Genomic DNA, 230,686 nt, shown 5'->3' with positions numbered 1-230,686 from the left:
AGCAAGCTCCGGGACGCCCGCCACGACGGCGGGCACTGCGGTCATCATTGTCACCGAAGGGAACGCCCCCTTGCCGCGCGGGACATAGAGCGCCACCGAGCGGATCGGCGTGAAGCGGTCCCCGGCATAGGCGCCGGGCCGCATTTCCTTAAGCCACATCGCTTCCGGCTTCTGCTCTTCGTGGAAATGCCGGATGTTGTCGATGCCGAAGCGAATGGCGGCGACCACGTCCTCGTCCACCATGCCGAAGGCGGCATCGAACTCGGCGGGGCTGACCTTCAGCCGCGCCGCATCGAGATCTGCCTTGTCCAAGTCGCGGGCGAAGCGGACGAGCGCGGCGTCGCCTTCTGTTCGGACCGCCTCGATGATCGGTGCGGCCTTCTCCATAAAGCCAGAGAGATCGGTCTCTGAGCGCCGCATCAGTGCCGCTCGACCGGCGGCGTCGAGTTGGCTCAAGTCGTGGAACGATACGTTTGGCATAGGATTTCCTTTTCGGCCCGGCGGGCCGGCATTCCTCATTTCGATTTCAGGAAGATGTCGAGCCCGACCAGCCTGTCGAGCAGGAAGACGGCGACAGCCGAGCAGGCGATGAAGACCACGGAGATCGCGGCAAGATCCGGCGTGATGATCGAGCGGATGGAGTTGTAGATCAGCACCGGCAGCGTCACGATGCGGGCATCGACGAGCAGCAGGCTGACCAGGAACTCGTTGAGCGCAAGGATGAACATCAGCAGCGAGCCGGTGATCACCCCCGGCATAACCGCCGGCAGGGTGACGGAGAAGAACACCTGGAGCGGCGGCGCGCCGCAATTGGCGGCGGCCAGTTCCAGGTCCGGGTCAAGCCCGGTGGCACTCGCCGTCACCGCCCAGATCATGAAGGGAAGGTTGATGACGCAGCAGGCGATGCCGACCGGCCAGAGCTGGCCGAGAATGCCGGCGTTGCCGAAAATCAGCATGAGGCCGATGCCCGATCCGATCAGCGGGATGGTAAAGGGCAGCAGCAGATAGATCTGGATCGTCTTCTCAAAACGCACCGCATATTTCGCCAGCGCGATGCCGGCCAGCGTGCCCACGGGAATCGCAACGATCGTACAGACCGTCGCAACTTGGAGCGTGCGCAGGAAAGCGTTGCGCAGGTCGGAGGCCTGCGAAATGCGCGCATACCACCGCAGCGACAGCCCGTCCGGCGGAAACGTGATGATGTTGCCGCCGGTGAAGGAAGCGCCGAGCACGACGATCGTCGGCGCCGAAAGCGTCACTAGGGCGATCGTAACCAGGGTCCACAAGACAACGGATTTGCTGCGCGAGCCGCTCACGCCCGTGACCTCCCCATCGCAAGCGTTCCGGCTCCGAACAGCGCGAACACCAAGCCGACGAGGATTGACCCGAGCGCGACCAGCATAAGCGCCAGCGTCGCACCAAGGCCCTGGTCGGACGTTCGGAAGAACTGGTCGTAGATGGCGTTGGCGATAAAGTCCTGCGAGCCGCCGCCAAGGATTGCGGGGACTGCGAAATCGGTGAGCGAAAGCGTCAGCACCACCACGCCGGCGCCGATGGAGCCCGGACGAGCGAGTGGCAACACGACATGGATGAACGTGCGAACCCAGTTCGCGCCGAGCGATCCAGCGGCCGCCTCCAGCTCTTCGGGAATGGCGGTGAGTGCCGGCGCCAGCATCAGCACGGCAAACGGCAGCATGTACTGGACGAGGCCGAACAGCACGGCGGGATAGTTGTAGATGAGCCGCATCGGGGCGACCCCGACAAGGCCGAGTGCCTCGTTCACCATGCCCTGGTTGCCTAAGATGATCAGCCAGCCATAGGCACGCACAACCTGGCCGATGAAGAAGGGCAGAAACAGCGCAATCAGCAGGAATTTGCGCAATCCTGGCGAACGCGTGCGCACCATCAGATAGGCGTAGGGAAAGGCGAAGACGAGTGTCACAGTGGTGACGATCAGGGCGGCGATGAGGCTGCGCTGCGCGACAACGAGGAACAGTGGCTCTGTCAGCGCCCGCCGGAAATTGGTGATGGAATAGTCGTCCGAGAATTGGAACGTGGTGGTGTCGAGCGTGCGCAGGCTGGCGTCCGCGATCTGGATGAGTCCGAGCGCGAGCAGTCCGACCAGCAGCACCGCCGGAAGCAGCATCAGATAGGGCGTGGCGCGCCTTAACCGAGCCGGCCAGATGGCGGCGGCAATGCTTTCCAGCGCATCCATGATGCGCCATTTCAGGGGATAGGCTGTCCTGGCTGCCCGCATGAAAAAATCCGTATCCGACGTCGTGAAGGAGCCGGTGCCGCCAGCGCAGCACCGGCCGACCCGGCGTCAGCCCTGCATGATCGCCTTGAACTTGGAAAACCACTCGCTCTCGTTCTCGACCTGGACCTTCGAGGAGATGCGGATGAGGCGCTGGAAATCCGCTTCGGTGGTCGGATAGGACGGATCGCCCACCAGATCCTTCGGCGGTGTGAGGCCCGGCACCACGCCCGGCAAGCCGAGGCCGTCCAGCCAGACCTGCTGGGCTTCCTTGGTCAGCGCATGGTTGATGTACTGCTTGGCCCAGTAGAGTTCGTTTTCCGGCAGGCCCTTGGGAATCCACAAACCGTCCGTGTCGAATTTCGCACCCTCCTCCGGCACGACCCATTCGATTTTCACGCCGTTCTTGCGGGCCTCTCGGGCGTTGGTCGAGATGGTGCAGGCGGCGTCGATCTCGCCGTTCTGGAACCAGGTGGTGAAGTCGGGATCTTCGCCCAGCAGCGGTTGCTGCGCCTTCATCTTGGTAATGAAATCCCAAGCCGGCTGCATGTTGCCGGGTATGTCCTCCAGCTTGCCGCCACCGGCGACCTGGGCTGGGAAATGGAAGCCGATGCCGTCATTGTAGAAGGCAAGCCGCCCCTTGAACTTCGGGTCGAGCAGGTCTTTCCACGACTTCGGCGGTCCGTCCGGGAATGCCGCAGGCCGATAGGCAAGCACATAGACATAGCCGTAGGTGTTGACGATCGGGAAGCCTTCCAGGCCGGCCGGCTTGGCAAGGTCCGTCACATTGGCGAGGTTCGGCAGGTCGGAGAGGTCTTCCGTCACGCCGCGCAGTGCCGATTTCGTAGCATTGGTGGTGGTGTCCCAGTTGATGTGGATCGGCGGGACCCGGTTCTGCGCTACGGCCGCCCAGACCTTGGGCTGGATCTCATTGTCTTCGGTCAGGTCGTGACGGACAGCAATCCCCGTCATTTTGGTGAAGCTGTCGGACACGCCGGCCTTCAAACTATCCACCCAACTGCCGCCCCAGGCGCGCACGATGATCTCCGCCGGCTTTTCCGGCTCCTGCGCATAGGCGCCGCGCAGGCCGAGCGCCGAGGCGCCGCCGAGCGCGGCGGTGGCCTGAAGGAAGGTTCTGCGGGAAAGATGGGATAATGTCGGCTTAAAGCGCTTCATCTGCATTCTCCTCTGGGTTTGACCGGTTTCCGGTTCTATCGAAAAACGAGCATGTCCCTGGTATTCCACCCCAGGAACACGCTTTCGCCTATGTCGAACTGCGTGTGCGCGGCGGGATCATGGTCAAAAACGCGAATGACCTCGTCGCCAATCGCGGCGCAGGCTACCTCGTAGACCATGCGCTCGCCTTCGAAGATGGTGTCGGTGACAGTCCCGGCCAGCATACAATCGAGCTTCGACAGCTGCGAAGCATCGCCGGCGAGGCGGATCTGTTCGGCGCGGATCGCTCCCGATGCCTTGTCGCCCTCCGCAGGTGGATTGACCGGATCGCCGATCTTTCCGGCAAGCATCAGATCACCTCGAAGGATGGAGACGTCGCCTGCTTCCGAGACGGCCCGTACCGTGCCGGCAATGAAGTTGGTGACGCCGATGAAATTGGCGACGAAGGCGTTGCGGGGCTGGCGGTAGGTGTGGATCGGCCGCGCCTTCTGCTGGATCTCGCCCTGATCCATGACGACGATATCGTCGGAAACCACCAGCGCCTCGCGCTGGTCATGGGTAACGTTGATCGTGGTGACGCCGAGTTCGCGCTGGATGCGGCGGAATTCGAGCTGCATTTCCTCGCGCAGCTTTCGGTCGAGCGCAGCGAGCGGCTCGTCGAGAAGTAGCAGGTCGGGCTCGAACACCAGCGCGCGCGCAATCGCGACGCGCTGCTGCTGCCCGCCGGAAAGTTCGTGAATGCGCCTGCCGCCATACCCCTCGAGCCGGACCAGCGCGAGATATCGCTCGACGCGTTCGGGAATGGTGCGTGCATCGCGCCGACGCATCTTCAGCGGGAAGGCGACATTCTCGGCCGCCGTCATATGTGGAAACAACGCAAGCCTCTGAAAGACCATGCCGATCGACCGCTTGTGCGGGGGCACCGCGCTCACCGCTTCGCCGTTGATGAAGATCTCGCCGCTGCTCGGGGTCTGGAACCCGGCGATCATGCGCAGGAGGGTTGTCTTGCCGGACCCAGAAGGCCCGAGAATGGTGAGGAACCGGCCCTTCGGCAGATCGAAGGATGCATTCTTGACGGCATGAACCCCATCGAAGTCCATCCCGACGTTGCGGACCGTGACTGCGATTTCCCTGCCGCCTTCCGCTTCGGGTGAAGCTACGGCCCGGAAAGGCTCCTGCATTGCGGTTCCCCTTGTTTGTCGCCGGTCGCATGCAAGAACGTGCGGCGTTGCGAGGTGGTATATACAACCATATACAAGCTGTCGGGTCTACACGGTTCTTGTTGCACCACACCTCAGTCGCTCAGATTGATGCGAGATAACCGCCGTCGACTGGGAGGCAATGCCCGGTGACATAGGCGGATGCCCCGCTCGCCAGGAACACGACGGCTCCGGCCAGATCCTGCATCGTGCCGAAGCGCCGCTGCGGGATCTTGGCCAGCATCGCCGTCTGCCAGTCGGGATCCTGATAAAAAGCATCCGTCATCGCCGTATGGAAATACCCCGGAGCGATGGCGTTGACGCGGATGCCGAGCGATGCCCATTCCGCGGCGAGCGCGCGCGTCATGCCCAGGAGCCCAGACTTGGATGAACCGTAAGGCACCGCGGTCGGAATGCCGACATAGGAGGTCAGCGAGCAAAGATTGATGATCGCGCCACCGCTGTTGCCGGCAGCCATCCGCCGCGCCGCGGCCTGCGCACAGAAGAAGGCGCCCTTCAGATTGGTCGATACGATGCGGTCCCACACTGCTTCGTCGACGTCGAGCGAGGGCTGGACTTGCTCATAGCCGGCGTTGTTGACCAGGATGTCGAGCCCGCCAAAGGCATCCGCCACCTCATCGACCACCACGCGGATACGATCGGTGTCGAGCACGTCGAGAGACCGGCAAAGCGACCTTCGCCCGTTAGCGCTAATTCGCTCCGCCGTTTCACGAAGGGATGTTTCGTCGCGGGCGGTCACCGCGACGTCCGCACCAGCCGCGGAGAGCGCCTCCGCCATGGCCTGGCCGATGCCGCGGCTGGCGCCGGTCACCAGCGCTTTTTTTCCCGTCAGGTCGAACAAGGGAGCGGCGTCCATCCTGTCACGGCTCCTGTATTTTTCGAAAATTGCATGCGGGAAACGAACACCAGTTGCGGCCGGTTGTCTATACATCCTGCGCTATTGCCGGGGTCGCTTCATGCGCGATCTTCGCTGGCCGACGATCACGGAGCTGTTGGATGGCAAGCCATCATCTGCCATCTTGCTGGCAGTGCGGATGGCTTATATCCACGGCAAAAAGGAGTTTCCATTATAGCCGAACCTCAGCTTTCCGTACGCAGCGCCAAGGCGCGCGATCTTGCCCATCGGCTTGCTCGACGCGAGAACCGCTCGATCGCCGACGTGGTTGAGCGCGCACTGGAACCCTGTGAGGTGCGGCAAGCAGGTCGTGAGCCGGCATTGACGTTCTACACTCGTATTGCTAGCGCTTATGGTACCGAAATCGACCTTGAAGCAGTGATCCGGGGTAATCGGCAGGTTCATCCTGGACCTGAGCTTTGATCTTCCTTGATACCAACGTCATTTCCGAGACGCTGAAGAAGTCGCCCGATCCTGCCGTGATCGCATGGTTGGTCCGCCATGACTCTGAACTTGCGCTTCCAGCCGTGACCATCGCCGAGATCGCCTTCGGCATCCAGAAAATTCGACCCGATCAGCGTGCCGAGCGTTTGGAGCAGGGACTGTCGGGATTGGCGTCGCCGGTTCGCCGATCGGATCTTCGGGCTGACTGAGGAAGCCGCGATGACCTATGGGGAAATCATGGATACTGCCGTGCGGCAGGGCCGCGGGATGTCGGCGCCCGACGGCATGATTGCTGCAATCTCAAGGGTGAATAGCGGCCGCTTGGCGACGCGGAATTTGGGTGTCTTCGGCACGACTGGTCTCAAGTCGTTCTCTCCGTGGGAGCTTTGACCCGTCGGATATGGCTCATTCAGGACTGGAGCATGGCGGCAGGATTTTCTTGCGCCCCTGTCCAACCACCCTCGTTGCATTGCGGGTGATTGGACAGTTTTGCATGGGAAGGCAAGTTCTCCGTATATTAACGGCCCGCCCATGGTGCACGACCCCTAAGAACCTTGCCGGGCTGTGGCTGTCCTTCCTTCGGGGCTACCACGGGTGGAGGCAAGGAAGCCGTGTGACTGGTGTCTAAGGTCATTCCGCTGTTGTCGACGCCAGTAACGAATCCGCGGGTCGGGTCGCGATCCGGGTTTTGATTGGCAGCGAGCGAGACTCCCGTCGACATGGCAAGGAGGGCGATAGCCGTTACAAGCTTGTTCATCGTGTTTTCCTTTCTTCGAATGAGCAGACCGGCCAATCGGCGCCTTGCGCGCTATCGACTCCTGCTTGCGAAACCGCTGTCGGCCTTCTGTCTCGTCACCATGACGAGCCTTCCTGCTCACGATTGGAACTTACGCTACGCCTGTCGCAGAGGTTTGCCCGGGTGCCATCGAAATGTATCCGAATGTATGCGAAATCTACGCGAGAGCGCCGTAGCTCTTGGCCTTCGGTCGCTTCGACAAATTTGGCTACAACTTTTTCTCGGCCGTGTGCCCACGTTTGGGCAGCCAAACACGTGTCGGCGTCGTCATCTGGTCCCGTAAGCGGCGCTGCTGAAGAACCTCGGTGACGTACAGGCGCACAATCCCCCATGATTGGGCTCGTCGATAAGCGCAGGTGCGCCGATGCGGTCATGCGAGAACACGCGAGGGTCTTCCAGTGGCCATGGAAATTCCCTGGCGCTGACCGCGCGGCGTCCAGCATTCAGTCGTTGGTGATGGTTCGCGACCGTAGCTGTAAATTGTGTGTCGGATGCGTTGATGTGCCCGTGAAAAGATGGTAACGCGATATTAAATTTTGTTTCGGGTCGTTACCTTGGGCGGGGCGAATGGGATTGGTGATACCGCGGGCATGGCTGTGTGCCGGCCTACTGTTGGGCTTGATGATGTCCGCGACGCCGATGGAGAAAGCTTCGGCCGATGCGGTGTCTGGTGCCATGGCCACCGGGCAGCGGAGTTCCATCCCGGTCGGCCACGTTGAATTCTGCCGAAGGCATGCCTCAGAATGCAGGATACGAACGGGCAGGGTCCCTCCAGTCCTTTTGAGCAGAGGCATGGAAAACAAGCTCGCGTCCGTCACCAAACTCGTGAACAGATCGATCAAGCCCGTGAGCGATTTTGCCGTTCACGGCACGATGGAATTTTGGTCCTATCCTGACAGCGCGATCGGCGACTGCGAGGACTACGTCCTGCTTAAGCGCCGGATGCTCAATTTGGAGGGCATATCGCTCTCGAACCTTCTGATCACCGTCGTCAAAAAGGAGGACGGCGAGGGGCACGCAGTGCTGACGGTCAAGACCGACAAAGGCGACTATGTGCTCGACAACCTCAACGACGAGGTGAAGCTTTGGTCGAAAACTGGATATAGATTTCTAAAAAGGCAATCGTCAACAGATACCGGGCGCTGGGTCGCGATACTTGAATACCGCGACGTCCTGGTCGGTGCGGTCGACTGAACCTCTCGCCGCCGCAAGCGCGATGACGAGCCTCTGCTTTTCGACGCGCACCTGCCGCAGGGCGTTGATCCGGCTGCATGCAAACATGTGATAATGAGACGCCGGTGCCATCAACTGCGCGCGCGGCGCGAGCCTGGCAGTGAGTTAACTCCGACAGCCCGGCAGGGATCGACTATTTCCTGATTAGGCCCAGGCACGTGACCCGTGATCTTGAGTCGCACCCCATGCGAGTTCCAACCTCGACGTTGCCTTATTACGGGCACCGGAAAGTGCTTTCTTGCGGCGCTCGAGAAGCCCATGTCCTTCAGCCGGAACTCGACTTCATTCCGCGTCTGATGCCGGCAGAGCTTTCGATTCCGCCCGTTTTTATGAACATACCGAAAATGCTGGTACCGATGAAATTGAGAGACGCGGCGCTTGCTGTTATTTCGAAAAAACGCAGAGGCGTGGCTTGGTATAAGGTCTCTCAGAAGAAGGCCGACAAATACGGCTTCTATGTTTATTCCAGTCATATGGTCTGGAAGGACCAGTCGTTTTTCCGAAAGGCGCTGCAGCGGGTCAAAAACATCCGCGGGATTCCTGATCCCCGGGCTTTCGTCCTGCAAAGCTGCTTGCGATCGATCGAGCGTATCGATGGCGATGTGGCCGAATGCGGCGTAAGGCAAGGCCGGTCGACGATATTCATGCTGATGAGCGATCTTCGGCCACGGCACTACCACCTTTTCGACTCGTTCGCTGGCCTCTCCGAACCAACCGCAGAGGATCGCAAGCTAAACGGCCGAACGCCATGGAAGTCCGGCAATCTCAGCACCGACGAGAAGGTAGCCAGAGAGAATGTTTCCGACTTCAGCAACACCACTTTTCATGTGGGATGGATACCAGACACTTTTTCCATCGTATCCGACCGGCGTTTCGCCCTGGTCCATATTGACGTCGATCTATACGAGCCGACACGTGACGCGCTTGCCTTCTTCTACGATCGGGTGTGCGCGAATGGCATGATCATTTGTGACGACTACGGCTCTGCGCTCTGTCCTGGAGCCCGAAAGGCCTTTGATCAATTCTTCGAAAGCCGCCCTGAAGGCATCATCGAACTCCCAACGGGGCAGGCGATTGTCGTAAAGGCAAGCTAGCGCTGAATGGCTGCGGCTACGGCGACGACGGAGCAAAGTATGCATTGAAGAACTGTTCAACGATCTCGTCGACGACCGATATCTTTACGTGCCGTAAGTCCTCTCTATAGCTACGAGCAAGGCCTCCATAGGTGACAAACTCGAACGAGGGAAGGTAATGGACATTGTCCCGTTCCCGGCAGACTTGACCAAGCACAGCCCGAAGAACGGATTTGCCTTCAGTGCTCGCGGTGACGATATCCGCGTCCTGAAACGTCCGAGCCAACGCAACCGGTGAGACTGTAAGAATTATCGGTGCATCGGGTTTGTGTTGACGGACCATGTCCACGGTGGCCATCACGTTGGCGTAGTTTTCCTGAAAGCTGCTGACGTGAAGCGTCGTTTCCTGCATCCCGCCTCCGCCACGATAGAGTGGTTTCTGTGCTGCTATTTTGCCACTGGCCTTGTTGATGAAGACCTCAGTCATTCCGAAAGTGAATATGAATGCCGTGGCTGCATCGAAGCCAACCCGCATCTCTCGGTTCATGCTCTCGATCACCTCTCTGAGAACTTGCGGAGATTTGGCGAAGATGCCGCGGCGGTACGGGTCCTGAAAGCAGATTGGGCCCCAAGGAGCACGTTTCTTGACCTGCCACCAGTCGTCATGGGCCTGATCCTACAACCCGAGCATTTTCTCGATCTGAAGCCGAACCGTGAAGGTGTTGTAGAAGTTCATATGCTCCTGCCGAGGCAGCTCATCTACAATGGCCTGTGCCGGGTCGAAGCTGATATTTTTATAAGACGGAACGCATGCGATCTGCCTGCTTGTCAATGCACGTCGAATTTCCTGCGCGAAGCAACTCCCCATCGTGAAGAATATGTCGTCAGAAGTGAATATTGAGGTTTTGCGGATTGTAATGGCGCCCGAACTGACAAAGTCGTCATACTTCGTGGTTGATTTGTTCGATGCCATCAAACGGATAGGTTTAATGTATCCAAGTTGGTGGCGGAGCCGAAGGTACTTTCGTCGAACTCGCTCTGGTAATGTCACAACAGCTCCATGATCTTCATAGCCGGCCGCCGACAGCAATGCCCGACATTTAGTCCGCTTCGTCGCCAGCCGCAATCAGGAGGATTCAAGATTGACTATAACTTCGAACGAAGTCAGACGTCAGGTACCAGTTTGGCGCATGTGTGACAGCGTCGAGAGAATTTCATGGATCGGCAGGAGCGAGGGTCGTCACAAAAACGATACATCGCATCGGGAAACGGAATGAGTGCAAAGAAACGAATTTCAGCGGCCCTGACGTATCCGCCGGTCAAGCGCCTGATCGTCGAAAACCTGCCACCGCATAAGACGCTGTATGTGACAGGTTTGCTGTGTTCGATCGCCGCTGCGGCGGCGACCGGCGCAACGGCTTGGATCATGAGTGTCATGGTCAATACCATTTATGTGGATCGGAACGCTGCCGCCGCATGGGGTATCAGCCTTGTGATTATCGGCATTTTCCTGATCAAAGGGATCGCTGACTACTGCCAGACTATTACGACGGGGAAGATTCGCCGGGCTATCGTTTCGGACCTTCAAAATCGGCAGTTTTCCCGAATGGTGCGTTTCGACATCGGCCGGTTCGCCAACCAGCATCCGGCGAAATTCGTCTCCAAGATCATGTTCAACGCGCGCGCCGGGGCCGCCGTTATTCTCACCCTCACAAGCAGCTCTGTCTCCGATGTGCTCAAGCTGATTGCCCTGGCAAGCGTCATGGTCAAGCAGGATCCGGTGATGTCGCTGATATCCGTGACGGTTCTACCGCTGCTGTTCCTATCGGTGGGCGCCATAACCAGGAAGCTCAAGGCGCTGGCAAGGGGTGAGACGGAGTTGGCTGCACTGGTCCAGTCGATCGGCACGGAAGCCGTCGAAGGCATCCGCACGATCAAGTCCTTCCAACTCGAAGACAAGGCAGCCGCCAGCTTCGCCAAGGCCGTCGGCAAGATGGAAAGGCGCGGCATCCAGATCAACCGGACATCGGCGTTGATGAGTCCATTGATGGAGACCGGCGGCGGTTTCATCATCGGCCTTTTCGTTATGTATGCCAGTTGGCAGACCCTCGGCAACGGCAAGACGCCGGGCGAATTCATGGGCTTCATAACCGCCTTTATGCTTGCCTATGAGCCCGTCAAGCGGCTCGCTCGGGTCAATGTCGACATCCAGAAGCAAATGGTGGCCGTCGAGCAGATGTATGATTTGATCGATACCCCCGAACAGCGACAACTCGCAACCGCGGGCGAGCATCTCACCGATGTCGAGGGCAGCATCCGTTTTGAAGATGTCGGCTTCACCTATGGCGGCAACAGCCCGGCGCTGCACGGTGTTTCCTTCGAGGTGCGACCTCGTGAGAAGCTGGCGATCGTCGGCCGCTCCGGCGCCGGCAAGACAACCATCGTCAATCTGATCCTGCGCCTGATGGAGCCGGACAGGGGCAGGATTCTTCTCGACGGAAAGGATATTTCGAAGATCAGCCTGGCCGACGTTCGCGACAATATCGCACTGGTGTCACAGGACGTCTTCCTGTTCGAAGGCTCGATCCGTGACAACATTCGTGACGGACGCCCGAACGCCTGCGATCGGGAGATCGAGTCCGCGGCGGACCTCGCCCGGGTCACCAGCTTTGCCTCTAACCTGGAAAACGGGCTCGACACGCTCGTCGGGCCGAGCGGTACCAATCTGTCGGGCGGGCAGAAACAACGCGTTGCCATCGCGCGCGCCCTGCTCAAAAATGCTCCGGTGATTGTCTACGATGAAGCAACATCCGCGCTCGACGGCGAAAACGAACGGGCGGTCATGGAGGCTGCGTTCGACGATGCATTTCAGCGCACGGTGATCTGCATTGCGCACAGGCTTTCAACCATCAAGGCGGCCGATCGTATTCTGGTATTTGACGCTGGCATGCTCGCGGAGTCCGGAACTCACGACGAGCTTGCCGAGCGCAGCGAAATCTATCGCTCGATCTTCCATCTGGAAGCGTCCGCTCCGATCGTCGAAGGCGGCAAAACGCTGCGGCAGAGCGTATCGCGCTGAAGGCCGATGACCAGTTTTTACCACGGTTCCTATATCCGGTACGTGATTGGGGGATTGGGCCTGCAGTTGCGCCGATACACAAAGGCCGTGCGCAGGCTGTTTACCGGCTCCAAACCTCGTTCCGTTCTCGAGCAGCAGGCCAAGGTCGACGCGCTGATCGCGCGCCGGGACTGGACAGGGCTTGAAGCAAGGACCAATGAAATGGCCATCATGGCCGATCGTGCCCGTGACCCGGAGCTGATGCAGAAGGCAGGCCAGGCGTTCGAACGGCTGGGCAAGTTCGCGCGGGCGGCCGAGCTTCGGCTTTCCGCTCACCGGCAACGAAAAGGGAAAGGTGCCAATGAGTGGACCGGAGAAGACCTCGGTGCGGATACACTGCTGATCGATCTTGTAGAGGATGATCCTCGCAGTCTTGGCCGGGTTATCCGCCATGCGCGACTGGCCGGCGCCGCCGCTGCATGTGCGCAAAGCGCGACAATTCGGGTCGAGCCGCGCCTCGTATCGCTTGTGCAGCGGACGTTCCCGAATGCGACCGTGGTTCCAGCGCAGCAGAATGTCGTTGGCGACAAATTTGCGACCTTCGAAAATCTCGCCTGGGTTTTCGGCCGCGATGCCGAAAGACTTGCCGCCGATTTCGTGCCGCTGCGGGCAGATCCTGAACTCGTCCAGACATTCCGCAAGCGCTATCGCTCGATGACGGATCTGCCATTGGTGGGTCTGTCCTGGGGCAGCAAATCACACACCAAGGACGTGCCTGATTTCCCCGAATGGGCACGGTTCATCGCCCGGACACACGCGACGTTCGTTTCCCTCCAGTACGGACAGATCAAGCCGGCGCTGCGGCGCCTGCGCAACGGCAATGACGCGCGCCTTATCTATGACGACAGTGTCGACCAGATGCTTGATATGGACCGTTTCGCCGCGCAGATCGCCGCGCTCGATGCCGTCGTAACGATCAGCAATACGGCGGCCCATCTGTCCGGAGCACTCGGCGTGCCGACCATTTTCCTGATCGACGACAATTTCCAGACAGCGTGGCCAGTGATTGGCGATCGAACGCCCTGGTATCCGAAGGGGCTCGTCATTCGCAAGGAAGGACGCCCGTGGCCGGTGGTGCTCGACGACGTCGGCCGGCGGCTCTCGTCAATCCTGACGGTGCGTTCGACGCCGTCTAGCGATAGTTGAGGGTCGCTGTGCCGAGCAGACGATCCATCCTTGAAAAGGCAAAAGCCGCCGACCTGCGCCCGCAAGGTGTTGACGGCAAGCGGCTGCAGAAGGTTCTCGATCGGGCGAAGAAGTTTTTCAGGCGTCCCTCGCGCCATACTGACGAAAGCGTCGAACGGCATATGAGCCAGATGGCGCAGAGTGTCGAGCGGCGTGACTGGCAGGCGGCCCGGGAACATGCGCTGGCACTCGGCCTGCTCGGTGAGCAGCTTGGCGATCCCGGGCTTGTCAAAAAAGCCGGGCGTGGACTGAGACGTCTTGGCGCTGGGAATCGTGCCTGGCAGTTGATCGCGTCGAGCAAGCAAGTGCCCGGCCGGCCCGAATGGGATGGCAGTGATCTTGCGGGTCGCAGGCTTGCCGTCGAGCGGCGCGAAGGCGATCTTGCAATCTTCTTCCAGTTCGCGTCGCTGCTTGGGCCGGTGGTCGCAGCTGCCGACCGATGCACCGTCTTCGTCGAGCCGCGACTCGCGCCACTTTATAGCAGAACATATCCTGGGCTCGATGTCAGGCTAGAAGGAGAAGGGGAGGTGGCGGCGACGGACGCCGACGTCTTCGCCTGCTTCGAGACACTGGCGAAGCACTTCTGGCCGGATGAGCCGACAGCACGCGCGCCCTTCCTCCCGTTGGAGCCGGACCGCCGACTGGTCGCCGAGCTACGCAGCACCTATCTCGCTCGTGGCCCGGGTCCTCTGATCGGCTTCGCCTGGGGAAGCCTGAACAAGGGCAAGGACCTGCCGGCTCTGGACGATTGGCGGGCGCTGCTCGGCGATCTGCCGGGACGCTTCATCAGTATGCAGTATGGCGATGTCGGGCCAGCGCTCGCCGAATTCGAACGTTGGGCGCCGGGACGCATCATCCATGACGCTTCCGTCGACCAGTTGTCGGATATGGACCGCTTTGCCGCGCAAATCGCGGCGCTCGATGCGGTGGTGACGATCAGCAACACCGGCGCCAATCTGGCGGGAGCGCTTGGCGTTCCGACTGTCATCATGCTCGACGATGGGTTTCGGCTGTCGTGGCCTGCCTTCGGCGAGACCGTAGCCACATATCCAAGCGTTCGACTGGTTCGAAAGGGCGGCCAGGCATGGGCGTCCGCAATGCAGGAAGCAGGTGGACGGGTTACGCAAATCATCGGTGGAGCTGGTGATGGCCGGTAGCCAACTCCTTCGCCGGTTCCGCCGCGGTGTCGCGCTTGCAGGCTATAGGTACAAGGTCTGGTTCCGTCGCCACCGGCGGCAGCTTTTCCTGCGCTGGCGTGATGGCGACATTGCCGATCAGATGGCGGATTATCGGCGAAGCATCGAGGCGCGCGATTGGTCGGCCGCACTGCCGAAAGCCCTGGCTCTGGGGTCGATTGCGAAGTCGCGGGGCGAGGTTCGCCTGCTCGACGAGCTTAGCAAGGCGCTGATGCGTATGGGCGCCTACGGCCCGGCGGCCGAGCTCAAGATCGCCCGGCGCCACATCGTTGAGGGCGGCGTCAACGGCGAGTGGCTCGGCCAGGATATCTCGAACCAGGTCCTGCTCGTCGATCTGATGGAGACCGAAAAGCAGGGTCTGGCCACCGCGATCCATCATGCGAGTTCCGTCGGCCGTGCGCTCGCCCGGGCCGCTCGTTTGATCGTCCTGGTCGAGCACCGGTTGGTACCGCTCTTTCAGCGGACATTTCCCGCCGCCGATGTGCGAGCTGTCGGTCCAGGGAACAAGGCCGCCTATGGCGAGGCCCAGGCCTTTGCGGGCGTTCAGCATCTGACGGCCATGTTCGAGACAGATGAGACCACGATCCGGGAGCATTTCGTTCCCCTGAAGCCGGATCCGGCGCGGGTCGCTGAACTTCGCGCCCGCTATCGGAAGGATGGCCGGCCGCTGGTCGGCGTCGCATGGGGCAGCTCCAATCCTGGCAAGGACCTGCCGCCACTTACGGCATGGCGCGGGCTTATCAGCCGTCCGGACCTCCGGTTCGTTTCGCTGCAATATGGCCAGGTCGCGTCCGACCTGAAGATCCTGACCGATGGCGAGCCCGCGCGTATTCTCCACGACGGATCAATCGACCAACTTGTCGATATGGATCTTTTCGCGGCGCAGGTTGCCGCGATGGACGCTGTGGTAACCATCAGCAATACCGGGGCGCATCTGGCCGGCGCGCTCGGCATCCCGTCGGTCTTCATTCTTGGCGATGGGTTCAAACGTTCCTGGCCGGTCGAGGGCGATCGCACACCCTACTATCCTTCCGCAGTGCTGGTCTCGAAACGGGAAAGGCCCTGGGCCGCGGTGATGGAAGACGCACAAAACCACATGGGCTCACTCATCAGCGCTGGTTGAATCCATCACGCAAGCCATCGCAAGTGTGCCAGGCAGGTCACAACCGGCGAAGTAGTCAAGCGTCTTTCTTGACGGCGAGAGCATTGTAAACTACCCGGCGGGCGGCCGTTCTGAATTTCACGGATAGAGGCGATGCATATCTTTGGGTAGGTCGAGAACCAAGGCGGCTTCTCCTGTCAGCGAAGGCTTTGTGCAGCGGCTCCTCGCGGCGTACCGGCTTGTGCATCCAGGAAATCTGTTCAAGCGCGGGCGTATCTACGCTCGCGGCAGGGCAGCGACGAGGACTGTCTACTTCGTCCCACACAACCGCAACAATGTTCGGCTGCTGGCTGACGCGGCAGAAATTCTGGGTGACCGCGGCATCCGCTGCGTGTTCGCGCATCTCGATGGATTGAAACGCGGCGGCGTAGCGCAACCTGAACTCAACGCCCGGGGAATATCGCATATCGGCTTTGCCGAGCTCGAGCGGATGATCAGACCCGGCGACATTCTGGTGACTGGAAATGACTATGCGCCGCAGTTCTTTAGGCGATTCATCGACTCCATCAACTTCGGCATGGTCCGTGTGGTCGGCCTGATCGGAGGTGCGCGACTGCTGCAGCCGCATCGATTTGTGAGAGCCGACTACATCCTGTCGATGGGACCAGCGGCGCTGCAGCAAAGACGACAGCCGACATACGTTGTCGGCTCCCCGGTCATTGAGCGTGCCGTCGGAAGCGCAGGCGCCAGGCACGATGAAGGGCTTTTTGTGCTGGTCAACTTCAAGGGGGATATCGAAGAGCCCGCAGATCGCCAAGCGATTGAAGCCGTGACAGCCGCATGCGCGAAACTCGGCCTTGCCTATGTCGTTAGCGTCCACCCCACGATGTTCGCAAAAGTCGATATGCCGAACAAATCGACCCTGGATTTCGCACAGTTGCTCCCGGACGCTCTGGCGCTCGTAACGCGCCCAAGCACCACTGTTTACGAAGCAATCGCCTGCGGCATTCCGGTGGTGCTGTTTCCGCTGGTTTCGCCCATGGTCGAGTTCGACAGGCCTATGGGCGCTTTCAAACCAACATTGTCGGAGCATGACCTTGTCGAGGATATCCGCGCTGCGGTCAGGTCAAGGCCGATTTATTTTGAGCAAAGCCGGGACTTCCTCAATGCCAATCTGTCGATTGATCCAAAGGTGCCGGCTTCGCAACGGATCGCCAATGCCTTAATCGATATTTACAATCGCTGATCTGCTCGATCAAAGTGCCCGCAATCGGAGTCCGCAAGTTGAGTTTGTTTTCCAACTTTTTTGCAAGAAAGCCGCCCCTGCTTGTCGTCTCGTTTCCCAAATCCGGGCGGACCTGGCTGCGAGTCATGCTTGACGATCTGGGCGTCGATGCGGCTTATACGCACGACGGTTCCGACCACAAGGATCTGCGTGACATTGCGCAGATCAGCCCCGACAAATCTCGCTACAAACGGCAGCGGCTTCTGTTCCTGACGCGAGACCCCCGCGACACTGCGGTGTCTGGATATTTTCAGGTCAACAAACGCCATGGGCTGGAAGCAGGCCCGATCGGCGATTGTATAAGAAGCCCCCAACACGGTGTCGAGAAGATTGCCCTTTTCAACCTGCAGTGGTTCGCAGCCGCAAGTCACATGCGAAAGATTGCGCTTCTGCGCTATGAAGATGTGCAGCGGGATACAAACGACGCATTGCGCAGCATCGGGAAATTTTTGGAGAAACCTTTTGAGGAGTCCCAGCTTGCCGATGTTGCCGTCAGCAGATCGTTCAAACGCATGCAGCAATCTGAAATCTCAGGAGAACTGGGTGCGCGCTATGGGGGGAGATTGCAACCGCGCAATCCTGACGACCCGGAAAGTTTCAAGGTTCGAAAAGGTAAGGTCGGCGGTTATTTGGACTACCTCAGCGCGGATGATGTAGCCTTTTGTGACAATGTGCTTGCGCGGCTCGATTACTGGAGGCGGCTCGATGAAGCCTTCCAGCGGCATGGCATATCTTATGTCGACGACAGGGCAGGTGTGAATTGATCCGATGCAAAGGCTTTGTCTGCGGATGCGGACATAGCGGCACCACGCTGATAGCGACGATTCTTGCTTCGCATGCCGATGTCTTTTTGCCATTCGAAGAAACCAACGTGTTTTTCAAATGGGCTCCACTTGCGCTGTATCGCTACTCGAAGCTGAAACGGGCGGCCATTGGGGCGGGCAAGTCGGTGCTGCTTGAAAAGACACCGCGTCATATCAGGCGTGTCGACCGGATACGACGCCTGGTGCCGGGCTCGAAGTTCGTGATGCCGGTACGCGATGGGCGCGATACCGTTGCTTCGCTGACCAGGCGGCTTGGCGATGCGACCGAGAGCCTGGATCGCTGGATTTCGGACAACACAATGGTGCTTGCCGAGCGCGGCAGCACGGACGTCCTGATTTACCGCTACGAAGATCTTGTCGATGACCCGGAAGCGACCATCGAAAAGATCTGCACCTTCCTGGGATTGTCGTTCGACCAGAGTTTGCTCGACTATCATCGGAGCCCGCAACGATGGTTCACACTTGACGCGCAACCCCAACATGCCGCGTTGCGCAACCAGCAGGTGAACCAGCCAATTTATGACGGCCGCGGCCGCTGGAAGACCGAACTGGGTCAGCAGGAATTGGTGGAGCTTACCGAGGGGCGTGGGAAACCCCTGATGCAGGCCTTCGGATACATTTAAGACCGCCGCGCGACCGCTTTACTCTGGAAGCGCGCGCGCATAGCCAAACTGATCGAAGTCGCGCTCATACGCACGATAGATGGTGTCCGCCAGTTCTGGCGTGAAATAGTCGGCAAGCCTGCGGCGCGAGGAGGTGTGCAGAGGTGGCATCGCCGCGCGTCGCACCTCGTCGCTCGCACCGACATGATCGAGAACCCGTTCGAAATCCTTTGCAAAAGTCTCGGTCTTGCCGATGAGGTCGAACGCAACGCCTGGAAGGTCGATGATGTCGCTTTGTCTCTGCCAATGCTTGTCGATGCGCCATGTGGAAGTCGTGCAGGCAAAGGCGACGAAATCTGCAAAGGACAGGCTCTTGTCAGCACCGACAGGCAGCGCCGGATCAGCCCTTTCGCGGTGGGCTAGATAGACCTCCACCCTGCCATAACCAGGCACTAGGGGACGGTCGCGATATTGGTCGGCCCAGCACGACAACAGCCTTGTATAGGGATTGCGAACGAAGGTAAATCGCAAGGCTTCGGGACTTGTGGCCATGCGATAGAACTGCACGACGCCATGGCGAGGCGCCTGCAGGTTCGACGCCTTTCGGTTGTGCACCTTCCAGTTCTGGTCGCTGCGCCACCCCGACACGGTGTCGTTGCCGATCATGGCTGCAAGGTTGCTGCGAATGCGGCTGCTCGCCGCCTTTGGCGTAGCCAGGTACAGGATCTTGAGTTGCGGGACTACGTCGATCAGGTCGTCAGGCAGATATGCGGTTTCCATGGCCCTGCGGTAAAAAGCCAGCGCCTCGGGATTGCACCAGCTCAACACCTGCTCGACAACCCGCCACCGGAGAGACCGCAGTTTGGGCCTCAACTGGCGTTCGATTCTCCTCAATCCATGAGCCTGCTTCGATTTCGGGACGGGAATCTCATATGACAGTTGGGGGGGGCTGGTGTTCATCCGCTGCTTCCTGTTGATTTCTAAATGCCTCACCTCTGGGAAAACCGCAAGCAACAGTGGACAATCGACCCAATCTGCCTTCGCCTCGCGTTGGTACGACTTCCTGATCTACCGCTACGAGGATCTGGTGACGACCCAAAGCCGTCGAGAGATCTGTACATTCCTGGGATTGTCGTTCGATCCAGTGTTGCGGGACCTCATCAGAATTCACAACAAAGATTTACAGTTGACGCGCACCCGCCGCCACGATTGGAAAGCGCTTAGGGACGAGGCGCGACAAAACATGTGGTTGCTCATTGGCTAAGTTTGATCGAGATCACCCGTCATGTCATAAGGCCCGGAAGCCGGGTCCTTAGCAGCCGGCAACTGATAGGGTGTTTGCGAGGTGATCATGAAATTACTGCGGTGGCTCAGGCCGAAGGCACAAGAAAACTCCAGTAATTTGGGCCTTTCCATTTCCTACCCAAAGTCAGGGCGGACGTGGTTAAGAGTCATGCTTGATCAGCTCGATGTCTGCCTAGATTATAGCCACGGCGGCAGCGCGTTCCACAGCAGATCCTTCCGCCCGGCCGAAGCTTTTTTGGGAAAACGGCCCTTGCTTTTTTTGCATCGCAATCCGATCGACACAACGATTTCCGGATATTTTCACGTCACCAAACGCGAAGCATGGCGCGACTTATTCCAAGGCGATTTGTCAAGCTTTGTACGAGACCCACGGTTTGGCATCGAAAGGACCCTCCGCTTCAATGCAATGTGGCTGGCGGCAATAAGCGAAAGGGATGATGTGTTGATCACACGCTACGAAACGCTCCACAGCGATGCCGTCTCCGAGCTTAGACGAATCGCAAAATGGTTGAAAGTAGAACCAGACGAGGAGAAAATTACGAAGGCAATTGACGCCGGTCGATTTGACTCCATGAAAAGCAAAGAGTCCTCGGGGCAATACGACGAGCGCTATGGGCATCGCTTAAGAACAGCAGACACAACCGATTCCGATAGCTTTAAAGTTAGACGAGGCCTGGTTGGCGGGTATAAGGATTACCTTACCGAAGAAGAAATTTTATACTGCCAAAAGATCATGGAAAGTTACGGTGTATCTTCCTAGAAATGAATAGTCTTCACTCCAGCAGCGCGCGCGGATAGCCAAACTGGTCAAAGTCGCGCTCATCTGCGCGACTCATCAAATTCGCCAGTTCCGGAATGCAAAAGGGCGTATCGAGATCGCATGGCTTTGTCACAGCATGATCAACGGGTTCAAGCTGAACCGAAGACGCCTATTGTGTTTGTACGCCAGCGCTACGCGCCCTTTGGCGGAGGCGAGATCATGCTGGAAAACATCATGGCGGCGTTCGCCGCGCGTCAACGACCGGTGGCCGTGCTGTCAGGCGACTGGCCGCGACACGAAGGCATAGAGTTCATCCAGTGCGCCGGCCGCCGCTTTCCCCGCTACCTGCGGGCGACGTCCTTTGCTCGATCCGCCTGCCGCAAGATCGCCGAAATGCCGCCGGCCCTGGTGCAGAGCAACGATCGCCTTCCGTGCTGCGACGTCTTCCGGGCCGGGGAAGGCGTTCATGCCGCCTATCTTGCCGAGCGGCGGCGTTTCGAGACGCGGCTTGGCAGGGCAGCGATGGCGCTGAGTCCCTTTCATCGCCAGACGCTGCGTCTTGAACGCACCACCTATGCCAGCCCACGGCTTAAAGCTGTGATTGCCATTTCGAAAATGGTGGCTGAGGACATTGTCCGTCACTACGACTATCCGGCGGAACGTGTGCACCATGTTCCCAACGGGGTTGACCTGGACCGCTTCAACCTGGAGTTGCGACAACAGCATCGGGCCGCGGTCCGCGCGCAGCTCGATGTTGACGATAAAAGGTCGGTCGTTCTCTTCGTCGGCTCGGGTTTTGCGCGAAAAGGACTTCTTCCATTGATGAAGGCTGTCGCCACGCTGGACGGTGAGCCGGAGGTGTGGGTCATTGGCCACGATTCGCGCGCCAATGCCTTCAAGCAGGCCGGCGACAGACTTGGTCTTGGCGCGAGGCTCAGGATGCTGGGGCCGCAGAAAGACACGTTGCCATGGTACGGCGCGGCCGACATTGCCGTGCTGCCTTCCATTTATGATCCATTCGGCACAGTGGTGATCGAAGCTATGGCCAGCGGCCTGCCCGCCGTGGTAAGCACCGGGTGTGGGGCGCGCGAGCTTGTCGATCGGTTCGAGCCGACGCTTGTTTGCGACGCAGCCAGCGTAAACGACCTCGCCGCCGGGCTTGCCCGCGCGCTGCGGCTGTCGTCACGGCCTGAGACTGCGGCCAGGGTCAGAGCGGCGGCCGAACACTACGATTTCAACGTCATGATCAGGAGAATGATAGCGCTCTACGAAAGTCTCGACCTGAAATAATTTTTCGACATTTTTTTTGAATCCATTAGTATCACTCGGAGTGCCAACAGGCCGGGGGGCAGTTTCATTTGAACAACAGTAGCAGTTTTGATGCCGGAACCGTCTGACCGTGCCGGCGCTCTCAGTCATCATAATCAGCCGCAACGAGGAAGCGTGCATTGCACGTTGCCTTCGCTCGGTACATTTTGCCGACGAAATCGTCGTTCTCGACAATAACAGCACCGATCAAACCAGGGACATCGCCAGTGGACTCGGGGCCAAGGTCCTGATCACCCTCGATTGGCCCGGTTTCGGCGCGCAAAAAAACCGTGCCCTCGCCGCGGCGACAGGGGATTGGGTCCTTTCGCTTGATGCCGACGAATGGGTCGAGCCACCGCTGGCTGCAGAAATCAGAGCCGCTATCGCCAACCCAAAAGGCTATGACGGCTTCGAAATACCAAGAAGATCCCGCTTTTGTGGGCACATTGTCCGCCATGGCGGCTGGTCGCCCGATCTGGTGCTCAGGCTTTTTCGTCGACAGTCCGGGCGCTTCAGCAACGACACGGTGCACGAGAAAGTTGTGGTGAATGGCAAGGTCACGCGATTGTCCCACTCTATGGAGCATGACTCCATCGCCGACCTGGCAGACGCGCATGACAAGATCGGCCGATACGCAGAAGCGTCCGCGGCGCGGTTGCTTGCCGAGGGCAGAAAAAGCTCGATAAGCAAGGCGGTCTTCCGCTCGGCCTGGGCCTATATGAACAGCTATGTTTTCAAGCTGGGGTTTCTGGATGGTTCGACCGGTGCGATGGTCGCTGCTTATTCGGCCAGCTACACCTATCAGAAGTGGGCGCTTGTCGCATTGGGCAACGAGACGAAATCCGCCGAAAAAAGCCGGACCGAGGTGAAAGGCAAAACCGTGAGATTCAGAAATCGCCCCGGCTAATTTCTGCACCATTGTTGCCGAGTTGTTGCCAGACAGCTAGGGTATGACCGTTTTGAAATCAGGAGCCAAGGTACTGAATATGACTGATGCGTTTAGGGTATTCGTTGGATGGGACAGCCGTGAGCCAATCGCCTACGACGTAGCGCGGCACTCTTTGCTTAAAAACGCTTCAGTGCCTGTCTCCGTCATTCCCATCAAACAGGACGAACTGCGTGCCCGTGAGCTGTATTGGAGGGAAAAAGATCCGCTCGCGTCAACAGAGTTCACCTATACGCGGTTTCTCACGCCTTTTCTCGCCGACTACACGGGTTGGGCTTTGTTCTGCGATTGCGACTTCCTGTGGCTCGGTGACGTCGCAGGTTTGCTGGAATACACGAAGTCGAACAAGGCGGTTTATTGCGTCCAGCATGACTATACGCCGAAAGCCACCACGAAGATGGATGGCGTGGTCCAGACATCCTACCCACGAAAAAACTGGTCCTCGCTGATGCTGTTCAATTGCGCGCACCCTTCGGTTAAATCGCTTACGCCAGAGGTCGTGAACCGCGAAAGTGGTGCCTACCTCCATCGAATGCAGTGGGTCGCCGATGAGGACCTGGGCTCGCTGCCAGTAGAGTGGAACTGGCTTGAAGGTTGGAACGAAAAGCCGGCGCTTGGCACACCCAAGGCGGTCCACTATACAAGCGGCGGTCCGTGGTTTGCCGAGTGGCAGAATGTCGACTATGCGGACCTGTGGATAGCCGAACGCGACGAATTCCTGGGTAATGCCGATCAGACAGAGGCGTCTCTTCGCGCTCGGCGAGCCGGCAGCTAAGCCAACCGATCGGGACCGACTATATCAGACGTTTCGTCGAGGTCGCCGGCAACGCGCGGTTCGTGCAGATCTGTGAACAGACCGCGCGTTGCCTGGTCGAAATCGAACCGAGCGGTTGTCGAAAAGCCATTTTTGGCGGCGTGCTTTGCAGGGCGCCAATGAATCGCATTGGGCCAATCGCACCCGGTTCAATCCGCAGGGCCAGGCTTCAAACGCCGATTCCACGGTGTGGGAGAGCCGACCTGCGTCGCCTTTCGCAAGGAGACTCTCTCGAGATGCTCTCTCTGCTCCGGCTGATCAGGGCCATTTAGCGCTTGGCGTTGGCACAGCGTCTGCTGCACCAAGCCAGCAACTGCTTCGTCGTTGTTGCGGCATTTGTTCGCGGATCGCTGGCCACTCCAGATCGAATGAGTTTGCACTCGCTACTGTGATTTTCTGAGGATCACGTCTGGGGCTATTGGCGCCCCGATGCCTGTTGGACCCAATCGGCCCGATGAGACGGGACGGGGCCGCAGCCCCAGAGGACGATATCGAGATCGTCTTTGAAAAGCGGGGTGCTAGATCGTTTCGTGTCGTATTGATGGGGTGTAGCCAGTCGCATCGACACAGGGCAGGGCAGTCTATCGACAAACGGAACATCCCGTTCAGCCTACCTGCGATGATAGGCTGGATTCAGGAGGCTTGAGGCGATGGCGAAAAGAAGTGCGGGCATTCTGCCTTACCGCAGATCGACAAACGAACTGCAGGTGTTGCTTGTCCATCCGGGCGGGCCGTTCTGGCAAAACCGCGATCTTGGCGCATGGTCGATTGCAAAGGGCGAGTATGGTGATGACGAACAGTCGGAAGCTGCGGCGCGTCGCGAATTCGTGGAGGAAACCGGCTGGCAGCTCAAGGGAGCACTGCTTCCGCTGGGAGAACTGCGCCAGCGCGGCGGCAAGCTCATTACGGCGTTCGGCGTCGAAGGCGATTTCGACGCCGGCAGCCTGCGCAGCAACATGTTCGAGATGGAATGGCCGCCGCGCAGCGGCCGCATGCAATTGTTTCCAGAGATCGATCGCGCAGGGTGGTTCGGCCTGGATATGGCCCGGGAAAAGCTGCTTGTCGGCCAGCGGCCTTTTCTCGACCGGCTTGTGGTGTCTGTCTAAGGATCGACCCAATGGCCGACCGACATCTTCCTAGGGCACGAAGATAAGGAACAGATAGGCGACAAACACGACGAGATGAACGAGCCCCGTCAGCATCGTTGTTCGGCCCGTCCCAAAGCTCACGATGCTGATGGCAAGCGCGAGGATGAGAAGCACGGTATCCCCCGGGCCCAGACCAAGAGTCAGGCTTCGTCCTGTGAGTAGGCTCGCCGCACCGATCGCCGGGATTGTCAGGCCGATTGTGGCGCAGGCCGAGCCGAGGGCGACATTCAGCCCTCGCTGAAGTTCGTTATTGAGTGCTGCCCGAACCGCCGATACCGCCTCCGGCATAAGCACAAGCGCAGCGACGAAGAAGCCCACGATTGCGTCCGCCTGGGTGACTTGAAGAAACGCGAGCCCATTCTCGATACTGCCGGCCACCTGCTCGGTCAGAAGAACGATCCCTGCCAGTCCGACAAATAAGAGGAGCACATTGGTGGTCACTCTCCCACCCTCAGATACATGCTCCTCATGTTCGGCGCTGGACGTCAGATCCTCGATAAAATCGCCCCGATGGCGCACCATCTGAGCAAAGACGAACGCTCCATAGAGGAGGATTGAAAGAACGCTCACGAAAGCGAGTTGCGATGCGGAGAACGCACCGGGGCTTGTTGCAAGAGTGTAGTTTGGAAGGATCAGCGTAAGAACCGTCAGCGCCATAATGACGGCAAGGGAAGCGCTGGTGCCCTGTCGTTTGATGTCCTGATATCGATGCTTCAGCCCACCCAGGGTGAGGCAGACCCCGACCACACCAGTGCACACGATCATGACCGTCGAAAATACGGACTCGCGTGCCAGCGTCGGGTTGTTCTCGCCATGCAGCATCATCGAAACGATGACCGATGCTTCGATGGCCGTCACCGAAAATGTCAACAGCAGCGTGCCATAAGGTTCACCGAGCCGCCGTGCGACGGCTTCGGCATGATGCAAAACCACAAACACGGTCGCGAAGATGAAGATAGCGACCACGATCAACGCAAGGATCTTGATCGAAAGCAGCGAAGGCTCCATCGACGCGGCGCCGAAATGAATTAGCGCGGCCAGGCCCAAGGAGCCGATTGGGAACAGATATTGGCCGATAGGTCGTCGATGAACAGCCAAGACGGATTTCCTCATCGCCATCGACGGCCGCAGATCGGGTATTACAGAAACGGACCGAGGCCCACCGTATCAGTGTACTTGCGGCTGCCGGTCCGTTCAATGGCCGCGTGCTCAATCGACTTGGCGTAACGAAACTGCCGAGCTCGATGCCGCATGTGCCGAATCACAATTAAGCCTTGAGTTTTTGCGCTTACCGCAATAGCTAGGTGCTACCAGGCCGGGCCCCTCTGGCAGTCCATCAGGACTGTGATGTCGGACTGGAATTCAATCCGGGTGGCCTGGCTTTGAGATTTCTTCAGCTGTAGCATTTCTCTTGTCATACGCGGTGTCCGCGTTGCTCTACGGTTATGCTCGCAAGCCGCGTCACCCCTAGCTGAACGCAAGGGTGCCGTATGACAGAATTTTTTAGTCCTGAAGCAATGACCGCTCTCTTGCAGGTCATCATGATCGACCTGGTGCTGGCCGGTGACAACGCCATCGTTATCGGCCTTGCCGCGGCCGGACTACCCAAAGAGCAGCGCAGAAACGCAATCGTCGTTGGTATCATCGCAGCGGCCGTTCTGCGCATCGGCTTTGCGGCCGCGACAACCCAGCTCCTGCAGATCGTCGGCCTGTTGTTGGCTGGCGGTATATTGCTGTTGTGGGTGTGCTGGAAGATGTGGCGCGAACTCCGGCAAAACCATGCGCAGGAAACACAGGCGATCGAAGCGCTTTCGGAAAGTGATGTCGACTACGATGGCATCGTAGCTGGCAAAGCTCCACGCAAGACCCTGGCGCAGGCAACCTGGCAGATCATCATCGCCGACGTCTCGATGTCGCTCGACAATGTTCTGGCGGTAGCGGGTGCTGCGCGCGAACATCCAAACGTATTGATCTTCGGCCTTGTCCTCTCCGTCGCGTTGATGGGCATTGCCGCAAACCTCATTGCCAATCTGCTTCAGAAGCACCGTTGGATTGCCTATGTCGGCCTGGTGATCATCCTCTACGTGGCTGCCGACATGATCTATCGCGGTGCGCTTGAACTTCTGCCTCATGTCGCGGGCGCTTGAGACACAGAAAATGGGCCGGAACGACCTCGTTCCGGCCGATTTCTGCTTATCGCTCCCCCTACGATTTTATGCATGTCGCGAAAAAGTGTGCAGCGGTTTTGCGATAACGACATGCATAAAACAACAACCTAAAGCGCGTCGCGTGAGGTCGGTCGAACGCGACGCGCTTTAGAGCGCACTCACCCGATCCGGCGGTAGAAGGAATCCTCCTGCTCAGATCCGTGTGAGTCGCGGTTTGCTCCCACGCAGACGACCAAATCGGAAGGCATCCGAAACCGCCGAGCGGACCATAAGCATCTCGCCTATGGTTTCGTGTGTCATGAGCCCGACCAGCCGGTCGGAATTGTCCACGACGGCGATAGCTGGCACATCTGCCTGCTGCATGAGCCGCAGGCTTTCCTCGAGACTTTTGCGGTAGTGTATTTTCGGGATATCGTTCCGCATTGCGCTCGCGACCGGTTCAGCTGGCCCCTTTTCCTTCAAGGTCCGGATCATGTCGTTGCGTGTCACCAATCCTTCAATGTGGCCGGCGGAGTCGATGACAGGGAAGTCGTGCTGCGTGGTCGCGAGGAGCATCTCGATTGCCTCGTCGAGCGTCGCCGACCGTTCCAGCCGGGCGAACTCGGTGATCATCACGTCACCGACCAGGACGCTTGTGGCAACCTCGCGGATCTGTGCGTTCTGCGCTTCTGCTGCCGCGGCGAGATAGACGAAGATGCCGATGAAGATCAGCAGCGGGTTGTAGAACAGCCCAACGAAACCGAAGACAAAGGCCAATCCTTGCCCGATCGTGGCGGCGATCTGGGTCGCGCGCGACCAGGAAAGGCGGGCGGCGAGGGCGGCGCGCAGGATACGGCCGCCATCCATCGGGAAGGCCGGGATCATGTTGAAAAGGACCAGGAAGACATTGACCCCGGCAAGCCTGGCGAGAAAATTCATACGCGGATCCTCGATCCCGGCCATCTGTTCGACACCCGCCGACCCGCCGAGCAAGACGAAGATCAGCGCGGCGATCGCGACATTGACCAGCGGCCCCGCGACCGCGATCACGAACTCCTGCCCCGGCTCTTCGGGCATGCGTTCCAGCCTGGCCACGCCGCCGATCGGGAAAAGCGTAATATCCGGCGTGCTGATGTCGAAATACCGTGCGGCGGCGATGTGGCCGAATTCATGCAGGACCACGCAGGCAAAGACGGCAATGATGAAGGCTACGCCTTCCCAGGCCGCTGGCGTGCCGCCGATCTGATAGTGCGTCAGCCAAATCCAGACGAGCAGAAGCAGGAAGGTAAAGTGAACGCGCACGGTGGTGCCGGCGATCGTCCCGAGGTTCAGCGACCAACCCAAATCTGTCCACTCCGAGAGGCCCCACCTTCGCAAGAGGCTTTGGCAGGACGCTTGCAATCGTTCGAGAACATCAGGCGCTCAAGCTCATCGTCTGCGACTGATACCCCGCCTCGGTGTCGCGCGGTCCGTCGCAGGAAGAGTTTATCACGACATGACATCCCGGTGAACGTCTTGCGCCGTCGTGATCCGATGCGTCCAAGTCTGCACGGTCATTTCGCGCTGTCGCGCTTTTTCGGCGCTGGCGGACACAGTGCTTCGGATTCGGATCGTCATCCATGGATTGTTCCTGAACCTTGGCCGAAGAACATCGCAATGCAGAAGGTGCACGGCGGCGCGTCGGCGTTGGCCGACGCGAAACAAGATAGGTTGACCTGGCGCTGACGTGTCGCCGCCTCACTCAGTGAGCAGTCTGCGAATGCTCGCCGCCCGGCTTCGAGATGTCGCTTAAAGCCTCTCCCGCTTCTGCCACTTCGCCACTCGTCGCGAGATCGCCAAGAGAGATGATGCCGACGAGCCGCTTGTCGCGGTTCAGAACCGGAAGCCGACGTACCTGCAGGTCGCCCATGTTTTCAAGCACATGTTCGACGTCTTCGTCATCGAAGCAATATTTGACCTCCGGGCTCATGACATCACGCACCTTCGTGTCAGGTCCCTTACCCAATGCTACGCCGCGGATCGCGATATCACGATCGGTGATCATCCCGACCAGCCGGTCGTGGTCGCCCACGGGCATCACTCCGGCGTCAAGCTTGCCCATGATCTGCGCTACTTCGCGGATGGACTGTTCAGGGTTCGCAACCTGGACATTCCTCGTCATGCAGTTGCCGACTTTCATGGCAATCTCCCTTTAACTTGCGAGGCCCCGCCGCCGGTTTTGGTGTTGACCTAGGAAACGAACTCTTCGGCGGTAACGTTCCCTCGAATCTGAATGCCGCAGGAGGTTTTTCACCTGCAGCCGGAAGGCTGAGAAGGCCCGCGTCGCGGGGACCTTGCGGTATGTCTTTGACGCGAAGTCGAACCACACAACGGCCGCGCTTCACTGCGCCCATCGCCGTAACCGCCGCTTCAGCGACAAACGCCAACGACCGGCCAAACTGGAACCCCGATGGGCGATACGACGTTCCAGGAGATAGGCAGCCACGGAGAAGTCGAATGCAGCCCTTAGCCGCAAATTCCACCAGCCGTCCCGGCGCGCTTACGATTACCCCGTTCAATGGAACCGTAACGGTCAGGTTCTCCGACGCGATTATTGCCTCAACCGAGCGGGCAAAAGTGGTCTATGAAGATGGGCACGATCCCGTCTTCTATATCCCCTTCGAGGATATATATTTCGACCTGCTGGAGAAGACGAACACCACAACGCACTCCCCGCCGAAGGGCACGGCGAGTTACTGGCGGGTCCACGCGGTCGGCGGAGCGGCTGACGACTTCATGTGGGCCTACGAGACGCCCGACACGCCGGCATTGGCCATCGCCCGCCATGGCGCCTTCGATCCCGACAAGGCGCGGATCGATGCCGATCCTGCCGAGGACAAGCGACACACGCCTCACATCCCCGAGTAGACGGCGCTTGAATTTCCACATCGGCCGATCACACCAATCTCTCCGTCATTCGGAGAATTCTTGGTCGATGATCCGCAGGCCGTCTTCATATTTCGATGTCGAGGTGCCAATCTGCCGTGCCTGCCACAGATTGTCGGCGAGATCTGCGCGCTTGACCGGCAGCGCCAATGGGTTGGCTGCTGCTCTGCGCACGAAAGCGAGGTCGTCCTCGTCCGGCCGGCGTGTCATGGCATCGACTGCCGACACGATGGATGTTCCAAAACCAGCCGCCTCGAGCCGATCGCGGTCCCAATTGTCGCTTTTCTCAAGAACGTCGTGAAGGTAGGCAACGGCCTTTTGGTCGAGGGTTTCGACGGCGTCAACGACCCGGCGGCAATGCTCGATATAGGGCCGCCCGGTCTTGTCCGTCTGCCCGGCATGAGCTTGTTCGGCGATTTTTGCCGCGCGGTAAAGCACGCTCATCGTGTGAATCCTTGCGTTGTCCCGATGAAATCCTTTGATTTAATCGTCAATTCGCTGCTGAGTTCCATTCGACGAGACCAGTACTGAGACTCACCATTGCTCCTGTCCCACGGTGCGGCAGGCCAATCCCGCAGCAAACCCCAGCCAAGCCGCTGCGTCGACCTATAGTTGTATTGTTGCACCAGGCTGCCAGGCTCATCAAAGCAGCCGACACGCAATGCGATTTCTTGCGGCTAAGCGTCGTAGGCAAGGCTGAGTGGAGACCCGCCGCCTTGCAGAAGCCTCTGCGGGCGCGCATGACCGTTCTTCACCTATACAGAAGGGGGGATGGTTCCAGTGGCCATTCATGGCCCGGATCGATAAGTCCAAGTGGATTGATCGGTCTAATGCGATCGACATAGGGACGCTATTTCCAGGGCGAGCGGTGAACTGGCGGCGTGAACGAGCCGCCTGCGCTTGTCAGGACGCCTATCATGGAAACCACCTACGACACCCGGATTTTAGATGACCGCACGGCGTGGGGCGCGGTGCTGTCGATGGCGCTGTGCGTCTCCGTCCTGATCGCGTCGGAGTTCATGCCGGTCAGCCTGCTCTCTCCGATCGCCGTGGATCTCAGCATCACAGAGGGCCGGACAGGCCAGGCCATCTCGATCTCTGGGGCTTTTGCCGTGGTTACCAGCTTGCTGGTCGCCGGCCTTACGCGCCGGATCGACCGCAAGCTTGTCGTGACCGGCTTCACGGTGCTCCTGATCGTTTCCGGTCTCGCGGTGACCTTTGCGCCTAACTTCGCGTTCCTGATGGTCGGCGGTGCGCTGCTTGGCGTGGCGATCGGTGGCTTCTGGTCGATGTCGACCTCGATCGTCATGCGCCTCGTATCGGAAGACCGCGTCCCGAAGGATCTCGCCATGCTGAACGCCGGGAACGCGATCGCAGCTACGATTGCCGCTCCGCTGGGAAGCTTCCTCGGGGCCCATGTCGGCTGGCGGGGCGCCTTCTTCCTCGTCGTGCCTCTCGGCTCGTTGGCGCTCGTCTGGCAGTGGATCAGCCTGCCGCCGCTGCCCCCGCGCGGAAGGAAGGCATCCGGCAACGCGCTGGCGCTGCTTGGCCGCCGCGCGGTCGCGCTTGGCATGGCCTCGATCCTGTTCCTCTTCATGGGCCAGTTCGCACTCTTCACCTACCTACGCCCCTTCCTTGAGGGCGTCACTGGACTCGGCATTTCCGCGCTCTCTGCCATGCTCCTCGTCATGGGCCTGGCGGGTGTTGCAGGCACGTGGTGCATCGGACGGCTGTTGCGAACCCGATTGTTCAGCGTCTTGGTCGTCATCCCGCTCGTGATGTCGATACTTGCCATCGCGCTGATTGCCCTCGGATCAATGCCCATCCCCGTTTCGCTGCTTCTCCTCGCCTGGGGCTTCTTCGGCACCGCCGCCCCCGTGGGATGGGGGACCTGGCTGAGCCGTACGCTGCCCGACGACGCGGAGGCGGGAGGCGGCCTCCAGGTCGCCACCATTCAGCTCGCCATCACGAGTGGCGCGGCGATCGGAGGAATGCTCTTCGACACGATCGGTTGGTGGGGCGCGTTCGCGTTCGGCGCGACGCTGCTATGCGGTTCCTCACTGCTCGGCCTCGCCGCATGGCGCACAACCCTGAGGTTTTTGCCATGATCAAGCCGTCCACCCTCAGTCGCCGGGCATTGCTCGGCGACGTGGCAATGACCCACATCGCAATCCAGGAAGTCCAGGACGGCAAAGTCGTGGACTGGATGGAGCACGTTACCGACGAACAATACCAAGGAGACCAGTGATGACCGATACGATCAAGAACAAGGTCGTGATTATCACCGGCGCATCATCCGGCATCGGCGAAGCGACGGCGAAGTTGCTCGCGAGCAAGGGTGCCAAGGTCGTGCTCGGCGCGCGGCGAGAGGAAAAACTGAAGCAGATCGCCGACGAGATCGGAAAGGTCGGTGGTCAGGCCGTCTACAAGGAGTTGGACGTAACCAAACCGTCCGACAACGACGCGGTCGTAAAGCTTGCCAAGGATACGTTCGGCCGCGTCGATGTCATCTTCCTGAATGCCGGGCTCATGCCGAACTCGCCGCTATCCGCGCTGAAGACCGACGACTGGCACCAGATGGTCGACGTGAACATCAAGGGTGTTCTGAACGGCATCGCGGCGGTACTGCCAGCCTTCATCGAACAGAAGTCCGGGCATGTCATCGCGACATCATCGGTTGCGGGGCTCAAGGCCTATCCGGGCGGTGCTGTGTATGGCGGGACAAAATGGTTCGTCCGCGACTTCATGGAGGTCCTGCGGATGGAGTCCGCCATGGAGGGGACGAACATCCGCACCGCGACGATCTATCCGGCCGCGATCAACACCGAGCTGCTGAACACTATTAGCCAGAGGCAAACGCTCGACCAGATGCAGAACACGTATGACAAATACGGGATCTCGCCGGACCGGATTGCCAATGTCGTGGCCTTCGCTATCGGCCAGCCCGAGGACACGACCATCAACGAGTTCACGGTGGGGCCGGCAAACCAGCCCTGGTAAGGCGGGGATGGATCGTGTGGTTACGGGCAAGATCAAGCAGCGTCTTCGATCCCGAACTGCCGCTAGCCCAGGTTGCGGATGCCTACCGCGCCATGGACGGGCGGCGGGCAGTCAAAATGCTGCTTCGGGTCTGACTAGCGGCCGACGGACGACGGTGAACGCGCCTGTATAGCAACCGGTCCGGCGGACGCAGAGACCGAAGGACTTGCCGTGCGCTGGCCCTTGAATGTCTCATGAACGGAGAAAAGACGATGACGAATGCCCTGTCTTTGATTGCCACGACGCTGGTGCTGCTCACTTCCGCTGCCGCCCAGGCTCAGGCAATGCAGGTCTCGCCCAACGGGTCACGCGTTTCCGTACTGGGTTCTGCGGAAACGTTCACCGGCACCGTCACGGTCACGCCGCTGTTCGCGCCCAACGAGCACAGCAATGCCGGCGGCGGCCTGGTCGAGTTCACACCGGGCGCTCGCTCGTACTGGCACACGCATCCGGCAGGCCAGACGCTGATCGTTACAGCGGGTGCGGGCTGGGTCCAGGAAGAAGGCGGAGAGAAGATCGCCATCCAGCCCGGCGACGTCATTTCGACCCCGCCCGGGGTGAAGCACTGGCACGGCGAAGCCGCCGAAAGCTCCATGAGCCACATCGCGATAAAGCCTGCGCGGGACGGCAATGTCGTCGAGTGGCTCGAGCCCGTCACCGACGACCAGTACCGCTGATCCCGAACCCGAGACGCAAGGAGAAGATCATGAAATCCATTGCAGCTCTTGCGCTGGCCATGACCGTTGCACCTGTCGCCGGCAATGCAGCTTCAGGCGCCAATGACGATGTCTCGTCCGTAGCGCCTGCTCTCGAGCGGTATGAACAGGAAACTCTCGAGAAGGGGCTCTGGGTGCGGCCGGGCTTGTCCGCGCGCGACCGAAGTGTCGTTACGGTCGCGGCCGCCATCACGCGCAACCAGACGGGTCTCATGCCCGAGCAAATCCGCCGCGCACTCGACAACGGGGTCAAACCCGCCGAACTCTCGGAGATCATCACGCATCTCGCCTTCTACGCAGGCTGGGGCAATGCCATGGCGGCAGTCGACGCGGCCAGGCCCGTCTATGCCGAGCGAGGCATCGGCGCCAACCAGCTTCCGGCAGCCGCCCCGACGCTGCTTCCGCTCGATGAGGCAAAGGAGGCCCGGCGTGCCGCGAGCGTCGAGCAGACCACCGGCCCGGCCTCTCCGGGCCTGGTGCGAGACACCCGCGAGGTGCTGTTCCGCGATCTGTGGCTGCGCCCGGACCTTGCGCCGCGTGACCGCAGCCTGGTCACGGTCAGCGCGCTGATTTCTGCCGGCCAGGTCGCTCAGGTGCCGTTCCACTTGAACCGCGCCATGGATAACGGACTGACCCGCGAGGAGGCCTCCGAGGTCATCAGCCATCTCGCATACTATGCCGGTTGGCCGAATGCATTTTCGGCAGCGCCGGTCGCGCGGGAGATTTTCGAGAAGCGTACGAACCCTTAAGGGCGGCAGGGCACGAGGTCAGCGGATGATCAGGCCGGCATATCAAATGACGCTTCCGCCATGTTGAGCGACCGCTGGAGGAGGCCGCAGCGCTTTCAGGCCCCGCCATAGCGCAGGGCATCGACGATGACTTTGAAGGCCGGCAGGTTCTGCCGTCGGCTCGGGTAATAGACGTAGTAGCCCGGGAATTTCGGGCACCAGTCATCGAGCACCTGCACGAGATCGCCAGATGCGATGTGACGGTCGACGAGGTCCTCCGGCACGAAGGCGATGCCGTAACCCTTCAAAGCCGCATCGACCATGGCGTAGGAGGCGTTGAAGGTGAGCTGCCCATCCACCCGGACGCGAAGCTCATGACCGTCCTTTTCGAATTCCCAGGCATAGAGCCCGCCGCCACGAGTCTGGCGCATGTTCATACAGTTGTGCCCAATCAACTCCTGCGGGTGGCGAGGCGGAGGATGCTCGGCGAAATAGTCAGGAGACGCGACCGCCACCATGCGCCAGTCCGGACCGATGCGGATCGCAATCATGTCCTTCTCGACGCTTTCACCCAACCGTACCCCCGCGTCGAACCCATCTTCGACGATGTTGCGCAGCCCGTTGTCGATGCTCAGTTCCAGCTTGATGTCGGGATAATCTGCGAGCGCCGGCCTGAGCTTCGGCCAGACGAGGCTGTCGAACGCGTGATCCGAAAGGGTCAGCCGGATTGTTCCGGCAGGCTTATCGCGGAACTCCATCAGCGAGGCGATCTCCGCTTCGATTTCCGCAACACGCGGTGCAAGCGACTGCCGTAGGCGCTCGCCGGCCTCGGTCGTCGCCACGCTGCGGGTCGTGCGCGTGAGCAGCCTAATGCCCATACGCGTTTCCAACCGCTTGATCGTGTGGCTGAGGGTGGACTGCGTTATGCCGAGCTTTGCGGCGGCGCGCGTGAAGCTCTTTTCCTCGGCAACGGCCAGGAACCACAAAAGGTCGTTGAAGTCTTCCTTGGCCATACCGTTTTCCCAAACCGATCGCTGAAGATTTATGTCTCCAATCGATCAATGCAAGCGAATTAACGCCCCTAATGCTCTTGATCGGGAGCGGCTACCCTGCAGGTCCGACAAGCCAACTGCCAGTCGTGTTGGCTTTCCCGCGAACCAAAAGGTGAAGGCCATGGAACTGACCATTAACGGCTCGACATTTCAGGTCGACGTCGAACCGGATACGCCGCTGCTCTGGGTAGTACGCGACACGCTGGGCATGACCGGCACGAAGTATGGCTGCGGCGTCGCCCAGTGCGGCGCATGCACGGTGCTGATCGACGGACAGGCCACGCGATCCTGCGTGACGACGGTGGACAGCGTCGTCGGGATGGCGATCACGACGATCGAGGCGATCGAGCAGGATACCGAGGGCAGGAAGGTGGTCGAGGCGTGGCTCGCCAATCAGGTGCCGCAATGCGGCTACTGCCAGTCCGGCCAGGTGATGGCTGCCACAGCGCTCCTCAAGCAGACTGCGCAGCCCACCGAGGACGACATCGCCGGCGCGATGGTGAACCTCTGCCGCTGCGGCACCTACAACGCGATTTCGGCTGCCGTCCGGCAGGCCGCCCAGGCGTGAGGAGGAAACCATGAACGACATGACTCCTAGTCGGAACCACTGGTCCACAGGCAGCGAGGAGGGTCCGCTCAACATCTCGCGCCGCAGCTTTCTCGGTGGCGCCGCAGCGCTCGTCTTATCCGTCACGGTGCCAGTCGGAAGCGCCCGGACGCAGGCCGCCGCATCCATCACGCCCGGAGCTCGCGTCAGTGCCTTTCTGGAAATCCGCCCTGATAGCACCGTGCTGTTCCGCAGTGCCTTCATCGAGGGCGGACAGGGCATCTTCACCGCCATGGCGCAGATTGTCGGTGAGGAGTTGGATGTCGATCCCGTGAACTTCACGGTCGAGGGAGCGCCTCCCGGTCCCGATTATCTCCTGACCGGCGGCGGCCGCTTCACCGGCGGCAGTATGTCGGTGCGCATGAGCTACGAGACCATGCGCAAGCTCGGCGCCTCGGCACGCCAGATGCTGCTGCAGGCAGCGGCCGCGCGGCTCGGGCTGTCCATCTCGGAGCTATCCACCCAACCGGGCCGCGTGGTCCATGCAGCGTCCGGGCGGGCGATCCCTTACGGCGAGATCGCCGATGCGGCCGCCGATCTGTCGGTACCGACGGATGTCGTGCTGCGATCTCGCGACGATTTCCGCTGGATTGGCAAGCCCGTTCGCCGGCTCGACGGGCGCGAGAAGTCGACGGGACGCGCGCAGTATGGGATCGACCTCAAGGTGGACGGTATGCTTCACGCCGCCGTCCAGCACAGCCCGCGTCTCGGCGGGGAGCCGGGCGCCTTGACGAACGAGGCCGAGGTTCAGGCCATGCCCGGCGTGCACTCGATTCACCGCTTGCCTGGGGCCGTGGCGGTCGTCGCCGACACCTGGTGGCGAGCGCGCCGCGCGGTGGAAGCTCTGCAGGTGACCTGGACGGAGCCTGCGGCTGCAACGCCTCGCGCCATGCCGGCTGATTTCGCCTCCGAGACCCACAAGGCAATGTTGAAGTCGACACCCGGAGACGGCGTCGCTTTCGAGCAGGAAGGCGACGCCGCAGGCACCCTTGCCGGCGCAGCGCGGATTGTGGAGGCGACCTATGACGCTCCCTACCTCGTGCACGGGCAGCTCGAGCCGCCCTCGGCGATCGCGCATTGGAATGCGGACGGGACTCTCGAGCTTTGGATCCCAAACCAGGCGCCCGAGATGTTCCAGGCCGAGGCTGCAAAGGTCGCCGGCATCGAGCCGGGCAAGGTGATCATCCACTCCCCTATGCTCGGCGGCTTCTTCGGGCGGCATTTCCTCTATCAGACGGCCAACCCGTTCCCGCAGGCGATCCTGCTAGCGAAGGCGGCAGGTCGTCCCGTCAAGCTCATCTGGAGCCGCGAGGAGGAATTCCTGCGCGACACGTTGAGACCAATGGGGGTCGCCCGTTTCCGCGCCGGTCTCGACGGCGACGGTTTGCCGGTCGCTCTGGATGCCGTTGCGGTGGGTGAAGGTCCGACAGGACGTTGGTTCGGCCGCCAGCCGGACAAGGTGGACAGCTCCGCCGTCGAAGGCATCGCGGGTAAAGTCTATGCGATTCCGAACCGGCGCGTCGGCCAGGTTCACGTCGACGACCCGGCGATCATCGGATTCTGGCGGTCGGTTGGTCATTCGATGAACGACTTCTTCTACGAGACGTTCTTCGATGAAATGGCCGACGCAGGTCAGCAGGACCCCTACGAACTGCGGCTGCGGCTTCTCGCGGACAGACCGCGCCACAGCAATCTTCTGCAGGCAGTCGTCGATCTGTCCGGGGGCTGGAAGCGCGGTCCCTTCGCGGCAGAGGACGGCAGCCGCCGCGCGCGCGGCGTCGCGATGGCCTCGCCCTTCGGCAGCGAGGTGGCGACGATCGCCGAAGTCTCGCTGCGCGACGGCGAGGTCGTCGTGCACCAGATCTGGGTGGCGATCGATCCCGGAAGCATCGTCAATCCGGCCATCATCGAGGCGCAGGTGAACTCGGCGGTCGCACTTGGCCTGTCCTCGGCGCTGCTGGAGGAAGTCGTCTATGTCGACGGCATGCCGCAGGCGCGCAATTTCGACGGCTATCCGATCCTGCCGCCAGACCGCATGCCGCGCGTGCATGTTCGCATCGTCGAAAGCGGTGCGCCGATGGGCGGCATCGGCGAGCCTGGCCTGCCCGGCGTGCCGCCGGCAGTGGTAAATGCCGCCTCGGTGCTCACGGGCCAGCGTATCCGCAGCCTGCCCCTCTCGAAGCTCGACCTGAAGGGCATGGAAGGATGAGGAATCTAGTACTACCTGCCTTGACGATGATTGCAGCAAGCTGGGCAACGGATCTGTCCGTTGCCCAGGAGGCGGATCCCGGTTCAGGAGAGCGCCTGTTCCGGCAGCGCTGCGGGGCCTGCCACCAGATCGCGACCACCCGGAACGGTGCCGGACCTCACCTGCAGGGCGTCGTCGGCCGCGCCGCCGCCAGCGTCGAAGGCTTCAACTACTCGCCCGCCCTGCGCGACTCCGACTCCGGCATCACCTGGACGTCCGAGACGCTGGAAACCTACCTCGCGAATCCGACTGCCATGGTGGGCGGCACACGAATGGTTCAGCGCTTCAACAATGCCGAGGAGCGGCGCGCCATCATTGAATTCCTGAACAGCATGTAGCGCGGCGCCAGAGCCTGTTCGGGCAGCGCTTGATTCCCCGGTGTCCCCCGACTTTTCGAGGCTGTAATTGATGGCCAGGCCGCCACCGACCGTAGGTAGCGCCTGTTTGTGCCGGCCTAGCATTTCATCTACTTTGAAGCCGGCCATATCTGGCGAGACGGCCAATGCATGTCGCGCAAAAGTGTGCAGCGGTTTTGCGATAACAACATGCATAAAACGACAACCTAAAGCGCGTCGCGTGAGGCCGGTCGAACGCGACGCGCTTTAGTCGCGAGACGGTCCATCAACAATCCCGGAATTGGGCAGAATTCCAAAATCCTGTGACTTTGCACCTTGTGCCGCGATCAAAAATCCGTCGGCGTGGAGACCGCGCCGCAGCAACTCTCTGACGGCCGCCGATCGGCTTGGCATGCGCCTTTCGAAGCGCCAGTTTTCCAGTGCAGCCAATTCATCAGCAGTCAGCATGATCTGCAGTCGTTCGGGTCTTTCCAGTTCGGCCATTTCTGCCTCCAGCCGCTCAAAGTTAGTATTTAACTAAGAGTTAGGGAAAGGCTGAGTGTGCGTCAAGGTCGGTCAATAAGCCGTTGGCGTGAAAGGCCCGGAGTTAATGTGAGGCGTCGATTGCGTATCCTGCGTGATATACTAACTGCTTGATTTTACAAGAAAATTTTATGGATTTCAGCTTGTTATTTGAGCCGATCTGGCGCATGCTGATCCCGAGGGACAAACCGCTCCTGAAAGGAGGGTTCTCCATGAGAGACGGTTATTCGGTTCGTTTGTGTCACGACGTCGACCGGCAAGTGTGGGCAGCCGCCCGGTGCAAGGGGATAGTCAATGTCACTGGGGTGGCTGAGACCGTTCGGCTGCGAAACCTCGCCGAAAACGTTGCGCTTGAAGACATCGAATGCCTGGTGTTGCAAGCCGCCCAGTTCTACGGGGCAGCCATGGAGTTCGACAGCCTGACCGTCTTCGAATTGGCTAACGTCCATCGGCTCTCAGTTCATCGCGATGCTTTGCCTGGGAGAGGCAACCTCGACGTTGTGGAGGACAGGGCAGTTTCGCTCTATCTTCGCCAGCCGGACCGAATGCAGTAAGTCCGGCTGAGCGTCAGCACAGTCGGTCGGCGGGAAGCGCTCAGCTTCCCGGGCGCTTTCAATCGGCCGCGTTATCCTGCATCGACGCCTGGACGAAATGCAGCGGCGCTTCGAGCGTCCAGGTGACGCCTTGCTCGTGGAACTCCAGCCGCCCGCTGCCGCTGAGCGCTTGTGGCGCCACGCGCTCGAGGACGACCGCTCCGAAACCGCGCCCCCTGACAGCGTCCAGGATCGGCCCGTCCAACTCACGCCAGACCAGTCGAAAGGTGTCGGCGCCGTCGCCGGCAGGGATCACATTCCAATCGATTTCGACGCGTCCGCCGTTGCAGGACAGCGCTCCATGTTTTGCCGAATTGGTGGCGAGTTCGTGAAAGGCTATGCCGAGATACTGCACGGCATTCGGCTGCAGAATCAGCATTGGCCCGGCCATCGATACGCGGGACTGCGCTGCAAAGGCCTTGAGCTGTGCCTTGATGAGTTCGCCGACCGTGGCGCCGCGCCACTCGGCATTGACCAGGAGATCATGGGATTCCGAAAGCGCCGTGATGCGCTCCCGGACCTGCCCGAGGAAAGCCTCAGGTGTGCTCGTCAGCTTGCTGGTCTCGCGGATCATCGAGATGATGACCGAGAACTGGTTCTTCACCCTATGGTTGACTTCGCGCATGAGCAGACGGATGCGCCGTTCGTTCTCCTTGTGGGAACTGATGTCGCGCGCGATCTTGGAGGCGCCGACGACCCTCCCGATGGCGTCGCGGATCGGCGAGACGGTGAGCGAGACGGAAACGAGCGTGCCGTCCTTGCGCAGGCGCATCGTCTCATAGGAGGGGACGCGTTCGCCGGCGCGGATGCGGCTGATGATCGAGACTTCCTCGTCGAGACGATCGGGCGGAATGAGCATCGTCACCGGCCGGCCGATCGCCTCGGCAGGCGTGTAGCCGAACAGGCGTTCTGCAGCGTCGTTCCAGCTGGTGATAATGCCATTCATGTCCTTCGAGACGATGGCGTCCATCGACGACTCGACAATGGCGGCAAGACGCATGCGGGCTTCATCGCCCAGCGTCTGCGTGCGCAGGTCGAGCAGCGTGTTGATCGCACCGACAACATTGCCCGCTTCGTCGCGAAGCAGGCGTGGGTGAGCCCTGAATGGGACGAGTTCGCCATCCGGCCGCTCCGCAATCGCCTGGTCCCATGAGACATCCCGTCCTTCGCGCAGCGCCACGGCCATCGGACACTCGCCATGCGCCATATCCCGACCGTCCAGGTGACGAAGCTTCCACGAGCCGCACCATAGGTCCCGACCGACAACAGGACGATGGCCCCAGAGCTCGGCTGCGGCTTCGTTGAAGAAGGTGATGCGTCCCTGTTCGTCGACGGTGTAAATGGCAACGGGCAGTGCCTGCATCAGATCGGCAGGCGGAATCCCTGGAACTCCGAGGCCGATATCCGCTTGTTCAACGAAGTTCACGTTGGGGCGCCATTCTCGTGGATTTCTGCAGCGGACATAATGCCCTTGAGCGATTTCGGTTCCGTCGGGACAATCACGTGCGCCCCTTTGCCCGCAGCCGCGGCGACATTCCCGGACGAGGCCTAAAGCGCGTCGCGTTCGACCGACCTCAACCGACCTCACGCGACGCGCTTTAGGTTGTTGTTTTCATGCATGTCGTTATCGCAAAACCGCTGCGCACTTTTGCGCGACATGCATTAGAGCGACACCGGATCAACGCTGAAGTTTGTCCGCCTAATCGTGCGGGCACTAAATGCGTCCGAGAAGGACCAGGATAATCAAGATCAGCAGAACGAGACCGAGGCCGCCACCGCCATAATAGCCAGTGCCGTAGAACGGCCCGCCACCCAGACCGCTGAACCCGCCAAGCAAGATAAGGATCAAAATGATGATGAGTATGGTTCCGAGGCTCATGGTGGTTCTCCCATTCTTGCGCTGCCGCACCATACAAGGGCACGCCCATGCGCCTGTTGATGACGGTATGAACTCCCAGAGGGGCTTCCTGTTCCACCGGAAGTAGCATCGTTGTCGCTCGTTTAGCGGGAAAAGCCGGTAGGCTCACGAGAAAGCCCACCGGCCGGGAGCCAGCGGGCCCGGACCACTGCGCCAGGCGGTGCTCACAGTCAGACGGCCTGATGATGTTCGGCGCCTCGGATTTTCATGCGAAAATGCGAGGCGCCACGCCGCAGGCTTCAACGAAGACGTGAATAATCATTCACCTTCCTTGGCGTGCCGGTCGGGTGCCGCCGCCCTTCTTTTCGGGGTCATGAGTATGGTGGCTGTCGCGTTCGCCTCCGCCGCCTGAGATCTTGCTGCGGCTGCGCAGATCGGAATCGGCTGGCGGCTTTTCTATCACCAGCGGCTCCTTGGCATTTTCGTGCGATGCGCCAGGACCGCCATGGCGGATGCTGGCGCGGGTCTTCTTCGACGTGGACATGAAATCACCTAACGGTCCTGCTGGTGGCCCTGATGGGTCGTATTGACTTTCGTGTTGCCCTGCTGGCCCTGTTTGTCGGGATTTGGGGCGGAATGGCTGTGCTGCGTCTGGTCGACAGGAACCGACTTCCTGTCGCCCGGACCCTTAGGACTCTGGTTCTCGGCCGGAACGGGTGGTGGTTTTGTGCTCATGACGTTCTCCTTTCACTAGCAAAAACAAGCAGGCCCCCGAGAAGGTTCCTGAAACGAACCGTGCGAGGGGCAAACTTCTAACATTGCCAATTCCGGCCTTGTCGGCGCGTCGCAGCGCAATAATCTTTTGTTAGGGCGTGGGCACTTCGACCTATCGAAAGGAGCCGACCATGAAACACCAAACACTCGACCAACTGCAGACAATTGCAAAAGTTGAGCCCTCGGCGACATACCCGACCATGTCTCGGACGCAGCGGATCGAGCGTTGGGCAAAGCTTCTCGAACAAAATCCACGGCGTTGCCTTGGAGCGCTTTCAGGCACCGAATATCTCAGTCCTGAAGCCCGTGCTGTAGCGCGTGGCGCTGGCTCGCCGATCACTGTTGCCTATGAAGATCCGGTGCTGCGCGCCATGGGTCTGAAAGATGATACCTACGGTGAGGCAAAGCGCTTCTTCGAACTCAGTGACTGGCAGTTGCACAACATCGTCTGTCACTGCCACGTCGGTGCTACGATGCAAGCGCGATGGGCTGCCGCCAGAGTTCGTCGGACAATTACCGGCAACAGACTTCTGGCTTGGCTGAGGGCAAGGTTTGTGCATTGAGGCCAGCGCAGAACGGTGACGACAAGTCTTGATCGTTCTCGTTCGCGACTGGCCGCCAGATGCTGGTGGCATTGCCGGCAACGCAGTGGATGGTGGAGCCGATGCCGTGCTTTCAGAGCGGCCGGGTGAAGACCTCATGCTCGCCCGGTCGGGGCTCATTGTCGGCGAGCACAAATTCGAGCGGACCCCATCTAAAGGGTGACCAGGATGAAGCTCGACTTCATGTGAACACGGCCCGCGCTCATACGATCCATACCACCACATATGCATCGCTCTCGGAGGAACAATAGCCGGTTGTGGTTGTTGGGATCGTCTGATGGAAGAAGGCAGCTACGAGAGCGCCCAGCGCCTCTATTTCGACGAGTCTAGCCGAGCAAGGAAGAAAGTGATGGCGTTCACTTTGACCAGTCCCGCCTTTCAGAACGGCCAGCCCATTCCGGATCGTCATGCCCGGCGCGGCGATAATCTCTCTCCGTTTCTGGAATGGAGCGATCCGCCGCCGGGCACTCGGAGCTACGTGCTCGTAATGGAAGATACGGATGCACCGTCACAGGCGTCCCGGCATTGGGTCGTCTACGACATCGGCGGAGACCGGCGTCATTTGGCCGAAGGGCGGAGTTCCAAAGCGCGAACCGAGGACCTGCCTCATGGCTTCAATGATTTCGGTAATCTTCACTACGATGGACCCGACCAGCATCCGGGCGGTAAGCCACACACCTACCGCTTCAGGCTCGCGGCCCTTGGCATTGCCAATCTTCCCATCGGCCCGGAACCCGATGCCCTGGTCGTGTGGCAGGCTGCCCGTGAAAACATGTTGGGTGAGGCGGAATTAATCGGCACTTACGGATGAATCAGCGCCAAGCAGCTTCGTTCTTCTGCTCGTAATGGCTGAATGCGGTCCGCAGTCAGTTGCCCGTCGGCACGGCTTGTCCGCAGAATTGGTTCACTTTGAACTTGAACATTCCGGGGAACTTCGAGCATCCGGGCTCAGGCGGCCACCTGAAGCACGATCTTGCCGCGCGTATGCTCGCTCTCCAGCCGTTCCTCGGCCTTAGCGACCTCCTCCAGAGGATAAGTCACCTGCACGAACGGAGTTACCTTGCCGGCGTCAATGAGGCGGCTGATCCTCGCGAGCTGCGCCGCATTTGGCTCAGCCAGATAAGAAACGCCACGCGCCTGATGCAGGCGTGCCTGTTCGGCCGAGGGCTCAGAAACGGTGGAAACAAGTATCCCGCCTGGCTTCAGTACACTCCAGGAGCGGTCCTGTGTGTCGCCCGCGACCAGATCGAAAACCATATCGATGTCTTCGACCTCATCCTCGAAGCGCTGGTTCTTGTAGTCGACGGCCTGGTCGGCGCCAAGCTCGCGGACGAAATCGAAATCTTCGGCAGCAACGGTCGTCACGACAAATGCGCCCGCAGCCTTGGCAAACTGAATCGCCAGATGTCCGACACCGCCGGCGCCGCCATGGATGAGAACCCGCTGCCCGGATTTGAGGTCGCCGTGGTCGAAAAGCCCCTGCCATGCTGTAATCCCCGCAAGCGGCACGGCGGCGGCTTCCACATGGCTTAGACGTTCCGGTTTTGCCGCCGCTTCCGTCGCCTTGACCACGACGTATTCGGCGTTGCCACCGCGGTCGTTGCCAAGCATGGCAAACATCGGATCGCCCTTCTTCAACGTATGCGCCCGCGTGCCGCACAGCTCCACCACGCCCGATACGTCGCGGCCGAGCGTAACGGGCAGATCCCCGCCCACCGAACCCTCGCGGGTCTTGTAGTCGACGGGATTGACGCTTGCTGCGCAGACCTTGAGCGTGACCTCGTCGTCACGGGGCTGAGGCATGGGAACGTCATCCAGCGACAGAACCTCTGGCCCGCCAAAACTATGAACACGGACTGCTTTCATGGTCGTCATGGGTCTCCTCCTCGTTTCGGGGTCCAGCGCAGGTCCGGAAACAGGACGAGCATCGGGTAAATGGGATACCCTGCGATCCTGGCAGTCGAGCGCGGATTTTCACCAAGCGCTGGGGACATCATCTTCCATTCAATCCGCTTCAAATCCTTGCCCACCTAACCGGATTGCGGGCTGGAAGTTCCAATGAACTTCCGAGGTCGGGTCGTGGCATTCAAAGAACCGTTCTCTCGGGCTCTACGAGAGACCTTTGCGCAGAGACATCCTGTGACATTCCCGCAAATCTCGTCCCTGTGACATGCCCGCAGATCTCGTCGGGGAACCTTTCTTGAGGGACATGGTTGGAGTGTGCGGCCGAAAGAATCCAGGCCCAAGGAGGTTTGCCATGAGGCTTCGCGAGTTGATGGACCAAGTGAAGAACCTGCCACCGGACACTCTGGTCTGTGCCGCCGAGATTGACGAGGCCTTTGCGGCCAACATTGCTGGCATAGAAACAGTAGACAGTGCCTGGATCGAAAGCCGCAAACCGGATGGCACCGAAGCTGTCGAGCTCGCCAACGGAAACGACAAGGTTGTCGTAATCCGCTGGTGAGCCGCTTGCTCATGCTGGAACGGTCATATGCTTGATCACTGAACGCTGAAGGAGTCGCAGACCACCATGTCTCCGGTGTTGAACAAAAGACTCTGCGCCGGCCTGATCACCGGAATTCTGATGCTCTCGGCCGGCGGCTTTGCTCCGGTCGTAGCCCAGGAAATCCCGAACGACTTCACGGCGATCGTGCGCCAGAAAATTCCGGCCGTGGTCGCGATAACCACCCGACAGATTATCCAGGACCAGACGACATTGAACGATTTTCTCGGCCCTTTCGGCGGCCCTGAACCGGTGCAACCGCAGGTGCGGGAGGCTCTTGGCTCCGGCTTCGTGATCAGCCCAGAGGGCTATATCGTCACCAACAACCATGTTGTTGCCGACGCGACTGAGATCCACGTTGTTTTTTCGGACAAGGAAACTTCGCCCGCCCAACTGGTTGGCCGCGATCCGGAGACCGACATCGCCGTGCTTAAGGTCGATCCACGGCCCAATATGATGACGACCGCCTGGGGTGACTCCGATGCAGTACAACCCGGCGCATGGACGATCGCGATCGGCAGTCCGTTCGGGCTCGGAGGGACCGTCACCGTCGGCGTGCTTTCGGCCCGTTCGCGCGACATTCAGGCCGGTCCTTACGACGACTTTCTCCAGACGGACGCCTCAATCAATCGGGGCAATTCCGGCGGTCCCCTGTTCAATGCGCGCGGCGAAGTCATCGGGGTCAATTCGGCCATCGTGTCCCCTTCAGGCGGCAGCATAGGAATTGGCTTTGCGATACCATCCCGCACCGCCCGGAGCATCGTCGACCAGTTGATCCGCACCGGCCGGATTGAGCGTGGCTTCATCGGGGTGCGCCTCCAGGAGGTCACCCCGTCGCTTGCCGAGGCGCTTGGAGTAGCTGGCAGCAATGGAGCGCTGGTCGCTTCGGTCGAACCCGGCAGTCCGGCGGAGAAGGCGGGCATACAGGCGGGAGACGTGATTACGCGTTTTAACGGCAAGGACATCCGGAGCGTCCACGATCTGACGCTCGCGGTTGCGAGCCAAAAGCCGGGGACAAAGACGACGCTCACAAGGAACCGCGGGGGCAGCCAACAGGAAATAGCTCTGACCGTCGGTCAGCGCGACGATGAGGAGGTACAAAGTGGCGCCGTACCAAAGCAGGAAACGGCAGATGCGCGTCTTGGATTGTCACTCAGCCCGATCCCCGACGAGGCGCGCCAGCAGCTCGGACTCCAGCCGGGCACCACCGGGGTTTTCGTGCAAGAAGTGGCGCCGAACGGCCTCGCCGGCCAAAACGGCCTCCGGCCTGGGGACGTGATCGTCTCGGCCAACAACCGGAATGTGACACAGCCATCGGACGTCCAGGAGGAGTGGGCGAAATCCCGCCAGCAGAACAAGCCCATATTGTTCCGCATCGACAGGCAGGGGGAGTCGCTTTTCGTTGCCGTGGCCATGCCCAAATCTTGACGGGAACGCATCGAGCGTAAGCTTGGCCGGATAGATCGCACGCTTTCGCAAGAGATCGCCTCTTAGGCTGACAAACGGGGCTGGCACCGGGAACAACAGCCGACCAAGGCCGTTTCGTCGAATGAGTCATTCGAACAGCTAGCAAAAAAAGGAGGCTTCGATGAGCGCCACCGGACTCGACGTATTCGACAAGACGCTGCAGACCACAAACATCTGGCTCGACGAGATCATGGCCGAGATGGGACCGGATCGGCAGATCGCATGGCATGTTCTTTGAGGAAATGGAAATGCCACTTACCCTTATCAGCCCGGCGTTCCCGGCTGGCGGGAAAATCCCTGAAAGGTACACCCGTGACGGCCAGAACGTCTCGCCGCCGCTGAAGTGGTCCGGTGTTCCGGATGGTGCGAAAAGCCTTGTTCTTGTCGTGCAGGATCCCGACGCGCCGAGCGGGATTTTCGGGCACTGGGCGGTGTTCAATATCCCGCCCGATGCCAGCGAACTCGCCGAGGCGCAGGATGGCAAGCCAGGTCCGTCGGCACTTCGCCAAGGCACCAACGATTTCGGCAATGCCTATTACGACGGCCCGCAGCCGCCAGTGGGACATGGCGTCCATCATTATTATTTCCGGCTGGCCGCGCTCGACGTGCCGAGTCTCAGTGTGCCGGGACAGGCGGGCGTGCAGTCTGTCTGGAAGGAAGCCAAGAAGCATGCGCTGGAGCAGACCGAGCTGGTCGGAACCTACGCACGGTAACGCCGGGCCGTGTCAGTCGCCCTTTTACAGCGCGGCCGGGGCAAGCGGTTTTCGAGCCGGGCCATGGATGACCGAACCGTCGGCGGCGAAAATCGAGCCATGGCAAGGACAATCCCAGGTGTTGTCCGCGTTGTTCCAGGTCACGGTGCAGCCCTTGTGGGTGCATGTCGCCGAAACGGGGTGGAGTACCCCTTCAGTGTCTCTCCACGCCGCGATCTTTTCGTCACCCCTGACGATCACACCGCCCATGCCGGGCACGATGTCGTCGAGGCTTGAGACAATCGATTGGCTACGGCCATTCTTATGAAAGTCCTCGGGATAACACCGCGCCGGGTCATAGAGCCTTTGCCATGGGCTCGACCGAGCGCAGATCAAATCCGCGATCATCGTGCCTGCGGCCGTTCCATTGGTGATGCCCCAGGCGTTGAATCCCGTGGCGATATGAAAACCGGAGGCTTTGTCCGGATCGGGTTCGCCGGCATACGGAACTCTATCGGCCGTATCATAGTCCTCATTACACCAGCGCCACGCAACGTCCCCAACTGGAAGGTTCATTCTTGCCCATTGTTCCAGCTCGACGAACCGTTTCGCCACGTCGCCGTCCTGGCCCGTGTCAAACTTGGGGCCGAGCGCGACCAGCAGCGGGCCTTCGGCATCGCGGCCGGTGCGGATGGAATGCGTCGGATCGTCGATGCCGATGAACATGCCGTCGACAGCAAGAGGGTCATCGATCCGAAACGCCATGGCAGTGTGGCAGCGCGGCTGGGTGCGGTTCGCCATTCCGACGGGGCTCTTCACCGTCATGTTGGTGGCGACGACCACATGCTCGGCGTGAACGGTGCCGCTGTCGGTGACGACGCGCCAGCGGCTTGCCTCGCCGATCGAGATCGCGCGGCTGTTTTCGAAAATCGGTCCGCCACGGGCCGTCACCGCTTGAGCCAGGCCAACCAGATACATCGCCGGATTGAACTGGGCCTGGTCGGAAAAACGCAGAGCGGCGGCCGTTTCGAAAGGCAGCGGCGCGCGCTCCAGAACATCGGCGTCCAGCCCAACTTGGCGCGCGGCCTCTGCCTCGGCCACGATCTCCGCGCGCCGGCTTGCATCGCAGGTGTAGGTATAGGCGTCCTTGGCCTCGAGATCGCAGGGAATGGCATGGTTGCGAACCGATTCCCGGATCTGGACGGCGCCGGCGGAGTTCGCATCGGCATAGGCTTGCGCCAGGTCCCGCCCGAAAGTGTCGATGAGATGGCGATAGATCAGCGCGTGCTGCGTCGTGATCTTGGCCGTCGAGCGGCCGGTCACCTGGCCGCCTGTCCGCAGGCCTTCGATGACGATCACCGACCGACCGGCCTCGCAAAGTCGAAGCGCCGTCGTCAGCCCGACAATCCCGGCGCCCACGACAACGGCATCGGCATGGATCGAGCCCTCGAGCGGGGGATAGTTCGTAGCGGTGGCTGCCGCCACCCAACAGCTTCCCGGTTTTCCCGAAAGAATGGCCATTTCACCGGCGTCCCATGCGTTTCGAGGCATCTCCATCGACAACCCGCGCCGGCGCGAAAACGTTCCGGATTTACCGTCTTCAGTCGTTGTTTGGCCGTCCGGAAGCTACAAACGCACCGGGAAGATGCGAGGTGCAAGCCATCACCCAGGTGATCGCCTCGCGATCGTATTCGTCGCCGGAGCGCCAATTCTCGAAGAAAGTGTTCAACCTCCCGATACGCTCGGGCCAGACGCCGGCGGCCTGCAGGCCCAGCGACACGCCGTAATTGGTGAAGGCGAACCTCGTATCGGGCAGCCACGGCGCGCGGCTGAAATAGCCCGGCGGGTCGACCCACATCGTTTCCAAATTCCGCAGCGAACGTTTCGTCTGCGCCTTGGCCCATGGCTCGGCGGGAAAGAAGTGGGCGAGCCACAGCATCATGCCGAGGCCGAGATCCTGTTCGATGTCGAGGGTGCGCCAGTCGCGCTCCATCAGGTCATGCATCTGCGCGATCTCGGGCGCCAGTGCGTCTTCATCGAGCATCCGGTAGGAGACGTAACCATCGTAGGCGTCCATGCTGCCGAGGCCGTAACCGGGAAAAGGACTGCTCAAATCCTCCTGCATTTTCCAGATCACGCCGCGGCCGGGGATCACGAAGGCCGGATGGATGTCCCGCGCCAGTGCAATGCCGCGGGCGCGGTATCGCGGTTTCAGATCGCCGAGACGCGCCAAGGCGAACAGCCACATCGCCAGGTAGTGGAAATACTGTCCGTCGCGATCTGCCGCTTGGCCGATCCTCAATCCGCGCAGCCGACCGAGCACACGCTCGACCTCCGCCACCAGCCGTTCAGCCTCACTCAGCCAACGTTCCTCGCCGAGCTCCTCGTAAAGCGAGACATAGAGCACGACCCCAAAAGCATCGGTCCAGAGATAGCGCAGGCCGTTGGGCCAGATGCCTTCGGCGCGCATCCAGTCGAGTTTTCGCAGGACATAGTCAACGTCGCGCAGCATAACGCTGGTCTAGAGCCCGAACGGATAGGTATCGGGTGCTCCGGCCCTGGCATGCTTCGGCCCGAGCGGAGTGCCGGCCGGCTATGTGCGCGTCGCAGTTGCGAGCATGCGGCATGTCGAGCATGTCTGCCTCCGTTCCGATTGGTCTGGGTCAGATCGCAAACGATCTGGTCGGCGGCGGGTTCCTTGGCCATCGCAATAAGCACCAGCCCGTTCCGCCGGCCCGACCCCGGAACCCTCCGTCTGTTCACGAGTTCCTTGGTCAGTCGCTCACTTCCGCACGAAATGGTTGAGGAGGTTTCATTGCCGCGCCCGATCGTGCTCTCGCTGGGCAGCATCAATGCCGATCTGCAGTTCGACGTTCAGGGCTCCCTTGGCGATGGCGGCACCGTTAGGGCCAGTGGCTTCGCCCAACGCGCCGGCGGCAAAGCCGCCAACGTTGCGTATTTCACCCATCGCCTCGGCGTTCCGACGAGGCTTATCGGGCGCGTCGGCGACGACCGGTTCGCGGAGATCGCAGTCGGTCCGCTGAAGGCGGCGGAGCTCGACCTCGGGTCCGTCGGCGTCGCCCGCGACGTCCCGACTGGCGTTGCCATCGTGGCGGTTCCGAAGGACGGCACGAAAGCCATTCTATCCGCGTCCAATGCCAACATGTCCTGGAATGACGCGGCCGTTGACAACGTCGTGGCAGCCATCAGGAATTCTCCTGATCGATCGATACTCGTTGCTGACTTTGAAATTCCCTTGCCAGTCCTGAATGCCGCCTTCGCGACGGCGCAAGAACGTGGGTTCAGAGTCCTGGTCGACCCGACATTCGCCGACCAAATCGATCGGTCGCAACTCTGTCGCTTCTGCGCGATTACGCCAAACCAGCAGGAGGCTTCGGATCTGCTTGGCCTGCCGATCGCCACCAATGACGATGCGGCCCGAGCGGCGCTCCAACTGAATGCGCTCGGGGTGGAGATAGCATGCGTTAAGCTCGAAGACGGTGGCTGCTTTCTCGCACTGGATCACGACGCAATGCAAATTCTCGCCCTGCCGGTCGATGTGGTCGACAAGACGGGTGCAGGCGACGCGTTTATCGCGGCAATGGCCGTCGCCTTGCTCGACGGCAAGTCCGCCTACGACGCCGCTTGCTGGGGCGTCGCGGCTTCGGCGATTGCTGTCAGGAAAAAGGCGCACAGGAATCCTATCCATCAATGATGGAACTCCAGCAGATGATCGGGTCAGTCGAACGCTGCAACGGGCGTGAATTGGTATAGGCTGATGCCATTACTGTTAGGCCGGCGCCCGAAGACTGCGCCGTTACGGCCTGTGGCGAAGGTCACCTGCGCGCGCCCGCCAAAGCCTAAAGAATGGTTCGAGCCATTAGGATGTACCCGCATCCAGTATTTCGGCGATAAACCAGTTCGTACCTTGTTTTTCCCTGTGCAATTGCCAACCATGGAAATGGATTGATTCGGAGCTTGTCTATGCGTGGACTGCAGGTGGCCCTGGGCTGCGGTGATCTTGAGCACTTCAGTCAGTTCTGGACTCGCCGATGACAATTCTCCCTTTATCTATTTTGCGACCCAAGATCCTTTCACAGAAGGTCTGCCGACGAAGAATGATGTCTATGTCTTTGGTGGCGTGTTTGCGAGCGGGGCCTTCGGGGATACGATCAATATTTTTGGTGCCGACTACACGGACAACTATATAATCGGGGCCGCATACGGTCGCGATCTCGTCGATATAGGCGCTGGTTTCGTTCTTGGTGGCGTCACCGGCGCGGCCATAAGATTTGGCGAAGACGATGATACATCGGGCGAACTTTGGGTCGGAGCGCGACTTCGCCACCAGGGCCTTGTCATTGGTGATTTGGCGATTGCGCCCGCACTGACCGCTGGATTCAGTGCCGTTACAGGCCCTACCGAGATCGAGCGCGATCGCGAAATCCGCTACGATGGCGATGCATCATTCCTCGGCTTCGTTGGTGCGGAGCTTTCGTTCAGAGTCAGGCAAGCTCCCAATGTCGAACTTGTCTACCAGCTCCACCATAGATCCGGCGCCGATGGTATAATTGGCGATATGAAAGAGGGTTCTAATGCGAACACTCTTGGAATCCGCTATCGCTTCTAATGCTCGCTGCTGTTGGTCTTTTCCCTGCGCCCACGTGCCCCGTATTGGGCTCACAGTGAAGACGGCGACACTTTCGTGATAGGGAAATGGCGGCCGTGGCTCCAATATGGGATCACTGCGAGCGAAGCAGCCGGGAGAAGGCGCCCGGCGGCACTTTCGGAGAAGAGGTTCTGCGGCGGTTCGGCATCGGTCTCAATGCCGATCGGCATGATAAACCATTGAAATCTCAGGGCGTGCAGGGTCACCCTGTCGCGCCATTTCGCATTCACGCTATATCCTTCAGAGTGTCGAGCGGCCCTTTCAGCGCAGACCTGGGCTGGATCAACTCTGGCGCAATCAGGAAGGTCTGTGGCGTCGTCGTCGGTTCATCGATCAGCGCGAACGCCTTCGTAATCATCGCCTCAACATTCTGCCGTACCATGATTACCGGGAAGGGCAGGAAGGAGCCGAACGGATCGTAGTCGTAGCAACCGACGACGAGCTCACTAAACATCTCCGCCGGCCGGCCCGCCATGAAACGCAGCAGACCTTCCATATTGATCGACGAATTGATGAACAGCGCGCGCGGCAGCTTGCCATGGCGTTGGTAAAACGCCTCAAAGGCACGCAAAGTTATATCAGGCGAATACCCGGAGGACTGCACACCGTCTTCAGGGTCGGCGCCCAGCAATGCCTTCTTGGTCGCATGGAAAGCGGCGATGCGTTCGCGGCTGGCGTGGTCGTTGCGGCCGCCAAACAGAAACAGCTCGTCCGGCCGCAGAGGATCATCATTGCCGAAGCGGCGGATGATTGCTTCCGTCAGCATCCGTGCGCCCCCATAATTGTCGCTGATCACCGAATGCGCCTTCGCTCCCGGCAGGTCGATGTTGATATGCCTCAGCCCCGCCGATTCGCAGACCTCGTGGACGCCGTCCGGATCGGTGGCGCCGACGATGAAGAGCTGGTCGATTGAATAGGAGATCAGCGTCTCCGCGGTCCGCCGCTCCTCTTCCGGGTCGCGGCTGGCGCTAACCACGACCGGGCACTGGCCGCGGCTGCGCACATGCCCCTCAAACGTCTGCGCCATGGAGGAGAAGTAGCGATTGTCGTGGACGGGCAGCATCAGGCCGACCAGGCCCGATCGCGAGCGTCGCAAGCCTCGCGCCTGCAGATTGGTGGTGTACTGGTGGAGTTCGGCGAGGCCGAGAATTGTTTGCGCCGTACTTTCCTTGATGCGGCGCTTGCGCCAAGTGCCGTTCAGGACGGCACTCACGGTCGACGGCGAACTGCCCGATAGCACGGATAGGTCATAGATCGTCGCCTTCTTCTTGACCCGCTGATCCATCTGGCGCCTCCGGCGCGTCTATTTAGAGCAATATCCCGCTTGACGAGAGCTTCTCGATGCACAATAGTTTCTGCACCATCGATTGTGCAAGCGAAAACCGGTGGATGGCCGATGGGGAAGTGCCCCGTCTCTTTAGGGGAGGTTTCTAACGGCCGCCGTCGTTCGACGGCTCGAGTGTGTTCCCACTAGGAACGTTATGGGAGGAGTACAGATGAAAAAGCTCATGATCGCGGCGCTTGCCGCGACCCTTATGATTGGCGGGTCATTCGCTGCGATGGCACAGCAGGCCGGCAAGGTCGGCGTCGTCGTCAAGATCGGCGGCATTCCGTGGTTCAACGCAATGGAGGCGGGTATCAAGGAGCGCGGCCAGAAGCTCGGGATCGACGCATTCATGGTCGGCCCGACCAGCGCTGATCCAGCACTGCAAGTTCGCGCCATCGAGGATCTGATCGCGCAGGGCGTCAAGGTCATCGGCGTCGTGCCGAATGATGCGAAAGTGCTTGAACCAGTCCTGCAGAAGGCCAAGGACGCCGGCATCATCGTCATCACGCATGAATCGCCTGGCCAGAAGGGCGCCGACTGGGACTTCGAACTCGCGTCCGCGACCGGCTTCGGCGAGGCTCATGCCAAGCTCCTGGCGGAGAAGATGGGCGGCAAGGGTGAGTACGCAGTGTTCGTCGGCTCGCTGACGGTGCCGCTGCACAATGCCTGGGCCGATGCGGCAATCGAATATCTGAAGAAGAACAACCCGGACATGAAGCTTGTCGGCGAACGTTATGGCGTCGCCGAGGATGTAGACAAGAGCCGCAGCACTGCGCTTGACCTGATTTCCGCAAATCCAGGCTTGAAGGGTTTCCTCGCCTTCGGCAGCCAAGGTCCGATCGGCGCTGGCCGCGCAATCGAAGAGCGCCGGAAGGTGGGCGAAATTTTCGTGCTCGGACCATTCTCGCCAGGCCAGGGCCGGAAGCTCATCAAAAGCGACGCGATCTCCGGCGGATTCATGTGGAATCCGAAGCAGGCGGGCGAGGTTTTCGTCACGCTGGCTGACCATCTCATGAAGGGCAACGAGATCAAGGACGGCGATACGATCGAAGGGCTAGGGACAGTCAAGCCGGACTTCGAAAACCGTAACATCATCGTCGATCAGCTGGTCCCCATCAACAAGGACACTGTCGACGATCTCGCGGCGATGGGCCTGTAAGGCCTCAAGCTAATGGCAGCCGGGCCGGCGTCGAGCCGGCCTGGCTGCAGGATTGCAAATGCGATTGGATCCAGGTTTCAACTCGATGGCTGATCAGGCACTCGATGGCGCCGCATCACGGCCGCTGCTGTCGCTCCGCAACGTCAATATGACGTTCGGCGGCGTGAAGGCGCTGAAGAATGTCAGCTTTGAGGTGCTGCCGGGCGAGGTGCATTGCCTGGCCGGCGAGAACGGCTCCGGCAAGAGCACGCTGATCAAGGTCATTACGGGCGTGTACAAGCCCGAGGCGGGCGCCGTGATCGTCTATGATGGCCAGAGCTACTCCCATATGTCGCCGGTTACGGCGCAGGCCGGCGGAATTCAGGTCATCTGGCAGGACCTCGCCCTGTTTCCCGAGATGACTGTCGCCGAGAATATCGCGTTCCAGACCGTCATCGGCCGCTGGCCGCGGCTGGTGAACTATGCCGAGATGCGCCGTGTGGCGATCAACGCCTTGCAACGTCTTGGTGTTACCCTCGATGTCGATCTAGCACTCCACCACTTTCCCATCGCACAGCGGCAGATCGTAGCAATCGCGCGCGCCCTCGTCGGCGAGGCGAAGCTCGTCTTCATGGACGAGCCGACGGCGTCGCTCACCCAATCCGAAACCGACTATCTGCTGGACATTGTGCGCAATCTGTCGGCGTCGGGCGTCGCCGTTGTGTTCGTCAGTCATCGCCTGGCCGAGGTTCTTGAAATCTCCAGCCGCGTGACGGTGTTGCGCGACGGCGCTTTGGTCGGCGTCTATCCGACCAAAGGCCTGACCCAATCGCGCATCACCGAGTTGATGACAGGCAAGACCTTCGACTATTCCGTCCTGCACCGCGATTTAACCACGAGCCCGGTCATGCTTGAGGTTAAGGGGCTGTCGCGGCCCGGCGAATTCGAGGACGTGTCCTTGACCGTCCGGCGCGGCGAGACGCTCGGCATCACCGGGTTGCTTGGGGCAGGGCGCACCGAACTGGCGCTGACATTGTTTGGCATGCGCAAGCCGAAATCGGGCTCTGTCGTCCTGGACGGCAAACCCGTTCATTTCGGTTCCAACCGTGACGCGATCGCCGCCGGCGTCGCCTATCTTTCGGAAGACCGGCTGTCGCTCGGTCTCATTCAGCCCCAGGCCATCGCCGACAACATGGTCATCGCCTCGCTGGACAAGATCCTTACGGGCGGTTTCATTTCGAGCGATCGCAAGCAATCTCTGGTCAATCGCTGGATAAGGGATCTTGGCGTCAGGATCGGAAAGCAGGACGACGCGATCTCGACCCTGTCAGGGGGAAATCAGCAACGTGTCGCCATTGCAAAATGGCTGGCGACCGACCCGAAGCTGCTTATCCTCGACGCACCGACGGTCGGCGTCGATGTCGGCGCGCGCGCCGGCATTTTCGACATCGTTTCCAAGCTGGCGGACAGCGGCCTGGCCATTATCCTGATCTCGGACGAGGTGCCTGAAGTCTATTTCAACGCGGACCGTGTGCTGCACATGGCTCAGGGGCGCATTGTCGGCGAATTTACGCCGGGCGCTACGACCCTCCAGGCGATCGAGGAGGCGGTCTATGCGTAGGTTTGTCCGCTCCCACGCAACGGAACTGGCTTTGCTCGCCGTTATCGCCGTCATCTGCGTCTTCCTTTCGTTCGCGACGGACCGGTTCTTCACCCTCGGCAACGCGTTTGACCTTCTGAACACCAGCTCGGTCAACATCATCTTCGCCGTCGGCCTGCTCGTCGTGCTGATTGCCGGCGGCATTGACATCTCCTTCGCGGTTGCCGCCTCCGTTGTGCAATATCTGGCGGCGACCGTCCTTGGCTGGATCGGCGGCGGGAACTGGATTATCGGCCTCATCATCGCTGGCGCCTTGGGCGTCGCGTTGGGCTGCATCAACGCCTTCCTGATCCACAGGTTCAGGATCATCTCGATCGTCGCCACGATTTCGACTTTCAACATTTTCTTCGGCTTGCTGATGTTCTTCACAGGCGGCGTGTCGATTTACAATCTGCCGGACTGGCTCACCACCCGCGTCGTGCTGTTCGAGCGAGAGATGGCTGACGGCAGCTGGGCGGAGATCACCCTGCCAGTGCTCATTATGGCCATATGCGTCTTCGCGACCTGGGTGTTGATCACGCGCACCACCACTGGTCGCCAGCTCTACGCATTTGGCGACAACCCGGAGGGCGCGCGCCGCTTCGGCATCAATATCGGCGCCATGCAATTTATCGCCTTCGGCTGGCTTGGCCTGATGGCGGGTATCGCCGGTCTCGTCCAAGCGCATTACGCGCAGGAGGTTGTGCCGAATGCCCTTTATGGGCGCGAACTCGACGTCCTGGCAGCCGTAGTTCTTGGCGGTGCGCGGCTCGGCGGCGGCAAGGGCAGCGTGCTCGGCTGCATTCTGGGCGTTCTGTTGGTCTCGATTACCCAGAACGGACTTAATTTGATGGGTGTGTCGCCTTTCGCATTCAAGATGATCGTTGGCGCCATCATTCTTGCCGCAATCACCCTGTCGAACACCAGCATCGAACGCCTGCTGCCGTTCCTGAAAAGCCGACGGGTGCCTTCATGACGGTTTTGATTGAACGCGTCCGCAACGCGCTCGGCCCCGAACTTGCAGGTCCGTTTGCCGCGTTCGTGGCGGTCATGGTCGTGTTCGGCTTTGCCGCGCCGAACTTCCTTTCCCGTGCTACCTTTGGATCGGTCGCCTTCCAGCTGCCGGAGCTCGGCCTCCTCACACTCGCCATGCTGCTGCCGATCCTGACCGGCGGCCTCAACTTGGCCATCACCTTCACGGCCAACATGGCCGGCCTGACGCTGGCTTGGGTACTGCAAAGCCAGGGAGGCGTCGACGCTGGCATCGGCGCCTTCGTCCTTGGCTCGGTCCTTGCCATCGCGGTCGGCGCACTGAGCGGGCTGATCATGGGGCTCGTCATCGCCTACACCAAGGCTCACCCGATCCTGGTCTCGCTGTCGATGATGATCTTCCTGCGCGGTCTCGGCGAATTCCTGACGCGCGGCGGCGACGTGTCCGGCATTCCCGGCTTCCTGGCGCCGATCGGCTACGGTTCGATTTTTGGCATCCCGGTGCCGTTGCTCATCTTCATCGCTTGCGTGCTGATCTGGCACGTCTTGCTGACGCGCATGAAGCTAGGCTTCAACACTTACATGATAGGCTCCAATATCGAGGCCACGCGCTATTCCGGTATCAATACGCGCAAGGTGCAGGTTCTCGTCTACACATTGTCCGGGGCGATGTGCGCGGTCGCCGGCATCATCATGCTGGCGCGCTTCAATTCGGTGCGTGTCGGCCACGGCGAGTCTTACCTGCTGATCACCGTGCTTGCCTGCTTCCTTGGCGGGGTCAATCCGTTCGGCGGCTTCGGTCGGGTGATCCCGGTCTTCGTTGCGCTGGTCGTGCTCCAGCTTCTGTCCTCGGGACTCAATCTGATGGGCGCAAACCAGCATCTTGCGACGGCAGTCTGGGGCGTCCTGATGATCACGGTGATGATCCTGCGCTGGCTTGCCGGGCGCCTCAAATTCCTAAACACAAACAGAGGGTGAGTTAGATGCATGGTTTTGGGGTCCACACCTCGATGTGGACGATGAACTGGGATCGGGCCGGCGCGGAGAAGGCGATCGCGGCTTCCGTCAAATACGGGATGGACTTTATCGAGATCGCGCTTCTGAACGCGCCGGCGGTCGATGCTGCGCACACACGCGCCTTGCTCGAAAAGCACAATCTTCCTGCCGTTTGCTCGCTTGGCCTGCCGGAGCGCGCCTGGGCCTCGGTGCGGCCGGATGCCGCCATCGAACATCTCGAAGTGGCGATCGACAAGACCGCCGAGATGGGCGCGCTGGCGCTTTCCGGCGTGATTTTCGGTGGCATCGGCGAACGCACCGGCCTGCCACCCACCGAAAAGGAATACGACAACATCGCCCATGTGCTGACCGTCGCCGCCAAGCACGCCAAGAAGCGCGGCATCGAGCTCGGAATCGAGGCGGTGAACCGCTACGAGAACCATTTGATCAATACCGGCGCGCAGGCCGTCTGGATGGTCGAGAAAGTCGGGGCCGACAACATCTTTGTTCATCTCGACACCTACCATATGAACATCGAGGAGAAGGGGGCCGCCAACGGCATTCTGGCCGCCCGCGATCACCTGAAGTACATCCACTTGTCTGAAAGCGATCGCGGCACACCAGGCACCGGAAACTGCCCCTGGGACGAGATTTACGCAACGCTGGCGGCGATCGGCTTCAAGGGCGGACTTGCCATGGAAAGCTTCATCAACATGCCGCCGGAAGTCTCCTACGGCCTCTCGGTCTGGCGGCCGGTTGCGAAGGACGAGGCCGAAGTGATGGGCAATGGCTTGCCGTTCCTGCGCAACAAGGCTCGCCAATACGGTCTGATCTGACACGATGGATGACGGGCAGAAGGCGGACGTCGCAAGGATCGCCGTCTTCGACGTCGGCAAGACCAACATAAAGCTCTCCGCGATGACGCTCGACGGCGTGCTCGTGGAGAGCCTCTCTGTCCACAACGAAGTGCGGCCCGGTCCGCCTTGGCGGCATCACGATCTCAACGGCATCAGCGACTGGTTGTTCGGCTCGCTTGCCACTTTGTGCCGACACCATCCGCTGGAAAAGGTGGCCGGCACCGGACATGGCTCCGCGGGAGTTCTGGTGAACGCAGATCCCGACGAGACGTCCGCCCTGCCGATGATTGACTACGAGCAGGACCTGCCGCCGGCAATTCGCGATGGCTACGCGCCGCTTTCGGGCGATTTCTTCGATCGCGGCAGCACGATCATGCTGAAGGCCGCCCACCAGGCGCGCCAGCTGTACTGGATGCAGCAGGTTGATCCGGAGGGCGTCGCTCAGGCTCGCTGGTATCTGGGATTGCCTCAATATTGGGCCTGGCGGCTGTCGGGCGTGCCATCGGCCGAAACGACCATCCTCTCGGCGCAATCACATCTGTGGAACAATGTGCGCAAGCGGTGGGCGCCCATTGTGGCGGGGCAGGGATGGCAGCGCCTCATGCCACCATTTCATCCGGCCTGGGAGAGGTTGGGGCCAATCCGGCAGGATCTGGCGCGCCGGCACGGCATACCGGAAAAGCTGTCAGTCCTGACCGGTGGCCACGACAGCAGCCTGAACCTCTACCGCTACCAGGCGGCAGGGATGCGCGACGCCTGCGTGATCTCTACCGGAACCTGGATTGTCGGAATGTGCGCGGCGACACCTCTCGACCAACTCGATGAAAATCGCGGAATGGTGCTGAACAGCGACGTGACAGGACGCCCGGTCGGCGGCGTTTTGACCATGGGCGGACGTGAGTTCAGTCATGTGGCAGGGCAGGGGCAAGAAGGAAATGCAGCCGACGCTGCGCTGGTCAGTTTGCTGATTGAGCGCGGCACCTTCGCATTGCCGTCGTTCGGCGACGATGACGGCCTGTTTCCAGGCAGCGCCGGGTGCGGCCGGTTTGAAGGGCCGCCTGCAGAATCCCCTGCAGAGCGCAAGGCGCTCGCGGTGCTCTACGCCGCGCTGCTGACGGTGGAATGTATCGATGCGCTGAACGAAAACGGGCTGGTTGCATTGGATGGCACCTTCCTGCGAGACCCGCTCTACGCCACACTGGTTGCCGCGCTGCGGCCAAACGCCGAAACGGTCTACAACCTCGACTCCTATGGCACCGCTTCGGGTGCGGCGCTACTTGGCGAACACGAAACTCGTGACACGCCGGCTCCGATCGCGCTCAGCCTGCCGGCCGCCTTTGCCGGCGATCATGAGACGCTCGCAGCCTATGCACAGCGGTGGCGCGAACTGATCAAGCGAAACAACTTGCAACAGGGCAAGACCAGCAAAAGGAACGATCGATGACTGATGACAGCGCTCTGCGCCGCGAAATGGTGGATGTTTGCCGCCGGATGAACTCCAGCGGTATCAACCAGGGCAATGCCGGCAACCTGTCGGTGCGCTCCAGCGACGGTTTCCTGATCACGCCCTCGTCGCTGCCCTACGAAACGATGACGCCCGAAGACATCGTCGAGATGGACTTTGACGGTACCTATGTCGGCCGACGGCCCTCTTCGGAGTGGCGCTTCCACCGTGACATTTTGAGGGAGCGGCAGGAGATCAACGTCGTGCTGCATTGTCACTCGCTCTACGCCACGACACTGGCCTGCCATCACAAGACGATCCCGAGCTTCCACTATATGACGGGAGTGGCGGGCGGTACGACCATCCGCTGCGCCGGCTACGCGACCTTTGGCACGCAGGCCTTGTCCGACAATGCCTTGGTGGCACTCAAGGGTCGCCTCGCCTGCCTGCTCGGCCAGCACGGCCAGATTTCGCTCGGCAAGACCATGGAAGCGGCGTTGTGGCTGGCGAACGAGGTCGAAACCCTATCGCGCATGTATGTCCAGGCGCTTACCCTTGGCGAGCCGCCGGTCCTTTCCGACGAGGAGATGGCGCGGGTGATCGAGCAGATGAAGAAGATGAGCTATGGCCAAGCGCCGGATCCGGAGGGAACGAACGATTTGGCGCGGCCGCGCGACGCTGCGGTCTAGCGCTGCTGCGGCAGATTTTAGAGGAGAGAGGTCTGTTTTTCCCTCGACTGTGGCAGGTTACGGCAAACGTTGAATCAAATCGTTCAGCAAAAGCAGCAACGCGCCGGCGACCACAGCTGCAGCCGCGTCGTCCAGCATGATGCCGACCCCACCCCTTACTTTCTCATGCACGACGCCGATGGGCCAAGGCTTGACGACGTCGAAAAACCGGAAAGCAAGGAAACCTGCTGCCCACCAGACCGGGTCGAGCGGCAGCATGGAAAGCGTTGCGGCGGTGCCGAAGGTCTCGTCAATGACGACGATCTGCGGATCCTCCGTCCCGGTACGGGAGATGACATGCGACGACGCCCATACTCCCACGGCGAATACGGCCATGTAGGCAAGCACGATCAGCCAAGGCGATGCAGGTATCAGGAGCGCGGCAAGAGCCACTCCGACGCTCGCGCCGACCGTGCCCGGCCATACCGGAGATAATCCTGCGCCGGCAGAGGTCGCGAGTAGGTAAGCAAACTTAGGCAGAAATTTACGCATGGAGTTTTCGGACGGCTTCCCCGCGAATTGCGAATATGGGTTATAACGAAATTTTCCGTTTCGCCGCCAGCTTGGCAGCCTCTGGCTACCTTAATCCATTGGCCGCATTCGCCAAAGAAACGCTGCTGGCTTGAACTGGGAAAGACGTCTGAGCCGGTCTCGGCCCGCGTTGACCAACTCGAACGGTGCCGATGGGCTGGAACGAACCCGCAATTTGCCGGTTAAGCTCCGCGCAACGACATCATCAGAGGAGCCGAGTAATCATGATCGCCGGTCTCATGAAACGTCGTATCGACCCGCTATGGGAGCATGCCGCTTCTCCGCTGGTCGGGATCGGCATGACCCCGAACCAGGTAACATCAGGCGGGCTAGTGCTCGTGGCCCTGTCGTGCGCCGCCTATCTGTACCACCAGTCAAGCCTTGCCTTTGGCCTTTGCCTCGCGTTTGCCTTCACCTTCGACGCGCTGGACGGCGCGGTTGCCCGTCGCAGACATATGAGCACCAAGGCCGGTGGTTATTTCGACGCCATGGCCGACCGTTATCAGGAACTTGCCGTTTTTGCGGCAATAGGCTGGGTCGCCGATCTGTGGGCGATCGCAATGATCGCATTCGCCGGCGGGATCCTCACCAGCTACGCCAAGGCGCGGACGGCGATCGAAATCCCTATAGAAAACCACGCGTGGCCGGATTTCTTCGAACGGATGGAACGCCTTGTGTTCATTTGCGTGCTGCTGGTCGCCGACGGATTGGCGACCGCCAAGGGCGCCGCTTCGCCCTGGATTCTGACGGGCGGGTTCGCGCTTTACGCACTGCTGGCAAACGCCACAGCTGTGCAACGGATCAATCGCGCATTTGCGATGCTCAAACGAGCGGACGCGAAGCAGCCGTGAGCCCGCGAGAACCCATACTGGTTTTGGGCGGCGGAAAACGCGAGGCGCTGTCGTGGGGACAGTCGGATAAAAACAATCCTCGCGCGGCCTGCGTCATCTCTGGCCATAGCGAAGTTGCTGACCCTGTGGGGCCAGATGTCCGCACCGTCGTTAGACCGTTTCGAGCCGGCTGAACCGAACCGGGATGAGTTTGCGAGTCTTCAGTTGCCCTGCCGAATTCTTGTCGATGACCGTCAGCAACTGCACTTCCTCAGGTCCGACAGGCAGAACCAGGCGTCCCCCCGGCTTGAGCTGATCAAGTAAAGCCGGCGGCGCCCGCCCAGCCGCAACGGTGACCAGGATCTTGTCGAATGGGGCGTGCTCGGGCCAGCCGCGAGACCCGTCCCCGACACGAATGCTGACATTGGATAGACCGAGGCCCTGCAGGAGAGTCTCGGCGTGGCTTGCGAATTCCTCGATGATTTCGACGCTCCAAACGTGCCCGGCGAGTTCCGCGAGGATTGCGGTTTGGTATCCCAGCCCGGTGCCGATCTCGAGCACCGCCTCGTGCGGTTGGGGAGCAAGGAGATCAGTCATGAGAGCGACGATGAACGGCTGCGAGACGGTTTTATCGAAGCCGATCGGCAGCGGCATGTCCTGGTAGGCATAAGGCGCAACCGAGGCTGGCACGAAGAGATGCCGCGGCACTCGCCGCATCGCAGCCATCACGCGCTCATCGAGCGCCGCCTTGCCGAGTTCTTCGCTTGCAAGGTCGGTATGGATTGCAATCATCTCGACCATGTGCCTGCGTAGCACTGCGAGATGCTCTTCGTTCATTGGCTTCATGACCGTCGGGCTTTCTTCAACCAGGCTTGCTGCCAGATAGGCTTATATCCTGTTCGTCACAGCAACGCCCGCCATCGTTTCCAGTTGCGGGTGGCACACGGCGACCGGAGGTAATTTTGGCGTTGCATCTTGATAGATATCGTCGGCGGCCCTGGAGATCCGGTGCCATGTCGCCATAACGGTATGTCCTGGATCGCGGTGATTGAACGATGAACGGCTGAATCGCGTGCATGCGTGGCAGCCGGCGATCTCGACCGGGGCGTTGTCGTTGTAGTAGTGGACGCCTGTTTCACCGATGCTGCGACTGCTGCATGGCTTCGGCAGCGGATGCCGCGACGGGCGGTTCGGGAGGTTCCCCACTCACCTACACAATCGGAGTTCCTAAACATCCAGCTAAAGTCCGGAGGCCGCTACTTTATCGCTTCCAGGAGTGCTGAGTGGAACTCGCCGGGGGCCTCTGCCTTGCCGCTCGGCCGTCGTGGTTGAATCCTCATCAGCTAAAGTAGTGAAATCTGATGGAACTACCGGCCCTGATGTGCCATTTTACCACGTCGTGAGAGAAGACGAAGGCAAATGAGCCAGCACAATGCCACTGTGATAGGCGTCGTGGTGCCCATGTTCAATGCCGAGAGAACCATTCTCCCGACGCTGACCAGCATCTGCCAGCAGAGCCACCAGGCGCTGGACATTATCGTAGTGGATGATGGGTCGACGGACCGGTCCGCGTCAATCGTGGCCGCCTATGCCGAGCAGGATCGGCGTATACGCCTTTTCAGGCAGCCGAATGCGGGTGTTGCGCACGCACGCAACAGCGGCGCCGCTGCCACCGATGCGGAGTTTCTAGCGTTCGTGGACGCGGATGATCTTTGGGCTCCATCCAAAATCGCACTGCAACTGCGCGTCCTGCAGGAAGGAGGCTCGTCAGCTGGCCTGGCATATTGCTGGTTTGCGGAGATCGACGAGGACGGTCGGATATTTTCATTCAAACAGCCCGATGCCGATGGTCGCGTGCTGCAACGCATGTGCAGAAACAACTTTGTCGGTAACGGAAGTTCGATGCTTGTACGTCGCTCCGCATTCGAGCGGGCGGGACAGTTTGATCCTTCCCTGAGGGCGAGGAACGCACAAGGCTGCGAAGATCTTCTAATGTGCCTCAGAATAGCGGAGAATTACGAGTATCGTGTCGTGCCCCAACATCTAGTGGGTTACCGGAGGACGATCGGCAACATGTCGAGCGATGTCATGCAGATGTTTCGTTCGTATGAAATTGTACTGGCCGAGTTTCGCGAGAAATATCCGCAATTTGGGAGCGATCTCAATGCCCATCTGCTTGACACGACCAATGGGCTTGCCGTGAGAGCTTTGATTCAAGGGCGGCCTTCCGCAGCCTGGTACCTGTCGAAGAAGCTCGTTGTCCTGGAGCCGCGCACGGCCATTTCACGTCTGCCTCACACGGTCGACGTCTGCTGCCGGGGGCTGGTTCCTCGCTGGATCAAGGTTCGAGTGAAACGGATGCGAAACGCCGAGTCTCGGCCTCTTTATGGAAAGATTTATCTGGAGAGGTGAGCGCGTCCCTGTTCGGGCGTACCGAGCCGGAGCTGTTGAAGCTAGATGCTTGATCCCAGGCTTTGGCGGCGCACGCGGCAGTCACGTCATTGCCTGGACCCTGAGCGGCCACCAAAACGATCTTGGCCCGGACCACATTTCCATAGGACACGTGCAACTACGCGCCGCCTCTATACAATATTTAATTGTTTAGTTCGCGACCGCCGCTCCTGGTGGGGCCTCCAGCGTAATTGTGATGGTGTCACCCGGAGCAAGCAGAGTATCTTCAGTCGCCTCGGTCGTCGCTGCTTGTCCGTCAGTGGAGCGGGTTACACCGATCGTAATTCGGTCCCCTTCGCCTACAAGGTCGCTGCGCATCTGCATCACGTAGGCGATTTGTTTGGTCAATGAATCCATCTCAGCGCGCATTTGCGTCATCGCCGCGCGTTCAGTCTGCAAGTCAGCCAACAGGTCAATTCGACCTTGGTCGATAAGCTTATCAAGACTGCGCTGCAAATCCCCTTGGTCGCGTTCAAGTCGAGCGATCTCAGCGTTGGTTTGCAAAGCGCGGGTCGCTGACAAGAGCACTGCGCGTTGAGCATCGTTGACCCTCGTGATCTGGATCAGACCTTTTTCGAAGAGCTTCTTGAGGCGATCAAGTTCCGCCGCATCTGCGGCTGCGCCCGCTTGATCCGCCTTCTGCTGCTCCTTCAGGTAGCCCATTCGTTCCGCCGCCTTGGTTGTGGCCAACTTAACCGAAGCGCGCTCCTTCTCCTGATCCGCATAGACAGCTTCAAGATGCTTCCCCTCCTGCTGCAAAGCTTCGTCGCGACGAGGTTCGAGGCTCGGGTCACGTTCTGCGTCCGGAACCTCAATCGCTCTGGCGCCGCTCAGCTGCGCCTCTATGCGAGCAGCTTTGATTTCGCTTTCCTGGTACTTGATGCGCAGAATGTGGAGGCGGCCGCCAAGGTCCGCTGCTGTCATTTCAGGGTTTTCAAGCTCACCGCGACCGAGCTTGTAGCCGCCGCCAGCCGCCACAGCTTGTCGGACAGTCATTCCTGGTCTGAAGGGCTGAATCCCAGGAGAGGCAATGTCCCCGTCAATATAGACGGGTCGATATTCCTCAATATCAACAATAATCTGATCTGGGTAAAAACCAGTCCAAGTCTCAGTGCCGTCGGCGGATCGTTGCGGAAGGGATTTTGGTTTTAAAACCTCAATTACCTCCTTGCGAACATCCACTATTGTCTTCCCGAGAACGTTTAGGGGGCCTAGGACCGGCAACACAATTACACCGCTTTGGTCGATCACAGCTCGCTTTTGCATCTCGGGATAGCCTATGACAGCGAAGCCGATCACGTCGCCAGTCTGCAGACGGTACTCGCCGACATTGTACTCCTCTGCTAGGGCAAGGCCATTCGATAGATTCGCGTTTGCGAACAACAGAAACATGCATGCGAGCGCAGCGCAGCTGCCTGCCCGCATCCAGCGCACCGATCTATTCAACATTCGCGATCACCCCGCAATGCTTGAGCATGACATCGACGCAGACCTTTCTCACAACGCCATTCCTTTGAGGCGAATTTACGCTCTGAACAATGGCAACAAGGCAGACGATGTTCCGAGATCGCCCCACTCTGATCATCATCCGGCTGGAAGAATACAACTATCCGGCGGCCACCGCGATCGGGGCGATCATGGTTGGCTATCGTTCGCGATGCTCCTGGTCGTCAATCTGGTGCAGTCGTGGAGCCGCAAACGCTATGGCTGACGTTACCATCGTGTCGTCGATCGGAAGCGACACCGCCGGCCAGCGAGCAGCCGGTCGCGCGCTACCTGATGGCAGTCGCGTTCGTCTTCCTGGTGGCCTGAGCGGCATTGGCCGCCTGAGGCGCGGCCGCCATGTCCGCCGCTCCGCTAAACACGGAAGCTGCGCGGCGGACACACCAACGTCGAAGCCATCCCATTTTGCTCAACTTGGCGCACACACCTCGACTCAGCCTCTGCCTAATCCAGATTGCATGGCATGGCCAATCCGCGTGGCAAACCTCTTCAGGCCGCCGAACGGGAGTAAGCGCTCGTTAGGCCCCCTCGATTTCCGACCTGCTGGCCTGACCCGACCATGCGAAGATGCCTCCGATATGGACGAGGTCTTGTGCATGGCAAGAGACGGCAAAATGGACGTCCAGTTGCACGTCCCAAGTGGAGGCTATGGCGGTCGGCTTGAAGTGATCGAAGGTCCGACAGGCCGGCGGCGGCGCACAGACGCGGAGAAGGCGCGGATTGTGGCGGAGAGCCTGATGCCCGGTATCGGGGTGGCGGAGGTGGCGCGCAAGTACGGGGTGACGCGCTGGCAGGTCTATGACTGGCGCAAGCGGCTGCGGCATGGGTCTGTGACGCTGCCCGAAAGCATGGCCGCGGCTCCCGCCTTTGCGGCGCTGCTGGTCGAAGAGCCGTCTCAGCCGAGGCAGGCCAGCGCTGGCATTGATATCATCCTGGCTGATATCGTGATGCGAGCCGGGCAAGATGCCGACGACAGGCATCTGTCGCGGGTGATCCGCGGGGTGCCGGCCGCGATACGATCACTTTTCCGTCATCGCCATTGACCGAGCGTCTTCTAGCTCTTTGGTCGGCGTTCCGACCGAGATACGCGCCATGTCGCGAGCCATCGCCTGGAGCTCTGCCACCCTTGCGGACACCTTAGGGTCGGCCAGGAGGCGAGAGGCTTCGGACCAGATGGTTTCTGGCTTGGTTTTCTCCCTTACATCGAAGGCGCTCCGGTAGGCTTTGCCCCGTTGCCGCACTCGACATAGGCCAGCGCGAACGCTTCCCGCTTTGCAGTTAATTCGCTCATGTGGGGAGATTTTCTTTGTTATGATTGTCGTGCTGCCAATTGGGGGACGCAGATGACAAACCTAAAATTTCATCCGCCGAGGCGAAATTGCGCCATTTGCGCGACGTTATGAACAACCTATCCGTATTTCGCGGTCGGAGGTCGAGCGGTGACCTTGCCCCTTTGATCTAATCCGGTTTGAAGTTCGTTCTGGCCCATCGAGAGGACCAGGACATGAAACGCAGCCGCTTCTCTGAAGAGCAGATCATCGGAATTTTGAAGGAACACGAGGCCGGGGTATCGGTTGCCGATCTGTGCCGCAAGCACGGGGTCAGCGACGCCTCGATCTACAACTGGAAGGCCCGCTTCGGCGGGATGGATGTGTCCGAGGCTCGGCGGCTGAAGGCGCTGGAGGACGAGAACACGCGGCTGAAGCGGCTTCTGGCCGACGCCATGCTCGACAATGCCGCTTTGAAAGATCTTCTCGGAAAAAAATGGTGACGCCCGCTGCCGAGCGAGAGGCTGTCGCGCATCTTCGAACGGCATTCGAGATGAGCGAGCGGCGGGCGTGCAAGACCATCGGCTGCTGCCGGATGACGGTTCGCCACAAGGCGAGCAGTGGCGACGATGGTGACCTGCGGGAGCGGATGAAGGCGATCGCGCATGAGCGCCGGCGCTTCGGCTATCGCCGCCTGCACGTGCTGCTGCGGCGGGAAGGTTATGTGGTCAATCACAAGCGTCTGTTCCGGCTCTATCGCGAGGAGAAGCTTGCCGTTCGGCGCCGTGGCGGCCGCAAGCGGGCGATCGGGACCAGGGCGCCGATGCTGGTGCCGCTGAGGCCCGACGAGCGCTGGTCGCTCGACTTCGTATCGGACCAGCTCACCGACGGGCGCCGCTTCCGCATCATGGCCGTCGTCGACGACTGCACGAGAGAGTGCCTGGCACTCATCGTTGATACGTCTCTCTCGGGCATGCGGGTTGCCCGAGAATTGGACCGGCTCATCACCGAGCGCGGCCGGCCGAGAATGATCGTCAGCGACAATGGCAGCGAGTTCACCTCGAACGCCATTCTCTCCTGGGCAGATCAGAACCGCGTCGAATGGCATTACATTACGCCCGGCAAGCCGATGCAGAATGGCTTCATCGAGAGCTTCAACGGCCGACTGCGCGATGAACTGCTCAACGAGACGCTGTTCTTCGGCCTCGACCATGCCCGAACAACCATCGCCGAATGGGCAGACGACTACAACCGATCGCGCCCACATTCGTCGCTCGGATACATCACGCCTGCGGCTTATGCCGCCAATCTCACCGCAACGGACGATCGGCTGCGCAACCCCGACCAGCTCCGCCGATCACCCGTTGCTCAAGCCGCGCCATACGGCGTAAAACCCGCCGAGGCTCTAACTGCAGCCGGATGAAAATTCAGTGGCAGGTCAGTGGAAGATAGGTGTCCGACCAACGGCTGGAAAATAGAAGCCGGATGACGCGAGAGTGTCATGTCCGGTTTCGTGAGCGCGGAGAGGTGAAATTCCTCTCCGCTACTCGACTACTATAATCCGTGCAATCCGTGCGTTTGGATGCTAGGAGGAGAAGATGGATATGAACCGGCGAGCTTCTTTGTGGAGAGCTAGGTGGGAGAGGCTCAGGGTTCTTACACGTAAGGTCGGAAGACAAAGTGATATCACCTTTCAGGAGTTGGTGAAGAGGAATTGCCACCTTCTGCCCGGCGCTGAATATTCACTAATTTTCGAGGAGGCGCGGCAAGCGACTTCGCTTGAGGATGACAATCGCAACCAGACTAGAAAGTTCCTTCGGCAAGCTGGCCTTTACCACTGTCTTCGATCGGTCCTCGGTTCTGGGCTCGAAGGCGATTTCGCGGAGTGCGGCTCCTTTCGCGGTCAAGCTGCCTATCTGATCGCGCGATTGATGGAACTGCACAATCGCAGTGGAGAGCTCCATATTTTCGATAGCTTCGCGGGCCTCTCACAGTTCGTCAAAGCCGACAATGTGGGGCTTCAACGAGATAAACAGCAGACTGATCGTATGCGTGCGCACTTCGCGTTTCCGGAGGAAGTTTTGTGCCGGAATTTGGCACGGTTCGATATTATACGTGTGCATGCGGGCTGGATACCAGAGCGGTTTCCTGAAGTTGCCGATAGGCGTTTTGCACTTACCCATATAGATGTGGACCTGTATGAGCCGACACTCCAAAGCCTCAGGTTCTTCTATCCGCGCACTGTGCCTGGCGGCTGGCTCATCGTGGATGACTACAATTCTGTCTCATTCCCAGGCGCCAAAGCAGCGGTTGATGAATTTCTGAAGGATGAAACTCCCTGTTGTGCGCTACCGCAGCAGGTCGGAGCCTTCCTCATTCGGAAGTAATGATCGGATCGAAGGCGACTCGACAGACAATGAAACAGTCACTGGTGGGTCGAATACAACTCTTGCCGCGGATATCAGGCGGGCGGGTCATGCTAATGATAGTTTCGTCAAGACCCTAATGCTACTCTCCTTCGGAAGGGTGATTTAGGCAGAGCGCGACCAACTTATTATTCTAATATCTTGCTTTGCACCTCATCTCCTTAGGAGGGCAATGTGGACCGCGACTTGGTTTATGACGTCGGTATGCATGATGGCGATGATACGGCGTTCTATATGAGCCAAGGCTATCGTGTGGTGGCGATTGAGGCAGACCCTGCGCAAGCGGAAGCAGGGCGAAAACGGTTTGCTGCTGAGATCGAGAAGGGCCAAGTTCACGTCGTTGAGGCTGCGATTGGGCCAAGTCACGGACAAGCCTCATTTTGGATCAGTAGCAATCCCGAGCTCAACTCGTTCGATAGGCAAAATGCGGAGGTGTGCAACAACACTTCTCATGAGATCCAGGTCACTTGCCGACCGATGAACGACATCTTGGCCGAGTTTGGAACACCCTATTACCTCAAGGTTGATATCGAGACTGCAGATCATTTCTGCTTGGAGGCACTTGAACCAAACGATCTCCCTCAATTCGTCTCGTTTGAAAAGAGCCGTTTGGAGGATCTGTTCTTTATGCACAATCTCGGCTATTCGCGTTTCAAACTGATTGCGCAGGAGGATTTTCGGCAGCTAAGTTATAGCCCCGATCAGGCCAAAAAATGGTCACGAAATCTAAGACCATTGCGAAGTCGTGTTCGACGTATGCTGGGTCGCCGTGCACCAGAGAATGTTGCAAAGAAACATTCTGCCTACGGCTCCTCGGGTCCATTCGGTGATGAGACTGATGGCCCGTGGCGGCAAATGAAGGAAGTTGCATTTACGTGGCTTGCCTTTGATCTTGGCCACACCGGTGATCCTGACCCTGTCTGGCATGACTGGTTTGATGTGCATTGCGCACGCTAACAAGGTATGGCCCCGGAGCGGAAAGCCATCCGTATGAAATAGCCCCCGAATGAACCGGACACGATCTCCATCTTGATAAGGGACAGGAGTAATGTCGTGTCTATGACTGGTAGCATTCCGAAGATTGAGATCCTGAACGGCCGCAAAGCGACGGGCGGCGGTGGTCGACGGCGGAGAAGCTGTCGATGGTCGAACGGGAGTTGGTCGCCTGGAAGCAAGCGACCCGGCACAGGTTGGGGCGTCTTTATTCGCACCTGCTAATATATTGGTCGCTCTGACGCGTTCCGATATGTTATGATGGTTAACGCGCTGAGGCCTGATAGCCAAGAAGCGCGTCACACCAGCGGCTGCGAGTGGGACGGCGATGTCCTTTTTGCTTTTTTTGCGAGGCCTTATCGTAGTATTGTTGGCATTCGCCATCAGTATATATTTGCTCACCTCCTCCCTCTGGGGCACGCTTGTCCAAACGTTAATTTGTGGGATCTTGATACAGATCGGGTACTTTGTTGCTGTCATGCTGCTAGTGTGGCGCTCGGTCTCCAAAAAGTCGGTGACTCCGAAATCACACATCGCGCGATGAGCCGAAAGGGAGCAACTGCCGAGCCACTTAGTAAGTGAGGCGGGCCCCCTCCGCCTTTATAGGCTCTGGCTGCTAGAGCAGGACGATCACCAAGATGACACCCCACACCACGAAACAAAATGTGACTGCAACCTGTCTCATTCGGGCAGCGGAGAGGCTTTCCGCGAGGCGCCAGATGCGCGCAGGACCCTTGAGGTGATCGTTATCGCGCGTCTGTGATCGACGAGCCATTCCTGTTTCCCGCAGGACAGGCTCAACCTGAGCCCGGAATCTCTTGCTCAGATGTTTTGCCATTTGGCAATACGACTCAATTTCTTCCTTCAGTTGGAGCTTACGACATGCAGCGGAATTGCGGCAGTCGGAGCATGGGCCGCGTGAGGTTTCGTTTATTGCATCGAGGTTAGGAGTTGCGCCTTTAGCGAAGAGCGGGCTGATGCCCGCCCGAGCGGTGTGCCTGGGTGTGCCTGGGCTCCGCGGGCGTCGATACTGGATTTGCAGACATTTAGTCAGATAATGTGGTATGGTGTTTGTCACTACCAATGCGCTGCCAGTCTCATTCCACGGGTTTGAAGGCTTATGCTCCGCGAAGTTGAAAAGCACCCGGATTCTGCCTTCACATTCGGCGATCCTCAGTGGGGAACGATAGATCTCGAAACACTCGTGGCGGCAGCGCGACGGCAGTTGAGGTTCGTCCTTACATGCGCGCTCGCAGGACTTGTGCTGGGGCTGGCGTATCTTTGGGCCGAGGTGCCCTTGTACGAGTCGACGGCCAGAATCCTGATCGACAAGAACCAGCCATCCATCGTAACGCAGTTAACAGAGAGCGGAAGCTCCGCACAGCTTGACCCGATGATGCTGAGTCAGGTCGAATTGTTGCTTTCCGACCGCATCGGGCTAAAGGTCGTTGACAGCCTCGGTCTTGCTACCGATCGCTCTTTCTTGTCAGCGCCATATTCATTGCTCAACAGTCTCACGGGATCGGTCGCTCGGTGGCCATTCATCGGCAGTTCCGAAGCAAGCGGAGCGCCGGTGAAATCGAGTGCCGCGCGAGGACCCGATCCTCGATGGCAGGCATTTGGCATTCTGGCTGAGAATATAACGGTAGCTCGTGTAGGGCTTTCTTACATTCTGCAAGTCCAAGTTCGGTCGCCTAGCGCCGAAATGGCGCAAAAAATAGCCAGTAAGTATGCAGAAATCTATATCTCTGACCAAGTCGGAGCCAAAGACGAATCGATTATCCGAGCTCGCAGCGCACTGGCGGAAGAGCTCGAGACGGTGCGGAAGCGATCGGTCGATGCCGAGCTCGCAATCCACAGATTCCGAACAAACAATACGTTGACCAAGGAAACGCTGGTTACCTTGCGCCAGCTCGAACTTGAGGCGTCCTCTCTCAAGTCGCAATATGAACAGGTCCTGCAGCAGTACCAAGCGAGCCTGCAGAACCTTTCGATGGCGTTGACGGAGGCGCGGACTATCTCGGAGGCACCATACCCCAGCGGACCGAGTTCTCCGAACAGCAGTCTTACGTTGGCGTTCTGTCTCGTGCTCGGCGGCCTGGTTGGCGCCGGTGTGGGCGGAATTCGGGAGTACCGGGAGCGCTTTTTCCGCACGACGGCTCAAGTGCGCGATGAACTCGGACTTGAGACGCTCGGAATGATCCCTTTGCTGGACGGGAAGCCAATTCGCCGAAACAAGCACGATCGTGCGGCCGGAGAGCCGTCATTCATCGAGGTGGGGAACAGCGCTTTCAACTGGGTAGAACAACATCCGCGCTCGGAATTCGCTGAAGCGATGCGAACTGTGAAAGTCGCTGTTGATGTCGAGTTACCAAGGAAGAGCACTAAGGCGCTCGGCATTGTTTCTTGCCTCCCGGGAGAAGGGAAGTCTCTGGTCGCTGCTAATTTAGCGATGGTTCTTGCTATGCAGCGTTGTAAGACGTTGTTGATCGATGCCGATATCCACAATCCGGGCTTGTCCCCTATGTTAGCCAACGGCTGGGAACGAGGCTTGGCAAACTTGTTGGCTGGAGAACTCAATCCGAGAGACTTGCTGGCCCATCAGTCATTGCCACTGAGGTTCCTGCCCGGCGTGAACCAGAGCCAACAAAAGCTCGCAAGCACCGTGCAGCCTATCGAGAAAATGGGCGACTTTCTGCTCAAGGTGGGCCCTATGTTCAATTACGTCGTCGTTGATTTGCCCCCGTTGGCTCCAGTCGCGGACGTGAGGTCCTTTGTCCAGCACCTCGACGGCCTTGTTCTGGTTGTTGAATGGGGTGTGACCGCTCGTACATTCGTGCGCGAAATCCTCAACAACAACCCGATCCTGGCGGATAAATGCATCGGCGTTCTGCTCAACAAGGTCGATATCAAAAGAATCAAGCGGTACCAAAAGTTCGGCAGCGCCGAATTTTACAGTGAACGCTATAGTCAGTATTACCAGGCCTAGTTGTGGAACAGGCATTGTTTTGTCTTGAGCAGATAGCCCAAGGAGGCTTTGACGAACAAACTCCGTCCGGGCTTATCCGCGCGAGACGCAGGATATGGTGTTCGTCGGCAAGGACCGGCGATACATCGTCGCTTCCTCCAGTCGGTGGGCTGCGCGCTGGCATCGGACTGGGAAAAGGGCCGGGTCGAGAACCATGTCGGACAGGTGGGATGCCGAGCAGTCAGAATTCACGATCGGCCCGGCTATCCTGGTCGCCAGTGCTTTGCCGGTCCTTACATTCCGCCACCCAACACCGCCGTAGCGCGGACACGCAAAGCATCCTGCGAATAGGCCTCCAGCATATCGTGCCGTGCCTGTATTCCGATCTCTTTGCGAAGCGTTTCATCGCCCGCGAGCACTAACACTTGGGTCACCGCCATCTCCGCTGAGGGCACAGTAAGCTTCAGCATATTCTCTCCATGCTTGCCGTAATCCCGAATACCGCCGACGTCGGTCGCGATAATCGGAAGGCCGGCAAGCATCGCCTCGGCGACGACGATGCAGAACCCTTCCGTATCGGACAGATTGATGAACATGTCACGATCACAGGCCAGCTCGAACCAGCGTGCGACATATCCATGGAAATGCACGCGATCTCGAATGCCAAGCTCATCCGCCTTGCGCGAAAGCGCCTGCCGTTCCGGCCCATCGCCGTAAAGATCGAGGCTTGCAGAAACGCCGCGGTCTTGGAGCATTCGGATGGCCTCGATCAGGCGGTCAAAGTTCTTTCGCGCCATAAGGCGTCCGGCTGCAGCAAGGCGCAAGGGTGTGTGAAGCGCGTAGTCGCGCTTGTGGGAGGAAGCCCCATCGGCACGAAACAGAGGCACCACATGCGACCGGCGCCTGCGGGGCAGGAAGTATGCTTGTGTCTCCCGGAGCGTATTTTCGCAATCAGCCCAGATTTCGTCGACACGCCAGGACAGCGCCTTGAGCACAGGGCCATAAACGCCTTCGGCACGCCGGGAGCGGTAACGGGCGATGTGCTCGAATGAAACGCAGCGAAGCCGAGGAGCGAACATCGCAACTAGCCGTCCCAGGAGATTGGCCTGCTTGAGCGACAACACAACCATATCCGGCCGCCACTCCCGGATGAGGCGCAACATTACAAAGAACGTGCTCACGAAGGTGCGCAAGGAAGGCTCTTCGCTCTGCGACGTCAGGATAAGATTGTGCTCTGCGATCTTTGCGGCGATTTCATCGGCAAGAGCCCCGCGACCACGGCAACAGGCTAGAATCTTCAGCTCATGCCCGCTGAAAAATCCTGCTTGCAGCAAGGTCAGCAGCCCGTGCTCGGCACCACCGGGATCGAAGCCGTTGATGAAGTAAAGAATTCGCATGTGATACGGAAGCGTTCCCGATTGCCTTGTGCCTCTAGCGCTGAGCGCCCCGATATTCGTCAATGCCGCTCCCTTTGCGAAGGGCGCGGTAGAACAACAGTTTGGCTGCGCGGCGCACCTGGGGCTCCACGCCCCTCGGCAGGACGCAAAGAAGGATGTAAACGTAGACGCGCCAGGACAATGGATTGTGCCACATCGCGCGAATGAGCAAGCGCGCTCCGCGTTTCTTTTCGCCTTGAGCCACGCAATCATTGCCCGCCTTGGCGTACAAACGCGCGTTGCGCCGACGCGCGAGGTGCGTAAGTTCCGGCCGTCGCATGACCCATTCTCGCGTGAGGCGTTCGGCTACCGGCAGAAGCGCGTCGAGTCTGCGGGTTATGTTCGAGCCATGGCGCCGTTTATAGACGAGTGCTTCGGCCACATGTTGAAATGTCCAACGCTCGGCTGCGCGCATACAAAACTCTGTATCCTCTCCAGCCTTGAATGCCTCGTTGAATAACCCGATATCTTCGACCATCTCCCGCCGCATAACCATACTGGAAGGAACAATCGGCCCATCAAGCAGAAAATATGTCGGCAACGTATCGCACTGGTCCGCGCGATAGCGGCGCACGGCGACGTGTAGAGCATCGGACAGATCCGGCGCGGAAAAATCGACAAGATCACCATAGACAAGACCTGCCTTGCAGCCATTGCCCAAGACGGCTAATTGACGCTCAAGCTTGTCCTCGGCCCAGAAGTCATCGCCGTCGAGAATTGCAATAAGATCGCCGGCAGCATGTCTGATGGCAAGATTCCTCGCCGATGAAAGCCCGATACCCGCCGTCGTCAGGACATGTATGCGCGGCTCCCTGCGACCCAGCGATGCAATCACTTCCGACGAGCCGTCCATCGAGCCATCATTGACAATGATGATCTCTTTGATGTGGCTCGACGCGGTCTGATTAATCACGCTTTCCACTGCCTGCACGATGAAGCGTTCTTCATTGTGGCATGTCATGATAACTGAAACACTCATCTCGTGTTTCCTGGCAAGGGGCTCCCGAGGAATCGGGGATGTCTCATGCTCCCGGGGTGGCTCCTCCGCGTCCTGCGCAATGATAGACAAAGCCCGTGCCGCGTCAATTCAGGCAGGAGCGAGACAAGACTCAGCGTGACGAAAGCTCGTGTGCCGGAGGCTTCTGTTCCAACGTAAAGGGCGCAGGGTACAAGAAGCACGAGGGGCAGAAGCCGTGCCTGGGCCGCTCCGATCAATCCGTGAGAAAGGGCCCAGCTTAGAGTACGGCTTAAGCGAAACCACGCAGCAATCCATATGAGAATATAGAGGCTGAGCCCAATGATGCCGTTCTCGGTGAGGATGCGTTGAAACTCGCCATGTATCCCCAGCCGCAACTCGCCAGGAAGTCCGCTGAAATCCGTATCGATAATATTCTTGAATTGGTTCGTACCCACGCCCATCAGTGGATGTTCGGAGATGAGTTGTCTGGACAGAGTGAAAGCAAACGCGCGCTGGACATTGCTCGGGGTGTCACCAGGGGCATATTTCCCCGTCGCGACCAGATATTCGTATTGCCCCATGCTCAGCGGATCGAGAATGGTCTGCATTTGCTTCTCGACATAGGCGTTATCCATCGCGGTCGATAACATGAAAAGACCCACGAAGCCGGCGGCGATCGCCGGTACCATTGCAGCGAGCCGTCCGCGCATCAGAAGCGCAGCGGTCAGAAAGAGACAGATCAAAAACGCCTTGCGTTCCCCGGATAGCAGGAGCAGGGGAAGTATCCCTGCCCATGCAAACCAAAGGCCGCGCCGCTTGGCCCGTTTGGCGAAGAGGAGGAGCCCCGCGAGCGCAATTGGAAGGAAGGTGAATACGAGCCTTGGGTCGGCCAAGTGCTTCCAGCCGACCGAGTAGCCATGAGCCACATGCCAGGAGATCGTATAGGCGAGAATCAGCACCATGCCGAAAAGCAAGATGTTGACGGCCTTCTGCGTCTCGAGCCATCTAGCCTCCTGTGCGATGGCGAACGCAAAGGCGCCCACAGTGGACATCTGCAACAGCTCGCGCAGGCCGTTCTTCGCGTCCACGCTGAAGGCCGAGACCAAGTGCCAGCCGAAGAAGGGCAGGAGCAGCAGAAAACCGACTGAAAAAGCCAAATTTCGCCAACGCCCCGTCGCCAGGCCAATGATGAGCGCCAGCAAGGCGATCAGCTCGAACGGACGCAGCAACACAAAACCCGTTTCGAGCCTGATTGGCAGGAAGAGACTCAATATCGCGAATGTGAGGAGATAACGCATCACAGCCTGCTCGCGGCGCAATATTCTTTAGCACGTTCCCGTTTCCGAAAACAGAACTTTGTCGGACGTATCAATGCCAGCGCGCGGAGAAACACTTCGCCATTATCGAGCCCATGACCATTGTTCTGCCCGGTGTCTCACACGCGCCGGCAGGCTTTACAGGAATCGCACGAGCGGCGTAGGCGACAGGCGGGCCGTGCTGGCGCCGGTTCGAGCGCGGCGGCGAGGCTCGGATCTTCCACGTCGATCGTGGCGACCAAGGCCGCTGTGACCAAGATCGTGACTGACAATGTCGAGCGCGAGACCTACCTCCATACCGACAAAGTCGGCTGTACGGCGACGCCGATCAGATCTTCGCCGAGTATCACACCCTCAAGCACTCGGCCAGCGCGCGTCGTCCATACCGACACCGTCGAAGGCGTCTTCAGCGTCTTCAAGCGCGGCTTGGTAGGCGTGTACTAGCACACTGCTCCGAGAAGCATCTGAACCACTATCTCGCCGAGTTCGATTCAGGTACAATGCCCGCCAGTCGTTGGGGGTGAACGACGCGACGCGAACAGAGCGGGCGCTGAAGGGCGATGTCGGCAAGCGTCTCACCTATCGAACGACTGATTGAGGGTCCGAGCTTATATGGCCGAAGGGCCGAAGCGAAAGCCGCCGCCGAAGCGGAGGATGATCAAGTCTGAGCGATCCAAGCGGTTCAAGGAGACCGCTCGGAAGCTTGGCGCTGACGAAAGGGCGAGGCATTCACGCGCACGCTAAGAAAGATCGTGCCGCCTAAGCCCCACAATGACGGAGCCTAGGAAATAGCGTATCGGGATCCCATGCGAACCTTGTTGAGCGCTATTCGGCATTTAGCAAATCCACGCGTTGCATCAGAGATGATGCGGAAGCTCGCTCGTCGCGTAACCGATCCCCGAATGCGAGATGCCGATCATGGTGATGTTAAGGCATGGTGTGCGGCTAGCGCCCAGCACTGGGAGCAATTCTGCGAAAAGATGGATCCAGCTCTTTGGCTGGAGACGACAACGTATGCATCCGAGTTCAGAGGGATCGCACACAACCGGCTAGCCTCGGCAGAGATCACCCTTGGTGGCGGTGGCCATTATCCTCTGCTCTACTTTTTGGTGCGGCATTATCAACCGAAGATTGTTGTGGAGACTGGCGTGGCTGCCGGTTTCTCATCCAGAACCATCCTCAAGGCATTGGAGACGAACGGCGATAACGGCACGCTTTTCTCAAGCGATTTACCCTATTTTCGCTTGGCGAATTCTGAAAAGTACATCGGCTGGCTGGTCGACGACGAGCTAAAGAGGAATTGGCGCTTGTATAAGGAAGGAGACCGGAAAAACCTTCCTGACATCGTGAGCCAGATTACGGAGATCGACCTTTTCCACTACGATTCCGATAAATCCTATGTGGGGCGTCAGTTAGCCATGCGCCTCGTATTGCCGCGCTTGAGAGTCGGATCCATCATTGTGATGGATGACATACAAGACAACTGGTTCTTTCGTGATTTTATCCAGACGATCCGCGCTCCATACGCAGTCCTTGAATTTAATCGGAAGTATGTTGGCTTCATGCGATTGGAGGTAAAGCCATACTGGCTTTGATCGGTATCATATGCCCCAAATCGGCTCCACCGAAGCGGATGTTCATCTAAGCACCTCCGGCCGGGTCCGGCAGGCGGTCGATGCGGCCTAGCCGACGGTCTCGCTCTCCGGTGTCCAGGCTTCTGGCTGGTTGAGCACAGAGACCGCGCGAACATGGCAGCGAATCTTATGCCCGGTATCCCGCGAACTGAGCTCATAGCTTGTGCCGGTTTCGTCCACGATCGGAACGCCGTCGCGATACCAGAGACACTCTATTGCGACGCAATCACGTTCGATACGACAGTCAGTTCTTGGACTGGTGAAGCCTCGCCCAAGAAGACCGGCAATGCGCTGAATTTCGGCGGGACATCAAGGGGGATGGGTCCGCGCAGGACTCAGTGCACTCCATTCAGTCCGCAGAAAGCCTTTGAGAAAAGCAAGGGACATATCCGTGGCGGTGGTTCCAATCTCACCTCAGATAGGATCGCTCGTGCTCATCGCCCGGAAGCACATAAAAGCCTGAGAGTTTAGGGGCGGGCCCAAGCCCGGAAATGGAGAATATCCGATCGAGATCGGGGCGAAGCGGCAGGCGAGTCTCTGTCGAAGCACCCTGTAGTCAAACCCCTTGTGATCGAGATAGGCGCCGGACTTGCTCCGTGGGACCTGTTGCCAGAGAATTGCCGCACGGAATAGCTCCCAGGCGCTGTATCGCCATCGCGACTTGTTTATGAAAACGGCGTTGGGGTACTTGAGCAAGAGAATAGGCCCAACCATGATGGGCACGGAGATGATCAGAACTCCACCAGCCCGAAGAGAGCGCTCACAGAACGAGATGAACTCCTCTAATACGTGGTCGTCGACATGCTCGAGGGTTTCAAAGGCCAGCACCGCGTCTAGTACCTCATCAGGTATCTCTCCCAGGCTCCCTACCGGCGTGAACGATGGGGCTTTTGGCGTCACATAGGGATCATAGCCGTAAAGCGGTCCTGTCCAGCCCCCGCCGGCCAGCGTGTTAAGAAAGTCGCCATTGTTGGATCCGTAGTCGAGGATAGCGCTGCTTGGAGAGAGATGTTGCTTCACAAGTCGGATACCCCTTTCATGCCGGCTTCTCTGCGCAAACCGTGCAGCCGGGTTGGGGCTATTCACCGTCAAGCGATCATAGGCGGACGGACTCATATGTTTCTCCCGGGGCTGTCCTTTTTGCTCGGGCAGATGATGCCATAGTCAAGCCGCGAAAGCTCATTTGCACGATTACCTCTCTACGACGTCCGCTTCGGCTGTCCAGGCTTCCGGCTGATCAAGCAAAGAGAGCGCACGCACTTGGCACCGGATCCTGTGCCCAGCATCCCTCGCATTGAGCTTGTATGTTGCAGCAGTTTCGCCGATGATGGGAACTCCGTCACGATACCAAAGGTACTCCAGATGCGACGCTGGCACATTCGGCTGTACGCTCAGCGTGCTTCCGATTGAGGCAGAGCCGGAAAGCTCTGGCAATCGCGTGAAGCCTGCAGGCACCTCCGCAAGATCCGACTCCTTCTGGCGGACCCGAATATAGTCTATGGCCATGTCGTAAGTTTCGGATGGATCCGGCAAGACTCCGCCCCTGCCGGATCGAAAGCCCAAATCGACCATGATGTATTTTTGCGCGGCAAGCTCCGGCGTCGTCGGGCAACGTGCCACTTCATAGCCATCAATTACGAAGTATGTGTAATTATCTTCGATCTGGGCGTACCACGTATGAAACTCGCCGTCATATATGTCTATCGCGTTGGGGAAGCCGTTTGATTGGTCGATCGGGTAGCCGGCGATCTTCCTGCGCACGTCAGCAGCGGCGATTTGGGGATCGAGATAGGCAAGCGCCGGCTTATGCACATGCTGGCTGATATTGATCCACGTTCCGTCCTCCGCCCCATATTCCCAAAAGTCAGTTTCCAGACGATTCCGCGTCCGCCAAAACAGGTGCTCCTTGCCATAGGCCCAGAAGGCAGGAAAGAAGCCCGGGCGCGGCGCGGAAAGCTTGGGGAACTTGGCGCGGATCTCGAATATTCCTTTTCCCCACCACCGACCTTGGCCGTTGTTGTTGACCGAAGAAAACGCTCCGGTCCTCCAAACCTTGTTGTGGACGAGACGGAGCGACAGCGTGTGGCTCTCGGCATCGTGAATGTATGAAGACGGCGTCCCGGAAATCCGCTGTGCCTTCGCATCCCCGCCGATATTGGTGAGGTGCGTCGGCGCGAACCAGCCGCTGCTCTGTGCGCCTGTCAGATCGTCGACAATGGTGTTGGTCTCGAAATCGTCGAAGAACACCGTCGTATAGCGGCTGATATCGGGCGCCGCCTGACCGCGATGGGCTTGGTTCGTCCTTGTATCAACCGCCGCCCAACTTGCCCAAGCCTGCGAATCGAAGGCATAGCGCGCGGGATTGTCGCTGGCATCCACCGCCGAAGGCGGGCTCTTTCTATTGGGATGATCGTCGGGCAGGTCGGCTTGCCTGCCGGCGCGCCACATGGCCCAACCCACGAGCTTGTCGATCTGCGCATCATTGAGTTCGCTTAGTCCGATGATGATGCAGTCGATCGCGACATCGGCCCTCATCGGCTTATTCACATCGCCCATGAAGCTCTGCGATTTCATCAGGTTGGGTTTCAATGCATGAATCGCCTGGCCGGCCGTCTTGACCCCATTCACCACAGCCTGCATCACGAATCCGCGGCGGTACCCGACCATGACATTCCAGTCGTCAAAATCGGTCGAGTACTGCCCTTCCTCGCTCTTGAGCTTGCCGTCATGGAGCCGCGAAACGAATGTGCCGGCCGAGGGCTTGAAACAGACCTGGGGCTGGCGATGCACCGGGCCACCCTCCGCGCCATTGACGCAAACAACGGAAACGTTATCCGCACCGGTGTTGTTCACCGAATGGCACCGGGCGATCACGAGCCACCACCGGTGGAGATAGGGGGCATCCTTATCGACTGGCCAGGTCAACGCCTGTTTCGTGCCCTTCTTGAAGAGGACGCCGCCGTTATTCGGAAGCTTTGTTGGGCGCAGGGAGGGCTCGGCTTGCACCGCAGCCACCGGCTTCACGCCGCCGGATTGCCACGAGGAGATTTCGCCTTCGGCCAGATCCTCCTGAAACCAGGATTTCACAATCATTTCCGGGAACAGACCAGGACGCCAGGAGTCAGCTTCCGGCAGCGAGCCTTCCGCCGGGCCGGCGGCCCGAGCGTCCCGTCCTGGGCGACCGGATGCCGTCAGCACAAGGGCGGCGCATGCGGCCAGCGCCAGATCCCGGCGAGAAATGCGGTTGGTCATTATCGTGTGCCTTACCTATCTCACATCGCGCCAATATCCGCTGGTTTCGAGCTAAGGCTGCACCACGACGCCCGTTACCGATTATTGCGCTTCTCCTCGCAAAAACAATTCGCCGCTTAGTTTGGCTTTTCAATGACGCCCTGCGGCGCGCCGATGGGCAACAGAATCCTTCGAAACGGAGTGTCTGCGAGCATCGAGATACTATAGAACGAGCCGTTATCGTCATTCGTTCGGTCGAGGCGGCTCGAACATACGGGTCAACATGATCGCTGCCTCTCTCTCGACGTAAGATGGCCGCAGACAAGTTCTGGCAATTCTGCTACAAGGCGCTTAGCTTGCTCCGAAGATCTATCCGCGCGCCGGAACCCACTTGGTCAGGTCGTCTCCCGCGAGTTCAATGTGATGAACTTCGCCCGTCCTAGTACCTCCTTTCAGAAATCGGATTTCCCATGCGTTTTCGTGTGGTACGAGTAGCGCTTGCAGTGCTGTCCGGCACGCGGCGATGAAGCGGGCGCGCTCCTGACGATGGTCGACAACCAAAAACACGCGCGCTACGCGTACAGTGACACGAGCCTTTACGACGCGAGGGCTAGGAAATACTATCGCCCAATACACTCAGACAGGTCAATAGCGCACCGAACCGCAATCCCTGGACCCCAGAATGGATCGAGCCATTGTCATAAATTCCTTCGGCCGCGGCGGGTCGAACATTCTGGCGAATATGATCGGCTCTTCGCCCGGCGTCCTCATGACCTTCGATGAGTTTTGGCAGTTCTACTACAACGGCGGCTGGAATCTTCCTCCAAAGGTCTATCGGCGTCTGGGAGTCCGGGCGGGCAAGCTTGCCTCCAGGTCAGTGTTCTACGCGAAGCGATTTCAGAAGCGTCTGGAAAGAAGCATCCAAGCGTCGATCGCCGCTGACTACCAGCTGCGGAAGGAAAGGGGGCTCGATCTCGCGCTCGCGCGCCACGTCCTCTTCAAGGTGACTGAGTACGACATCTTCCTGAACTCTGAAATCGAGAAGCAGTTCGAAGAGACGATCTTCGTCGGGCTGGTGAGGAACGGCTACGGCCTTTGCGATTCATGGAACCGCCGAGGGGTACCGGCCATGATGGCGGGACGAGTCTACAGTCAGGTTGCCGGCAAGATGCTTGCCGAACAGGCTGCCAGAGACAACTACCTGCTTGTCAGGTTCGAGGACATGGTTGCCGACCCTCTCCGCTTTCTGGATCGTTTGTATGCGCATTTGGCGCTGCCGCGGCCGCGTGAGGACGCTTATATTCACAACCCGAAGGGTTATGGGCCCGGCCAGGAAGCCGCGGCGTCTGCCAGTCGCACCATGCGCTTAGTGGATAAAAGCTACTGGGCGTCACTCCTGGCTGAGAACATTAATGCTGCTGCGATGGAGCGACTGACGAGCGACGACCTGAAGGATTTCAACACATATGCCTCAGGCGTCATGGAGTCCTTGTACGAGGTTCGGTGGAGCAGCCCGGCCCCTGAACGCGCAGAAGGTTGAGCAACCGAACGATGCGAACGGTGATAGCGATGATGGCCTGTGGCAACAGGCGTCGCACACTGTAACTAGCGCATGGGGAATGCTCGCCGATGCATCCGAATGAAGCCAAGCACACTCAGGCGATCTTGGCTTCGATTCCGAGCGAAGCAGTGAACCTCTGCCTGAACATCGGCTCCTCGACGGCCACTTCCGGGCGGTGGATTAGTCCCACGTCAATTTGGTTGAAGACATGCTGAAGCCGGCGCTGCAAGAGCAACTGGGGTCGCTCCATCCATCCGCGGTACTCCACCTACTACCGCAGGGCAAAGGGCCGCAAGCGTGGCTCCGTCTCGGGCGGATAGTGGGACTGGAACAGCATGAACATCTCGGTTATCATCCCGGTCCGGAACAGAGCGGCCGTTATTCTGCGCGCTAGAGAGCGCGCTTTCGCGAGGCCTGCCCGGAGGGCGCTTGGACCACCAGCCAGTTCACTGTATGCTATTGATCGTTGGAGTGTTGGTAGATGCATTCAAGATCCGATACGCTCTATACAGGTCCAAAAGGCGCGCAATATTTTGAGCAGCGGGGCAGTAGCCGAACCGATACCGTACAGAAATCTAGAGCAAGGCTTTTTGAGGATTTCAGCAGCCATACGGATGTCGTTCTGGATTTCGGCTGTGGGACAGGCGGTATCCTCTCGTGCTTGCCAGCGGTGAAGCGAATTGGCGTGGAGATCAACGAGACCGCTGCTAAGCAGGCGTCTGCACATTTGGACCTTGTTGTTGGCTCACTTGCGGATATCCCGTCCAGCACGATAGACAAAATTATCAGCTATCACGCTCTCGAGCATGTCGACAGCCCTTCGACGGTGCTCCGAGAAATGTTGCGCGTCCTAAAGCCCTCTGGCGAGATGAAGGTATTCGTACCGTGCGAGATGCCGATCATTGCTCCGCAGCATCGCTCATGGTCAAACAATCCCCACATGCATCTTCATTCGTGGACCCCGCTCACCTTGGGCAATCTGTTTACGGTGCTTGGCTTTGAGGTGACTGCGGCCCGCATGCTTCCGGGTTCTGAAGGTGGAAGGCTCGGTGCGCTCTTTCCGAAGGACTCGGCGCTTCGTAAAGCTGCGGCTTTCTTAAAGGCATGTCGGACGGGAAGGTTTCATACGGCGGTCACCGCGCGCGCTCCTGCTGATTTACAGCACGACAGTTAGAATCACCGTGAAGGGTGGTATTCGGTCGTAAGTCAGCGTGGAATCCAATTGAGCCATGCTGCTTTCTTGGACGTTACGGCTTGCAGGACTTCCACTCCGCATTTCCCGAACAGAAGCGAAGCTCTCAAATAGAGAGTAACGGCAGATAGCGTGCCTATCATAAAAGCCCCGATCGCCAGCACAAGATAATACGGCGAGCCGGCGAACAGCATCCTGATCGCAGAACCGGCAGCGTAGATGACGGCAGCGAAGACAATTGGCGGGATATGGACGAGCACGAAATCCACGAATGGCAATCCGGTCATGCGGCAGCTAATGAAGGAATAAAGGACGAAAGTCACTAGAATGGCACCCGACACCGCCGCCGCTGCCGCACTGACTCCGTAAGGCGCCGCTAAAAATACGAATGATGTGACAAGCGCCGCATGGAAAATCTGCATGGACGCGCTGCGGTAGCCACTGCCTGTGGCGAGCATAACGGCGCCGCATAATTTAAATGCGACCCGGAAATACATTGCCGCGGAAAATACGGCAATCGGAACCACTGCGTCCACCCATCTAGGGCCGAACATTGTCAGTACGATCTCCTTGGCGAAGCAGCACAGGAACGCGCTGGTTGGTAGGGTGAGGGCTGCGGTCAAGGCATAGCCCTTCAGCTGGGCGCTGCGCAGCCTGGCCTCGTCTGTCTGCACTTTTGACAGCAACGGGAAAACGACCGTTCTACTCAGGTTTCCGAATAGATTCGCCGGCATTGCGATTAGAGTGAACGCCCTCGTGTAGATGCCAAGCTCCGCGGTCCCGAGCAAACGCGCGACGATGATCTTGTCCATGTATTGGCCGCCGAAGGCCAAAACTCCAGCCAAGGAAAATCCCAGGCTCTGCGTGCGGATCTCGCGGTAGGACTGCAGGTCGAAGCGTGGCTTGGCGAGATATTGTCGCGCGGTGATCAAGTAAATGCCAGAAAGAAAAATTGCCTCGGCCATGGCCGCGATCACCAGAGCCCAGTAGCTCAATCCGAGATAGGCAAGCGGAATAGCCAAGCCGACGTTGGCGACGGTCCATGCCGTCAAGTTCGCCATCGAGGAAACTTTGAATTTCAAGTTCCGCGATAGAACCGCCTCGGCCAAAAGGTTGAACGCGTTTGCAAACATAATGAAGGCGAGCACGCGGGAAACAATGTTGAGCTCCGGCACGCGAAAAAGATCGGCGATCACGCCCGCAAACACCCATTGAAGGACAGCGAGGCCTGTGGCGATCAAAAGGGACAGGAATGCCACGGTTCCCATATGGCGCTGGTCGAGATCCGCCCGCTGGACCACGACTTGCGACATGCCCAGATTAGCAATGACATTGCCGATGTCCACCATGATCAGCGCGGCGCCAACAATGCCGTACTCTTTGGGGGAAAGCAGACGCGCGAGAATGGCCGTAACCGGGAGAGTCAATAAGATCCGGGCCAGCAATGCGGCTCCCGACCACGAGAGCCCCTTGGCCGCCCTTCGCGTCAAGTCCTTATGTTCAATGTTCCCGTCCACGCTCGGTTGCCCAAAACTGTCCCATCATTATGCTGGCACTCCCTCCCTCCAACACGAGCTATGAAGGGTATTTGCTGCTTCGGCGGGAATAGGCAAGAGACGGGTATAGACAACTTTCTTGCTACTCATTCGTTGACTACCCGCAAGAGACGGAGATGGCAGTCATTCACTGAAACCGCCGAGCTGCCTCCAACAGCAATCTGCGGATTGCGCTGGTGTGTACGACGTCGAAAACCCCTGAGAGAAAGGGCAGCCGCCTCCGCGTCAAGTAGGTCCACCGCTTCAGAAGGCGCTCCAGACGGAAGCCAATCTGATCTTGAACGGCCTTGTGGTGGAGTTCGATCTCCCGTCTCTTCTCCAACGAAAGTCCCGGATAGGGTTGCCAGGCGGCCTTGGCCGCGTCGAGATCAAATACCGGAAAGCTAGGCAGACAGAACTCCGTGCGTAGACGCTCCATGCTGGGCTGCAACTTCGAAAGGAGGCTGGCTCTTTCATCGGGTGAAAGATATTCGTAATTATTATTGGGGCTCGTCACTCTCCGATCGACCAATCCATAAATCGTGCGTTCCAGCTCCCGTTCAGAAAAAAGAATGTGCTCGTTCCTGAGGCGCTTGTATTCCAAGACATCCCGACTCAGGCGTTCATTGGCGCGCAGACAGAGCCATATAAACGCGGAGATATCGTCGATGCCGACGACATTCTTCATGAAATCATCGATCACGTTCGGCTGGGTCGACTCGTACACCCGTGCCGAACACGCGTTTGTCCCAAAGACTTCGCGCCAAATTGAAAGGCAGCGATGATAGTCTAGCATATCCTCGATAATGTCCAGAAAATCGATGACGTCTCCCGTGAACAGAACACCGCGCTTTATGTGCTGATTGTACAACGACTCGAGATAATGATCAGGTCTTCTGACGTAACACAATACATGACATTCCACCTCCGCCGGAATTGACGCGCGCAAACGTTCGATCAGACTGCGTTCCGACGGGACATCAGCGCTGGACGTCTTGCCCATAAAGCGCATCAGGTGCATGACCATAGAATAGAGATTTTCTGAACTTGCGATGATTGTGTGCGCTCCGTCTCGTTCAGCCTTTCTCAGATGATGTAGAAAGAAAGGCCGGAATTTATCCGATCCGCACAGCGACTGCGTATTGATCTTGAAATTGAACTCGTGCGGAGAGGTGGCATAGTGAATGCCGTGCTCGCCGAGGTTCTTTGCATTCGCGCACAGGAATTGCTGTAGCGCCGTGGTGCCCGTCTTTTGAGTGCCGATGTGAAGAATGAGCTTCATGTGAGGTTCATACCCGGGACGCGGAGCGAAGATGTCTTTTCTTTGAGGAGAGCCGCGTAGAGCTCCATTTGCTGCAGGACGACGCTCTCCATGCTGAAGCGCACAGCGATAGTTTGGACTGCGCGCCGCGCCATCTCATCGCGCTCGGCTTCCGACAGGCCGAGCGCGCGACGAAGGAGTCCGTAATACTCCGCATGCGAGCGAGCCAAAAAGCCGCTGCGCTCATGCTCCACAATGTCGGATGCACCGCTCACATCGGTGATGATCGGGACCACGCCGCAGCTCATGGCCTCGAGCAAGGCGTTTGACATGCCTTCCGAGATCGAGGTGGAAAGATAGAAATCAGCCTTCCACAGCAAGGGAAATACATCTTCGACCGCGCCGGCGAATGTGACCTTGCCGGAAAGGCCCAACCGGACCGCCTGTTCCTCGAGAGGGACGCGGCACTGGCCATCGCCCAGGATGGTGAGTTGCGCCTTTGCGTCGGCGGGAAGTGCCGCGAAAGCATCGATCATGTGCTCGACGCATTTTTCCGGATCGAGACGGCCAAGGCAGATAAAGCGTTGGCTGCCATCGGCGCTCGGCTCGCGGCGCGGCTTGCGGGGCAGATCGATCCCATTCGGAATCATATGAATGCGATCCGCGCCGATGCCATGTCTCTTCAGATCACCAGCGATTTGGCGGCTATTGGCGATGAAGGCCGTGACGTGACGTTTAATCAAGGCGGACGCCCAGCGACCGATGATCTTCTTTTCGCGCACAACGTCGAGATCGAAACACCGTCCGCCCCGGGCCAATTTTGCGAGAACCGGTTTGCGCAGGAGGGCTCCTGCCAATGCCGCCGGAACAGCGTGAAGTCGGGCATGGATGATATGTACGACATCGAATTCGTCGCGACGGCGCAGCATCCAGATCAAAACCTGGACACACCACGACAGGAACGACAGCATATGCCGCCCGCCCAAATACGGAGCCGCGCGCAAACGAAGGCGATGGACAGGCACCCCGTCGATGGCGGACCGTTTCGGGGTCGAGTGCGACAGTCTGGGTGCCAGAATGGTCGCGGAAACGCCGCTTTCAACCAGCACCCGAGCAAATCGTCGCGCCTGTTGTTCGCCGCCGCCATATGACTCAGGAAAATAGGTTGGGAGCACGAGCAGAACACGTATGCTGGGAAGAGCTTCGGCTCGCGGGGTCTTCATCGGATAAGCGGAGGCAACTTCTGCTTCAATCATATCAATCCGCCGGATACCGTTCCTGGAGCCAAGGCGGCCACCAAGATTACAACCCCGTCCCATGTGCAAAAAAGAAGATGCCTCTTTGGCATCTCACTGCCTTTCAGCGCATCGATCCCCTTATCGTCCAGATCGACGCACTCCACCTCATCCCCGAAATCGGCAAAGTTTGCACCGCTAACCAATCCGGCAAGGCTGCACCCGTTCATCGCGGAAGCGCCACATTTCGGACAGGAGGTGTTGTTGATACTCCCGTGCTTGCCCGATGCTGGTCAAGAGCCTCGCGGTAAATGGCATCGGTCCGCTTGCCCATCAGCTTGACGTCCCAGTTCGAAAGATCCGTCGCCGCGGCGGCACCTTGGGCGAGGCAGGCCAGTCTTGCTCGATCCTCCAGGAGGGCGGCAATGGCGTCGGCCATCGCTGCCAAATCATCCGCGGGTGTAATCACACCGTTGATACCAGGGCGGAGCACTTCGCGAAGACCTGGCAGATCGCAAGCGACGCAGGGCTTGCCACCGGCGAGATATTGCATGACCACGCGGGGCAATCCCTCCCGCATGGAACAGAGCAGGCAGAGGTCCGCGAGCGCGATCAGCCGCTCGGGGTCGTCCCGATAACCGGTAAAGACCACTTGTCGCTCGAGCCCAAGCCGCTTGGCCCGCGATTCCACGGTCGAGCGAAGCGGCCCGTCGCCCGCGAGCACAAGCACAGCGTCGGGTAACCGGACGGCGACTTTGTTGAAAGCGTCCAGAAATTCCGTGTGTCGCTTGCGTGGCTCGAAAGCCGCGATCATCAAGAGCACGGACGGGCGCGGCGCGTCTGGGGTCAAGCGCAACAAATCGCGCCAACCGTCGGGCGGACCGGCGTTGCGAAAACGATCGAGATCGAATCCGGAATGGACGACATAATGTTTGTCTGGATGTCCCACTCCCGCGCTCAAGCATAAGTCGCGGATGCCCTCGCTCACACTGATGAACGCACTGGTGACTGGCGCTGCCAGCTTTTCCAAGGCGAGATAAGTAAACCGCTCGGCGACGCCGACATTGACAAAAGGCACGATATGCACGCCATGAACGATCGCTGGAACTCCCGCCGCCCATGCGGCGAGCCGCCCGAGAATGCCTGCCTTGCTGGTGTGCGTATGCACGATGTCGGCATTCAAGGCGCGGAATCTCCGGGTGAGCGCCAACAATGCCCGCATGTCGGAGACAGGCGAAATGGACCGAGTCAGGCCCGGGACGCCAATGAGTTCCACCCGCGGGTCCACTTTAGCTATGATTTCCGGCAGGACCGTCTCGCCATGTAGCAGGGCAACATCATGCCCCCCTTGCGCGGCCCAATTGCAGGAATGGACAGTATTCTCATCAGCACCGCCATTGATGAGACGGGTAATGACATGAGCGATACGCAGTCGACGCCCCAAGTCAATCTTGCCTTCCGCGTCCTGTACTTTCATATCGCCGCACCGATCGCGCTGAATTTATCCGTTGGGTGCGTTCCCATGCCCAGCCGCGCTTTTGGTCCATGCGTCCCGATATCGGTGCTACTGCATTGGAGTGACATGCCACGCCTCGGTGGGTGCATGCCGTATGGAGATGAACCCCGAATCCTAAGTGTCCTTCTTGGGCCATGACACATGCAGTCCGTAAGGAGGGTTATTCCAACGGCTTCCAGTCGATCAGACCTAACTTGTTGGATGTAAACGTCCCAGAGAACTGCCGCTGTTACCCCGGGCACAGCGGAGTGATTATTTTGTGGTATACCTTGTACCAATACTTCTGCCTTATCGCGTTTGAACGAAATCGGATCGGAACCGGACTCGTTCAAAAAGTAGTGGAGGCAACGCTTTAAGGGACAACGCAGATAGAGCGTCGGCTGCCATCGGCGTTCGGCTCGCGGCGCGGATTGCGGGGCAGATCGATCCCATTCGGAATCGGCTTCCAATCGGTCAGATTTAGCTTGTTGGATTTATGCGTCTTAGAGACGGGTCGCTGTTACCCCGGGCACAGCGGAGCGATTTTTCTCTGATACGCTTGTGTACTTCTGCGTTTGCGCGGAACCGGACTCGTTCAAAGAAGTCAAGGCAACGCTCTAAGGACCGGGCGCTTTACCCGTCAGGGATGGGAGCCATGGGAGGGGGGGACCAGCAGCTTGCGGATCTTTCGCGTGCCCCAAAGCTACTTCTTGTCGATGTCCGCCGGCAGCTGGTTGAGGCGCGCGAGCGTGCATTCGATCAAGACATTGTCTCTTCCCTGGTCGGCGGATCCTACGGGGACTGAGTCGAGAAGCATCCTGGCTTGGTTCGCCATAGCCGGCGAGATGGCCCTCTTCATCGCGCTGGTCTATCTCCTCAGGCTTGAGAGTACTGCGCTTGTCCGCGTCCTGCTCGTTGCCCTCGCCGGCTGGTGCGTGCACTACTTCCTGCCACAGCGTTACCGGCTGCCGTTTTTCGTGCTGCTCTCGTTCGCGGCTATCGCCGCAGTTTTCGCGAACCTTGGGCCCAACTGGCACCACTGGAGATTTGAGGGCCTCATCGATGCCGCCTGGATGGTCGCCATTGGGCTCGTGCTGATCGGAATTGTCCACCTACCGATCGCTTTTGGATGGAGAGTGCTGGCGCTGGTTGGCGCCGGCTGCGGGCTCGCCGCCGCACGAATGGACTGGATTGCGATCCCGTGGACGCGCGCCGTCTGGCCCGTGCTCGCTTCAATGTTCATGTTCCGTCTCATTGTCTATGCGTACGAAATGCGGCGTGACCAGAGGATGGCGACGGTTTCGGAACGTCTCGCGTATTTTTTCATGTTGCCGAACGTGTGCTTCCCGCTCTTTCCGGTCGTAGATTTTAGAACTTTCCGTAGCAGCTACTACAATGCTGACCGGCATTATATCTATCAAACAGGTGTTCAGTGGATGTTTCGCGGCGCTATCCATTTAATATGCTACCGTATCGTGTACCAGAGGTTTGTGATCGATGCTGCGGATGTACACAGTCAGATTGAACTTTTGCAATTTATAATATGGCCATTTTTACTTTATCTGAAGGTTTCAGGAACTTTTCACATAATCACCGGGATTTTGCATTTATTTGGATTCAACCTTCCAGAAACCCACAATCTGTACTTTCTTTCCTCAAGTTTCACAGATTTCTGGCGTAGAATAAATATATACTGGAAGGACTTCATAATGAAAATTGTATACTATCCATTGTATTTTCGTTTTCGACGCTGGGGAGAGAGCGTAGCGCTGGTCAGCGCGACCCTCCTGGCGTTCCTCGCGACTTGGCTGCTGCACAACTATCAGTGGTTCTGGTTACGTGGCACCTGGGTATTCACCTGGAACGACTTCCTCTTCTGGATGATCCTGGCCGTGCTTGTGACGATCAACGCCCACTATGAAATGCGGCACGGTCGCACGCGGCGCCTGCGTGGCGGGGCACTAAGCTGGAACGGTGCGCTGCAAACTGCTGGCCGGACCATCGGCGTGTTCGTCGTCATCTCGCTCCTTTGGTCGTTTTGGAGCGCGAGCTCGGTCCCGCAATGGTTCTCGGTCTTCGAAACCGTGGGTGTGGAAGGCCCTGGCAAAACAACGCCCGCCCTCGTGCTGCTCACGGTAGCAGCTATCATTGGCGTTCCTGCCCTTGCGCTCGCGCGGGGCGCCGCCGACCGCCAATACAGTTTTCGGCGGTCGGTTGCGTCGGTCGGTGTCTGCGGGTTGATCGCGGTTTGCATCTCGCTCCCCGGGTTTCGCGATCGCCTCGGCGAGACTGTGAGTACCGCAATGGCCGACATTAGAGCGCCGAACCTCAATAGCCGCGACAACGAGAACCTGGAGCGCGGCTACTACGAGAACCTCGTCAATGTCAGCGCTTTTAACCCAGAACTGTGGATTGTCTACGGCCAACGACGAGACGAGGGATGGGTCAATTTACACAAGACGCCGCTGAGTGAGTTTACGGGTGCGCTTCCCTCGATCTATCTGCGCCCACTCTCCCAAGCAGACTATAAGGGAAAGCGGGTCCATATCAACCGCTGGGGCATGCGAGATCAGGACTACGAAAAGATTCCTGCTCCCGGCACCCTACGAATTGCAACCGTCGGCTCTTCGCACGTCTTCGGCGAGGGCGTCGCGGATGAAGAGATTTTCGAGGGCCTGTTGGAGCGGCGGCTGAATGAGCAGGCGGCCGACAGCGGGTATCGAGATTACGAGGTGCTGAACTTCGCCGTCGGGGGCTATGTTCCCCTGGACGTTCTGGCCATCACCGAGGATCGGGTGCTCGCATTCAAACCAAAGTACATTTTTTACTTCGAGCACACCGCGCTTATTCCACGAATGCTAAAGCGTCTCGCGACAGCAATCCAGAATGGCTCCGCATATCGCTACAACTTCGTGAGCGACATTGTACGCGAGAGCGGGATCGATCCCAGCGCCGACCGCGAGGTGCTTCAAAAAAAGCTCACGCCCTACGGAGAGAGACTTCTGCGTGCAATCTATTCTCGAATCGTGGAAGCTGCGAAGCGAGAAGGTGTCGGGGTCTTTTGGATCTATCTACCCAGACCAGACGAGAGGACCAGTCCCGAGCTGGAGAGGCGCCTCGCTGCCGAGGCTGGATTCAACGTTCTCGATCTTTCCAACGTGTATGACGGGCACGACTGGCGGACCCTTCTTGTAGCACCTTGGGACGATCACCCAAACGCCGCCGGCCATCGGCTCATCGCCGACAAGCTTTACGAGGTGCTGCAGCAACACCGGGATCTAATTCCCCTGAACCTTGCGGTTGCTCCGCACAAGGAGGAACAATGAACGCGATCCAGATCAGGACGATGGCCAGGGATTTCATATTGAAGGAATTCCTGCCTGGTGAAATGCCGGAGAATCTGACAGATTCAACGGAGCTGATAACTGGCGGCATTCTCGACTCGCTGGCGACGCTCAAGCTCGTTGCCTACCTGGAAAAGTCCTGCGGCATCGAAATCGCCCCCGACGAACTCGTGCCGGAGAACCTGAACTCCATCGCCCATATTGCCAATTTCGTGCAATCGAAGCAGGCGTGCACGTAGAGCCCGTCATGCCGGTCGCTATCTTGCACGAGTACTTGGAACAGAGCGCGAGGCGGTATCCCCAGACGTGCGCCGCTGTCGAGGCGAGCTCTGGGCGGCAGATCACCTACGGCGAGCTCGACGCGCTGTCGGACCAAGTCCGCGACCATCTGCGTCGGATCGGCGTCCGGCCGGCGGACCGCGTCGGCATTTGCCTTCCAAAGTCTATCGCCTCGCTCGCTGTTCTGTTCGGCATCTTGAAGGTGGGCGCGGCCTATGTGCCCGTCGACTCTCTGGCACCGCCTGCGCGTAACGCGTTCATATTTACCGACTGCGGCGTGCGCGCGATTTTCGTGGAGGCTTCCCGAGCCGAAACTTTGCGCTGTGAGTTGGCGCGCTTGGCTGCGGAACCTTGTCTCTTACCGCTCGACTGGTCCGACGGTCCCTCGCCGCTCGCGACGTACCTGGCTCGCGTAGAGGCCGGCAGCTTGGCGGTGGGGGACGAATCGGCGCGGCCGGGGCCGGACAACCTCGCTTACGTGCTTTACACTTCGGGCTCGACCGGCCAGCCGAAGGGCGTGATGCTGACGCATCGTAATGGCTCGAGCTACGTGGATTGGTGCTCCGAGATCCTCGCCCCTGACGAGAATGACCGCTTCTCCTCCCATGCGCCTTTCCACTTCGACCTGTCTATCCTCGACATCTTCGTACCGCTGAAGCACGGCGCGACCGTATTCCTCATCGGTGAGGAGCTCGGCAAGAATCCGACCCGGATGGCGTCGGTTATCGCCGAGCGGCGGTTGACCGTCTGGTATTCCACGCCCTCCGTACTCACGCTTCTGGTCGAGCACGGCGGCCTTGATGCTCGCGACGACCACGCTCTTCGGTTCATTCTATTTGCCGGCGAGGTTTTTCCGGTCAAGCATCTGCGCAGGCTAAAGGCCGTGGTCCCACGCGCACGCTACCTGAATCTCTATGGCCCAACCGAAACCAACGTCTGTACCTACTACGAAATCCCGCAGACGATCGCCGAAGACCGCTCGGCGCCGTTTCCGATCGGGCGCGCCTGCTCGCATGTTAAGGCACGCGTGATCGATGCGAATGGTCGCAACGTGCCGCGAGGCCAGGAAGGCGAGCTCGCAATCAGCGGTGCGCCCGTGATGCTGGGCTATTGGAACATGCCTGAGCGAACAAGCGCCGCTTTTCATGTCGATTCAAGCGGTCGCTGGTACCGTACCGGCGATGTAGTGATCGAAGGCGATGGCGGAGTCTACACCTTCCGCGGTCGACGCGACCGGATGGTGAAGAGACGGGGATATCGGATCGAACTCGGCGAGATCGAGACGGCGCTCTATCGCCATCCAGCGATCTCCGAGGTGGCGGCGATCGCTCGCTCGGAAGAGTCGGGCGTCTCCATAAAGGTGTTCTATGCCTCGCGCGACGGCCATGCGCTGTCGCTCATCGAGCTGAAGCGGTTCTGCGCCCACAACTTGCCGGCCTACATGGCCCCGGACTGGTTCTCGCATCAGCAGTTACTTCCCAAGACATCGACAGATAAAATCGACTACCAGCATCTGATGAGGATAGAGTAGTGGATTTCGCGCTGAACGAGGAGCAGCGTATCCTGCGCGGCCAGATCCTTCGCTTCGCGCAAGATAAGCTCAATAAAGATGTCAGGCAGCGCGACCGAGACCAAGTATTCCAGCGCGAGTTGTGGGGGGCTTGCGCGCAGATGGGCCTGACCGGCCTGCCAGTCCCCCAAGCCTACGGGGGACCCGGTCTCGATTCCCTGTCCACGGCCATTGCAATCGACGCGCTTGGCTACGGCTGCGAGGATTCCGGCTTGGTCTTCTCGATCTGCGCCCACCTTCTGGCCTGCGTGGTGCCGATTTGGAAATTCGGCACTGAAGAGCAGAAGAATCGATATCTTCCGGGGCTCTGTGATGGCACTTTGATCGCAGCCAATGCGATGAGCGAACCGGAGTCGGGCTCCGATGCATTTGCGATGCAAACCCGGGCGGAGCCTCATGGCGACGGCTTTCTAATCAACGGCACGAAGACCTTCGTGAGCAACGGGCCGGTGGCAGATGTTGCCGTCGTCTTTGCTGTCACTGACCGCGCCAAGGGGTATTTCGGCGGCATCACGAGCTTCCTCGTGGACCGCGCGCTGCCCGGCTATCTGGTCGCGCAAAAGTTCGAAAAAATGGGACTGCGGACGTCTCCGATCGGGGAGCTTGTCTTCGAGGACGTATTTGTTTCGAAGGACGCTGTTCTCGGTGGAGTAGGCGGCGGCTCCAGGCTGTTTGCTCATAGCATGGACTGGGAGCGGGCGTGCCTATTCGCCAGTCATGTAGGCACCATGGAGCGGCTTCTGGAAAAGGCAGTGGCCTATACGCGCACCCGACGTCAGTCCGGCCAGGCAATCTCCAAGCACCAGGCGGTCGCCCATAAGATTGCCGACATGAAGATGCAAGTGGAGGCGGCCCGACTGCTCGTCTACAAGGCGGCGTGGGGCCTTGAGCGCTCCCAGTCCGTATCCCTTGACGCCGCCGTTTCGAAGCTCTTTGTGAGCGAATCGCTAGTTCGCACGACGCTCGATGTCGTCCAGGTCTTCGGCGGCTATGGTTTCTTGAGCGAATTCGACGTCGAACGTGCCGTGCGTGATGCCATCGGCAGCAAACTCTATTCCGGAACTTCGGAGATACAGCGCAACATTATTGCTGGTTGGCTGGGGCTTTGATGACGGCTGTGGTCAGAATCTTTCCGGTGAAGGGCGGCGTAAGCTGTCGTTGGGCCCTGCCCTCAGTTCGCGAAAAAGGGCGCTCGATTTTGGTGAGGCAACCGGAGAGTGGTACTATCACAACCCACGGAGCCACCACGGCGGAGGGCGCTTTTATTGTTCGACTTGGGTGCGTCTGCCCAAGCCCGTGGTCTCCGAACTTGCGGCTCAAAGGCGAAGAACTAGACCAGTGTTTCATGGCTACGTTCCTCACGCCGCGATTTGTGCCTACTTGACCGAAATGGACGTTGTACTCGCGCCCTATCTTAGAGATGTAGAGGGCCAGGGCGGCGGTCGAAATATCGCTGAGGGAATGTCGCCGCTCAAGCTCTTCGAATATATGGCGCATGGCTAACCCACAGTGTCCTCGGACCTGTCAGCTATCCGAAAAGTTTTGAGGGATAGCGTCAACAGCGTTCTGGTGTCGCCAGACAACCCATCCGACTGGGTCAAAGCTCTTCAGCGCCTGCGCGAAAACAAGGCGCTTCGGGATCAGATTGGTCAGCAGGCGAAGGCAGACTTTCTGTCTAGGTACAGCCGCATCGCACGTGCAACCAACATTCTAGAGGAAATCAAGGGCCGGATGCCGTCGAGCGGAAGCTCATAGGACTGCACAATTTCTCTTGTTGAAGGCGGCTGCGCCGCCAGCAAGCCTGCTTTCCGTTCGCCGCAATGAGCCCGTGGTCCGTCCTGAACCGTGGAATGGCAAGATCCGACTGCCCCCGGCTTTTTGCTGAGATTCCGTCATGTGTTGCTCCGACCATCTCCCCGCGTCGCGTTGATTTTCGCATTGAGCTAAATTTAGCCTGCGAGATGCGCCACTGTCCGGCGACTGAACCGGCGCGAACCCGATTGTGAGGCTCGATGTACTCGCTGGCGGCGGGATCGCCCGAAGCATCAGAATCAAAATTATCCGGTCAATCAGTCGGAAGATGGAAATACATACATCCATTTAGCTCAATGAGAAGCTGCTATACATCAATAGACATTGCGATCCGAAAACACCAGTAAAGCAGTTTTCCAAATTATCTTAAGATCGAGAAGCATGCTCCAGGATTTTATATACCAGAGGTCATGCTCAACGCGTTTTTCCATCCTCCAGAGCTCCTTCGTTTCCCCTCGAAAGCCATTGATCTGAGCCCAGCCTGTCAAACCGGGTTTTACATGATGGCGATAAGCATAGCTCGCAATGATCACACTATAGGTATCGTCATGAGCGACGGCGTGAGGTCGGGGCCCAACCAGGGACATCTCCCCCCGAAGCACGTTGAATAATTGCGGCAGCTCGTCGATGTTTGACCGGCGCAATATTCGGCCAAGTCGGGTAACCCGCGCATCATTACGCTGAGCCTGGCGAATTTGTGTACCGTTCTCCTGCACCGTCATCGATCGGAATTTGTAAATATTGAACGGCTTACCACCAAAACCTCGTCGCATCTGCCGGAACAGCACAGGGCGACCGCTCTCGAGCGCTATGGCACATGCGGCCAAGGCCATCAACGGACACAGGAACAGTAGGAGCAGGGATGCAACAGCAATGTCGAACAACCGCTTCAGCAGGCGTTCGGCAGGCCTCAAAGGCACACGCTGGACTTCGAAGGCCCGCTGCCAGCCGGTGTGCAGCGGGCATCCAGCCAGAATTCTATCTATATAGGCGTCGGCGAAAAGATAGATCGGCAGGGGGAGGCGGGACATTTCCTCCAGGATGCGTTCGATCAACTTCCGCTGGTCCCAAGAGCAAAAGAGATAAACTGTCCCATACGAGCCACTACGGAATGCAGCCTGTGCAGCTGCGACGGCGGCATGCACCGATCGTGCTGCGGTCGTGCCATCATCGTTCTCGATATTCGAAACACCACAAACCGCGATGCCCTGTTGCCTGAGCTTGCCGATTATCCCCTGTTCCTTTCCAGGAACGCCAGAGTAAAACAGATAAACTGTGCGCAACACGAGTTTCTCAGCCGCCAGAAGCCGTTTCAGCCCACGCGCTAGAACCGCGTGGCCAGGCAGCAGGATTGGGAATCCGACCGCAAACGCCAGCGTCAAGGAGCCGCGCGAGAACGTCGACGTCGTCTTCGTGAGAAAGGCGAGCCAGAGAATTGAAAAGAAAACAAACAGCCAGCCGCTGAAGAGTGTTTTGATCCTGCAGTGATCGTCCAGGATGCCACTAACCGTGTAGGCGCCCCTGGCGGTCATGAATGCGACCAGCAACAGACCGGCGGTAACACTTAGGCAGATCGAATCCCAGATATCTGGCGGCCTCACGCCGAAGGCCCTATGGTAGAGCTCAATTGACGCAAGAAGTATTGTCTGTCCAAGGAGGAAATCAGCAGTTGCGAGAAACACGCAAACTGCTCCCACGGGAAGCCGTAGCGGCTCTACGCTCCGCTTCCAGAGCGCACGCGACGCCTCGGTTGGTGCATGCCGCATGAAGACGACCCCCCGAATCCTGTTGCATCCCTTCTCCTTCTTGGCTCATGGCACACGCCATCCCATAAGGAGGGGGGTTATCCCAACGGCTTCCAGTCGGTTAGATTTGATTTAAATGTCTCAGAGACATGCCGCTGTTACCCCGGGCACAGACGAGTCGCTATTTTATCGTATCCTAATGTGCTAATATTTTCTGCCTTGACGCGTTTTGCGCGAGAACGGACTGGAGGTCGGACTCGTTCAACGAGGTGGTCAAGGCAATGCTCTTGGGGGCTGGGGCGCTTACCCTATCAGGGAGGGAGAGGGAGCCATGGCAGAAAATGGCGCTGAGGTTCGGGTCAAACAGCTGAACAAAATACGCTTATTTCGGCAATTTGGGCAAGATACTCTTAGTGAAATGGCGAAAGCAGCCATCCTAAGGAGGGTTCCAAAGAATAAAGTCTTAACTCACCTTGGGGACATACCGCGTTATATTTACTACATAATTCACGGAAAAGTTCGTCTTAGTGTTCCCCTCTCAGACGGCCGAGAATTCATCTTTTCTGATCTCGGTCCCGGTGACACTTTCGACTTGACTAGATTGTTCATCGCGCGACACAGTAACATGAACGCTGCGTCAGTCGTGGACAGCGATTTGCTCCAAATCGAAGCAGCTTTCATGGCTAGTGTCTTCGACAAGCACCCAGATCTCGCACTGAAGGTGATCCCGTACTTATGCCAAGCAACGCACGACGCGCAAGAGCGAGTGATCCACAGTGCGTCCAGTGCCCTATCCATTCGATTGGCGAGCACGCTCTTGCGATTGACTGAGACCCCGCACAGCACGGCTACCGTGAATGGAGCTCTGAGCATCCACATTTCGCAGACCGACCTCGCGGCAATGATCCCGGCGTCTCGAGCGAAAGTGAATCGTTGCCTGAGAGAATGGGAACGGCGGGATCTGACCCAATACGACCACGGCTCGCTGACAATTCTCAATCGCACCGCATTAGAGTCTGTTGCTCTTGGCTACTCGCGTTTGATCGTTCAATGATGCCTTTCCCGTGTGCTCGGGCATCTCCACGCCATCCTCCGGGAAGATAATGAACCGGAAGTGGTGCCGGTCGTGCTCGGATCGCTCGGTAAAGTCCTTTACGTCGGCGTCGTAGGTCGCCGCACCGGACACTGCCGGCGAGATGGCAACGCACTCGCGCAGCCCCGAGCATCCCCAGGACCCTCGGCTCCCGGTGGAGTTGGAGCACCGCCAGACCGGCCGGCGCAACCTCCTGGCCCAGATGCGGCTCGGCAGCTTGCGAAATGAAGCAGCTAAGGGTCGACTGTTTGCCCAAGCGGTCAGCTTGCCGCCGGAACGCGTCGGGAAAGAGTTATGGCCTAGCGTCACGGGCCGCCCAGCCAGCTACCGCGAGCGACCGGTAATCGCCGGCGCTTTTTTGTACCCCCGAGATTGGACGATGGCACGCAGAAAGAGCACCGCCTTCTTGCTGCGCGCGGTGCGACTTTGCTGTTGGGGAATCCGGGATTATTATCGGCCGCCCAATTACCTCACGTCGGGGGAAGAATGGATCTGCAAGCCTTCAGAGATTCGATCGCGAAATCACAGCCGCCCGCCGGCTTGAGTCCAGCCCTGGAGGCGCTTTGGTGGGATGCAAAGGGCGATTGGGATAAGGCGCACGAACGTGCGCAGCTGCGCGACGATACTGCGGGTATGCGCGTGCATGCCTACCTGCATCGCAAGGAAGGCGATCAATCGAATGCGGAATATTGGTATCGTCGCTGCGACGCCGCGCCGTCGACCTTGACGCTTGAACAGGAATGGCAAGAGTTGGCGCGTTCACTTTTGCGGCAAAGCTGACGCCTTCCGCATGCCAGGTCTGGTTTTGGCCGCGATCCGTCGTCGTATCCACGTTTTCCCACGATGCTACCGCCTATCGACGATTCTGGGTTTGCAGGCCTGGGCGAGGGCAGGGGCTACACTAGCTCCTGACTTTGATCAGCAAGCGGCACGGCGAGCTCGGCATCTGCGGCTCGGCCGCCGCAGCGGCGCGAAAAGGATCGTGGATCGCTCGCTGTGCAAATTGAAACTCGCGATGTGAGGAGTTCGCCATGTTTCGTACGATTGCGTCGGCGCTGTTCGCCGCGCTGCTCTGCTCGGTGGCCTCGCGTGCCGCCTCGGAGGAGGTCCGCTACTATCCCGTTCCGGAGGGCGCCGGCCCGCACGATGTCGCTCCGGCGCCGGATGGGTCCGTATGGTACACCGCCCAGGGACAAGGCGCGCTTGGGCGGCTCGATCCTGATACAGGCGCGGTCAAGCACATCGCCCTTGGCGACGGCTCGGCGCCGCACGGCGTGATCGTTGGTCCCGACGGCGCCGCCTGGGTGACCGACAGCGGCCTCAACGCCATCGTGCGCGTCGATCCTGAGACGGAAGCGGTGAAGGCCTTTCCGCTCCCCGAGGGGCACGGCTACGCGAACCTCAATACCGGTTCCTTCGACAAGGACGGGAGGCTCTGGTTCACTGGGCAGGAGGGCATTTACGGCAAGCTCGATCCGGCGAGCGGCATGGTCGAAGTTTGGAACGCGCCCCGTGGTCGCGGCCCCTACGGGATCACGACCACACCGTCCGGTGAGGTCTACTACGCCTCGCTCGCCGGCAACCACATCGCCCGGATCGATCTTTCGACCGGCGAGGCTTCCCCAATCGACCCGCCGACCGCGGATCAGGGCGCCCGCCGCGTCTGGTCGGATTCCAAAGGCCGCATCTGGGTCAGCGAATGGAGAACCGGCCAGGTTAGCGTCTTCGATCCGGCAGCGAATGATTGGCGCAGTTGGAAGCTGCCCGGAGGCGAGCCACAGGCCTATGCCGTCTATGTCGATGAATGCGACAAGGTCTGGCTCACCGATTTCAGCGCTAACGCCATCGTCCGCTTCGACCCGGAAACGCAGACCTTCGCGAGCTTCCCGTCCGACCGCGACAATGCCAACGTGCGTCAGATCAACGGTCGCTCCGGCGAGGTATGGGGCGCGGAGTCTGGTACCGACCGCCTTGTCGTGATCGAGACCGAAACGGGAAGATAAAAGCAAAGAGGTCGAGGCAACGACGAAGGGCAATTGCGCGAAGAGACCGCATGTCAGCGACTGTCTTTTGACATCGCGTAGGGAGATGCCGCTCTACACGAAGAGAAAATCGCTGTTCGAGATGCTTGCAACGAGGACACCGTTTAGTGAAAGCATGTCACTGTCGGAGAAGACGACCAGCGTGTCGCTCCCGACCTGCCGGAGTTCGCTGTAGTTTTGATATCCTGAAATCTCCAGGAGATCATCGCCAGAAAGGTCGAAGTCGGTGATGGTGTCGTGGCCATGGCCGGCGGCGAAGACGAACCTGTCGTTTCCCGTTCCACCGGTGAGGATATCGGTGCCAAGACCACCGACGAGCCGGTCCGACCCGCCTCGGCCGTCCAGCCGATCCGCGCCGCCGAGGCCTTCGAGCGTGTTCGCTGCGCCGTTGCCCACCATGGTGTTGGCGAGCCCGTTGCCTTTTCCCGCCAGATTGGCAGCCGACCTCAGGAAGAGGTTTTCGACGTTGTCGGCCAGGGTCCAGTTTGTATAAGCGTGCGTCTCGTCGAAGCCGCCATTGGTCTCTTCGATGGTTTTGTCACCGGCATTGTCGACATAGTAGACGTCATCACCCGCGCCGCCGACATGCGTGTCGGCGCCCGCTTTTCCGTTCAAGATGTCGCTGCCGTCCATTCCATAAATGACGTCCGCACCGGAACCGCCGGTAAGCGTATTGTTGCCGTCGTCCCCTACGATTGACCCCGGCGGCGGCTCGTCGAGTGGATCGATCCAGACGAAATCCGAACTGCTCAAGGAGGCGCTGGTTACGTCTTTCAGGCGAACAGTGTCACTGTCGGAAAAGACGACCAGCGTGTCGCTCCCGACCTGCCGGAGTTCGCTGTAGCTCTGGTAGCCTGAAATCTCCAGGAGATCATCGCCGGAAAGGTCGAAGTCGGTGATGGTGTCGTGGCCATGGCCGGCGGCGAAGACGAAGCTGTCGTTTCCCGTTCCGCCGGTGAGGATATCGGCGCCGAGGCCACCGGCGAGTCGGTCCGACCCGCCTCGGCCGTCCAGCCGATCTGCGCCGCCGAGGCCTTCGAGCGTGTTCGCTCCGCCGTTGCCCACCATGGTGTTGGCGAGCCCGTTGCCTTTTGCCGCCAGATTGGCAGCCGACCTCAGGAAGAGGTTTTCGACGTTGTCGGCCAGGGTCCAATTTGTATAAGCATGCGTTTCGTCAATGCCGCCATTGGCCGCCTCGATGGTTTTGTCACCGGCGTTGTCGACATAGTAGACGTCATTACCCGCGCCGCCGACAAGCGTGTCGGCGCCGACCCCGCCGATGAGTTGGTCGGAGCCGCCGCGGCCCTCCAGCAAATCATCGCCCGCCAGCCCATCCAGCACGTTGGCTCCCTCGTTTCCGCCGAGTTGGTCGGCAAAGGAAGACCCTGTAAGATTTTCAATGCCGGTGAAGGTATCGCGGTCTCTTCCGATGCCGGTTCCGTCCAGCCTGAAGTGTTCCTCCAGGGCATCTATCCAATGCGCGGCGATTTTCGCATAGCCATCGGCAGTCGGATGCAGTCCGCTGTCAAGCGGCGGTGCTGTGATGTCATCTGGTGTCAGATCACGCATGTCGACAAAGATGACCTTATGCCCTTGGGCGGCCAGTTCAGAGATCAGACCGGGCATTGCATCGTTATACGCATCGACACGGTCTGCACGCGCTTGTGACTGTTGGCCGACGCGAACGGGAGGCAAGGATCCGACGAAGACGGTTAAAGCGGGATCGCTGGAGGTCAGGCTGAGCAAAAGGGTGCGCAGATCCTTCAGCATCGTTGGCACGCTATCGGTCGAGCTGTCATTTGTTCCGGCGATCAGCAGCACGGCGTCGGGTTTCGTCGCTGCCACAACATCGTTGTCGATGCCGTTCAGTTGATTGAGCGTCCAGTTGCGGTGACCTTCGTGATCCCGATCGCCCATGCTGGCGGGGCCGTTGGACGAGGAACCGACGAAGTCGATCTTCACATTGAGTGCGTCCAACTGTTCCAGCATAAACTTCCGATATCCGCCGCTTTCGGTATCGGAAGAGCTCGCGATCACTCCATATGTAATGGAATCGCCCAGCGGCAGTATCTTCAGCAACTTGTAAGCATGACCGGAAGCCAAATCGGCGATGACTCCACGGGACGAAGCGCCGTAAGTGACTGCGTCCGAACCGGCACCGCCGGCGAAAGCGTCTGGACGGCTGCTATCATAGAACACCGTCATAGTGTTTTCTCCACCTGGCAAAGCTTCTCGCGGGCATCACCGCCCAGGCCGCGCAGCAGAAAGGCTCGAGATCGTCATAGCTGATCGGCCAGTCGAGACCGATGCCGCAGAGGCCTTTCAGCCTGAAGTCGTTAGTATGGAACGGCGGCTTCTGCCCGAACCCGCAGTCGGTTCCGCCTGTCAGGCCGATCGTGTAATTCCACGGTCTGCCGGAGTAGCTGTCCTCGTCCCGGATACTGCTGTCTGCGCCTCGTTCGAGCTGCCGATCATGCGTGTTGTGGCGCCCCCATTCGAGGACGAGAACACGAGCTTTCCTCCGTCCGACGAACGGGTGCAGGAAAAACGCTGAATCGAAGCCAGCGCCGATCACGACGATATCATGGTGCTCGTTGGCGACCTGTTTGGCCCGGGTGTCGAGTACCACTGTCCATGGCCCCTGCAGCCACTGATACCTGCACCCGACGCCGATGCGATCGGTTTCCTGCAGGTCAGCGAGACAAATCCAATGTTGCATCGCACTCTTAGGCACTGCTACATAATATTTGCCACTACTTTGGGTAGTTAGGCAACATTTTTTTGAGCCTCCGATACCCTGGCTCAACACCGGGCATGGTGACGAGGGCTGGGCGATCGCTGTTGCTGTTATTGGACTTAAATTGCGACAGATCGGCAATTTAACGCGGGCATTCATCGATAATTGGTGCAATTGCGCGCGCGCATTGAGCCAGGGACATCTTGAACTTTCGTCGTTGCCTGTGCGTTTAGGTTGTAGTACGCGTCCTGTTGCAGTGCAGCAATATGCCGGCGACAATGTGCGGCCGCGTGAGGGCTCATCCCGTCACCGGAAAGGTGAGCACCGAAAACCGAATAGGTGAGATGAAAATTCCGGAAGACGGGAGAAGCATTGGATGAGCATCGGAGCGGGCAGCGCCCGGCGTTGGCCGTCAGTCGGCATCGAGCGTTCACCCGTTGAGCGCTGTGTCCTTGCAGCCCTTCTTTTTTTCCCGTTCCTGTGCGGGGTCGTTCCGATCCTGTTGTACGAGAAGGCAGCATCCCGCGTGGCGTGGCACGATCCTGCCCTCGCCACGGTAAGCGCCATCGGGTTGGCTCTACTTTGCTGCCTTTTTGCATTCGTGCGCTATCCCGCCGAGGCGCGGGCTGCGCGAATTATCGTCGTCGGCCTGACGATAACGCTGGGCCTCTTCAGCTTCGGGCTTGGAGACGAACTCGGCATCGCCGACGCAGCTCGCGCCGACGCGTTGGGCAATGTACTCATCTATTCTCGCCTGATCGCGCTAGCGGCGGCCTGTTTTTCGATCCTGCGGCCATCCTTCGCCATTTTCCCGATGATCTATTTCGCATTCCACAAGGATGTCACACGGGCAGTTTCCGGTGCTGAGGAACTGGGCCGCAACGACTATGCGCCGTTGATTGAGACCGGTCTCTTCCTGGCCTGTGGCCTGTTGGCCCTTAGCCTGCTGCAGAGTTTGAGCCGGCTGAAGCTCTTCACCAGGAACCTGCCCAGCCTCAACGAACTCGGAACCAGGGATTTCGCGGCCCAAGCTGCCGGCATACTGCTGCTTGCCGGGATCGGCGCCCATTTTGGCAACTACTTCATGTCCGGGATGGCGAAGGTCACGCTTGACGGAGGGCCGATGAGCTGGATCCTGGAGAACCCGACCAGTTCCATCATGCTGGCTGGGTACGGGTTAGGCGCGGCCCCGTTGGGCTTTTCCGAATCCCTGCTCGCTCTTGCTTATGAAGCAGTCAGGGCGGTCCAGATTCCGATGAATGTCGTTATCCTTGCTGCGCAGCTTCTATGCTTTCTCGCGTTTTTGCGCCGGCGATGGCTCATCGGCCTGACCGCGTTCTTCGATCTCATGCATATCGGGATATTCCTTCTGAGCGGCGCTCTTTTTCTGCACTGGATCATCTTGAACGGTCTGATCGTTGCGGCTCTGACGAGAATGAAGGAAAAATCGTTTTCTACAATTGCCGTCGTAACCGGGATTGTTGTCACCATATTCGGCCACGCGGTCTTTTATAACGCGCGGCTCGGCTGGTACGATTCAAGGCAAATCCGGCAAGCACATTTCGAGGCGCTGACGAAAGAAGGTGACTGGGTGCGGGTCGCACCGAGCTTTTTCCGCGACGCCTCCTATCTGCTCTATGGCCGTCACTTCGGCTATCAGGAATATCGTCATGAATCCGGCCACGTTCCGACCTCAGCTTGGGGCCAGATCGGGATAAGGCAGGTGAAGCCAAAGTCTTCGGAAGTTGCCTCGTCCAACTATGAGGTCATGAAGCTTACCAAAGAGTGCGCCTATCCAGTCGAACTGCCAATCACGCCGCCTGACTACGATGCAACCCGCCCGGCGCTGTTTATTCTTGGGCAGCACAATCGCGCCAGGAACTTGGCGAACTCGGCTATTCCGGTTGATTACAACCTCTATCCCCACCATCATTATTCCATGCCATTCCTGCACCGCGCTTTTGAGGCGTTGGAGCCTCGCGACATCGTGGCGTATCGATACCTGGTCGATACCGTCTGCCTGGATGTCGCAGACGGCAAGGTTGTGCGGCGGCTCATGACCCAGACATTGGGGCCCAGAATCGATGTCCGCCAGTGAATCCGGAGAGGGCGTCGCGATCGTTCATGACGGCGAATGCCCGTTCTGCAGCCAGTACGTCAAGATGGTCAGGCTTCGTCAGGCCTTCGGACATGTTCGACTGATCGATGCCCGGTCCAGTGATCCAAAGGCTCTGGAGGCGCGCGACCGTTTTGATCTCGACGACGGCATGGCCGAGATGCGTGCAACCTTGCCGTTTGAATCGGTCGGCGGCGACGAGCACAGAGCCAACAGCGGAGTTTAGTGCGCGAGTTCCGACTATAAGGCAGCACCCAGTTTCCACTCTCGCAATCCTTGCTCCTGACGCTGGTCCAAGATCGCAACGGAAGTTCAATTTCTTTCCCTGTACAGCCCGTCATAATAATAAGGGTGGGCGGCGGCATTACCAGCATGTCTCGAGGAGGAGATAAAAATGCGGCTCGATAGGTGTTTTAATTTTGCAGGTAAGGTTTCATCGGCGCTTTCTGCCGCAGCAGGAAGGAAACGGCGTCTGCGTCAGACCATGGTGATATGTGCGGCTGTGGCGGCCGGTTCCGCGATCGCAGGTTTTTCGGCACAGGGCACCGAAAGGGGAGCCTGGATCACCACTTGGGCTGCCACACCGGCTCCGCGCTGGTCGGATGATGTTCCTGCGCCTTTCGGAGTGCCGGAGGTATTGGAGAATCAGACCGTCCGCCAAGTTGCCCGCATCAGCGTTGGCGGCAATAGCGTCCGGGTCGTCCTATCGAATGCTTTCGGCGCTAGGCCGCTGACTATCGGCGCCGGCAGCGTGGGAATAGCAGGCAAGGACGGCGACGTCGATCAGGCGACGCTGAAGCCCATCACCTGGGGCGGCAAGAGTTCTGTGGTCATTCCGCCGGGAGCCCCGATCCTCAGCGACCCCGTCGCCCTCCCGGCAGAAGCGCTTTCCGAAATCTCGGTCAGCATCTTCCTGCCGAAGAAGACGGCGCTCTCGTCGGTGCATTGGGATGGTGTGCAGACCGCCTACATCTCCGGCCCGGGCAATTTCACAAACGACGCGGCGTTCAAGGCTGACAGCACGCTCAAATCGCGCCTTTTTCTGAGCGATATATGGGTCGACGCCGCACCGGAATCGCAGGCGGTCGTGTTTTTCGGCGATTCCATCACAGATGGGAATTGCTCGACCCCCGACGCCAACAATCGCTGGCCAGACCATATCGCCAGGCGATTGCAGGAGGCCAACCGCAAGGTCGCGGTGGTTAACGAAGCTTTTTCGGGCAATCGGGTGTTGACCGACGGTATGGGTGTCAATGCTCTGGCACGTTTCGATTCTGATATCCTGAGCCATCCCAAAGTCTCGACCGTCGTCGTAATGATGGGCATCAACGATATCGGCTGGCCCGGCGAAAATGCAATTACGCCGGACGACAAGCAACCGACCGCCGAAGAGATTATCACCGGATACAAACAGCTCATCGACCGCGCGCATGCCCATGGCGTACGCATTGTCGGCGCGACGTTGACTCCTTTCGCCGACACCTTCAAAGGGCTTCCTACCGAGGGTTACTACACACCCGAGAAGGAAAAGATACGCGTCGCTGTGAACGAATGGATCCGCACCGGCGGTGGCTTCGATGGCGTGATCGACTTCGACAAGGTGATGGAAGACCCGGCCAAGCCTGGATACCTGCGCGACGGCTACGACTGCGGCGATAACCTCCATCCCAACGACGCTGGATACAAGGCGATGGCGGACGCGGTCGATCTCGACGTCCTTTTGGGTCCAGCCAAATAGGTCGCTGCTGACCTTGCCGCCCTGCTTAGGCATTGCGGCAAGGTCGGTTCGAGCATGCCTCAAGTGAGCCCGAGCCGGACAAGATGGCGTACGACCGGTGAGAACATTTCCTGACCGATGTAAGCTCCGGTGTTCGTATTTTCGAAGAGTGGGCTGGCGACGGCCGCATCCTCGACCACGGGAATACCTGCCTGGCGTGCTTGAGCCATCATCTCGTCGGCCGCTCGGCCCTGGCCCTTGCCGACGACCGTCGGCACCGGCGTTTCACCCTTGACGTAACGCAACGCCACTGCGCGGTCGCCAGCCACGAAGACGATGACCGCGTTTTTCACGCCCAGCTTCGCAGGTTGCATCACGGTCTCACGCCGCTGTCGCTGCTGTTCATGCCGAATCAACGGGTCGCCTTCGAGGTCCTTGTGTTCGCGCTTGTATTCAGTTGTCGTCATGCGCATGTCGCGCAGGAACAGCCAGCGCTGAATGGGAACATCGATCACGCCGATGACGACAAAGGCCAGGGCGGCGGCAATTCCAAGTGGTGTCAGCACCGCCTTGATGATCGGCTCCAGGCATGACGGAGCGCATCCTGGAGCATCGAAGAGCGGCTGCAGCCACGCGATCAAAATGAATGCGAAGAGGCTGGCCAGCAATACCACCTTGGCCAGGCCTTTGGTGAACTCGATGACGTTGCGCAGCGACAGGGTCTTCTGAAGGCCCTTGGCCGGGTTTATGTGATCGAATTGCGGCTTGAGCGGCTCAAACGAGAAGACCGGCCCGAACGTCCCCAGCATGCCGAAGGCCACGGCGAGAACGACAACGATTCCGACGAGCGGCAAAGTGGCAAGCGTCAGCAATGACAACGAATGGCGGATGGCCCGCTGGCTGATTTCCCCGAACGAATCGCCGGGGGCGGTCACGGTCTGCACGAGTTCCGAAAGGTGCTCGACGAGCGTTGGCCAGGCAAAATAAAGATAGCCAAGCGCTGCGAAAAGCGTGAAGCCGGAGCCCAGGTCGCGGCTTTGCGAAACCTGGCCTTTCCGGCGAGCGTCGCGAAGCTTCTTGTCGGACGCCGGTAGTTTCTTTTCCTCAGCTTCTTCGGCCATGTTGCAATCTTATCGCACTGTTGTGGTTCCAGTCGGCCAAGGCCGTGTGTAAGGTGCGGCGGGCTTGAATACGGAGAGGTGGATATGCGGCTGCACGTCGTGTTCTTGCCCGTCGTCGCCATGCTGGCGGCGGCCGGTTGTCAGACGACCAAAACCGACACCGAGCAGGCAAAGGCGCAAGGCCCGTCGTCGCAATCGGAGCGTCTGATCAAGCTTGCGGACGATATACATGCGCAGGGAGACAGTGGGACCGCAATCGCGCTCTACCAGCGCGCGGCAGCGATGCCGGATGCCAAGCCGAGCGCCTTCGTCAAGGCGGGCGAGGCCTATATGCGAGCCGGCTATCCCGCCGAGGCGGCCAGAGCCTATCAGGCCGCGCTCGCAAAAGCGCCCAATGACGGAGGGGCAATGCTCGGGCTTGGCTCGGCGATGATGGAAACGGGCGATATCGATGCCGGCATGCGCGCGCTCGCGCAGGCCGCGCCGCTGGTCAATACTAGCAGCGCCTACAATCGGTTGGGCGTGGCGCAGACATTCGCCGGTCAGACGGCGGAGGCGCAGACCACTTTTGCTCAGGCGTTGAAACTTGCGCCGGGGGATCTCGACGTCGAGAGCAACATGGCGTTGGCCGCAGCGCTCGAAGGCAATTCCACCACAGCACTCCCGCTGGTCCAGAAGATCTCCGCCGCACCCAATGCGCAGTTGCATCACAAGCGCAACGTCGTGGTGGTCTACGGACTTCTTGGCCAGGCCGATCAGGTCAGGGCCTCGCCGCCGATCGGCCTGGCGACCAAGGAGGTGAATACCTTGCTTGCGCGTGCCAGAACCATCCGGTCGAAGGGCAGCACACAGGCCAGGGCGAAAGCGCTCGGCTCTATCCTCGGCTAGCGCAGCGAACCGGAACGCGCGAAGCCGATTTGGGTCGAGCCCGACGCCAAAACAACCGGATAAAGTAGTGCACCGCGGGCAAGGCCGCATCGGCTCACTCGACCGGGAGCGTTGTTTGCGGCGTCAGCGGCCCGCTATTGGCTCCACCCATGGGAGCCTCTTCGCCATTGAGGTAGCGCCGGGCGGCATTTGCAGTCGGTGCGGCCGCCGCCGCCCCCATGCGCCGGCCCTCGACGAGGTCACGCTGGCTTTCGGCCATGCGTTGAAGGTTGTAGGCGTTGGCGCAACCGGACGGCAGGTGGGAGCCGACGCCGGAGACGATCGTCAGATCGGTCGCAGCGGCAGAACGGTCGTCATCGGCCGGTTCGTTCAGACATGCATTTGGAGCAAGCACGGAGCCGCCGACGCCCTTCTCGGAACCGCCGGTGTCGGTTGAAACATAGCTGTAGCCGGGAGAATAGTCCTGCGGCTGTTGCGGGTTCGCGCAGCCGACCAGAAGCAGCGCTGGAAGAACAGAGCACAAAGCGATGCGAAATGTCATGTTCCGTTCCCCACTACTTGATGATCAGGCCCATCGCCGATGCGTCATTGGCGCGCTTCCTGTGCCGCTTGGCTGCCGGACGATCGAGCGGCGTGGCGAGACTGTCGCGCACCGGCTCGACCAGATAAGGCGTGATCAGGATCACCAGTTCCGTCTCTTCGCGCTGGAAACGCTGTGACTGGAAAAGCGGGCCAAGGACCGGCACATCGCCGAGAACCGGAAACTTTTCCAGATTACGCGACGTCCGCTGCTGGAAAAGACCGGCGATCGCAAAGGTCTGGCCGCTCGCCACTTCGACCGTGGTATCGGCCCTGCGCACGACGAAACTCGGCATGGCGAAGCCATTGGCGCTTACTGAGCCTGCTTCCGACAAGGAACTGACTTCCGGCTGAACATGGAGCGCAATACGATTGCGGCCGATCAGCGTAGGGGTGAACCCGAGGGAAACGCCGAAGGGCTTGTATTGAACGGTAACGACGTCAGTTCCTTGCGGAATCGGAACCGGAATTTCGCCGCCGGCAAGAAAGCTTGCGGTCTGACCGGTCATCGCCGTCAGGTTCGGTTCGGCCAGTATCTTGACGATGCCGTTGCGTTGCAGCGCTTCGATGAGAATGTCGAAGTTGATGCCATGCGTCTGGTCCATGTTCAAACCGAAATTACCGGTGCCGGAGGGCACACCATTGTCCTGGAACATGTTGAATTCGAAGCCGCCGCTCCTGTACCCGACAGACCAATCGACGCCGTACGACTGCAGTTCAGTGCGTGAGACTTCGGCGAAGCGGACCCGGATGTTGACCTGCTGCGACCCCTGCACGGTCATGTCGTTCAGCGGCGGCTGATCCGGCGGCGAGAACGTACGGGCGATGTTGTCGACATCCGTTGCCTCTTCGACGCCTCGTGCCTCGCCGGTCGCAACAATGCGGGTTCCGAAAATGGAGAGATTTGTCGCCGAGTTCGGCTGCATTGCGTCTTTCGCTTCGTTGGCAGGCGTGACATCGGGGGTGACGCGGAACTGGGCCGTTGCCTCGACCCGCTCATCGGCTGTGATTGCAATGAGGTTGGTCAGGCCGGGCTTTAGGCCGAAGACATAGACCATTCCCGGCGACACGACCTGAAGGTCCGCGATCGTGGTGTCCGCGATCAGGACGGATTCGACGGGTTCATTGAAGCGCAGCAGGCGTCCTTGCCCGACCGGCAGGTCGACCGTTGGCTTGCTCGGCAATGGCGACATGTCCTGTGCCATCGTGTCGGCAAGTGTGAACAAAAGCGCCAGCAAGACGCCAACCGTCGCGATAGCGAGCCAGCGCATCCGCCCGGCGAAACTGGCGGATCGAACGCCTGCTGCGGTATCGTGGATTGTCATGCCGTTCCCGTCTTGAGCATGTAGTTCCCCCAACTGTCCCTATCCGTCCGGCCGGCGTCATGAGGCTGCCTCTTGTCCGGCTTTCGCCGCAGCCGATGGCAGCGACTGCGAGGCATTGCGTTCCATGCTCGAGCGCCCGGCTATCGTGGCCAATGGCTGGACGTTGAATTCCTGTGCGAGTTCCTGGAAGGACAGAACCGGGAGTTCAATGGCATTGTGCGTGAGCAGGCTTCGCATGTGACGGCGTACATCCATCGCCGCAAGGACGATCGGTGAGACATCGGTGGCGTGCTGCGACAAGGCGCGTTCGATTTCGGTGACCAAAGCCTGCGCAGCGTTATCCGAAAGGTTCAGGAACGTGCCGGTCGATGTGCTTTGCACCGCGTTTCGCAGGATATCCTCGGCCGAGCGCTGCAGAACATAGGCTGCGATGATGTTGCTGCGGCCAGCGAAGCGGAAGCTGATCTGGCGTTTCAAGGACGTGCGGATGCATTCCGTAAGCAGGACGACGTCCTGTTCGCGTTGACCCCATTCGATCAGCGCTTCGAGGATCAGGCGCAGGTTGCGGATCGGCACGTTTTCGCCGACGAGTCGCCGAAGCACCTCAGCGATTTTCTGCAGCGGCACGATCTCCTGCGCCTGTCTGACCAGATCCGCATATTCCGGCTCCATCTCCGACAGGAGCCTGCGGGTCTCCTGGATCCCGACGAAATGGCCAGCATAGAGCCGAAGTGCATTTCCGGTCCATTTGGCCGCTGTATGCGCCGGTGTGGAGAAGACGAAGCCGGCTTCCTTCAATGCCGAAATGTGGCGATCATCGACCCACATGAATTTGCGCTGACCGGCAATCTGAGAACCTTTTTCGTAAGTCACATCGAGCAGATCGAGATTCGTTGGGTCCGCTTCGACAAGAACGCGGTCGGCGGGGATTTCGGCATCCAGGATGGGTGCCCCCTCCAGATCGATGCGCATGCCTCGCGCTGAAAGCATCTCGTCGACCTGCAGGCCGATAGCGGGAACGTCGACACCGAGATCGCCGAAGAGTTCGCGGCGCACGCCGTCGGCGAGCGCGGCGAATTCGGGTTCCGGGATTGAGCGTCCGAGTTCGGTTCCGAAGCGTACGACGATGCGGTACGAAGAAGGCAGTGTTTCGATGGGGTTTGCTGAAAGCGCCGGATTTCCCGGTTGTTCGGCCATGCCTGCCTGGCCGATGTCTTTGATCTCAGACTCCCGGGCGGTGCGGCGATTGATTGCATAGGCGCCCGCGCCGAAGCAGGCGCCAAGGATCAGGAATACAATGGACGGAAACCCCGGCACTATGGCAAGGCCGACCATGATCACTGCCGCGAGCGCGAGAGCGCGGGAGTCCCGCAGCAACTGGCTGGTTATTTGCCTGCCAAGGTCGCTCGTGCCGTCGGCGCTGCCGACGCGCGTCACCATCGTGCCGGCGGCCACGGCGACGAGCAGCGCCGGTATCTGCGCGACCAGCCCGTCACCCACGGTGAGCAGCGAGTAGGTCGCGGCGGCGTCTCCCAGCGACATATCGTGCTGCAGCGTTCCGATCGCGAAACCACCAATCAGGTTGACCAGAATGATGACAATGCCGGCTATGACGTCGCCTTTGACGAATTTCATGGCGCCGTCCATCGCGCCGAACAGCTGGCTCTCGCGCTCAAGCTGCTGGCGCAGACGGCGTGCCTCCGCCTGGTCGATGTCTCCGTTGCGCAACTCCGCATCGATGCTCATCTGCTTGCCCGGAAGCGCATCAAGGGTGAAGCGCGCGGCAACCTCGGCAACGCGTTCCGCACCCCGCGCAACCACGATGAACTGCGCGACGGTGATGATCAGGAAGACGACGAGGCCCACCGCAATACTGCCGCCGACGACGAAAGTACCGAAGGCGGAAACGATCTCGCCTGCGTCGGCCTGAAGCAGGATCAGTCGCGTGGTCGTGATCGTGATCGCCAGCCGGAACAGGGTAGCGATGAGGATGACCGATGGCAGCGACGAGAACTGGAGCGGATGAGAAACGTAAAACGAAGCCAGCAGGATAAGCACGCTGACGGCGATATTGGCAGTGATGAGAATGTCGACGAGGAAGGTCGGCAAGGGGATGAGCATCATCACCACTGCGACGAGCATCAGGACGGCAATGACCAGATCGCTGCGGCGGGACAGCTTGGCAAGGAAGTGCAGAAGTCGCTCCGACACCGTCATTCGGCGGCTCGATGCGATAGGAAGCTTCGCAAGGCATTGTGCGCCTCGGCCCTGCGGCCGGCCACAAGCAACGCGCGGCTCTTCAGCAGCGCTAGTGTCGGGTGGTCCATTCCCTCCAGCGTCTCCAGCCTGGCAATTGTTGCAAGCGCTTTGTCCGCTTCGCCATCGAGTATGAGCAGATGCGCCAGTGTCCGCAGGACGCCGGCATTTCCCGGCGACAGCTGTGCGGCGATAAGCAGGTATGCCGCGCCCCGCTTTGCCTGCCCGTGACAGCCGTAGAGATAGCCCAGGACATGCAGCAGATGCACTGTGTCACGCGGATCGGTCAGGTTTCGATTCCTTCCTGTATCCGGGCAAGCAGATCGCGATGACGCTCGATTTCATCCTCCATCAGCGTTCTGGCAAGTGTCTTGAGTTGCTCGCCACCCTCAAGACCGGGAACCAGATGCGTTACAAAATGCTGGAGAATAGGTACGGAGCGACGCAGGATGGCTGGCTCGGGAATACCCGGCATGACGAAATTGATGAGTGCCTCGTCGAGCGATTCGCTATTTGTGCCTCGAGAGGGCTGGAATTCGGCGTTTTGTGGCTTTTCCGTACCAGCGGCCGATGTCGTCCCCTGAGCACGGCTTGCGGCTTTGTCGACGCCATTCATCCGCCGCCGGTTGATCGCCTGACCGCGCACACCTTCCGCCTGCCGCACCTCGCGGCCGGCTGTATCGATCCTTGCCGTATCGAACCGCGGCCCTTCAAGCCGGCGGTTCACGGATATTTCAGCGCGACCGTGGCGCCGCCCTTCGTCAGGAGAAGTTCCGTCTCGCCAATGTACTTGATGGTCCAGCCGTCATTCGTGAATGCACCTTCATGATAGCGTACGCCGTCGGCGGCGATGACGTAGGGCCGCTCGCCGTACCAGATCGCCTGCAGCCTCAGGCGCGGAGCCTGTTCGGCGTTGCCGATCATAACATTGGAGACGAGGGGAATGTGCGCGCCGAACGTCTGGTCGAACCAGGATTGCGTTTCGGTCCAGGCATCATCCTTGTCATTGGGGATCATACCCGAGACCACGAGCCGTCCAGGTGATCGCTGAACAGCCAATGTGCTGATGCCAGATTGATCGAGGCGCAGCCTGAGTTGGCTTTCCGCCTCAGTGGCACTGGGTATTTGCGTTGGCGATGAATCGTTCAGGACACTTTGCCCGGCCTCGCCAGCAAAGGCCACTCTGATCGGTTCACGGTCTTGAGCGGATATGTTTTTGCCAATGTCGGGCTTGGCGAGAGAGAACCCATTCGCAGCGACGGAGACAGCGAACACGGCAAAGAGAACGCTGCCTGCAACCAGGAGGGGGCGATCAGAAACGGACCAGCGATTCGGCGGGCGTTCTGGGTTGATCAGCCGGATATGGGCATCGCCGATACCTATCGTGAGCGGCAGCTTGCCGCGGCTGCCCTGGCCCTCATGGATGATCTCGCCCGTGGCGAGTGTGACGTCGCCGCCGACGGCTTCGATTTCAATCTGGCTGCCCTTGCGCCGCAACCTTGCGTGGACCGGCGCGATGCCGGCATCCCTGAGGACAATGTCGGACTCCGTGCTGGAGCCGACAGTATACAGAGGCTCGACCAGACTAAGTTGGGCGCCCGCGTGAAATCCATGAGTTACGCTGAGCGCAATGGAATGTCCGGATCCCGGGGCGTGGGCGATAATCGAACGGAGCCGGCGCGCGGGCGCTGCATCCCAATATTTGCCGATAGAATTAGCGGTCATGCCACTTCATCTCCCGCCGATGACAACTCAGACGCAGCCTGACAGCGGCGTCGAAACATTCCTGCCGTGCAAAGTACGCCGCCGGTTGCTTGCGGCGGCGCAGGGTTCGAGAATCCCCTTAGGCCTTTTCAGCCGACTGGCCGAGCGTCCTTGCGGTGCTCATCAGCATGTCATGTTGGGATTTCGCGATCTCTTTTGTGATCTCGAGGCTGAACATGCGTTCCTGATGCTTGATCATCTTGTCCAGGTTCTGTTCCGGCGACCCGGCAGAGCCGGATGTAACGGGAGGGGTAGGCGCCATGATTGTCTCCTTGAGGGACCATTCAAGTTACAAACCCCGGAATCACGACGATGCGATCCGGCAGGTTGCGAAAGCAGCTTAAGGCAGCATGATCGAAAATGAAAGTCCACTTGGAATATATGGACCACTTCAGTTCCAACTGTTGCATTGCCGCCATTCGGGGAGTAATCTGCCATCGGGGTGAATGGGGTATTTTAGAATGGAACAAGGTCCTTTGGCGGAGCTGTTGGTCGAACGCTTCGAGAATATGCCGCCGCAGTTGCGGGTCGCCGCGCGTTTCGTGCTGGATCATCCTAAGGATGTCGCGCTGATGTCGATGCGCGAGCAGGCGCACCAGGCCGGCGTTTCGCACAGCACGATGATGCGCTTGGCGCGATGGCTTGGCCTTGAAGGCTACGAGGATATGCGCAGCCTTTATGCGCGCGCGCTGCGTGAGACAGGCGCCGGTGAGCCGGCGCGACAGGGTATGGGGCAGGACGACGGCGATCCGGGATATTCGACTGCAGGCGTCGTCGCCGACACGCTCGCGGCGCAGATTTCAAGTCTGGGTGAGTACGGCAATGCCTCGCAATTCGCCGCCGCCGCCGAGCTCCTTGCACGATCACGCAATCTGTTCGGTCTCGGCTCGCGATCCGGTTATCCGGTTGCGAACCACTTCGTTCACATCATGTCGTTTCTGGCTGGCGGTGACCGCAAGGTGACGCTTGTCGGCGAGATGGGCGGACATGGTCTGGATGCCTTGCAGGGTGCGGGACGGGACGACGTCCTCCTTGCTGTGGGCATGTCGCCTTATGAACGCACGACGATCGACGTGGCGCGCCAGTCGGCCAGGCAGGGTGTCGGCGTGGTGGCAATCACCGATAGCAGCGTGTCGCCGCTGGCCCGGATCGCGCGGGAGACCATCATCGTTACGGCAAATTCGCAGTCATTCTTCCGCAGCATGGCGCCGGCGTTCGCCGCCGTCGAGATTCTGGCGGCACTGACGGCCGCGCAGTCTGAAGTGAATGCTGCAGAACGAGTAAGACAGTCGGACGAGCAACTCGCTGCTTTCGGCATTTATTGGAAGCCGCTCCGGTAGGCACAGGGCTTCCACTGTCGGGCGCGGGGGCGTTGACGGCAGGCAGACTGCCTGAACCAGGACTGGACCGGCTCCGGAGGTTGTTTGATGATCCGCCCGATTAATACCGTCAAGCCGCCGCCGCCCAGGGTCGATCCAAAGGCCAATGCCGAGCAGACTACGCGGCTGCAGGCGGAAGCCACGAAATTGCAAAATGAAATCCGGCTCGCCAACAAGATGGGTGAGGCCGACGCGGCCGCGGGCGCCCGCCAGCGGCTGACGCAGGTCAATGCGGAACTGACGACGGCACAGCCGACTGCCCCGGCGGCGCAACCAGGACCGGTGCCGCCTGCCGCAGTCACCGCAGCAAACGGCAACGGCGGCGCCACCGCCGCGCCTGCGCTTTTCACGACGCAGAATTTCGGCGGTACGCCAAACCTCCTGCTGACCAGTGGTGAGCCCGACGACGGTGGTGTTTCGCCGGAAGTCACCAAGGCGAAGGACATTCTCAAGGAGATCGAGGGCGGCAAAAGCATCGACAACATCGCCGCCGAGCAGGGACTGGCTCCCGAGGATGTGGTGGCGGCTCTGAATGCCGGCGGCATGACGGCGGTAGCGACCGAGCACGCCAACGGCGACACCCGCACGGTGGTGATTACCGCCGGAGACCGCACGATCACCGAAAACCAGGATTATCACCACGGCGGCTACTACACCGAAGTGACCGGCCCCGGCATGCAGGCGACTTCCTCGCCGATCCGGGACGATCTCGGCCGCAAGGAAACCACCAGTGTCGACGCGCAGACCGGCGCGATCACGACCACACTGGTGGACGATCTCGGCGACGGCGCGGTCACCGAACGCACGACCAATCCCCAGACCCGTGAAACCACAACCACCGAAACGAGTGGTGACGGTGCCGTCACCACCACAAGGAACCTGCCGAATGGGTCGACCGTGCAGACGGTGACGCCCGCCGGCGGCCCCGCATTGCCGGTAACCACGGTTACGGCTCCGGGCGGCGAGGTGACCACACTGGCGCAATCGCAAACGGCGGACGGCTCGGGCGTGCCGTTGATCCAGGAACAGCTTGCCGCGGGCAAAAGCATTGACGAGATCGCCGAGGAGAGCAAACTTACGCCGGAGCAGGTGATCGCCGAGCTGAACGCCGCCGGCCTCGAGGTGACGCAGGGCGGTGACCCTGGCGAGACCCTCCAGATCGTCGTCACGGATCCGAATACCGGCAGGACCGTCACCTACAACAATGACTACCATCATGGTTCGCGCTCGGTGACGACCACTGAGGGAAGCACCGAGACGACCGACATGGTCGACGGCAACGGCGTGACCACCCAGATCGAGCGCAACACCGAGACCGGCGAGCAGACCGCCACCATCGTCGACCCCAGGAACAACACCGAAACGACGATCGTCTTCGACAAGGACGGCCGACGCACCGAAACAATCGTAGAGACGCTGAACGACGGCGAGCCGATCGATTACGAGGTCCAACCCGGTGACAATCTGAGCGACATCGCCGAGGCGCATGGTGTGACGCTGGACGATCTCGCCGAGAGCAATCCGGAACTGTTCACCTCTCCGCGCGATCCCGACCTTATTCATCCGGGAGAGACCGTGGTGATCGAGGGTGCCACCAGGACCACCGTCAATGTGACGTTTAACGGCTACACGCTGACCACGTCGCCAGACGGCAAGATTACGCTGACCAACGATACCACCGGCGCCGTTACAGATATCGCGGCCGGCACCGCGCAGGAAGCGTTGGCCGAGTTGTTGCTGGACATCAACCCGAACAGCAATGACCCGGAACAGGCCAAGGAAGACCAGATACTCAAGACGACGCTGGACGGCATATTCGGCGGAGCGACGCCAGAGCTGACCACGGAGGCGCTTGAAAAGCAGCAGGCTGTGGTCGCTGCAATGGAATTATATGGTCGGGGACAAGACGCAACCGGCGCGACTCTCGACGGTGGTCCCACGTCGGTTGGTCCCTACGGGAACCCACCATCAGCCACGGCTCCTTCAGGCGGGAAGTGGGTGCCGTTGCTGGTCGACGGGAGCTGGAAATGGTTCGACCCGGAGGTGGCCAAGGCGATCGCAGCCGAGAACGTGGCGATTGCGAACTTCGGTGAGGCAGAAGCAAAGGCTGCGCAGAGCGCAGCACAGCTCGACGTCTATGCACTTGACCCTGAATTCAAGAACGCCATGGAGGGTGCCGAGTCGACGCTCGACGAGGCGTTGGCGCCTTATGGACTGGATTGGAAGCCGCCCGAGCCGAAGGGCACGCTGGCAGATGCGCAAAGTCGGTTGAGCCTCGCCAACAACGCGCTTGAAAGCGCCAGCACCGCCCGGGCCGAATACGAGCAGGGCCAGACGTCACTTCTCGAAGCGATCGACAAACAGGTAGACCTGCCGACGCTCAGCGATCCCAACCAGACGGCTGTCAGCAGCCCGGATGGCCCCAGTGCCGAGGAAACCAGCCAACAAGGAAAGGCCGCGCACGCGGAGGTCGCCGAGCTCTTTACAAACGTTTCGCTACGCACCGCCAACGGCAACAAGGCCACGATCGATCAAATGATCAGCTCGACCGAGCTGGAGCTGAAGCTTACCGATGCCAAGCCTGGAAGCCCAGAATACACGGCCATCGAAGAGCGGCTTGAAGGTCTGCAAACGCTTCAGGGGGCCGCGGCCAATCAGGTGACCCTGGCCGAGGCATATCAGGAGTATGGGGTTGCACAGGCAGAGGCGGCGGATCTTGCCGTAACCATGGAGCCTCTCAAGCAGCAACTGCTTGCGCAGGCGCAGGAAAGAAACCCGCACCATTTCGATTGGGAAGGCTATACCAATGGACATGGTGACTTTACTGGCAAGATAAAATCGCAGGACATAGTCGAGGAGAACGGTCAGCTCTATGTCGTTACCGTCTATGAGAACGCCACTTTCACCGACGAGAACGGTGATGACACCAACGTACATAAATCTGCCCTGACATATGACCTCAACGACGAGGGTATCAGGGAAGATTTCCGCAACGATCCGCTCAACAAGCAGTGGCAGGAGATGCTGGCCTCGACGCAGGACATATCGTCGGCGCCGGTATGCACAGCCAGCGGCACGGGATCGCAATCGGCGCTGGACGCGGCCAAGTCGAAGATTGTCGGCGTGCAGGTCGACCAGCTTGATGCCGGGCTGAGAGATGCGAAGACGGGGCTCGTCGACGCGACAACGGCACGCGACCAGGCGATCACCGACTACGGGCCGGGAACCGTAGAGGCGCCCGCTGGCACGCTCAAGCCGGGCGAGACGGCGGTGAAGATCCCGGTGAACGGCCGCGACCTGTGGGTCGCGCCGGAAGTTGCCGCGGCCTACGAGGAGCAGGGGCCGGGCGCAATCGGCGACAGCGGCAAGTGGGTCCAGATCGAGATGGACGGCCAGAAGCTGTGGGTGCACCCCGAAGTTGCGGCCGCGGAAATCGATCGAGGCCAGGCGGAGACCGAAAAGAACCAATTGGAGGACTGGGAAGAAAACGTGCGGCCGGCGATGGTGGCTGGGCGCGACTGGTACGCTTTTTCCGCAAGCCACCCCAAGCTTCTCGAATACGGTTCCGCCGAGCATGAGGCGAAACTCAAGTACGAGTATTTTGAAGAACACAAGGACCAGGCGCTGGCTGGATATCAGGTCCAGTTCGAGAACCTCTACGAGGCCGGCTTCACCGGCGAATACGAGACATATACGCCGGACCAACTCAGCACTGCCGTTGGTCAGACCCTCGGGCTCGACGCGCCGAGTGAAGACGTCCAAAAGGTCACCGAAGAAATCACCGACCGCGCCGGCGACGACGCCGAGGTCAAGATCGTGCCGGTTTTCTCCCTCGACGGCGGGAAGGAATCGACGACGGCTTTGTTCGCGATCAAGAGCGGCGGCGACGAAATCGGCTATGTCGACAGCTCGGGCAAATATTACAGCAGCTTTGACGAATTCCAGCACGAGAACCGCATCTTCAGCGAGAAGGGCAATCTGGTCATGGCCAAGGGCGGCGACATGTCGCTCGGCGAGGATGGTTTTTCGCTCGACGAACTGGAAGTGGCCGACGCGCGCAAGGTGGGTTTCTGGGACAAGGCTACCGACATTGGCCTTGGCATCGTCGCCGGTGTCTCCACCATCGTCTCGTTCGTGCCGGGCGGCCAATGGGCGATTCCCATCGCGATCGGCTCCGGATCAATCCTTGGCGGCAAAGCTCTGATCAAAGAGGGTGATCACCTCCTGCAGGGCGGCGACTTCGACAGCCAGTCGGCCTGGAATGTCGCCACCGGCGTAACTGCGTTCCTGCCAGTGGGCGCGGGTGCTCTGCGCACATTCGGCTTGGCCAAGACAAGCCTGTCCAGATCCCAGGCTTTCGCGGGCGGCTTCGGGATGACCCGCATGAAGGATGCCAGCTGGGGCTTCGGCAGATTCCAGGTGAACGTAGAGGAGGCCTCTTATGCTGGTAAGGTCTCGGAGTTTATGCAAAGCGGCAACAAGCTGACCACCGCTGCGTGGAGCCTCGATGCCGGCGCCGTGGTTACCGGTGTTCCGTTGCTCGGCAAATCGGTGGAAGATCTGGCGGCGCATGGCGGCGAGATGTCCCTGCTCGAGCTCGCGAACGCAGTCGTGGGCATAGGCGTCGGCACTGTCGGCACAGGCTTGGGCGGCCGCTCTCTGTTGTCCAACATGCCTGGAACCGGCGGCGCCCGGAATGAAACTCATACGTCGGAGACGGGGCCGCAACCGCGGGCCGTCTACGAAGCCGGCCCCGACGATGTCTACAGGCCCACCGGCGAGCAGGTCATGCCGGATCCAGATGAGATCATCATCGATGGCGACGCGGCCGGCGAAACATCCGGCCAGCAGGGAGCCGGTTTCGGCGCCCGGAACGGTTTTGACAACACGGGAGGGGCTAACCGTCCAACCGGTCCGAGGGCGCTGCCGGCCGGCGAGTCCGACGGTCCGAACCCACCGCCACCCGCGGGCGGCAAGGGTGATCCATCAGGCGACGGACAATCGTCGCGGCCGATGGTCGTGCATGAGCAAGGCACCGACGGCGTCTATCGCCCGACCGACAAGCTGGTCTTCCACGATCCCAGCCACCCCGTCGTCGAGGGGACGGTTGTCAACGTCCACGATGAAGGGCCGAGCGCCCCGGGCGAGCGCGGCGATCCCGAGAATGCCAGCGACCGAGACGCCGAGGGAGCGCGTGAGCAGAATGTGCGCGTCCCCGCCGACGGCGATCCGATTGTGGTTCCGCCAGTCCGCGGCGATGGAACGACGCGCCCGGCCGAGAGCGGCTTGCGGCTCGTCTGGGACCCGGCGACCAAGACGTTCACCGGCATGCCAGGCCCCAATCCCGCGGAATACGTCTACACCAGCGGCAAGGATCCGCAGCAGACGGGCTACCTCGACGGCGCACGCCCTTACGATCCGGCCGTGCTGGCCACCCCGGACGAGGTCCTGCTCCAGTCCGAAACGGAAACACGCGGGGCGGAAGGCACGCGCCCGTTGATGCGCTACACTCTCGGCAACCGCCATACCGGCGAGATGCTTGTCGATTTCAACCTGCCGGAAGGGCAGAGGGTTGTCGCCATACCCGAACCCAAGGCGATCACCGCCGCGCCGGAGCCGGTGCCGGCTCCTGTCGAGCTCGACCCTTCCTTGCCGGTGCTTTATCTCGGCGCCGACGGCCGCTGGACAACCGATCCGAACGCCCGCACGGAGCCACCGGCCGTGACGGACACCGGGCACCCCAGCCGGTTTCGGCCCGACGGCACGCCGATCATCAATCGTTTCTCGTCAAACCCGTACAGCTTCGGCCAGACGTTCAATGCAGTCAAAGCCGGCCTGCGGCGGATCGGCACGCGTTACGCGAATACCGAACCCCGCTATGACTATCCGAAGCTCGGAGAGCTGGTCGACAGCATCTATCACCGGCCGGTTCCGCAGGACGGCGTCACCGCCGGACAGGACATCTATGTCGAGGCCGGCGGCGAATACCTGCCTGCCAAGGTCGTTGTGGCCGGCCCGCAGGCGAGCATGACCCGCGACATCGCCCTGCCGGGCGAGCATGCGACGGATGCCGGCTACCTGGGTTCGGGCAAGACCGTCGAACGCGCCAAGCGCGGGTCGATAACCACGCCGAACGGCCAGATCAGGGTCAACACCCCGGCACGGGAAGTCCATACGTTCGATCCTGCCGACAATCGGGAAGTCAGCCATCGCTCGGCGCTCGGCGAAACCCTGGCCACGATCTTGCCGGCGCTTCCCGACGATGCGGCGACGCCCGCGCCGATGTGGACGCCCGAGCAGCTGGAACTGGTCGGCGACTATCTCCACTCCCTCGAACGTTCCAGCGATCCTGTCGTCCGCGATGCGGTGACCATGACCAGAGTGCAGCTCGGCGGCAGGGGCCTGCCTCAGTCCGGCACGGAGATGACGCAGGCCCAGCATCATGCGCTTGGCGAAATGCTCAACGCCGACCGCAACAGCCCGTTCACCGGCTGCAAGCCGGCCGGCCAGCTTTCGATGAACGGCCTGACGACCCTCCAGGTGTTCAGCGCTCAGGGCAAGCTGCCGCATCTCTCGCCGGGAGAAGTGATCGACCAACTCGGCCTGTCGTCCGACGCCAGGCTGCCCCGCGGCGAGCAGTTCCTTACCGCCGGGGCGCTGCCAGGAGAAGCCGGCTGGACCGACGCCGGCCGCGGCATCGTCGGCGATTACCTCAAGGCTGCGTCACGCTCCACCGATCCGAACCTTGCCGCCGCGGGTAATGCCGCCTCGCCGTTTTTCAAGGGGCGCGCCACCAAGCCCGGCAAGGCGGTGACCGCCGCGCAGCAGGATGCGCTCATGCAGGTCCTGCAGGCCGACAGTGGCAGCACGTGGGTCTACGGTCCGAAGCTTCAGCCGGAGACTTCGTTCAAACCCGCCGGCAAGCTTTCGCCGGAAGGCCGCTACAATGAGAAGGTTCTGTCCGGCCACGACACCTGGACGCCGTATCTTTGGCGACAGATGCGCGGTTACGCCGCCAACCAGCAGAAATCCGCGGACCCCGCGGTCCAGTCGCTCGCGCACGCGCTGGAGAACGCGTTGCCTGCAAGCAAGCCCAGGGCCGGGACCGAGATCAACAGCGAGGTGCCCGTCCTGCTGGAGCGGTTGCTGGGTGCCGACAAGGCGAGTTCTTGGCGCGCCCCGACATTCTTCACCGATGCACAAGGGGTCTGGCGGTCCGACCGCGCCACCGTTTCCTGGTTCCTGCAGGAGCACGAAGCCAATGTCCTGGGCGGCCCCGTGCTGAACGACATGGTGACCAACGGCGCCTTGCTGGCTGCCGGGTGGATCCTCGGCCCCGACGGCCGCACCGTCACTCTCGGCGGATCGATGCTCGGCGTCGGCATCAAAGTGCCGCTGCCCAGCCGGCAGGTCTATGGCGAACTCAGCCTGAAGAACAACGGCCCGAACGGCACGGGCTTTCTGCTCCCGGTCCATCCCAACGACGCGAAGGGCCAGAAACTTTTCGTCAATGGATACCGGCCGAATTTCGCTTATGACGAGGCGGCGGCTCCCTCCGCCCGGTGGGTCGCCTCGGCGCCGATGCTGTCGAAGAACACGTTCCAGAGCGAAAGCGCCTTTGGCGCTTCGATATCCCTGGCTGGCTTCTCTCTGAGTGGGGCCTACGTCAATCGCACGCTGCGCTATCTCGGCGGCGAAGGCGGCCGGCCGGGATATACGCACAGGGAGCCTGGCCCGCTCAGCCAACGGGCAGCCTCTTTCTGGGAGGAGGCGACGAGAGGTGGCGCCAGCCACTATAGCTCCGAAGGCAAGGTGCCTGGTTTCGAGGATCGTCTCCTCTACCGCAACTACAACGTCATTGCGCCCGTCGGAGGCGGCAAGCAACCCTGGCGCGGCACCCCCGCCTTCGAGGGCGTTCCGCGCGAGACGGGCGCCGGGCCGCTCAACCGCCTGGACCGCAAGGACCACGGCGCCGGTCTCGCCGTGAACTATAGCCAATGGCCGGTAACGACGGTGGAACTCGGCTCGGTGAGGAAGGACCTTGTCCCGCATGCCCGTACCGCCCGCGCCCACCCCGGATCCTCCGAAGGCGCGCAAAAGGTTTTCTCCGCGCTGGACACTTCGGGAGGGCAACTGACGCCGGACGTTCTGCAGCATCTCGACGCCTATCTCGCCGAAGTTGCGGCATCGCCGCACGGCGATTTAAGGTTTGCTGGTCAGCGCGTGTTGGATGTGTTCCCGGAACTGGGCGTGGCGCCATATCCGGACCAACTCGCCTCCGCCGGCGGACGACCAGACGGCATGAGCAGGCCCGCCTGGAAGGCGTTGCGGCAACAGCTGGACCAGCAGGCCCGCAGCGAACTGACGCCCACGCAGGCCCATTACCTCAACCGGCTGCTCGAGCAGGATGTGCTGCACAATTCGCCGCCGACCCCGCCGGCACTTGGCTCGGGGCCGCCGGATGGCACCCCGCCGGCACTCGGTCCGGGACCGTCGCAAAAAACGCTGCGGATCGTCGACGAGAATGGCGAAACGGCCACCGTGAGGTATCTCGGGACGCCGCCCAAGAGCGCGGAGAACGTATACGTGCCGCCTGCGGATGGCCCGCAACTCCGCAGCGACGACCCGGCCTTGGCTCACAAGTCGCATATTCTGCATCGCGATCCGGAAACCGGGGAGCCGGTCGTGCTGCCCTGGATACGTGGTGCTTCCGATGACCATGTGCCGGGGAGCCTCGGGCATCCCGAGGAAGGCAATCTGCCGGTCGACGGCGCCGGCGACCCTGCAAGACCCTTGCGCGGCAATGTCGGCCCCTATGTTTTCCGCGCCGATACACGTGCGCCGAGCGAGATCAGGGACGCGGGCGGCTTCTCGCCACCGCCGCCGACAGGAATCTGGGTGGACAATCCGCAAGGCATCGTCCTGAGCAACTATGTGCTTGGCAATACCCATGGCCGTTTCGTCGGCACCAGCCAATCGATCTCGGGCGCCAAGACCTTCGTCGCGGAAGAGTCACGGGCCGCGCGGCAGCAAGGCTATACCTATCTCTATACGCTCAGTCCGAGCAGACCGCGCCTCCACGTCCCGACTGAGTTCGAGGCGATGGGCCGGCCCGTCAGCGACAGAATGGCTCGCGTCGACGAGACTGCAATCGACGGTAGCATCCCATGGAACGAGGTCCATGGCTGGCGGATGATGGATCCGGACGGGAACTTCGTCGGTGAGTTCACGCGCAATGACGATGCCGTCGCGCCCGGCGGATCAACACAAAAACGCCCGCAGGTGATCTTGCGGCCGGCCGACGAGTTCTGGGATGCGCCAGCCCAGGCCGAAGCACCGCCGCCGGTGGCCGAGGTGGTCGGCAACGAAACCCCAACCGTGGCTGGCGAAATGCCGCAGGCGGCGAATAGTGCCGCCGAAACGCCGACAGCCGCGACATGGCCGCCGGCCCCTGACCGGGGAAGGGTGGTCTTTGACTCTGCCAGCGGAAGGATCGTCAGCCTTGAGCTTCCGGTGAGTTCCGCAGCGGAGCCGGGATTTGCCGAACCCGTGCGGGCGCCGACCGGGCCGGAGGTCAGAGCGCTTGCAGCCGATCAGATTTCCGAACTCACCGGCACGCAATTGCACGCCATCAAGCCGGCGCACATCGCCAAGCTGGCGCCTCAGCAGGTGGCTGCACTCAGCCCCGAGCAGATCGGGCAACTGACGTTCGATCAACTTGCCGCACTTCGGCCGACGCAGTTGCGGGCTCTGGGTGGCGAACAGCTCCAGGCGATCAGGCCAAGCAGATTGCAGGCTGTTGCCCCTGGCCGGATCACCGGCTTGCGGCCGGATCAGGTCGCGGCCTTCTCACAGGAGCAACTCGCCGCCCTGACCACCGAGCAGGTGCGCAAGCTGACGCCCGACCAGATCGCCAAGCTCAGTGATGAGCAGCGCAATGGCCTTACGCCGGAACAGGTCGCCGCCATGAGACCTGCCCAATTCAGCCATCTCGGTGCGACGCAGATTGCGGCGCTGGACCCGGCTCTCGTCGCGGCACGCAATCCTGCGACGATGGCAAAGCTGTCGCCACGCCACATCGCAGCACTGACGCGGGAGCAGCTTGACGCTCTGACCATTCACCAGATCGAGGCGCTGACGAAGCAACAGATAGCGGCGCTGACGCCGAAGCAGCTTGGCGAGTTGAGCCCCGGCCAGTTGCGCAAGTTCACGCCCAGGCAGTTTACCTGGATGCCGACGGAGCAAACGAACGCGCTATCCGTGCTGCAGTTGACCACCTATCGGGCAACCCACAAGAAGGTCATGACGCCGGATCAAACTGCTGCCGTTGACCAGGCGCTGACCCTCGCCCGCCTCAAGGAGAACGCGCAGTTGGTCGCGACCTTCGGTCCGATGGCCGGCTCCTCCTACACGGTATGGCAGATCTTGCCACCGCATTGGGCCGCGACGGCTGCGGGCGTGGCGTTCGGCGTGCGCGGCATCGTCTTCAGCGCGCAATCGGTCTTTCCGAACGCCACGGCAAATCACAAGCCGCTGGGACGCGCCCTCAATGCCGCGAGCGGGGCGTCGTTCATCTTTTCGTCTCCAGGCTCGGCCGCCGGGCTGCTGCGCGGCGACAATGTCGGGGTGAACGGCTCCTTCTCACTGGGCAATGTGGTCTACGGCACGAAATCCGCGCTGCAGTCGATCGCCGGACGCCCGGTGTTGCGGAACGTGGCCGAGCATCTGGCCGGTCCCGGTTATGTCTTTGGTTCCCTTCTCTACACGGCACAGAACCTGCACTCGCCGCTGGCCGCGACGGCGGGCGCCTTGTTCACCGTCGGCAGCGCTGAGTTCTGGGTGTCGGCCGCGCGCACGGATCTGCTCAATCGCCGGGCCGTGCCAAGGACGGACGAGCAGATCGACGCCCGCGCAAAGTCCGACGCGCGCTGGGGGATCGCCGATCGCATCGCGCTAGGCGTGACCTTCGGCGTCGGTATGCTGCTGTTTGCCTGGGATGCGCTGGACGACCAGCCATGGAACAACACCGGCAAGACGCCGGCAACCGACCCGACTGCGCCGGGCAACGACCCTTCCGGCGTCGATGGCGCGCCTCCGGACGAAAGCACAGAGCAGCCTGATCCCGGGACGCAAACCCCGCCGCAGGACTTCCCGCAGCTCGCCGTGCTGGCCGATGACGGCCTGAATTTGCGGGCGCAGCCTGACGGGGATTCGACCGTGGTGACGGTTCTGCAACCCGGCACCTTCGTCGAGCAGACCGCCGGGCCTTCGACAGACCAGTCAGGAGACGCCTGGATACCGGTCGAGGGTTTCGGGCCGGACGGTGACATGCATAGCGGCTGGGTTTCCGGCGACCATGTCGAGGCGCATGCCGACGGCAGCAGCAATGCTGCGGGCCGCACCAATCCAACGCTGGAGAAAGACGGCTACCAGTGGGTCGAGGTCAAGAACGGCGACAGCATTCGCCTGATCGCCAGGACCCATTCTGCGGATGTGGCCGAGACGGTTGTGCTCAACATGGATCATATCCTGAGCCCGGATCTGATCTTCTCAGGCGACCGCATCTACCTGCCGGCCACCTTGGGTTGAGAAACCGCGGGCCTGAGCTTGTCGGTTCTCGCAGCATAGGCATGCGCAACGCAGCCGGCCAGCTTTGCCGCCCGCTCCGCTATCGGATTGGAGGGTTCGGAAGAGTAGGAGGCGGTAAACTGCAGGTCGGACGGGTGCCATTCGCATTCTACGACGCGCAGTTTACCGCTTGCGATATAGTCTTGGACGACTTCCTCAGGCAGCGAGGCTATTCCGATTCCGTTGAGCGTCATCTTGATGGAAGCGGCCAGCGAATTGGCCGGAAAGATGCGCGGCGTGTCTTCGAATTCGCCGGTGAGCTTGCGGTAGAGTTCGCTATAGGGTCGCGTGGTGCGCGCATAGCTGATGATAGGAAACTGCATCAGGTCGTTCAGCGTCACCTCGCGTCGGTTGGGCAATTCCAACTGCGGCGAGCAGACCCAGACAAGAGGAAAGGACGGCATATCGATATTCTCGATGCTGTACTCCAGGACAGGGCCCATCAGCACCGCAAGATCGAGCCGGTGTGACATGAGTTCGTTGCGAAGGGTCGTCGTTGCATCGACGACGATATCGGTATCGACAAGCGGAAAGTTTGCCTTCAGTGCCGTGAGGAAATCCGGCAGCCAGGTGTGCACGATCGTTTCGGCGACCCCAAGCCTCAGCACCCTCGTCGTCTCTGAAGTCTCTGAAAGAGAGCTGGCCATCAGTTGCAGCCGCTCCGCGACGCGCAGAACCCGTTGGGCAGGTGGTAAGAGCCGCTGTCCCTCGGCGGTCAGCCTGACTGTGCTGCTCTGCCGCTCGAACAGCTTGGTGCCAAGCGCTTCCTCCAGCCCGGCAATTCGGGTGGACACCGCCGGCTGCGTGGTGTTCAGGCGTTCAGCCGCCCTGCGAAAGCTTCCGAACGTCGCCACCAGGAGAAAGGTTTCGAGCTGCTTGATGTTGAAAGGTATCACGACGGCAGGTCACTCATTTGCGGGCTTTCGGGGAGGGGGCGTCGACCATCAATGCCGTACAATGATCTGGGCACCGATCTTCACTCGGTTATAAAGATCGATAACATCCTCGTTGGTCATGCGAATGCAACCGGAGGAGTTGGCCTGTCCGACGGTCCATGGCTGGTTGGTGCCGTGGACGCGATAAAGCGTGTTGCCGATATACAATGCGCGCGCCCCCAATGGGTTGTTCGGTCCTCCCTCGACATGCGCGGGCAGGAAGCGGCCTTTTGATGCTTCTCTGGATCGCATTTCGGCCGGCGGCCGCCAATCTGGCCAGTTCTTTTTGCTTGAAATCGTGTCGCGGCCGGACCACTCCAATCCCTCCTTTCCAACGCCTACCGCGTATCGCAGCGCCCTGCCGCCCCCCAAGATGTAGTAAAGCCGCCGCTCCGGGGTGTTGATGACGATCGATCCCTTCGGTTGAGCCTCGCTGAAATGCACGATCTCCCTAGGAATTGCTGACCAGTCGGGCCGGATTTCTTCGTCCGAAGTCTGGTCGGGAGCGGAAGGGGAGACCAGCACATTTCTTGCCGGATCGTAAGTCCAGCTTCGTGGGTCGTAACCGCTATTCGATTGGGCCTGCGCCGGCGCCATGGCGGCAATCGACGTGGCAGCAACCAGAACTGATGCACACAATCTCCGGATAAGGCACGGGCTCTGGATCAGGCGCGGCGTGACCCGTACTTTGCGTCCCGCAACCTTGACGGGAACAGGCAAGTTCGCAAGCAGGATCAAGATTGCCGCCACCAAGAACGATCCTTCTGCATCCAGGCGTTCAGCCGGCGATCACCTGATTCCAGCGCGCACCATATCGCTTTGCTGGCGGTTCGCAACATTTGGCACCAAATGCTAATGCGCAATCCAATTGGACTTCCAATTCTGCGGTGTGCACGATAGAGTGAATCGGCGGGTAAACCATGAAACCAGCGACGCGGGCCATCGCTCGTGCGTCCCTTTTCGATAGGACCGATGTTGACGGGACGCGATAGCTGCCATGCGGATCGGTGCTCGGGAGCCAGGGCTGCTTTCGTCGCCTGCGGTCTTGCGACGATCCTGGCGTTCGGTCTTGCCTCGTCGCGGGCCAACGCCGCCGAACCGCGGTGGCCTGCCGGCCCGTACAGATACATCACCGTCGATCAGTCGGTGGCCGATGCGCTGGTCGAGCTAGGCCGCAACATGCGGGCGCCCATGCGTGTCAGCAAACTCATAAAGGGGCGTTTAAGCGCCGGCATGCCGGTTGGAACCGCCCGCGACTTCCTGCAAGAGATCTGCAATCGATACGGGCTGGTCTGGCATTTCGATGGCATCGTCATGAACGTCGCGACCGAAGCCGAGGTCCGGACGGAAATGATCGCGCTTGATGCCAACACGGCTGCCGGTGCGGAAGATCGGCTTTCGCGGCTGGGGGTCATCGACCCGAAGTTTCCGATCAAGGTGTCCAGGCAAGACGATGTTGTCTCGGTATCGGGGCCACCATCCTATGTTGAACTTGTCAGGAAAACACTGGGGGTTCCTGCGGCGCCGAGCACCAAGCCGGATCCTGGCAAAGTCGTTCCGGTCCGCGTTTTCCGCGGAAGGCAGGCGGAGGCGAAGAATGTCCCCTCCGGCAAATCGAACTAAGCAAGCAGGAGGGCAGGTTCATGCAAATCGCGCCGATTGGAGCCCTGGAAGCTACACTGGCAAACTTGACCACCAGCATAGCTTCGCAGCAGCAAATCACCACCGGCACGGCAACGCAGCCGGGTAACCGGATGGTGGGTGCCAATCAGGAAAAACATGATGCCGCGAAGGTTGCCATGCCTGAACGCGGTGACGTCGCCGCGCGGGCAGGCCAGCAGGTGGCGCAGGCATCTTCGGGAGCCAATCCGGCAATGGCCGGACAATCCTCCAAACTGGAAAAGACCGCGCCGGTCGCCGAACACAAGCTCTTCGACTATCTGGCCGAGGTGGAGAAGGCTGGGGGCGGGGCGCTCACGGATCCGTCTGCATTGTTCGGTTCTGCGGTTCAGTCGCTGGAAGGGACCATGCAGCAGGTGCAGAAGGCGCTTGGCCAGGCAAATGCCCCCCAGGCAAATGCCTCTGTGAATGCTGAAACAGCCACCATGCAGGATGGCGCCGGCAAGACCGCCCCGTCAGGCAAGGAAGACGAAAACGCTACCGCAAAAAATGCCGAGCAACTGCTCGAACGATCCATTTCGGTGATGTGGGCAGCCGCCAATCTCGAAGTGGTCACGAGCAGCGTAACGGCCGTTACGTCGTCCACCAGCACGCTGATCAAGCAACAGTAAGCCTACGGAGTGTTCGTGCACACGATATCCTTGCCGCGGCGGTCAACGCTATTGAATCGATGCGGCGTCCGGTGCCGCGTCGCGCTCGTCGTGGTGAGCATGCTTGTGCTCCAGGCGTGCTCGGTTGAGTTGTATTCCAACCTCAACCAGCGGCAGGCCAACGAGATCGTGGCCACGCTGATGCGTCACGGCATCCCGGCCCAGCGCGAGGCGGGCAAGGACGGCAAAATGACGGTTTCCGTACAGAAGGACCGTTTCGCCGAAGCCATGGCGATTCTCGATGAAAGCGGGTTGCCCAAACAGGAATTCCAGACGCTCGGCGACGTGTTCAAGCGAGACGGGCTTGTATCCTCGCCGGTCGAAGAGCGTGCGACGATGATTTATGGCCTGAGCCAGGAGCTGTCGCAGACGATTTCGGACATCGACGGCGTGCTTTCTGCGCGCGTTCATCTCGTCCTGCCCGAAAACGATCCGCTGAGACAGCGGCTGGTCCCATCGTCCGCCTCCGTCTTCATCCGGCACCGCGCATCCGTTCCGATGAATGAGCTGATCCCGCAGGTCAAGATGCTGGTGGCCAAAGGCATCGCCGGGCTGACTTATGACAATGTATCCGTCACGCTCATTCCGGTGACCGCGGCAGTTCCCGAGCACGCAACCGGCGAGTCAGGTTTCACAACGTTCCTCGGCCTCTGGCTGCATCCCGACAGCGTCGTCGCCGCGATGTGGCTGTTTTACGGCATGACGGCGGCACTATTGGCGCTGGCTGCCCGCCTGGCTTACGTCCAGTGGTATCGACGACCCGGCGTTTATGCGCTCGACGCGTCGGCCATGCCGGTGAAGAAGACATGATCCAGACCGGCTCGAAGCAAACTGCCAGCCCGGAATGGCAGGCATTCATGGCCAATCCCGCTGGCTATGCGGATGCGGCCCGGCTGGCGCAATGCTTTGACGGCTCGATCGGCGAGGCTGCCTGCGAGCGTATGTTGCGGTCGCAGCGCCTGCAGGAGCGATTGTCGGAGCTTCTGCTCGATCGTTACGGCCTCAGCGGCGCCGTCTCCAACGAACCAGCCGATGAGATAGACCGGGCGATTGCTTTGTCGTCGGGAGAGGAGGTGGAGGACCTTGCGCTTCGCGCCGGCGCGATCTACTGGGCCGGCAGTCTGGCCGCCGTCATCGATGGACGCCAGGCCGCCGCGTTGCAGGCAGCACTCGGTGCGGAAATCTGCGCTTTCGCAGTCGCCAACCGCGATCTGGCCGGTCCTATGCAGCCGTTGGAGCCCCTTGAAGACATTCATAGTCGTGTCCATGCCGACGGCCTGCGTTGCCTTGGCGCCTGGTGTCAGGCGATGCCGGGCGAAACGAGCATGCGGGTCCGCCTCAAGCTGATGCCGCATGCGCTTGTTGACCAGCCAACAGCCGAACCATTTGCCGAAGCTGGTCCGGCGATTGTTCGACGGGCGATGGGTTAGGCGAGATGGTCGAACCGGGCAAAGCGACCACTGCCGTGCCGAGGCGCCCCGTCGCCCGCATCCTGCGCGCTGCCGAGGCACGCGCCTGGCAGGATGGGCACGCTTTTCTCGACGAGGCCAGGCGTGATGCGCAGCAGTTGCGTGACGCCGCTCGGCGAGCCTATGCGGCCGAATATGCGCAGGGCTATGAGGACGGCAAGGCGCAAGGCGACGCGGATGCCGCGCGTTTGGTGAGCGAGACGGCGGTCAAGGTCGATCGCTATCTTGGTGGGCTGGAAGCCGAAATCACTAGCCTGGCGCTCGATGTGGTCAGGCGCGTGCTGGGAGAATTCGACGTCAGCATGCTGGTCGCCAAGGCGGCCGCGCAGGCCGTCGCTGAAATTCGCCGTGCCAAATATCTGAAGGTCCGAGTTCATCCCGCTTCCGTCAACAGGGTTCGCGACGAACTGAACGCGGTCCTGCGCGAGAGTGACTTGGGCATGACGGTCGAGATCGACGCGGACGATACGCTGGCGACGGGCGCCTGCATCCTCTCGACCGACATTGCCGTCATCGACGCCAGCATCGAGGCACAGCTCGACGCCATTGCCGCTGCGATTTCATCAAAAGCCGAGGCGGCAGCATGACAAGTCCCGCCACCAAGATCGAGAGCCGCCTCGCATCGATCGTTCCGAACCTGCGTTCCGGCCTGCGTGACGATGCCAGCCGACCCAGGAGAGGGCGTGTACGGCGAGTGACCGGCACGGTCATTCACGCGACGGTGGAGGAGGTTCGGATCGGCGAGATCTGCGAACTCGTCGATCCCAGGAACGGCACGGCGACCAAGGCGGAAGTCGTCGGGCTCATGGACGACATGGCGATCCTTGTTCCGCTTGGCGATCTCACCGGTCTTTCAAGCCTTACGGAGGTTATTGCGACCGGAAAGACCCAAACGGTGTCCGTCGGCCCCGGCCTGCTTGGTCGGGTGATCAGCGCGTTCGGCGAGCCATTGGATGGCAAGCCGCTTTCGCCGGATGGCGTTGCCGGCAGCTATCCCGTCAATGCCTATCCGCCATCGCCGCTGGAGCGCAGTTTGATTTCCGAGCCTATCCAGCTCGGAATCCGCGCCCTCGATGGGGTTCTCACCTGCGCGCGTGGGCAGCGCGTCGGTATCTTCGGCGAGCCTGGCGTCGGCAAGTCGATCCTGCTTTCGGATATCGTCAGCGGCACCGACGCAGATGTTGCCGTGGTTGCGCTTGTCGGCGAACGCGGACGTGAAGTGCGCGAATTCATCGAGTATCAGCTTGGGCCGGAAGGGCTGGCGCGCGCAGTCATCGTCGTCGCGACGTCCGACCGGCCGGCGATCGAGCGCGTCAAGGCCGCTTATGTGGCAACCAGCATTGCCGAATATTTTCGCGACCAGGGCAAGCATGTGTTGCTGGCAATGGACAACATCACGCGCTTTGCCCGTGCGCAGCGCGAGATTGGCCTCGCTTCAGGCGAGCCGCCGACGCGTCGCGGTTTTCCGTCTTCGCTTTTTGCAGTTCTGCCCCGATTGCTCGAGCGCTCAGGGCCTGGCCGCGTCGGCTCCATTACAAGCCTCTACAGCGTTCTTCTGGAGGGCGATGGCACGCTGGATCCGGTTGCCGAAGAAATCCAGGCGCTTCTCGACGGCCACGTCTTTCTGTCGAACGAGCTTGCGCAGCGCAATCATTTCCCGGCCATCGACGTGCTGCGCAGCCGCAGTCGCCTCATGGACACGGTGGTGCCGGCTGAGCATCGGTCGGACGCCGGCCGCTTACGGGAGTTGCTCGCCCGCTACGCCGACGTCGAATTGCTGCTGCGCGTCGGCGAATACGAAAAGGGCAGCGATGCGGTGGCGGACGAGGCGGTGGCGAAGATCGACACCATCAACGCCTTCCTGCGACAGCCGTCCGCCACCCACGAAACAATCGAGCAGACACGCGAACGCATGCGGGGGATCGTCAATGAAGGATCGTGACATGATCGCACGATTGCGCGACCTCAGGCGCCACGGTGAACAGCGCGCAAACGAAGCGGTCATCAGGAGATACGCCGCTGCGCAGCGGGCCGCCGGGGCGGTTCGGGAGGCAGCCGCCGCGGTCAGGGAACACCTCCAGCGCACAGCCGACGCCGAGGATGCGGCGTTCGGTTCGCTTGTTGGACAACCGGTGAAGGCCGCCAGCCTTTACAGGCTTCAGGGACAGTTCGAGATCGCCGCCAGGCAAACCGAGCAGCTCCGGGAAAACCAGAAGACGGCCGGCGTCACCGAACAACGACGCAAAGCCGAGTTATCGGCAGCCCGCAATGATCATCGCGCGAGCATGAAGGCCGTGACGAAGCTGGACGGGCTGTTGGAGCATCTGACCAAACGCACTGCGCGTCGTCGCCTGGCGCTGGCCGAGCTTTCCGAGGAAGACGAGCGCCGTCCGCTGCGCTTGCCCACAGAACGATAGTCCAATCCGTGATCGTGAATATGGGAGTGTGATGCCTCAGGCCTTGGCGTCGGCAAAAAAGAAAGCGCGCGCAGAACCGGTCAGACGCACACGCTCGAGCGTTGGCGAGCCGCTGACATTGGAATCTGTTGCGGCTGGGGAGGTTGAGGCATTGAACGCCTTCTACCGCCGTCGTGCTCCCGCGCAGATCACGATTGCCGGGAAAACCATGGCGCTCGCGGCCGTCTGGCCGGCACCGAACCCTGTGGACCAGCCGTTGTGCACGATTGCGTTCACAGTCGCAGACACGGCGGGCAAATTGCGCCTGCCGCTTTCTCTTGTCGAACGGGGCCTTGCCAAGGCTGACGAGTTGATCGACGTGAAACGACTGGCACCCGCTCATGCCGCACTGCTGTTGGAATCCGTATTCGAAGAAGATCTCGAATGGATCGAGAGCAAGCTGGGCGAGACGATCGCCATCACGTCGGTCGAAACAAAAGATACCGGTTTGAACGAAACCGCGTTGGCTTTCGTCCTGAGCGGCAAGGACGAAACCATAGGTTGCGCCTTGCACACCGACAGCGTCGATCTGGCGGTGCGGGCCGGGGGCTTTCTCGACGCGATCGGCAAAGCAAGACCCCCGCTTCCTGCGGAATTCCCGTTGCCGGTCTGCCTTTGGCGCTACGCACTTACAATCAGCCATGGTGATCTCAAAAGCTTGCAACCTGGCGATGTAGTGCTTTTCGATGACGAAGAGGAAGAGGCGGCATTGGTCATTGCCGAGCGCCTTTATGCCCCGGCCGTGCTGACTGCCAGCGGGCTGCAACTGCTTGCCGCCCCGACTGCAATCGCTGGATCGAAATGGGAGTGGACCATGAATCAGAACCCGCCGCCGCACGCCGACCAGACACTGGAAGAGGCAACTCTGGACCAACTGCCGGTTACGCTTGCCTTCGAGCTCGGCCGCACGGCAATGCCTCTCGGCGAGGTAAGGCAGCTTGCGCCCGGTGCTATCGTTCCGCTCGCCAATGTGACGAAGGAGACGGTCGACATCATCGCCAATGGTAAACGCGTCGGCCGTGGCGAGATCGTGCGGATTGGGGAGAGCCTGGGCGTGCGGGTCGCCCGCACGTTCGACAATGCTTGACAATTCGCCCAACCTGCTTGGGATCCTGATTGCCGTCGGCTTCGTCGGTTTGCTGCCGCTGGCAGTCGTCACCATGACCGGGTTCCTGAAAATCTCGGTCGTGCTGTTCCTCATCCGCAATGCGCTCGGCGTCCAGCAGATGCCGCCCAATCTGGTCCTCTACGGCATAGCGCTCGTGCTTACGGTCTATGTCACGACGCCGTTGCTGAGCGAGATGACGGGCCGGCTTCAGGAAGGGCAGGTTCAGTTCCAGAGTACGGACGACCTCGCCAGGGCGGCGCAACTGGTCAGGGAACCATTACAGCAGCACCTCATCAAATTCACGCAGCCGGAAGAGCGGCAGTTCTTTCTTGACGGAACGAACCGCCTGTGGCCGGAACAGGCACGTCAAAATCTGAAAGACGACGATCTTTCGATACTAGTCCCTGCCTTTGTCGCGTCCGAGCTTACGCGCGCGTTTGAAATCGGCTTTCTGCTTTATCTTCCCTTCCTCATCATCGACATCGTTGTTGCGAACATCCTGATGACGCTCGGCATGATCATGGTCTCGCCGGTCCTCATTTCGATCCCGCTGAAACTGTTCCTTTTCGTCGCCATAGATGGCTGGTCGCGGCTGATGCACGGCCTCATCCTGAGTTACGTCTGACGCCGCTAGGAGGTTTGCATGAGCAATGACTTCATCCTGGCGAAGGTCCAAAGCGCGCTTCTGACAGTGCTTTTCGCGTCGAGCCCAGCGATCATCGCGGCGATGGCCGTCGGCATCCTTGTCGGGCTTGCCCAGGCGCTGACGCAAATTCAGGACCAGTCCCTGCCGCAGACGATTAAGCTCGTCGTGATCCTGCTAGTCATCATCGTCTTCGGCCCGCTGCTTGGCCAGCAGATCGCCGAGCAGGCCTCAACGGCGCTGGACGAATTCCCCGTCGTCACGCGTTGAGGCACGCAGATGCCGGTCGAACCATTCTTCGCGTCGGTCAAAGAGCTTCAGTTCTATCTTTTGGCCGGAGCTTTCGCGCTCGCACGCATGACCGGATTCATGCTCCTGATGCCGCTCTTTTCGCGTGTGCCGCTATCGGGCCTTTTGCGCAACGGCGTTGCTCTGGCGCTGGCGGTTCCGGTCTTTCCGATGATCGTGAACAAGCTGACGAACACTGACATCGCGACGACGATGATCGTCGTGTACATGCTCAAGGAGGTCGTGGTCGGGGTAACGCTCGGGCTGGCGATGGGCATACCGTTCTGGGCGGCCGAGGCTGCCGGCGATATCCTGGACCTGCAGCGGGGCTCCACCATGGGGACTCTGATCGATCCGATGATGACCCATGAGACGAGTGCCACCGGCACCTTGCTCGCCGTCATCATGGTCACGATCTACCTGGCTGCCGGCGGCCTCGAACTTTCCTTGACCAGTCTCTACGACAGCTATGGCCTGTGGCCGATCGACCAACTTCTGCCTGTGTTCAGCAAGGATGCAGCCGGCATCTTTCTCGATCTGCTGAACCGCATTCTGATGATGGCATTGACCCTCGTTTTTCCGCTCATCATCAGCATGCTCTTGTCCGACATTGTGCTGGCCTTCTTGGCGCGCGCCTCACCGCACCTGAATGTTTTTGCGCTTTCGCTGATCGTGAAGACGCTGGTGTTTAGCCTCGTCTTTGTACTCTATGCCGCTTTCCTGCTCTTCTACATGAACCGAGACCTTGGCTTCCTGCACGAGGCAGGCCGACAGATAGAAGCGATCGGCTGCCGCAGCTGTTAATGACACCATGCAGATTTGCGCAGGCGTCGGTCCTAAATGAAGCGATCGTTGGCCGGCCAATAAATACAATTTATCGTTGAGGAAAGATTCTGACGATTTGACAAGCAGCCGAGCCGCCAACGATCTTACGCCTCCCGACTTGTCTCTGAAACGCGCATACCCCCTCGGAAGCCATGGCTCGCCTGACCACTTCACCGATCTTCGAGGACCTGCGACTGGTCGATGCGGACAGGCTGCGCAGGCTTGTCAGAATGGGCGCCTATGAGGGGCACACAGGGGGGCTGGCGCACGGCAAGCTCCAGGCCAATGTTGTGATTGTGCCCCGCAGCTTTGCCGGCGATTTCCACCAGTTCTGCATCCGCAACCCGAAACCCTGTCCATTGGTCGGCGTGAATCGCGCCGGCAGCCCATTGATCCCAGCGCTGGGCGACATCGACATCCGCACCGATGCCCCCCAGTACAACATCTATCATTTCGGCGAGCTGACCCGTCGGAGGACGGACATCATCGACCTGTGGCAGGATGATTTTGCCGCTTTCGCGCTCGGCAGCTCGCTGACCGTCGAAGCTGCACTTGCCGAAAAGAAACTGAGCCGCATCGGCTGCGGCAAGGCCTCACCCAAGTTTCGAACCAGGATCAAGACGTATCGCGTCGGACCATTTGGCGGCGAAATGGTCGTCTCGATGCGTCCGATAAGCCGTTGCGATGTCGACAGGGTTCGCGCCCTTACCGCACGCTTCCCGCATGCCCACGGCTCTCCCATCCATGTCGGAGATCCCACGGTCATCGGAGTAGCCGACTTGATGGCTCCCGACTGGGGCGATGCAGTCAAAATCATGGACGGGGAGGTCCCTGTATTCTGGGCCAGCAGCGTAACCGCACAGGATGCACTTGCTCGTGCCGAACTCGCGACCTCGATCACGGTATCGCCGGGGCACATGCTGATCACCGATGTGGATGCACGAGCCGATGCGGGCGCTTTCAAAGTCTACTAGCAGTTCTTCTCACCGGTCAGCGGTAATGCTATTCGAGATGCGAAATGCGGTGAGGGTCGGTCTCGATCTGCCTCACCGCATCTTCGATCATGTTGCAGTGGCCCAACCTTATGCACTCGAGGCAGTGAAGCTCCCCGGCAAGTGCTCCCACTACGTGATAACCATTTGGTAACCTTCCGAACTGGAAAGTGAAAAAGTACTGGCTCCTTTTGCCCTTGATTGATGTTAGGGCTGCTATCCAGCGAGACAAAGGAGAAAAGACCGCGATGGCCACGGTTCTGAACGCCAAGGGCGTTCCACTTCCCTACAGCGGCTCCTCCGTAAAGTGGTATTCGGCGACGAGTTCCAGCTCAACACTTTATGGCAGCACATACAACGACTCGATGTATGGGGACGGCAGCGTCACCGTCACAATGCGTGGCGGCAAGGGCGATGACATCTATTATCTGTATTCCTCGAAAAACAAAGCGGTCGAGCTGTCCGGCGAGGGGGTGGATACCATCTCGACTTGGATGAGCTATAAGCTCCCAACGAATTTCGAGAACCTGACGGTCACCGGCGATAAACGCTATGCTTTCGGAAACGAGCTGAACAACATCGTTAGCGGCGGCTCCGGCCAACAGACGCTCGACGGCTTAAAGGGCGATGACGTGCTCAAGGGCGGATCCGGGGCGGACATTTTCGTCGTCAACCCCGGCAACGGCAGTGATCTGATCCTGGACCTTGGCGCGACGGATACCGTTCGCGTCGGGAGCTACGGCTTCACCTCCTTCGAGGAGGTGCGCGCCAACATGGTCCAGTCGGGAGCCAACGTCCGACTTAATCTGTCCGATAGCGAGTTTCTCGTCTTCGCCAACAAGACCATCGGCGATTTCACCGCAAGCCAGTTCAAGCTGGGCGTGGACAGGTCGGCTCTGGAACTCACCTTTTCGGACGAGTTCGACACGCTGGACCTGTGGAACGGCTCGAGCGGCACCTGGGATTCGAACTACTGGTGGGGGGCCGCGAACGGCAGCACGCTCACGACCACAAACGATCTTCAATGGTACATCGATACCGACTACGCCCCGACACGGTCCGTCAATCCGTTCAGCATTGAGGACGGTGTTCTCACGATTACCGCCGCCCGGGCTCCTGAGGCGATCCGGCCCTATATAAATAATTACCAATACACGTCAGGTTTGCTGACGACCTACGAATCCTTCGCGCAGACCTACGGCTATTTTGAGATTCGGGCCGATATGCCCGAAAAACAAGGTGCATGGCCGGCCTTCTGGCTTCTCCCGGAGGACGGCTCCTGGCCACCGGAACTGGACGTCATAGAGATGTTCGGTCAGGATCCAAACAAGCTCATTCTGACAGGCCACTCGAACGCGACGGGAACTCATACAACAGTGGGCTCGACTGCCTATACCTCGGATACCGGAGGGTTCCACACATACGGCGTGCTTTGGACAGAAGACGAACTCGTCTGGTATTTCGACGACGTCGAAGTCGCTCGTGCCGCAACGCCTGCCGACATGCATGACCCGATGTATATGCTGGTGAATATGGGGATTGGTGGCCAAGCGGGAGCGCCCGCCGACGGGCTTGCGACGCCTGCGGAAATGCAGATCGACTACATCCATGCCTATGCGTTGCAAGATTGGATTATCTAACATTTGACAGATGGGCTCGGCACCGCCACGTTCGTCATCAGGCCTGATTTCGGGCGCGGTCATTGCTGCCTGAGACCGAACTGGAACTGATTTGAAGCCGACGTCGCATCCCATTCCACCTGAACCGCCGCGGACGACACTCGCGGCGGTTCTGGCCGCGTTTCGGCGAGCGTTGGCAGGAATTGCATTGATGAGCGGCGTCGTCAATGTTCTGGCGCTGACCGGCTCGTTCTTCATGCTGCAGGTCTACGATCGCGTCATACCCGGCCGCAGCGTGCCGACGCTCGTCGGGCTTGCCGTGTTTGCCGGCACGCTTTTCGTCTTTCAGGGCGTTCTCGAACTCATCCGGTCGCGTTTGCTGGTGCGCATCGGCATGGCGCTGGACGCGCGCTTGAGCGGACAGGTCTATGCCGCCCTCATGCGTTTGCCGCTGCGCACCAAGCTCGCAGGCGACGGCCTTCAATCCTTGCGTGATCTTGACCAGGTGCGATCGTTCATGTCGAGCGCCGGTCCGACCGCGCTTTTCGACCTGCCATGGATGCCGCTCTATCTCGCAATCTGCTTCCTGTTCCATTTCTGGATCGGCATGACGGCGCTGGCCGGCGTGGTCATTCTCTTCAGCCTGGCATTGCTTGCCGAAATTCGCACGAGAGAGCCCGCCAGAAAGGCAAACAGTCAAGCGGCAGCGCGCAATACACTTGCCGAAGCGACGCGCCGCAATGTCGAGGTTCTGCAGGCCATGGGCTTTGGCTCGCGCATCGCCGAGCGCTGGGCAGGGATCAATGCTGACTATCTCGACACCAATGCAACAGCGAGCGACCTTGCCGGGACACTCGGAACGATCTCGAAAATCCTGCGAATGATGCTGCAATCGGGTATCCTGGCGATCGGCGCGTATCTCGTCATCCATCAGCAAGCGACCGGCGGCATCATGATCGCCAGTTCGATCATGATGAGCAGGGCACTCGCACCAATCGAACTGGCTATCGCGCACTGGAGGGGTTTCGTCACCGCCCGCCAGGCCTGGGCCCGCTTGACCCAGCTTTTGGTCCTGCTTCCCGAAACTGCGACAAGTGTCTCGCTGCCTGCGCCGAAATCTGCTCTTTCGGTCGAAAGTATCAGTGTCACGCCGCCGGGGGAGCGTCGTATGGTCGTGCAAGACGCCAGCTTCGCATTGGAAAAGGGCGTCGGCCTCGGCATTGTGGGGCCGAGCGCTTCCGGCAAGTCATCGCTCGTGCGCGCGATTGCCGGCATATGGCTCCCAGTTCGTGGAACGGTCAGGCTGGATGGCGCAACGCTCGACCAGTGGTCGCCGGAAGAGCTGGGCAAGCATGTCGGCTATCTCCCGCAGGATGTGCAATTGTTCGACGGCACCATTGCCGAGAATATCGCGCGCTTCGAACCGCAAGCGCCATCGGACAAGATACTGGCGGCCGCGCGCGCGGCCGGCGTTCATGATCTCGTCATCCATCTGCCGGAAGGCTACGAGACGCGGGTCGGCGAGGCCGGGTCGGCACTTTCGGCCGGCCAGAGGCAGCGGGTTGCACTTGCACGGGCGCTCTATGGCGATCCGTTCCTCGTCATCCTCGACGAGCCCAATTCCAATCTCGATTCGGAGGGTGAGGCTGCACTGACGGTGGCGATCCAGGGCGTGCGCGCGCGAGGCGGTGTTGCCATCGTGGTCGCACACCGGCCGAGTGCGCTGGCGAGCCTGGATCAGATTCTTGTGATGGCGAACGGCCAGGTCCAGGCCTTTGGCCCGAAGAATGAGATCTTGAACAAGATAACTCGCCCAGCAGGCGTTCCCTTGAAGGTCGTCTCTGGCCCTGAAGAACCTGCATCCTGATGGCAGAACGCACTGCATCCGCGATTGACCGGACCATTCGGCGCTATCTGCTTGGTGGGGTCGCAGCTTGCATACTTCTGATTGGTGGGGCCGGAAGCTTGGCTGCCGTCACCGAGATTTCCGGGGCCGTGATTGCTTCGGGAAAGCTGGTCGTCGATTCCAGCGTTAAGAAGGTGCAGCATCCGACGGGTGGCGTTGTCGGTCAAATCTTCGTCCGGGAAGGCGATGCCGTGAAGGCGGGCCAGGTTTTGATCCGCCTCGATGAGACGATCACCCGGGCCAATTTGGCGATCGTCACGAAGAGCCTGGACGAATTCGAGGCGCGCCTGGCTCGCCTCGAGGCCGAGCGCGACGGCAAAGCAAGCATCAGCTTTCCAGCTTCGCTAGTGTCACGCCAGGATGCCCCCGAGATCGGTCGGGCGATGGCCGGCGAGCAATCGCTGTTCGAATTTCGCCGACAGGCACGCGCCGGCCAGAAGGCCCAGTTGGCAGAGCGCATTGCGCAGCTTGCCGAAGAAGTTTCCGGCTTGACCGAGCAAAGAGATGCCAAGAGCCAGGAAATCAAGTTGATCGGCTTTGAGCTCGAAGGCATGCGCAGACTTTGGCAACGCAAGCTGGTTTCAATCGATCGCATAACTGCGCTTGAACGCGATGCCGTGCGGCTCAAAGGTGAGCACGGGCAACTGACCGCGGCCATAGCGCAATCTAAGGGTCGTACATCCGAAATCCGTTTGCAGATCATTCAGATCGACCAGGATTTGCGCAGCGAGGTGGCGACCGAACTGCGTGACGTCCAGGCAAAGATCTCTGAATCCGTCGAGCGCAAGGTCTCGGCCGAAGATCAGCTCAAGCGGATCGATATACGCAGTCCGCAGACCGGCGTCGTTCATCAGCTTGGTGTGCACACGGTCGGTGGCGTTATTTCTCCGGGCGAGCTCATCATGCTGATAGTCCCTGTGACAGACGACCTGACCGTCGAGGCGCGCGTGGCACCCCAAGACATCGATCAATTGACGTTAGGGCAAAGCGCGACGCTGCGGCTGTCGGCATTCAATCAGCAAACAACGCCGGAGCTGAATGGTGCCGTCAGCAAGATTTCCGCCGACCTCAATGTCGATGAGAAAACAGGCGCTGGCTTTTACACCGTGCATGTTGTTTTACCGCGCACAGAGCTTACCAGGCTCAAGGGCCTGGCCCTGGCGCCTGGAATGCCTGTCGAGGTGTTCTTTTCGACCGGCAGCCGCACCATGCTGTCCTATCTCGTGAAACCTTTGGCGAACCAAATCCAACGGGCATTCAGGGAAGAATAGGCCGCGATTCGGGCGAGCCGACGAGCTGAACTCCGGAACAACGACGCGATTTTGCCGTTTCGCCTGAAACTGGAAGTGATCCACATGTCCGGGTTGACGAATGAAGAGATCGAGGGGCGGCTGAACGCCCAGCGAGAGACTCTGGCGCTGGTCGTCGCGCTGCTTGCCGGCCGCGACGCGACTTCCGAGCGAATATGGGCCGAACTGGAGGCCCGTTTTCAATTCCAGAACAATCAGGAAGACCCCGGCGCCCTGCCAAGCAGCGCGTTCGCCATTGAGAGCGCAATGATGCGGGAGTTTAAGCTGATCTTCGAGGAAGCGCGGGCACGCAAGGCGGAATGGAACGACACGGACAAGCCACCCACAAGAGGCGCTACCTGAAAATCGCGAGCCCGGCGAGTGCGACGCTGCACCAAGTTCGCTTCGCTGCGGAGTGGCCAATCGAACGCTGCATCGGGCTTGGCGACAATGGCTCTAGACCAATTGATGCCAAACAAATCTTGAGGCTCGGCCGCGGAGAGCGTTGCGCCGAGGGAGCCCACAATTCCGAATAGACGGACGGAACAGATCCGTCGCTCCCGATGGGATAGCCATATTTTTTCTGGCCTGACTCGGAAACATTTCCGGCATGCCAGTGTTTAACGCCCTGAGTGGGCGCGAGGCGCAGTTCCTCTGCCTGTGAGGCGATCCTCCCTTTGGAGTGTAAAGATGCCGGCATCCGCCATGACAGAGGTCGAGGAAGTCAGGATCGAGCCCGACGGGCTCATTGGGCTGCTGGGCGTGCCGCACGGTGCGCAAGGCATCGTCATCTTCGCTCATGGCAGCGGAAGTGGACGGCTCAGTCCGCGCAACAATCACGTGGCCGCCGCACTTCGGCAGGCCGGACTGGCGACCCTTCTCGTTGACCTTTTGACGTCGATCGAGGAACGCGACAGGCGAAATGTCTTCGACATTGACCTGCTTGCATCGGGGCTCGCGCTGGCGACGCATTGGGCGGCTGCGGAAGCACGAACCAGAAGGCTTGTCCCACTTTATTTCGGGGCAAGCACTGGCGCGGCAGCCGCGCTGGTGGCCGCCTCACGCCCGGATGCAGGTATCGCGGCTGTCGTCTCGCGCGGCGGCCGGCCCGATCTGGCGATGGACGCGTTGCCGGCCGTGCGTGCCCCGACACTGCTGCTGGTCGGCGGCCTGGACGGGCCGGTGATCGGGATGAACGAGCGTGCCCTTGCCGCGCTGAAAGGCGAGAAACAGTTGATCATTATCGACGGTGCCGGCCACCTCTTCGAGGAGCCGGGCACAATGGACGAAGTGGTCAGACACGCCACGCGATGGTTCCTCGAGCATCTCGCGCCTCCGCAAGGGCCGAGGCAATGATCCTGGGCAGCCTAAAACTCGATGCATACAAGGAAAACGAATCCAGTTCGAAGGTGCTGAGCGAGCCGAGGAAGGCCGAAGCGCACCACGCCATCGGGCCTCTCTTCCAACGCGAACGGGCCTGACTTATGGCAAATCACGGCGCGCCCCTTCCGACGGTCCTTATCACCGGAAGCAGCGGCTTCCTGGGGCAGGCGATTGCGCGAGGTTTGATTGACCGCTACCGGGTTATCGGCCTCGATGTTGCAAAACCGAAGCATCCCCCCGCCGGCATGGAGACGATCGAGATCGATCTCACCTCCGATGAGAGCGTGAGTAGGGCTGTGAAAACAGCGCGGGAGCGCGGCGGTCGCATCGCCGCGGTCATCCACCTCGCGGCCTATTACGACACGACCGGCAAGGACAATCCGAAATATGACGCCGTCACCGTGCAGGGCACGCGCCGGCTCCTGCATTCGCTGACGGCGATCAAGACCGAGCAGTTCGTGTTCTCCAGCACGCTTCTCGTCCATGCCCCAAGCCCGGGGAGGGGCACGAAAATCAATGAGGACTCGCCGCTCGACCCGGCCTGGGCATACCCAAAATCGAAAGCCGAAACCGAGGCGCTGATTTCGAGGGAGCGCGGCGAAATCAAGACGGTGATCCTGCGGCTCGCCGGCGTCTATGACGAAGACTGCCGGGCGGCCTTTATTGCCCAGCAGATTGCCCGCATCTTCGAGCGCTTGCCGACCGCCTATTTGTTCGCCGGCGATATCACCACCGGCCAGCCCTATCTGCACAAGGACGATCTCGTCGATGCGGTGGTGCGTACCGTCGACCGGCGCGCCGAACTTCCGGCCGAGACCGTGCTTCTGATCGGCGAAGAAGACACACCGTCATACGAGGAGATGCAGAAGCGCATCGGCCGGCTCATCCATGGCGAGGACTGGCGGACCCTGGCGCTGCCGAAGCAGCTGACGAAGCTGGGCGCGTGGGTGCAGTCGGAGGTACTCGATCAGGACACCGACATCGAACCGTGGATGATCGAGAATTCGGACGATCATTACGAGATCGACATCTCGCGGGCCAAAGCTCTGCTGGGCTGGGCGCCTAGACACAGCCTGTTGGACACATTGCCGGAGATGATCCGCCGGCTGAACCAGGACCCCACAGACTGGTACGCGGCCAACAAACTTGATCCGCCCGTTGTCGCGGCTTCGGGTCCCGAGATCGAGCAGGCCGAAAGGCGACTTAAGGGACCGCTCGAACGAAGCAAGGAAGACGTCGAAGCGGCGATAAAACGGCATCGGTCCAGGACACTTTGGGCGCCGATGACCAACGCTGCGTTCGGACTGTGGTTGGTCACATCACCGATGACGGTTGGCCTGTTCGATCCCGTCGCAGCCGCAATGCCACCCGCTCTGGGGCACGCTGTCGCGGAGCCGCAATTGCGCAACGCCAGCCTCGGCGTCAGCGAGATCGTTTCCGGCCTGCTGGTGACGATCTTTGCGTTGATGGGCATGTCCCGACGCTGGCGCTGGGTGCAGTGGATCACGGCGTCGCTCGGAGTTTGGGTGATGCTGGCGCCGTTGCTGTTTTGGACGACCAGCGCCGCCGCCTATGCCACCGACACGCTCGTCGGCATGCTGATCGTCGCCTTTGCAGTGATGATCCCGCCGACCCCTGGCATCAGCCGCCGCGCGCTGGCGGCCGACGACGACATTCCGCTGGGCTGGACCTATTCGCCATCGACCTTCACGCAGCGGATTCCGATCGTGGCGCTGGCCTTCGTCGGCCTATTCGTGTCGCGCTATCTCGCCGCCTTCCAGATGGGCCACGCGGATGGGCTGTGGGATCCGTTCTTCGACCCCGGTGGCGCACCGGTGCGCAACGGCAGCGAGGTTGTGGTGACGTCATGGGTCTCGAAGGGTTTCCCAATCGCCGATGCCGGGCTCGGCGCGCTTGCCTATTGCCTCGATATCCTCGCCGGCGCGATCGGCGACCGCCGGCGCTGGCGCACCATGCCGTGGATGGTACTCCTCTTCGGCTTGCTGATCGTTCCCCTTGGCGTGGTCAGCGTCTCCTTCATCATCATCCAGCCACCGCTGATTGGCGCGCTGTGCACGCTCTGCATCCTCCAGGCCGCCGTCACGGTGGTGCTGATCCCTTACTCGGTCGATGAGGTGCTGGCGACCATCCAGTATCTCTGGGGCGCCACGAGGGCGGGCGAGCCGTTCTGGCGTACCTTCTGGATGGGCGGACCGGCGCTGTCGGAGAACCAGACGCCTGGGGCCGACCTCGACCGTCCGGTTTTCGAGGTGCTGAAGGAATTTGTCACCGGCGGCGTGAACTTCCCATGGACGCTGGTAGCGAGCACGCTGCTCGGCGCCTTGCTGATGACGACGCCATTGATCATTGGCACGCAACCACCGCTCTACTTCAGCGATCATGTCGTCGGCTGTCTCATTATCATGGTCGCAGTCACGGCCATGGCCGAAATTGTCCGGCCTGTGCGCTTCCTCAATGTCGTGCTCGGTGCGTGGATCGCGGTCTCACCTTTTGTGCTCGCCGGCGGTGGAACCACGGCGATCGCGGCGGACGTTACGATCGGTCTGGCGCTGATCGTGCTCAGCCTGCCGCGCGGCACGCGCAGCGACCAACACTATGGCGGTTGGGATCGAGCGATTGTCTGAGCAACTCGACTTCAGCACCTGGCGAGGCGAAGCGCGCGTGACGATCTGCAGGAGCAGGTCAAGGAAGAGATCGAGTTGCCTGAACGAGGCTCTGCCTGACGGCGCAGGTCTAGATTTTTTCGCCGAGCAGGATCCTCGCATCCTTGGCCGCGACGATGAACGCTTGGCGCGCGACCCTTGGCGGCTTTTCGCCGCGGATAACTGCAAGGCAGGCTTCAATTGCGGCGAGTCGCGTCTTGGACGCTGGCGTCGGCCAGTCCCTCAGCACCACCTCAGCCGCGTCGGAGACCGAGACAACAACCCTGTCGCGATCGATCCGGCCAGGTTGAACAACAATCGGCTTTCTGAAACGTTTCGTTCGCACGATACTCTCCAAAGCGGCAATATGTTAGCCGCGTCTGATCTTTGTCGCCACCCCAAATGTTAATTGCCGTCGGACTTGCCACTGCCCTTGATCAAAGCCGCCGGGCTCTCCCAACACAAGCAGAGGTGGCCAGAGCGCGACGGCGCGCTATCTCATCCGGCTCGACAGGCTCGATGACGGCATGCCGAAATTCGGGCTCGTTGGTCGATATCGTCCGCAAGGCTGTGAACGACCATGATTTATTTCACGGCCGACACACATTTCAGCGATCCCCGCATTCTGCGTATCGATCGTCGCCCGTTCGGCTCGCTGGCAGAACACGATCGAACACTGATTTCACTCTGGAACGAAACCGTCAGTCCGGACGACGAGGTCTGGCATCTCGGCGACTTTGCGAAGGGGTCGGCCGAATTCGTTTCATCGCTCCTGTCGTCGCTTCATGGCCGGAAGCATTTGATTATCGGCAACAACGACGGCGCAGCAACCGTCGGCGCCGCTGGTTGGGCCAGCACTCAACATTATAAGGAGCTGACGATAGACGGCAGGTTGCTGATCCTTTGCCACTATCCTTTTCGCACCTGGAATCAGATCGGCAAGAAATCGATCGATCTGCATGGCCATTCCCACGGCAGACTAAGCCCGGTTACGCGCCAGTACGACACGGGCGTCGACAGCTGGGATTTTCGCCCGGTCACCCTTTCCGCCATCCTTGCACGCCGACGTCGACGAACCGCCCCACCGGGATCTTCAACACAAGTGATCGAAAAGCGCGGGTGATCCCGGCTGTTGCCTAGATGTTGGTGTTCATCGTCCCGGTTGAGAAGGGCTTCCGACCCCTAGATGTGCCGAGAACTCTGCACGCAGTTTGCCCTCGTGTCCGAGATAGCGGGGCGAAAAGTGCATCGGCACGGCATGTTCAACACTGGCAAGCCTGGCGATCGTGCCGGCTTCGGCTGCCGTGAGATGGCGCTTCGCGGCGGCCAGCTCGCGATCTTCCTGCAGGAAGCCCGCTTCGATAAACAGCTGGTTAGCGCCGTGCGCAAGCGCAACGACACGCGCAAGATTTGCCTCGTTGAATGCGAGATCGGTCGCATAGACGATCCTCTGTCCGGGGCCGGTTCTCAGGGCTCCGGCACCGAGCAGCTCGCCGACCGAGATATGTCGATCCGCGGTTGGGGCGAGCGTCGTTTCCGGATCAGCTCCGCGCCGGACCGCACGCTTGGCTTCGCTCAACCACGGTCCGACAGGCAAACCCAATGCTTCCAGCTGCGGTTTTTGCACGTTGACCCGGATCTTTTCCTGAAACGCGAATGCAAGGCATGGAACGCCGTGGTCGAGCATTGCTGCTTCGATAAGGAAATCGGGATCGTTGAGCAGGATATTTCCCTCGGCTGGATTTGAGGCCGTATCCTGCCGAGTGAAGCCCGATCGCGCCCGAAAGAGGCGGGAATGACGAAATCCGGCCGGCGTCCAGTCGCAGGCGGCTATCATGAAGTCGTGGGACTGTTCGTCGAGGAGATTCCATGTGTATGCGTTGAGCTTGGCTTGCACGGCCTCGGTCAACCCAGGCGGGCCGAAGAAATGCACTGTTTTATTCCTGTATAGAAATAACCGCAGCAGCCGATCGAAGCCGGCGAAGTGGTCCATGTGCATATGTGATACGAATACGTGGCTGACGCGCAGGATTTCGCGCGGCGAAAGTGGCGACAGATCACCAATGTCGAAGAGCATCGCCCGGTTGCCGAATCGGAAATCCAGAAGAAGCCCCGCATCCGAGAAGGGGTCGTTGACCAGGCGCGGCTGAACCAGCAACGTCACCGGATCCATCCGATACTGTTTTCGAATTTCGCCACTATGCGGTCACCTTCAGACACGACCTGGACCTTACGTCTACCTCTCTAATCGCGCGCTCCGGGTACCGGTTCCCGACGTATATCGTTCGAAAGGACGCAGAAGACGGCGAGCCGGCCAAGTCAGGCTGAACGTTTCTGCCATCTTGCGCGTTCTCTTGGGTCGGACTGAGCCGCGGGCCGAAACATCGGCAACCCGCGGCCATAATGAGGTTGCACCCCAAGAACGAGCAACATGACCGAGCACAGAGGCAGTCAGCCGAGCGAAGCAAAAGGGACCGTGATCGCATTCTCCGCGCCGGGCTGCGAGCCTCTCTACGCACACGAACGGGAAGCTATGGCTGCCGTTGCCCGCACGATTGCGCGCCTCAAGGGATTTGCCTTCCAGCAGGGTCTAGTCAACAGCAGCGGCAACGACGAGGGCTTGTATTTCGTGCCGGACGACAGCTTGCTTGCCACTGATGCGGCACGGCTGGGTATCAACGGGCCGCAAGACCTCTTCGGCGGCGTGGTGCCTTGGCGCTTCGCAATGACCAAGGCCATAACCCATGAACTGGTCGACGGCTTGGCCAAGCGACCGAACGAATGGTCAACCGGCTTCGGCAGAACTGTCAGCGCAGCAGTATTGCCTGGCTACACCGTATTTTCGCGACCCGATGCGCTGCGTGCAGCGGAACGTCTGCTGAGGCTCGGGCTGGCCCGACTTAAGCCACCGCTTTCCTCGCGAGGCCAAGACCAGCACGTCGTTCGCACGGTTGCTGACGTCGAGAGACTGCTCGAGCAATACCGCTCCCCCGACCTGGACGAGTGCGGTCTTGTGCTCGAAGCGGACCTTAGTGACATCGTCACGCTGAGCGTAGGCAGAACGGAGATCGATGAAATCATGATCGCCTACTACGGCACTCAAAGGACGACGACCGATAATGCGGGACAATCCGTTTATGGCGGATCCGATCTCATTGTAATGCGCGGCGGATGGGAAGCTCTCGAAGACCTTCGACTTCCTCGCGCATTAGCTTTGGCAACGGTGCAGGCGAGGGCCTATGACGCGGCGATGGCTGAGTATCCTGGATTTTTCGCCTCGCGGCGCAATTACGATATCGGCCAGGGCGTCGATTCGTCGGGTATCTGGCGATCCGGTGTGCTCGAAGCCAGCTGGCGCATTGGCGGCAGCAGTACTGCCGAGCTTGCGGCAATAAAAATTATGAAGCAGGACCCCGACATCCAACTCGTCCGTGCGTCCGCAGTTAAGGAGTTCGGCAATACCAGCCGGCTACCGGTGAACGCGGACGTTCACTTTCAAGGAGAAGACCCCGATGAGGGTCCGATTACGCGCTATACCGTCGTCACGCATGCGACCCGGGAGCCGCCAAAGAAAGCGGCCGATTAACCTCTTAGGCTGATGCGATCGTCTTGCACTGTCGGATTTGTCCCGTGCTATCCTGTGCCATTTGCGCCGGCTCATGAGCGTCAAAATTAAGATCGCAAAACGCTTATGACCACGGAACATCCGCAGGCGGCTTTCCGGGCTGGATGAGATCGAAGCCGACGAAGCCATCAGAAAACTCAAGCGGGGAGAGTTGACATCCGACAACATTCCCCCAACGGCTCAGTCTGGTTGGCCTCCGACCAAAGACGGCATATAATGGGTCAAGTTGCCTTGCCCCCTTCGTCTTCGAACCGAGAGCGGACTGGTTCAGTGTTGCAAGATCGGGAACCGCGTAAGCCGTTGTCCAGAACCGCACTGGCAGCAATTGCAATTATCTGCGCGCTAATTCTTGCTGCGTTTTTCATCGGCTTTGAATATTCGGCCCCTGACGAAGGCGCGCTCGTTATTCCCGGATCGCAACAATCGCCGTGATGCCCCCTATCGCTGTACATTTCTGACCGAGCTCGTCAGACCAGCGCGAGCGAGGTTGCAGGGGCCATATTTCCAGTGCATTCTCGCCATCGTCCATGACCAAGCAGTATCTCAACCACCAGTTGGAGTGCCCTTATTGCCTGACAATAAGGCTGAGGATTCCGGCCGACGCCGGTCCTGACGACCGGATCTTTTGCGACGACTGCGGCGAATTCCTGGGTACATGGGACGATCTGCTTACCGATTTTGAGAAGCAGGGCGGGCAGGATGGAGTGTTCCGTCTCGAAAAGGGCCGTATCAGGCGGATCGATTGAGCCGATGGCTGCGACATCCGAAGCGATGCGAACAGTTCCCTCGTCGGTGATTTTGCTTAAGCGCATGGTCTGCCGAAAAGGAGCTCGCGGCTCCTGAGCGCGGGCCGACCGGGGCACGGGCCCGAAAGGCGAGCGAGCGAAGCTCGTGCGATATCGACCATTTCCTCGCGCCTCCGCTCACCAGAGTAAGCCTTGCAGCACCCGTGCGACCCAAAGCTTCGGAAAAATTTCCCAGCGGCCCGGATCGTCAGGGAACTTGTTGCCGACCGGCGGGGTTATCGGACGCCTTCATATTTTAAGGAGGCTAGCTCCAACCCCAGCGGGAGACGACCATGGCAACCACGAAGAAAGCCGCAAAAGCGGCAACCAAGGGTCTCGAGGACCTGTTCCTCGACGGACTCAAAGACCTCTACTACGCCGAAAAGAAGATACTGAGGGCGCTGCCGAAAATGGCCAAAAGCGCGGAGTCGGAAAAAGTGACTGCTGCCTTCGAAAAACATCGTATGGAAACGGAAGGTCACGTCGATCGCCTCGAGGAAGTGTTCGAGAAATTCGGCAAGGCAGCACGGGGCAAGACCTGTCCGGCGATCGACGGCATCATTGAAGAGGGCTCTGAGATACTCGAAGACTATGAAGGTGCTCCTGCGCTCGATGCCGGACTGGTAGCAGCGGCGCAAGCCGTCGAGCATTACGAGATCGCCCGGTACGGAACTCTTATCGCCTGGGCAGAACAGATGGGAAAGGCCGATGTTGCTGCCCTTCTCAAAGAGACGCTCAAGGAAGAGGTCGCGACGGACGAAGCGCTGACGGGTCTAGGCGAGGGTGGTGTCAACCAACGTGCTCTTCAAGCGGCCGCGTAATTCCCTATGCCGCCGGCTTGCGGAGCCCCGGCGAGGGATTGCCAGGGGCTCCGCTCCGAAGTGGGTCGTGAAGCAACCAAAGATGCGGCTCTGGCAGCAGCGCATCGCCGGCTGTTTTATCATTGGTCTGGGCATTCGCATGGCCGTGAGTGGCGGAGCGACCCGTTAAAATAGCCCACCCCCACGCGGCTATCCATCCTCCTGCCTCACAGTCGCTAATCAAAAGGCGGGCCGTTGCCCGCCTTCCATGGTTCAGTTACTACCACCGCCGAGCTTTTTGACACTGCTGCAGAATTCAGGGTGGGTGTTGGCGGCGTTGGCGTTTGCCGCCTCCTCATCGCAGACTTTTGTCATTGCCATGCGGTCCTCGTCCGTCAGCGCTTTCCAAGCTGCCGTGAACTCGTCGTCGGACCGCAGAGTCGTCATGCTGGAGTCCGTGTAGAACGGCTCCATCTTTGCGGGGTCATCCAAGGCAGACGTGCCTGTTTCGGTGCCTGCCGCAAGAGAAACGCCGCTTACCATAGAAAGCGCCATCGCGCCTAAACAGATCATCTTGTAACTCATGACAAGACCTTTCCGTTGTTTACTGGTCGCTAATGGAACGACCTACTGGCAAACGGCGTGTTTCAGAAAAGGTTCCTTTCTCACTTGCTGGCACGGCACTTGACCGGTGCTTTCTACAACCCGGATGCATTGCCAAGAGCGCGCTTACCTCTATCCTGAGCTGGGGCAAAATCTGCTAGCGTTCCTTAATGGCTCATCACCAGCTACCATTGGCGTCGATCGAGCCGACGCCACGCCGCGCTCTTCGGTCGGCGAGGAACATGTAAGAGAAGCAGAGCGGTGTTGTCTTGCAAGACGATGGCGGGCGGGCGACGCCGGTTCTCGGCTTCGATGTCCACATATGGCGGATCGCCCTCGATGCTCCAATTTCACAATTGGACCCGGCGGCGCTTAGATGTCGCAGCGCCGCCTCGCCACGCTGGAGGTCCGCAGCGCCAGCAAAGTCTATGAGAGCGGCGGCTCTCCGGTCACCGCGCTGGCTGAAGGTTCGCTGACCTTGAGCCCCGGCGCCGTCAGCGGCATCGTCGGCCCGAGCGGCTCGGGCAAGACGACACTGCTGATGATCGCCGGTCTGCTGGAGGCTCCGACCACGGGAGAGGTTCTACGGCAAGGTAATTTCGCGTCCCGGTGCTAAGCTCAACGAGCTGCGGACCTTCAGGCGGACCCAAATTGGCTTTGTATTCCAGAAGGCGAATTTGATCCCTTTCCTCACGGCGGCCGAGAACGTCGCCATCGCCATGCAGGTCAACGATGTCGGCCGACAGCAGGCGCAGGTGCGAGCCGCGAGGCTGCTCGATGCGTTGGGCATGGGGCATCGCGGCTCCAACTATCCGTCCCGGCTTTCCGGCGGCGAGCAGCAGCGCGTTTCGATCGCGAGGGCCCTGGCTAACGATCCCACTGTCATTCTGGCCGACGAACCCACCGCTGCGCTGGATGGCACGCGGGCGGAGATGGTGATGAAGGTCTTCAGGCATCTGGCGGATAGTCGCAATGTCGCGATCTGCGTTGTGACCCACGATACGCGCTGGATGACCTACTTCGATTCGACGCTCGAACTCGAAGACGGCCGAGCACGAAGGTAGACACCTGCCGCTGCAAATGCGGTCGCACGCCGTTACCGCCGGTTGCCGCGTCTACAGACCAGTCTGCGTTTCAGCGATGTGGATCCATCGGGTGGCTCGGTGATAGGCGGCTCGCTGAACAAGAGCTATGCATCAGTGCCGGATGAATGGAACATCTGCCGATAATTGCCGTTGATATGCTCATCAGGCGAAAGGGCTGCATATGTCAAAACTTCAGGCGGCAACTCCAGAGGATTTGCAACGGCTCAAGCTCGAAGCGTCGGCTTACTTTGGCCCGAAAATGCTCAAAGAAGCATTATTGCGCCTTTGCCAGGCTTGCGGAGCCGATAGCCTTGACCGGTTCGAGAAAACCATGGTCGATCAGATCGAGGCAATGCGTGATGATGATAATAGGGCCAACTTCGAAACACTGAAGGAATTTGCCATCGAACAGCTTTATGCCTGTGTTCGAGAGGTTAGTTCTTCACCTGATATGAAGCAGCCGCTGGAGGAAACTGAAACCCGAAGGACACCTGGTCGGTCGCAAAAGCCGGAAACCTTGGAAGACCAGTTGCAGGCCGGCCTTGAGGATTCCTTCCCCGCAAGCGACCCGCCTGCCGTGGTGTCCACAGCGATCCCCGGCGGGTCGAAAAAGCTGGTCGGGACTGACGAAGTCCTGAAAAAGAAGCGAGAGGACGAGGCTAAGAATAAGAACCGGTCATAAGTAGCCCGTCCGAGCGAAAGGGATGCTTCCGCCCACTTTGTTGCCGCGGCTCCGGTCACCATGCGAACAGATGGCCAGCATGCACCGGCGTCAGAGCTTGACGGCCGCCTCTCGCGCCCACAGCCGCAATTTCCGGCAGGCCAGGACAAATTCCTCAGCCGCTTCTTTTGACTGCAGCCTTATCAGTCCTTCATCCGCATCGGCACCTGCCTTGCCCAGAAGCGACTCGGCTTCCGACGTGAAACCGATGAATAGGGCGGGACATTTCCCTTGGCTGCCCCGATCAAGCGGGCGGGATTCGCCGCAACAGGAGCTCAGCCGCAAAACGCACGGCCCGCGCGTATTTCACCCCATCCGAGATTTTCTAGCGACTTATTTCGATGTCCGGAACGATCCAAACCTTCATGCATTTAGCTAGGTCTGCGTTCATCAACTCTTTCTTGCTGGGAGCTGGACCATTGTCCTCCAGCGGCTACCCCTTGGCCAACCAGGAAACGGATGAAGTTTCCATCGTTGACCTGATACCTGCCTTGCGAGCCTTCGCCCGCACCTTCTGCCGTGTTCCTGACGACGCCGATGACCTGGTCCAGGAGACTTTGACCAAAGGGCTCGCCAACATCGATAAGTTCGAGCCCGGAACGCGTATGAAGTCGTGGCTCTTCACCATCATGCGCAACACCTACTATACCCACATCAAGGCAGCCGACAGGGAAAAACCCGGCCTGCTTGACTGTGCCTCTCTGATCCCGATTTCGGAAGCGACCCAGGAATGGTCCGTTCAGAGCAAGGAAGTCCATAGCGCGGTCCAGAAGCTGCCGGAACATCAGCGCGAGGTCCTGATGCTGATCGGGGTTCTTGGTGTCAGCTACGAAGAAACCGGCGAAATATGCGGTTGCGCGGTGGGAACGGTAAAAAGCCGCCTTAACCGAGCGCGCGCCAGCGTGCTGGAATACCTCGGCGAAAGTTCGTTGCAGACATTGGTGGAAAGACGCAATCATCTGTCCGAAGCACAGGGAAACTTCGCAGTCGACAGGCGTCGATATAGCTAGTCTTCTTTCTTGCACCGACGCTTCTCGACAAGCGCGTTCTGCAATTGAACCGCGAGGTTGGTCAACCGGTTGGGGATCTTTTCCTGCTCGATGGCAGTCAGCAGAGATGCAATCTTCCGGTCTATTGCCAGCCGGAGTTGCGGGCTGATTGTATCGTCGCTTGAGCGAGACATCGTGTTCTCTTAACGAAGTGGTCCCTTCACCAGTGTGGTGACGGCAATCTGAGTTTGCAAGGATTCGTGCGCCGTCCTCACAGCCAGCGCCGTCCCTTGCACAGCCCGTCCCTTGCACAGCATTATGTATCGAAGCTGCTGGTCTCGCCGGGGAAGCCTATGCTTTCCCCTCGGGTCCTCCCGGCACTATTCCCGGGCGCGCTCGACATTTCGACTCTCGCGACCTCGAAGGCTTGTGCCCTGTCGGTTTCGCCGAGGCAACTCCAGCCATGCGTCCGGCAAGATAGTCGCCGACATTGTCGTGCGCCGCATGGCGGATCAAGAGGAAGGTCGTCGTCATTCCGCGGCATCAAGCATCGGCTCGTCGCTCCCGGCGATGAAAGACAGCGTGCGCTGGCGTGCCTCGGCATCGGTGAACTGCTCGGGCGGCGACTTCATGAAATAGCTGCAGGGGCCGGTCAGCGCTCCTGCGATGCCGCGGTCAAGCGCCAGCTTGGCGCAGCGGACAGCGTCGATAACGACTCCGGCCGAGTTGGGCGAATCCCATACTTCCAGTTTGAGTTCTGCATTCAGTGGCACACCGCCGAACGTCGTGCCTTCGACGCGGATGTAGGCCCATTTCCGATCGGTAAGCCAGGGCACATGGTCGCTGGGGCCGACATGGATGTTGCCGGCCTCCAGGGGGACGTCGAACTGGCTGGCTACGGATTGTGTCTTGGAGATTTTCTTCGATTCCAGCCGCTCGCGCTCCAGCATGTTGAGGAAATCGGTGTTGCCGCCGAAATTCAGCTGATAGGTGCGGTCGATGCGAACGCCGCGCTCGCGAAACAGATTGGCGAGCAGCCGGTGTACGATTGTTGCGCCGACCTGGCTTTTGATATCGTCGCCGACCAGCGGCAGACCGCGCTGTTCGAAGCGCCGGCGCCATTCCGGCCGCGACGCGATAAAAACCGGTATGCAGTTGACGAAGGCGCAGCCGGCCTCGAGCGCGCACTCGGCGTAAAAACGCGTGGCTTCTTCCGAGCCGACCGGCAGATATGAGACCAGTACGTCTGCGCCGCTTTCCCGCAGCAGCGCGCTGACATTCGCGACCGGCTCTTCTGCCTCTTCGATCTCATCGCGCAGATATTTGCCGATGCCATCGAGCGTTGGTCCGCGCTCGACGCGAACGCCGGTTGCTGCAACGTCGGCAAAGCGGAAGGTGTTGTTGGGTGCATTGTATATGGCTTCCGCCACATCACGCCCAACTTTGCCCTTGGCGACGTCGAAAGCACAGACCACCTCGATGTCATCGACGTGATAGCCGCCGAGATCGGCATGCATCAGGCCCGGTATCGGCTCATTACCTCTGGCGTCTCGATAATATGAGAGGCCCTGGACAAGGGAAGACGCGCAATTGCCGACGCCGGCTATTCCAATCCGTACCTTTTTCGATCCCACGAAACTGCCGCCATCGCTGTTGAAGGTAAGTTCCTCGCGCCGAACTGCCAGCTGCCGGGAATGTTCCTTGCGACCTGGAAAAATCACGAACCTCTATTCGGATCAAAGCCGCGACCTGTGTTTTGCGTTGCCTGGGCCGATCGACCTCAGCGCCGCAAGCCGGCCATTTCGGTTCTCAAATAGTCGAAGCCCAAGGTTTCGGCGGTTCGCTTGCCCTCGTCATAGCAGGCACGAGGACCGGTGCAGTTCACGTGACCGACATAGTCTTCCCTTTGCGGGTGCTGTTCGGGATCGCCATACACTTCGCTTGTCGATGCCTGCGCGACAAGCGCCGTCTTGGTCCGTTGCGTCCTTGTTGATTGCCGCATCTCTATTTTCTCCTGTCTGCCAGTCATGCTGCACTTTCGATGTCCAGATCGAGAGCTGGACGTGCCGATCTTGGCCGCGCCAGCAGCGAAACGAATTCGCGGGCTCTCGCGGCGCTCGTATGTACCGCCAGGATCGTTTCGCGCGCTCGCTTGGACATAGCCAGCCTGACGCGGTCGGATTGGCTGGACAGGATATCGATCACGTCTTCGGCTTGGCCGGCCGTGTTGATCGTGGCTGTCGGAAAGAAGCTGTCCAGACCGGTCCAGCGATCGCTGATGATCGCCGTGCCACAGGCGGCCGCCTCGAAGAGGCGTACGCTGGGAGACCATCCAGCCGCTATCATGGAGTTGCGTGTGACGTTCAATGTGTAGCGCTGCCGGCTGTAGAAGGCGGCGTGGTCCGCTGGCGGCAAGTGCTCGATGCGATCGACATTGCCTGGCCAGACGGTCTCAGACGGGAATTGCGAGCCGGTCACGACGAAGCGACGGTCCGGCATGCGTCTTGCCGGTTCGAGCAGGAGAGCATCCAGTGTCGCCTGCCGGTCCGAGCTGTAGGTTCCGAGGTAGCCAAGATCCCAGCAGATCGGATCGGCCGTTCGGCGATGCCGCTCCGGGTCGACGGAACAGTAGAGCGGCTCGGCGCGCCGTGCACCGAAGTCCGCCGCCAAACGGGCGAGCGTCGGCCCGCCGGTGAACGAGAAATAGACGTCGAAATACGGAATCTGTCGTTGGCATATGTAGTCGCAATCATTCGCGGCGAGCTTTGCCAGCGTGACCGGCGTGTCGATGTCGTAGAAGCAGAACTGGCCAGTGCACAGGGACGCGACAATGTCGATGACGGCGCGCCCTTCCGGAACGAAGGACCCAACCACCACGACATCGGCCTGCTGCAGGCAGCCGGCATATGTCCGACGAAGATCGTTCGTCGTTTCGTAGTAGCGCAACGTGCAGAAATCCGGGTCGCGCAGATCGCGATGGTTTGCATACCACGGCACGTCGCGCTCGAGGAAGGTGACGCGATGGCCGAGTTCGTGCAGGCCCTTCAGCAGCCCGCGAAAGGTGGTGGCGTGGCCGTTTCCCCACGAAGAGGACAAAGACAGGCCAAGAAAGACGATATCCAGCCGCTTGGTCATTCCGCTGCCTCCACGGTGGGGCGCTCGAAATGGCGCCTGAAGACAGCGTCGGCCACGGCTGCCCGCAACGCATAAGTGTGCTCCGCGAGAAAACGCCGAAGCGCAGATGCGCCTTTGATCAGTTCGGCTCCTGCCGGCAGGCTGATCGCCTGGCTGCCGTGCACCTGTTCCAGCAGCGCATCGAGAATGCAGACAGCATAAACGTGTTCAACGAGTTCCTGGACGACGTGGCGGCCGATGAAACCGCACCCTTCTGTAACCAGTATGCGTTTCACGACAACTCCTTGCGCAGATGGCCCTGGCGCCCCGAACTGTTTGCCAAAAGGTTTGTTCCCTCTGCTTCAACAAAGATGGTTTTGGGGAGGCTGCAACCTGAGGTGAACGCATAGCGAACGAGCCTTGGGCCATGCGCTGGGACATTGCAGCTTCTTTGGGGTTAGGGCGCTCATCCGGCCCGTGGGCGGAAGGAGTGGATGGCAGCTGTGATCGAAGCGGTATCGCGTAGCAAGCCAGACCTGATCATGAGGCTCACACGCCTGCAAAGCCTGGATCAAAAGGAGGTTTCAATGTCTGAATCGAAGACAACCACCAATCATGACGAGATCCGCCAATGGGCCGAAGATCGTGGTGGCCGGCCTGGGGCTGTACGAACCAAGGGCGAGGGCGGCATCTTACGGATCGATTTTGGCGAGCCCGAGGAGAAGCTCGAACCCATTGAATGGGATGAGTTCTTCCGGATTTTCGACGAGAACGATCTGACTTTCCTTTACCAGGACGAAATAGGCGGCGGGAAAAACAGCCGATTCAACAAAATCATCGACCGCAAACAGAGCGGCTGGAGGGGGCTATGTCAGCGGTGTCGGCTGGCTCTTAAGGCGCGCCTCGCATTCTGACAGAGAACTTCACTCTAGCTCGCTGTTTTTGCGTGCTTTTCGGAGGCATACAATTGGAGATAAACCGGTTTTTCCATACATTCCAGACTTGATGGAACAGGCTAGACGGCTTCGGCGGGTCGCCGATCGGTCACAGCCTCAGTGTAACAGGCTGGTTCCGCCCGATCTGGCAATGTTTCGCATGATGCCGTTCAGCCAGTCTTCGGTCGATACGCCGGCCCGCCTCCTGTCGATTTCGCTGATGGCTCGCTCCAGCGTTCGCTCGACCAGCCGGTCGGAAGCACCCACGTCGCCCAAAAGCAGACGCGCCGCGAGCCTGAGCTTGGGCAGAAGTGAAAAGACATTGTCGGACAAGTTCACCGCACGGCCACCCGCCAAGGCCGGTCTTTCCGGAGGGAACAAGGCATCGAAGACGGCATAGCTATCCGACGATTTTCGAAGATTGCTGGCGTGGCGCAGACGTTCGGGAATGACGATGTCCTCGTCACCGCTCAAAAAGACGAAGGGCACGCCGCGACGCATCAGTTCGTCTGCGATCGGAAACACCCGCCGACCGTTGAGATTGACGTCGAGGATCGCGGCCTCAGCCGCCTCGGTATGCATAGACGCGTGTTCGACTGTCGCCGCCGGGCCGAGGATGACCGCGCCCATGTTGCCGAAATATCTTGCAAGATCGCCGGCCAATACCCAATCGTCTTCGACGATCAGGATGTGCACCCCTCGGAGATCGCGCACCTCACCGTCCTTCCTTCGAGCGAGATTTCCAATTATCCCGACGGGCTTGTTCAGAATGTTGCTGCAAGGCTGCCCTGCAATCGTTTCGCCAAAACGAGCATGCGGGGCGGAATGGATTCGTTTCCCGCTAAACCCACCTAATCCGAAGACTGCAACAACGCTTGTTTTGTCAGCTTCAGGTCAGGTGTGCGTTTTGACATTGGAGTTTCCGCAAGGATTTCAACGTTAACGCTGTCTGCACTGACTTGTTCCGGCCCTCTTGCGCGTTGTATGATAGCGTCGCGTTCAGCCCGGTCGTGGGTTTTGGGTCGATTGGCGGCCTTGTCGTCTAGGCTGTTCAACCGAAGGGCTTGCGGTGACATCCCAGATGAAGAGATTTCCCATTGTGGGTGTGGGCGCATCCGCAGGCGGCATTCCGGCTATGGAAGGTCTGTTCAAAGGCATCACCGGCCAGCCCGGCATGGCGTTTGTCATCGTCACCCATCTCAGTCCCGGGCGCGAAAGCCTGCTTCACGAGGTTGTCGGACGTTATACGCAGATGCCGGTTGTCGTCGCCGAGGACGGCACCACCGTCCTAGCCGACCACGTCTATGTGATGCCGCAGAACGTCGTTATCACCATTGAGAAAGGGGTGCTGCGCCTGAGGCAATCCAACGTGCTCAGCCGTGAGCGCAAGCCCATCGATATTTTCCTTAGCGCGCTGGCCGAGGATCAGGGCGAATATGCGGTAGGGGTGATTTTGTCGGGCGGCGATTCCGACGGCACGCTGGGCGCAAAGGCAATCAAGGAGCGTGGCGGACTGACGGTCGCCCAGGCCCCCGATGGCTACGGTCCGCGCAATCCGGACATGCCGAAAAGTGCGATCTCCAGCGGGCTGATCGATATTGCGGCTCCGGCGGAGGACATCGGTGCGAAGCTCGAGGGGTTCGCCCGCAGCTTCGGTATGCTGAACGGGGCTGCCGGAGACGGCGAGACGGCAGAGATGGGTCGGCTCCGCGACGAGATCTATGGAATTCTAAAGGGCCAATCCGGCCACGATTTCTCCGGCTACAAGACCAAGACATTCCTGCGTCGCGTAAAGCGGCGCATGCAGATCGCACAGCTCCAGTCGATTGCAGCCTATGTCGAATGGCTGAAGAAAGACCCTCGCGAGGTGATGGGCCTCTTCCGCGATCTGCTGATCAACGTCACCGATTTCTTCCGTGATCCCGATGCGTTCAAGGTGCTCGAGGAGAAGATCGTACCGCAGCTGTTCGAGGGCAAGACCGCCAGCGACGCCGTCAGGATCTGGGTGCCTGCCTGCGCCACCGGCGAGGAGGTGTTCTCCATCGGCATGCTGTTGCGCGAACACATGGAGACGCTTTCGGTCATACCACGCGTCCAGATATTTGCGACTGACATCGATGAGCCGGCGCTTGCGGTGGCGCGCGCGGCGCGTTACCCGGCGGCATTGCTGCAGGGGGTTTCGCCCGAACGCAAGCAGCGTTTTTTCAGCAGCGACGGCGAGAGCTACGTGCTCACCAACGAGGTACGGGAGCTGTGCGTCTTTTCTCCTCACAGCGTCGACCGCGACCCGCCCTTTTCGCGCATGGACATGATTTCATGCCGCAACCTGCTGATCTATTTCGGCTCGAACATTCAGAACCGGGTCATTCCGATCTTCCATTATGCGCTGAAGCCGGGCGGTTATCTTTTCCTCGGCACGTCCGAAAGCATCGGCCAGCACGACAACCTCTTCGCCACCGTCGACAAGAAACAGCGCGTTTTTCAGGCGCGGGAACATGCCTCGCCACATATAAGGCTGCCTATGCCGATCGGCGACGGCGGTTCGGGTGCCTCCCTGCCCGAAGGCTCCGGTTCGAAGGGAGCCGCCAGCTACCCGCTTCGGCAGGCGGTCGAGGCACAGGTGCTGGAGCGCTTCGCGCCGCCGCATGTCGTTGTCAACGGCGATGGCGACGTCGTTTACTATTCGGCCCGGACCGGCAGATATCTGGAAGCGCCGCAAGGCATTCCGAGCCGGCAGGTGCTGACCTTGGCCCGCCGCGGGCTGAGGCTCGACCTGCGTGCAGCGTTGCGGGAAGCTGCCGCGACGCGCCGCAGCGTCGTGCGGGAAAATGTCGTTGTCGACGAGGACGACGAACAGGTCCAGCTGATCAAACTCACTGTCGAACCCTTGGCGGAACGCGGCAAGGGCGAACGGCTCTATCTTGTCCTGTTCGAACCATCGGGGCCGGTGCAGGCACGGTCGGATGGGCGTCGCGAAAACCGTGATGGCGAAGGCGCTGCCGACCTCGAACGAGAGCTGCGCGACACCCGCGAGAGGCTGCAATCGACGATTGAGGAGTACGAAACCGCGCTGGAAGAAGTGAAATCGTCAAACGAGGAACTCGTCTCCGTCAATGAGGAGGCGCAGTCGACCAACGAGGAGCTTGAGGCCTCGAAGGAGGAGATGCAGTCGCTCAACGAGGAGCTCAACACCATCAACTCGGAACTAACCAGCAAGATAGAAGAGCTCGATCACGCCAACAGTGATTTGCGCAATCTGTTCGAGAGCACCCAGATCGCTACCATTTTCCTCGACCGCAATCTGGTGGTGCGGACCTTTACCCCGGCGGCCTCGTCTTTCTTCAGCCTGCGTCCGTCTGACGTCGGCCGGCCACTGACCGAGCTTTCGAGCCAACTCGACTATCCCGAGCTGAAACAGCACATCGATGCGGTGTTCGAAACCGGAGAGACCCTGAACCATCATCTGGCGCGCGACGACCAGGGCCGGTTTTATATGGTTCGCATCAATCCGTATCGCGACAAGGACAACAGGATCCAGGGCGTCGTGGTCACACTGGTCGACGTCACCACCTTGGCCGAGGCGGAAGAGCAAAACCAGGTGCTCATTTCGGAACTGAACCACCGCGTCAAGAACATGCTGGCGGTCGTCGCCAGCATCGCCAACCGCACCCGTGAAAGATCGGAATCGAAGGAAGAGTTCGCCGAAGCGCTGATCGGCCGCCTACACGCCATGTCGCGGGCTTACGGTCTGCTGTCGAAGGAACGCTGGAAAGAAGCTTCGATCAACGAACTGCTGCATCAGGAACTCGAACCGTTCAGCATTGACCGGTTCGAACTTGACGGCGCTGAAGTGAAGCTTAACCCGCAACAGGGCCTTTCCCTTAGCATGGCCATTCATGAACTGGCGACCAACGCCGCCAAATATGGCGCGCTGTCGAAGCCGCAAGGCAGGGTGGCGCTGAAGTGGTCGGCAGATGGCGACGTTTTCAGGCTTGCCTGGCGCGAGAGAGGTGGGCCGCCAGTCAGAAAGCCCGAAATCAACGGCTTCGGGCTTTCCCTGTTGCAGGGCGAGATCGGCTACCGGCTTGGTGGAAACGTCGAGACCGCCTTCAATCGTGAAGGTCTTGAGGTCCAGGTCACATTTCCGATGATGCGCAAGGAGACGCCGTGAGCGACCCGCTGCGCGTTCTGGTGGTTGAGGATGAATGGCTCATCGCCGAGGACATCGCTGCTTGTCTGCGCGCTTCGGGACATCAGGTGATCGGCCCCGCCCCTTCGGTGGCGGCGGCCCTTGGCCTTATCGGCGAAAATCATGTCGACGTGGCGCTGCTGGATGTTCAACTGCATGGCGAAACGAGCCTGGCGATCGCAGAGGAATTACACACCCGCCACATTCCTTTTGCGTACCTGACCGGATTTGGGCCGCGCGATGTTCCACCCGCCTTCGCCAATTTCAAATTTGTTCGCAAGCCCGCAGATCAGGCTGCAATTGAGAATGCCTTGGACGAACTGGTCGGGGCGTCCTAGCTCGTTTCATCAGCCTCGTCATGGCGCGGCGCCTCGGCTTGTTCCGTCATTCGCCCAAAAGGCGTGCGGTCCAGGACGATGTGCTACCTCAATCTCGGTGGGACCGTTTCATCGGAAACGAACGCTGGCACTCATTGATCGCCGGCCGACACCTCGCCTGCGGCGGGTATCAAGAAGAATCCCAAAGAGAATACCGAGATGCCGGATCAGCAATACCAGCGATCCTTCGGGCAGAAATACAAACCGGGGAGCGCATCGGCGACGAGTTGGATAGCCTCATCCAACGCCGGGAACCAATCGCTGCTTCGGTTTTGCTGGTGATGTCGGACTTACGTTGGCTGCTGATCCCTGCCTGCCAACGCAGCGGCCTCTTCGTCCGTCACTGAAATCTCCCCTGCGGGTATAAGCCATTTCTGACATTTGCGTATGGAAACCACGCCATGCTCAGGCTCCAGGGAGGATAACCGGCCGATCCAATTGCTCCTCACCGATGCATCTTGATTGGCTCTCGCTGCGAGCCACTCCGCCCGCTCCCGCGGCAAGCCGATAAGGCAAGTGCCAGCGAAGTCCGCAGGCACATCCACGGTGGTATCGAACACGGCCCATGTGTTGATCGGTTCCTGAACGGGCAAAAACCTCATAACAGCACCTGCTAATATATAGAACGAACTTACGGACGGAGCATTGTTTCGGCATCAACCAAACGAAGGAGATTTTTTCGTTTTGCCACGCTGCGGCGCGCTGAGCATCGCGAATTGATCCAATTTTCTGCATCGCGGCTGCGACGTCGCCGAAATAGGGTGGCAGATCTCGACGAGCGAACGCATCCAGGAGCCCGCCAGGCGGCGGCGCTTTTGCGTGTCAGCTATCCGCCTTCGGTGCTCCCATCTCGCGGACAGTGTGGCCTCAGCGTGTCCCTCGAGGAACTGTCAACCGGCCTTGGGAGCGCTGCTCGGAACAAGGAATCCACCCTTTAGCAACTCCAGGGCGTCGAGTGCCTCGTCATCCAGCAAATTTGTCAGAGCCACCCCGTCTGCGAAGACAACCCTATTGTCGTCTATGTCGTAGACCTCCCAAAACCCTTCCTTGATTCTTCGAATGGCGTGCCGATGCTCCATAAGCAGACGCTAATTGAGTCGCGGAAATGGTGGGTAGAGAAAATCAGGGGTAGACCGATATTAGTAGTGGAAAACCTCAGGCGCCCTGACGCGTGATGCAGGTGCGCAAGTCAAGGGTATGCCGGCCGCGCGTGGCCCGAGGGGACCGTATCGACCGCGGGTCCAAATAGCCAGGTTGAGAACCCTTCGACATCATTGCGGACACTCGGCCTCTGATGTAATTTAGGGTTTGATCAAGTGAGGAATATACCGCTGTCGCGACAACTTTTCTCTCTTTTCTGTCTCGGCAGATAGCATGCTCTCTAACGGACCTTGATACCGCAGCTGTGTTCTTGTGGTCGCTAGGTAACAGCGGTTAAGGGATTTGCCATGCTCCGACATTGCGGATTCGTTGCAGCTTTGATGCTCGCAAGCTTCACGGCTTTCGATGCTTCTGCAGTCGAACGAAGGGTCGCCTTTGTAATCGGCAACTCCGATTACCGGGAAATCTCGGCCCTGAAAAACCCGGCCAAAGATGTGGTGGACGTGTCCGACACGTTTCGAGCGGCTGGTTTCGATGTTTTTGTCGCCAGCAATCTTACAAAGCTGCAGTTTGAGGACCAGTTCCGCAACTATCTTGCCGCCGTGGATGGCGCGGATGTGGCTGTCGTCTACTATTCCGGTCACGGTTTTCAGATCGGCGGCGAAAATTTCCTGATCCCTGTCGATGCTTCGTTGAAAGATGCGGCGGACGTCGAGGTCCAGGCTATCAAGCTGAACGATGTGCTGCAGCAGATGCGTTCGAAATCGAAGATCCAGGTGATCATCCTCGACGCCTGCCGCAACAATCCATTCCCTCGCAAGGACTATTGGCTCAGGGACCAGCTTCTTACCGCCAGCGGCACCGGGCTTGCGCAAGTAAGAAGCTCGCTGAACACGCTGATTGCTTTCGCCACCGAACCCGGCGCGGTTGCCTATGACGGCGCCGGCGACCTCAGTCCTTTTTCATTGGCGTTTTCTCGTCGCGCGCTCGCCCCGAACCAGGAGATCCGCACGGTCATGTCGGCCGTCCGCCGGGATGTGGTTGAGGCTACCAAGGGCTTGCAAGTTCCCTGGGAGAACTCTTCGCTGATCGACGAAGTCGTTCTGATGCGTCGCAGCAGCCGCCCCTCTCTACCGCCCGTGTTGGAGAAAGTCGTGTTGTCGGGGGTCGGGCCTGTCGACCTGAACCTCCCGGAACCGGTCGAGGTCGACGGCGGGACAATCACCGTCAGCATCGATAGACCGCCCGCCCTGGGGCGCCTGATGCTGGACGGCAAGGTCGTCGAGGCGGGAGAACTGATCCAGGGCAAGGATTTGCCGCGTTTGCAGATGGATGTCCCCAAGGGAATTGGCGAGCCAGAAGAGATGGATATGCTGGCCTACGCCGCACGCGACAATTGGGGCGGCGAAGCCAAGGGCATGCTGGTGTTCCGGGTCAAGAGCGGCGAAGGAACCCAGGGCGAACAGGTGATGGCCTCGCTCGAAGCCGAGCAGAAGCAGCAGGTGCTGCAGCGCGGCATTCATGTCACCGGTGCCGCCGAGGCGATCGAGAACCGGGAGATCGACGTTCCGGTCGGCATCGGCGCGGTCGCCCTGAACCTGGATCTCCCGACAAACGATGCGGCGGTCAGCCTGAAAGTTGCGAACTATCCGGCAACGGGAACGCTCTCGCTGCCGGATCGGCCCCTGACGCCCGAATCGAGCTTGACGGTCGGTGAAGTCGAGGTGCTGCGCTATGAACCCCAGATCGGAGCCAGCACCCCGGTTGAGGTCGCCTTCGAAATTCGGGCGGACAGCGGCGTATCCAAACCCGCCAAAATGAAACTGTCGCCAAGCGTCGATCCGTGCGACTTGGCTGCCGGCGAACCTCTCGACCTACAAGGCGTGGTTCCCGGCCTGCTGCCAAATGAAATCGGCGCCGACGCGGTGAAGCTCTGCGAGACTGCGGTGAAGGCGTACCCCGATGTCGCCCGCTTCCGCTATGAACTGGGTCGCGCGCTGCTTGCAGCCGGCAAGGCGGACCAGGCCAGGAAAGCCATACAACAGGCCGCCGACAGGGGGCACGTGCGCGCTGTGTTCGAACTCGGCTACCTCTACGCGACCGGAACGGGCCTGGCTGTCGACCGCAAGCAGGCCAACACCTTCTACGCGGCTGCAGCCGACAAGGGTGATCCCTACGGGATGACGTCGTGGGGCCGTGCCTTGTTCAATGGCTACGGCGTCGAGCGCGACACCGGCAAGGGACTGGACCTGCTGCTCAAGGCGGCGGCGATGGGGCACACCTATGCCATGAACGATCTCGGCGCGATCTTCACCGAGGGCCGCAACGGCGTGCCCGCCGATCAGGCCCGCGCCGTTGCATTCCTGGAGGCAGGCGTCCAGAGGCAGGACATGTATTCGATGAACCTGCTTGGTCGCAATTATCTCAGCGGCCGCGGCGTCGAGAAGGATCCGAAGGCTGCGCTGGCGCTGTTTCAGAAGGCCATTGACCTCGGCCAGCCTTATGCGCCGGGCAGTCTTGCGCGCATGTACCGTGATGGTGTTGGCGTGGAGCAGAACCTTGATGAAGCCCAACGTCTGTTCGAACTGGCAACCTCGCGCGGTGACCAGTCCGGCGCCTATGATCGCGCGGCTCTCGAGATGCAAAAGGGCGACAAGGCCGACCAGGCCGTCGCCGTGCGTTTCCTGGCATTCACAGTTGCGCTCGATCTTCGCAACGAACTGCCTGACGCCCGGGCGACGTTGGCGAAATTCGGGGCCAAGGCGAAAGCGGCGGCGTTGAAGCAACTGCGTGGGGAACTCAAGTCGAAGATTCCGTTGAGCGGTTCTGTCGACAAGCAACTGGTCAATGTGGCTAGGGCGGTCTGGGAACAAGCCAATCCGCGTCGAGATTTGTTCTGATCAACAAGGAGGCAATGGTGGGCAGAAATCTGAAGCAGGCAACAATCGGGATAACCCTGTCCGTCGCCTTGGCGGGGGTCATGGGCTGCACATCCTGGCCACCCCTTCAACCGACGCCGCTGGTGGCGACGCCCACGCCGGCGCCGAAGGTCGTTCGCAGAGCCGCGGCGCCGCGGAAGGTCGTCAACCCCGCTCCCAAACCGGTGGCCTCCAAGAAAGTCGTTAAACCGGTCGCGGACGAGCCTGCTGCCGCACCTCCCGTAATCATTCCTTCTTCGGGAGGCGGGACTGGCGGGAGTGGCGGGAGCAGCGGAGGAGGCGGCTGGGGCGGTTGACCGACGAACATTGAGCGGCAGCCGGAAAGTAGTGCAAGCAATCAGAATCCAGACCGCAGTCTAGTATGCATCCACTGATTGGCGCAGCGCCTCGATCTCCGCCATCTGAATGCCCATTTCGACAAACGCGGAAAAAACTGAAAAGCGGTCCTCCAGTGCAACGCGTGCCAATCCGGCCAGAACCCCCGCACTCACAGCGCGGGCGGCAGGCACTGGTTGCAAGGCCGATACCGCTGACGCCTCCATAGCCGAACCGTTGCCATGCCATCCTGCAGCCAGGGCAATCCAGGCGGCCGGCGTTGTTGGCGGCATTGCCTCAGCCTTGCTCACTTCTGGGCCAAAGTGAGGGCTATCCGGTTCGCTGACCCAGTCACGAACAAGCGCAAGCAACTCCTGATCCCTGCGGTCGAGCAGAACGGTGAGGTGGCCCAGGCATTCATGCGCCCACCACACTGCAGCCCGCTCGGGAAGCAGATAGGCACAGAACGTAATCGCCTCCTCGGGCACCCGCCCGGCAAGGAGGGCACGGCAAAATTCGATTGAAGGCTGTTCGGTCGGAAGCGCCACCATGTCCCTGGAAACAGCGGGGCAGGCCATGAAAAGATCCCGTGCCGTTTTGAATCGAAGCTCATTGGCCATGGCCGCCACGCTTTCCCAGGGAACAATCGACACTGAAGCCTTGGACAGGGCGCGGGTCAAGTCTCCAGTCCCTGGCAGATGCAACTGCCCTTCACCACCCGTATGCTTGACGTTTATTGACAGACAATCGATTCGGAATTTGGTATTGTCCGCAGTCGATGAAATCGGATGCTCAAGACAGGAGTAACCGTCATGCAGTTGGGCAGTTTAGCCTTCGTGTTTACGGTCGCGCTTTTTTCGACCCACGCTTTTGCTGATCCGCTTCAGAAATCAGAGGACATCGTGAAGTTTTTTGACGCGGCGAGCGAGTTCGGCCCGTCGCGTGGAATTTGCGTCGGCACCGAGGAAGAGTGCAACAGCAAGAACAAGCAAGCGCCTGCCGAAAAAACCAGCCTCGACATGCTGATCAATTTCGGCCTGGATTCTGCGGAGCTCGATGCGACTGCCCGCGCTGAACTGGACGAGTTCGCCAAGGCACTGAAGGACAGCCGACTGAGCACTCTGAACTTCGTTGTTGAGGGTCACACCGATGCAAGCGGCTCGGCTGATTACAACGAGGGACTGTCGGAACGAAGAGCCAGGTCGGTAACAACTTTCCTGACCTCTAACGGCATCGATCCTGCCCGCATCAAAGCGACAGGTTTGGGCGAAGCGAATCCGCGCAACCCCAATCCGTTCGATCCGGTAAACCGCCGGGTGGAAATGCGGATAAGGACTGAGTAGCTGGAGCGGGTGCGCCGGACTAGTTCCTCTGCACAGGGGATTTGGTTCTTTGACTGACGGTCGCGCTGCCGGCCTGCAACCGCCAATCTCCAACGTCTGCGATTAGCCTCTCCACTTCGTCATCCTAGGGCGGAGCAAGGAGCGAAGCGACGCGGCGCAGACCCTAGGATCCATGCCGTTACGCCAGCCTTAGAATGCAGCGGCTTAGAATGGCGCCTTGTATCCGCAACGGAGCCAGCTACCCTTCTACCATGACCGGCTATGCCTATATGACCGCGAGCCAGAAGCGCGGCACGATCTACATCGGCGTCACCAACGATCTTGGCCGCCGCATGCCGGAGCATAAGTCCGGCGAAGGCTCTCGCTTCACCAGCCGCTACGGCGTGCAGCGCCTGGTCTGGTACGAGGAGCACTTCGACATTCGAGACGCTATCCAGCGCGAGAAGTCGCTGAAGCGTTGGCCGCGCCAGTGGAAGATCGAACTGATCGAGAAGGCCAATCCAGAATAGTTTGAGCTTTTTCGTGGGACCGGGTGGTAGCGTTCGGTTCTGAACCGTAGCATTCTTCGGCTGGCGTAACGGCATGGATCCTAGGGTCTGCGCCGCGTCGCTTCGCTCCTTGCTTCGCCCTAGGATGACGAAGTGGAGGGGTGGTTCGGCTAATCTTAGAGGTTTGCGATTGCCACTGACGCGAATTATCGACGTTCGCTGCCGATCGCCGATCTGTCAAAATCACTGTGTCGCCGAACTAAGACCAAACCCGCGCGTCCTTTTTGACGCGAGCCGTAGGTCAGGTCAGCGCAACGTGCTGGCTCACAGCGCATTCTGAACGGAACTCACCATAGCCGTGATCGCCTGCTTGTATTTTTCGAACTCGGGCGATGTCTGCCTGACTTCCGTCGTTGTCGTTGTCCGCTGGCTCGCTTCAACCATCGCCGGGCTCAGCTTCCGACCCATTTTCCTTTCGGCCCAGCTTACGACATAGCTGGCGGACTTGCCGGTGAGAAACGGGTTGGCTTGAATGACGGCCGACCCGAGCACGGCGCTCAATTGCGCCGAACCCGGCGACGACAACACTTGATGGGCGCCTTCCATTCCCAGGAAATGACAGAGATAAAGCCGGCCGGCTGTGATCTGGTGGCCGCGCGCCCGAAGATAGGCTTCGCCTTCGCGCGCCAGATTGCTGACCATCTCGCGCGAGATGGTGGCGTCATAACGCAGAGCAAGCAGGTCGGCGGTTGACAGCGTCCGCGCAAGTTCGGGGCGGTAGGTGTTCATCATCCTGATCCAGGTCTTCGTTATGAACTGACCGGCGCCGGTCGCCGAAGAAAGCGGGTTCTTGGCGCGGGCGCTGCCGCCACTTTCGACTTGAACGATACGGGAGGTCAGCGTTTCGACAGCGGAAGCGTCCGTTGCGATTGCCGAAACCGTACCCAGCGGATCGACCGCCTCGCCATTGCGATAGAGTTCAAAATGCAGGTGCGGCCCAGTCGAAAGACCGGTAGTGCCGATGTAACCAATGATATCGCCTGCCTTCACCTTCGCGCCGACACCGCCGTTGGCCGCGAATTTCTGCATATGCGCATAGCGCGTCTCGCGCCCGTTTCCGTGCGAAATCTTCACCAGATTGCCGTAACCCCCTCCATCGCCTTGAAAAACGACTTCGCCGTCGAAGGCGGCTGCAATCGGCGTACCCAAAGGCGCCGCCCAATCCACGCCCTTGTGAATGCGAACAGTCCCGAGGATTGGGTGCTTGCGTGGGCCGAAGGTGGACGTCATGACCCCGCTGACCGGGGTAACCATGCCGTTGGTGACTGTCAGCGAGCGAACCTGATCGTCGCCGCTAACGCATGCAAACTGGCCGTCGGTCTGCTGGAAAACGAAACAGTCGAGGCCTTTTTCGCTACCCTGGACGCCAACATACAGCACCCGTCCGGCCGTCTCTTCCTTGCCGCGTGGCCTTTGCGAATAGATCAGCACCAGACGCTGGTCTTCGCTGGCGAAGGCATCCAGATCCTGTCCTCGCGAAAGATACATGATCGCTTCTCCGATCACGCCGGTCGGAACTTTGTTGCGTGCTGCTGTCGAGTAGATTGCGTCGAGCAGCCGGTATTGCCTTTTGTGCGTGCCTTGCGCCTGTGCCCCCGAATAGTTGAAAAGGTCTTCGCGGACCCAGGGGTCCACACCAGACACAAACACACCAGCGGCATTGCGCGTCAGCGTGCCGACAAATACGTTCTTGGCATAGATCGATACCTGCATGAGGGACATGGTTGTCGTCTCGCGCGTCGGCCTGAAGCCGCGCATGGCGACGACATAACCCGGCTCAAGGCTTTCCCGATTGAAAAGCGCCTTCAGGGCTTCGCCTGCCAGCTTGGCATCCTCGGCGGAGAAACGCGCATCCAGCACAACGCTGTCCAAGCTGCGGTCGTTGAGAATCTTTACGAACGTGTCCTCGGTAGCCTCGTATCGTTGATATTCGCTGGTGACATTTGCAACGCTGGTGTTGTTTTCGATCTGGGTTTTCCGGAATGCGGGAAGGGCTGCCTCGCCTGCATCGATTGTTTCGCCCCAACCTGCTTCGGCATCATCGGTGTCCACCAGCGGGTCCGAAGCAACCGGAGCCTCGTCTAGAACGGGCGGTGGCTGAACATCGTTTTGCAGATCATTGGAGGGCGCCGACGCGGTCTGTCGCTGTGCCTGGAAGAATGCAAAATCTTCCTGCGTGGACGGTATCGTTGTCATGAACTTTTCGCTGGCGCTAAGCATCACGTCAGACAGAATTTCGATCTGGGGAGAAACTCCAGCCTGATCGAGTTCTGCCGGGCGCGGGATGACTTGGCTTTTTGTTGCGGCGCCGGTGTCGGGCGCAAGGGTGATCCACATCGGGTCGCCTGCGAGATCGATGATGGCAGGCACATAGACCGATGCATCGGCTGGGACATCGTCGGTTCTCTCGACCGCGTGCAACTCCTCATCTTCATCACCAAACGACCAATAGTCCGCGGTGAGATAGAAGCCGGCAGCGATCGACAACAGGACAACCGCAGCAAGACCGGCAAGGAGTCTGCGCCAGAGCCGGCGTCTGCGCAGGGCGGCGCGCGCCTGCTTTTTCAACCTGAAGCTTGTGTCGATACTGTGCGTCACGGATTGCTTCCGGTCAGGAAAAAGGTCCACCGCGCCTGTTCAAGCGTATCGACTTCGAGAAATCGTGCGGCGATATGGCCGCGCTGCCAGCATTCATCGATGCCGCGTATCGAAAAACGCCGCCGGTCGATGCACATTTCGGTCGACCCGGTCAGGGTTGCATGGCCAAAAACGTCCGTCGCATAGATGTAAATATAGCGGTTCGTGAGTTCCTCGCGGATCACGTTCACGCACTGATTTGCGCCGATGGTCCACCAGCCATCGGTCTGGTCCGCATTGTCGACCTTTTGGCCGACAGCGAGATTGACGACGTCGAGCGTCTGATTGCAGACGGTGAATTCGGCACGCGCTTCGTGGGACGACAGGAGAGCCAGCAACATCGCGCCCGACGTGACCGTAAGTCTGATACGGCCTCTCAGGGTAAGCCGGCCGCGAAGCCGGTCACGCAGATTTCTCGGCGGGACAGCGGTCGGGAAGGAAAAACGCGAGCGGCGGAGGTCCATCGGCGTCCATGCTACCCGCCGAGCCGGAAGTACTTTGCAGTCGCGGAGAATTCAGATCGATGGGTCTCGATCTCTTCGAGAATCTTGGGCAACAGCAGCGCGGCCGGTGTCGGCGCGGAGAACGTCGCAGCCTGAATATCCTGTGGACCCGTGATCACCATTATGATCTGCGGCACGACCTTGCCGGCCGCCTTGTCGGCTGCGCCGAGATCGATCGGAAAGTTGAACGTGGCCTTGTCGGCTTGCGCCAAGATACGACCGTCGAGGTTGAATGCCACGCCCCTGTGGTCGATCAGCAGCACGCTGGATATGAGGCCGCCACGCGTCACCAGCGTGCCGCCGATCGGCGAACCGCTCGGCACCGTCGTTCGATCGAGAACAAGCTGCGGCTTGTCAGTCGCCGTCTGGTCCACAAAGCGCAGAAAGTTGGTGACTTCGCATTGAGCCGGTTCAATCAGGCGGACGCTGATGTCCGGTTCGACATGGAATCTTGCCTGGAAATCGGACAACATTCGTTCGAAAGGCTGGACCTCTGTGCCCAATCCTTCGATTGCGACGGCGGTCTCGGTTGCCGACGTCAATGACGCATAGAAACAGTCGCCACCGTTGAACTCGCGCACCCAGGACACCCGTTGCGCAGCCTTGTCGAGGGCAATTGCCGGCGGCAGCTCTAGTTCCGGTTTCGGCACGTTCAAGGTGATGGCGGGTCCGTCCGGCTGTTTGCCTGCCGCCGGTTCGTCCTGTTGCCCCTTTGCGCTCGCGTCATGGCCTGCAGCGGGTTCGGGCACCTGGGTGGCCTGCTGGCTGGCCGGCTGCTCGGGCTTCTCCATCACGTCGGGCTGGACCGCTGGGGGCGGCGAGGCTTTGTCGGCCGGCGGCACCGGCGCGACCTGGACGCGCGGCGGAACAGCTTGCTGGCTGTCGCTGGTCACGCTATCCGGCTGAATTGCCGGCGGTGGTTGTGCCTCGGCTGCCGCTGGCTCCGGGGTTTTTTCGGATGCCGCTGGCTCCGGGGTTTTTTCGGATGCCGCCGGCTCCGAGGTTTCCTCGGATGCCGCCGGCTCCGACGCTTCCTCGGTTGGTGAGAGGACTTCGGCGGGCCGTGCCGGTTCCAACTTTTGCGCCTCGGCATCTGCCTGATTTTCAGCTGGCGACAGCGCCTCGGCTGGCGCCGGCTCCGAAGTTTCCTCGGATGCCGCCGGCTCCGGGGTTTCCTCGCTTGGTGAGAGGACTTCGGCGGGCCGTGTCGGCTCCAGCTTTTGATCCGCTGCGGCAGCTGCCTGCTTTTCAGCTGAAGGCGCAGCGGCCTCTGTTTGTGACCGCTCAGGCGGAACTGCCTTTGCCGGCTCATCGCTCGGCGAATTTGCAACACTGTCCGTCGGGGCCGGCTTTGATGCTTCCGGTGCCGAGAGCTTTGTCTCACTGCCGGTCGGCGTGGAAGGCGTCATCAAGCCGCTCAGATAAATGCCTGCACCTGACGCGACAGCTAAGGTCGCCAAGGCAGCGATCGTGATCGAGCGGCTCTCGGCGGGCTTTCCAGGGACCTTTGGCAAAACCGCTCGAGGACCGGCAACTGGCGAAGGCCTTGGTTCGGACAGAAGCGCCGGCCGGACATGCGGAACGAAGCGCTGTTCACCGGGAGCCGCCGGAGGCTGACTTGGGAGCTTGGGGCCAGGCGCGGTCCCCCCCGCTCGCGGCAAACCCGTCCGGTCGCGCGGCGTGATCGACGTTGGCGGCTTTGTCTCCTCATCCGTATCGTCACGTGTCACCCTGGCGATGTCCGCCATGCTGATCGGCCGGTCTTGTGGATCCGGCTGCAGCATGGCTTCAACAATTCCACGAAAATCGGCGTCGATGTCGGATAGATCCGGAACGGTTCGGCGTTTTTCCACGATCTCGAACTGGGAGCCGCCCATGTCGATCGGCTTCCCGCGCAGAGCAGCGGCCAGCACCAACCCCAGGCTGTAGATGTCGGATTGCTCGCTGACCTCGCCGCTGTACAGCCCGAGCTGTTCGGGAGAAACGTAGTTGTACTTCCCCGCGAATTTTCCGCCGATCAGCGTCTCTCCGCCGACGGTCGCCGACCGCGCGATGCCAAAATCGATGATCTTTGCGCGTTCGACCCGGCCTCCCGGCAGGATGATGTTATCCGGAGAGAGGTCGCGGTGTATTGCCCCCGCCTGGTGCACGGCGCTCAGGCCGGAAGCCAGGCGATGGCAGAGCTTGCGCACGTCTTCCGTCGGCATCGGGCCACGTCGCATGATATCGAACAGCGACTGGCCGTCGACGAATTCCATGGCAAGATAGGGGCGACCGATGCCGGGGTCGATCGTGAAGACATGATAACGCACGACCGCGTCGTGCGACAGGTGATTGAGGATCGACGCTTCCTTGCGGAACAGCGACAGGATCGTCTGATCACGGGCGAACTCGGGCAAGACGATCTTGATCGCGACATGGTCGCCGGTCTGGATGTTGTGGCCCCGGTAGACTTCGCCCATGCCACCGAACGCAATCCGCTCGTCCAGTTCATAGATGCCGCTGAGTTGCGTGCCTACGGCTGTGTTGGCCACGTTAGGCGATATTCGCGTCTTGTCGTCGGCGCTCATCAGCCTCAACCTTCCGCTCTGGAAGGATCAAGACGGGCCCCATTGCGCCCGTCTCCGATCTTCACGAGCACGATTGTGACATTGTCTGTTCCCCCGCGGGCCAGCACCGTTTGCAGCAGGTTTTCGCATGCCGCCTGAGGCGTCGCCGACACCGCCGCCGCCTCGATCTCGGCGTCTGTGACATGCGCTGTCAGCCCGTCGGTACTCAACACAAATATGTCGCCCGGCATGATCTCGCCTTGCTGGAAGTCAATGACGATCTCGTCGCTGACGCCGACCGCATGCGTGATGACATTACGGCGCGGCCAGGTGAGCGCTTCGGCTGCGCTGATCATGCCCTTGTCGAGAAGTTCCTGAACTTCGGTATGGTCCTTCGAAATCTGGGAGATCGAGTTGTTGCGGATCAGATAGACGCGGCTGTCGCCCGCCCACAGGCAGGCAAACCGCCCATCCATCGCCAGCAGGGCGGCGACAGTGGAGCCGATGGTTATTCCGCGGGATTCCGATATCCTGCGGATTTCCGCATTGGCCCGGCTCAGCCGGTCCTCGAAGCGCGCACGAAGATCCGGTGCAGAGCTTGCAATGCCGATCGTTGCCAGATGATCGACAATACTGGCCGAAGCGACTTCCCCAGCCTCATGTCCACCCATTCCATCGGCCACCACCCACAGGCCAGTTTCCGGCTCGACCAGATAGCTGTCTTCATTGAGCTCACGGACACAGCCTCTGTGGCTAACGCCGAAGCTTTCAAAGGGGAGGGCGACATTGTTCACTTTGCCACCAAGCGCCTCTCAAGCGTCCTCTGCGGCGCACTGTCAGGCGCTCGCTGGCGCGAGTTTGCCACAGGCTCGAATATTAAAGTATCGAAATCAACGTCCGCGCATCTGTTGCCGATGGACAGCCTCACCGTATTGGAAAATTCAAAGGTCATCTCAAAACGCCTTTGGACAGCTGAACCCGGAAAGCGCGGGAAGGAAGAGAGGGTTGGGGTCCGAACTGGTCTGGACCGTATAGGCGACATCGCGTCCGCCGATCACGAAGCGGGCTTCCGTGTTGCCGCCGGTGCTGGTGATATCAGCCTTGTCCAGCAGGCGCTTCAGCGCCCACGGACCGTCGAACTTGATCGCGGACTCACGGCCCGGCATTTCCGGAATGAGGCTCAGGCTCGCGGACGCGGAAGCCATGCCGCTCGGCCAGGTCACCGTGCTTGGCGCGTTGCCCGCCTGGTTGCTTTGGACAATCTGGCCATCGACGTCGAGTTCCGCCGTATCGGTATCGCCATGCAGTGAAAACGGCGTAAAGGTGACACTGACCGACGGCACCGAACCACCTGAAGGAAAGAAGGCGTTGCGGATTTCCGCGGCCAGCTGGAAGTTTTTCAAAGTCGACTTCGACAGGTCGCGCCCGAAACGCGCATCCTGTTTCCAGTTCCAGTCCTGGCCGGTCATGTCGATCAGCGATGCGAGATTCTGTGCGAAGAACCGGTCCATCAGTCCGCCTGGAGCGAACAGTTTCGCGAAATCCGCCATCGCAATATCCTCCGAGCCATCGCTGGCGAAAGGATAACGGCCCTCGACCATCTCCTCGCAGGCGCGTGTGACCGTCTGGTCGAGCATCTGGTTCAAATTCGTTAGCGAGGTTTCCGCGACGTTGCCGTCAAGCTCGTCGGCGGTCGCGGTGACCATTCGGGCGAGTTGCTTGGGCAGACGCGAGACATTGGCGCGAAGGGTGGATATCTGCAGCTGCAGGTTCATGTTGACGCGTTCCGTTTGCGAAGGGACATCGGCCGCCAATTGCAGGCTTTGGTAGATGTCGCGGAAATTCTGTGTCAATGCATCGATTGGGCGGCGTCCGGCGGGACCGTTCACCAAAGCCTGGAATGATCTGAATTGCGCTTCGACGTTCGCCCCCGGATTCTGGTTTTGCGCGCCAACGAAACCTGTGCCGGCCCGGCTTTGCGATTTGCCGCCGGCGGCTTGAAGGCCGATGCGGGCCAATCCCCTGGCGACATCTGCAGCGTCCTGCGGCTGGTTTTGAAGCATGTCGGCTTCGGCCTCGGAGCCGGAGTCTTTGCCGGAACCAGCTTCTTGCGTCAGAGCTGTTTCGTCGGCGATCGCCGTAAAAAGCTGGTCGATTGGCGAGGCTGGCGATGCGGCAGCGGACAGCGCGATATAATGCGGCTTGTCCTTCAGCATCGCCTTGAACTTCAACTTGTCGAGAACGCCGTTCCACGCCGCGGCGAACTCCCTCCCATAGCGATCGACAAGTTCGGGACCGAGTTTAAGCAGTTCCTGGTCGATGCCACCTTGCTCGCCGCCGCCGCCGAGAACCCACTGGTCATCGACAAGCATCTGCGCAATGCGCGAGAGTTGTCCGAGATAGAAGTTGTTGAAGCCGCTATAGGTGTAGATACCGGGTACGCGAAGGCCTGACAGATCGCCACCATCGACACGCTCGAACAACAGCTGCGCTTCCGGGCCGCCTTTCACGGCGACGGAAAAATTGTCCAGCGCTGCCGCGTATACCGCCGACTTGACCAAGGCGGAGGCACGATCGGCAAGGCTCATTCGTCCGAGCGAGCGTTGAGCGGCTTCGACAAGTGGCTGGTTGAGTTCGAAAACCGGATCGTAGGCGTCGTCCAGCGCAAGCATCGCCCGCAGATGCTTTTCGAGTTGCGCCCGTCCCTCGCGGTTGTTTTCGCCCGGATACCGGTTCTGCTCCCAATCCTGCCTCATCCAGGAAACGATCAACTCGTCGTCGACCTTCGGCGCCCTGCCGCCAAGCATCAGGTAGATCTTCAGCGGTTCGTAGAGCGCGGCGGGATCAGCCATCTTGGCCTGGATCGTCCGTTCGGCCTGAAGCAGCAGGCGCGAACGGAACATGCGCTCCAGCGCTTGCCGGTAAGCTGTTTTTGATGCCGAAAGAAGTCTTTCCCGCTGACCGAGGCCGAACGTCGCCTCGATCGGGGTCGACAAGTCACTGGTGTCGAACCCGGCCGGCAGCTCGCGCAACTGGTCGAGCGGGCCAATGACGTTTTCGAGGTCGACGTCGGCGACCGTCGGGGTTTTGAGGAGCGGGTCCGCCGTCTCGCGATAGCGGCTTACAGCTTGCGACGTGGATGCGATCAGCGACCTGTTGGCCGTAAAGCTCAGGGCCAAGGTGCCCAGAGCCGCGGCAGCGATCAACGCTATTGCGCCAAGGCCGCCATATCTGGCAATCGCTGCACGCCTTTCAGCCGATTTGTCGTATGAAACCCACCCGGATTCCGCAAAAATGACGCCGGTCAGAAGATCGTGCAAGAAGAAGCTTTTGCCAGTGCCGGAAAGATGGGCGCGGGAAGCGCTGCCGAAACTGCGACCGATTGCGCCCAGCACCTGGTCGATCGGCGTACCCTCCTGCGTGCCCGATGAAAAATAGAGGCCACGCAGGCTGACGTTCACCTGGCTGCGGGCGGGATCGAATATGCTTGCGATGAAACTGGCAATACGGCCCTTCAGCGCGCCAAACTGGGCTGGAAAGCCAAAGATGGATATACGAGCGACTGGATCGGTCTCTTCCTGCAGGCGGTCGGCCATCTCCTCCGCCAGGCGTTTTTCCAATGCGTCGAATTCGGCCGGTGCCTCACCGACCATGTTCTTGTTGCGATCGGCAGTCTGGAATGTCGCGCCCCATACTTTGCGGCGGCGCTGCTCGTCGAAACCGCCAAAATAATCCATGAAACCGGCGACAAGGTCGGCCTTGGTGAAGAGCAGGTACACCGGGAACTGGATTTTCAGCGTTTCGTGGATTTCGCGCAGACGGCTGCGTATTTCAATGACATGGACGTCAAGCTGCCGATCATCGAGGCTGATGAGATCGGCAAGGCTGATGGCCAGGATAACCCCGTTTATCGGTTGCCTGGTGCGGTATCTCTTAAGCAGCGACAAGAAGGCGAGCCAGCTCTTCTTGTCGCTCTGCGCGTTGGAATCCTGCGTCGTGTAGCGTCCGGCGGTGTCGATCAGCACCGCCTGGTCGGTGAACCACCAGTCGCAGGATCGTGTGCCGCCAATGCCGGCGACCGGCTGGGCGTCGCCCGAACCGGCAAGCGGAAAATTCAGACCGGAATTGACCAACGCCGTTGTCTTGCCGGCACCAGGCGGGCCGATCACGACGTACCAGGGAACTTCGTAGAGGAAATTGCGCCTGCCGCTCGACCGCTTGAGCGCAGCGATGGCTTCGTTCATACGAGCCTCGAGCACCTGCGAGTCGTCATCCCTGTCGTCATTGCGGGCGACTATCGCCTCGAGCGCCTTTTGCGCCTTTCGCTTTTGCCAGAAACGCACTCCATAAAAGAGCGTCGCGATCGCAACGATCACGCCGATGATCGTCACGCGCAGCCAGACGGGTGCCAGCGGACGAGTGTCGGCAAAGCGGATCAATGGTCCGGCAAACCAGACGGCTGCCGCGAAACCGGCCAACGCGATCGCGCTGAATATCCGCAGCAGCCAACGCGTCATAGGCGCTTCCAAATGGCCGTGCTCACAGCGTTTCCTCCTTGGGGATCATCAGGTCGACACGGCGATTCTGGGCGCGGCCTTCCGGCGTCGCATTGTCGGCGATCGGTTCGTCTTCGCCCTTGCCGTCGACCGTGATCCGGGAAGGCTTGCTGAACCGCGGCGCCATCATCGCTTCGACAGCCTTCGCCCGGGCAATGGAAAGGTCGAAGTTGGATTTGAACGCGCTCGATTTTCGCGGCTTCACATTGTCCGTATGGCCGACGATCATGATCGGTCCGGGCTCCGGTTCCAGCGCGGCGGCGATGTCTGCGGCGATCGGTCCAAACTCCGGCTTTATCTCGGCCCTGCCGGACGGGAATAGCAGGATATTGTTGATCTCCACGACGATGAACTTGCCCTGCGTGCCGACGGTCAGTCCGCCGCGCGCGATATTCTCGGCCAGTGCGGCATGGATGCGATCGATCTGAGAGGGGGTAGTGGCGACAGGCGGAGCGACTTTCACCGGCGCAGCCGACGGCACCACGCTGGCGCGTTCTATGGCGATCGGCGTCGACGGATCGAGCGCCAGCAACCTGCCGGCAAGGGCCTCGCCCTCGTTGGTGATGAAGACCCGCAATGCGAAGAATGCCGCCGTCAACAGCGCCGACGCTGCGGCCGCAACCACCCAGAGCGGCAACCGGGTCGACGACTGTGCGCTTGACACCGCCATGCTTTGCCAGTGGGGCGAGATGTCTTCGTCGGCGCGCGCCCTGAAGTAGCGAAGCGTCTCGTAGACGTCGCGTCGAACGCGTTCGAGATTGTTGTCCTCGCGCGTAAGGCCCCGATACTGGCCTTCGAACCCCAGCGACAGGCAGGCATGCATCAATTCAAGCAAGTCGTAGTGTGCCTCCGGCGCGGCCAGTACCTTGTTCAGCGCTTCGTAGAAGCCCGAGCCGGTGGGCACAGCGTGAAAGAACCGCAACAGCATGCTGTGCTGCGCCCAGGCGTCTCTCTTCGGCCAAGGCAGGTTGCCGATGAGGTCGTCAGCGGTTTCGCAGAGAGCAAATTTTGCGATCCGTGCATCTTCTTCGGGAACACCGGCTTTCTCCATTGTCCGGTCGAATTTTTCGATCGCCTCGGCAATATGTTCCGCCAGTTGTTCCGCCTGTCTTTCAACAGGCATAAGCCTGAGCTGGCCAAACAGCATCAGCAAAGGAGCGGCCGCAGCGAGGATCTGATTTGCTGCGGAATATCTGACACTGTCCGTGGCATTCAGCAGGATTTCCTGCTCAATGCCCGGCGTCGCCGCAAAGGAGCCGGTTGCCGCCGCTGCGCCGGGGTCTGCACCCTGATAGATCACGGTTCCCGATGTCCAGCCCGGCGGTGCATGCCGACCGACACCCGGATCGAAAACCGTTGAATCCTTAACCTGCGAGGGACCGGGGTGCCCGCTGTCGGGAACGGGCCGCTGAGGAGCAGGCGCTGATTTTTCAGCGCGGCGCGGTGCGCGAATGACGGTCTTGCCCGCCGGGCCGAAAGGATCGTCCTTCGAACTCATCGCCAAACGTCCGTCCATGCCCGGTTGCTGCGTCTGCGCCACAAGCGGGCAAAACGGTCCCTGGTCAGGCGCAGGAACTGCAGGCGCTGCTGACGAGGGCAGTGTCTGGAGGAAGGTCGGCTATATCTTTCTATCCCGCCGTAACATGACATGTGCCGCAGACCCCCAGGTCAATCAGCCTTACCCGCTGGCGAACTGTCGTAAATGATCGTAAGCTTAGAAACGGTCGATTGGAACCAGATGCAGCGCTGCGAAAGGATTTTTCTTCGCCAACTACAGCGCCGCATCTTTGGGCTCGCAAAGGACGCTCTAATACTTTCCACCTGGCGCGTGATCCGTACCGCGGCCGAAGGTCAGCGCAGCAAACCAATCCGATTTCCGGGGCATGGGCCAGGTTCAATCTCCCCGGCTTATTTTTGCTTGTCGGCTTTGGCATAGGCTTCGCTGAAATAGGCCAGGAATATGTCCAGCATTCCGTTTTCGTGTGCTTCCTCCATGGTTCGCCATTTGGCGACAAAGGCGTCCCAAGCCAGGCTCTTCTTCGAAGTGAATGACGTGGGTGGGAGTTTTTTGCCGATCGCCTCGGGAGACAGGTCGTCAAGCAGCCGGGAGAGCGCAGCTTGCATGGCTGCATAGGTGGCAAATTCGTGCGTCTTGAGATCGCGGAATGCGTCTTCGACACTGTGCCTGGCATCAAGGTAGCCGGCTCTGCGCCGTGCGAACATGATTTCGAGGATGTCGTCGGTTCCCGGGACGAATTTCAAGGGGTTGTTATCCGCGGAGCTTATCATCGTCCGGTGTGTGCTCTTGGCCAGTATTTTCGCAGCCGCACGTGCCTTCAGCAGCAAGGCCAGTTCCTCGACAACCGTTCGAAGCACTGTGCCGATTTCGGCAGCAACTTCATGCGGATCACGCGATTGAAGCAATTCCGGCGAGATGCCGGCTCCGATCGCGATTTCCCGCAGCACCTCGTCTCTCGTCGAAGGGAGAGGCGCGGGCGGCGAAGGCGTCGACGCCGGTGCTCGCTGCCCGGGCCGTTGCTCCACCGGCTCGAAGAAAGGCTCGCCTCCGAAGTCCAGAGGCCGACCGGTTGCGACCGGCATTTCTCGTTGCGTCGAACCGTGCCTGCTTTGAGGATGACCCATCGTGGCGCGCTCGTCATCGATCGATACCAAGATGACGTAGCGGCCGATCAGCAGCCGGTCTCCATGGTCAAGCCGATGCGGGCCGGCCATGCGATGGGTCGATCCGTTGATGAAGGTCCCATTGCGCGAGACGTCGTGCAGCCAGAACGCGCCTGCCTCGTATCGAACATCGCAATGTCGGCCGGAGATGAACTTGTCGGGGTCGGGCAAGGTCCAGTCACAGGCCTCGCGGCCGATTTCGAAGCTGCGATCACGAGTTGAGTAGCCGGTCGACATACCGGCGGGCAGCGAGACGACATTGTTGATCTGCAGCCTGATGAACATTCAAAATCGCCGTCGATCCTGTCGGGAAACTCACCCAGGACACCCCATTATACCAGCAATTTGTGAGCGGCGGCACAGAAGCGTTCAAGTCGATAATTCCAAAGGCGACCAGGCTGCAGCCGCCAAGCGTCCCCTTTGGTCGCCGGAAGACATGTGCTAGGCTGAAGCAGAAACGAGCGGCGGGAGGGGGCACGACCCATGCCGAACGAACGTGCCACGGTTGTGCAGACGCCGGTTGGCGCTGACCTGTTGACCTTCACGCATCTTATCGGGCGCGATGAGATCAGCCGTTGTTTGGCCTATACGGTCGGGTTCGTGAGCAACAGCCCCGAGATCGATCCCCTGAAGATGCTGGGCGGTGCTGTTTCGGTCGAAGGTGAATCCGATCCGAAACGCTGGTTCAGCGGCCTTGTGTCCGAGTTTCGGCTGACCCGGATCGAGGACCGTCTGGCTTACTACGAAGCCGTCGTCAGGCCATGGCTTTGGTTTCTCGGCAATACCACCGACTGCCGCATTTTCCAGAACATGAGCGTCATCGAAATCGTCGAGGAGGTTTTCTCGAAATACAGCACGGCAAAATTCGAGAAGCGCCTGCAAGGGTCTTATCCGCCGCGCGAATACTGCGTCCAGTACGATGAGACCGATCTCGATTTCGTGCAGCGGCTGCTCGAGCACGAAGGCATCCTGTATTTCTTCGAGCATGACGAGGGCAAGCACACGCTTGTGCTCGCAGACGCAATGAACAAGCTCAAGCCGGCGCCGGGCTATGAAAAGGTGCCTTATCACTTTGAAGGGCAGGGCTCCCGTCGCGATGTCGAATACATCACCGAATGGATTCCGGGCAGCTCCGTGCGGCCAGGTGCCTATGTCCATACCGACTATGATTTCAAGAAGCCGGGCGCTGACCTGATGGCCAAATCCGCCCAGCCGTTCAGTCACAAGCTGGCGGCGGGCGAGAATTACCGCCAGCCCGGCGCGCATCTCGACGTCGGTCGCGGCGACAGCCTGGCCGCGATCCGGCGCGAGGAAATCCAAGCCGTGCACCAGCGCATCGCTGCAGTCGGCACGGTGCGCGGCCTGTATTCCGGCTGCACGTTCAAGCTGGACGGCTTCCCAAGAGAAGACCAGAACCAGGAGTATCTGGTGGTCAGCGCCGAATACAGGCTGTTCGATCCGGGCTACAGAGCCCTTGCCGACGTCGAAAGCGAGAACTTCAAGGTGATCCTCGGCGTGGCGCCGACTGCCTTGCCCTATCGTCCTCCGCGGGTGACGACACGGCCGATCATGCGCGGTCCGCAGACGGCGACGGTGGTCGGTCCGTCCGGCGAGGAAATATTCACCGACAAATATGCACGGGTGAAGGTCCAGTTCCACTGGGACCGTCTCGGCAAGAAGGACCAGAACAGCTCCTGCTTCGTGCGGGTGTCACAGACCTGGGCCGGCAGCGGCTGGGGCTTCATCCAGATACCGCGCATCGGCCAGGAGGTGATCGTCGACTTCATCGAAGGCGACCCGGATCTGCCGATCATCACCGGCCGCGTCTACAACGCCTCGCAGATGCCGCCATACGGACTGCCGGGCAACGCCACGCAATCCGGCTGGAAATCCGACTCTTCGAAAGGCGGCGGCGGCTACAACGAGCTGATGTTCGAGGACAAGGCCGGCTCCGAACTGGTCAATTTCCAGGCGCAGAAGGACCACAACCTTCTGATCAAGAACGACCGCACCAAGCTGGTACAGCACGACCAGTCCGACCGCATCGACCACGACGCCAAGCACTCCGTCGGCCACAACCTCGACGAGGACGTCGGCAACAACAAGACGGTCAAGGTCGGCGTCGACCAGACCACGGATATCGGCAATAACGACACCGAGACGGTGGGGGTCAATCGCTCGCTGACCGTGGGCTCGAACGAGACGATCGGTATTGGGGCGAACTCGACGGAGACGATTGGCGCCAATCATACGCAGACTGTGGCGCTCGTCCAGACGGTGACAGTTGGCGCGGCGCGTGTGGATTCCGTCGGAGCGGCGGAACAGCGCAGTGTCGGCGGATTGCAGAGCAACACGATCGGGGCGACGCGGTCGGTCAGTGTTGGGACAAGCCAGAGCCACAGCATCGGCGCCTCGGATACATGGAAGATCGGCGCAAGCCAGAATATCAGCATCGCTGCGGACCAGAATAAGAAGGTCGGCGGTGGCCAAAATTTTGAAATCGGTAAAGGCCGCAAGTTGAAGATCGGCGCGGACGACGCGACCGACGTCGGCGGCGGGCACACCCTGAAGGTCGGCAAAGCTAGTGCCGTGGATGTTGCCAATGACGGCAGTTTCAAGATCGGCAAGAACTTTGCGATCGACGCCGGGGATTCGATTTCGCTGACGTGTGGCAGCGCCTCGATCACCATGAAGAAGGATGGAAATATCATCATCAAGGGCAAAGATATTACCGTCAACGGATCCGGGAAGATCAATATCAAGGCATCGAGCGACATCACCATGAAGGGTTCCAAAATCCACGAAAACTAGCGGAAGCCTTGTTTTCATTGATGGCGGGGTAGCGCCTTAACAACATCGTGTATCGTGAAAGAATGGCTGCTTTTGCCCGAATGATCATCCTAGAGAATATTGTAGGGCAGCATGCTGAGCAGGCGGCGTCGTTGTGGGCACAAAGGGACAGTTTAGCCCTTGACGATCCTCCAGATTTGGACGCCATAGCGGCCATAGACGATAGATTGGAAATAAGTCTCGATGGCATAAGGGTCGCAAGCCGGGCGGCTTGGCCCTGTGTCCTCGCCCTCCATCAGGCGTCGCCTGGCAAGGGCGAACTCTTCGTCGTGTCTTGGACGGCTCTCGAGTTCGAGAGCGCCGATCATGTCGCGCAAGCAGTTGAAATTGGTCGCACCGCGATCGACGGCCCAGGTGGCCTGCTCGGCGCGCTGGCATGGCATACGCCTCGCCTAATTGCGCCATGGGTGCGAGCGTGGATTAATGACGCGCGTGATCCGTTCAAGCGGTTCCTGGGCGTGTCGGCCTGCTTCGAACACCGCGTCGATCCAAAACAGATGCTATCGTTGCGACTGCGCGATCCCGACACGTCAGTACGTGCGGCGAGCCTTCGGCTGGTCGCGAAGCTCGGTCGCGCCGATCTGACGGGCGAAGTCAGGAATGCGGGTTCCGATGAGGACCAGCAGGTACGTTTCTGGGCTGCCTGGGCTTTGAGCGAACTTGGCTCAGGCGACCTCGCTGAACTGAGGAGGGTAGCAGTGCAAGGCGACGACAACGCGCTGAGCGCGCTTCGAGCTGCGGTGAAGGCGATGCCGATGAAGGAAGCGCGAAGCTGGATAGGCTCGCTGTATACGTCACCGCAGAGCGCCTCCCTCGGGGTGAGAGCGGCTGGCATGCTGGGCGATCGATCGATCCTGCCGTGGTTGATTGAACGGATGGGCAATCCCGCTCTTGCCGTGACCGCGGGCGCGTCGTTTCTGGAACTGTTTCCCGAGGCGCGGCAGGAGAGCGATCTCTTCACGACTGACCCCGGCGCGGCGGGGCTTCGCTTCGAGGAATATTTTGGTGATCAGGCCGTAAGTGTCCCGCTTGCCGGCAAGGTCCTGGAATGGGGACAGCGCCAAGGACACATCAAAAATTGAGCGGGGGGCGCCAGGCGGGCCGCTCGGATCACAGAACCACTGCCGAGTCTCAACCAGTTGGCGCGAGCCGGTTGAGCGAACGTGCCGAGCTGTTGGCCAGTGGGGCATCCGGCGCACTTAACGCTAACTCAAGAGCAGCGCATCGCCTCTGACGCAGCGTTCCGTTTGCAAAGATCTCCGCCAGACTCGCCGCCGCCAGAGGCTTGCCCTGCAGATATCTTTTACCCTGACTGAAGTCCGTCTGGTTGCGCCGCCACCATTCGCGAATCTTGCGGACATCGGGCCAGACCAGATCCTGGTCGCGAGCGAAATAGTCGGCTGGTGACGCATTCTCGAAATCCACGTCGGCCGGCGGCTTGATATTCATCCCTTCGCGCTCGATTGACATTCCGGTTATGGTCTCAAAACTTTCGCCGGCCAGCCGTGCGAGCTTCGGGTCGCGCATGCGTGTGGTCAGCCACGGCACGAAGATGGGGTCCCCCAGGATGCCCGACCCGGCAGCAATCAGACGTTCCTTCGAACGATCCCCACGCAGACTAAGCAGCCATTGCACGGCGCTTTGGTGATCCGCGGCGCGCAACAGAAGTTGCACGCCCTTCCAACCAATCCCGTCGACGCTGGCGTGCCTCCGCAAGATTTCCAGTGCCTCATGCCTGTCTCCCAGCAGCACGCAGGACCATGCGGCCCAAAATCGACAAGTTTCGTGTGGGTCATTTAGGGCCGCCTTAATGTCGGAGAGCAGATCGACGCGCCCAACTTCCCCGGCCAGGCGCAAGGCTCTGGCGCGCACCGCGAGGGTATCGTTCAGCAACTCTGAAAGGCGCATCGCGGGGTCGATCCGCCGGACCGAACACGCGGCCAAACCGAGTAGGCGCCGGATGGGGCGCGGATCCTCCAAAAGGGAGCGTACCCATTCCTGAATTCGATACGGCTCGACCCAACCCAGGGCCGATACGGTAGCTCGGAATAAATCTGGAGATGCCTCGGCGAGATTCAGAACGTAGCCAATCCTGTTCTCGGACAGGCTCTCGAAGGCAAGGACGGCAGCCACGAAAGTCTCGCCCGGCTCCTGATACTGGTCGAAGGCCCTCTCGGCTACCTGCCAGCCCCACTCGCCCGAAACACGAAGACCGTCGATATGTGCCTCCAGCCGGTCGTCCAGTCTGCTCAAATTCTTGAGGTACTGATCGGGAGCGTCGACCGCCCTTTCACGCTGCAGCCAAAGGAAGGCCGCGTCTTCGGCATGTTGCTCGACGATATGCTCGATAACGCGGCGCGACATCCGAGGCCCTAGTTAAGCTGGATCGAGCCACCTTTGATCTTGTTGGGGCCAGAGGAGCGGCTGAGAATATAGGTGCCGCGCAGAATGATCTTGCCGGTACGGGTCAGCGTTATGCTGGCCTTGCCGCAGCGAAGCACGATCTCACGTTCGGCGGAAAGATCCAGGCGCTCCCCGTCCAGGGTCACGGCGACATCCTCGGCGGCAACCGGCTTCGGACGCAGCAGGCGGCCCAGAATGACGGCGCGGTCGGGATCGCCACCGTCGAACATCACGACCACGTCGGTCCCGAAATCCGACGCCTCGAGCATGGTTGCAGCGCGGGCAGCAACCATCCTGCTCTCGATTCCGTCCGGTACGGAGACGATCGGCTCGCCTGACTTGTTGCGTCCTATGAAGGTGCCGATGACAAGGCCATCGCTGAGACCGCTGCCTACGCGCGCGAAATCGGGGCGATCGTTCACAGGTGCTTACCTTGTGACTAGCTTGATGTCTTTGGCGCATGATAGCCGTGATCTGAATGCGGCGCAATTCGTCGCTATGCTATGGGGAGAACTCCAGGCGCACTGACCTGCACCCGTAGGATGTAATTCCTCATGGTGCTATACAAAACTTGCAACGTATACTCAGGGAATTTCCAGGTTGCGTCTCCTGTGAATTCCTCGTCGTAATGCTTGATCGGCTCTGCTGTGATCTTTCGAAATACAACTTCAGGCGAATCGTCGAAGTGCAATCCATTCGGAAGCGTGCCGGGCCAACGCGCCCCGTCGGCTTCGTATTCTCGATAGAACAGCACATGGGTCAGCGCCAGATCGCGCCCCCCCTCCATGTACCGGAAGTGGAGGAAAAGACCCAAGTGTTTATCGAATCTTCCAACCAAGCCGCCATCGTCGACTTCCAGATTTTGCTCCAATCGCAGAGGCGAAAACATAAGCCGAAGTCCGGGATCGGACAACTTCTTGCCAAGCGCGGCCATGATATTTGGGGTTGACGGTATCAGACCTGCATCGTCGTAGTCGGCAGGCATTGGCGGCGGTCGAAGTTGACAAGAAACGAAACCTATATTCGTGCCGCCATTTGCATAACCAATGATGAGCTGAAACTGTGGAAGCTCCCACGTGTCCCTGGTGTAGGAACGCCGGGTGCTCTCGTAGGCGGCCAACCTGTCTCGCGCCGAAATCCTGCTGTCCGAAGCCACGAGGCCGGCAGGCAAAGATCCTTGGTACGGGCCGACATCATAGCGCTCGCAGTAAAAGTAGATCTGAGTGAACAGCATCGGCTCGTTCTTGGGATCCTCTATTTCCTGCCCGAGCAGGTGCGCTCTCGCCTCGAATCCCAGTTCCACCCCAAGCTTCTTGTTCAGAAGCCAATCCTGAGCATTCAGGACAGAGCCGTCGTTCTCGTCGAGCACGACTTCCGGCTGCCGCAAAATGGCCAGCCGCGACATCAAGGCCTGAACCTCGGTATCCGTTGACGATCTCCCAAGAAGGCTTACAGCTCCGCTGAAGTCCATGCCAGGCCGTATCCGTCCCCTATTTCGGTTCTTCCATGTTTAAGGTAACCTTCATGAGAGCGTCACCATCGATTTTGTAGCGAGCCTTCAGAAGAAGTTTGTTGGACACTCTCCATTGGTCCCAAGCTTCCTCCTGCTCGACCGGAGTTCCAAATCTTTCCCTCAGGCTCGGCCGAGTTGCATCTTTTGGGATATCATAAGGAGACGGCCAGGGTTCCCTTTTCACATGCATGGTCACACTGGTGAGCACGCATGTGCCGGCGCCCCCCGGAACATCCTTGAAGAGCTCAACATCCTCAAATTGAAGGGTCATTCCATCTACATCGACGGAGAGGTAGATCTCATCCCTCGGCATAACCACACCTTTTGTGACACCTGACCGTTTCAAATTTTCCTTTAAATCCGGATCGTTATTCGTCCTTCCAAACAGGTCTACCCATTTCTGATAATCCATTACTGCCTCCATACTGGCTTGATCGATGGTCAGCCCTCGCACTCCTTGACCGCCTCTTTTATCATTCCTTCGAAATCAAACTCTTTAAGTTCCTTGACCGCCGCAGCATATGCGGGTCCGCACTCGGTGTCGTCCAACGCTGCTTGTATTGCGTCGGTGTCTCGTTCTATGGCATCTTTCATGCTTTGCTTGGTTTCCGCGTCCGGCTTCATCAGCGGTTTGTTTAAATTCCCGCATGTTTCACTGTCCGCCCGGTGAACTTTGCGTGGGATTACGATAGCCTTGCCCCTGCTTTCCACTTTGTCCTTTACGCACTTTGCAACGTCTGGGTCGAAAGGGCCGAAGCGTTTTACGGCGCGTGCATATAAAGTTCCCTTCGCCGGAACGTGGTCGCGCTCCCATACCCGCGACCCGTCTGCTCGACTCGCCTTGCCGCTGTTACAAAGACTTCCATAGCTGCCAACCTCGCCGCATTTGTGCATCGGCTTGTTGTCCGGACCCTGCTTATTACCGGTCGAGGTGGCGGAGTTCTTAGCTCCCATTGTTCGTCATCTGATCGCCGAGCAGTTGGATGTTCTTGCCTTCTGCCTTCACGTCCATCGAGCCGGGCGCGACGAACTCGGTCTTTCCCTGTGTAGCCGACGACACCACGCCGCCGCCGGTGCCCTGGCTCGCCACATCAGGCGACGGCGCGCTCATGTAGTAGCTTCCCTTGATGGCTATCTTCTTCCCTTCAATCTTGACCGTCGAGGTGGCATCCGACAGCCTGTCGGCGGAGCGTCCGAAATTCGGCAGCGGAACGGGCACGAACGGAGCCGGCGGTCCCGGCATCTTGCACACATTGGGCACGTCCGCCGGCGCCATGTCTATGCTGCCCTCGGTCACCGGCGTCTTGGGCGGGTTGACTCCAACGGAAACCATCAGGCAGGCTTTCTTGGCGGGTTGGCAGAAAAGTCCAGCAGCGTCACCGCGCGCTGGCCGCCTTCGGAACTGGCCCAGAGCGCCGCTCGCGAACCGTGGCTGTAGCCCTTGCTGGCGGCGGCGTGAGCCAGCGCCGCGAACAGTGGACCTGACGCTGCGCCGACATCGCCCCAGCAGTCAGCTGGATGCAGATAGTGGGTTGCCTCATCTGAAAGATGCTGAACTCGCAGGATTGTGTAGACCAACTCCTCGCTGCGGTAGCGCTGTCCATTGAGATCGCAGTAGGTGTCGGTGATCTTGCGCCGATCTGTGCCAATGACCGGCTCGAGTCCGAGGAAGGCGGAGCTCAGCCCTTCGCCCACGCAAACCCCGTCCTCGCCGTGTCGCTTGATGGTGATCCGCTCGGGCGCGGTGCTGACTGCGCTCAGCTGCGCCAGGGCCTCCAGGCCCAGTTCTGATATCAGATTGCGGCGTGCCAGCAGGCACGCGCCCGCTCCCTCTCCCGGGAAGAAGCCGTCTCGGTTCACCTCGGATTTGAGTTGCCCCGTTTCATCCATCCATTCCAGCGTTTGATAGTCGTGATAGGAATCCACGCCTGCCACCACCGCCAGATCCGTCTTGCCTTCATCGATCGCCTTGGCGGCCATACCGAACGCAAACATTCCGGCAGCATGTCCGTTGGCCAGGCATTGCACGCGCAGGTTCGCCGGGCCGAATCGTCCCATTACGGCACGACCGAGCACTTCGGCGATGCCGTCCGGTAACCCGGGCCGCGGCTCCGGCGCACAGATGATCAGGAGCGTTCTCAGGCCGTTGGCCGACAGCGCCGCGGCCTGCGGCAGTTGCAGCAGCGTCGACAACAGCAGTTCCTTCATGCGCTCCGCCAGCGGCACCTCGGGGCCGATGACCGCATCCTGCGCCAGGCGCATGGGCTCGCCATTGCGGTCGACGAAGAACGGATGCTCGGAAATTGCTGAGATCCCCGCCCGCACCGCTGCGGCAGCGCTTTCGGGACGCAGACCAACCGGAGTCCGCGCTGAAAGGCCGGCCAGCCAGACTGGCGTCCGAGGGAGATAGGCTGCGACGCTTGGCGTAGGCATCGTCATTCCATCACATCAGCTTTTTCAGGCGGACAGAGGTTTGATCGAGATAGTCGATGTCCTTATTGCATATGAGCGAGCTTTGCCAAACCATAATCACGCGCGAAGTATCCGGCTCTAGGATCACGGTCGCCAACGTGCCTTTGGTGTGAATCGTCTCGCGTTTGATGCGCGTTGAGAAGCCGAAAACTAGGCGCGGAAGATGGAAGCGTATCGGGCCGTTCGGCGAGAGATTGATGAGCTGCACCGGCTCGCCGCCCCGCAGATAGCCGGCGACCTGTTGATCCTGCGGGGCGCAGCAATAGTAGTGGGAATCGAGATCATTCGCCCAGAGCGGGAAGCGCGTCTTCTGCCAGATCTCGTCATAAGTGCCGGCGAGTTCCCGGCGCGGCGACCAATGACAGGCCACCGCGTTGAAGCCGGCCGGCGCGGGGCGGCTAGCGACGGATGAAATCAGGTTTGCCGGATACTCGATATTGGGGAGCGGCCGTCCGAGACAGCCATTCGGGTTGGAGATGAAGCCCCGCCCGACCGGATTCCTCGCCTCCAGGCGATGATCCTTCGGATTGCTGGCAGTGCGATCCCAGCCGCCGAATGCCGCTTCATACCGGATCGGCATCTTGAGAAACGGGTCGGGGCTCGCGATGACACGTCGTCCGGCAAGGTTCACCGTCCACCAGCGATTGCCGAATACGCTCAGGCGCTTTTGAACCGGACCAACCTGGAATCCTACATCGAGCTCTGTGATCGGTTTGCCGTTCGGTGACCAAGCGGTACCGTTGACGAGCACGTCCGTGCAGGGCTTCACCCCGAAAAAATCGGCTTCATAGATCAGGCTTTTCTCGTAGTCGCCGTCGAGGGGCTGTCCCTGTATGAACGGCGGCACCTGGTTCTCCGAGGGCCGCGTGCTTCCGTCGGCCAGTATGTCCAAGGTAGCTTTCACGCAGACCAGCCAGATCTTGTTCGCGGCCTTGTCCTGAACCCAGCTCCCCATCGCTGGAAACCCGGTGCTGTTGCTGACTTCCCACATGGCGGCGGCGGACCCTCAGGCGGAAAATCGTTGGCTTAGGATGTTCTCGGAATGCCGGAGCATCCGGCGGGTTCACTCAGGGAATAATGTTCGGTATTTGATCCGGTCATATCAGCCCAGTCTTCCATCTTCCTGAGAACACTTGCTCCAGCGTCGCCTGCGGCGACAGCGGATCAACGTCGAAAATGTCGGAGTATGCAGTCCACATCACCATATCGCCGATCACCTCTTCGCCCGGCTCGACAGGCGGCACCGGCAGCACGCTTAGAGCGCCATCCAGTTCGTCGGACGTCAGCTCGCCCTGCTGGGCGGCAGCGGCAGCCTCTTCGATCCCGGCAAACCACGCCTCAGCGCGAGCCAGTTGAATGAACGCATCAGGAAGCAGCGCGACGACGCTCAAAGGGAACTGCCTGCCGACCCTGTCGGCGCTCTGCAGAATAATGCCCGCCGAGGCGCCGAAAGAAGCCGGACCAGCCAGGAAGCGTAGCGCGGTGGTGCGCGGCCAGGTTTCCGAGCCGATCAGCGGCACGATGTGCTGCGCCAGCCAGCGGTCCCAGATGCGCACAAAATCCCCCGGCAGCCGCCGCGTGACGAAATCGCCGGTGGCAGGCATTTTGCCGTAAAAGCCGGGCAGGATCATATCTGCGGCGGACATGAGAATTTCTTGAACATTTGCAAATTGTAGGGGTTCTCGACGCTTGCCGCCTTGAGCTCGAAATCGGCGTACATGCCTTGCGTGCCCAGTCGCAGGCTGTAGACATCCGTCAGCGAGGTGCCGGTGAAGCGGCCGCTGCGCAGCAGCCTCAGCCACGCCCAGCTGCCGGTTTCGTTCAACATGACTTCGGGCGAGCCGTCGATCGGCTGGAAGGCGAGCGAGATGACGCCGGTGCCGTCCTTGCCGGGCCAGGTCATCGGCTGCGGCCGCGTCGCGTTGTTGTAGTAGACGAGGTTCTGGCCATCGAGATTGAGCGTCACGCGCGTCACGTTGGGCGACAGGTCCGTCGGCTGCAGCGTGAAGCTCATCACCGGCCCGGTACCGCCTGGAAACAGATCGTCGCGAATCCGCCTGGCTTGTTCGAACGCCGCCAGGGCCGCCGCGTCGAGGCCGAAATCGGCGCGCCATTTCCATGGCTGGCTGGCGGTGTCGACATAGCTGATCAAATGGTCGTTGATGAAGGTGTCGATCATCCCGGCCGGCCCGAACAGGCGGGCGAAATCGCGGACATTGACGTCGACCGCGCTTTCGGGGCTGAACGGATAGCGGTCGTTCAGCGCCGCCTGGCAGAACGGCAGGATGTCGGCGCGCCAGATGGCGTTGAGCTCCGAGGTGACCGCCTTCTGTGTCAGGCCGCTGGTGTCGCCGGCGATGCCGCCGAGCCAGTCGTCGACCGGATCGGGCAGGATCTGCGCTTGCCTGGCGACCGCTCCGGTCAGTTCGGCCAGCCCACCCTGTTTCTTGATGGCGTCCTGCGGGTCGGGATTGGCCGTGACCGTCTGCAGCACGTTCGAAAGTGCGGTCAGCGCCACCACCGCGGCATCGAGTGCCGGCGGCTGGCCGTCGACCTCGGCGATCGCCCCCTTGAGCGGCTTGAAGTGTTCGGCCACCAGATTGCCGGTAAGGTCCACCTCGTTGGCGGATCCTGCGCGCGGCAGCAGTTTTGCCCCTGTCTTCACGATCTTTCCCAGCTTCCCCAGCTTGCCGAGCAGTTTCGAGGTGCCCTTGGCTGCTGCCTTGTTGTCGGCCGGCGCTTCATCGGACCGGGTCAGCTCGGTCTCCTGGACGACGGCCGTAAGCAGGCGCTTCAGCGCCGAGTCGGCACTCGAAAGGTCCTTTAGGTTCTCGCTGGCGACATTCAGGTCGGCCAATGGCGCGAGCCTGATATCGCGCAGGATGCTGTCCCATTGCGCGATGTAGTCTTCGTAATAGAGTTTTAGAATATCCTCCGACAGCGCCGAGACCGAGGTTTCGGAATTTTCCGAGCAGCCTCCGGCAAACACCGCCCGATCGAGTGCGGCCTGGGCGGCAACATCCTCGACCCGGTCGAGAATGGCATCGTGGAAGCCGGAATAGGTGAACGCGCCCGAAATGCCGACGCGCAGCGTCTTGTCGGAACGCCGTGCAAAAACCTTGGCGCCGTTGGGACCGGCGAAATTCGCCGGGATCCATTCCTTGAGTCCGGCCACCGCCGGGTCGGCCAGCAACTGCCTGTAGGCGCGCGCCGGCAGCGAAATCGTGCAAACCGTTTTCAGCGCCTCGGCAACCAGCGCCTGATCCGCTGATATGTAGCTGTCGTCGACCGCCATGCGGCGGATCGCGGCAAGCTGGTGCTCTTCCGCGTCGGCGGTCGGAAACGGCGCCGCCGGTGCGAATTCCGGCAAGTCGTTGACCCACCAGCTCTGGACGTAGTCGGCGTCCATCTGCGACAGGCCAGTCATCATGCGATAGGTTTTTAGCGCCCCCAGCATGAAATCCGGATCGCGGATCTGCCGCCACATGGTCGCCTCGAGCAGAGCGACCATGTGCGGCTCGAGGACGTTGCGCAAAGCGTGCTCGTAAGTGTCGGCCTGCGCCCGCAGCAGCTCTGCCGACGCCGATGGCCCCAGCAGATCCTGGGCACTGCTCGGCGGTGCGGTACGGGCATTTGCGACCTCGGCCATCGCATTGAGCGCGCTGTCGATGGCGGGCTGCTCCACCGATGCCGGGCTCGCGGCTGCTGTGGTCAGCGGCGCCTGCAGCGCTTCGAACTGGCCCGCCTGCGCTGCGATCGCATTGCGGTTGTCATAGTAGGACCAGGTGAACATCGCACCGGCCAACAGGGCGGCGGCGGCACAGGCGGCCGCGGCGCCACGCCAGATCCAGGCGCGGCGGCGCTGCGCCAGCGGATCGAACGTCCCCAGGCCGGCTTCCCTAAAAATGACCTCGGTCAGCAGGTTCTTCAGGAAAAAGCTGCGTTTTTCAACACGCGGCGCCGGCATCGCCCGCCGCGGCGGAAGACCGAAGGATGACGACAGCGCCGCGGTCAGCCGGTCGATGGGCGCCCCTTCCTGGGTCGCCGACGTCAGATAGAGGCCGCGCAGCCAGGCGGCTTCCTCGTAGCGGCTTTCGCCGAACATCGCCTCGACCAGCACCTGGATCGGCTCGGACAGGCTTGTGAGCTGGGCGGGAAACCTGAAAATCTCGGCGCGGGCGGCGAGTTTGTCCTCGTCCTCCAGGCGCGGCACCAGCCGCCGCTCGAGTTGCGTCGCAAGGGTGGCGATTTCCCGTTCTATGGTCTTTGCGTCGACACGCGCATCCAGCGCGAAGGTCGTCCCCCACACCTGCTCGCGCGAGGCCGTCGACAGGCCGCCGAAGAAAGCCTCGAATCCCTTGATCAGATCGGCCTTGGTCAGCATCAGGTAGACTGGAAGGCGGATTTCGAGCCGGTCGTTGAGCTCTGCCAGGCGACGGCGGATCTTGCGGCCATGAGCCTTGATGGCTTCGTCGCCCTCTGAAAGCGCATCGATCGACAGCGCGACGATCACGCCGTTGAGCGCCCGGCGGCCGCGATGCTTTTTCAAGAGGTCGAGGAAGCCCAGCCATTCCGCCGCATCGACGTCCGGCTGGCTCTCCTGCTGCACGTAGCGGCCCGCCGTGTCGATCAGAACTGCATTCTCGGAGAAAAACCAGTCGCAGTTGCGGGTGCCGCCAACCCCCTGCAGATCGTCGGTGAGGTCGATCGGAAAGTTCAGGCCGGACTGGCGCAAGGCCGTGGTCTTGCCGGTGGCCGGCGGCCCGACGATCACGTACCACGGCATCTCACGCAGGAACTTGCGTCCGCCCAGCTTGCGGCGCTTCAATTCGACCATCACCTCGGCGAACTTGGCGCCGACGGCAGCGACGTTCTCTTCGCCGGGGCTCAGCGGTTTTTCCACCACAGGCGCAGCGATTTCGGCGACGAACATGCGGTTGGCTCGGATCGCCCGGCGCTGCGCGACGATCAGCCAGATCAGCCAGAAGATGACCAGCAGCGCAATGATGACGATGCGGACATTTTCCGAGGCGAAGGGTTCGTAAGCACCGACCCTGACGATCGGGCCGAACACCCAGATAACCAGGGAAAGCAGTGCGATGCCGATCAGCGTCCACAGCCAGCGCGATGTCAGAACCGCCCAGAGGAAGCGCAGGATGAACATCTCACAGCCTCTTTTCGACCAGCACCTCGACGCGGCGGTTCAAGGCCCGTCCCGCGCGGGTGCTGTCGTCGGCCACTGGATCGGTAGCTGCACGTCCTTCGAAGCGAATGCGGTCCTGCGGCACACCGTTCTGGACCAGCATCTCGGTAATGGTTGCCGCGCGCGCTTCCGACAGCCGCTGGTTGGTGGAAAGCGGATTGGACCGTTGCAAAGGAATACTGTCGGTATGGCCGACCACGGTAATGTTTCCGATCAGTTCCTGATTGGCGAGGATCACTTTGGCGATTGAACCGATCAGCGGTTCGAAGCCTTCCGTCAGTGTTGGCCGCGACGACTGGAACAGTTCGGGGTTGGAGGCCTGAATGATCAGCCTGGCCAGCGAAACACTCTCGGTGCCGCTGAGCGCGGCCCTGAGATTCGCCGGCGCTCCGGCCTGAAACTCCGGCACCAGCGCGAAATCCACTGCCTCCGGCGGCGGCGCGTCGACCTGTGGCGATGTCCGGCTGATATCGCCGCGCGCCGGCGGCGGCAAAGCACGAACCAGCGTCGAAAGCTCGACCGCCTGACTGCTCAGTCCCATCGACAGCCCGAGATAGATTGCCGTGGCGAGAACTGCCGCGCCGAGCCCCATCACCCAGATCGGCACGATGAAACGCTGCGGCTCGTCGGATGCGATCACGCCTTTCCAGTTCGGCGACAGCGGCGCGCCGTCGGCGTCGGCATCGCGCAGAAAGCGCGCCGCAGCAACGCGAACGGCATTGAGCGAGCGGTCGCCCGACCGGCCTGGAACACGATATTTGCCGCGGAAACCGAGCGCCAGGCAATGATATTGCAGTTCGAGCAATTCGCGATCCCGGTTCGGATGCCGCTCCAGTTCGTCGAGACGGGTGAAGAACTGCGTGCCGGCATCGACATCGCCTCGCAGCATCACCACAAGAGGCTGACGCGGCCATGCGCTGGCGCCGCCCCATGGCGTGTTCAGGGCGAGATCGTCGAGCAATGCCGCCACCACCCAGGCTGCCTGGTCGGCGCGCTCCAGAGAGGACCCCGCCGCCATTGCCGCGTCACGTGCCCGAACCAGCTCATCGAGCAACCGGGTGCGCAGCGCTTCCGGGTTTTCCGGCGGCAGCGCGCTTTCAAGCTCGGGCGCGAACTCGAGCAGCGGCGCGAATGCGTTGACCAGCGTGTTCGGATGCGTACGCGAGCGTTTGATTGGCACGCCCGACAACAGTGGCGTCATCGGTCGCGGCATCGGCGCGCCGGTCAGTCGTATGCGAGTGCGTTCGCGATCCTCCGACAGTCCGAAAGGATCATCCCGGCTCATCATCTCACCTGTTTACCGAATAGCAGTCGACCTGCGGCTCGCTCGGCAGCACACCCGACACGCCGATGACGAAGCCGGGGGCATCGAGCAGCGAGGCCCAGTGCTCGCTTTTCTGATCCAGTTCAAGGCACAGCCGATCGCCATCGTAGGGGATTTCGCGCGGCTGGGAATGAAGCGGCTTCAGTGGAATGCCGGGTAGACGGGATTTCCACAGGCCCTCGAACTGATCGGCCGAACCGACGGTCGCCTGGTTGACGAAAATCTTGCGCAACGCATCTTCCGACAGCTCGGAGCCGACCCGGATGACGATCCGGCTGGCCACCAGCAGCTTCGGGTTGTCGATGCGGATTTTCCAGACATTGGTCGAATGCCGCATCACCGGCAGTGCGCGTGATTTAGGCTCGATGTAGCGCAGGCTCAGGATGAGCGACCGCAAGGCGTCGGCCAGCGCCGAATAGGCGGGGCCGGGCGCCATGTGATCGTAGGCGGGCAACTCGCTCAGCCGTCGCGCGCTCGAGCCATAGGTCGCCATTGAACCGGCAAGACCGGCAAGCTCCAGGTAAAGCTCGGCCGGGTGGAAAACATCCTGCGCCAGCATGTGGGCCAGCCGCGGACGCGCCGCATTGGCGAGATTGAGCATCAGCAGGTCTTCGACGCTGCGCCCTGGCCCGCCCATGACCATTTTGCCATGCGCCTCGGCGATCTGGTCGAGGCCGGTGACAACTTCCAGAAGCAGCTGCCGGTACCAGGCCACCGCTCCGGTAACCAGTGTCGGCGGCAGGAACGTCTCGTCCAGCGAGACGCCGCCGTCGGCTCTAACCCCTTTGATGTCGGCTATCGGCAGGGCGGTGTAGCCGCCAACCGATTTTCCCGGTGCAATCAGCAGCGCCTGCGGGCGGGCGATTTCGATTTCTTCAGGATCCGAACCGCCCTGGACGGCGTCGCGCACCGAAACGATCCGCCCATGATAGCGTGCGCCTGTCGATGCGGCGTGCGCCGGATCGAAGCCGACACCGCCGGCAGGCTCGAGCGGCAGGGCGACCAGCACCGGTCCCGCACCCGTATCGGCGGTGACCGGCAGCGGTCGTGGCGCGTCCATCAGGTCCGGGATGGAGAACGGGGTTCCATCCGGAAAGATGCCGCGTGCCGACAGGATCGAGACCTGGCCGGCATCGAGCATTGCCTGGTCCAGCGTCAGCTGCTGAAAGCCGAACGTATGCAACTGCCCGGCCTGCAACGCGCCGCGCACCGTCGCCTCGAAAAAGCGATCCTGCTGCTGAAAATGCTGGGTCCGGAGAAACAGGCCTTCGGACCACAGCACCCTGTTTGCATCGCTCATGCCGCTACTTCCTGCATCGAGCACCCCTTGCCTTGGCCGCTAGGCGGAAATGCCGCCGCTGCCAAGCGTGACGTTGACGGTTACTTTTGACCCCGGCGACACCGACTTGGTTGTACGCCAGGTCCGGCCGCCAGGCTCGCGAACGAGGGCAACGAAGCCCAGCGCAGCCGCGTCCGGCTCGACCGTGATGGTTTTGGATGCGGTTTTTCCAGGTCCGATGGAGATCTGGTCGGATCCAATGAGATCGCCTGCGAGTGCGGAGCCGGCATCCCCCTGCAGCGCGAAATAATCGGCCGAATTGAACTTACCGGTGCTGCGCAGCCGCATCACCAGGACCGTCACCGGCCGGTCGCCGCCGCCTGGTCCCGGGTTCATGCCGGCCGCGCCGGTCAGGTTGACGGTCACCGCGGATGGTTTTGGCGGACCGCTCTGGCAAGCAGCAAGCAGCCCGGTTGCGCCCAGGGCAACGATGAATTCGCGGCGATCGATCATATTTCACTCCTCCTCATATGCATCCCGAAAATCAGCGCCGATTTCGCCCAAAAAACTCGATTCCGCACTCTGGGCGATGTCACGATGGCGTTTCTGGTAAAGCTCCCACAGTTTTGCGCGGCGCCCGCCCGAAAGCAGTGTGCCGATCGCGGAACTCGATTTGAGCTCTTTCTCGATCTCGGCCGGGTCGAAACGGTCAATCATTCGCCGCAAGGCGGACTGCACGCCTCGCCAGGCGCGCACATGATGTTGCGCGAGATCGCGGACCGCGTCGGCGATTGCCGCTTCGCCGGCCAGAAATCCGGGGCTGCGCTCCGCGATAAGGGTGACGATGGCGTCGTCGACCGTCGGCAGAAATTTTAGCGGATTGACTTCAGAGGCCCCAACCACCGTCTGGGCGACGCGCGCGTTTCCTTTTTCCTCGGCCCGCTTGCGCAGCAGCTGCATCAGGCCTTCCATCATGAGCCGATACTCGCGACCGAACTTCTCCATTTCCGCGACGCTGTCGCGTCCGGGAAACTCGGCTTCCTCGATGCCCATGCCTCGCAGGAACGCGGTGCGAAGCGCCGTGTTCGCCTGTTGCGCTGCTGCCAGGAAGGGAGCGGGTCTGGGAGCAAGGCCGGGACGTGGCGGAGGAGGGATCTCTGCCGCCTGGCCAGGCAAATCCCAGGGATTGGCCGATTGCGGCCTTCCGGCAACGTGTTTGCGTTGACCGGCCGAGCCGGCGCCGTTCCTCCAATCGGGCGACGCGGCCGGCCCGAAATCGAAATCGTCATCGAATTGGGATGACCTTCCTGGAGCGGGCTGGCCTGGAGCGGGCTGGCCTGCAACGGGCTCGCTTGCACCGGAAGGTGTCGGATCGAGGCTGAAGGGATCTGCGGGGCCTGACCCACCACGTGGTTCGGAATAGCTAGGGCCATTCGGTGTGGGCGTTGATACCGGGTCGAGACTGAACGGGTCGTCGAAGGCAGGCGAACTGCGCTGGTTGGCGCGCTCGAACGCTCCTGGAATCGGCTGCTCGAACGGGTTCGGCAGATCGGCGGGGCGCGGTCGTCGCGGCTCTTCCTCGACCGCGGCTGAAAAGAAATCATCGCGGCCGATGCTTACCGGCGCTCGTGATGCCTGTGGCGACGGTTCCGCGAACGATTGGCTGGCTGCCGGTGCTTGAGCGGCCGACGTCTGCAGATCGACGCATACGATGTAGTCGCCCAGCCTCAGCCGCATGCCGTTTTGAAGACGGACCGAGGTGCCAGCGCCGAGCGGGCTGTCGGAGTCGTTTATGAACAAGCCGCTGCTTGATGTGTCGGTGACGAAATATCCATCCCGCCCGCCGGTGATCCTGCAATGGGCGCGCGAAACGAACATGTCGGGATCATCGATCTGCCAGCCCGCGTCCGCGCTACGGCCGATCACCAGTTCACCCTCGTCCAGCCGGGTCTGCCGTACCGCCTGGGTGCGTGGTCCGTGCTCCAGCGTCAGCAGCAGACTCATGCCGCGACCTCCGCCATTTCCGGCCGCCATCCGACAATTGTCCGCAGCCGCATGTCGTCAGCATCGCCCCTTTCAGCGGGCCGCGCAAGCCAGGTGGTTCGGCCGAGCTGTACCGCTCCAATACGGGGCGGCGGCACCGCTTCACGCGCGAGCACGATCCGCAGATCGACGTCGAGCGATTCCCCGACCATGTCGCGAACCGCCTGCTTGAACATCTTCAGACGTTGACCGCCCGGCAGGAACGTCTTGAACTCCTCATACCCGAGCGGGCCGACGCGGAGTTCGATCCTGCTTTGGCGGCTGAAAACGCGCGGGCCGATCGTCGCCCCGCGACCCAGCACCGCGTAAGCTTGCGCGAGGCGGGTCTGGAGCGTCGCCGGTATGGACATCCAGGCGGCAACGAACTCCTTGATCTGGACCGGCACCTTGAACGCTTCCGCCAGGAACAGCGTCAGTCGCTCCGGACCGTCGACCTGGCTGGCGAGCGACGCCGCCTGGCGAAGCTTCACGGCGTCCAGATCGGGATTGTGGGTGCCGGGAAGTCCGATTCCCGCCATGGCTTCAAGCATGGCTCTTACCCGGCCGCCGACTGCACGTTCGACCTGTACCGCCGGATGCGCGTCGGCCCAGGCCCGATAGTACAGGGCGATCATGCGGTGCTGGAGAATATTGACGAAGTCCACGAACGTCGTGTCGCTGGTCTGCCGTGCGTCAGCGCCGGTGAACCAGCGCTGCGACAGACGATCGAGCACCCAACGTGTCAAATGAAGCGGCATCGGGCCTTCCGGTCCCATCAGCCCGAGATTTGCAACCGTAACCCGGGCCGGCGTCTTGTCCTTCGCCTGGCGGAACGCAACCACGTCCTTGGTGGAAAAGCTAAGACGCACATGCTGCCCGAGCCTTGCCGGCTCGCGATCCGCGTGGCCGGAATAGCCGAACAGCCCGCCCCTGCGTTCGAGCCGGCGCAACAGTTCGAAAAAATCGAATGTATCATCCAGCTCTTCGACCCGGTCCAGGTCGAATTTGTCTAGATCAGGTAGCGATTGCCGGGCGTCATCGGCCATGGCACATCCTCCTGCTTCTGCAGCAGCCGCGTGCGGGTCCGCACAAAGCCGTTTATTCCGGCGTGACGGGCAAACAACCGTGCAAGCAAGGCTGAAAGCAGCAATGTGCTTTGCCCAGCCAGGACCGACTGGTCCACATGCAGCGTCACTTCCGTGCCCCGTCCGAAGCACATCGGCCCATCGATCTGCAGCCGTTCGATGACGGACCGCGAGTCGATGCGAACGATCGAGTGCACATTGCGGGCGAGGCTCGGATCTCCCCGGTCGGCATAAAGATCGAGCAGCGCATGCAGGGGATCGATACCGCGGCCTTCCTTGGCAAGGCTGAGAAAGTTGAGCGCCAACTGCGCCACCAGCCGCCAGGCGAGATTGTCGGCTCGGGATTCGCCTTCGGCGCCCGCGGGCAGCGCGGCCGGGATAGCCGGCTGGGGCGAGCGCAACGCACCGAGAAGCCGGACCATTTCGACCGGATCGCCTGTCTCCAGCGTCAAGGTGGGGTTGTCGTCGAGGATCGGCAGGTCGCGGTTGGTGCAAAGCGCCATGATGTCGACACGCTTCAGCGGCCGGTTCGCCGGGCTTCCGGCCGGCCGTGAAACCGATAGGAAAACGTCGTCGCCGGTGTATGAGGTGCGGGTCAACCCGTCGCGTCGTTCATCTTCGGTGGCCCGGCGCGGGCGCCGTTCGGTGGAATAGACCCAGCCACTGCCGCGGTTTTGCCCCAGGCTGAAGAGCTCCGGAATTTCGGCATCGGTCCCCTCGGTGTCGGCGTCCTCGACGCGGGTCACCCGATAGATTTCGAAGTCCCGCGCCCGCGTGCGGTCGGCATGCAGCACTTGCCGCGTTCTGCGCGGATCAAGCTCGATGACGTTGCAGTCGCGCTCGAAGAGGTTGATGATCGGCGTCGCAAAAAGTTCGAAATCCGCCGGCGTCACATCGGCAAGTTCAGGCACCGGACGCCGGAACATGAAGATGATCTCGAGCCCGGCGTCGCATCTGCGCACGACCGATTGCAGTCCTGAAACCCGCACGTAGTGAAAGCGCTCGGGCATCATGAAATATTCGCGCAGCAGACGGTACCCTTCGAATGTCGGACGGGTTCGAGGCATCAACGCCTCGTCGTCGCTGATGCCGACCATTTCGGGGCCTGGCAAAGGCGCTAGCGGATTGGCCTTGCCCTCGGCGCGTGCACCAACGGCCGAGCAGGCGCCGAAAATCGCGTCGAACAGCAATGGCGCTTTGGTGCGCCCGGCAAAATAGAAATCAAGTCGGTCAAGCGCCAGTTCGTCGAGCTTGCCTTTTCCGGCCCGACCCAGCGTGATACGCAGCGCCGCCTCGCCGCCAACGCCGCCGATCGGTGTTATGCCGGCCGCTGCCAACCCGCTGCGATCCTGGAAATAGCTGACCGACGTAATCGTTATCGGCCACAGCGTCGTTTCCTGCGCGGTGGTGAATGTGCAGCGCGTCGACAGCCCGGGTTGCAGACTGGACACCAGACGCGTGTTCCGCTTGACGACATGGCCGGCAATCATCGACTGGACCTGCTGGCCGGGTTTCAGCACTGCCATCGCCGTTGCCGGCGCCGGCGTAACCAGATCGGGATAGAGGACATCCAGGACGCTGCGTGAAAACCGCGAACGCTCGGCATCGACTTTCAACCGGGTGCGCGCAGCGAGGAAAGCGACGCCGTCAAGCAGCCGCTCGACATAGGGATCCGGGCAGGGCACGGTATCAAGCGAAAGATTGCGCGCCACCGCCGGATGCATGTCGGCAAATTCCGCCGCGAGTCCGCGGATATGGGTCAGTTCCTCCTCGTAATATTCTACGAAGACCCGATCCATCTCAGCTGTCCCTGAATTCGGTCCGCGCCAGGCCGTTATCGAGATTGATTGTGGTGCGCAGGCGCATGCGTTCCGGCGTCGGCGTCATGATCAGCACGGCGTCTATCTCGATCTTCAGGCCGACACTTTTGTCGCCAAGGGTCACCGTTACTTTTGTTGCGCTTTCCTTGAGACGGGGCTCGAAGGTGGCAAGGACCGAGCGGATCTCGCGCGCCAGGGTCTCGCGATCAAAGTCGCGGGACGAACGGCCCGAAAAGGAAGGCACGCCGTAGTTGACCACACTTCGGCGCACCTCCGGAAAATCGGCCAGCGACGGCGGATTGTCTGCGGCCTGTTCGCTTTCGAAATCGGAAAGAAGCGGAACAGCTTCAAAACGCTCGGTGTTGAACAAGGCCTCGATGTCGCGCCGCACTGCCTCCCTGAGGACGCGGGCCGATACGACCACGCCACGGCTTTCGATCTCCGCGCGGTGTTGGGTCTGCAAGACCAGGCGGTGCAGACGCCGCTTCTGATCGGACGTCAGCTCCGCGTCGGCATCGATAAGCCGCGTGCTCCCCGCAAGGAGCGTATCCAGCCGGTCCGCGCCAAGTTCGTCCTGCAAGGTCTGGCGCAGCCCGTCGATCTCGGAGGTCACGCCCGGCAGGTCATTGACGAGGCGGTCCCAAAGAGAGGGCTGGACCGCCTCGCGCTTCGCTCGCGAACTGCCGGTAAGCTTGTCCGCGCCGGGCCGCCGGGCCTCACTTGCCGACATAGACATCCATTTCGATTTCGTCATCCTTGTCATAGACGAACTTGATCTTCTTGTAGGCGAAGCTGACCTCCTCCTCGATCAGGTCTTCCTCGTCCTCAGCCTGCGACATGTCGTATTCCATGATCGAGGCGTCGGTCAGGGTGACGACCAGATAGTCGCTGGTCTCCCCATCGATGGTCCGGCGGGCGGAGAACACGACTTCGTCCAGCGCCTTGTTGTCGAACAACGCCTTTTTCAGATAGGGTGAGGACTTGTCATAGTGCTTGGTGAACTTGATCATCCCCAGGGACACACGACCGCGGCGTGAAAGCGAATTCGGATCGTACGGCGCGATTATCTTGTAATCGACCCCATGGACTTCGATTTCATCCTCGTGGCCGTCTCGAACGCTTGGACCTTTGATATCCGGAACCTTTAGAAAACCATCAATTTTCACTGGCATTGTCTTTCTCCACCGCTTTTAAACAGAACAAGGTGTGGTTGCTGCGAATCAAGTCTTCACGGACGGTAGTTCCGACACCAGCCTGAGCGAGGCATTGATGCCTTCCAGCTGGTAGTGCGGACGCAGATAGAAGCGGGCATTGTAATAGCCCGGCCGCCCCTCCACGCTGTCGACCTGGACCTCGGCCGCGGCAAGCGGGCGCTTGGCGCGCGCCTTGTCGTCGGCGAAGGCCGGGTTGGCCAGCACGTAGCGGTTGATCCACTCGGTCAACCAGATCTGCATGTCGGAGCGTTCCTTGAACGATCCGATCTTGTCGCGCGCAATGGCCTTGAGGTAGTGCGCAAAGCGTGAAACCGGGAAAAGATAGGGCAGGTTGGCGCTCAGTCGTTCATTTGACTGGGCGTCGGGATCGACCAGCCGGCCGGCGCGGGTCTCGTCGTCCTGCAGCGAATGCGCACCGATAAAGGCTGCGAGATCGGTGTTCTTGCGGTGCAGGATAGGCATCAGGCCGAGCTTGGCCAATTCCGCCTCGCGCCGGTCGTCGATGGCAACTTCCGTCGGGCATTTCATCGCGATCGATCCGTCGTCGGTGGGGAAGGAGTGCACCGGCAGGTTGATGACTGTGCCGCCGTTCTCGACGCCGCGGATCTGCGTGCCCCAGCCATAGAGCTTGTGACTGCGGTTTATGTTGACGCCCATCGGGAAGGCCGCGTTCATCCAGACATATTTGTTGTGATCGGCCTGCACCTCTTCCTCGAAAGTGAAGCCCTTCACCGGAACGGTTTCCGAGCCATACGGCAGTCGCGCCAGAACACGTGGCATGGTCAGGCCGATGTAGCGCGCGTCCTCGCTCTCGCGCAGCGATTGCCACGAGGCATAGGCCGGGTTCGAGACGATCATCTGAAGGTCCTGCGGGTTCGGCAGTTCCTGCCAGCTGTCCATGCGGAACAGCCGCGGGTCGGCGGCCGCGATGAACGGCGTGTGCGCGGAGGCACAGATGCCCGAGATGTTGCGCAACAGGCCGACGTCACGCGGATGGTTCGAGAATTCGTAGGCGCCGATCAGGCAGCCGATCGGCTCGCCACCCAGCATCGAATACTCGTCCGTATAGACCTTCTTGAAGATCGGGCTTTGATCCCACATCTGGCCTTCGTAGTCTTCAAGCGTGTCGGCAAGCTGAACCTTGGAAATGTTCATCACCCGGATCTTCAGCTTCTGATCCGTCTCGGTGTTGTTGACGAGATACCACAGGCCGCGCCATGTGCCTTCCATTTCGCGCACTTCCGGCGCATGCAGAATCTCGTTCACCTGGGTAGTCAGCATCTTGTCGATGCCTGATATCAGCGACTTGATCGACTTGATCGCGTTGGACGAGATGGTCGTGGTATCGGAGCGGGACTGCGCCGCGAGCGCAAGATTGCGCACGAGTTGCTGCAGCTTCTCGCTGTCGTCCTTCTTGACCTTGAAATCCTTCTCGAGGAGCCCGCTGAATTCTCCGAGGTCGATGGCTTCCGCCTCAGCGGCAACGGCTGCGGTTTTTTGTTGTTCGGCCATGATTTACTCCTGAACCTTGTCGTCGTCGGATAATGCCTGGTTGGCGATCTTGCCGAGAAGCGGCTCGTTGTTCAGAAGTTGCGCTATGCGCTTTTCGGCGTCGACACGGCCGTCCATGAAGCCGAGCAGTTCCTCGAGCTGACGACGCATCTTGAGGATTTCGGCCAATTGTGGAACTTGCTCGGCGATCTTGTCCGGCGCGAAATCACCCATTTTGGTGAAGGTGAGGTCAAGCGCCAGTTCCTCGTCCCGTTCGGCGCCTTCAGCCTGGGGTAGTGTATTCTTCACTCGGGCTTTGACGCGTGGCCCGAGTGCCTCCATGAACTTGGGGAAGCGGTTGGCGTCGGTCTCGACAAAGGCGCGGTCCAGCACCGATTTCGACGCTTCCCTAGTCTGTGAGGCGCCGGAGAGGTCGGCCATCACACCCATGACAAACGGCAGTTCGATCGTCGTCGGGCTGCCGTAGGTCTCCACGTCATAGGCAATCTGCACGCGCGGTGCGCGATTTCGTTCGATGACCTTCGCTTTGCTTTCGGCTGCCATGGCTTGTTACCTTTCATCCTTCTGGGCCGTCTTCTTGGCATCGGGAACGCCGGCAAGAAGCCGGAATTCCTTCAGCCCCGACGGGGCGAGATCTTCCATCAGTTCAACAAAATCCATATGCACCATCCGGCGCACGCGGCGAGCGAGGTGCGGGATCGGGCTCGACGGTTCGGTGCGGTCATAGAAGGCGACGACGAGGTCGAGGCATTTGACGACGTCGTCGCGCGAGGAAATCCGGTCGGGTAGGCTGCTGGCGGGCTCCGCGTAGCTTGCCACACTTGCCATAGGATCGGCTCCATGACCGTTTCGAGCAGGCGTTGCCGGTTCCGCAGGCGCCGAAACTGGCTTCGCGGCGCCATTCGCGGTAGCCCCGGCGGCCGAGTTTCGTTCGAGGGTCGTCAGTACACGCTGCAGAAACCGTTTCAATTCCGGAGCGGTGGCGCCACCTTCGACGCGAGCGTTGAGGGCGGCCTCGACCGCATCGAGAGCCGCGATCGCGGCGCGGGCGTCGGCGATGAGCGACGTCATCTCCGCGCCGGCCTGATCGATCTGTGTCGCGCATGCGCTGCGCACCCGGTTCAACAGTTGGCTGTGCGCGCTCGCCAGCGCTGCCTTTTCGGCCGCGTTCAGCCCCGAGGCAGCCTCAAGCAGCATGACGCGCTCTTCGAGGGAACCCTTCTCCAGGTCCTCGCCGAGGACCGGCCCGATGGCGCGCGGCGCGAAAAACGTCATTTTCCGCAGGTCCTTGAGCAGGCCATCCTGGCTGTTCTGAAGGTCAGTCAGCGCATTGATGCGGCGCAGGGCGGCGTCGCGTGGCGTGGCACCGGACCGCAGGGCCGGATGCATGGTTTCCCAATGCTGATCGAAGGTTTGCACGATGAGGGTCAGGCCGTGAGTCAGCCCGGCAAGCCGATGCTCGTTGGCCAGAGCACGCGTGACGATGACGAGGAGGCGCAGGTCTCGGCCGTGCGTACGCAGCTCTTCGGCCTTGGCGAGCACCGCGGGCCAGTCGATCGGAACATCGACTTCCGACTTGTCGTTGCCTTGATACTCGACCTTTTTTTGTTGTTCCGTGAGGCGCTCCAGCTCATGAAAGGCTGGATCGTTGCGCAAGTCTTCCCCTGACGGATTTTCACCGTCCAGCGGATTCAGCCAGAGTGCGAGATCGATCACACCATCCCCCAGCGAGCGGCTCTTGGGCCGTGCCTGACCCGACGTTACCACACCGCGACACTTTACCACAATTTAGTTGTTGCTCAATCTTAATGGAAGCTTGCAAGCCGGTGCCTGAGCTCGAAATCGCTGGTGCGATTGTCGAACCTTTTATGTGAAGGCATCGCGAACAGGCGAGGCGTTCCATGGCTGCTGTAGCCGATGTCGCCGGCTTCTGCCGGGACGGAAGAAGTCGATTGAATCGAACACCCGGACGCCCGCTCATAAACGCTCTTTGTCAAGTCGCTGCTTATGTGGCAGTTTGTTGGCTGGCAGATTGGAGGGGCAAGTTCGATGGAACAGCGCCGGTCGTCGCAGAGCTTTAAACGCAAGGAACTGGTCGCCAAACTCAATCCTGTCTGTTTGCGCGCCTTCAAGGCTGCGGCCGACACCGCCAAACTGCGCGGCAATCCCTATGTCGAGCTCGTCCACTTCGTCGAACAACTGGTGCTTTCCGAGCGCTCGGATGTGCAACAAATACTGGCAGACGCCGGGGTGGATGCGAGCCGGCTCACGGCCGATATGACCCACGCAGTCGACAAGCTGCCTTACGGCGCCACTTCAATCGAGGAATTTTCCGATCACATCTTTCACTCCATCCAGGAAGCCTGGAGCCTGGCGGGGCTGGAATTCAGCGTCGAGGAAGTCCGCAGTGCGCATATTCTGCTCGCCTGCCTGAAGACGCCGGTGCTGGAAGGGCTGCTGTCAAAGATAAGCGGCGAATTCGACAAGATCGATGCACAGGCCGTCATTGCGCGGTTCGCAGATGTCATGGAGGGTTCACTCGAAGCTGGCGCCTCGACTGCGGTTCCCGCCTCCGAAACACCGCGGCGGGCTGCGGGCGGGGATTCGGCGCTGGCGAAGTATGCAACTGACCTGACCCAGCGCGCCCTCGACGGCAAGATCGATCCGGTCGTCGGGCGCGATCCTGAGATCAGGCAGATCGTCGATATCCTGATGCGACGCCGGCAAAACAACCCGATCCTGACCGGCGAGGCCGGGGTCGGCAAAACCGCGGTCGTCGAGGGCTTTGCCTTGCGCATTGCTGAGGGCGACGTGCCGCCGACGCTGCAGGGCGTCAGCGTGCGTATGCTCGATGTCGGCCTGATGCAGGCGGGCGCAAGCGTAAAGGGCGAATTCGAAAAACGGCTGAAGGCGGTCATTGACGAGGTGCAATCCTCAGAAACGCCGGTCATCCTCTTCATCGACGAAGCGCACACCTTGATCGGCGCCGGCGGCGCGGCAGGAACCGGTGATGCGGCCAATCTGCTGAAGCCGGCGCTGGCGCGCGGTGAGCTTCGCACGATCGCAGCAACGACCTGGGCCGAATACAAGCAGCACATCGAGAAGGACCCGGCACTTACCCGTCGCTTCCAGGTCGTCAAGATAGATGAGCCGTCGGAAGCGGTGGCCGTTCTGATGCTGCGCGGTGTCGCCGGTGTCCTCGAGCAGCATCACAAGGTGCAGATACTCGATGAGGCGATCGAGGCGGCGGTCAGCCTGTCCCACCGCTACATCCCGGCGCGGCAACTGCCCGATAAGGCCGTGAGCCTTCTCGACACCGCCTGCGCCCGTGTCGCCATTTCGCAGCATGCCACTCCTGCCGAGGTGGAGGACATTATGCGCCGCCGCCAAGCGCTGGAGGTCGAGCGCGCCATCATCGGCCGTGAGGCAGCGATCGGCATCGGCGTGGCCGACCGGCAGGCTCGGGTCGAAACCGGGCTTGCCGAGACCGAACTCACGCTTGCTGCCGCGCAGCAACGTTGGGATCGGGAAAAGGCGCTGGTTGGCGAAATACTCGAATTGCGCGCCAGGCTGCGCGGCGAGGGTGTGCCGCTCGATGCCGTGAAGCCTCCGGAGGCGGTCGCCGAAACCGCAGGCGCCGAGATATCTGAGATCAAAGCGCCCGAAACCGATGCGGATGCAACGGCCACTGCCGATCCTTCTCCACCCGATCCGGCTGCCGATCTCGCGCGGCTGCGGGAACTGATGGCCGAACTCGCAGAAGCGCAGGGCGAGACGCCGCTGATCCTGCCGTCGGTCGACCGCAACGCCGTGGCTGCCGTGGTGCAGGACTGGACCGGCATCCCGACTGGCCGGATGCTGTCGAGCCAGACCGAAAAGGCGCTGCGGCTCGCCGCCACTCTGTCCGAACGCGTGGTCGGTCAGGATCACGCCATGGAAATGATTGCCAAGCGCGTGCAGACCAGCCGGGCCGGGCTCGGCGCGCCCGAAAAACCAGTGGGGGTTTTTCTGCTCTGCGGTCCCTCGGGCGTCGGCAAGACCGAAACCGCGCTGGCCCTGGCCGAGACGCTCTACGGCGGCGAGCAGAACCTCATTTCGATCAATATGTCCGAGTTCCAGGAGGCGCACACGGTCTCTACCTTGAAGGGCGCGCCACCCGGATATGTCGGCTACGGCAAGGGCGGCATCCTGACCGAGGCGGTCCGGCGCAAGCCCTATTCGGTGATCCTGCTTGACGAGGTCGAGAAGGCGCACCCGGACGTGCATGAAATCTTCTTCCAGGTCTTCGACAAGGGGATGATGGACGACAGTGAAGGCCGGCGGATCGACTTCAAAAACACGCTGATCCTGCTCACCTCGAACGTTGGCTCCGAAGTCATCATGGACCGGACCAGCAGCGGCACGGTGCGGGCGGGGCTCGACGATCTCGACACCGCATTGCGCGCCCCGCTGCTGAAGGTTTTCCCAGCGGCCTTTCTCGGCCGGGTGGTGACCATCCCTTACTACCCGCTCTCGGACATGATGATCGAAGCGATCACCCGCCATCAGTTCGCCAAGATCGCCCGCCGGCTGCGCTTAAGCAACGATGCCGAGTTGGTGATCGGTGACGGTGTCATGGATCTGGTCAAGGCCCGCTGCACCGAGATCGAATCCGGCGGCCGAATGATCGACGCCATTTTGACAAACACGCTTCTGCCGGAATTGAGCCGCGGCGTGCTGAACCGGTCGCTCGAGGGCGAAAAGATGACGAAAGTGACTGTCGGAGCCTCCGAAGGAGGATTCACCTATTCCTTCGAATAGCCCAGGAGCAGTTCTATAGCTCCAGTGCTTGGCACCGGAGCCGTAGGACCGCCTGGGGTGGAGGGGGGCCATTTACTGAGCTGAGCCGTCTCAAAACGCTGTCGCGAACCTTGTCTCACGCATAGACGCGGTTGCGGTTTGGGAAAGCGGTTCGATCTCGCAAACCCTTGCTGCAGCAGCGCGGGATGCCCAAGGTCTTCTCCCATTTCCCGTTGCCCTTTCCCGGCACACTAGGCCGCCCAGCGAAGTCGCAGGCATTCCGTGCTCTGGCCAAAGCGGGCCCAAGATGCATCAAAGAGGATGGAGGGCAGTATCGGTACCTCGAAATCCCGCATCTACAGGCCGCGCCCGACACCAAACTAGCCGCGAAGCCTGAGGAACAAGTCTCGCGCATTGAACAGGTCAGAGCGCACCAGCATGAAGAGAGCCGTTCCATAGACAGAGGCTCCAAGGACAATTGCGCCAATAAGGAGTGTCTCCTGGGCGGCGTGCTCAGGCGCGCTGCGTAGCCACGCGCTGATGGCGCCGAACATCAGGAGGGCGGCGAGAGCCAGTCGTGGGAAGATCTCAAGGGGTCTCAGCACGTCGATACGCGCGATGCGCTGAGCGTAGAAGAGGAAGATGGGTAGGAGGACCAGGCTGCAGGCTACGAGCGCCACCATTGTCATCTCGAGGCTGATCTGCGCAGTGACGGACAACAGCATCGTTGCGACAACAGAGTAAGCTATGTTCAACTTCAGGATCAACGTGGAGTGACCCATTGCAAGGATCGTAAACGCACAGAGGCTGTCAATCGTGCGTTGCAGGCCCAGCAGCATGAGAATCTGAACAGCGACGACCCCGCTGGCCCATTGCGGGCCGAAGATAAAGGGGACCGCGATCGGTGCGATCGCGGCAAATCCGACGAATGCAGGAAATCCCGCTATCCCGGCCATGCGGACGGTCGTGTTGAAGAAACGGTCGATCTTTTCGGGTTGATCTTGAATCCGTGCCACGGTGGGCATTGTGACAGCCATCAGCGGACTGAGGAATACTTGCACCAGAAGGTCGAGCGGACGACGGGCGAGAGCATAGACTCCGACCGCATAGGGGCCGAGGAACGTACCGAGTAGGACCTTTGGAATTTCCTCGTTCAAAAAACTCCAAAAAGTCTGGACGATAAGCGGGCCGCCAAATCCTAACAGGTCACGAACCTTTGCATAGGAGAAGGTCAGACCGGGCCGCCAAGAACTGCCAAGGAGAAGGACAGCGGTTTCCACAGCCGCTTTTGCAAGGTGCATCCAAATCATGCTCCATACGCCGAAACCGGCTATTGCCAAGACGATGCCGAGTGTGCCGCCGACGACGGTGCCGGCAAGTGTACGCAACGCGAACAAGCGGAACTCGAGTTGGCGCTTCAACACAGCCGCAGGTACCGACGAGAGGGCCTGAATTACGACGACCACGCTGCTCCAGCGGATGAGATCTTCGAGAATGGGCTGTCCGAACGCTGCAGCAATCAAACCGGCAGACGTCCAGATGAGCCCGCTAATCACCGCGCCGGTCGCGGTGAGAAGCCAGAAGGCCGAGTCAAAGTGTGAGGACTCGATTTTAGGATGCTGGATGAGTGCCTCCGGTATTCCGATCGTGACCGGAACAGCAAGAATGACGGGTACAACCATGGAGAGGGCGGCGAGGCCGAATGCTTCAGGTCCGAGATGCCTGGCCAATACGACAAAAACGGCAAACATGGCTGCTTGCCGACCCCATGTTTCGACTGCTGCCCAGGCTGCGCCGCTGACAATCTTCGCGCCGATCGATGTCATCGCACGTCTCTTTGCCCGTTGGCAGACAGGCCTGCGACTTTCGATCGCGCAGCCAAGGCTTTCCGTCTTCGTCTCACGGCTGCGCCGCTAGCGATCTGGCCTGGTCTACGTGAATAAAAAGGAGAGCCGTCGACCTCTCTCCAGCTATCGTTTGTCGAGCTGGAACCTCGCGAACGCAGAGCCGTCGCGGGACACGGACAGCGTTTAGCGTGCTTGCTCGTCATTCTATTCCACCACCCACAAGCACCCATGGCTGAGGATACTGTGGTTGGAGAGGAAGGGTGGCTGCATCCAGTTCTTATTGGTCATAGGCAGCTCCTCTGGAGATCCTCTTTTTAGCGCAATCAAATTAGGCGGTGTTACGGCTCATATCCTGATGTCATCGCGGCGGGCGCGTTGCCGGGATTGGAATTCGTTCGAGTGCATCGTGCCAAACCTTACGCCGGAGCGTGGGAACGTAAACGTCCCCAAACGGCGTATGTCTGTTTGGTGCAGCCTGGTTACCGATTGACCATCCCGCGTTCCACACGCCCACCCGCGCGGGCGATCAAGAAGCGGACTTAGCAGCTGTCTCGGTCCGCTCGGCGATGACCTTTCCAGGCTATATCCCTGCTCGACCCTTTCTTTCAGCGCACGCCAGTCACGCAGCGTGGCGTTTCACATCCCTGGGTTGCGGCGTGGACCGTCAAGCTGTCGTTCAAGGGAATGTAATCGCTGAACCGGCGCTTGATGTACTCGCCCTTGTATCCGAGAGCGATGGCAAAGTCGCGATGGCCGTAGCGGTGGTAGTGCATCATGATGTGCCACAGGATCGGCATCGGACCGATCTCGACCATCGGCTTGGGCGGCTCTCTGTTTCCTCGGCCGGCCGTGTCCCCAATCCCCCCGCGAGGATACCCACGTTCATAAAGCCTTCCCCACCAGCAAACACGGGTCTCGAACGCCCGTGAGTTCTGTTACCATGGGCGATCGGCGTTCAACGACGCGAGCGAACGGATGATGGAAGCGCACCGATGTGGACCTTTAGGCGGACCTTCAGCACCATGCTTGATAGTCAATTGCGACTGCGACTTAGGCCGTTTGAGATAGGCGACTGGTCAGCGTCGGCTGTCATTGTTGCGCCGCATCCGGATGACGAGACGCTGGGTTGCGGTGGCGTTGCGGCCAAAAAGATTGCCTCGGGCGCCCAGGTCCGTTTTGTTTTCGTCACCGATGGCGCCGCGTCTCATCGCCACCTTATGCATCCTGAAACCTTGCGGGCGACACGCGAGGCCGAAGCCATAGAAGCAGTTCATCGTCTGGGCGCATCATCCGAAAGTGTTACATTCTTACGCCTTCCAGACGGGGCGGCCAATCATCACGTTCATGAGATAACAGATGCGGTCGTGTCGATGCTCAACTCATGGCGGCCGCAGAGCGTTTTCGTGAACCATGCAAAGGATCCGACTTCCGATCATGTCGCCGTCAATGCAGCAGTTCGCGCGGCGCTTCGTGCCTATGGTCGCCCTGTCACGGTATTCGAGTATCCAGTCTGGTATTGGTACCATTGGCCATGGACAAGTCTGTGGGGCGATTTGCCGAATATGTGGCGTGTTACTTTGCGGCAAACGATCAAGACGGCGGCAGGGCTGCGGGCGCCGTCCACGCTCAATAGCCTCGCCTATGTTGGCGATGTTATCGGCGTAAAGCGTGAAGCGCTGGCGGCGCATGCGTCGCAGATGCAGCGCCTGGAGAACCAAGATGAATGGCGGACGCTGTCGGACTTGTCGGGGGGAGATTTCGTCGGGCGGTTGCTGGCCGACTACGAAATGTTCACACGCTACGAAATCAACATTTAGCATGTTTGGCCGCCTGATCGCGGTCCTCATGATCGGGTACACCCTCGCAAGTTGCGACGCCGCTCAGGGACAGGGACCTCCCGAAGAAATTCTGGAGTCGGGTCTTGTTTTTGAACGCAAAGAGATTGCCCCCTATTCAGGAGACGTAAAGCTTGTTGGCGATATAGACGGCGATAATCGACTAGATTTCGTTCTTGGCGGCTTCCCCGAGGATGCGATGTCTTGGTGGCGGTGGCCCGATCTGGTCCACACCATAATCGCGAGGCCCCGCGTCGAGTTCACCACCGACGGCGTGCTTGCCGACATCGATGGGGACGGTGATCCCGACATCGTCACGGCCGATGGGCCCGATGCTGTCAATCTCGTCTGGTTCGAGAACCCGCGGCCGAATGGTAACCCGACCCACGGTCCCAGCTGGAAGCGTCGGGAAATTGGTGCAGTCGGCAGCTGGGGCAAAGACATCAAGGCGGCTGATTTTGACGGGGACGGCCTCGTTGATATCGTCGTTCGGGCGCCTGGCGAAGTGATGATTTTCTTCCAAGAAAGCCCCAGCTCCTGGACCCGCGTGGGCTTGTTCTTCTTCAACTTTGGCGAAGAGGGAATGGCAATCGGTGATATTGACGGCGATGCTGATGTCGATCTCGTCCTGCACGGAGTATGGGCGTCGAATCCAGGCGCAGCAGCAGCACGCGATCCAGCATTATGGCGCAGCTACGAGCTTGGTCCGTTCAATCCTGCATTCAAGGCGCTCGTCACCGACCTTGACCAGGACGGCCGCGCCGACATTCTGACTTCGAGTTCCGAGCACACTGACGACGTCGCCTGGTTCCAGCCCCTCGCCGGACCGACGGGGCGCTGGATCCGCCATGTCATTCAGCCTTCTGTCGCGGGCGCCCATACGCTGCAGGCAGCCGACATGGACGGAGACGGGGACAACGATGTCGTGGTCGGGCAGATGCATACGACCGAGGAGCGCAAACTCGCGATCCATTACAATGTCGACGGGCAAGGAACGCGCTGGGCCCGTCAAGTGATCGACGATGTGGGTCTCCACAACGGCGTCGTCGCCGATGTCGACAGGGACGGCGATTTTGACATCTATGGGGCGAACTGGGTGGGCAACCCGCCTGTCAGAGTGTGGATCAATCGGCTGGATCCGCCTGCATCGGTCCACCTCGACCGCTGGACCTATCATCGCATCACGAACGGGCACGTCCGCTCCTTTGGGATCGCTTTTTCCGCCATGGATGGTGATGATCTCACTGACATCATCTCGGGTCCGTTCTGGTACCGTCAGCCGTCCGAAGCCTGGAACACAGAATGGGAACGGACCCCGCTTGCCGAGGGTGTGGACGCGGTCGCAGCCCTGGATCTCGATGGTGATGGGCGCGGGGAGGTCATAGCACAGCGCGGCGGAGGCAGGGCGCTGCACCTGGTGTGGCTCCATGCCGAGGACATTGAAGCGCACCGCTTTGAAGAGCACGGGATCGGAGAGGTTCCCGCCGCCAGTCATGAGCTCGGCTCTCAGGGCCACGCGCTAGCCCAGGTCGTAAAAGGTGGGAAGCCGGAGCTGGCGGTCTCGAGTGGCGGTGGGGTTTTCTATTTTGAGATTCCTGACGATCCAACAGTCGAGCCATGGCCGCGCACCCGCATCTGCGCCGAAGCGTCTGATGAAGGGATCGCATTCGCCGATATCGATGGCGACGGTCTACTTGACCTTGTCGCCACGACCGGCGATGCAAAGACGGCCGCATGGTGGCGCAATCCAGGTGACGGCTCGCCAGACTGGGAGCTTCGGCATGTTGGAAAAGTTCCTGAAATGGTCTATCCCGACCGCGTGGCGGCCGCCGATCTTGATGGCGATGGACGTGCGGACATCGTCGTGACCGAGGAAAATGGCAAAGCCGACAGCGCCAAGGCGTATTGGTGGCACAACCCCGGCGACAGCTCCTCCGACTGGGAGCAACACGAAATCACCTCGCGTGGTTCCCTTAATAGCCTTTCAGTGTCCGATATGACTGGGGACGGCAGGCCGGATCTTATCATGGGCGAGCATCGCGGCGCACTTCGCCTCTCGAGCTGGCATAATCTGGGTGGAGGACGGTTCATCGAGCAGCTGGTCGGCGAAGGGATGGAAAGCCATCTGGGAGCAAGGACGGTCGACCTCGACGGTGACGGGGATCTCGACATCGTGTCGATCGCATGGGACGCATTCGAAGCGATCCATGTCTGGCGGAATGACGCGGTCGGCAAGGATGCTGATGGCGACCAAAAGGCCCGCTGACGGGGAGGGCATCGCCGCCGCCGCCGCATGAACCGTAGCGACCTCGTCCGGCACCACCTGTTTACACGGCTGCGCCGGCGCTCATGCCTCGACGCTCAAGTCCGGGAAAATGCGATGCGCTGAATGAATTCAACCGCTCGACGTGTTAAACCATTCGACGTTGTCGATAGCAGGTTGACCAAACCAGTGCGCAAGTCGGGCCGCTCATGCCTTTACGACGTTGTCGGTGCGTGACTGACTACGCGCACAAGCATTTCTGGTATCGAGCACCAGCTTTGCGTGCTTGGTGATGTTCTGCCAATCAATCGCATCATGATCTGTCGAGATGACAACGGCATCATACGATGCCAAACTGCTAGCGCAGATATCCACAGAGGGGCGACCTGCCAGGGTGGCGTACTCTCTTGTTCCGGGTATCTCCGGTACGTAGGGGTCGTGGTAATCAACGACTGCCCCGCGTCGCTCCATGATGTCGATCAGCTTCAACGATGGGCTTTCTCGTGTGTCACCCACGTTTTTCTTGTAGGACATCCCGATCACCAAGATCCGCGAACCGCTCAGGCCGCGGCTGGCTCGCCGGTCCAAGGCCTCCACAAGGCGGTCAACCACATAATGCGGCATGTTCGTGTTGATTTCACCGGCAAGCTCAATGAAGCGTGTTGTTATTTCGTACTCTCTTGCCTTCCAGGTCAGGTAGAATGGGTCGATCGGGATGCAGTGCCCGCCGAGGCCGGGGCCTGGATAAAACGCCATATATCCGAACGGCTTGGTCTTGGCGGCTTCGATCACCTCCCAGACGTCGATGCCCATCCTGTCAAAAATCACCTTTAGCTCATTGACCAACGCAATGTTCACAGAGCGAAATATGTTCTCGGTCAGCTTCACAGCCTCTGCCGTGGCGGTGGAGGCCACGGGAACGGTTTGAACGATGATCTGGTCGTACAGTTCCTTGGCAACCTGTAGGGACGATGGGTCGTCGGCGCCTATCACCTTTGCAACTGTGGCGGTGGTGTGTACGTCGTTGCCTGGGTCTACCCGTTCGGGCGAATAGGCGAGAAAAAAGTCCTTTCCTAGAGAAAGCTTCGTCGCCTCGAGCAGCGGCTGCACGACCTCTCGCGTCGTTCCTGGCCAGGTCGTCGACTCCAGAACGACAAGTTGACCAGGGCGCAGCCGCTCCGCGATCGCACGTGCGCTGTTTTCGACGAACGACAGGTTCGGCTCCCGGTTTTTGGTAAGCGGCGTTGGCACCGCTATCAAGATCGCGTCGGGTTCGCTTAGGTCGGCGAAATCGCTGGTGGCGCGAAACCGCTTGCTGTCGACAGCCACTTTGATGGCAGCACCAGGCAAATGATCTATGCCTGTTTCTCCGCGGTTAAGAAGTGCAACCCGAGACGCGTCGATGTCGAAACCGATGACTTTGAACCCCGCGTCCAGCGAGATCATGGCGAGCGGTAAACCAACGTAGCCGAGGCCCATGATGCCAACGGTGTAGTCCCGCGTTCGGATGCGGTTAATCAGTTCCTGAAGGTCTGGAGCAGTCTGCATGAGATGCTGGCAACTTTCGCTTCAATGTCGACAATAAAGGATCGCCTCAATTACCGCGGGGAAGCAGTCCACAGCAATCAGCAAAATGTATGCGCTTAGCCAACCCCAGAGCTGAAAATAGCATGGATTGCACCATTGGGAGAACAGCCGAAATGCTTACCCCAAGCCACGTTGTCAAATAAACCTTGCGCTGCCACATTTAACTTTCAAGCGACATCCTAAAGGATCTGGGAGCCACCTTCGCTCGCGAGATCGAAGATGCCGCGTTTGGCGAAGGGACGCACACTGCGTCAGTCGATTAACTGTTCGGTCGAGGTGGGGAATATGACGCAATCGATCCTGGTAACTGGTGGAGCGGGCAATATCGGCAGTGCCCTCACTCGCGCGTTGGTCAAGCTACCTCAGACCCAGGTGGTCGTCGCTGACAACCTGTCGACCGGAAGTCGAGACAAGGTACAAATAGACGCGGGCAATCTGACCGTTGTAAAGGCGGATGCGAACGATTTCGACGACATCTCATCATTGTTCTACCGCTTCCATTTCACCCACGTCTTCCACTTCGCAGCCGTGGTCGGTGTGCAGCGGACTTTGGCAAATCCGTTGCTCGTGCTGCGCGACATCACCGGTATCGAGAACGTGCTGAGGCTATGCAAGAACACCGGCGCCGAGCGTGTCTACTTCGCTTCGTCATCGGAGGTATATGGCGAGCCTTTCGAGATTCCTCAAAACGAGAGCACCACGCCGCTTAACTCTCGTCTGCCGTATGCAGTGGTGAAGAATCTTGGAGAGGTCTATCTGCGCACTTTTCAGCGTGAGTTTGGACTGCCATTTACCATTTTTCGCTTCTTCAACACCTACGGACCACGTCAGAGCGAGGATTTCGTTCTGCCGCGATTTGTGCGTGCCGCCCAGCGCGGCGAGCCCCTGACGATTTACGGGGACGGTTCGCAGACCCGCACCTTCTGCTACGTCGACGACACGGTTGACGCTTGCATCGCGGTTCATCGAACGCGCGCGCACGAGAACGAAGTGATCAACGTGGGCAGCGACGTGGAAATGAGCATTCGACAGCTGGCCGAGTTTGTCATCGAAGTGCTGGGCTCGTCATCGAAGTTGGAATTCCGACCGCCCCTTGCGGAGGGCGACATGACGCGCCGCTGTCCTGATACGAACAAGATGAAGGCTATATTGAACCGTCCCCTGGTGCCGCTCGAAGAGGGCATTCGCCGCCTCGCCGACCACCTCTCCCGACCGGAAGAACGCCCTGCACTTATTAGAAGAGTCGCCTGAACGAGCTGACGGTGGGGAGTGACATGAAGCTCGTATACGTCGGTCAGCCGTACGATAGACTTTTTCCGCCTGTTCAAAACTCAATCGGTCTGATCGTCTACAATACGGCGCTGCGGCTTGGCGAAGGCCTGCAGATTACGCTCTATGGCAAGCATTATCGAGACGACACGGTGCCCGCGGACCTGCCGTTCGCGGTGCGGCGGGCTGCGGCGCGGCGTGACCGCGCGCTGCAGCGGATCATCCACCAGTTTCCGCGCATGGCGCGCTGGCTGCGGCTGGATCGGAAGGCCGATGACCACTCGCAATATCGTAACAAGGTCCGTCGCTACCTCGCCGTCGATCAACCAGATATCGTCCATTTGATGAATTACTGGGCATGGTGCCGGGAACTGAAGGCAGCCAGCTCATCTCATCGGCTCGTGCTTGAGATGCAGTGTGAGTGGCTGTCACAGCGTGACCGCGATCAGGTGGCTCTTCAGCTCAAGGTGGTGGATGCGGTGGTCGCCGTCAGCGACCACATCGCAGGGACCTTTCGTTCTGCATTCCCGGACTATCCTGGCGTCGTTGCCACTGTCGGTAATGGCGTGGACGTTTCTTACTTTCGGCCGAGCGAGCAGCCGGCTTCCGCATCCATCAGAACCCCACGTGTCATCCTGTTCGTTGGGCGGGTGTCGCCAGAGAAGGGGCTTCACACACTGATCGAGGCCTTCAGTGAGGTTGCGGCCAGGTTCGCGGACGTGGAACTTCGGATCGCAGGGCCGCATTCTCCGCTTCCGGTGGACTTCCTGACCAGCCTCTCGTCGGATCCGCGGGTTACCGCGTTGAGCCGTTTCTATGATCGCTGGGGCAATTGCAAATATCGGGAACACTTAGAGGAACTCATCGAGAGCCACGGGTTACGTGATCGAGTTCACTTCGTGGGCAACGTGCCCCACAAGGACCTCGTAGCGACGTACCATGAGGCCGACATTGTGGTGAATCCGTCACTCAGCGAGAGCTTCGGAATATCGGTCGTGGAGGGCATGGCCTGCGGGATACCGGTGGTGGGAACGCGCGTGGGCGGGATGTGTGAATCCATTCTAGCTGGCAGCACCGGGATGCTGGTCGAAGTCGATGCTCCTGGCGAGCTCGCCCAGGCATTGCTCACGATGCTGGAGGATACGGTCCGGGCAAGCGAAATGGGAAGCGAAGGGCGCAAGCGTGCCGTCGAGCTGTATTCGTGGGAGGCGCGCGCAGAACGGCTCAAGTCCGTCTATCAGAAACTGCGCCCAGGCAAGCGGATCCATGCTTCAACAAAGATCGTGAGCCATTGAGCCTTAGCGGTGGGCGGCGATCGCCAAGTGCCTCGCAGCTTGTAGGCCGATGTGATGCTTATGCGGCGACCCTCAGCGTAGCGCTCAACCCGGTGAGCGTATCGGTCTACGGACCAACCCATGTCGGATTGGCATGGGCCCGTCAGGCCCTCCGTTCTCTTCCCTAACGGCCGTCAGGTGCCAGCCCAAAGGGCGTAGTGAAGGAGGCCGAGTGAACCTGGCTGTAACGCTCCGCAATCTGTTCTTCAAATCGCAACGCATTGCTGGTGGCGAGGCGGGTGGCCTCAGGATCGTAACGCGAGCGGCGACCCAGATTTTGCGCGGGGCGCCTACGAGCCGCCGGTCCAGCAGCCACTTGCATCGAACCTGAACGCAGGTGACGTATGTCTACGACATCGATTGCGCCGCGCCGCGTGGGGGCGGCAGGACGCGTCTATGCATTTGAACCGGTGCCGCAAAGCGCTGCCGCGATGGAGCAGAGCGCTCGGCCCAACAGGTCGACACCATCTGTGTGTTCGCCGAAGCGGTCGGTCCTAAGTGCGCACCGCCCACAGGTGATCTATGAACTCGACGACGCCAGGCGCGAGGGCTTCAGCGCAAGGCCCGGGCGATCGCGTCGTTTATGGCATCGATGGACTATGGTAACCATTCTGCCCGCCTCCTACGCCAATGGGAACTGGCACGTCGAGCATGTGCTGGCGGTCCGGCGAGCGAAACCGCGTCTATCCGACGGGCGGAGCCGTCGGCTTCGACCGAGGTCGTCTTCAAACATGGGCACCGGCCCAACGACAGCCGAACTATGCAGTGCGGAGGATCGCCAGCCGCATATGGATCGCGCGTTTCTCAACAAGATGCCAGCTGAGAAAGCCCGCGCAGACTGCTATAGGCAAGGTCAAGATCGTCAGCTGCATAGGCGTGATTGCCGGAACATACATGATCAGTAGCTTCTGAATCGGCCATGCGTAGAGATACACGCCGTACGATATATCATTCCTTCGGTTAATCGAATTTAAGACGCTGTTCTCGTTTAGAAACGCCAAATACAGGAGCAGATAACCTCCAAACACGCCCACTGCGAGGGGCGCTAGCCGTTCCGAGCACATCCCGCCTATGAGAAGGATACAGCACAAAAGCGCTACCCGATTGCTCCTCCTCACATACTCCTTGAGCAGCTGAAACAACGCCCCAATGGAAAATATCATCGTAAAACGTACGGCATCGTCCACGTTACCGATGGGCTCAAAGTTTCCAAGATCGTAGCGAAAGTAGACACCTTGCGAAATGGAACTAACGAGGATTATTGCCAGTGACACTGACATGATCGAAAAGACAAGCGTGGCGCGACCGAGACAGAATACCACGATTGCCACAAGCACATAACAGCGAAACTCGTATGCAATAGTCCATAGTGATCCATTAACATCTGGTGCATGGGACCCGGCAAACGCCGATCCTACCTGCGCCGGGTTCAGCAAGAGCGCCATTTTGGAAAGCTTAGCCGCCCACTGGCTCGGAGATAGTTCATCAAAGTCACCACCTCCCAGCCAAAATACCAGGCTAATGCTGATCAAGTATGCCACAACAAATCCCGGAACTATACGAAGTACACGTCTGGACATGAAGGCGTAGATACTGCTTCGCATGGCGCTGTCGAGCACGAGGAAGCCACTGATGAAGAAGAACCCATAAACAGCCACTTGGCCGGAGGTCAACGTACCGAAGATGTTCTTCAGCACCTCACGATTCGAGTTCCCATCTATAAGTTCCGGCGAGTGGGATATAATAACAAGCGACGCAAAGAATAGCCGGAAGAAGCTTAGGGCGTTGGGCCTTCGTAAGTCGAAATCACTCATTTGATAGCCTTCAAGAAGTGACCTCTTGCGTCGGGCATTGCGATCTCAGCAAGGAGACCCGTTTTTGGGCAGAGCGCGTCAAAGTGAGCTTAGAGGCCGCCGATGGGCATTGTAAGTTCGTCCTTTGAGAGCCGAATTCATCCTTTCGAAGGTACGTGCCTCACGACCTAGTGGATTGATTCCAACGTTTGGAACCCGCGGTTTCGGGCGGCGATGATGTCATCGGGGTTGGCTTCCAGATGAATGGTCGCGGGTTCTCGGCATTGTATTCGCGGATGAAGCGGTTGATGGCGGCCTGAAGATCGACAATGGAATGGAAGACGCCGTGCTTGAGCCTGCGCCGGGTGAGTTTGGCGAAGAAGCCCTCGACGGCGTTGAGCCAGGAGCAGGATGTTGGGGTGAAATGGAAGGTCCGGCTCCGGTGGCGGTCGAGCCAGGCGCGGACCTTGTCTTTTTTGTGCGCGGCGTAATTGTCGAGGATCACATGGATTGCCTTGTCCGCCGGCACCTCGCGCTCGATGCGGTTGAGGAAGCGGATGAACTCCTGATGGCGGTGGCGCTGCATGTTCTGCGCGATGACCGTGCCGTCCAGCACGTTGAGGGCAGCGAAGAGCGTCGTCGTGCCGGGCCGCTTGTAGTCGTGTGATGGCCGAGATGGGCGCAAAGCAGCTCATTACTTTGTTCCTGCGCTTGAGCGAAAAGCGTGTTCCAGGAAAACGGTTGAAGCTGATTAGAGCTTGACCAATTCCGAAATATCATACTGTTTGGATCCATGGATCCAAAATCGATTTTTAGCGAGCTGCAAGACGAGATTGAGTCAGGTGAATTGGCACCAGGTTCGGTTCTCAAGCAGGAATCGATCGCCGAGCGTTTCGGAGTGAGCCGCCAGCCAGTCAGACAGGCCCTGGACCGTTTGCTCGGAAGTGGCTTGGTCGTGCGGCGACCCGATCGAAGCCTGGCAGTCGCGATCCTCTCGGAGCGGGAGGCGACCGAACTTTGCGAACTTCGGGCCATTTTGGAGGTCGCTGCCTTGGAGCAGTCGTTGCCGGAGCTTCAGCCTTCCGCCTTGCGTAAGGCTGAGAGGCTCAACGACGAGCTGTTCGCGGAGTACGATCCGTCGCGGATTCTGGAGCTCGACCAGCAATTTCACCTCGCCCTGTACAGCGGTTGCACGAATACTCGATTACTTGAGACCGTCGAAGACCTTCGACGAGAATCCCGGCGGTCAACCCTTCACCAAGGGCGTGGCGCCCAGGAGCGAATTGATTTCTTCGAGGAACACGCGGCGATCGTTGCCGCTTGTGCGAGGCGCGATTTCGACGCTGCGGCGCAGCATCTTCGCTGCCATCTGACCCAGACGACTGCAAGACTTCTTTCCGTTCCGACAAAGGATCAATCATGAAAATGACCGTCGAAGTGCACTGGGAGCGAGAAGGAGCGGTATTCACCGACAAGCGCTACAGCCGCGCGCACATCTGGCGCTTCGACGGAGGCCAAGTGGTGCCGGCATCCGCTTCGCCACATATCGTTCCGCTTCCTTATTCAGTGGAAGCCAACGTCGACCCGGAGGAGGCTTACATCGCGGCGATTTCCAGCTGCCACATGTTGACCTTTCTCTCGATCGCGGCGCCCCAGGGGATCGTCGTGGAGAGCTATACCGACAAGGCGGTCGGGATGATGGAGAAGGTGGACGGACGATTGGTAGTCAGCCGCATTGACCTCAATCCGACCATTGTCTACGCCGGTGAAACGCCAACCGCCGCAACAGAAGCGGAACTTCACCACTCGGCGCATGAACAGTGCTTCATTGCCAATTCCGTGAAGACGGAAATCCAGGTCGTCACTTGACAGGCATTCGACGGCATGGCGACCTGCTCAAAAGCCACTAGTTGGGCGTTCGCTGCTTAAGCACATTGGCTATCCTTAGTTTCGCTTCCCCGGTGTCTGCGAGTTGTGTCCGCATTGGGTCAGCATTGCTGCCGTTCACAATGCGGACAATGAAGGTCACCGATGGGTCATGGGCGTGAGTTCGACTGGGCGGAAGCGAACTTCCGCTTTGGGTCGGCGGACTATCGTCGTGAGTTGACCCGAAGCGGCCCTTCCTGACCGAATTTCCTTCCCGGAAGCCGACGTTCACCAGAACCACCAGTCTTGACCCCAAACGGGCCCTTGCTAGGCCGATTTGGCGGCTCGTAAGCGGACGTTGCCCGGAACAGCGACTTTGCACCGTTCCTGCCGTTCCAATTGAAATCAGCTACGGCGCTAGGTGACCCGGCTCCAGTCATTCCCAAAGCCGTCGGCTTCTTCAAGCCGCCGATCAGCGGCATGGAAGTGGCATGTTACTCAGCCCGCTTGGGCGCGGTGAACGTCCATAGGGGGCGATGCTGACGTCGCGACTTTGCCAAGCTGGAAGACCTCCGTCGCCTCGCCGCGGCCGCG

Annotated in this window: 196 protein-coding genes and 10 pseudogenes (1 of these 206 cut by a window edge); 112 read left to right on the top strand and 94 right to left on the bottom strand. The window is 60.2% G+C overall.

The genetic code is table 11. From position 1 onward, the window contains the following. The 6 genes from hisD to AC0L3I_RS06750 form a co-directional block, all read right to left on the bottom strand. On the bottom strand, positions 1–480 hold the 5' end (the start) of the coding sequence (hisD, locus tag AC0L3I_RS06775; RefSeq protein WP_473484798.1) for a histidinol dehydrogenase. 843 nt of this gene lie to the left of the window's left edge; the window shows 480 of its 1,323 coding nt (coding positions 1–480); the start codon lies at positions 478–480; its stop codon lies off the left edge, out of view. A gap of 35 nt (positions 481–515) precedes the next feature. Beyond that, entirely contained in the window at positions 516–1,316 is an 801-nt protein-coding gene (locus AC0L3I_RS06770; RefSeq protein WP_287217312.1) for an ABC transporter permease, read from the bottom strand. After that, positions 1,313–2,257 (bottom strand): ABC transporter permease, encoded by a 945-nt coding sequence (locus tag AC0L3I_RS06765; RefSeq protein ID WP_473526378.1) that lies wholly within the window; start codon positions 2,255–2,257, stop codon positions 1,313–1,315. Before AC0L3I_RS06765 ends, AC0L3I_RS06770 begins: the two co-directional genes overlap by 4 nt. 66 nt (positions 2,258–2,323) lie before the next feature. After that, a complete protein-coding gene (locus AC0L3I_RS06760) occupies positions 2,324–3,430 on the bottom strand; it encodes an ABC transporter substrate-binding protein (RefSeq protein WP_473484802.1) in 1,107 nt (368 codons plus the stop codon). 35 nt (positions 3,431–3,465) lie between these two features. Next, positions 3,466–4,611: an ABC transporter ATP-binding protein gene (locus tag AC0L3I_RS06755; protein ID WP_473484804.1), complete on the bottom strand. Its 1,146-nt coding sequence runs from the start codon at positions 4,609–4,611 to the stop codon at positions 3,466–3,468. A gap of 121 nt (positions 4,612–4,732) precedes the next feature. Next, positions 4,733–5,506: an SDR family NAD(P)-dependent oxidoreductase gene (locus AC0L3I_RS06750; RefSeq protein WP_473484806.1), complete on the bottom strand. Its 774-nt coding sequence runs from the start codon at positions 5,504–5,506 to the stop codon at positions 4,733–4,735. A 213-nt stretch (positions 5,507–5,719) separates the two neighbouring features. On the opposite strand from AC0L3I_RS06750, the gene AC0L3I_RS06745 reads away from it, so the two are divergent. From AC0L3I_RS06745 to AC0L3I_RS06730, 4 genes and pseudogenes are all read left to right on the top strand, one after another. Beyond that, entirely contained in the window at positions 5,720–5,968 is a 249-nt protein-coding gene (locus AC0L3I_RS06745; protein WP_473526508.1) for a plasmid stabilization protein, read from the top strand. After that, a pseudogene (locus tag AC0L3I_RS06740) lies at positions 5,965–6,379 on the top strand (PIN domain-containing protein). The gene AC0L3I_RS06745 and the pseudogene AC0L3I_RS06740 overlap by 4 nt, the downstream one beginning before the upstream one ends. A gap of 973 nt (positions 6,380–7,352) precedes the next feature. Further along, the gene (locus AC0L3I_RS06735; protein ID WP_473526377.1) at positions 7,353–7,979 is read left to right on the top strand and encodes a transglutaminase-like cysteine peptidase; all 627 of its coding nucleotides are present in this window, start codon (positions 7,353–7,355) and stop codon (positions 7,977–7,979) included. Between the two features lie 197 nt (positions 7,980–8,176). Continuing rightward, on the top strand, positions 8,177–9,112 hold the full coding sequence (locus tag AC0L3I_RS06730) for a TylF/MycF/NovP-related O-methyltransferase (protein WP_473526376.1): 936 nt from the start codon (positions 8,177–8,179) through the stop codon (positions 9,110–9,112). 16 nt (positions 9,113–9,128) lie between these two features. On the opposite strand, the gene AC0L3I_RS06725 is transcribed toward AC0L3I_RS06730, so the two are convergent. Further along, on the bottom strand, positions 9,129–9,626 hold the full coding sequence (locus tag AC0L3I_RS06725; RefSeq protein WP_473526507.1) for a GSCFA domain-containing protein: 498 nt from the start codon (positions 9,624–9,626) through the stop codon (positions 9,129–9,131). A 141-nt stretch (positions 9,627–9,767) separates the two neighbouring features. Continuing rightward, complete coding sequence (locus tag AC0L3I_RS06720) at positions 9,768–10,217, bottom strand: hypothetical protein (RefSeq protein ID WP_473526375.1); 450 nt, start codon at positions 10,215–10,217, stop codon at positions 9,768–9,770. 147 nt (positions 10,218–10,364) lie between these two features. Here AC0L3I_RS06720 and AC0L3I_RS06715 point away from each other — a divergent pair, with 147 nt between their 5' ends. From AC0L3I_RS06715 to AC0L3I_RS06685, 7 genes are all read left to right on the top strand, one after another. Further along, entirely contained in the window at positions 10,365–12,170 is a 1,806-nt protein-coding gene (locus tag AC0L3I_RS06715; RefSeq protein ID WP_473526374.1) for an ABC transporter ATP-binding protein, read from the top strand. 6 nt (positions 12,171–12,176) lie between these two features. Then, a complete protein-coding gene (locus AC0L3I_RS06710; protein WP_473484814.1) occupies positions 12,177–13,355 on the top strand; it encodes a glycosyltransferase family 9 protein in 1,179 nt (392 codons plus the stop codon). Between the two features lie 8 nt (positions 13,356–13,363). Next, positions 13,364–14,551: a glycosyltransferase family 9 protein gene (locus tag AC0L3I_RS06705; protein ID WP_473526373.1), complete on the top strand. Its 1,188-nt coding sequence runs from the start codon at positions 13,364–13,366 to the stop codon at positions 14,549–14,551. After that, positions 14,541–15,713: a glycosyltransferase family 9 protein gene (locus tag AC0L3I_RS06700; RefSeq protein ID WP_473526372.1), complete on the top strand. Its 1,173-nt coding sequence runs from the start codon at positions 14,541–14,543 to the stop codon at positions 15,711–15,713. The genes AC0L3I_RS06705 and AC0L3I_RS06700 overlap by 11 nt, the downstream gene beginning before the upstream one ends. A gap of 190 nt (positions 15,714–15,903) precedes the next feature. Then, positions 15,904–16,938: a hypothetical protein gene (locus tag AC0L3I_RS06695; protein WP_473484820.1), complete on the top strand. Its 1,035-nt coding sequence runs from the start codon at positions 15,904–15,906 to the stop codon at positions 16,936–16,938. A 38-nt stretch (positions 16,939–16,976) separates the two neighbouring features. Next, positions 16,977–17,741 (top strand): sulfotransferase domain-containing protein, encoded by a 765-nt coding sequence (locus tag AC0L3I_RS06690; protein ID WP_473484822.1) that lies wholly within the window; start codon positions 16,977–16,979, stop codon positions 17,739–17,741. A gap of 107 nt (positions 17,742–17,848) precedes the next feature. Next, positions 17,849–18,424, top strand: coding sequence for a sulfotransferase family protein (locus AC0L3I_RS06685; RefSeq protein ID WP_473526371.1), 576 nt, complete (start codon positions 17,849–17,851; stop codon positions 18,422–18,424). 18 nt (positions 18,425–18,442) lie between these two features. On the opposite strand, the gene AC0L3I_RS06680 is transcribed toward AC0L3I_RS06685, so the two are convergent. After that, positions 18,443–19,276: a sulfotransferase family protein gene (locus AC0L3I_RS06680; protein ID WP_473526370.1), complete on the bottom strand. Its 834-nt coding sequence runs from the start codon at positions 19,274–19,276 to the stop codon at positions 18,443–18,445. Positions 19,277–19,355: 79 nt separating this feature from the next. On the opposite strand from AC0L3I_RS06680, the gene AC0L3I_RS06675 reads away from it, so the two are divergent. From AC0L3I_RS06675 to AC0L3I_RS06650, 6 genes are all read left to right on the top strand, one after another. Then, positions 19,356–19,667, top strand: coding sequence for a hypothetical protein (locus AC0L3I_RS06675; protein ID WP_473484828.1), 312 nt, complete (start codon positions 19,356–19,358; stop codon positions 19,665–19,667). 189 nt (positions 19,668–19,856) lie between these two features. Next, positions 19,857–20,468 (top strand): sulfotransferase domain-containing protein, encoded by a 612-nt coding sequence (locus AC0L3I_RS06670; protein WP_473484830.1) that lies wholly within the window; start codon positions 19,857–19,859, stop codon positions 20,466–20,468. 120 nt (positions 20,469–20,588) lie between these two features. Beyond that, on the top strand, positions 20,589–21,758 hold the full coding sequence (locus AC0L3I_RS06665; protein ID WP_473484832.1) for a glycosyltransferase family 4 protein: 1,170 nt from the start codon (positions 20,589–20,591) through the stop codon (positions 21,756–21,758). A 109-nt stretch (positions 21,759–21,867) separates the two neighbouring features. Then, positions 21,868–22,683 carry a glycosyltransferase family 2 protein gene (locus AC0L3I_RS06660; protein WP_473484834.1) on the top strand — a complete coding sequence of 272 codons (816 nt, stop codon included), beginning with the start codon at positions 21,868–21,870 and terminating at the stop codon, positions 22,681–22,683. A gap of 43 nt (positions 22,684–22,726) precedes the next feature. Further along, complete coding sequence (locus AC0L3I_RS06655; RefSeq protein ID WP_425350318.1) at positions 22,727–23,497, top strand: glycosyltransferase; 771 nt, start codon at positions 22,727–22,729, stop codon at positions 23,495–23,497. Positions 23,498–24,186: 689 nt separating this feature from the next. Continuing rightward, positions 24,187–24,642: an NUDIX hydrolase gene (locus AC0L3I_RS06650; RefSeq protein ID WP_473526369.1), complete on the top strand. Its 456-nt coding sequence runs from the start codon at positions 24,187–24,189 to the stop codon at positions 24,640–24,642. Between the two features lie 30 nt (positions 24,643–24,672). On the opposite strand, the gene AC0L3I_RS06645 is transcribed toward AC0L3I_RS06650, so the two are convergent. After that, entirely contained in the window at positions 24,673–25,782 is a 1,110-nt protein-coding gene (locus AC0L3I_RS06645) for a calcium:cation antiporter (protein WP_473526368.1), read from the bottom strand. Positions 25,783–26,174: 392 nt separating this feature from the next. Here AC0L3I_RS06645 and AC0L3I_RS06640 point away from each other — a divergent pair, with 392 nt between their 5' ends. Further along, complete coding sequence (locus AC0L3I_RS06640; protein WP_473526367.1) at positions 26,175–26,831, top strand: TerC family protein; 657 nt, start codon at positions 26,175–26,177, stop codon at positions 26,829–26,831. Between the two features lie 213 nt (positions 26,832–27,044). On the opposite strand, the gene AC0L3I_RS06635 is transcribed toward AC0L3I_RS06640, so the two are convergent. Then, complete coding sequence (locus AC0L3I_RS06635) at positions 27,045–28,175, bottom strand: site-2 protease family protein (protein ID WP_473526366.1); 1,131 nt, start codon at positions 28,173–28,175, stop codon at positions 27,045–27,047. A 162-nt stretch (positions 28,176–28,337) separates the two neighbouring features. Here AC0L3I_RS06635 and AC0L3I_RS06630 point away from each other — a divergent pair, with 162 nt between their 5' ends. Continuing rightward, positions 28,338–28,556: a hypothetical protein gene (locus AC0L3I_RS06630; protein ID WP_473526365.1), complete on the top strand. Its 219-nt coding sequence runs from the start codon at positions 28,338–28,340 to the stop codon at positions 28,554–28,556. A gap of 16 nt (positions 28,557–28,572) precedes the next feature. Here the strand turns inward: AC0L3I_RS06630 and AC0L3I_RS06625 are convergent, their stop codons facing one another. Continuing rightward, positions 28,573–29,010 carry a CBS domain-containing protein gene (locus tag AC0L3I_RS06625; protein ID WP_473526364.1) on the bottom strand — a complete coding sequence of 146 codons (438 nt, stop codon included), beginning with the start codon at positions 29,008–29,010 and terminating at the stop codon, positions 28,573–28,575. Positions 29,011–29,327: 317 nt separating this feature from the next. Between AC0L3I_RS06625 and AC0L3I_RS06620 the strand changes: the two genes are divergently transcribed. Beyond that, positions 29,328–29,738 carry a DUF427 domain-containing protein gene (locus AC0L3I_RS06620; protein WP_473526363.1) on the top strand — a complete coding sequence of 137 codons (411 nt, stop codon included), beginning with the start codon at positions 29,328–29,330 and terminating at the stop codon, positions 29,736–29,738. 45 nt (positions 29,739–29,783) lie between these two features. Here AC0L3I_RS06620 and AC0L3I_RS06615 read toward each other — a convergent pair whose 3' ends face one another. Continuing rightward, positions 29,784–30,200 carry an HD domain-containing protein gene (locus AC0L3I_RS06615; protein WP_473484850.1) on the bottom strand — a complete coding sequence of 139 codons (417 nt, stop codon included), beginning with the start codon at positions 30,198–30,200 and terminating at the stop codon, positions 29,784–29,786. A 473-nt stretch (positions 30,201–30,673) separates the two neighbouring features. Between AC0L3I_RS06615 and AC0L3I_RS06610 the strand changes: the two genes are divergently transcribed. The 5 genes and pseudogenes from AC0L3I_RS06610 (at position 30,674) to AC0L3I_RS06590 (ending at position 34,260) form a co-directional block, all read left to right on the top strand. Beyond that, entirely contained in the window at positions 30,674–31,864 is a 1,191-nt protein-coding gene (locus AC0L3I_RS06610; RefSeq protein WP_473526362.1) for an MFS transporter, read from the top strand. 38 nt (positions 31,865–31,902) lie between these two features. Then, positions 31,903–32,004, top strand: a pseudogene (locus AC0L3I_RS06605) ((R)-mandelonitrile lyase); the annotation flags it as partial. Further along, positions 32,004–32,756: an SDR family oxidoreductase gene (locus tag AC0L3I_RS06600; protein ID WP_473526361.1), complete on the top strand. Its 753-nt coding sequence runs from the start codon at positions 32,004–32,006 to the stop codon at positions 32,754–32,756. The pseudogene AC0L3I_RS06605 and the gene AC0L3I_RS06600, both read left to right, overlap by 1 nt. Positions 32,757–33,079: 323 nt before the next feature. After that, positions 33,080–33,472 (top strand): (R)-mandelonitrile lyase, encoded by a 393-nt coding sequence (locus tag AC0L3I_RS06595; protein WP_473526506.1) that lies wholly within the window; start codon positions 33,080–33,082, stop codon positions 33,470–33,472. 29 nt (positions 33,473–33,501) lie between these two features. Beyond that, the gene (locus AC0L3I_RS06590) at positions 33,502–34,260 is read left to right on the top strand and encodes a carboxymuconolactone decarboxylase family protein (RefSeq protein ID WP_473526360.1); all 759 of its coding nucleotides are present in this window, start codon (positions 33,502–33,504) and stop codon (positions 34,258–34,260) included. Between the two features lie 95 nt (positions 34,261–34,355). On the opposite strand, the gene AC0L3I_RS06585 is transcribed toward AC0L3I_RS06590, so the two are convergent. After that, complete coding sequence (locus AC0L3I_RS06585) at positions 34,356–35,252, bottom strand: LysR family transcriptional regulator (protein ID WP_473526359.1); 897 nt, start codon at positions 35,250–35,252, stop codon at positions 34,356–34,358. A 160-nt stretch (positions 35,253–35,412) separates the two neighbouring features. Here AC0L3I_RS06585 and AC0L3I_RS06580 point away from each other — a divergent pair, with 160 nt between their 5' ends. Genes AC0L3I_RS06580 through AC0L3I_RS06570 form a run of 3 tightly spaced genes read left to right on the top strand, consistent with a single transcriptional unit; the run spans position 35,413 to position 38,484 of the window. After that, positions 35,413–35,859, top strand: coding sequence for a (2Fe-2S)-binding protein (locus AC0L3I_RS06580; protein WP_473484859.1), 447 nt, complete (start codon positions 35,413–35,415; stop codon positions 35,857–35,859). Between the two features lie 10 nt (positions 35,860–35,869). After that, a complete protein-coding gene (locus AC0L3I_RS06575; protein ID WP_473526358.1) occupies positions 35,870–38,107 on the top strand; it encodes a xanthine dehydrogenase family protein molybdopterin-binding subunit in 2,238 nt (745 codons plus the stop codon). 26 nt (positions 38,108–38,133) lie between these two features. Further along, positions 38,134–38,484 carry a c-type cytochrome gene (locus tag AC0L3I_RS06570; protein ID WP_473526505.1) on the top strand — a complete coding sequence of 117 codons (351 nt, stop codon included), beginning with the start codon at positions 38,134–38,136 and terminating at the stop codon, positions 38,482–38,484. 264 nt (positions 38,485–38,748) lie between these two features. On the opposite strand, the gene AC0L3I_RS06565 is transcribed toward AC0L3I_RS06570, so the two are convergent. Continuing rightward, positions 38,749–38,985: a hypothetical protein gene (locus tag AC0L3I_RS06565; protein ID WP_123147252.1), complete on the bottom strand. Its 237-nt coding sequence runs from the start codon at positions 38,983–38,985 to the stop codon at positions 38,749–38,751. A 170-nt stretch (positions 38,986–39,155) separates the two neighbouring features. On the opposite strand from AC0L3I_RS06565, the gene AC0L3I_RS06560 reads away from it, so the two are divergent. Next, complete coding sequence (locus AC0L3I_RS06560; protein WP_473526357.1) at positions 39,156–39,578, top strand: hypothetical protein; 423 nt, start codon at positions 39,156–39,158, stop codon at positions 39,576–39,578. Positions 39,579–39,636: 58 nt separating this feature from the next. Here AC0L3I_RS06560 and AC0L3I_RS06555 read toward each other — a convergent pair whose 3' ends face one another. From AC0L3I_RS06555 to AC0L3I_RS06540, 4 genes are all read right to left on the bottom strand, one after another. Further along, positions 39,637–41,043, bottom strand: coding sequence for a PAS domain S-box protein (locus tag AC0L3I_RS06555; protein ID WP_473526356.1), 1,407 nt, complete (start codon positions 41,041–41,043; stop codon positions 39,637–39,639). 288 nt (positions 41,044–41,331) lie between these two features. Further along, positions 41,332–41,496 (bottom strand): DUF3309 family protein, encoded by a 165-nt coding sequence (locus AC0L3I_RS06550; protein ID WP_077381102.1) that lies wholly within the window; start codon positions 41,494–41,496, stop codon positions 41,332–41,334. Positions 41,497–41,797: 301 nt separating this feature from the next. After that, complete coding sequence (locus tag AC0L3I_RS06545) at positions 41,798–42,019, bottom strand: hypothetical protein (RefSeq protein ID WP_123147253.1); 222 nt, start codon at positions 42,017–42,019, stop codon at positions 41,798–41,800. Positions 42,020–42,027: 8 nt separating this feature from the next. Further along, positions 42,028–42,210, bottom strand: a complete 183-nt coding sequence (locus AC0L3I_RS06540; protein WP_123147254.1) for a hypothetical protein — start codon at positions 42,208–42,210, stop codon at positions 42,028–42,030. Between the two features lie 170 nt (positions 42,211–42,380). On the opposite strand from AC0L3I_RS06540, the gene AC0L3I_RS06535 reads away from it, so the two are divergent. Further along, positions 42,381–42,812 (top strand): hypothetical protein, encoded by a 432-nt coding sequence (locus tag AC0L3I_RS06535; RefSeq protein WP_095491718.1) that lies wholly within the window; start codon positions 42,381–42,383, stop codon positions 42,810–42,812. Positions 42,813–42,927: 115 nt separating this feature from the next. Here the strand turns inward: AC0L3I_RS06535 and AC0L3I_RS06530 are convergent. Further along, a pseudogene (locus tag AC0L3I_RS06530) lies at positions 42,928–43,036 on the bottom strand (DUF4396 domain-containing protein); the annotation flags it as partial. 92 nt (positions 43,037–43,128) lie between these two features. On the opposite strand from AC0L3I_RS06530, the gene AC0L3I_RS06525 reads away from it, so the two are divergent. Continuing rightward, the gene (locus tag AC0L3I_RS06525) at positions 43,129–43,662 is read left to right on the top strand and encodes a YbhB/YbcL family Raf kinase inhibitor-like protein (protein ID WP_244602683.1); all 534 of its coding nucleotides are present in this window, start codon (positions 43,129–43,131) and stop codon (positions 43,660–43,662) included. A 137-nt stretch (positions 43,663–43,799) separates the two neighbouring features. Here AC0L3I_RS06525 and AC0L3I_RS06520 read toward each other — a convergent pair whose 3' ends face one another. After that, positions 43,800–44,726 (bottom strand): NADP-dependent oxidoreductase, encoded by a 927-nt coding sequence (locus AC0L3I_RS06520; protein ID WP_473526355.1) that lies wholly within the window; start codon positions 44,724–44,726, stop codon positions 43,800–43,802. A gap of 382 nt (positions 44,727–45,108) precedes the next feature. On the opposite strand from AC0L3I_RS06520, the gene AC0L3I_RS06515 reads away from it, so the two are divergent. The 4 genes and pseudogenes from AC0L3I_RS06515 (at position 45,109) to AC0L3I_RS06500 (ending at position 47,534) form a co-directional block, all read left to right on the top strand. Next, positions 45,109–45,315 (top strand): sugar phosphorylase, encoded by a 207-nt coding sequence (locus tag AC0L3I_RS06515; protein ID WP_473526354.1) that lies wholly within the window; start codon positions 45,109–45,111, stop codon positions 45,313–45,315. 120 nt (positions 45,316–45,435) lie between these two features. Continuing rightward, positions 45,436–46,782, top strand: coding sequence for a Do family serine endopeptidase (locus AC0L3I_RS06510; RefSeq protein ID WP_473526353.1), 1,347 nt, complete (start codon positions 45,436–45,438; stop codon positions 46,780–46,782). Between the two features lie 160 nt (positions 46,783–46,942). Beyond that, a pseudogene (locus AC0L3I_RS06505) lies at positions 46,943–47,056 on the top strand (DUF2267 domain-containing protein); the annotation flags it as partial. A 13-nt stretch (positions 47,057–47,069) separates the two neighbouring features. Further along, on the top strand, positions 47,070–47,534 hold the full coding sequence (locus tag AC0L3I_RS06500) for a YbhB/YbcL family Raf kinase inhibitor-like protein (protein ID WP_473526352.1): 465 nt from the start codon (positions 47,070–47,072) through the stop codon (positions 47,532–47,534). A gap of 24 nt (positions 47,535–47,558) precedes the next feature. Here AC0L3I_RS06500 and AC0L3I_RS06495 read toward each other — a convergent pair whose 3' ends face one another. Both AC0L3I_RS06495 and AC0L3I_RS06490 read right to left on the bottom strand, forming a co-directional pair. Beyond that, positions 47,559–49,034 (bottom strand): FAD-dependent oxidoreductase, encoded by a 1,476-nt coding sequence (locus tag AC0L3I_RS06495; protein ID WP_473526351.1) that lies wholly within the window; start codon positions 49,032–49,034, stop codon positions 47,559–47,561. 79 nt (positions 49,035–49,113) lie between these two features. Beyond that, positions 49,114–50,025, bottom strand: coding sequence for a hypothetical protein (locus AC0L3I_RS06490; RefSeq protein ID WP_473526350.1), 912 nt, complete (start codon positions 50,023–50,025; stop codon positions 49,114–49,116). A gap of 303 nt (positions 50,026–50,328) precedes the next feature. On the opposite strand from AC0L3I_RS06490, the gene AC0L3I_RS06485 reads away from it, so the two are divergent. Both AC0L3I_RS06485 and AC0L3I_RS06480 read left to right on the top strand, forming a co-directional pair. Further along, positions 50,329–51,228, top strand: coding sequence for a PfkB family carbohydrate kinase (locus AC0L3I_RS06485; RefSeq protein ID WP_473484876.1), 900 nt, complete (start codon positions 50,329–50,331; stop codon positions 51,226–51,228). Between the two features lie 306 nt (positions 51,229–51,534). Then, positions 51,535–52,143 carry a hypothetical protein gene (locus AC0L3I_RS06480; RefSeq protein WP_473526349.1) on the top strand — a complete coding sequence of 203 codons (609 nt, stop codon included), beginning with the start codon at positions 51,535–51,537 and terminating at the stop codon, positions 52,141–52,143. 50 nt (positions 52,144–52,193) lie between these two features. Here AC0L3I_RS06480 and AC0L3I_RS06475 read toward each other — a convergent pair whose 3' ends face one another. Together AC0L3I_RS06475 and AC0L3I_RS06470 are read right to left on the bottom strand one after the other, a co-directional pair. Then, complete coding sequence (locus AC0L3I_RS06475; RefSeq protein WP_473526348.1) at positions 52,194–52,412, bottom strand: hypothetical protein; 219 nt, start codon at positions 52,410–52,412, stop codon at positions 52,194–52,196. Next, positions 52,409–53,467, bottom strand: coding sequence for a LacI family DNA-binding transcriptional regulator (locus AC0L3I_RS06470; protein ID WP_473526347.1), 1,059 nt, complete (start codon positions 53,465–53,467; stop codon positions 52,409–52,411). Before AC0L3I_RS06470 ends, AC0L3I_RS06475 begins: the two co-directional genes overlap by 4 nt. Before the next feature lie 211 nt (positions 53,468–53,678). Here AC0L3I_RS06470 and AC0L3I_RS06465 point away from each other — a divergent pair, with 211 nt between their 5' ends. The 7 genes from AC0L3I_RS06465 to AC0L3I_RS06435 all read left to right on the top strand — a co-directional run bounded on the left by AC0L3I_RS06465 (position 53,679) and on the right by AC0L3I_RS06435 (position 61,262). Then, the gene (locus tag AC0L3I_RS06465) at positions 53,679–54,668 is read left to right on the top strand and encodes an autoinducer 2 ABC transporter substrate-binding protein (protein ID WP_077381096.1); all 990 of its coding nucleotides are present in this window, start codon (positions 53,679–53,681) and stop codon (positions 54,666–54,668) included. A gap of 85 nt (positions 54,669–54,753) precedes the next feature. Further along, positions 54,754–56,268 carry a sugar ABC transporter ATP-binding protein gene (locus AC0L3I_RS06460; RefSeq protein ID WP_473484882.1) on the top strand — a complete coding sequence of 505 codons (1,515 nt, stop codon included), beginning with the start codon at positions 54,754–54,756 and terminating at the stop codon, positions 56,266–56,268. After that, complete coding sequence (locus AC0L3I_RS06455) at positions 56,261–57,262, top strand: ABC transporter permease (protein ID WP_473526346.1); 1,002 nt, start codon at positions 56,261–56,263, stop codon at positions 57,260–57,262. The genes AC0L3I_RS06460 and AC0L3I_RS06455 overlap by 8 nt, the downstream gene beginning before the upstream one ends. Further along, a complete protein-coding gene (locus AC0L3I_RS06450) occupies positions 57,259–58,254 on the top strand; it encodes an ABC transporter permease (RefSeq protein ID WP_473526345.1) in 996 nt (331 codons plus the stop codon). The genes AC0L3I_RS06455 and AC0L3I_RS06450 overlap by 4 nt, the downstream gene beginning before the upstream one ends. Before the next feature lie 5 nt (positions 58,255–58,259). Then, complete coding sequence (locus AC0L3I_RS06445; RefSeq protein WP_023799537.1) at positions 58,260–59,108, top strand: sugar phosphate isomerase/epimerase family protein; 849 nt, start codon at positions 58,260–58,262, stop codon at positions 59,106–59,108. A 4-nt stretch (positions 59,109–59,112) separates the two neighbouring features. Beyond that, positions 59,113–60,573, top strand: coding sequence for an FGGY family carbohydrate kinase (locus AC0L3I_RS06440; protein WP_473526344.1), 1,461 nt, complete (start codon positions 59,113–59,115; stop codon positions 60,571–60,573). Beyond that, complete coding sequence (locus tag AC0L3I_RS06435; RefSeq protein WP_292179337.1) at positions 60,570–61,262, top strand: class II aldolase/adducin family protein; 693 nt, start codon at positions 60,570–60,572, stop codon at positions 61,260–61,262. The genes AC0L3I_RS06440 and AC0L3I_RS06435 overlap by 4 nt, the downstream gene beginning before the upstream one ends. 57 nt (positions 61,263–61,319) lie before the next feature. Here the strand turns inward: AC0L3I_RS06435 and AC0L3I_RS06430 are convergent, their stop codons facing one another. Beyond that, positions 61,320–61,793 (bottom strand): phosphatidylglycerophosphatase A family protein, encoded by a 474-nt coding sequence (locus tag AC0L3I_RS06430; RefSeq protein ID WP_473526343.1) that lies wholly within the window; start codon positions 61,791–61,793, stop codon positions 61,320–61,322. A 263-nt stretch (positions 61,794–62,056) separates the two neighbouring features. Between AC0L3I_RS06430 and AC0L3I_RS06425 the strand changes: the two genes are divergently transcribed. Beyond that, complete coding sequence (locus AC0L3I_RS06425) at positions 62,057–62,683, top strand: CDP-alcohol phosphatidyltransferase family protein (protein WP_473526342.1); 627 nt, start codon at positions 62,057–62,059, stop codon at positions 62,681–62,683. A 150-nt stretch (positions 62,684–62,833) separates the two neighbouring features. Here AC0L3I_RS06425 and AC0L3I_RS06420 read toward each other — a convergent pair whose 3' ends face one another. Continuing rightward, positions 62,834–63,508 (bottom strand): protein-L-isoaspartate(D-aspartate) O-methyltransferase, encoded by a 675-nt coding sequence (locus AC0L3I_RS06420; protein WP_123147269.1) that lies wholly within the window; start codon positions 63,506–63,508, stop codon positions 62,834–62,836. Positions 63,509–64,081: 573 nt separating this feature from the next. Between AC0L3I_RS06420 and AC0L3I_RS06415 the strand changes: the two genes are divergently transcribed. Further along, positions 64,082–65,074 (top strand): glycosyltransferase family 2 protein, encoded by a 993-nt coding sequence (locus tag AC0L3I_RS06415; protein WP_473526341.1) that lies wholly within the window; start codon positions 64,082–64,084, stop codon positions 65,072–65,074. Between the two features lie 189 nt (positions 65,075–65,263). Here the strand turns inward: AC0L3I_RS06415 and AC0L3I_RS06410 are convergent, their stop codons facing one another. After that, positions 65,264–66,505: a polysaccharide biosynthesis/export family protein gene (locus tag AC0L3I_RS06410; RefSeq protein ID WP_473526504.1), complete on the bottom strand. Its 1,242-nt coding sequence runs from the start codon at positions 66,503–66,505 to the stop codon at positions 65,264–65,266. Positions 66,506–66,684: 179 nt separating this feature from the next. On the opposite strand from AC0L3I_RS06410, the pseudogene AC0L3I_RS06405 reads away from it, so the two are divergent. The 8 genes and pseudogenes from AC0L3I_RS06405 to AC0L3I_RS06370 form a co-directional block, all read left to right on the top strand. Beyond that, positions 66,685–66,824 (top strand): annotated as a pseudogene (locus tag AC0L3I_RS06405) (molybdate ABC transporter permease subunit); the annotation flags it as partial. Positions 66,825–67,230: 406 nt separating this feature from the next. Continuing rightward, positions 67,231–67,659 carry an IS66-like element accessory protein TnpA gene (gene tnpA / locus AC0L3I_RS06400; protein WP_473526340.1) on the top strand — a complete coding sequence of 143 codons (429 nt, stop codon included), beginning with the start codon at positions 67,231–67,233 and terminating at the stop codon, positions 67,657–67,659. Positions 67,660–68,120: 461 nt separating this feature from the next. Further along, a pseudogene (locus tag AC0L3I_RS06395) lies at positions 68,121–68,273 on the top strand (transposase); the annotation flags it as partial. Beyond that, entirely contained in the window at positions 68,201–69,307 is a 1,107-nt protein-coding gene (locus AC0L3I_RS06390; protein ID WP_473526339.1) for an IS3 family transposase, read from the top strand. The pseudogene AC0L3I_RS06395 and the gene AC0L3I_RS06390, both read left to right, overlap by 73 nt. Positions 69,308–69,482: 175 nt before the next feature. After that, complete coding sequence (locus AC0L3I_RS06385) at positions 69,483–70,271, top strand: TylF/MycF/NovP-related O-methyltransferase (protein ID WP_287119978.1); 789 nt, start codon at positions 69,483–69,485, stop codon at positions 70,269–70,271. A gap of 213 nt (positions 70,272–70,484) precedes the next feature. After that, positions 70,485–71,267: an FkbM family methyltransferase gene (locus AC0L3I_RS06380; RefSeq protein WP_473526338.1), complete on the top strand. Its 783-nt coding sequence runs from the start codon at positions 70,485–70,487 to the stop codon at positions 71,265–71,267. A gap of 364 nt (positions 71,268–71,631) precedes the next feature. Beyond that, positions 71,632–71,847, top strand: coding sequence for an exopolysaccharide production repressor protein (locus tag AC0L3I_RS06375; RefSeq protein WP_473526337.1), 216 nt, complete (start codon positions 71,632–71,634; stop codon positions 71,845–71,847). A 576-nt stretch (positions 71,848–72,423) separates the two neighbouring features. Next, positions 72,424–74,292, top strand: a complete 1,869-nt coding sequence (locus AC0L3I_RS06370; protein ID WP_473526336.1) for a Wzz/FepE/Etk N-terminal domain-containing protein — start codon at positions 72,424–72,426, stop codon at positions 74,290–74,292. Positions 74,293–74,564: 272 nt separating this feature from the next. Here AC0L3I_RS06370 and AC0L3I_RS06365 read toward each other — a convergent pair whose 3' ends face one another. From AC0L3I_RS06365 to AC0L3I_RS06355, 3 genes are read right to left on the bottom strand one after another with little or no spacing between them, the layout of a single operon-like run. Then, positions 74,565–75,668: a glycosyltransferase gene (locus tag AC0L3I_RS06365; RefSeq protein ID WP_473526335.1), complete on the bottom strand. Its 1,104-nt coding sequence runs from the start codon at positions 75,666–75,668 to the stop codon at positions 74,565–74,567. Positions 75,669–75,702: 34 nt separating this feature from the next. Then, positions 75,703–76,686: a glycosyltransferase family 2 protein gene (locus AC0L3I_RS06360; protein ID WP_473526334.1), complete on the bottom strand. Its 984-nt coding sequence runs from the start codon at positions 76,684–76,686 to the stop codon at positions 75,703–75,705. Beyond that, on the bottom strand, positions 76,683–77,963 hold the full coding sequence (locus AC0L3I_RS06355; RefSeq protein ID WP_473526333.1) for an O-antigen ligase family protein: 1,281 nt from the start codon (positions 77,961–77,963) through the stop codon (positions 76,683–76,685). The genes AC0L3I_RS06360 and AC0L3I_RS06355 overlap by 4 nt, the downstream gene beginning before the upstream one ends. Before the next feature lie 393 nt (positions 77,964–78,356). On the opposite strand from AC0L3I_RS06355, the pseudogene AC0L3I_RS06350 reads away from it, so the two are divergent. Together AC0L3I_RS06350 and AC0L3I_RS06345 are read left to right on the top strand one after the other, a co-directional pair. Beyond that, positions 78,357–78,579, top strand: a pseudogene (locus AC0L3I_RS06350) (transposase); the annotation flags it as partial. 304 nt (positions 78,580–78,883) lie between these two features. Continuing rightward, complete coding sequence (locus AC0L3I_RS06345) at positions 78,884–79,576, top strand: O-methyltransferase (protein ID WP_473526332.1); 693 nt, start codon at positions 78,884–78,886, stop codon at positions 79,574–79,576. A gap of 453 nt (positions 79,577–80,029) precedes the next feature. On the opposite strand, the gene AC0L3I_RS06340 is transcribed toward AC0L3I_RS06345, so the two are convergent. Then, positions 80,030–80,731 (bottom strand): class I SAM-dependent methyltransferase, encoded by a 702-nt coding sequence (locus AC0L3I_RS06340; RefSeq protein WP_473526331.1) that lies wholly within the window; start codon positions 80,729–80,731, stop codon positions 80,030–80,032. A 75-nt stretch (positions 80,732–80,806) separates the two neighbouring features. Further along, a complete protein-coding gene (locus tag AC0L3I_RS06335; protein ID WP_473526330.1) occupies positions 80,807–82,867 on the bottom strand; it encodes a hypothetical protein in 2,061 nt (686 codons plus the stop codon). Between the two features lie 661 nt (positions 82,868–83,528). Between AC0L3I_RS06335 and AC0L3I_RS06330 the strand changes: the two genes are divergently transcribed. Then, complete coding sequence (locus AC0L3I_RS06330) at positions 83,529–84,386, top strand: hypothetical protein (protein WP_473526329.1); 858 nt, start codon at positions 83,529–83,531, stop codon at positions 84,384–84,386. A gap of 502 nt (positions 84,387–84,888) precedes the next feature. Next, entirely contained in the window at positions 84,889–85,581 is a 693-nt protein-coding gene (locus tag AC0L3I_RS06325) for a class I SAM-dependent methyltransferase (RefSeq protein WP_473526328.1), read from the top strand. 32 nt (positions 85,582–85,613) lie between these two features. Here AC0L3I_RS06325 and AC0L3I_RS06320 read toward each other — a convergent pair whose 3' ends face one another. The 4 genes from AC0L3I_RS06320 to AC0L3I_RS06305 all read right to left on the bottom strand — a co-directional run bounded on the left by AC0L3I_RS06320 (position 85,614) and on the right by AC0L3I_RS06305 (position 91,107). Beyond that, positions 85,614–87,116, bottom strand: a complete 1,503-nt coding sequence (locus AC0L3I_RS06320; protein ID WP_473526327.1) for a lipopolysaccharide biosynthesis protein — start codon at positions 87,114–87,116, stop codon at positions 85,614–85,616. A gap of 166 nt (positions 87,117–87,282) precedes the next feature. Next, the gene (locus tag AC0L3I_RS06315; protein ID WP_473526326.1) at positions 87,283–88,416 is read right to left on the bottom strand and encodes a hypothetical protein; all 1,134 of its coding nucleotides are present in this window, start codon (positions 88,414–88,416) and stop codon (positions 87,283–87,285) included. After that, complete coding sequence (locus AC0L3I_RS06310) at positions 88,413–89,651, bottom strand: glycosyltransferase (RefSeq protein ID WP_473526325.1); 1,239 nt, start codon at positions 89,649–89,651, stop codon at positions 88,413–88,415. Before AC0L3I_RS06310 ends, AC0L3I_RS06315 begins: the two co-directional genes overlap by 4 nt. 205 nt (positions 89,652–89,856) lie before the next feature. Continuing rightward, positions 89,857–91,107 (bottom strand): glycosyltransferase, encoded by a 1,251-nt coding sequence (locus AC0L3I_RS06305; RefSeq protein ID WP_473526324.1) that lies wholly within the window; start codon positions 91,105–91,107, stop codon positions 89,857–89,859. A 767-nt stretch (positions 91,108–91,874) separates the two neighbouring features. Between AC0L3I_RS06305 and AC0L3I_RS06300 the strand changes: the two genes are divergently transcribed. Genes AC0L3I_RS06300 through AC0L3I_RS06285 form a run of 4 tightly spaced genes read left to right on the top strand, consistent with a single transcriptional unit; the run spans position 91,875 to position 97,427 of the window. Beyond that, entirely contained in the window at positions 91,875–94,451 is a 2,577-nt protein-coding gene (locus AC0L3I_RS06300; RefSeq protein ID WP_473526323.1) for an SGNH/GDSL hydrolase family protein, read from the top strand. After that, positions 94,448–94,708, top strand: a complete 261-nt coding sequence (locus AC0L3I_RS06295) for an acyl carrier protein (RefSeq protein WP_258118594.1) — start codon at positions 94,448–94,450, stop codon at positions 94,706–94,708. The genes AC0L3I_RS06300 and AC0L3I_RS06295 overlap by 4 nt, the downstream gene beginning before the upstream one ends. A gap of 8 nt (positions 94,709–94,716) precedes the next feature. Next, positions 94,717–96,279 (top strand): amino acid adenylation domain-containing protein, encoded by a 1,563-nt coding sequence (locus AC0L3I_RS06290; protein WP_473526322.1) that lies wholly within the window; start codon positions 94,717–94,719, stop codon positions 96,277–96,279. Then, positions 96,279–97,427 (top strand): acyl-CoA dehydrogenase family protein, encoded by a 1,149-nt coding sequence (locus AC0L3I_RS06285; RefSeq protein WP_473526321.1) that lies wholly within the window; start codon positions 96,279–96,281, stop codon positions 97,425–97,427. The genes AC0L3I_RS06290 and AC0L3I_RS06285 overlap by 1 nt, the downstream gene beginning before the upstream one ends. A gap of 1,017 nt (positions 97,428–98,444) precedes the next feature. Here the strand turns inward: AC0L3I_RS06285 and AC0L3I_RS06280 are convergent. Beyond that, positions 98,445–99,812, bottom strand: coding sequence for an exopolysaccharide biosynthesis polyprenyl glycosylphosphotransferase (locus tag AC0L3I_RS06280; RefSeq protein ID WP_473526320.1), 1,368 nt, complete (start codon positions 99,810–99,812; stop codon positions 98,445–98,447). Between the two features lie 394 nt (positions 99,813–100,206). On the opposite strand from AC0L3I_RS06280, the gene AC0L3I_RS06275 reads away from it, so the two are divergent. From AC0L3I_RS06275 to AC0L3I_RS06265, 3 genes are all read left to right on the top strand, one after another. Further along, the gene (locus AC0L3I_RS06275; RefSeq protein WP_473526319.1) at positions 100,207–100,929 is read left to right on the top strand and encodes a Crp/Fnr family transcriptional regulator; all 723 of its coding nucleotides are present in this window, start codon (positions 100,207–100,209) and stop codon (positions 100,927–100,929) included. Between the two features lie 525 nt (positions 100,930–101,454). Further along, positions 101,455–101,748: a hypothetical protein gene (locus AC0L3I_RS06270; RefSeq protein WP_473484934.1), complete on the top strand. Its 294-nt coding sequence runs from the start codon at positions 101,455–101,457 to the stop codon at positions 101,746–101,748. A 251-nt stretch (positions 101,749–101,999) separates the two neighbouring features. Continuing rightward, positions 102,000–102,971 carry a Vgb family protein gene (locus AC0L3I_RS06265; RefSeq protein ID WP_473484936.1) on the top strand — a complete coding sequence of 324 codons (972 nt, stop codon included), beginning with the start codon at positions 102,000–102,002 and terminating at the stop codon, positions 102,969–102,971. Between the two features lie 93 nt (positions 102,972–103,064). Here AC0L3I_RS06265 and AC0L3I_RS06260 read toward each other — a convergent pair whose 3' ends face one another. Together AC0L3I_RS06260 and AC0L3I_RS06255 are read right to left on the bottom strand one after the other, a co-directional pair. After that, positions 103,065–105,215, bottom strand: coding sequence for a GDSL-type esterase/lipase family protein (locus tag AC0L3I_RS06260; protein WP_473526318.1), 2,151 nt, complete (start codon positions 105,213–105,215; stop codon positions 103,065–103,067). After that, positions 105,199–105,639: a hypothetical protein gene (locus AC0L3I_RS06255; protein ID WP_473526317.1), complete on the bottom strand. Its 441-nt coding sequence runs from the start codon at positions 105,637–105,639 to the stop codon at positions 105,199–105,201. Before AC0L3I_RS06255 ends, AC0L3I_RS06260 begins: the two co-directional genes overlap by 17 nt. 484 nt (positions 105,640–106,123) lie before the next feature. On the opposite strand from AC0L3I_RS06255, the gene AC0L3I_RS06250 reads away from it, so the two are divergent. The 3 genes from AC0L3I_RS06250 (at position 106,124) to AC0L3I_RS06240 (ending at position 109,601) form a co-directional block, all read left to right on the top strand. Beyond that, positions 106,124–107,845 carry a hypothetical protein gene (locus tag AC0L3I_RS06250; protein ID WP_473526316.1) on the top strand — a complete coding sequence of 574 codons (1,722 nt, stop codon included), beginning with the start codon at positions 106,124–106,126 and terminating at the stop codon, positions 107,843–107,845. Next, entirely contained in the window at positions 107,832–108,089 is a 258-nt protein-coding gene (locus AC0L3I_RS06245) for a DCC1-like thiol-disulfide oxidoreductase family protein (protein WP_473526315.1), read from the top strand. Before AC0L3I_RS06250 ends, AC0L3I_RS06245 begins: the two co-directional genes overlap by 14 nt. Before the next feature lie 168 nt (positions 108,090–108,257). Next, complete coding sequence (locus AC0L3I_RS06240) at positions 108,258–109,601, top strand: SGNH/GDSL hydrolase family protein (RefSeq protein ID WP_473526314.1); 1,344 nt, start codon at positions 108,258–108,260, stop codon at positions 109,599–109,601. A gap of 59 nt (positions 109,602–109,660) precedes the next feature. Here the strand turns inward: AC0L3I_RS06240 and AC0L3I_RS06235 are convergent, their stop codons facing one another. Beyond that, positions 109,661–110,701 (bottom strand): EscU/YscU/HrcU family type III secretion system export apparatus switch protein, encoded by a 1,041-nt coding sequence (locus AC0L3I_RS06235; protein ID WP_473526313.1) that lies wholly within the window; start codon positions 110,699–110,701, stop codon positions 109,661–109,663. 84 nt (positions 110,702–110,785) lie between these two features. Here AC0L3I_RS06235 and AC0L3I_RS06230 point away from each other — a divergent pair, with 84 nt between their 5' ends. Beyond that, a complete protein-coding gene (locus tag AC0L3I_RS06230) occupies positions 110,786–111,589 on the top strand; it encodes a tetratricopeptide repeat protein (protein ID WP_473526312.1) in 804 nt (267 codons plus the stop codon). A gap of 94 nt (positions 111,590–111,683) precedes the next feature. Here AC0L3I_RS06230 and AC0L3I_RS06225 read toward each other — a convergent pair whose 3' ends face one another. The 7 genes from AC0L3I_RS06225 to AC0L3I_RS06195 all read right to left on the bottom strand — a co-directional run bounded on the left by AC0L3I_RS06225 (position 111,684) and on the right by AC0L3I_RS06195 (position 117,775). Beyond that, on the bottom strand, positions 111,684–112,130 hold the full coding sequence (locus AC0L3I_RS06225) for a hypothetical protein (protein WP_473526311.1): 447 nt from the start codon (positions 112,128–112,130) through the stop codon (positions 111,684–111,686). Between the two features lie 13 nt (positions 112,131–112,143). After that, positions 112,144–113,493 carry a type II and III secretion system protein family protein gene (locus AC0L3I_RS06220; RefSeq protein WP_473526310.1) on the bottom strand — a complete coding sequence of 450 codons (1,350 nt, stop codon included), beginning with the start codon at positions 113,491–113,493 and terminating at the stop codon, positions 112,144–112,146. 57 nt (positions 113,494–113,550) lie between these two features. Next, entirely contained in the window at positions 113,551–115,710 is a 2,160-nt protein-coding gene (gene sctV / locus AC0L3I_RS06215) for a type III secretion system export apparatus subunit SctV (RefSeq protein ID WP_473526309.1), read from the bottom strand. Beyond that, entirely contained in the window at positions 115,707–116,018 is a 312-nt protein-coding gene (locus AC0L3I_RS06210) for a tetratricopeptide repeat protein (RefSeq protein ID WP_244602868.1), read from the bottom strand. The genes sctV and AC0L3I_RS06210 overlap by 4 nt, the downstream gene beginning before the upstream one ends. Positions 116,019–116,035: 17 nt before the next feature. Then, positions 116,036–116,413, bottom strand: coding sequence for a hypothetical protein (locus tag AC0L3I_RS06205; protein ID WP_473526308.1), 378 nt, complete (start codon positions 116,411–116,413; stop codon positions 116,036–116,038). A 59-nt stretch (positions 116,414–116,472) separates the two neighbouring features. Beyond that, entirely contained in the window at positions 116,473–117,474 is a 1,002-nt protein-coding gene (locus AC0L3I_RS06200; protein WP_473526307.1) for a SctD/MshK family protein, read from the bottom strand. Between the two features lie 118 nt (positions 117,475–117,592). Beyond that, a complete protein-coding gene (locus tag AC0L3I_RS06195; protein WP_095491776.1) occupies positions 117,593–117,775 on the bottom strand; it encodes a hypothetical protein in 183 nt (60 codons plus the stop codon). Positions 117,776–117,989: 214 nt separating this feature from the next. Between AC0L3I_RS06195 and AC0L3I_RS06190 the strand changes: the two genes are divergently transcribed. Together AC0L3I_RS06190 and AC0L3I_RS06185 are read left to right on the top strand one after the other, a co-directional pair. Further along, on the top strand, positions 117,990–118,853 hold the full coding sequence (locus AC0L3I_RS06190; RefSeq protein WP_473484962.1) for a MurR/RpiR family transcriptional regulator: 864 nt from the start codon (positions 117,990–117,992) through the stop codon (positions 118,851–118,853). An 87-nt stretch (positions 118,854–118,940) separates the two neighbouring features. Further along, on the top strand, positions 118,941–130,481 hold the full coding sequence (locus tag AC0L3I_RS06185) for a LysM peptidoglycan-binding domain-containing protein (RefSeq protein WP_473526306.1): 11,541 nt from the start codon (positions 118,941–118,943) through the stop codon (positions 130,479–130,481). Here AC0L3I_RS06185 and AC0L3I_RS06180 read toward each other — a convergent pair. Both AC0L3I_RS06180 and AC0L3I_RS06175 read right to left on the bottom strand, forming a co-directional pair. After that, the gene (locus AC0L3I_RS06180) at positions 130,457–131,416 is read right to left on the bottom strand and encodes a LysR family transcriptional regulator (RefSeq protein WP_473526305.1); all 960 of its coding nucleotides are present in this window, start codon (positions 131,414–131,416) and stop codon (positions 130,457–130,459) included. The two genes, AC0L3I_RS06185 and AC0L3I_RS06180, sit on opposite strands and share 25 nt — an antisense overlap. A gap of 48 nt (positions 131,417–131,464) precedes the next feature. After that, positions 131,465–132,205: a L,D-transpeptidase gene (locus tag AC0L3I_RS06175; RefSeq protein WP_473485142.1), complete on the bottom strand. Its 741-nt coding sequence runs from the start codon at positions 132,203–132,205 to the stop codon at positions 131,465–131,467. 222 nt (positions 132,206–132,427) lie between these two features. On the opposite strand from AC0L3I_RS06175, the gene AC0L3I_RS06170 reads away from it, so the two are divergent. From AC0L3I_RS06170 to AC0L3I_RS06085, 18 genes are all read left to right on the top strand, one after another. Next, a complete protein-coding gene (locus tag AC0L3I_RS06170; protein ID WP_473526304.1) occupies positions 132,428–133,078 on the top strand; it encodes a type III secretion protein in 651 nt (216 codons plus the stop codon). A 20-nt stretch (positions 133,079–133,098) separates the two neighbouring features. Further along, positions 133,099–133,746 carry a hypothetical protein gene (locus tag AC0L3I_RS06165; protein WP_473526303.1) on the top strand — a complete coding sequence of 216 codons (648 nt, stop codon included), beginning with the start codon at positions 133,099–133,101 and terminating at the stop codon, positions 133,744–133,746. A gap of 9 nt (positions 133,747–133,755) precedes the next feature. Beyond that, a complete protein-coding gene (gene sctJ / locus AC0L3I_RS06160) occupies positions 133,756–134,595 on the top strand; it encodes a type III secretion system inner membrane ring lipoprotein SctJ (RefSeq protein ID WP_473526302.1) in 840 nt (279 codons plus the stop codon). After that, positions 134,592–135,215: a SctK family type III secretion system sorting platform protein gene (locus AC0L3I_RS06155; RefSeq protein WP_473526301.1), complete on the top strand. Its 624-nt coding sequence runs from the start codon at positions 134,592–134,594 to the stop codon at positions 135,213–135,215. The genes sctJ and AC0L3I_RS06155 overlap by 4 nt, the downstream gene beginning before the upstream one ends. A 5-nt stretch (positions 135,216–135,220) precedes the next feature. After that, positions 135,221–135,841: a type III secretion system stator protein SctL gene (gene sctL, locus AC0L3I_RS06150; RefSeq protein ID WP_473526300.1), complete on the top strand. Its 621-nt coding sequence runs from the start codon at positions 135,221–135,223 to the stop codon at positions 135,839–135,841. After that, positions 135,838–137,196 carry a FliI/YscN family ATPase gene (locus tag AC0L3I_RS06145; RefSeq protein ID WP_473526299.1) on the top strand — a complete coding sequence of 453 codons (1,359 nt, stop codon included), beginning with the start codon at positions 135,838–135,840 and terminating at the stop codon, positions 137,194–137,196. The genes sctL and AC0L3I_RS06145 overlap by 4 nt, the downstream gene beginning before the upstream one ends. A gap of 13 nt (positions 137,197–137,209) precedes the next feature. Then, entirely contained in the window at positions 137,210–137,671 is a 462-nt protein-coding gene (locus tag AC0L3I_RS06140; protein WP_473526298.1) for a hypothetical protein, read from the top strand. Positions 137,672–137,822: 151 nt separating this feature from the next. Further along, positions 137,823–138,797 carry a type III secretion system cytoplasmic ring protein SctQ gene (gene sctQ / locus AC0L3I_RS06135; protein ID WP_473526297.1) on the top strand — a complete coding sequence of 325 codons (975 nt, stop codon included), beginning with the start codon at positions 137,823–137,825 and terminating at the stop codon, positions 138,795–138,797. Continuing rightward, on the top strand, positions 138,790–139,443 hold the full coding sequence (sctR, locus tag AC0L3I_RS06130) for a type III secretion system export apparatus subunit SctR (RefSeq protein WP_473484984.1): 654 nt from the start codon (positions 138,790–138,792) through the stop codon (positions 139,441–139,443). The genes sctQ and sctR overlap by 8 nt, the downstream gene beginning before the upstream one ends. 18 nt (positions 139,444–139,461) lie before the next feature. After that, complete coding sequence (locus tag AC0L3I_RS06125) at positions 139,462–139,731, top strand: EscS/YscS/HrcS family type III secretion system export apparatus protein (protein WP_065006905.1); 270 nt, start codon at positions 139,462–139,464, stop codon at positions 139,729–139,731. Between the two features lie 9 nt (positions 139,732–139,740). Beyond that, positions 139,741–140,553 carry a type III secretion system export apparatus subunit SctT gene (gene sctT / locus AC0L3I_RS06120; protein ID WP_123148992.1) on the top strand — a complete coding sequence of 271 codons (813 nt, stop codon included), beginning with the start codon at positions 139,741–139,743 and terminating at the stop codon, positions 140,551–140,553. 173 nt (positions 140,554–140,726) lie between these two features. Next, the gene (locus tag AC0L3I_RS06115; RefSeq protein WP_473526296.1) at positions 140,727–141,548 is read left to right on the top strand and encodes a D-glutamate cyclase family protein; all 822 of its coding nucleotides are present in this window, start codon (positions 140,727–140,729) and stop codon (positions 141,546–141,548) included. A gap of 266 nt (positions 141,549–141,814) precedes the next feature. Continuing rightward, positions 141,815–143,206 (top strand): endo-1,3-1,4-beta-glycanase EglC, encoded by a 1,392-nt coding sequence (eglC, locus tag AC0L3I_RS06110; RefSeq protein WP_473526295.1) that lies wholly within the window; start codon positions 141,815–141,817, stop codon positions 143,204–143,206. A 91-nt stretch (positions 143,207–143,297) separates the two neighbouring features. Next, entirely contained in the window at positions 143,298–145,052 is a 1,755-nt protein-coding gene (locus AC0L3I_RS06105) for a type I secretion system permease/ATPase (RefSeq protein ID WP_473484992.1), read from the top strand. Beyond that, complete coding sequence (locus tag AC0L3I_RS06100; RefSeq protein ID WP_473484994.1) at positions 145,052–146,362, top strand: HlyD family type I secretion periplasmic adaptor subunit; 1,311 nt, start codon at positions 145,052–145,054, stop codon at positions 146,360–146,362. Before AC0L3I_RS06105 ends, AC0L3I_RS06100 begins: the two co-directional genes overlap by 1 nt. Before the next feature lie 51 nt (positions 146,363–146,413). Next, a complete protein-coding gene (locus tag AC0L3I_RS06095) occupies positions 146,414–146,743 on the top strand; it encodes a hypothetical protein (RefSeq protein WP_473526294.1) in 330 nt (109 codons plus the stop codon). 327 nt (positions 146,744–147,070) lie between these two features. Then, the gene (locus AC0L3I_RS06090) at positions 147,071–147,736 is read left to right on the top strand and encodes a dienelactone hydrolase family protein (RefSeq protein WP_473526293.1); all 666 of its coding nucleotides are present in this window, start codon (positions 147,071–147,073) and stop codon (positions 147,734–147,736) included. Positions 147,737–147,864: 128 nt separating this feature from the next. Further along, entirely contained in the window at positions 147,865–150,408 is a 2,544-nt protein-coding gene (locus AC0L3I_RS06085; RefSeq protein WP_473526292.1) for an NAD-dependent epimerase/dehydratase family protein, read from the top strand. A gap of 109 nt (positions 150,409–150,517) precedes the next feature. On the opposite strand, the gene AC0L3I_RS06080 is transcribed toward AC0L3I_RS06085, so the two are convergent. After that, entirely contained in the window at positions 150,518–150,772 is a 255-nt protein-coding gene (locus AC0L3I_RS06080) for a DUF982 domain-containing protein (protein ID WP_473526291.1), read from the bottom strand. A gap of 234 nt (positions 150,773–151,006) precedes the next feature. On the opposite strand from AC0L3I_RS06080, the gene AC0L3I_RS06075 reads away from it, so the two are divergent. Next, positions 151,007–151,549 carry a metallophosphoesterase family protein gene (locus AC0L3I_RS06075; protein ID WP_473485004.1) on the top strand — a complete coding sequence of 181 codons (543 nt, stop codon included), beginning with the start codon at positions 151,007–151,009 and terminating at the stop codon, positions 151,547–151,549. Between the two features lie 27 nt (positions 151,550–151,576). Here AC0L3I_RS06075 and AC0L3I_RS06070 read toward each other — a convergent pair whose 3' ends face one another. Next, complete coding sequence (locus AC0L3I_RS06070; RefSeq protein WP_473526290.1) at positions 151,577–152,599, bottom strand: ribonuclease Z; 1,023 nt, start codon at positions 152,597–152,599, stop codon at positions 151,577–151,579. A gap of 258 nt (positions 152,600–152,857) precedes the next feature. On the opposite strand from AC0L3I_RS06070, the gene AC0L3I_RS06065 reads away from it, so the two are divergent. From AC0L3I_RS06065 to AC0L3I_RS06055, 3 genes are all read left to right on the top strand, one after another. Then, positions 152,858–154,012, top strand: a complete 1,155-nt coding sequence (locus AC0L3I_RS06065; protein ID WP_473526289.1) for a DUF3182 family protein — start codon at positions 152,858–152,860, stop codon at positions 154,010–154,012. A 566-nt stretch (positions 154,013–154,578) separates the two neighbouring features. Next, positions 154,579–154,797: a hypothetical protein gene (locus tag AC0L3I_RS06060; RefSeq protein WP_473485010.1), complete on the top strand. Its 219-nt coding sequence runs from the start codon at positions 154,579–154,581 to the stop codon at positions 154,795–154,797. Positions 154,798–155,129: 332 nt separating this feature from the next. Further along, positions 155,130–155,657 carry a YciE/YciF ferroxidase family protein gene (locus AC0L3I_RS06055; RefSeq protein WP_123148981.1) on the top strand — a complete coding sequence of 176 codons (528 nt, stop codon included), beginning with the start codon at positions 155,130–155,132 and terminating at the stop codon, positions 155,655–155,657. A gap of 252 nt (positions 155,658–155,909) precedes the next feature. Here AC0L3I_RS06055 and AC0L3I_RS06050 read toward each other — a convergent pair whose 3' ends face one another. Beyond that, positions 155,910–156,221 carry a hypothetical protein gene (locus AC0L3I_RS06050; RefSeq protein ID WP_473485012.1) on the bottom strand — a complete coding sequence of 104 codons (312 nt, stop codon included), beginning with the start codon at positions 156,219–156,221 and terminating at the stop codon, positions 155,910–155,912. Between the two features lie 394 nt (positions 156,222–156,615). On the opposite strand from AC0L3I_RS06050, the gene AC0L3I_RS06045 reads away from it, so the two are divergent. The 4 genes from AC0L3I_RS06045 (at position 156,616) to AC0L3I_RS06030 (ending at position 159,055) form a co-directional block, all read left to right on the top strand. Continuing rightward, positions 156,616–156,855 (top strand): ATP-binding cassette domain-containing protein, encoded by a 240-nt coding sequence (locus AC0L3I_RS06045; RefSeq protein ID WP_473526288.1) that lies wholly within the window; start codon positions 156,616–156,618, stop codon positions 156,853–156,855. After that, complete coding sequence (locus AC0L3I_RS06040; protein WP_473526503.1) at positions 156,836–157,303, top strand: ABC transporter ATP-binding protein; 468 nt, start codon at positions 156,836–156,838, stop codon at positions 157,301–157,303. Before AC0L3I_RS06045 ends, AC0L3I_RS06040 begins: the two co-directional genes overlap by 20 nt. A gap of 202 nt (positions 157,304–157,505) precedes the next feature. Further along, entirely contained in the window at positions 157,506–158,006 is a 501-nt protein-coding gene (locus AC0L3I_RS06035) for a hypothetical protein (RefSeq protein WP_473485016.1), read from the top strand. A 479-nt stretch (positions 158,007–158,485) separates the two neighbouring features. After that, positions 158,486–159,055 (top strand): sigma-70 family RNA polymerase sigma factor, encoded by a 570-nt coding sequence (locus tag AC0L3I_RS06030; protein ID WP_473485143.1) that lies wholly within the window; start codon positions 158,486–158,488, stop codon positions 159,053–159,055. Here the strand turns inward: AC0L3I_RS06030 and AC0L3I_RS06025 are convergent. The 6 genes and pseudogenes from AC0L3I_RS06025 to AC0L3I_RS06000 all read right to left on the bottom strand — a co-directional run bounded on the left by AC0L3I_RS06025 (position 159,052) and on the right by AC0L3I_RS06000 (position 162,444). After that, on the bottom strand, positions 159,052–159,228 hold the full coding sequence (locus AC0L3I_RS06025) for a hypothetical protein (protein WP_473485018.1): 177 nt from the start codon (positions 159,226–159,228) through the stop codon (positions 159,052–159,054). The genes AC0L3I_RS06030 and AC0L3I_RS06025 overlap by 4 nt on opposite strands. Positions 159,229–159,487: 259 nt before the next feature. Beyond that, positions 159,488–159,568: pseudogene (locus AC0L3I_RS06020) on the bottom strand (histidine phosphatase family protein); the annotation flags it as partial. Next, positions 159,565–160,668 carry an inositol-3-phosphate synthase gene (locus tag AC0L3I_RS06015; RefSeq protein WP_473526287.1) on the bottom strand — a complete coding sequence of 368 codons (1,104 nt, stop codon included), beginning with the start codon at positions 160,666–160,668 and terminating at the stop codon, positions 159,565–159,567. The pseudogene AC0L3I_RS06020 and the gene AC0L3I_RS06015, both read right to left, overlap by 4 nt. 173 nt (positions 160,669–160,841) lie before the next feature. Further along, positions 160,842–161,072: pseudogene (locus tag AC0L3I_RS06010) on the bottom strand (GDP-mannose 4,6-dehydratase); the annotation flags it as partial. Next, entirely contained in the window at positions 161,060–162,169 is a 1,110-nt protein-coding gene (locus AC0L3I_RS06005) for a CgeB family protein (RefSeq protein ID WP_473526286.1), read from the bottom strand. The gene AC0L3I_RS06005 and the pseudogene AC0L3I_RS06010, both read right to left, overlap by 13 nt. After that, positions 162,166–162,444, bottom strand: coding sequence for a hypothetical protein (locus AC0L3I_RS06000; RefSeq protein WP_473526285.1), 279 nt, complete (start codon positions 162,442–162,444; stop codon positions 162,166–162,168). Before AC0L3I_RS06000 ends, AC0L3I_RS06005 begins: the two co-directional genes overlap by 4 nt. A 291-nt stretch (positions 162,445–162,735) precedes the next feature. On the opposite strand from AC0L3I_RS06000, the gene AC0L3I_RS05995 reads away from it, so the two are divergent. After that, positions 162,736–163,062, top strand: a complete 327-nt coding sequence (locus AC0L3I_RS05995) for a hypothetical protein (RefSeq protein ID WP_473526502.1) — start codon at positions 162,736–162,738, stop codon at positions 163,060–163,062. Positions 163,063–163,200: 138 nt separating this feature from the next. Here the strand turns inward: AC0L3I_RS05995 and AC0L3I_RS05990 are convergent, their stop codons facing one another. Continuing rightward, positions 163,201–163,797, bottom strand: coding sequence for a response regulator (locus AC0L3I_RS05990; RefSeq protein WP_473526284.1), 597 nt, complete (start codon positions 163,795–163,797; stop codon positions 163,201–163,203). Positions 163,798–164,164: 367 nt separating this feature from the next. On the opposite strand from AC0L3I_RS05990, the gene AC0L3I_RS05985 reads away from it, so the two are divergent. From AC0L3I_RS05985 to AC0L3I_RS05975, 3 genes are all read left to right on the top strand, one after another. Next, complete coding sequence (locus tag AC0L3I_RS05985; RefSeq protein WP_473526283.1) at positions 164,165–167,254, top strand: CheR family methyltransferase; 3,090 nt, start codon at positions 164,165–164,167, stop codon at positions 167,252–167,254. Further along, positions 167,251–167,610: a response regulator gene (locus AC0L3I_RS05980; RefSeq protein WP_473485031.1), complete on the top strand. Its 360-nt coding sequence runs from the start codon at positions 167,251–167,253 to the stop codon at positions 167,608–167,610. The genes AC0L3I_RS05985 and AC0L3I_RS05980 overlap by 4 nt, the downstream gene beginning before the upstream one ends. A 1,520-nt stretch (positions 167,611–169,130) precedes the next feature. After that, complete coding sequence (locus AC0L3I_RS05975) at positions 169,131–171,650, top strand: caspase family protein (protein ID WP_473526282.1); 2,520 nt, start codon at positions 169,131–169,133, stop codon at positions 171,648–171,650. A 395-nt stretch (positions 171,651–172,045) separates the two neighbouring features. On the opposite strand, the gene AC0L3I_RS05970 is transcribed toward AC0L3I_RS05975, so the two are convergent. After that, positions 172,046–172,684 carry a DUF6931 family protein gene (locus tag AC0L3I_RS05970; protein ID WP_473526281.1) on the bottom strand — a complete coding sequence of 213 codons (639 nt, stop codon included), beginning with the start codon at positions 172,682–172,684 and terminating at the stop codon, positions 172,046–172,048. Between the two features lie 132 nt (positions 172,685–172,816). On the opposite strand from AC0L3I_RS05970, the gene AC0L3I_RS05965 reads away from it, so the two are divergent. Both AC0L3I_RS05965 and AC0L3I_RS05960 read left to right on the top strand, forming a co-directional pair. After that, on the top strand, positions 172,817–173,347 hold the full coding sequence (locus AC0L3I_RS05965; protein WP_473485039.1) for an OmpA family protein: 531 nt from the start codon (positions 172,817–172,819) through the stop codon (positions 173,345–173,347). A 251-nt stretch (positions 173,348–173,598) separates the two neighbouring features. Then, positions 173,599–173,856 carry a GIY-YIG nuclease family protein gene (locus AC0L3I_RS05960; protein ID WP_473526501.1) on the top strand — a complete coding sequence of 86 codons (258 nt, stop codon included), beginning with the start codon at positions 173,599–173,601 and terminating at the stop codon, positions 173,854–173,856. Positions 173,857–174,159: 303 nt separating this feature from the next. On the opposite strand, the gene AC0L3I_RS05955 is transcribed toward AC0L3I_RS05960, so the two are convergent. The 7 genes from AC0L3I_RS05955 to tagH (AC0L3I_RS05925) all read right to left on the bottom strand — a co-directional run bounded on the left by AC0L3I_RS05955 (position 174,160) and on the right by tagH (AC0L3I_RS05925) (position 187,107). After that, positions 174,160–176,493: a M23 family metallopeptidase gene (locus AC0L3I_RS05955; protein ID WP_473526280.1), complete on the bottom strand. Its 2,334-nt coding sequence runs from the start codon at positions 176,491–176,493 to the stop codon at positions 174,160–174,162. Further along, entirely contained in the window at positions 176,490–176,996 is a 507-nt protein-coding gene (locus AC0L3I_RS05950) for a DUF1036 domain-containing protein (protein ID WP_473526279.1), read from the bottom strand. Before AC0L3I_RS05950 ends, AC0L3I_RS05955 begins: the two co-directional genes overlap by 4 nt. 11 nt (positions 176,997–177,007) lie before the next feature. After that, a complete protein-coding gene (locus tag AC0L3I_RS05945; RefSeq protein WP_473526278.1) occupies positions 177,008–179,605 on the bottom strand; it encodes a serine/threonine-protein kinase in 2,598 nt (865 codons plus the stop codon). Between the two features lie 5 nt (positions 179,606–179,610). Next, a complete protein-coding gene (locus AC0L3I_RS05940) occupies positions 179,611–180,378 on the bottom strand; it encodes a PP2C family protein-serine/threonine phosphatase (protein WP_473526277.1) in 768 nt (255 codons plus the stop codon). 159 nt (positions 180,379–180,537) lie between these two features. Further along, positions 180,538–184,101: a type VI secretion system membrane subunit TssM gene (tssM, locus tag AC0L3I_RS05935; protein ID WP_473526276.1), complete on the bottom strand. Its 3,564-nt coding sequence runs from the start codon at positions 184,099–184,101 to the stop codon at positions 180,538–180,540. A gap of 22 nt (positions 184,102–184,123) precedes the next feature. Further along, positions 184,124–185,638 (bottom strand): type VI secretion system protein TssL, long form, encoded by a 1,515-nt coding sequence (gene tssL, locus AC0L3I_RS05930; RefSeq protein ID WP_473526500.1) that lies wholly within the window; start codon positions 185,636–185,638, stop codon positions 184,124–184,126. Positions 185,639–186,048: 410 nt separating this feature from the next. Continuing rightward, positions 186,049–187,107, bottom strand: coding sequence for a type VI secretion system-associated FHA domain protein TagH (tagH, locus tag AC0L3I_RS05925; RefSeq protein ID WP_473526275.1), 1,059 nt, complete (start codon positions 187,105–187,107; stop codon positions 186,049–186,051). A gap of 198 nt (positions 187,108–187,305) precedes the next feature. Here tagH (AC0L3I_RS05925) and AC0L3I_RS05920 point away from each other — a divergent pair, with 198 nt between their 5' ends. Together AC0L3I_RS05920 and AC0L3I_RS05915 are read left to right on the top strand one after the other, a co-directional pair. After that, the gene (locus AC0L3I_RS05920; RefSeq protein ID WP_473526274.1) at positions 187,306–189,633 is read left to right on the top strand and encodes a type VI secretion system Vgr family protein; all 2,328 of its coding nucleotides are present in this window, start codon (positions 187,306–187,308) and stop codon (positions 189,631–189,633) included. Between the two features lie 62 nt (positions 189,634–189,695). Continuing rightward, entirely contained in the window at positions 189,696–190,754 is a 1,059-nt protein-coding gene (locus AC0L3I_RS05915; protein WP_473526273.1) for a HEAT repeat domain-containing protein, read from the top strand. Positions 190,755–190,803: 49 nt separating this feature from the next. Here AC0L3I_RS05915 and AC0L3I_RS05910 read toward each other — a convergent pair whose 3' ends face one another. From AC0L3I_RS05910 to tssA, 21 genes are all read right to left on the bottom strand, one after another. Further along, a complete protein-coding gene (locus AC0L3I_RS05910) occupies positions 190,804–192,036 on the bottom strand; it encodes a TIGR02270 family protein (protein ID WP_473526272.1) in 1,233 nt (410 codons plus the stop codon). Positions 192,037–192,044: 8 nt separating this feature from the next. Next, positions 192,045–192,497: a DUF6484 domain-containing protein gene (locus AC0L3I_RS05905; RefSeq protein WP_287355561.1), complete on the bottom strand. Its 453-nt coding sequence runs from the start codon at positions 192,495–192,497 to the stop codon at positions 192,045–192,047. A 74-nt stretch (positions 192,498–192,571) separates the two neighbouring features. Beyond that, entirely contained in the window at positions 192,572–193,546 is a 975-nt protein-coding gene (locus AC0L3I_RS05900) for a hypothetical protein (protein WP_473526271.1), read from the bottom strand. Positions 193,547–193,565: 19 nt separating this feature from the next. Then, positions 193,566–194,000, bottom strand: coding sequence for a hypothetical protein (locus tag AC0L3I_RS05895; RefSeq protein ID WP_473526270.1), 435 nt, complete (start codon positions 193,998–194,000; stop codon positions 193,566–193,568). A gap of 29 nt (positions 194,001–194,029) precedes the next feature. Continuing rightward, on the bottom strand, positions 194,030–194,542 hold the full coding sequence (locus AC0L3I_RS05890; protein ID WP_473526269.1) for a hypothetical protein: 513 nt from the start codon (positions 194,540–194,542) through the stop codon (positions 194,030–194,032). Beyond that, complete coding sequence (locus AC0L3I_RS05885; RefSeq protein ID WP_065006582.1) at positions 194,532–194,921, bottom strand: PAAR-like domain-containing protein; 390 nt, start codon at positions 194,919–194,921, stop codon at positions 194,532–194,534. The genes AC0L3I_RS05890 and AC0L3I_RS05885 overlap by 11 nt, the downstream gene beginning before the upstream one ends. Further along, positions 194,921–196,021 carry a beta-ketoacyl synthase N-terminal-like domain-containing protein gene (locus AC0L3I_RS05880; protein WP_473526268.1) on the bottom strand — a complete coding sequence of 367 codons (1,101 nt, stop codon included), beginning with the start codon at positions 196,019–196,021 and terminating at the stop codon, positions 194,921–194,923. Before AC0L3I_RS05880 ends, AC0L3I_RS05885 begins: the two co-directional genes overlap by 1 nt. Before the next feature lie 10 nt (positions 196,022–196,031). Next, positions 196,032–197,051: a DUF2169 family type VI secretion system accessory protein gene (locus AC0L3I_RS05875; protein WP_473526267.1), complete on the bottom strand. Its 1,020-nt coding sequence runs from the start codon at positions 197,049–197,051 to the stop codon at positions 196,032–196,034. A gap of 106 nt (positions 197,052–197,157) precedes the next feature. Beyond that, the gene (tagF, locus tag AC0L3I_RS05870; RefSeq protein WP_473526266.1) at positions 197,158–197,706 is read right to left on the bottom strand and encodes a type VI secretion system-associated protein TagF; all 549 of its coding nucleotides are present in this window, start codon (positions 197,704–197,706) and stop codon (positions 197,158–197,160) included. Continuing rightward, positions 197,688–201,224, bottom strand: a complete 3,537-nt coding sequence (gene tssM / locus AC0L3I_RS05865; protein ID WP_473526265.1) for a type VI secretion system membrane subunit TssM — start codon at positions 201,222–201,224, stop codon at positions 197,688–197,690. The genes tagF and tssM (AC0L3I_RS05865) overlap by 19 nt, the downstream gene beginning before the upstream one ends. Position 201,225: 1 nt before the next feature. Further along, entirely contained in the window at positions 201,226–202,548 is a 1,323-nt protein-coding gene (gene icmH / locus AC0L3I_RS05860; protein ID WP_473526264.1) for a type IVB secretion system protein IcmH/DotU, read from the bottom strand. Positions 202,549–202,552: 4 nt separating this feature from the next. Further along, positions 202,553–203,887: a type VI secretion system baseplate subunit TssK gene (gene tssK / locus AC0L3I_RS05855; protein WP_023801305.1), complete on the bottom strand. Its 1,335-nt coding sequence runs from the start codon at positions 203,885–203,887 to the stop codon at positions 202,553–202,555. 39 nt (positions 203,888–203,926) lie between these two features. After that, positions 203,927–204,379 carry a type VI secretion system lipoprotein TssJ gene (gene tssJ / locus AC0L3I_RS05850; RefSeq protein WP_473526263.1) on the bottom strand — a complete coding sequence of 151 codons (453 nt, stop codon included), beginning with the start codon at positions 204,377–204,379 and terminating at the stop codon, positions 203,927–203,929. Positions 204,380–204,382: 3 nt separating this feature from the next. Continuing rightward, complete coding sequence (gene tagH, locus AC0L3I_RS05845) at positions 204,383–205,870, bottom strand: type VI secretion system-associated FHA domain protein TagH (protein WP_473526262.1); 1,488 nt, start codon at positions 205,868–205,870, stop codon at positions 204,383–204,385. Continuing rightward, positions 205,867–206,934, bottom strand: coding sequence for a type VI secretion system baseplate subunit TssG (gene tssG, locus AC0L3I_RS05840; RefSeq protein WP_473526261.1), 1,068 nt, complete (start codon positions 206,932–206,934; stop codon positions 205,867–205,869). Before tssG ends, tagH (AC0L3I_RS05845) begins: the two co-directional genes overlap by 4 nt. Next, complete coding sequence (gene tssF, locus AC0L3I_RS05835; RefSeq protein ID WP_473526260.1) at positions 206,898–208,772, bottom strand: type VI secretion system baseplate subunit TssF; 1,875 nt, start codon at positions 208,770–208,772, stop codon at positions 206,898–206,900. The genes tssG and tssF overlap by 37 nt, the downstream gene beginning before the upstream one ends. A gap of 1 nt (position 208,773) precedes the next feature. Further along, positions 208,774–209,523, bottom strand: coding sequence for a type VI secretion system baseplate subunit TssE (gene tssE, locus AC0L3I_RS05830; RefSeq protein ID WP_473526499.1), 750 nt, complete (start codon positions 209,521–209,523; stop codon positions 208,774–208,776). Beyond that, positions 209,510–209,965: an Hcp family type VI secretion system effector gene (locus AC0L3I_RS05825; RefSeq protein WP_023801311.1), complete on the bottom strand. Its 456-nt coding sequence runs from the start codon at positions 209,963–209,965 to the stop codon at positions 209,510–209,512. The genes tssE and AC0L3I_RS05825 overlap by 14 nt, the downstream gene beginning before the upstream one ends. A gap of 48 nt (positions 209,966–210,013) precedes the next feature. Beyond that, positions 210,014–211,519: a type VI secretion system contractile sheath large subunit gene (gene tssC, locus AC0L3I_RS05820; protein WP_123149511.1), complete on the bottom strand. Its 1,506-nt coding sequence runs from the start codon at positions 211,517–211,519 to the stop codon at positions 210,014–210,016. 3 nt (positions 211,520–211,522) lie between these two features. Further along, positions 211,523–212,062 (bottom strand): type VI secretion system contractile sheath small subunit, encoded by a 540-nt coding sequence (gene tssB / locus AC0L3I_RS05815; RefSeq protein WP_123149512.1) that lies wholly within the window; start codon positions 212,060–212,062, stop codon positions 211,523–211,525. 6 nt (positions 212,063–212,068) lie between these two features. Beyond that, positions 212,069–213,235, bottom strand: a complete 1,167-nt coding sequence (tssA, locus tag AC0L3I_RS05810; RefSeq protein ID WP_473526259.1) for a type VI secretion system protein TssA — start codon at positions 213,233–213,235, stop codon at positions 212,069–212,071. Between the two features lie 333 nt (positions 213,236–213,568). Between tssA and tssH the strand changes: the two genes are divergently transcribed. Next, entirely contained in the window at positions 213,569–216,319 is a 2,751-nt protein-coding gene (gene tssH, locus AC0L3I_RS05805; RefSeq protein WP_473526258.1) for a type VI secretion system ATPase TssH, read from the top strand. A 359-nt stretch (positions 216,320–216,678) separates the two neighbouring features. On the opposite strand, the gene AC0L3I_RS05800 is transcribed toward tssH, so the two are convergent. Beyond that, complete coding sequence (locus AC0L3I_RS05800; protein ID WP_473526257.1) at positions 216,679–218,124, bottom strand: lipopolysaccharide biosynthesis protein; 1,446 nt, start codon at positions 218,122–218,124, stop codon at positions 216,679–216,681. A gap of 626 nt (positions 218,125–218,750) precedes the next feature. Then, on the bottom strand, positions 218,751–218,960 hold the full coding sequence (locus AC0L3I_RS05795) for a hypothetical protein (RefSeq protein ID WP_473526256.1): 210 nt from the start codon (positions 218,958–218,960) through the stop codon (positions 218,751–218,753). Positions 218,961–219,137: 177 nt separating this feature from the next. On the opposite strand from AC0L3I_RS05795, the gene AC0L3I_RS05790 reads away from it, so the two are divergent. Next, positions 219,138–219,962: a PIG-L deacetylase family protein gene (locus AC0L3I_RS05790; protein ID WP_473526255.1), complete on the top strand. Its 825-nt coding sequence runs from the start codon at positions 219,138–219,140 to the stop codon at positions 219,960–219,962. A gap of 1 nt (position 219,963) precedes the next feature. Further along, a complete protein-coding gene (locus AC0L3I_RS05785; protein ID WP_473526254.1) occupies positions 219,964–222,246 on the top strand; it encodes an FG-GAP repeat domain-containing protein in 2,283 nt (760 codons plus the stop codon). A 204-nt stretch (positions 222,247–222,450) separates the two neighbouring features. On the opposite strand, the gene AC0L3I_RS05780 is transcribed toward AC0L3I_RS05785, so the two are convergent. Continuing rightward, positions 222,451–223,791 carry a nucleotide sugar dehydrogenase gene (locus AC0L3I_RS05780; RefSeq protein ID WP_473526253.1) on the bottom strand — a complete coding sequence of 447 codons (1,341 nt, stop codon included), beginning with the start codon at positions 223,789–223,791 and terminating at the stop codon, positions 222,451–222,453. A 324-nt stretch (positions 223,792–224,115) separates the two neighbouring features. Here AC0L3I_RS05780 and AC0L3I_RS05775 point away from each other — a divergent pair, with 324 nt between their 5' ends. Both AC0L3I_RS05775 and AC0L3I_RS05770 read left to right on the top strand, forming a co-directional pair. Continuing rightward, a complete protein-coding gene (locus tag AC0L3I_RS05775) occupies positions 224,116–225,081 on the top strand; it encodes an NAD-dependent epimerase/dehydratase family protein (RefSeq protein ID WP_473526252.1) in 966 nt (321 codons plus the stop codon). Between the two features lie 23 nt (positions 225,082–225,104). Then, positions 225,105–226,394 carry a glycosyltransferase family 4 protein gene (locus AC0L3I_RS05770; protein WP_473526251.1) on the top strand — a complete coding sequence of 430 codons (1,290 nt, stop codon included), beginning with the start codon at positions 225,105–225,107 and terminating at the stop codon, positions 226,392–226,394. A gap of 797 nt (positions 226,395–227,191) precedes the next feature. Here AC0L3I_RS05770 and AC0L3I_RS05765 read toward each other — a convergent pair. Together AC0L3I_RS05765 and AC0L3I_RS05760 are read right to left on the bottom strand one after the other, a co-directional pair. After that, complete coding sequence (locus AC0L3I_RS05765; protein WP_473485092.1) at positions 227,192–228,247, bottom strand: acyltransferase family protein; 1,056 nt, start codon at positions 228,245–228,247, stop codon at positions 227,192–227,194. 167 nt (positions 228,248–228,414) lie between these two features. Next, positions 228,415–228,893, bottom strand: a pseudogene (locus tag AC0L3I_RS05760) (IS630 family transposase); the annotation flags it as partial. 126 nt (positions 228,894–229,019) lie between these two features. Here AC0L3I_RS05760 and AC0L3I_RS05755 point away from each other — a divergent pair. Next, positions 229,020–229,649, top strand: coding sequence for a GntR family transcriptional regulator (locus tag AC0L3I_RS05755; RefSeq protein ID WP_473485093.1), 630 nt, complete (start codon positions 229,020–229,022; stop codon positions 229,647–229,649). After that, a complete protein-coding gene (locus tag AC0L3I_RS05750) occupies positions 229,646–230,095 on the top strand; it encodes an OsmC family protein (RefSeq protein ID WP_473485094.1) in 450 nt (149 codons plus the stop codon). The genes AC0L3I_RS05755 and AC0L3I_RS05750 overlap by 4 nt, the downstream gene beginning before the upstream one ends. Positions 230,096–230,686: the final 591 nt, after the last annotated feature.

It is taken from the genome of Mesorhizobium sp. WSM4840, assembly GCF_055811755.1.
Note: the sequence above shows the minus strand (reverse complement) of the source record. Positions and strands in the feature narration are given on the sequence as shown.

Excerpts from the sequence above, each read along its gene's own strand:
- AC0L3I_RS06735 (WP_473526377.1), top strand. The coding sequence starts at position 7,353 with ATGGGATTGGTGATACCGCGGGCATGGCTGTGTGCCGGCCTACTGTTG.
- AC0L3I_RS06415 (WP_473526341.1), top strand. The coding sequence starts at position 64,082 with ATGAGCCAGCACAATGCCACTGTGATAGGCGTCGTGGTGCCCATGTTC.
- AC0L3I_RS05910 (WP_473526272.1), bottom strand. The coding sequence starts at position 192,036 with ATGTCGCGCCGCGTTATCGAGCATATCGTCGAGCAACATGCCGAAGAC.
- AC0L3I_RS06440 (WP_473526344.1), top strand. The coding sequence starts at position 59,113 with ATGGATGACGGGCAGAAGGCGGACGTCGCAAGGATCGCCGTCTTCGAC.
- AC0L3I_RS06375 (WP_473526337.1), top strand. The coding sequence starts at position 71,632 with ATGTCCTTTTTGCTTTTTTTGCGAGGCCTTATCGTAGTATTGTTGGCA.
- AC0L3I_RS06460 (WP_473484882.1), top strand. The coding sequence starts at position 54,754 with ATGGCTGATCAGGCACTCGATGGCGCCGCATCACGGCCGCTGCTGTCG.
- AC0L3I_RS06655 (WP_425350318.1), top strand. The coding sequence starts at position 22,727 with ATGACCGTTTTGAAATCAGGAGCCAAGGTACTGAATATGACTGATGCG.
- AC0L3I_RS06055 (WP_123148981.1), top strand. The coding sequence starts at position 155,130 with ATGGCAACCACGAAGAAAGCCGCAAAAGCGGCAACCAAGGGTCTCGAG.
- icmH (WP_473526264.1), bottom strand. The coding sequence starts at position 202,548 with ATGAGCCGGGATGATCCTTTCGGACTGTCGGAGGATCGCGAACGCACT.
- AC0L3I_RS06250 (WP_473526316.1), top strand. The coding sequence starts at position 106,124 with ATGAGCATCGGAGCGGGCAGCGCCCGGCGTTGGCCGTCAGTCGGCATC.
- AC0L3I_RS06365 (WP_473526335.1), bottom strand. The coding sequence starts at position 75,668 with ATGCGAATTCTTTACTTCATCAACGGCTTCGATCCCGGTGGTGCCGAG.
- AC0L3I_RS06595 (WP_473526506.1), top strand. The coding sequence starts at position 33,080 with ATGCAGGTCTCGCCCAACGGGTCACGCGTTTCCGTACTGGGTTCTGCG.
- AC0L3I_RS05890 (WP_473526269.1), bottom strand. The coding sequence starts at position 194,542 with ATGGGAGCTAAGAACTCCGCCACCTCGACCGGTAATAAGCAGGGTCCG.
- tssG (WP_473526261.1), bottom strand. The coding sequence starts at position 206,934 with ATGGCCGATGACGCCCGGCAATCGCTACCTGATCTAGACAAATTCGAC.
- tagF (WP_473526266.1), bottom strand. The coding sequence starts at position 197,706 with ATGTCCGCCGCAGATATGATCCTGCCCGGCTTTTACGGCAAAATGCCT.
- AC0L3I_RS06385 (WP_287119978.1), top strand. The coding sequence starts at position 69,483 with ATGGATATGAACCGGCGAGCTTCTTTGTGGAGAGCTAGGTGGGAGAGG.
- tssJ (WP_473526263.1), bottom strand. The coding sequence starts at position 204,379 with ATGATCGATCGCCGCGAATTCATCGTTGCCCTGGGCGCAACCGGGCTG.
- AC0L3I_RS06570 (WP_473526505.1), top strand. The coding sequence starts at position 38,134 with ATGATTGCAGCAAGCTGGGCAACGGATCTGTCCGTTGCCCAGGAGGCG.
- AC0L3I_RS06260 (WP_473526318.1), bottom strand. The coding sequence starts at position 105,215 with ATGACGGTGTTCTATGATAGCAGCCGTCCAGACGCTTTCGCCGGCGGT.
- AC0L3I_RS06330 (WP_473526329.1), top strand. The coding sequence starts at position 83,529 with ATGGATCGAGCCATTGTCATAAATTCCTTCGGCCGCGGCGGGTCGAAC.
- AC0L3I_RS05775 (WP_473526252.1), top strand. The coding sequence starts at position 224,116 with ATGACGCAATCGATCCTGGTAACTGGTGGAGCGGGCAATATCGGCAGT.
- AC0L3I_RS06500 (WP_473526352.1), top strand. The coding sequence starts at position 47,070 with ATGCCACTTACCCTTATCAGCCCGGCGTTCCCGGCTGGCGGGAAAATC.
- AC0L3I_RS06515 (WP_473526354.1), top strand. The coding sequence starts at position 45,109 with ATGAGGCTTCGCGAGTTGATGGACCAAGTGAAGAACCTGCCACCGGAC.
- AC0L3I_RS05920 (WP_473526274.1), top strand. The coding sequence starts at position 187,306 with ATGCCGAACGAACGTGCCACGGTTGTGCAGACGCCGGTTGGCGCTGAC.
- AC0L3I_RS06670 (WP_473484830.1), top strand. The coding sequence starts at position 19,857 with ATGCTTGATCAGCTCGATGTCTGCCTAGATTATAGCCACGGCGGCAGC.
- AC0L3I_RS06665 (WP_473484832.1), top strand. The coding sequence starts at position 20,589 with ATGGCTTTGTCACAGCATGATCAACGGGTTCAAGCTGAACCGAAGACG.
- AC0L3I_RS06410 (WP_473526504.1), bottom strand. The coding sequence starts at position 66,505 with ATGTTTCTGTTGTTCGCAAACGCGAATCTATCGAATGGCCTTGCCCTA.
- AC0L3I_RS06760 (WP_473484802.1), bottom strand. The coding sequence starts at position 3,430 with ATGAAGCGCTTTAAGCCGACATTATCCCATCTTTCCCGCAGAACCTTC.
- AC0L3I_RS05880 (WP_473526268.1), bottom strand. The coding sequence starts at position 196,021 with ATGCCTACGCCAAGCGTCGCAGCCTATCTCCCTCGGACGCCAGTCTGG.
- AC0L3I_RS06060 (WP_473485010.1), top strand. The coding sequence starts at position 154,579 with ATGACCAAGCAGTATCTCAACCACCAGTTGGAGTGCCCTTATTGCCTG.
- AC0L3I_RS06345 (WP_473526332.1), top strand. The coding sequence starts at position 78,884 with ATGCGAGATGCCGATCATGGTGATGTTAAGGCATGGTGTGCGGCTAGC.
- AC0L3I_RS06550 (WP_077381102.1), bottom strand. The coding sequence starts at position 41,496 with ATGAGCCTCGGAACCATACTCATCATCATTTTGATCCTTATCTTGCTT.
- AC0L3I_RS06520 (WP_473526355.1), bottom strand. The coding sequence starts at position 44,726 with ATGACGACCATGAAAGCAGTCCGTGTTCATAGTTTTGGCGGGCCAGAG.
- tagH (WP_473526262.1), bottom strand. The coding sequence starts at position 205,870 with ATGAGTCTGCTGCTGACGCTGGAGCACGGACCACGCACCCAGGCGGTA.
- AC0L3I_RS06145 (WP_473526299.1), top strand. The coding sequence starts at position 135,838 with ATGACAAGTCCCGCCACCAAGATCGAGAGCCGCCTCGCATCGATCGTT.
- AC0L3I_RS06310 (WP_473526325.1), bottom strand. The coding sequence starts at position 89,651 with ATGATTGAAGCAGAAGTTGCCTCCGCTTATCCGATGAAGACCCCGCGA.
- AC0L3I_RS06420 (WP_123147269.1), bottom strand. The coding sequence starts at position 63,508 with ATGAAGCCAATGAACGAAGAGCATCTCGCAGTGCTACGCAGGCACATG.
- AC0L3I_RS06430 (WP_473526343.1), bottom strand. The coding sequence starts at position 61,793 with ATGCGTAAATTTCTGCCTAAGTTTGCTTACCTACTCGCGACCTCTGCC.
- AC0L3I_RS06545 (WP_123147253.1), bottom strand. The coding sequence starts at position 42,019 with ATGTCCACGTCGAAGAAGACCCGCGCCAGCATCCGCCATGGCGGTCCT.
- AC0L3I_RS06295 (WP_258118594.1), top strand. The coding sequence starts at position 94,448 with ATGAACGCGATCCAGATCAGGACGATGGCCAGGGATTTCATATTGAAG.
- AC0L3I_RS05985 (WP_473526283.1), top strand. The coding sequence starts at position 164,165 with ATGAAGAGATTTCCCATTGTGGGTGTGGGCGCATCCGCAGGCGGCATT.
- AC0L3I_RS06750 (WP_473484806.1), bottom strand. The coding sequence starts at position 5,506 with ATGGACGCCGCTCCCTTGTTCGACCTGACGGGAAAAAAAGCGCTGGTG.
- AC0L3I_RS06625 (WP_473526364.1), bottom strand. The coding sequence starts at position 29,010 with ATGAAAGTCGGCAACTGCATGACGAGGAATGTCCAGGTTGCGAACCCT.
- AC0L3I_RS06035 (WP_473485016.1), top strand. The coding sequence starts at position 157,506 with ATGTCAAAACTTCAGGCGGCAACTCCAGAGGATTTGCAACGGCTCAAG.
- AC0L3I_RS05750 (WP_473485094.1), top strand. The coding sequence starts at position 229,646 with ATGAAAATGACCGTCGAAGTGCACTGGGAGCGAGAAGGAGCGGTATTC.
- AC0L3I_RS06575 (WP_473526358.1), top strand. The coding sequence starts at position 35,870 with ATGAACGACATGACTCCTAGTCGGAACCACTGGTCCACAGGCAGCGAG.
- AC0L3I_RS05875 (WP_473526267.1), bottom strand. The coding sequence starts at position 197,051 with ATGTGGGAAGTCAGCAACAGCACCGGGTTTCCAGCGATGGGGAGCTGG.
- AC0L3I_RS06495 (WP_473526351.1), bottom strand. The coding sequence starts at position 49,034 with ATGGCCATTCTTTCGGGAAAACCGGGAAGCTGTTGGGTGGCGGCAGCC.
- AC0L3I_RS06170 (WP_473526304.1), top strand. The coding sequence starts at position 132,428 with ATGTTGACGGGACGCGATAGCTGCCATGCGGATCGGTGCTCGGGAGCC.
- AC0L3I_RS06560 (WP_473526357.1), top strand. The coding sequence starts at position 39,156 with ATGGATTTCAGCTTGTTATTTGAGCCGATCTGGCGCATGCTGATCCCG.
- tagH (WP_473526275.1), bottom strand. The coding sequence starts at position 187,107 with ATGTTCATCAGGCTGCAGATCAACAATGTCGTCTCGCTGCCCGCCGGT.
- AC0L3I_RS06610 (WP_473526362.1), top strand. The coding sequence starts at position 30,674 with ATGGAAACCACCTACGACACCCGGATTTTAGATGACCGCACGGCGTGG.
- AC0L3I_RS06200 (WP_473526307.1), bottom strand. The coding sequence starts at position 117,474 with ATGACCGCTAATTCTATCGGCAAATATTGGGATGCAGCGCCCGCGCGC.
- AC0L3I_RS06065 (WP_473526289.1), top strand. The coding sequence starts at position 152,858 with ATGACCGAGCACAGAGGCAGTCAGCCGAGCGAAGCAAAAGGGACCGTG.
- AC0L3I_RS06445 (WP_023799537.1), top strand. The coding sequence starts at position 58,260 with ATGCATGGTTTTGGGGTCCACACCTCGATGTGGACGATGAACTGGGAT.
- AC0L3I_RS06305 (WP_473526324.1), bottom strand. The coding sequence starts at position 91,107 with ATGAAAGTACAGGACGCGGAAGGCAAGATTGACTTGGGGCGTCGACTG.
- AC0L3I_RS06225 (WP_473526311.1), bottom strand. The coding sequence starts at position 112,130 with ATGACATTTCGCATCGCTTTGTGCTCTGTTCTTCCAGCGCTGCTTCTG.
- AC0L3I_RS06050 (WP_473485012.1), bottom strand. The coding sequence starts at position 156,221 with ATGAGTTACAAGATGATCTGTTTAGGCGCGATGGCGCTTTCTATGGTA.
- AC0L3I_RS06360 (WP_473526334.1), bottom strand. The coding sequence starts at position 76,686 with ATGAGTGTTTCAGTTATCATGACATGCCACAATGAAGAACGCTTCATC.
- tssM (WP_473526276.1), bottom strand. The coding sequence starts at position 184,101 with ATGACGCGTTGGCTGCTGCGGATATTCAGCGCGATCGCGTTGGCCGGT.
- sctV (WP_473526309.1), bottom strand. The coding sequence starts at position 115,710 with ATGACGGTGTCGGAGCGACTTCTGCACTTCCTTGCCAAGCTGTCCCGC.
- AC0L3I_RS06005 (WP_473526286.1), bottom strand. The coding sequence starts at position 162,169 with ATGACCAAGCGGCTGGATATCGTCTTTCTTGGCCTGTCTTTGTCCTCT.
- AC0L3I_RS06615 (WP_473484850.1), bottom strand. The coding sequence starts at position 30,200 with ATGAGCGTGCTTTACCGCGCGGCAAAAATCGCCGAACAAGCTCATGCC.
- AC0L3I_RS05900 (WP_473526271.1), bottom strand. The coding sequence starts at position 193,546 with ATGGACTTCAGCGGAGCTGTAAGCCTTCTTGGGAGATCGTCAACGGAT.
- AC0L3I_RS06240 (WP_473526314.1), top strand. The coding sequence starts at position 108,258 with ATGCGGCTCGATAGGTGTTTTAATTTTGCAGGTAAGGTTTCATCGGCG.
- AC0L3I_RS05960 (WP_473526501.1), top strand. The coding sequence starts at position 173,599 with ATGACCGGCTATGCCTATATGACCGCGAGCCAGAAGCGCGGCACGATC.
- AC0L3I_RS06155 (WP_473526301.1), top strand. The coding sequence starts at position 134,592 with ATGATCCAGACCGGCTCGAAGCAAACTGCCAGCCCGGAATGGCAGGCA.
- AC0L3I_RS06235 (WP_473526313.1), bottom strand. The coding sequence starts at position 110,701 with ATGGCCGAAGAAGCTGAGGAAAAGAAACTACCGGCGTCCGACAAGAAG.
- AC0L3I_RS05950 (WP_473526279.1), bottom strand. The coding sequence starts at position 176,996 with ATGGACCTCCGCCGCTCGCGTTTTTCCTTCCCGACCGCTGTCCCGCCG.
- AC0L3I_RS06435 (WP_292179337.1), top strand. The coding sequence starts at position 60,570 with ATGACTGATGACAGCGCTCTGCGCCGCGAAATGGTGGATGTTTGCCGC.
- AC0L3I_RS05975 (WP_473526282.1), top strand. The coding sequence starts at position 169,131 with ATGCTCGCAAGCTTCACGGCTTTCGATGCTTCTGCAGTCGAACGAAGG.
- AC0L3I_RS06195 (WP_095491776.1), bottom strand. The coding sequence starts at position 117,775 with ATGGCGCCTACCCCTCCCGTTACATCCGGCTCTGCCGGGTCGCCGGAA.
- AC0L3I_RS06070 (WP_473526290.1), bottom strand. The coding sequence starts at position 152,599 with ATGGATCCGGTGACGTTGCTGGTTCAGCCGCGCCTGGTCAACGACCCC.
- AC0L3I_RS05895 (WP_473526270.1), bottom strand. The coding sequence starts at position 194,000 with ATGGATTATCAGAAATGGGTAGACCTGTTTGGAAGGACGAATAACGAT.
- tssH (WP_473526258.1), top strand. The coding sequence starts at position 213,569 with ATGGAACAGCGCCGGTCGTCGCAGAGCTTTAAACGCAAGGAACTGGTC.
- tssK (WP_023801305.1), bottom strand. The coding sequence starts at position 203,887 with ATGAGCGATGCAAACAGGGTGCTGTGGTCCGAAGGCCTGTTTCTCCGG.
- AC0L3I_RS05765 (WP_473485092.1), bottom strand. The coding sequence starts at position 228,247 with ATGAGTGATTTCGACTTACGAAGGCCCAACGCCCTAAGCTTCTTCCGG.
- AC0L3I_RS06230 (WP_473526312.1), top strand. The coding sequence starts at position 110,786 with ATGCGGCTGCACGTCGTGTTCTTGCCCGTCGTCGCCATGCTGGCGGCG.
- AC0L3I_RS06025 (WP_473485018.1), bottom strand. The coding sequence starts at position 159,228 with ATGTCTCGCTCAAGCGACGATACAATCAGCCCGCAACTCCGGCTGGCA.
- AC0L3I_RS06265 (WP_473484936.1), top strand. The coding sequence starts at position 102,000 with ATGTTTCGTACGATTGCGTCGGCGCTGTTCGCCGCGCTGCTCTGCTCG.
- eglC (WP_473526295.1), top strand. The coding sequence starts at position 141,815 with ATGGCCACGGTTCTGAACGCCAAGGGCGTTCCACTTCCCTACAGCGGC.
- AC0L3I_RS06075 (WP_473485004.1), top strand. The coding sequence starts at position 151,007 with ATGATTTATTTCACGGCCGACACACATTTCAGCGATCCCCGCATTCTG.
- AC0L3I_RS06185 (WP_473526306.1), top strand. The coding sequence starts at position 118,941 with ATGATCCGCCCGATTAATACCGTCAAGCCGCCGCCGCCCAGGGTCGAT.
- AC0L3I_RS06335 (WP_473526330.1), bottom strand. The coding sequence starts at position 82,867 with ATGACCAACCGCATTTCTCGCCGGGATCTGGCGCTGGCCGCATGCGCC.
- AC0L3I_RS05965 (WP_473485039.1), top strand. The coding sequence starts at position 172,817 with ATGCAGTTGGGCAGTTTAGCCTTCGTGTTTACGGTCGCGCTTTTTTCG.
- AC0L3I_RS06325 (WP_473526328.1), top strand. The coding sequence starts at position 84,889 with ATGCATTCAAGATCCGATACGCTCTATACAGGTCCAAAAGGCGCGCAA.
- AC0L3I_RS06290 (WP_473526322.1), top strand. The coding sequence starts at position 94,717 with ATGCCGGTCGCTATCTTGCACGAGTACTTGGAACAGAGCGCGAGGCGG.
- AC0L3I_RS06640 (WP_473526367.1), top strand. The coding sequence starts at position 26,175 with ATGACAGAATTTTTTAGTCCTGAAGCAATGACCGCTCTCTTGCAGGTC.
- sctR (WP_473484984.1), top strand. The coding sequence starts at position 138,790 with ATGCTTGACAATTCGCCCAACCTGCTTGGGATCCTGATTGCCGTCGGC.
- AC0L3I_RS06085 (WP_473526292.1), top strand. The coding sequence starts at position 147,865 with ATGGCAAATCACGGCGCGCCCCTTCCGACGGTCCTTATCACCGGAAGC.
- AC0L3I_RS05780 (WP_473526253.1), bottom strand. The coding sequence starts at position 223,791 with ATGCAGACTGCTCCAGACCTTCAGGAACTGATTAACCGCATCCGAACG.
- AC0L3I_RS06220 (WP_473526310.1), bottom strand. The coding sequence starts at position 113,493 with ATGACAATCCACGATACCGCAGCAGGCGTTCGATCCGCCAGTTTCGCC.
- AC0L3I_RS06455 (WP_473526346.1), top strand. The coding sequence starts at position 56,261 with ATGCGTAGGTTTGTCCGCTCCCACGCAACGGAACTGGCTTTGCTCGCC.
- AC0L3I_RS06090 (WP_473526293.1), top strand. The coding sequence starts at position 147,071 with ATGCCGGCATCCGCCATGACAGAGGTCGAGGAAGTCAGGATCGAGCCC.
- AC0L3I_RS06540 (WP_123147254.1), bottom strand. The coding sequence starts at position 42,210 with ATGAGCACAAAACCACCACCCGTTCCGGCCGAGAACCAGAGTCCTAAG.
- AC0L3I_RS05755 (WP_473485093.1), top strand. The coding sequence starts at position 229,020 with ATGGATCCAAAATCGATTTTTAGCGAGCTGCAAGACGAGATTGAGTCA.
- AC0L3I_RS06525 (WP_244602683.1), top strand. The coding sequence starts at position 43,129 with ATGGAAGAAGGCAGCTACGAGAGCGCCCAGCGCCTCTATTTCGACGAG.
- AC0L3I_RS06490 (WP_473526350.1), bottom strand. The coding sequence starts at position 50,025 with ATGCTGCGCGACGTTGACTATGTCCTGCGAAAACTCGACTGGATGCGC.
- tssF (WP_473526260.1), bottom strand. The coding sequence starts at position 208,772 with ATGGATCGGGTCTTCGTAGAATATTACGAGGAGGAACTGACCCATATC.
- AC0L3I_RS05995 (WP_473526502.1), top strand. The coding sequence starts at position 162,736 with ATGTCTGAATCGAAGACAACCACCAATCATGACGAGATCCGCCAATGG.
- AC0L3I_RS06045 (WP_473526288.1), top strand. The coding sequence starts at position 156,616 with ATGTCGCAGCGCCGCCTCGCCACGCTGGAGGTCCGCAGCGCCAGCAAA.
- AC0L3I_RS06370 (WP_473526336.1), top strand. The coding sequence starts at position 72,424 with ATGCTCCGCGAAGTTGAAAAGCACCCGGATTCTGCCTTCACATTCGGC.
- AC0L3I_RS05825 (WP_023801311.1), bottom strand. The coding sequence starts at position 209,965 with ATGCCAGTGAAAATTGATGGTTTTCTAAAGGTTCCGGATATCAAAGGT.
- tssC (WP_123149511.1), bottom strand. The coding sequence starts at position 211,519 with ATGGCCGAACAACAAAAAACCGCAGCCGTTGCCGCTGAGGCGGAAGCC.
- AC0L3I_RS06535 (WP_095491718.1), top strand. The coding sequence starts at position 42,381 with ATGAAACACCAAACACTCGACCAACTGCAGACAATTGCAAAAGTTGAG.
- AC0L3I_RS06100 (WP_473484994.1), top strand. The coding sequence starts at position 145,052 with ATGGCAGAACGCACTGCATCCGCGATTGACCGGACCATTCGGCGCTAT.
- AC0L3I_RS05795 (WP_473526256.1), bottom strand. The coding sequence starts at position 218,960 with ATGGTCGAGATCGGTCCGATGCCGATCCTGTGGCACATCATGATGCAC.
- AC0L3I_RS06275 (WP_473526319.1), top strand. The coding sequence starts at position 100,207 with ATGGCAGAAAATGGCGCTGAGGTTCGGGTCAAACAGCTGAACAAAATA.
- AC0L3I_RS06620 (WP_473526363.1), top strand. The coding sequence starts at position 29,328 with ATGCAGCCCTTAGCCGCAAATTCCACCAGCCGTCCCGGCGCGCTTACG.
- AC0L3I_RS05790 (WP_473526255.1), top strand. The coding sequence starts at position 219,138 with ATGTGGACCTTTAGGCGGACCTTCAGCACCATGCTTGATAGTCAATTG.
- AC0L3I_RS05785 (WP_473526254.1), top strand. The coding sequence starts at position 219,964 with ATGTTTGGCCGCCTGATCGCGGTCCTCATGATCGGGTACACCCTCGCA.
- AC0L3I_RS06245 (WP_473526315.1), top strand. The coding sequence starts at position 107,832 with ATGTCCGCCAGTGAATCCGGAGAGGGCGTCGCGATCGTTCATGACGGC.
- AC0L3I_RS06355 (WP_473526333.1), bottom strand. The coding sequence starts at position 77,963 with ATGCGTTATCTCCTCACATTCGCGATATTGAGTCTCTTCCTGCCAATC.
- tssE (WP_473526499.1), bottom strand. The coding sequence starts at position 209,523 with ATGTCGGCAAGTGAGGCCCGGCGGCCCGGCGCGGACAAGCTTACCGGC.
- AC0L3I_RS06470 (WP_473526347.1), bottom strand. The coding sequence starts at position 53,467 with ATGGATCAGCGGGTCAAGAAGAAGGCGACGATCTATGACCTATCCGTG.
- AC0L3I_RS06650 (WP_473526369.1), top strand. The coding sequence starts at position 24,187 with ATGGCGAAAAGAAGTGCGGGCATTCTGCCTTACCGCAGATCGACAAAC.
- AC0L3I_RS06710 (WP_473484814.1), top strand. The coding sequence starts at position 12,177 with ATGACCAGTTTTTACCACGGTTCCTATATCCGGTACGTGATTGGGGGA.
- AC0L3I_RS06590 (WP_473526360.1), top strand. The coding sequence starts at position 33,502 with ATGAAATCCATTGCAGCTCTTGCGCTGGCCATGACCGTTGCACCTGTC.
- AC0L3I_RS06270 (WP_473484934.1), top strand. The coding sequence starts at position 101,455 with ATGGATCTGCAAGCCTTCAGAGATTCGATCGCGAAATCACAGCCGCCC.
- AC0L3I_RS06765 (WP_473526378.1), bottom strand. The coding sequence starts at position 2,257 with ATGCGGGCAGCCAGGACAGCCTATCCCCTGAAATGGCGCATCATGGAT.
- sctL (WP_473526300.1), top strand. The coding sequence starts at position 135,221 with ATGGTCGAACCGGGCAAAGCGACCACTGCCGTGCCGAGGCGCCCCGTC.
- AC0L3I_RS06340 (WP_473526331.1), bottom strand. The coding sequence starts at position 80,731 with ATGAGTCCGTCCGCCTATGATCGCTTGACGGTGAATAGCCCCAACCCG.
- AC0L3I_RS06600 (WP_473526361.1), top strand. The coding sequence starts at position 32,004 with ATGACCGATACGATCAAGAACAAGGTCGTGATTATCACCGGCGCATCA.
- tssB (WP_123149512.1), bottom strand. The coding sequence starts at position 212,062 with ATGGCAGCCGAAAGCAAAGCGAAGGTCATCGAACGAAATCGCGCACCG.
- AC0L3I_RS05885 (WP_065006582.1), bottom strand. The coding sequence starts at position 194,921 with ATGGTTTCCGTTGGAGTCAACCCGCCCAAGACGCCGGTGACCGAGGGC.
- AC0L3I_RS06725 (WP_473526507.1), bottom strand. The coding sequence starts at position 9,626 with ATGCGGGTTGGCTTCGATGCAGCCACGGCATTCATATTCACTTTCGGA.
- AC0L3I_RS06755 (WP_473484804.1), bottom strand. The coding sequence starts at position 4,611 with ATGCAGGAGCCTTTCCGGGCCGTAGCTTCACCCGAAGCGGAAGGCGGC.
- AC0L3I_RS06580 (WP_473484859.1), top strand. The coding sequence starts at position 35,413 with ATGGAACTGACCATTAACGGCTCGACATTTCAGGTCGACGTCGAACCG.
- tssM (WP_473526265.1), bottom strand. The coding sequence starts at position 201,224 with ATGTTCATCCTGCGCTTCCTCTGGGCGGTTCTGACATCGCGCTGGCTG.
- AC0L3I_RS06425 (WP_473526342.1), top strand. The coding sequence starts at position 62,057 with ATGATCGCCGGTCTCATGAAACGTCGTATCGACCCGCTATGGGAGCAT.
- tssL (WP_473526500.1), bottom strand. The coding sequence starts at position 185,638 with ATGAGTTCGAAGGACGATCCTTTCGGCCCGGCGGGCAAGACCGTCATT.
- AC0L3I_RS06465 (WP_077381096.1), top strand. The coding sequence starts at position 53,679 with ATGAAAAAGCTCATGATCGCGGCGCTTGCCGCGACCCTTATGATTGGC.
- AC0L3I_RS06565 (WP_123147252.1), bottom strand. The coding sequence starts at position 38,985 with ATGGCCGAACTGGAAAGACCCGAACGACTGCAGATCATGCTGACTGCT.
- AC0L3I_RS06125 (WP_065006905.1), top strand. The coding sequence starts at position 139,462 with ATGAGCAATGACTTCATCCTGGCGAAGGTCCAAAGCGCGCTTCTGACA.
- AC0L3I_RS06715 (WP_473526374.1), top strand. The coding sequence starts at position 10,365 with ATGAGTGCAAAGAAACGAATTTCAGCGGCCCTGACGTATCCGCCGGTC.
- AC0L3I_RS06585 (WP_473526359.1), bottom strand. The coding sequence starts at position 35,252 with ATGGCCAAGGAAGACTTCAACGACCTTTTGTGGTTCCTGGCCGTTGCC.
- AC0L3I_RS05915 (WP_473526273.1), top strand. The coding sequence starts at position 189,696 with ATGGCTGCTTTTGCCCGAATGATCATCCTAGAGAATATTGTAGGGCAG.
- AC0L3I_RS05800 (WP_473526257.1), bottom strand. The coding sequence starts at position 218,124 with ATGACATCGATCGGCGCGAAGATTGTCAGCGGCGCAGCCTGGGCAGCA.
- AC0L3I_RS06450 (WP_473526345.1), top strand. The coding sequence starts at position 57,259 with ATGACGGTTTTGATTGAACGCGTCCGCAACGCGCTCGGCCCCGAACTT.
- AC0L3I_RS06700 (WP_473526372.1), top strand. The coding sequence starts at position 14,541 with ATGGCCGGTAGCCAACTCCTTCGCCGGTTCCGCCGCGGTGTCGCGCTT.
- tnpA (WP_473526340.1), top strand. The coding sequence starts at position 67,231 with ATGGACGTCCAGTTGCACGTCCCAAGTGGAGGCTATGGCGGTCGGCTT.
- sctT (WP_123148992.1), top strand. The coding sequence starts at position 139,741 with ATGCCGGTCGAACCATTCTTCGCGTCGGTCAAAGAGCTTCAGTTCTAT.
- AC0L3I_RS06315 (WP_473526326.1), bottom strand. The coding sequence starts at position 88,416 with ATGAAGCTCATTCTTCACATCGGCACTCAAAAGACGGGCACCACGGCG.
- AC0L3I_RS06165 (WP_473526303.1), top strand. The coding sequence starts at position 133,099 with ATGCAAATCGCGCCGATTGGAGCCCTGGAAGCTACACTGGCAAACTTG.
- AC0L3I_RS05770 (WP_473526251.1), top strand. The coding sequence starts at position 225,105 with ATGAAGCTCGTATACGTCGGTCAGCCGTACGATAGACTTTTTCCGCCT.
- AC0L3I_RS06115 (WP_473526296.1), top strand. The coding sequence starts at position 140,727 with ATGGCTCGCCTGACCACTTCACCGATCTTCGAGGACCTGCGACTGGTC.
- AC0L3I_RS05945 (WP_473526278.1), bottom strand. The coding sequence starts at position 179,605 with ATGAGCGCCGACGACAAGACGCGAATATCGCCTAACGTGGCCAACACA.
- AC0L3I_RS06510 (WP_473526353.1), top strand. The coding sequence starts at position 45,436 with ATGCTCTCGGCCGGCGGCTTTGCTCCGGTCGTAGCCCAGGAAATCCCG.